175 protein-coding genes (1 of these 175 running past the window's edge) are annotated in these 208,938 nt (G+C 56.1%); 96 read left to right on the forward strand and 79 right to left on the reverse strand.

Going from position 1 to position 208,938, the window contains the following annotated elements; translation table 11 throughout:
• The 5 genes from citA to citS form a co-directional block, all read right to left on the reverse strand.
• Positions 1 to 1,144: the 5' portion of a citrate sensor histidine kinase CitA gene (gene citA, locus PGR79_RS16865; RefSeq protein WP_430922165.1), read on the reverse strand. Its footprint begins 485 nt before the window's first position; only the first 1,144 of its 1,629 coding nucleotides appear in the window; the start codon lies at positions 1,142 to 1,144; the stop codon falls past the left edge of the window.
• A gap of 341 nt (positions 1,145 to 1,485) precedes the next feature.
• The gene (locus PGR79_RS16870) at positions 1,486 to 2,787 is read right to left on the reverse strand and encodes an oxaloacetate decarboxylase subunit beta (RefSeq protein WP_430922095.1); all 1,302 of its coding nucleotides are present in this window, start codon (positions 2,785 to 2,787) and stop codon (positions 1,486 to 1,488) included.
• Positions 2,788 to 2,802: 15 nt separating this feature from the next.
• Positions 2,803 to 4,569, reverse strand: coding sequence for a sodium-extruding oxaloacetate decarboxylase subunit alpha (gene oadA, locus PGR79_RS16875; protein ID WP_430922097.1), 1,767 nt, complete (start codon positions 4,567 to 4,569; stop codon positions 2,803 to 2,805).
• 15 nt (positions 4,570 to 4,584) lie between these two features.
• Positions 4,585 to 4,833 (reverse strand): oxaloacetate decarboxylase subunit gamma, encoded by a 249-nt coding sequence (locus PGR79_RS16880; protein ID WP_430922099.1) that lies wholly within the window; start codon positions 4,831 to 4,833, stop codon positions 4,585 to 4,587.
• A gap of 157 nt (positions 4,834 to 4,990) precedes the next feature.
• Positions 4,991 to 6,331: a citrate/sodium symporter CitS gene (gene citS / locus PGR79_RS16885; protein WP_113374390.1), complete on the reverse strand. Its 1,341-nt coding sequence runs from the start codon at positions 6,329 to 6,331 to the stop codon at positions 4,991 to 4,993.
• Between the two features lie 256 nt (positions 6,332 to 6,587).
• Here citS and citC point away from each other — a divergent pair, with 256 nt between their 5' ends.
• The 9 genes from citC to PGR79_RS16930 all read left to right on the forward strand — a co-directional run bounded on the left by citC (position 6,588) and on the right by PGR79_RS16930 (position 17,568).
• Positions 6,588 to 7,616 carry a [citrate (pro-3S)-lyase] ligase gene (citC, locus tag PGR79_RS16890; RefSeq protein ID WP_430922101.1) on the forward strand — a complete coding sequence of 343 codons (1,029 nt, stop codon included), beginning with the start codon at positions 6,588 to 6,590 and terminating at the stop codon, positions 7,614 to 7,616.
• A 30-nt stretch (positions 7,617 to 7,646) separates the two neighbouring features.
• Positions 7,647 to 7,940 (forward strand): citrate lyase acyl carrier protein, encoded by a 294-nt coding sequence (citD, locus tag PGR79_RS16895; protein WP_430922103.1) that lies wholly within the window; start codon positions 7,647 to 7,649, stop codon positions 7,938 to 7,940.
• On the forward strand, positions 7,937 to 8,806 hold the full coding sequence (citE, locus tag PGR79_RS16900; RefSeq protein WP_015368307.1) for a citrate (pro-3S)-lyase subunit beta: 870 nt from the start codon (positions 7,937 to 7,939) through the stop codon (positions 8,804 to 8,806). Before citD ends, citE begins: the two co-directional genes overlap by 4 nt.
• 10 nt (positions 8,807 to 8,816) lie before the next feature.
• Complete coding sequence (gene citF, locus PGR79_RS16905; protein ID WP_308957718.1) at positions 8,817 to 10,343, forward strand: citrate lyase subunit alpha; 1,527 nt, start codon at positions 8,817 to 8,819, stop codon at positions 10,341 to 10,343.
• Between the two features lie 19 nt (positions 10,344 to 10,362).
• Positions 10,363 to 11,271, forward strand: a complete 909-nt coding sequence (citG, locus tag PGR79_RS16910) for a triphosphoribosyl-dephospho-CoA synthase CitG (RefSeq protein WP_308957717.1) — start codon at positions 10,363 to 10,365, stop codon at positions 11,269 to 11,271.
• A 226-nt stretch (positions 11,272 to 11,497) separates the two neighbouring features.
• The gene (gene dapB / locus PGR79_RS16915) at positions 11,498 to 12,319 is read left to right on the forward strand and encodes a 4-hydroxy-tetrahydrodipicolinate reductase (RefSeq protein ID WP_087860920.1); all 822 of its coding nucleotides are present in this window, start codon (positions 11,498 to 11,500) and stop codon (positions 12,317 to 12,319) included.
• Between the two features lie 456 nt (positions 12,320 to 12,775).
• Positions 12,776 to 13,924: a glutamine-hydrolyzing carbamoyl-phosphate synthase small subunit gene (gene carA / locus PGR79_RS16920; RefSeq protein ID WP_087860918.1), complete on the forward strand. Its 1,149-nt coding sequence runs from the start codon at positions 12,776 to 12,778 to the stop codon at positions 13,922 to 13,924.
• 17 nt (positions 13,925 to 13,941) lie between these two features.
• Positions 13,942 to 17,166, forward strand: coding sequence for a carbamoyl-phosphate synthase large subunit (carB, locus tag PGR79_RS16925; RefSeq protein ID WP_087860917.1), 3,225 nt, complete (start codon positions 13,942 to 13,944; stop codon positions 17,164 to 17,166).
• Between the two features lie 168 nt (positions 17,167 to 17,334).
• Positions 17,335 to 17,568: a YgdI/YgdR family lipoprotein gene (locus tag PGR79_RS16930; RefSeq protein ID WP_015704368.1), complete on the forward strand. Its 234-nt coding sequence runs from the start codon at positions 17,335 to 17,337 to the stop codon at positions 17,566 to 17,568.
• A 50-nt stretch (positions 17,569 to 17,618) separates the two neighbouring features.
• Here PGR79_RS16930 and PGR79_RS16935 read toward each other — a convergent pair whose 3' ends face one another.
• Entirely contained in the window at positions 17,619 to 20,525 is a 2,907-nt protein-coding gene (locus PGR79_RS16935; RefSeq protein WP_430922105.1) for an autotransporter outer membrane beta-barrel domain-containing protein, read from the reverse strand.
• Positions 20,526 to 20,900: 375 nt separating this feature from the next.
• On the opposite strand from PGR79_RS16935, the gene kefF reads away from it, so the two are divergent.
• The 3 genes from kefF (at position 20,901) to folA (ending at position 23,969) form a co-directional block, all read left to right on the forward strand.
• Positions 20,901 to 21,434, forward strand: coding sequence for a glutathione-regulated potassium-efflux system oxidoreductase KefF (gene kefF, locus PGR79_RS16940; RefSeq protein WP_430922107.1), 534 nt, complete (start codon positions 20,901 to 20,903; stop codon positions 21,432 to 21,434).
• A complete protein-coding gene (kefC, locus tag PGR79_RS16945; RefSeq protein ID WP_015368295.1) occupies positions 21,427 to 23,292 on the forward strand; it encodes a glutathione-regulated potassium-efflux system protein KefC in 1,866 nt (621 codons plus the stop codon). Before kefF ends, kefC begins: the two co-directional genes overlap by 8 nt.
• Positions 23,293 to 23,489: 197 nt before the next feature.
• Positions 23,490 to 23,969: a type 3 dihydrofolate reductase gene (gene folA / locus PGR79_RS16950; protein WP_015368294.1), complete on the forward strand. Its 480-nt coding sequence runs from the start codon at positions 23,490 to 23,492 to the stop codon at positions 23,967 to 23,969.
• Between the two features lie 125 nt (positions 23,970 to 24,094).
• Here the strand turns inward: folA and apaH are convergent, their stop codons facing one another.
• The 6 genes from apaH to lptD form a co-directional block, all read right to left on the reverse strand.
• Positions 24,095 to 24,943: a bis(5'-nucleosyl)-tetraphosphatase (symmetrical) ApaH gene (apaH, locus tag PGR79_RS16955; RefSeq protein WP_045397283.1), complete on the reverse strand. Its 849-nt coding sequence runs from the start codon at positions 24,941 to 24,943 to the stop codon at positions 24,095 to 24,097.
• Positions 24,944 to 24,947: 4 nt separating this feature from the next.
• Positions 24,948 to 25,325, reverse strand: coding sequence for a Co2+/Mg2+ efflux protein ApaG (gene apaG / locus PGR79_RS16960; RefSeq protein WP_087860914.1), 378 nt, complete (start codon positions 25,323 to 25,325; stop codon positions 24,948 to 24,950).
• 2 nt (positions 25,326 to 25,327) lie between these two features.
• Positions 25,328 to 26,149: a 16S rRNA (adenine(1518)-N(6)/adenine(1519)-N(6))-dimethyltransferase RsmA gene (rsmA, locus tag PGR79_RS16965; protein ID WP_015368291.1), complete on the reverse strand. Its 822-nt coding sequence runs from the start codon at positions 26,147 to 26,149 to the stop codon at positions 25,328 to 25,330.
• Positions 26,146 to 27,126: a 4-hydroxythreonine-4-phosphate dehydrogenase PdxA gene (gene pdxA / locus PGR79_RS16970; protein WP_213317246.1), complete on the reverse strand. Its 981-nt coding sequence runs from the start codon at positions 27,124 to 27,126 to the stop codon at positions 26,146 to 26,148. The genes rsmA and pdxA overlap by 4 nt, the downstream gene beginning before the upstream one ends.
• A gap of 112 nt (positions 27,127 to 27,238) precedes the next feature.
• Positions 27,239 to 28,525 (reverse strand): peptidylprolyl isomerase SurA, encoded by a 1,287-nt coding sequence (gene surA, locus PGR79_RS16975; protein WP_015368289.1) that lies wholly within the window; start codon positions 28,523 to 28,525, stop codon positions 27,239 to 27,241.
• A 54-nt stretch (positions 28,526 to 28,579) separates the two neighbouring features.
• Positions 28,580 to 30,925 (reverse strand): LPS assembly protein LptD, encoded by a 2,346-nt coding sequence (gene lptD, locus PGR79_RS16980; RefSeq protein WP_032713339.1) that lies wholly within the window; start codon positions 30,923 to 30,925, stop codon positions 28,580 to 28,582.
• A 241-nt stretch (positions 30,926 to 31,166) separates the two neighbouring features.
• Between lptD and djlA the strand changes: the two genes are divergently transcribed.
• A complete protein-coding gene (gene djlA, locus PGR79_RS16985) occupies positions 31,167 to 31,994 on the forward strand; it encodes a co-chaperone DjlA (protein WP_015704375.1) in 828 nt (275 codons plus the stop codon).
• Positions 31,995 to 32,026: 32 nt separating this feature from the next.
• On the opposite strand, the gene PGR79_RS16990 is transcribed toward djlA, so the two are convergent.
• Together PGR79_RS16990 and PGR79_RS16995 are read right to left on the reverse strand one after the other, a co-directional pair.
• The gene (locus PGR79_RS16990; protein ID WP_045397296.1) at positions 32,027 to 32,725 is read right to left on the reverse strand and encodes a response regulator; all 699 of its coding nucleotides are present in this window, start codon (positions 32,723 to 32,725) and stop codon (positions 32,027 to 32,029) included.
• Positions 32,715 to 34,340, reverse strand: a complete 1,626-nt coding sequence (locus PGR79_RS16995) for an ATP-binding protein (RefSeq protein WP_430922109.1) — start codon at positions 34,338 to 34,340, stop codon at positions 32,715 to 32,717. The genes PGR79_RS16990 and PGR79_RS16995 overlap by 11 nt, the downstream gene beginning before the upstream one ends.
• A 275-nt stretch (positions 34,341 to 34,615) precedes the next feature.
• Here PGR79_RS16995 and PGR79_RS17000 point away from each other — a divergent pair, with 275 nt between their 5' ends.
• Positions 34,616 to 35,980, forward strand: coding sequence for a 2-hydroxycarboxylate transporter family protein (locus PGR79_RS17000; protein WP_015368284.1), 1,365 nt, complete (start codon positions 34,616 to 34,618; stop codon positions 35,978 to 35,980).
• Between the two features lie 169 nt (positions 35,981 to 36,149).
• Positions 36,150 to 36,689 carry a citrate lyase holo-[acyl-carrier protein] synthase gene (citX, locus tag PGR79_RS17005; protein ID WP_113374398.1) on the forward strand — a complete coding sequence of 180 codons (540 nt, stop codon included), beginning with the start codon at positions 36,150 to 36,152 and terminating at the stop codon, positions 36,687 to 36,689.
• A gap of 62 nt (positions 36,690 to 36,751) precedes the next feature.
• On the opposite strand, the gene rluA is transcribed toward citX, so the two are convergent.
• The 6 genes from rluA to araB form a co-directional block, all read right to left on the reverse strand.
• Positions 36,752 to 37,411: a bifunctional tRNA pseudouridine(32) synthase/23S rRNA pseudouridine(746) synthase RluA gene (gene rluA, locus PGR79_RS17010; protein ID WP_430922111.1), complete on the reverse strand. Its 660-nt coding sequence runs from the start codon at positions 37,409 to 37,411 to the stop codon at positions 36,752 to 36,754.
• A 12-nt stretch (positions 37,412 to 37,423) separates the two neighbouring features.
• Positions 37,424 to 40,330, reverse strand: coding sequence for an RNA polymerase-associated protein RapA (gene rapA, locus PGR79_RS17015; protein WP_430922113.1), 2,907 nt, complete (start codon positions 40,328 to 40,330; stop codon positions 37,424 to 37,426).
• Positions 40,331 to 40,461: 131 nt separating this feature from the next.
• The gene (gene polB, locus PGR79_RS17020) at positions 40,462 to 42,819 is read right to left on the reverse strand and encodes a DNA polymerase II (protein ID WP_430922115.1); all 2,358 of its coding nucleotides are present in this window, start codon (positions 42,817 to 42,819) and stop codon (positions 40,462 to 40,464) included.
• 79 nt (positions 42,820 to 42,898) lie between these two features.
• Positions 42,899 to 43,594, reverse strand: coding sequence for an L-ribulose-5-phosphate 4-epimerase (gene araD / locus PGR79_RS17025; protein ID WP_430922117.1), 696 nt, complete (start codon positions 43,592 to 43,594; stop codon positions 42,899 to 42,901).
• Between the two features lie 53 nt (positions 43,595 to 43,647).
• A complete protein-coding gene (araA, locus tag PGR79_RS17030; RefSeq protein ID WP_047037966.1) occupies positions 43,648 to 45,150 on the reverse strand; it encodes an L-arabinose isomerase in 1,503 nt (500 codons plus the stop codon).
• 10 nt (positions 45,151 to 45,160) lie between these two features.
• Positions 45,161 to 46,870, reverse strand: coding sequence for a ribulokinase (gene araB / locus PGR79_RS17035; protein WP_430922119.1), 1,710 nt, complete (start codon positions 46,868 to 46,870; stop codon positions 45,161 to 45,163).
• A 336-nt stretch (positions 46,871 to 47,206) separates the two neighbouring features.
• Here araB and araC point away from each other — a divergent pair, with 336 nt between their 5' ends.
• On the forward strand, positions 47,207 to 48,052 hold the full coding sequence (araC, locus tag PGR79_RS17040; protein ID WP_015368277.1) for an arabinose operon transcriptional regulator AraC: 846 nt from the start codon (positions 47,207 to 47,209) through the stop codon (positions 48,050 to 48,052).
• 128 nt (positions 48,053 to 48,180) lie between these two features.
• On the forward strand, positions 48,181 to 48,948 hold the full coding sequence (locus tag PGR79_RS17045) for a DedA family protein (RefSeq protein ID WP_047042724.1): 768 nt from the start codon (positions 48,181 to 48,183) through the stop codon (positions 48,946 to 48,948).
• Here PGR79_RS17045 and thiQ read toward each other — a convergent pair.
• From thiQ to sgrR, 4 genes are all read right to left on the reverse strand, one after another.
• Positions 48,935 to 49,636: a thiamine ABC transporter ATP-binding protein ThiQ gene (gene thiQ, locus PGR79_RS17050; protein WP_113374404.1), complete on the reverse strand. Its 702-nt coding sequence runs from the start codon at positions 49,634 to 49,636 to the stop codon at positions 48,935 to 48,937. The genes PGR79_RS17045 and thiQ overlap by 14 nt on opposite strands.
• Positions 49,620 to 51,230: a thiamine/thiamine pyrophosphate ABC transporter permease ThiP gene (gene thiP, locus PGR79_RS17055; protein WP_113374405.1), complete on the reverse strand. Its 1,611-nt coding sequence runs from the start codon at positions 51,228 to 51,230 to the stop codon at positions 49,620 to 49,622. The genes thiQ and thiP overlap by 17 nt, the downstream gene beginning before the upstream one ends.
• Entirely contained in the window at positions 51,206 to 52,189 is a 984-nt protein-coding gene (gene thiB, locus PGR79_RS17060; protein WP_271031931.1) for a thiamine ABC transporter substrate binding subunit, read from the reverse strand. The genes thiP and thiB overlap by 25 nt, the downstream gene beginning before the upstream one ends.
• Positions 52,190 to 52,477: 288 nt before the next feature.
• Complete coding sequence (sgrR, locus tag PGR79_RS17065; RefSeq protein ID WP_087860902.1) at positions 52,478 to 54,133, reverse strand: HTH-type transcriptional regulator SgrR; 1,656 nt, start codon at positions 54,131 to 54,133, stop codon at positions 52,478 to 52,480.
• A gap of 87 nt (positions 54,134 to 54,220) precedes the next feature.
• Between sgrR and sgrT the strand changes: the two genes are divergently transcribed.
• A complete protein-coding gene (gene sgrT, locus PGR79_RS17070; protein WP_015704385.1) occupies positions 54,221 to 54,373 on the forward strand; it encodes a glucose uptake inhibitor SgrT in 153 nt (50 codons plus the stop codon).
• 163 nt (positions 54,374 to 54,536) lie between these two features.
• Positions 54,537 to 55,721: a sugar efflux transporter gene (locus PGR79_RS17075; protein WP_087860901.1), complete on the forward strand. Its 1,185-nt coding sequence runs from the start codon at positions 54,537 to 54,539 to the stop codon at positions 55,719 to 55,721.
• Between the two features lie 44 nt (positions 55,722 to 55,765).
• Here the strand turns inward: PGR79_RS17075 and PGR79_RS17080 are convergent, their stop codons facing one another.
• Positions 55,766 to 57,076, reverse strand: coding sequence for an MFS transporter (locus PGR79_RS17080; protein WP_113374408.1), 1,311 nt, complete (start codon positions 57,074 to 57,076; stop codon positions 55,766 to 55,768).
• Between the two features lie 230 nt (positions 57,077 to 57,306).
• On the opposite strand from PGR79_RS17080, the gene PGR79_RS17085 reads away from it, so the two are divergent.
• On the forward strand, positions 57,307 to 58,203 hold the full coding sequence (locus PGR79_RS17085) for a LysR family transcriptional regulator (RefSeq protein ID WP_087860899.1): 897 nt from the start codon (positions 57,307 to 57,309) through the stop codon (positions 58,201 to 58,203).
• 37 nt (positions 58,204 to 58,240) lie between these two features.
• Here the strand turns inward: PGR79_RS17085 and aroD are convergent, their stop codons facing one another.
• From aroD to leuL, 9 genes are all read right to left on the reverse strand, one after another.
• Complete coding sequence (gene aroD / locus PGR79_RS17090) at positions 58,241 to 58,996, reverse strand: type I 3-dehydroquinate dehydratase (protein ID WP_087860898.1); 756 nt, start codon at positions 58,994 to 58,996, stop codon at positions 58,241 to 58,243.
• Positions 58,997 to 59,025: 29 nt separating this feature from the next.
• Positions 59,026 to 60,240 (reverse strand): MFS transporter, encoded by a 1,215-nt coding sequence (locus tag PGR79_RS17095; protein WP_395226962.1) that lies wholly within the window; start codon positions 60,238 to 60,240, stop codon positions 59,026 to 59,028.
• 10 nt (positions 60,241 to 60,250) lie between these two features.
• Positions 60,251 to 61,114, reverse strand: coding sequence for a shikimate dehydrogenase (locus PGR79_RS17100; protein ID WP_045376448.1), 864 nt, complete (start codon positions 61,112 to 61,114; stop codon positions 60,251 to 60,253).
• An 11-nt stretch (positions 61,115 to 61,125) separates the two neighbouring features.
• Positions 61,126 to 63,159 (reverse strand): FAD-dependent oxidoreductase, encoded by a 2,034-nt coding sequence (locus tag PGR79_RS17105; RefSeq protein WP_395226961.1) that lies wholly within the window; start codon positions 63,157 to 63,159, stop codon positions 61,126 to 61,128.
• 369 nt (positions 63,160 to 63,528) lie between these two features.
• Positions 63,529 to 64,134 carry a 3-isopropylmalate dehydratase small subunit gene (gene leuD, locus PGR79_RS17110; protein WP_087860895.1) on the reverse strand — a complete coding sequence of 202 codons (606 nt, stop codon included), beginning with the start codon at positions 64,132 to 64,134 and terminating at the stop codon, positions 63,529 to 63,531.
• Between the two features lie 10 nt (positions 64,135 to 64,144).
• Positions 64,145 to 65,545, reverse strand: coding sequence for a 3-isopropylmalate dehydratase large subunit (leuC, locus tag PGR79_RS17115; protein WP_047065212.1), 1,401 nt, complete (start codon positions 65,543 to 65,545; stop codon positions 64,145 to 64,147).
• 2 nt (positions 65,546 to 65,547) lie between these two features.
• A complete protein-coding gene (leuB, locus tag PGR79_RS17120; RefSeq protein WP_015368262.1) occupies positions 65,548 to 66,639 on the reverse strand; it encodes a 3-isopropylmalate dehydrogenase in 1,092 nt (363 codons plus the stop codon).
• The gene (leuA, locus tag PGR79_RS17125) at positions 66,639 to 68,210 is read right to left on the reverse strand and encodes a 2-isopropylmalate synthase (RefSeq protein ID WP_087860894.1); all 1,572 of its coding nucleotides are present in this window, start codon (positions 68,208 to 68,210) and stop codon (positions 66,639 to 66,641) included. The genes leuB and leuA overlap by 1 nt, the downstream gene beginning before the upstream one ends.
• Positions 68,211 to 68,303: 93 nt before the next feature.
• Positions 68,304 to 68,390: a leu operon leader peptide gene (leuL, locus tag PGR79_RS17130; RefSeq protein ID WP_020079614.1), complete on the reverse strand. Its 87-nt coding sequence runs from the start codon at positions 68,388 to 68,390 to the stop codon at positions 68,304 to 68,306.
• Between the two features lie 604 nt (positions 68,391 to 68,994).
• On the opposite strand from leuL, the gene leuO reads away from it, so the two are divergent.
• The 23 genes from leuO to mutT all read left to right on the forward strand — a co-directional run bounded on the left by leuO (position 68,995) and on the right by mutT (position 96,325).
• On the forward strand, positions 68,995 to 69,963 hold the full coding sequence (gene leuO / locus PGR79_RS17135) for a transcriptional regulator LeuO (protein ID WP_015368259.1): 969 nt from the start codon (positions 68,995 to 68,997) through the stop codon (positions 69,961 to 69,963).
• A gap of 390 nt (positions 69,964 to 70,353) precedes the next feature.
• Positions 70,354 to 72,078, forward strand: coding sequence for an acetolactate synthase 3 large subunit (gene ilvI / locus PGR79_RS17140; protein ID WP_087860893.1), 1,725 nt, complete (start codon positions 70,354 to 70,356; stop codon positions 72,076 to 72,078).
• 2 nt (positions 72,079 to 72,080) lie between these two features.
• The gene (gene ilvN, locus PGR79_RS17145) at positions 72,081 to 72,572 is read left to right on the forward strand and encodes an acetolactate synthase small subunit (protein ID WP_015368257.1); all 492 of its coding nucleotides are present in this window, start codon (positions 72,081 to 72,083) and stop codon (positions 72,570 to 72,572) included.
• A 197-nt stretch (positions 72,573 to 72,769) separates the two neighbouring features.
• Positions 72,770 to 73,774 carry a catabolite repressor/activator gene (cra, locus tag PGR79_RS17150; protein WP_430922124.1) on the forward strand — a complete coding sequence of 335 codons (1,005 nt, stop codon included), beginning with the start codon at positions 72,770 to 72,772 and terminating at the stop codon, positions 73,772 to 73,774.
• A 638-nt stretch (positions 73,775 to 74,412) separates the two neighbouring features.
• Positions 74,413 to 74,871, forward strand: a complete 459-nt coding sequence (mraZ, locus tag PGR79_RS17155; RefSeq protein WP_015368255.1) for a division/cell wall cluster transcriptional repressor MraZ — start codon at positions 74,413 to 74,415, stop codon at positions 74,869 to 74,871.
• A 1-nt stretch (position 74,872) separates the two neighbouring features.
• Positions 74,873 to 75,814, forward strand: a complete 942-nt coding sequence (gene rsmH, locus PGR79_RS17160; protein WP_015368254.1) for a 16S rRNA (cytosine(1402)-N(4))-methyltransferase RsmH — start codon at positions 74,873 to 74,875, stop codon at positions 75,812 to 75,814.
• Positions 75,811 to 76,176 (forward strand): cell division protein FtsL, encoded by a 366-nt coding sequence (ftsL, locus tag PGR79_RS17165; protein ID WP_015704398.1) that lies wholly within the window; start codon positions 75,811 to 75,813, stop codon positions 76,174 to 76,176. The genes rsmH and ftsL overlap by 4 nt, the downstream gene beginning before the upstream one ends.
• A 15-nt stretch (positions 76,177 to 76,191) precedes the next feature.
• Positions 76,192 to 77,958 (forward strand): peptidoglycan glycosyltransferase FtsI, encoded by a 1,767-nt coding sequence (locus PGR79_RS17170; protein ID WP_087860891.1) that lies wholly within the window; start codon positions 76,192 to 76,194, stop codon positions 77,956 to 77,958.
• Entirely contained in the window at positions 77,945 to 79,432 is a 1,488-nt protein-coding gene (gene murE / locus PGR79_RS17175) for a UDP-N-acetylmuramoyl-L-alanyl-D-glutamate--2,6-diaminopimelate ligase (RefSeq protein ID WP_015368250.1), read from the forward strand. The genes PGR79_RS17170 and murE overlap by 14 nt, the downstream gene beginning before the upstream one ends.
• Positions 79,429 to 80,787 carry a UDP-N-acetylmuramoyl-tripeptide--D-alanyl-D-alanine ligase gene (gene murF / locus PGR79_RS17180; RefSeq protein WP_430922126.1) on the forward strand — a complete coding sequence of 453 codons (1,359 nt, stop codon included), beginning with the start codon at positions 79,429 to 79,431 and terminating at the stop codon, positions 80,785 to 80,787. Before murE ends, murF begins: the two co-directional genes overlap by 4 nt.
• On the forward strand, positions 80,781 to 81,863 hold the full coding sequence (gene mraY, locus PGR79_RS17185) for a phospho-N-acetylmuramoyl-pentapeptide-transferase (RefSeq protein WP_087860888.1): 1,083 nt from the start codon (positions 80,781 to 80,783) through the stop codon (positions 81,861 to 81,863). The genes murF and mraY overlap by 7 nt, the downstream gene beginning before the upstream one ends.
• A gap of 2 nt (positions 81,864 to 81,865) precedes the next feature.
• The gene (murD, locus tag PGR79_RS17190) at positions 81,866 to 83,182 is read left to right on the forward strand and encodes a UDP-N-acetylmuramoyl-L-alanine--D-glutamate ligase (RefSeq protein WP_308959159.1); all 1,317 of its coding nucleotides are present in this window, start codon (positions 81,866 to 81,868) and stop codon (positions 83,180 to 83,182) included.
• A complete protein-coding gene (ftsW, locus tag PGR79_RS17195; RefSeq protein ID WP_015368247.1) occupies positions 83,182 to 84,456 on the forward strand; it encodes a cell division protein FtsW in 1,275 nt (424 codons plus the stop codon). The genes murD and ftsW overlap by 1 nt, the downstream gene beginning before the upstream one ends.
• A complete protein-coding gene (gene murG / locus PGR79_RS17200) occupies positions 84,453 to 85,523 on the forward strand; it encodes an undecaprenyldiphospho-muramoylpentapeptide beta-N-acetylglucosaminyltransferase (protein ID WP_113374414.1) in 1,071 nt (356 codons plus the stop codon). The genes ftsW and murG overlap by 4 nt, the downstream gene beginning before the upstream one ends.
• A gap of 47 nt (positions 85,524 to 85,570) precedes the next feature.
• Complete coding sequence (murC, locus tag PGR79_RS17205) at positions 85,571 to 87,046, forward strand: UDP-N-acetylmuramate--L-alanine ligase (protein WP_020079611.1); 1,476 nt, start codon at positions 85,571 to 85,573, stop codon at positions 87,044 to 87,046.
• Positions 87,039 to 87,959: a D-alanine--D-alanine ligase gene (locus tag PGR79_RS17210; RefSeq protein ID WP_045390016.1), complete on the forward strand. Its 921-nt coding sequence runs from the start codon at positions 87,039 to 87,041 to the stop codon at positions 87,957 to 87,959. Before murC ends, PGR79_RS17210 begins: the two co-directional genes overlap by 8 nt.
• Before the next feature lies 1 nt (position 87,960).
• Positions 87,961 to 88,794 (forward strand): cell division protein FtsQ, encoded by an 834-nt coding sequence (gene ftsQ / locus PGR79_RS17215; RefSeq protein WP_087860884.1) that lies wholly within the window; start codon positions 87,961 to 87,963, stop codon positions 88,792 to 88,794.
• Positions 88,791 to 90,053, forward strand: a complete 1,263-nt coding sequence (ftsA, locus tag PGR79_RS17220) for a cell division protein FtsA (protein WP_002888625.1) — start codon at positions 88,791 to 88,793, stop codon at positions 90,051 to 90,053. Before ftsQ ends, ftsA begins: the two co-directional genes overlap by 4 nt.
• Before the next feature lie 62 nt (positions 90,054 to 90,115).
• A complete protein-coding gene (ftsZ, locus tag PGR79_RS17225) occupies positions 90,116 to 91,267 on the forward strand; it encodes a cell division protein FtsZ (protein WP_004857884.1) in 1,152 nt (383 codons plus the stop codon).
• A 100-nt stretch (positions 91,268 to 91,367) separates the two neighbouring features.
• Positions 91,368 to 92,285 carry a UDP-3-O-acyl-N-acetylglucosamine deacetylase gene (gene lpxC / locus PGR79_RS17230; protein WP_015368241.1) on the forward strand — a complete coding sequence of 306 codons (918 nt, stop codon included), beginning with the start codon at positions 91,368 to 91,370 and terminating at the stop codon, positions 92,283 to 92,285.
• Positions 92,286 to 92,607: 322 nt separating this feature from the next.
• Positions 92,608 to 93,105 (forward strand): secA translation cis-regulator SecM, encoded by a 498-nt coding sequence (gene secM, locus PGR79_RS17235; protein WP_015368240.1) that lies wholly within the window; start codon positions 92,608 to 92,610, stop codon positions 93,103 to 93,105.
• Between the two features lie 61 nt (positions 93,106 to 93,166).
• On the forward strand, positions 93,167 to 95,872 hold the full coding sequence (secA, locus tag PGR79_RS17240; protein WP_032709883.1) for a preprotein translocase subunit SecA: 2,706 nt from the start codon (positions 93,167 to 93,169) through the stop codon (positions 95,870 to 95,872).
• Between the two features lie 60 nt (positions 95,873 to 95,932).
• The gene (gene mutT, locus PGR79_RS17245) at positions 95,933 to 96,325 is read left to right on the forward strand and encodes an 8-oxo-dGTP diphosphatase MutT (RefSeq protein WP_087860883.1); all 393 of its coding nucleotides are present in this window, start codon (positions 95,933 to 95,935) and stop codon (positions 96,323 to 96,325) included.
• 67 nt (positions 96,326 to 96,392) lie between these two features.
• On the opposite strand, the gene yacG is transcribed toward mutT, so the two are convergent.
• Genes yacG through coaE form a run of 3 tightly spaced genes read right to left on the reverse strand, consistent with a single transcriptional unit; the run spans position 96,393 to position 97,960 of the window.
• The gene (gene yacG, locus PGR79_RS17250) at positions 96,393 to 96,587 is read right to left on the reverse strand and encodes a DNA gyrase inhibitor YacG (RefSeq protein WP_015368237.1); all 195 of its coding nucleotides are present in this window, start codon (positions 96,585 to 96,587) and stop codon (positions 96,393 to 96,395) included.
• A 9-nt stretch (positions 96,588 to 96,596) separates the two neighbouring features.
• Positions 96,597 to 97,340: a cell division protein ZapD gene (gene zapD / locus PGR79_RS17255; RefSeq protein WP_430922128.1), complete on the reverse strand. Its 744-nt coding sequence runs from the start codon at positions 97,338 to 97,340 to the stop codon at positions 96,597 to 96,599.
• Positions 97,340 to 97,960: a dephospho-CoA kinase gene (gene coaE / locus PGR79_RS17260; protein ID WP_087860881.1), complete on the reverse strand. Its 621-nt coding sequence runs from the start codon at positions 97,958 to 97,960 to the stop codon at positions 97,340 to 97,342. Before coaE ends, zapD begins: the two co-directional genes overlap by 1 nt.
• A 337-nt stretch (positions 97,961 to 98,297) precedes the next feature.
• Between coaE and PGR79_RS17265 the strand changes: the two genes are divergently transcribed.
• The gene (locus PGR79_RS17265; RefSeq protein WP_015368234.1) at positions 98,298 to 99,341 is read left to right on the forward strand and encodes a GMP reductase; all 1,044 of its coding nucleotides are present in this window, start codon (positions 98,298 to 98,300) and stop codon (positions 99,339 to 99,341) included.
• A gap of 30 nt (positions 99,342 to 99,371) precedes the next feature.
• Here the strand turns inward: PGR79_RS17265 and hofC are convergent, their stop codons facing one another.
• The 4 genes from hofC to nadC form a co-directional block, all read right to left on the reverse strand.
• Positions 99,372 to 100,577: a protein transport protein HofC gene (hofC, locus tag PGR79_RS17270; protein ID WP_430922130.1), complete on the reverse strand. Its 1,206-nt coding sequence runs from the start codon at positions 100,575 to 100,577 to the stop codon at positions 99,372 to 99,374.
• Complete coding sequence (gene gspE / locus PGR79_RS17275; protein ID WP_087860879.1) at positions 100,567 to 101,952, reverse strand: type II secretion system protein GspE; 1,386 nt, start codon at positions 101,950 to 101,952, stop codon at positions 100,567 to 100,569. Before gspE ends, hofC begins: the two co-directional genes overlap by 11 nt.
• 10 nt (positions 101,953 to 101,962) lie before the next feature.
• Positions 101,963 to 102,394, reverse strand: a complete 432-nt coding sequence (gene ppdD / locus PGR79_RS17280) for a prepilin peptidase-dependent pilin (protein WP_087860878.1) — start codon at positions 102,392 to 102,394, stop codon at positions 101,963 to 101,965.
• Positions 102,395 to 102,574: 180 nt separating this feature from the next.
• Entirely contained in the window at positions 102,575 to 103,468 is an 894-nt protein-coding gene (nadC, locus tag PGR79_RS17285) for a carboxylating nicotinate-nucleotide diphosphorylase (protein WP_015368230.1), read from the reverse strand.
• Between the two features lie 137 nt (positions 103,469 to 103,605).
• Between nadC and ampD the strand changes: the two genes are divergently transcribed.
• Complete coding sequence (gene ampD / locus PGR79_RS17290) at positions 103,606 to 104,169, forward strand: 1,6-anhydro-N-acetylmuramyl-L-alanine amidase AmpD (protein WP_308958823.1); 564 nt, start codon at positions 103,606 to 103,608, stop codon at positions 104,167 to 104,169.
• On the forward strand, positions 104,166 to 105,020 hold the full coding sequence (ampE, locus tag PGR79_RS17295; RefSeq protein ID WP_087860876.1) for a beta-lactamase regulator AmpE: 855 nt from the start codon (positions 104,166 to 104,168) through the stop codon (positions 105,018 to 105,020). The genes ampD and ampE overlap by 4 nt, the downstream gene beginning before the upstream one ends.
• A gap of 76 nt (positions 105,021 to 105,096) precedes the next feature.
• On the opposite strand, the gene PGR79_RS17300 is transcribed toward ampE, so the two are convergent.
• From PGR79_RS17300 to aroP, 3 genes are all read right to left on the reverse strand, one after another.
• Positions 105,097 to 106,053, reverse strand: a complete 957-nt coding sequence (locus tag PGR79_RS17300) for a family 43 glycosylhydrolase (protein WP_113374419.1) — start codon at positions 106,051 to 106,053, stop codon at positions 105,097 to 105,099.
• On the reverse strand, positions 106,053 to 107,459 hold the full coding sequence (locus PGR79_RS17305) for a glycoside-pentoside-hexuronide (GPH):cation symporter (RefSeq protein ID WP_113374420.1): 1,407 nt from the start codon (positions 107,457 to 107,459) through the stop codon (positions 106,053 to 106,055). Before PGR79_RS17305 ends, PGR79_RS17300 begins: the two co-directional genes overlap by 1 nt.
• Positions 107,460 to 107,630: 171 nt before the next feature.
• The gene (gene aroP, locus PGR79_RS17310) at positions 107,631 to 109,004 is read right to left on the reverse strand and encodes an aromatic amino acid transporter AroP (RefSeq protein WP_395226958.1); all 1,374 of its coding nucleotides are present in this window, start codon (positions 109,002 to 109,004) and stop codon (positions 107,631 to 107,633) included.
• A 645-nt stretch (positions 109,005 to 109,649) separates the two neighbouring features.
• Here aroP and pdhR point away from each other — a divergent pair.
• From pdhR to PGR79_RS17335, 5 genes are all read left to right on the forward strand, one after another.
• Entirely contained in the window at positions 109,650 to 110,429 is a 780-nt protein-coding gene (pdhR, locus tag PGR79_RS17315) for a pyruvate dehydrogenase complex transcriptional repressor PdhR (RefSeq protein ID WP_015368223.1), read from the forward strand.
• Positions 110,430 to 110,569: 140 nt separating this feature from the next.
• A complete protein-coding gene (aceE, locus tag PGR79_RS17320) occupies positions 110,570 to 113,233 on the forward strand; it encodes a pyruvate dehydrogenase (acetyl-transferring), homodimeric type (protein ID WP_015368222.1) in 2,664 nt (887 codons plus the stop codon).
• Positions 113,234 to 113,247: 14 nt separating this feature from the next.
• On the forward strand, positions 113,248 to 115,140 hold the full coding sequence (aceF, locus tag PGR79_RS17325) for a pyruvate dehydrogenase complex dihydrolipoyllysine-residue acetyltransferase (protein ID WP_430922133.1): 1,893 nt from the start codon (positions 113,248 to 113,250) through the stop codon (positions 115,138 to 115,140).
• A gap of 206 nt (positions 115,141 to 115,346) precedes the next feature.
• Positions 115,347 to 116,771, forward strand: a complete 1,425-nt coding sequence (gene lpdA, locus PGR79_RS17330; RefSeq protein WP_015368220.1) for a dihydrolipoyl dehydrogenase — start codon at positions 115,347 to 115,349, stop codon at positions 116,769 to 116,771.
• A gap of 164 nt (positions 116,772 to 116,935) precedes the next feature.
• Positions 116,936 to 117,220, forward strand: coding sequence for a hypothetical protein (locus tag PGR79_RS17335; protein WP_087860872.1), 285 nt, complete (start codon positions 116,936 to 116,938; stop codon positions 117,218 to 117,220).
• 44 nt (positions 117,221 to 117,264) lie between these two features.
• On the opposite strand, the gene PGR79_RS17340 is transcribed toward PGR79_RS17335, so the two are convergent.
• Both PGR79_RS17340 and PGR79_RS17345 read right to left on the reverse strand, forming a co-directional pair.
• On the reverse strand, positions 117,265 to 118,071 hold the full coding sequence (locus PGR79_RS17340; RefSeq protein ID WP_430922135.1) for a DUF2950 family protein: 807 nt from the start codon (positions 118,069 to 118,071) through the stop codon (positions 117,265 to 117,267).
• A gap of 10 nt (positions 118,072 to 118,081) precedes the next feature.
• Positions 118,082 to 119,731 (reverse strand): DUF3300 domain-containing protein, encoded by a 1,650-nt coding sequence (locus tag PGR79_RS17345; protein ID WP_430922137.1) that lies wholly within the window; start codon positions 119,729 to 119,731, stop codon positions 118,082 to 118,084.
• 355 nt (positions 119,732 to 120,086) lie between these two features.
• On the opposite strand from PGR79_RS17345, the gene acnB reads away from it, so the two are divergent.
• Both acnB and yacL read left to right on the forward strand, forming a co-directional pair.
• The gene (acnB, locus tag PGR79_RS17350; RefSeq protein WP_072201386.1) at positions 120,087 to 122,684 is read left to right on the forward strand and encodes a bifunctional aconitate hydratase 2/2-methylisocitrate dehydratase; all 2,598 of its coding nucleotides are present in this window, start codon (positions 120,087 to 120,089) and stop codon (positions 122,682 to 122,684) included.
• Positions 122,685 to 122,870: 186 nt separating this feature from the next.
• Positions 122,871 to 123,233, forward strand: coding sequence for a protein YacL (yacL, locus tag PGR79_RS17355; RefSeq protein ID WP_015368214.1), 363 nt, complete (start codon positions 122,871 to 122,873; stop codon positions 123,231 to 123,233).
• 72 nt (positions 123,234 to 123,305) lie between these two features.
• Here the strand turns inward: yacL and speD are convergent, their stop codons facing one another.
• From speD to PGR79_RS17380, 5 genes are all read right to left on the reverse strand, one after another.
• The gene (gene speD / locus PGR79_RS17360) at positions 123,306 to 124,100 is read right to left on the reverse strand and encodes an adenosylmethionine decarboxylase (RefSeq protein WP_015368213.1); all 795 of its coding nucleotides are present in this window, start codon (positions 124,098 to 124,100) and stop codon (positions 123,306 to 123,308) included.
• Between the two features lie 24 nt (positions 124,101 to 124,124).
• Positions 124,125 to 124,985, reverse strand: coding sequence for a polyamine aminopropyltransferase (gene speE, locus PGR79_RS17365; RefSeq protein ID WP_087860869.1), 861 nt, complete (start codon positions 124,983 to 124,985; stop codon positions 124,125 to 124,127).
• A 122-nt stretch (positions 124,986 to 125,107) separates the two neighbouring features.
• A complete protein-coding gene (locus PGR79_RS17370; RefSeq protein ID WP_430922139.1) occupies positions 125,108 to 126,391 on the reverse strand; it encodes an FKBP-type peptidyl-prolyl cis-trans isomerase N-terminal domain-containing protein in 1,284 nt (427 codons plus the stop codon).
• Between the two features lie 8 nt (positions 126,392 to 126,399).
• Positions 126,400 to 126,813 carry a hypothetical protein gene (locus tag PGR79_RS17375; RefSeq protein WP_087860867.1) on the reverse strand — a complete coding sequence of 138 codons (414 nt, stop codon included), beginning with the start codon at positions 126,811 to 126,813 and terminating at the stop codon, positions 126,400 to 126,402.
• A 264-nt stretch (positions 126,814 to 127,077) separates the two neighbouring features.
• On the reverse strand, positions 127,078 to 127,425 hold the full coding sequence (locus PGR79_RS17380) for a YacC family pilotin-like protein (RefSeq protein WP_087860926.1): 348 nt from the start codon (positions 127,423 to 127,425) through the stop codon (positions 127,078 to 127,080).
• 145 nt (positions 127,426 to 127,570) lie between these two features.
• On the opposite strand from PGR79_RS17380, the gene cueO reads away from it, so the two are divergent.
• On the forward strand, positions 127,571 to 129,166 hold the full coding sequence (gene cueO / locus PGR79_RS17385) for a multicopper oxidase CueO (RefSeq protein WP_430922141.1): 1,596 nt from the start codon (positions 127,571 to 127,573) through the stop codon (positions 129,164 to 129,166).
• A 75-nt stretch (positions 129,167 to 129,241) separates the two neighbouring features.
• Here cueO and PGR79_RS17390 read toward each other — a convergent pair whose 3' ends face one another.
• Positions 129,242 to 131,632, reverse strand: coding sequence for a glucose/quinate/shikimate family membrane-bound PQQ-dependent dehydrogenase (locus PGR79_RS17390; protein ID WP_045390074.1), 2,391 nt, complete (start codon positions 131,630 to 131,632; stop codon positions 129,242 to 129,244).
• Between the two features lie 78 nt (positions 131,633 to 131,710).
• Between PGR79_RS17390 and PGR79_RS17395 the strand changes: the two genes are divergently transcribed.
• Together PGR79_RS17395 and hpt are read left to right on the forward strand one after the other, a co-directional pair.
• Positions 131,711 to 131,815, forward strand: a complete 105-nt coding sequence (locus tag PGR79_RS17395) for a hypothetical protein (RefSeq protein WP_161801955.1) — start codon at positions 131,711 to 131,713, stop codon at positions 131,813 to 131,815.
• Between the two features lie 19 nt (positions 131,816 to 131,834).
• Entirely contained in the window at positions 131,835 to 132,371 is a 537-nt protein-coding gene (gene hpt / locus PGR79_RS17400; RefSeq protein WP_015368206.1) for a hypoxanthine phosphoribosyltransferase, read from the forward strand.
• A gap of 57 nt (positions 132,372 to 132,428) precedes the next feature.
• Here the strand turns inward: hpt and can are convergent, their stop codons facing one another.
• Positions 132,429 to 133,091 carry a carbonate dehydratase gene (gene can / locus PGR79_RS17405; RefSeq protein WP_045390077.1) on the reverse strand — a complete coding sequence of 221 codons (663 nt, stop codon included), beginning with the start codon at positions 133,089 to 133,091 and terminating at the stop codon, positions 132,429 to 132,431.
• A 230-nt stretch (positions 133,092 to 133,321) separates the two neighbouring features.
• On the opposite strand from can, the gene PGR79_RS17410 reads away from it, so the two are divergent.
• The 4 genes from PGR79_RS17410 (at position 133,322) to PGR79_RS17425 (ending at position 136,889) form a co-directional block, all read left to right on the forward strand.
• Complete coding sequence (locus tag PGR79_RS17410; protein WP_015368204.1) at positions 133,322 to 134,248, forward strand: ABC transporter ATP-binding protein; 927 nt, start codon at positions 133,322 to 133,324, stop codon at positions 134,246 to 134,248.
• Positions 134,245 to 135,015: an ABC transporter permease gene (locus tag PGR79_RS17415; RefSeq protein WP_015368203.1), complete on the forward strand. Its 771-nt coding sequence runs from the start codon at positions 134,245 to 134,247 to the stop codon at positions 135,013 to 135,015. Before PGR79_RS17410 ends, PGR79_RS17415 begins: the two co-directional genes overlap by 4 nt.
• Before the next feature lie 123 nt (positions 135,016 to 135,138).
• Positions 135,139 to 135,579, forward strand: a complete 441-nt coding sequence (locus tag PGR79_RS17420) for a PTS sugar transporter subunit IIA (RefSeq protein WP_015368202.1) — start codon at positions 135,139 to 135,141, stop codon at positions 135,577 to 135,579.
• 56 nt (positions 135,580 to 135,635) lie between these two features.
• Positions 135,636 to 136,889 carry a polysaccharide deacetylase family protein gene (locus tag PGR79_RS17425; RefSeq protein ID WP_213317268.1) on the forward strand — a complete coding sequence of 418 codons (1,254 nt, stop codon included), beginning with the start codon at positions 135,636 to 135,638 and terminating at the stop codon, positions 136,887 to 136,889.
• Positions 136,890 to 136,923: 34 nt separating this feature from the next.
• Here PGR79_RS17425 and panD read toward each other — a convergent pair whose 3' ends face one another.
• From panD to thpR, 9 genes are all read right to left on the reverse strand, one after another.
• Positions 136,924 to 137,304, reverse strand: a complete 381-nt coding sequence (gene panD, locus PGR79_RS17430; protein WP_087860863.1) for an aspartate 1-decarboxylase — start codon at positions 137,302 to 137,304, stop codon at positions 136,924 to 136,926.
• Positions 137,305 to 137,384: 80 nt separating this feature from the next.
• A complete protein-coding gene (panC, locus tag PGR79_RS17435) occupies positions 137,385 to 138,239 on the reverse strand; it encodes a pantoate--beta-alanine ligase (RefSeq protein WP_113374427.1) in 855 nt (284 codons plus the stop codon).
• Between the two features lie 11 nt (positions 138,240 to 138,250).
• The gene (gene panB / locus PGR79_RS17440) at positions 138,251 to 139,042 is read right to left on the reverse strand and encodes a 3-methyl-2-oxobutanoate hydroxymethyltransferase (protein WP_213794588.1); all 792 of its coding nucleotides are present in this window, start codon (positions 139,040 to 139,042) and stop codon (positions 138,251 to 138,253) included.
• 120 nt (positions 139,043 to 139,162) lie between these two features.
• Positions 139,163 to 139,642: a 2-amino-4-hydroxy-6-hydroxymethyldihydropteridine diphosphokinase gene (folK, locus tag PGR79_RS17445; RefSeq protein WP_047065193.1), complete on the reverse strand. Its 480-nt coding sequence runs from the start codon at positions 139,640 to 139,642 to the stop codon at positions 139,163 to 139,165.
• The gene (pcnB, locus tag PGR79_RS17450; protein WP_087860859.1) at positions 139,639 to 141,036 is read right to left on the reverse strand and encodes a polynucleotide adenylyltransferase PcnB; all 1,398 of its coding nucleotides are present in this window, start codon (positions 141,034 to 141,036) and stop codon (positions 139,639 to 139,641) included. Before pcnB ends, folK begins: the two co-directional genes overlap by 4 nt.
• A 119-nt stretch (positions 141,037 to 141,155) precedes the next feature.
• On the reverse strand, positions 141,156 to 142,037 hold the full coding sequence (gluQRS, locus tag PGR79_RS17455; RefSeq protein WP_430922144.1) for a tRNA glutamyl-Q(34) synthetase GluQRS: 882 nt from the start codon (positions 142,035 to 142,037) through the stop codon (positions 141,156 to 141,158).
• A 59-nt stretch (positions 142,038 to 142,096) separates the two neighbouring features.
• Positions 142,097 to 142,552, reverse strand: coding sequence for an RNA polymerase-binding protein DksA (gene dksA / locus PGR79_RS17460; protein ID WP_007373199.1), 456 nt, complete (start codon positions 142,550 to 142,552; stop codon positions 142,097 to 142,099).
• Between the two features lie 163 nt (positions 142,553 to 142,715).
• The gene (sfsA, locus tag PGR79_RS17465) at positions 142,716 to 143,432 is read right to left on the reverse strand and encodes a DNA/RNA nuclease SfsA (RefSeq protein WP_045390098.1); all 717 of its coding nucleotides are present in this window, start codon (positions 143,430 to 143,432) and stop codon (positions 142,716 to 142,718) included.
• Positions 143,432 to 143,968 (reverse strand): RNA 2',3'-cyclic phosphodiesterase, encoded by a 537-nt coding sequence (gene thpR / locus PGR79_RS17470; RefSeq protein WP_087860857.1) that lies wholly within the window; start codon positions 143,966 to 143,968, stop codon positions 143,432 to 143,434. Before thpR ends, sfsA begins: the two co-directional genes overlap by 1 nt.
• Before the next feature lie 72 nt (positions 143,969 to 144,040).
• Between thpR and hrpB the strand changes: the two genes are divergently transcribed.
• The 6 genes from hrpB (at position 144,041) to fhuB (ending at position 155,552) form a co-directional block, all read left to right on the forward strand.
• Entirely contained in the window at positions 144,041 to 146,470 is a 2,430-nt protein-coding gene (hrpB, locus tag PGR79_RS17475; protein ID WP_308958183.1) for an ATP-dependent helicase HrpB, read from the forward strand.
• A gap of 364 nt (positions 146,471 to 146,834) precedes the next feature.
• The gene (gene mrcB, locus PGR79_RS17480) at positions 146,835 to 149,387 is read left to right on the forward strand and encodes a bifunctional glycosyl transferase/transpeptidase (RefSeq protein ID WP_271031945.1); all 2,553 of its coding nucleotides are present in this window, start codon (positions 146,835 to 146,837) and stop codon (positions 149,385 to 149,387) included.
• Positions 149,388 to 149,629: 242 nt separating this feature from the next.
• Positions 149,630 to 151,840 (forward strand): ferrichrome porin FhuA, encoded by a 2,211-nt coding sequence (fhuA, locus tag PGR79_RS17485; protein WP_087860853.1) that lies wholly within the window; start codon positions 149,630 to 149,632, stop codon positions 151,838 to 151,840.
• Between the two features lie 45 nt (positions 151,841 to 151,885).
• Positions 151,886 to 152,683: a Fe3+-hydroxamate ABC transporter ATP-binding protein FhuC gene (gene fhuC, locus PGR79_RS17490; RefSeq protein WP_430922147.1), complete on the forward strand. Its 798-nt coding sequence runs from the start codon at positions 151,886 to 151,888 to the stop codon at positions 152,681 to 152,683.
• Positions 152,683 to 153,573 (forward strand): Fe(3+)-hydroxamate ABC transporter substrate-binding protein FhuD, encoded by an 891-nt coding sequence (gene fhuD, locus PGR79_RS17495; protein ID WP_213794585.1) that lies wholly within the window; start codon positions 152,683 to 152,685, stop codon positions 153,571 to 153,573. Before fhuC ends, fhuD begins: the two co-directional genes overlap by 1 nt.
• A complete protein-coding gene (gene fhuB, locus PGR79_RS17500) occupies positions 153,570 to 155,552 on the forward strand; it encodes a Fe(3+)-hydroxamate ABC transporter permease FhuB (protein WP_213794584.1) in 1,983 nt (660 codons plus the stop codon). Before fhuD ends, fhuB begins: the two co-directional genes overlap by 4 nt.
• A gap of 133 nt (positions 155,553 to 155,685) precedes the next feature.
• On the opposite strand, the gene hemL is transcribed toward fhuB, so the two are convergent.
• Entirely contained in the window at positions 155,686 to 156,966 is a 1,281-nt protein-coding gene (hemL, locus tag PGR79_RS17505; protein WP_045376565.1) for a glutamate-1-semialdehyde 2,1-aminomutase, read from the reverse strand.
• 179 nt (positions 156,967 to 157,145) lie between these two features.
• Here hemL and clcA point away from each other — a divergent pair, with 179 nt between their 5' ends.
• Both clcA and erpA read left to right on the forward strand, forming a co-directional pair.
• Complete coding sequence (gene clcA, locus PGR79_RS17510) at positions 157,146 to 158,564, forward strand: H(+)/Cl(-) exchange transporter ClcA (protein ID WP_075052432.1); 1,419 nt, start codon at positions 157,146 to 157,148, stop codon at positions 158,562 to 158,564.
• Positions 158,565 to 158,645: 81 nt separating this feature from the next.
• Entirely contained in the window at positions 158,646 to 158,990 is a 345-nt protein-coding gene (gene erpA / locus PGR79_RS17515) for an iron-sulfur cluster insertion protein ErpA (protein WP_008807363.1), read from the forward strand.
• A gap of 79 nt (positions 158,991 to 159,069) precedes the next feature.
• Here the strand turns inward: erpA and PGR79_RS17520 are convergent, their stop codons facing one another.
• Genes PGR79_RS17520 through mtnN form a run of 3 tightly spaced genes read right to left on the reverse strand, consistent with a single transcriptional unit; the run spans position 159,070 to position 161,219 of the window.
• Positions 159,070 to 159,693 carry a TRIC cation channel family protein gene (locus PGR79_RS17520; protein WP_087860849.1) on the reverse strand — a complete coding sequence of 208 codons (624 nt, stop codon included), beginning with the start codon at positions 159,691 to 159,693 and terminating at the stop codon, positions 159,070 to 159,072.
• A 34-nt stretch (positions 159,694 to 159,727) separates the two neighbouring features.
• On the reverse strand, positions 159,728 to 160,528 hold the full coding sequence (btuF, locus tag PGR79_RS17525; protein WP_087860848.1) for a vitamin B12 ABC transporter substrate-binding protein BtuF: 801 nt from the start codon (positions 160,526 to 160,528) through the stop codon (positions 159,728 to 159,730).
• Positions 160,521 to 161,219, reverse strand: coding sequence for a 5'-methylthioadenosine/S-adenosylhomocysteine nucleosidase (mtnN, locus tag PGR79_RS17530; RefSeq protein ID WP_015704439.1), 699 nt, complete (start codon positions 161,217 to 161,219; stop codon positions 160,521 to 160,523). Before mtnN ends, btuF begins: the two co-directional genes overlap by 8 nt.
• An 83-nt stretch (positions 161,220 to 161,302) precedes the next feature.
• Here mtnN and dgt point away from each other — a divergent pair, with 83 nt between their 5' ends.
• From dgt to PGR79_RS17545, 3 genes are all read left to right on the forward strand, one after another.
• Complete coding sequence (gene dgt / locus PGR79_RS17535; protein ID WP_087860847.1) at positions 161,303 to 162,817, forward strand: dGTPase; 1,515 nt, start codon at positions 161,303 to 161,305, stop codon at positions 162,815 to 162,817.
• A 141-nt stretch (positions 162,818 to 162,958) separates the two neighbouring features.
• The gene (gene degP / locus PGR79_RS17540) at positions 162,959 to 164,392 is read left to right on the forward strand and encodes a serine endoprotease DegP (protein ID WP_087860846.1); all 1,434 of its coding nucleotides are present in this window, start codon (positions 162,959 to 162,961) and stop codon (positions 164,390 to 164,392) included.
• 175 nt (positions 164,393 to 164,567) lie between these two features.
• Positions 164,568 to 165,725 (forward strand): CdaR family transcriptional regulator, encoded by a 1,158-nt coding sequence (locus PGR79_RS17545; RefSeq protein ID WP_087860845.1) that lies wholly within the window; start codon positions 164,568 to 164,570, stop codon positions 165,723 to 165,725.
• A 37-nt stretch (positions 165,726 to 165,762) separates the two neighbouring features.
• On the opposite strand, the gene PGR79_RS17550 is transcribed toward PGR79_RS17545, so the two are convergent.
• The 5 genes from PGR79_RS17550 to map all read right to left on the reverse strand — a co-directional run bounded on the left by PGR79_RS17550 (position 165,763) and on the right by map (position 173,812).
• On the reverse strand, positions 165,763 to 168,750 hold the full coding sequence (locus PGR79_RS17550; protein WP_430922151.1) for a putative mucin/carbohydrate-binding domain-containing protein: 2,988 nt from the start codon (positions 168,748 to 168,750) through the stop codon (positions 165,763 to 165,765).
• A gap of 196 nt (positions 168,751 to 168,946) precedes the next feature.
• Positions 168,947 to 169,333: a DUF3461 family protein gene (locus PGR79_RS17555; protein ID WP_015368173.1), complete on the reverse strand. Its 387-nt coding sequence runs from the start codon at positions 169,331 to 169,333 to the stop codon at positions 168,947 to 168,949.
• 107 nt (positions 169,334 to 169,440) lie between these two features.
• Entirely contained in the window at positions 169,441 to 170,265 is an 825-nt protein-coding gene (dapD, locus tag PGR79_RS17560; RefSeq protein ID WP_430922153.1) for a 2,3,4,5-tetrahydropyridine-2,6-dicarboxylate N-succinyltransferase, read from the reverse strand.
• A 31-nt stretch (positions 170,266 to 170,296) separates the two neighbouring features.
• Complete coding sequence (gene glnD, locus PGR79_RS17565; RefSeq protein WP_271031952.1) at positions 170,297 to 172,960, reverse strand: bifunctional uridylyltransferase/uridylyl-removing protein GlnD; 2,664 nt, start codon at positions 172,958 to 172,960, stop codon at positions 170,297 to 170,299.
• Between the two features lie 57 nt (positions 172,961 to 173,017).
• Complete coding sequence (gene map, locus PGR79_RS17570; protein ID WP_430922155.1) at positions 173,018 to 173,812, reverse strand: type I methionyl aminopeptidase; 795 nt, start codon at positions 173,810 to 173,812, stop codon at positions 173,018 to 173,020.
• Positions 173,813 to 174,134: 322 nt separating this feature from the next.
• On the opposite strand from map, the gene rpsB reads away from it, so the two are divergent.
• The 21 genes from rpsB to tilS all read left to right on the forward strand — a co-directional run bounded on the left by rpsB (position 174,135) and on the right by tilS (position 199,783).
• Positions 174,135 to 174,860, forward strand: a complete 726-nt coding sequence (gene rpsB, locus PGR79_RS17575) for a 30S ribosomal protein S2 (protein ID WP_004858107.1) — start codon at positions 174,135 to 174,137, stop codon at positions 174,858 to 174,860.
• Between the two features lie 119 nt (positions 174,861 to 174,979).
• Positions 174,980 to 175,831 (forward strand): translation elongation factor Ts, encoded by an 852-nt coding sequence (gene tsf, locus PGR79_RS17580; protein ID WP_015368168.1) that lies wholly within the window; start codon positions 174,980 to 174,982, stop codon positions 175,829 to 175,831.
• Positions 175,832 to 175,980: 149 nt separating this feature from the next.
• A complete protein-coding gene (gene pyrH, locus PGR79_RS17585) occupies positions 175,981 to 176,706 on the forward strand; it encodes a UMP kinase (protein ID WP_004098747.1) in 726 nt (241 codons plus the stop codon).
• Positions 176,707 to 176,856: 150 nt separating this feature from the next.
• Entirely contained in the window at positions 176,857 to 177,414 is a 558-nt protein-coding gene (gene frr / locus PGR79_RS17590; RefSeq protein WP_015368165.1) for a ribosome recycling factor, read from the forward strand.
• Between the two features lie 229 nt (positions 177,415 to 177,643).
• Complete coding sequence (ispC, locus tag PGR79_RS17595; RefSeq protein WP_087860843.1) at positions 177,644 to 178,828, forward strand: 1-deoxy-D-xylulose-5-phosphate reductoisomerase; 1,185 nt, start codon at positions 177,644 to 177,646, stop codon at positions 178,826 to 178,828.
• A 266-nt stretch (positions 178,829 to 179,094) separates the two neighbouring features.
• Complete coding sequence (gene ispU / locus PGR79_RS17600; RefSeq protein WP_087860842.1) at positions 179,095 to 179,856, forward strand: (2E,6E)-farnesyl-diphosphate-specific ditrans,polycis-undecaprenyl-diphosphate synthase; 762 nt, start codon at positions 179,095 to 179,097, stop codon at positions 179,854 to 179,856.
• Between the two features lie 12 nt (positions 179,857 to 179,868).
• Positions 179,869 to 180,726 (forward strand): phosphatidate cytidylyltransferase, encoded by an 858-nt coding sequence (gene cdsA / locus PGR79_RS17605; protein WP_087860841.1) that lies wholly within the window; start codon positions 179,869 to 179,871, stop codon positions 180,724 to 180,726.
• Positions 180,727 to 180,737: 11 nt separating this feature from the next.
• A complete protein-coding gene (rseP, locus tag PGR79_RS17610; RefSeq protein ID WP_045390141.1) occupies positions 180,738 to 182,090 on the forward strand; it encodes a sigma E protease regulator RseP in 1,353 nt (450 codons plus the stop codon).
• A gap of 31 nt (positions 182,091 to 182,121) precedes the next feature.
• Positions 182,122 to 184,539, forward strand: coding sequence for an outer membrane protein assembly factor BamA (gene bamA / locus PGR79_RS17615; RefSeq protein WP_087860840.1), 2,418 nt, complete (start codon positions 182,122 to 182,124; stop codon positions 184,537 to 184,539).
• Positions 184,540 to 184,661: 122 nt separating this feature from the next.
• Entirely contained in the window at positions 184,662 to 185,147 is a 486-nt protein-coding gene (gene skp / locus PGR79_RS17620; RefSeq protein WP_087860839.1) for a molecular chaperone Skp, read from the forward strand.
• Between the two features lie 3 nt (positions 185,148 to 185,150).
• Positions 185,151 to 186,176 (forward strand): UDP-3-O-(3-hydroxymyristoyl)glucosamine N-acyltransferase, encoded by a 1,026-nt coding sequence (gene lpxD, locus PGR79_RS17625; protein WP_271031953.1) that lies wholly within the window; start codon positions 185,151 to 185,153, stop codon positions 186,174 to 186,176.
• Between the two features lie 106 nt (positions 186,177 to 186,282).
• Positions 186,283 to 186,738: a 3-hydroxyacyl-ACP dehydratase FabZ gene (gene fabZ / locus PGR79_RS17630; protein WP_004145858.1), complete on the forward strand. Its 456-nt coding sequence runs from the start codon at positions 186,283 to 186,285 to the stop codon at positions 186,736 to 186,738.
• A gap of 3 nt (positions 186,739 to 186,741) precedes the next feature.
• Positions 186,742 to 187,530 (forward strand): acyl-ACP--UDP-N-acetylglucosamine O-acyltransferase, encoded by a 789-nt coding sequence (gene lpxA / locus PGR79_RS17635; RefSeq protein WP_015368155.1) that lies wholly within the window; start codon positions 186,742 to 186,744, stop codon positions 187,528 to 187,530.
• On the forward strand, positions 187,530 to 188,678 hold the full coding sequence (gene lpxB, locus PGR79_RS17640) for a lipid-A-disaccharide synthase (RefSeq protein ID WP_015368154.1): 1,149 nt from the start codon (positions 187,530 to 187,532) through the stop codon (positions 188,676 to 188,678). The genes lpxA and lpxB overlap by 1 nt, the downstream gene beginning before the upstream one ends.
• A complete protein-coding gene (gene rnhB, locus PGR79_RS17645) occupies positions 188,675 to 189,274 on the forward strand; it encodes a ribonuclease HII (protein WP_271031954.1) in 600 nt (199 codons plus the stop codon). The genes lpxB and rnhB overlap by 4 nt, the downstream gene beginning before the upstream one ends.
• Positions 189,275 to 189,291: 17 nt before the next feature.
• Positions 189,292 to 192,774 (forward strand): DNA polymerase III subunit alpha, encoded by a 3,483-nt coding sequence (gene dnaE / locus PGR79_RS17650; protein ID WP_113374442.1) that lies wholly within the window; start codon positions 189,292 to 189,294, stop codon positions 192,772 to 192,774.
• 12 nt (positions 192,775 to 192,786) lie between these two features.
• Positions 192,787 to 193,746 carry an acetyl-CoA carboxylase carboxyl transferase subunit alpha gene (gene accA, locus PGR79_RS17655; protein WP_045390153.1) on the forward strand — a complete coding sequence of 320 codons (960 nt, stop codon included), beginning with the start codon at positions 192,787 to 192,789 and terminating at the stop codon, positions 193,744 to 193,746.
• A 191-nt stretch (positions 193,747 to 193,937) separates the two neighbouring features.
• Positions 193,938 to 195,722 (forward strand): chitinase, encoded by a 1,785-nt coding sequence (locus tag PGR79_RS17660; protein WP_395226957.1) that lies wholly within the window; start codon positions 193,938 to 193,940, stop codon positions 195,720 to 195,722.
• 100 nt (positions 195,723 to 195,822) lie between these two features.
• Positions 195,823 to 197,961 (forward strand): lysine decarboxylase LdcC, encoded by a 2,139-nt coding sequence (locus PGR79_RS17665; protein WP_113374444.1) that lies wholly within the window; start codon positions 195,823 to 195,825, stop codon positions 197,959 to 197,961.
• A gap of 62 nt (positions 197,962 to 198,023) precedes the next feature.
• Positions 198,024 to 198,413: a VOC family protein gene (locus PGR79_RS17670; protein WP_015704453.1), complete on the forward strand. Its 390-nt coding sequence runs from the start codon at positions 198,024 to 198,026 to the stop codon at positions 198,411 to 198,413.
• A gap of 68 nt (positions 198,414 to 198,481) precedes the next feature.
• Complete coding sequence (gene tilS, locus PGR79_RS17675; RefSeq protein ID WP_113374445.1) at positions 198,482 to 199,783, forward strand: tRNA lysidine(34) synthetase TilS; 1,302 nt, start codon at positions 198,482 to 198,484, stop codon at positions 199,781 to 199,783.
• Positions 199,784 to 199,798: 15 nt separating this feature from the next.
• Here tilS and rof read toward each other — a convergent pair whose 3' ends face one another.
• Both rof and PGR79_RS17685 read right to left on the reverse strand, forming a co-directional pair.
• A complete protein-coding gene (gene rof / locus PGR79_RS17680) occupies positions 199,799 to 200,059 on the reverse strand; it encodes a Rho-binding antiterminator (RefSeq protein WP_113374446.1) in 261 nt (86 codons plus the stop codon).
• Entirely contained in the window at positions 200,046 to 200,246 is a 201-nt protein-coding gene (locus PGR79_RS17685; RefSeq protein WP_087860833.1) for a YaeP family protein, read from the reverse strand. The genes rof and PGR79_RS17685 overlap by 14 nt, the downstream gene beginning before the upstream one ends.
• A 196-nt stretch (positions 200,247 to 200,442) precedes the next feature.
• Here PGR79_RS17685 and PGR79_RS17690 point away from each other — a divergent pair, with 196 nt between their 5' ends.
• The 3 genes from PGR79_RS17690 to nlpE are packed head-to-tail and all read left to right on the forward strand — an operon-like array spanning position 200,443 to position 202,139.
• A complete protein-coding gene (locus PGR79_RS17690; protein ID WP_045376632.1) occupies positions 200,443 to 200,988 on the forward strand; it encodes a YaeQ family protein in 546 nt (181 codons plus the stop codon).
• On the forward strand, positions 200,985 to 201,398 hold the full coding sequence (gene arfB, locus PGR79_RS17695; RefSeq protein WP_045390167.1) for an alternative ribosome rescue aminoacyl-tRNA hydrolase ArfB: 414 nt from the start codon (positions 200,985 to 200,987) through the stop codon (positions 201,396 to 201,398). Before PGR79_RS17690 ends, arfB begins: the two co-directional genes overlap by 4 nt.
• 42 nt (positions 201,399 to 201,440) lie before the next feature.
• Entirely contained in the window at positions 201,441 to 202,139 is a 699-nt protein-coding gene (gene nlpE, locus PGR79_RS17700) for an envelope stress response activation lipoprotein NlpE (RefSeq protein WP_087860832.1), read from the forward strand.
• 62 nt (positions 202,140 to 202,201) lie between these two features.
• Here the strand turns inward: nlpE and proS are convergent, their stop codons facing one another.
• The 6 genes from proS to metN all read right to left on the reverse strand — a co-directional run bounded on the left by proS (position 202,202) and on the right by metN (position 207,789).
• Positions 202,202 to 203,920 carry a proline--tRNA ligase gene (proS, locus tag PGR79_RS17705; protein WP_113374447.1) on the reverse strand — a complete coding sequence of 573 codons (1,719 nt, stop codon included), beginning with the start codon at positions 203,918 to 203,920 and terminating at the stop codon, positions 202,202 to 202,204.
• Between the two features lie 112 nt (positions 203,921 to 204,032).
• A complete protein-coding gene (gene tsaA / locus PGR79_RS17710) occupies positions 204,033 to 204,740 on the reverse strand; it encodes a tRNA (N6-threonylcarbamoyladenosine(37)-N6)-methyltransferase TrmO (RefSeq protein ID WP_020079574.1) in 708 nt (235 codons plus the stop codon).
• Complete coding sequence (gene rcsF / locus PGR79_RS17715; RefSeq protein WP_015704458.1) at positions 204,737 to 205,144, reverse strand: Rcs stress response system protein RcsF; 408 nt, start codon at positions 205,142 to 205,144, stop codon at positions 204,737 to 204,739. Before rcsF ends, tsaA begins: the two co-directional genes overlap by 4 nt.
• Positions 205,145 to 205,252: 108 nt before the next feature.
• Positions 205,253 to 206,068 carry a methionine ABC transporter substrate-binding lipoprotein MetQ gene (gene metQ / locus PGR79_RS17720; protein ID WP_113374448.1) on the reverse strand — a complete coding sequence of 272 codons (816 nt, stop codon included), beginning with the start codon at positions 206,066 to 206,068 and terminating at the stop codon, positions 205,253 to 205,255.
• A gap of 43 nt (positions 206,069 to 206,111) precedes the next feature.
• A complete protein-coding gene (locus PGR79_RS17725; protein ID WP_045390177.1) occupies positions 206,112 to 206,765 on the reverse strand; it encodes a methionine ABC transporter permease MetI in 654 nt (217 codons plus the stop codon).
• Complete coding sequence (gene metN / locus PGR79_RS17730; RefSeq protein ID WP_087860830.1) at positions 206,758 to 207,789, reverse strand: methionine ABC transporter ATP-binding protein MetN; 1,032 nt, start codon at positions 207,787 to 207,789, stop codon at positions 206,758 to 206,760. The genes PGR79_RS17725 and metN overlap by 8 nt, the downstream gene beginning before the upstream one ends.
• Before the next feature lie 188 nt (positions 207,790 to 207,977).
• Here metN and gmhB point away from each other — a divergent pair, with 188 nt between their 5' ends.
• Positions 207,978 to 208,544, forward strand: a complete 567-nt coding sequence (gmhB, locus tag PGR79_RS17735; protein ID WP_047044557.1) for a D-glycero-beta-D-manno-heptose 1,7-bisphosphate 7-phosphatase — start codon at positions 207,978 to 207,980, stop codon at positions 208,542 to 208,544.
• Positions 208,545 to 208,938: the final 394 nt, after the last annotated feature.

Here is a 208,938-nt window from a genome sequence, read left to right on the forward strand (position 1 = left end):
CGAGCACCTTCTGGTGGCTTTCGGACTGTTGCTGAATCAGATCCAGCGCGTGATCGTAGCGTTTGAGAAACAGCAGCCCGGCGATGGTTGAGATCAGATTACGATGTTCATGCTGCACGGCGCGCAGGTTATCGGCGTACTGCTGTACCTGGCTCAGCTGCAGACTGAGGGTGTTGATGTCATCTTTGCTGCGAAAACTAATCACCCACCCCTGAGGCGCATTATTTAAGATCACCGCCATTCGGCTGGCGATCACTTTGATCTGATTAAAGGTGACGATGGCGTCTTTTTTGTTTTCATGCGGGGCATCGTAGAAGAAGGTCTCTTGCGCAATGACGCTACTGATCTTTTTACCGATCAGTACGGGCTCCGGCTGGCTCAGATTAAGCAGACGACGGGCGGTCTGATTAATAGCGGTTATCTTATAATTTGAGTCGATGGCGATGAGTCCTTCAAACACCGATTCAAACAGCACGCTCTGCTGGATGAGCAACTGCGATAGCTGCTGGGGCTCCATATTGAGCATCTGCTTTTTGATATGCAGCGAGAAGCGCCGAGCGCAGTACAGCAGCAATAGCAGGATAATCGCCATCGGGATCAGTAGCGAGCTTATCTGCAGGCTGAGCCAGTTTTCTAACTGTTCAATGGTATAACCGACCGAGACGATGCCGATGACTTTGCCGGTGGCGTCCTGCACCGGCGATTTACCCCGTAATGATGAACCTAGCGAACCTTTGCGTACCGAGACATAGCTTTTGGCGTTATACAACGCCTCATCGCTATCGCCGCCTTCCATCGATTTACCGATTTCGTCAGGATTCACATGATAGAGGCGCTGCCCGTTGGCGTCGCCGACGGTGATATAGGTAGCGTCAGAGAAGGAACGCATGGGGTCGATAAGCTCTTTAATTCTGGCGAGATCGCGTTTCTGTACCGCTTCCACCAGCTCCGGCATTGCTGAAATCTGCATCGCCTGAATTAATGCCCGCTGCCCGACCTGGTAATGAAGACGTTCCTCGGTTATGTCTGTCAGATACCAGGACATACCCAGCATGACGACAGTAGAGGTAAATAAGATCAGCAGGAAGATACGATTCTGAAAGGATCGCCTTGCAAACCAGTGGGTTATTTTTCGGGTGTACATAGGGCCGATAGACATTAAATGGCTAGTTTCCTCGTTTGGCGGTCGGTGTACCTGCAGTTGGCGCACAGAACCAAAAATTTCAGAAAAACGCCCGATCAAAAACATTGAGTCGGGCGTTGGTTTGGTCGCCCGGATAAGGCGCCAGCCGCTATCCGGGAACCTCTCCCCGGTAGCGCTGCGCTTACCGGGGCTACAAACCGGAGCGGACCGGTCGCCCGGATAAGGCCTCAGCCGACATCCGGGAACCTCTCCCCGGTGGTGCTGCGCTTACCGGGGCTACCAACCGGAGCGGACCGGTCGCCCGGATAAGGCCTCAGCCGCCATCCGGGAAGGGCACCGGCTTACATCGCCAGCACGTACTTGAGCATCACCCCGGCGGCGATCGCCGAGCCGATCACCCCGGCCACGTTCGGGCCCATCGCGTGCATCAGCAGGAAGTTCTGCCCGTCCGCTTCCAGACCCACCTTGTTGGACACCCTAGCCGCCATCGGCACCGCCGACACCCCGGCCGAGCCAATCAGCGGGTTGATCTTGTGTTTACTGAAGACATTCATCAGCTTCGCCATCAGCACCCCGGCGGCGGTGCCCACGCAGAAGGCGATCACTCCCAGCAGCAGGATGCCCAGTGTCTGCGGCTGCAGGAACTTATCCGCCACCAGCTTGGCCCCCACCGACAGTCCGAGGAAGATGGTGACGATATTGATCAGCGCGTTCTGCACCGTATCGCTCAGCCGATCCACCACTCCGCTTTCGCGCATCAGGTTGCCGAAGCAGAACATCCCCAGCAGCGGCGCGGCGTCCGGCAGCAGCAGCGCCACCAGCAGCAACAGCACCGCCGGGAAGAGGATCTTCTCGCGTTTGCTCACCGTACGCAGCTGCACCATGCGGATCTTCCGCTCTTTGTCGCTGGTCAGCGCCTTCATGATCGGCGGCTGGATCAGCGGCACCAGCGCCATATAGGAGTAGGCGGCCACCGCGATGGCCCCCAGCAGCTCCGGCGCCAGCTTGCTCGACAGGTAGATAGCCGTCGGGCCGTCGGCGCCGCCGATGATGCCGATGGCCGCCGCCTGCGGCAGGGTGAAGTGGATGAAGCCGAAGTAGTTCAGCGTCAGCGCCCCGAGCACGGTGGCGAAGATCCCGAACTGCGCCGCCGCCCCCAGCAGCAGGGTGCGCGGGTTGGCCAGCAGCGGGCCGAAATCGGTCATCGCCCCGACGCCCATAAAGATCACCAGCGGCGCGATACCCGAGCCAATCGCCACCTTATAGAAGATGGCCAGCACCCCGGAGGAGTAGCCCATGTCCACCGCCAGCGTCTCCATCTGCCCCTGTACCGACGGCAGGGCCAGCGCCAGCGCCTCCTTGATGGCGTGGACGTCCGGCGCGCAGTTGAGCTTCGCGGCAATCACCGCCAGCTGGACCGGGTCGTGATGGGCCAGCAGGTTTTCCAGCGCGCTCAGCGCCAGCCCGGCCTCCGGGATATTGGAGAGCAGGCCGCCGAAGCCAATCGGCAGCAGCAGTAACGGCTCGAACTTTTTAGCAATCGCCAGCCACAGCAGCAGCAGGCTGACCAGCAGCATCACCGCCTGGCCGGCTCCCAGGTGCATCAGCCCCATGCCCTGAATCAGGGCGTTCAGACTTTCCATTTGCGCTCCTCGTCCTTACGCCAGCTGCAGCAGGGTGTCGCCGACCGCCACCGCATCGCCGGATTTCACCGCGATACCGCGGACGGTACCGGCCTGCGCGGCGCGGATTTCGGTTTCCATCTTCATGGCTTCCAGAATCAGCAGTACCTCGCCCTCCGCCACCGCCTGGCCTTCGCTGGCCAGCACCTTCCAGATAGTGCCCGCCAGCGGCGCGGTTACCGGGGTGCCGGCGCCTGCCGGGGCGGCTGCCTGAACCGGTGCGGAAGACGGGGTGGCCGCCGTCAGCTGGCTGACGTCGCCGCCGTCGCTGACTTTGACCACGAAGGCTTTGCCTTCCACTTCGACGGTGTAGACGCCGGAGGCGGCGGCTTTTGCCGGCGCGGCAGATTTTTTCTCTTCCACCTGCGGCACGGGCTCAAAGGCCGCCGGGTTGTGGCGGTTTTCGAGGAACTTCAGGCCGACCTGCGGGAACAGCACCACGGTGAGCACGTCGTCGATGGCGTTTTCGGCAAGCGTGATGCCCTTCTCCTGCGCCTGGCGTTTCACGTCGGCTTCAAGCTCCGCCAGCTCCGGCTTGAGTAAATCCGCCGGGCGGCAGGTGACGGCGTCGGCGCCGTTGAGCACCCGCGCCTGCAGGGCGGCGTTAACCGGCGCCGGGGTGTGGCCGTATTCGCCTTTCAGGATACCGGCGGTCTCCTTCGCAATGGTTTTGTAGCGTTCGCCGCCCAGCACGTTGAGCACCGCCTGGGTGCCGACAATCTGCGAGGTCGGGGTCACCAGCGGGATGAAGCCGAGGTCCTCGCGCACGCGGGGAATTTCCGCCAGCACTTCATCCAGCCGGTGGGCGGCGCTCTGCTGCTTCAGCTGGCCTTCGAGGTTGGTGAGCATCCCGCCCGGCACCTGGGCGACCAGGATGCGGCTGTCGGTGCCTTTCAGCTGGCCTTCGAAGGCGTGGTATTTTTTGCGTACCTCGCGGAAGTACGCGGCGATGCTCTCCAGCTTGTGGATATCGAGGCCGGTGTCGTACGGCGTGCCGGCGAGGGTGGCCACCAGCGCTTCGGTAGCCGGGTGGCCGTAGGTGGCGCTCATCGAGGAGATGGCGGTATCAACGCCGTCGACACCGGCTTCAATGGCCTTCAGCAGCGCCATTTCCGCCATGCCGGTGGTGGCGTGGCAGTGCAGGTGCAGGGTGACGGCATAGCGTTTTTTGATTTCGCTGACCAGCTCAAAGGCGGCATGCGGGGTGAGGATGCCGGACATGTCCTTGATGGCGATGGAGTCGACGCCGGTCTCCAGCAGCTGTTCGGTGAGGTCGAGCCAGGTCTGCAGGGTGTGCGCCGGGCTGGTGGTGTAGCTGAGGGTGCCCTGGGCGTGGGCGCCGTGGCGACGGACCGCCTGCAGGGCGGCCTGCATGTTGCGCGGGTCGTTCATGGCATCAAAGACGCGGAACACGTCCATGCCGTTTTTGACGGCGCGCTCCACGAAGCGCTCCACCACGTCGTCGGCGTAGTGGCGGTAGCCGAGCAGGTTCTGGCCGCGCAGCAGCATCTGCAGCGGAGTTTTCGGCATCGCCTTTTTCAGCTCGCGCAGGCGGACCCACGGGTCCTCGCCGAGGAAGCGGATGCAGGCGTCAAAGGTGGCGCCGCCCCAGCATTCGAGGGAGCGGTAGCCGACGTCGTCGAGCGCAGCCGCAACGGGCAGCATATCGTCGAGACGCAGACGGGTGGCGAACAGGGACTGGTGGGCGTCGCGCAGGACGACATCGGTAATGGCAACGGTCATGAATTCCTCCGTGAATTAAGGATTAAGGCGGCGATGGTGGTGAATGGCGGCGACAATCGCCGGTTTTAAACGGGCGAAGTCATCGGCGGGCGCGACGGCCGCGGGCGCCGCTTTGGGCGCGGCAGGCGGCTCAGGGAACAGACGGGTAACGGCGACGGACATTCCCCGGATGGCGAAAATGAGCAGCAGCAGGAACGCCAGCACGAAGCCCATGCCGAGGAACATCAGGGTGAAGCCTTCGCCTAACAGAACGGCATCAGTCATAAAAAATCTCGAATAAGGGCACGATGGCGCGTTGGTTGGCGAGCTTGTCGACGCTTCCGGCTAAGGAGCAGGGTGGATTTCCCGCAGCCGCCCCCGGCGCTGGTCCCTGACTGGGTCAACTTCTTCGGCCGCTCAACGGCGCCATCGTGCGTATGGGTTAAATCATCATGCCGAACACGATGCTGGCGATGACCAGCACAATACCGCCGCCCAAACGGGAGGAGATTTGCGCATAAGAGATAAGGCTCATACGGTTACAGGCAGAAAGAACTTCCAGGTCGCCGGAACCGCCGCGGTTAGCCATACACAGGCCAGCGGTGATCGCTGATTCAATTGGGAAGAAGCCCATCATCCAGCCGCCGATCGCCGCGCCGATCACTGCGCCGATAACGATAATGGCGGCGATAACGACGTTAGCGAAGGTGATGGCGTTGATGATTTCCTGCAGGTCGGTGTAGCAAACGCCGACGCCGACCATCAGTACCCACAGCAGCTGTTTAGAGAAGAAATCAGACAGACGCTTGGCGCCGGCTTTGATTTCCGGTGAGCACAGGCCGGAGGCGTTCAGCGCCGCAACGATCAGTACCATCCACGCGAAGTAGTGAATCGAAACGCCGCCAATGCTTGGCAGGATTTTCTTCGCGACGACGTACGCCAGCAGGAAACAGGTCGTGGCAAGCACCAGACCGACGGCGGTTTCACGATGCGTGATTTGTCCCGCTTTCTCGTCATCTTCGACTTTGAACGAGGCTTTACGCACCAGTTCGCCTTCGCCGCTCATCCAGGTGTGTTTTTTGCCGATGATATCGAGGACGGCGGCAAAGACGATGGCGAAGATGTTAGCGATGGTCAGAATAGCGATAGCGGTTGAGTAATACTCTTCGCGAGAACGGCCGGTGACGGAGTGATAAATCTCCGACAGCGGAACCGCGCCCGCGCCGTTGCCGCCGCCCATGATCGGCAGGACGTACAGCATCATGATGCGATCTACCGGAATGCCGAACACCAGACCGATAGCGATGCCGAAAATCGACGCGCCGACAATGCCCATCAGGATGGTTGGAATATAGCCGAGCAGCGATTTCAGCAGCAGACGGCGGTTTACCGACAGAATCGCCCCGGTAATGAGTACCGCGATGAATAAGTTAAGGAAGTTACTTTCATCCATAACGTTGCTGATAGCATCGATTTCTTTTTGCGTGAAAATACCGGCATAAACGAAATAAGCGGCGACCAGGAAAATCATTACCGGGGCGCCACCTATATATTTGTTGAATATCGGTAGGCGTTTACCTATTTCGCCGAATATGGCGCCGATAATAAACATGATGGCAAAGCCGCCAACGATGTCGGTGGGTAAAGCGTTATAAAAATGTGAAAGTAATAGCGTAATTAACGCAAACGCGTAAAGGGGGAGCGGCATGCCGAAGATTTTAAATCCCAGCAGGTCGCTAACGCCCTTTTTCTCCGTCGCCGGAGCCTGACTCATGTTGGTCATAAACGTTTTCCTGTTTATTGATGGAGTAGTAATACCGGCGCATAGTAATAAATAGATTTAGTGCTAAGGTGTGATTGCCTTCACTGAATACTCGTGTTTTTTATTAATTTAATTATTTTTATTATTCTGAATTAATTAACAACATAAAAACCATAAAGCTAATTAAGCCACGGGGAAAACTGTGACTTAAATACAAGTATCAATAGTCGAACGCTGGCGAAATACAGTTCGTTTTAGAATAACGAAGCGCTAAAAAATGACTCTGATATTAAAACGCGTTCAGCTATTAAAGGATCAACCGCGGCGAGAGGCGATCGATCGGTTTCTTCATCAGCATCAGTTGTCGTTAGAAGCCGATTGCGAGATGGCAATCGTGGCGGAGTATCGGCAGCGGCTGGTCGGCTGCGGCGCCATTGCCGGTAATGTACTGAAATGCATCGCCGTCGATCCCTCGCTACAGGGGGAGGGGCTGAGCCTCAAATTACTGACCGAACTTCTGACGCTGGCCTATGAACTGGGGCGCAGCGAACTGTTCTTATTTACTAAACCGAGCAATGCCGTGCTGTTCTCCGGCGCCGGCTTCTGGTCGATAGCCCAGGCGGGCGACCGCGCCGTATTGATGGAAAACAGCCGCGAACGTCTGACTCGTTACTGTCGTCAGCTGGCGATGTACCGTCAACCGGGAAGAAAAATCGGCGCTATTGTGATGAACGCCAATCCCTTCACCCTTGGCCACCGCTGGCTGGTGGAACAGGCGGCACGGCAGTGCGACTGGCTGCATCTGTTTGTGGTCAAGGAGGATGCGTCCTGCTTTTCCTATCACGATCGCTTCACGCTGATCGAACAGGGGATTACCGGCATCGACAAAGTGACGCTGCACCCCGGTTCGGCGTATCTGATCTCGCGGGCGACGTTCCCCGGTTACTTCCTGAAAGAGCAGGGCGTGGTCGATGACTGCCACAGCCAGATTGACCTGCAGCTCTTCCGCGAACGTCTGGCCCCGGCGCTGCAGATAACCCATCGTTTTGTCGGCACCGAGCCGCTGTGTCCCCTGACCCGTAATTACAACCAACGCATGAAGTCACTGTTGGAAGCGCCAGGCGAGGCGCCGCCCATTGAAGTGGTTGAGCTGGCGCGAATCGAAAAAAATGGCGGGCCCGTGTCGGCCTCCCGAGTGCGCGAACTTTATCGGCAGCGCAACTGGCAGGCGGTCGCGGCACTGGTGCCGCCGGGAACCCTCTCTTTTCTGATGCAACTGGCGGAAAGCGAACATCAAACCGCCTGATTTTTATGCCCTAACTAAGGATTTTCCCCTATGGAAATGAAGATTGACGCCCTGGCCGGCACGCTGGAATCCAGCGATGTGATGGTCAGGATTGGACCGGCGGCGCAGCCGGGCATTCAGCTGGAAATCGACAGCATTGTGAAACAGCAGTTTGGCGCTGCGATTGAGCGGGTGGTCAGAGAAACGCTGGCGCAGCTTGGCGTGAAGCAGGCCAACGTGGTGGTCGATGATAAAGGCGCGCTGGAGTGCGTACTGCGGGCCCGCGTACAGGCCGCGGCGCTGCGGGCGGCGCAACAGTCCCAATTACAATGGAGCCAGCTATGAAACCACGTCGCAGTATGCTGTTCATCCCTGGCGCCAATGCCGCCATGTTAAGCACTTCATTCGTGTACGGCGCCGATGCGGTGATGTTCGACCTTGAAGATGCCGTTTCGCTACGCGAAAAAGATACCGCTCGCCTGTTGGTGCATCAGGCGCTGCAGCATCCGCTGTATCAGGATATCGAAACCGTGGTGCGTATTAACCCGCTGAATACGCCATTCGGTCTTGCCGACCTTGAAGCGGTAGTCCGCGCGGGCGTGGATATGGTGCGTCTGCCGAAAACCGACAGTAAAGAAGATATCCATGAGCTGGAAGCGCATGTTGAGCGGATTGAGCGCGAATGCGGCCGGGAAGTGGGCAGCACCAAACTGATGGCGGCTATTGAGTCGGCGCTGGGGGTGGTGAACGCGGTGGAGATCGCCCGCGCCAGCCCGCGTCTGGCGGCGATTGCGCTGGCGGCCTTCGATTACGTTATGGATATGGGCACTTCCCGCGGCGACGGTACTGAACTGTTCTATGCCCGCTGCGCCGTACTGCATGCGGCGCGCGTTGCCGGCATCGCCGCTTATGACGTGGTGTGGTCGGATATCAATAACGAAGAGGGCTTCCTGGCGGAAGCGAATCTGGCCAAAAACCTCGGCTTTAACGGCAAATCGTTGGTTAACCCACGACAAATAGAGCTCCTGCATCAGGTCTATGCCCCGACGCGCAAAGAGGTCGACCACGCGCTGGAAGTGATAGCCGCGGCGGAAGAAGCCGAAACGCGCGGTCTTGGCGTGGTATCGCTGAACGGCAAGATGATCGATGGACCGATTATCGACCATGCTCGCAAAGTGGTGGCGCTCTCGGCTTCCGGTATTCGTGATTAAGGGGAATAAGATGAAAGAGACAGTAACAATGCTTAATCAGCAGTACGTGATGCCGGAAGGGTTAGCGCCTTATGCGGGCGTGACGGCGAAAAGCCCGTGGTTGGCCAGCGAAAGCGAAAAACGTCAGCGTAAAATCTGCGATTCGCTGGAAACGGCGATTCGTCGTTCCGGTTTGCAAAACGGCATGACCATTTCGTTCCACCACGCGTTTCGCGGCGGTGACAAAGTCGTCAATATGGTGGTGGCGAAGCTGGCGGAAATGGGTTTTCGCGATCTGACGCTGGCATCCAGTTCGCTGATCGACGCCCACTGGCCGCTGATCGAGCATATTAAAAATGGCGTGATCCGCCAGATCTACACCTCCGGACTGCGCGGCAAGCTCGGCGAGGAGATCTCCGCCGGCTTGATGGAAAACCCGGTACAGATCCACTCCCATGGCGGTCGCGTACAGCTGATTCAAAGCGGCGAGCTGTCGATTGATGTCGCGTTTCTCGGCGTCCCCTGCTGCGATGAGTTTGGTAATGCCAACGGCTTTAGCGGAAAATCACGTTGCGGTTCGCTGGGCTATGCGCGCGTTGATGCGGAACATGCCAAATGCGTGGTGCTGCTGACCGAAGAGTGGGTGGCTTACCCTAACTACCCGGCCAGCATCGCTCAGGATCAGGTGGATCTGATTGTTCAGGTGGACGAAGTCGGCGATCCGGAAAAAATCACCGCTGGCGCGATCCGTCTGACCAGCAACCCGCGTGAGCTGCTAATTGCCCGTCAGGCGGCGAAAGTGGTTGAGCATTCCGGTTACTTTAAAGACGGTTTCTCGCTGCAGACCGGTACCGGCGGCGCCTCGCTGGCGGTGAGCCGCTTCCTCGAAGACAAAATGCGCCGTAACGGTATTACCGCCAGCTTTGGCCTTGGCGGGATCACCGGGACGATGGTTGACCTGCACGAAAAAGGGTTGATTAAAACGCTGCTCGATACCCAATCGTTCGATGGCGACGCGGCGCGTTCATTAGCGCAGAACCCGAATCACGTAGAGATTTCCACCAACCAGTATGCCAGCCCGGGCTCTAAAGGCGCCTCCTGCGAGCGCTTAAACGTGGTGATGCTCAGCGCGCTGGAAATCGATACCGACTTTAACGTTAACGTGATGACCGGCTCCAATGGCGTACTGCGCGGCGCATCCGGCGGCCATAGCGATACCGCCGCCGGCGCGGATTTGACCATCATTACCGCGCCATTAGTTCGCGGCCGTATTCCCTGCGTCGTGGAAAAAGTGCTGACCCGCGTCACGCCGGGAGCCAGCGTAGATGTGCTGGTCACCGACCATGGCATAGCGGTAAACCCGGCGCGCCAGGATCTGATCGACAATTTGCGCAACGCGGGCATTGCGCTGATGACTATTGAGGAACTGCAGCAGCGTGCGGAACTGCTAACCGGCAAGCCGCAGCCGATCGAGTTTACCGATCGGGTGGTGGCGGTGGTGCGCTATCGCGATGGCTCCGTGCTTGATGTTATTCGTCAGGTGAAAAACAGCGACTAAATGCAGAGGGGGAAGGGCAATGAGCGAAGTGTTAATCAATCCGCAGCGTTCGCTGCGCGTGAAACCGCTGAACGCTGAAGAGGTGGTCAGCGCGGTAGAGCGCGCGCTGTTGACCGAAGTTCGCCTGACCCCAAAGCCCGGGTTGGTGGATATTCGTAACGCTGGCGCCCATCACGATATGGACCTGGCCTCGTTTGAGGCCAGTACCGCGGTGGTGGCGCCGTGGATGGAGAAATTTTTCATCATGGGCCACGATACCGCGGCGATCGTGCCGGAACAGGTGTTAATGATGCTGCGTCCGGTGGGGATGGCCTGCGAAAACGATATGCTGGAGGCCACCGGCGGAGTGAATACCCATCGTGGGGCGATCTTCGCTTTTGGTTTGCTGAGCGCGGCGGCGGGAAGGCTGGTATCGAAAGGCGAGCCGATTGAACAGCATCGGCTGTGCGACCAGGTGGCGCGATTCTGTCGCGGCATGGTTATGCAAGAACTCTCCGCTTCCAGCGGCGAACCGTTAAGCAAAGGCGAAGCCCATTTTCTACGTTACGGCCTCTCCGGTGCTCGCGGCGAGGCTGAGAGCGGCTTTCGTACCGTACGCACCCAGGCGCTGCCGGTGTTCAACCGCATGATGGAAGAGACCGGCGATAGTAACCTGGCGCTGCTGCAAACCTTGCTGCATCTGATGGCATGGAATGATGACACCAATCTGGTTTCGCGCGGCGGGCTTGCCGGCCTGAACTTTGTGCAGCAGGAGGCGCAGCGGCTGTTGTGGCAGGGCGGCGTCATGGCTGACGGTGGGCTGGAGGCGCTACGCCAACTCGACGACGAGCTGATTGCTCGCCATCTCAGCCCCGGCGGCAGCGCAGATTTATTGGCGGTAACCTGGTTTTTATCCGCTTTCCCCGCAGGCGCGCTTTTCCCCCTTTGATTGCGTACAACAACGCCTTAGCCCGCGTCGCGCGGGCGGGGCGCTACGTGCCCCCTCCCGAATTTCACTACTTAAACGCCGAATCGCGGCACAATCATATAGTTTTTACTGATATCGACCGCCGTTTGTCATAAATTTCTAATTATCGGCGTTTTTGAGTAGCGGCTATGCAATGGGCTGGTTACTCTGAAAACAATTCACGTGAAGTTAACAAAAGAGAATAGCTATGCAAGATGCACAAATCCGCGTGGCCATCGCCGGCGCGGGCGGCCGGATGGGACGCCAGTTAATTCAGGCTGCGCTGCAAATGGACGGCGTGGCGCTTGGCGCGGCGCTGGAGCGCGAAGGTTCGAGCCTGGTGGGCAGCGATGCGGGCGAGCTGGCGGGCGTTGGTAAATCAGGCGTTACCGTCCAAAGCAGCCTGGCGGCGGTAAGCAATGATTTCGATGTTTTAATCGATTTTACCCGCCCGGAAGGCACGCTCAACCATCTGGCTTTCTGCCGTCAGTACGGCAAAGGGATGGTGATCGGCACTACCGGTTTTGATGATGCCGGAAAGCAGGCGATTAGCGATGCCGCACAGGAGATTGCTATCGTCTTTGCCGCTAACTTTAGCGTTGGCGTCAACGTGTTGTTAAAGCTGCTGGAGAAGGCGGCGAAGGTGATGGGCGATTATACCGATATCGAAATCATCGAAGCGCACCATAGGCATAAAGTGGACGCCCCGTCAGGCACCGCGCTGGCGATGGGTGAGGCGATCGCCGGGGCACTGAACAAAGATCTGAAGGACTGCGCCGTCTACAGCCGTGAGGGCCATACCGGTGAACGTGTTCCGGGTACTATTGGTTTCGCTACCGTTCGCGCGGGCGACATCGTCGGCGAACATACGGCGATGTTCGCTGATATCGGCGAACGTATCGAAATTACCCATAAGGCCTCCAGCCGGATGACATTTGCTAATGGCGCCGTTCGTTCTGCTTTGTGGCTGAAAGGCAAAAAAAATGGTCTATTTGACATGAAAGATGTGCTTGATCTGAATGCTTTATAATGATTATTACCCATCGTGATGTGGTTATTGCATTCAATATGTAATTGATTGCAAAGGGCAATATTTTATTGCCCTTTTTTATTTTGAGTGCTTTTATCTTTTTTTCTTCTTAAGGCTTCAAAAAACTATATCTTACTAATGTTTTTAGTTATTGAATTGTAAATTTTGACCATCCGGTCCACTTTTTCCCCCTCCGTCGAATGATTTTACAGTTTTCCTCGCCCGCAAGCGTTTTCTCAACCAGGTTAGTTGATCTTTTTACCGTGAAAAACGCCCGTTACGCGCCAGTGGCGTAAAATAAGATTAAAAATATCCGCTTTAAGTTGACTTTTACCCGACATCTCTCCAGAATGCCGCCGTTTGCCAAAATTCTGCGGGCAAAAATTTGCATTGATTCAGATCTACGTTCTGCATTAATATGCAAATAAAGTGAGTGAATATTCTCTGGAGGGTGTTTTGATTAAGTCAGCGCTTTTGGTTCTGGAAGACGGAACCCAGTTTCACGGTCGGGCCATTGGGGCAACCGGCACGGCGGTTGGGGAAGTCGTTTTCAATACTTCAATGACCGGTTATCAAGAAATCCTCACTGATCCTTCCTATTCCCGCCAAATCGTCACTCTTACTTATCCCCATATTGGTAATGTCGGCACCAACGCCGCCGATGAAGAATCTTCCCAGGTACACGCACAAGGTCTGGTGATCCGCGACCTGCCGCTGATTGCCAGCAACTTCCGCAATACCGAAGACCTTTCTTCTTACCTCAAGCGCCATAACATTGTGGCCATTGCCGATATCGATACCCGTAAGCTGACGCGTTTACTGCGTGAGAAAGGGGCGCAGAATGGCTGCATCATCGCGGGCGATAACCTTGATGCCCAGCTGGCGCTGGAAAAAGCTCAGGCGTTCCCTGGCCTGAACGGTATGGATCTGGCGAAAGAGGTCACTACCGCAGAAACCTACGCCTGGACCCAGGGGAGCTGGACACTGGCGGGCGACCTGCCGGAAGCGAAGGCGGAAAGCGAGCTGCCGTTCCACGTCGTGGCTTATGACTTCGGCGCCAAGCGCAACATCCTGCGGATGCTGGTTGACCGCGGTTGTCGCCTGACTATCGTTCCGGCGCAAACGTCGGCTGAAGACGTGCTTAAGCTGAATCCGGACGGTATTTTCCTCTCCAACGGCCCAGGCGACCCGGCGCCGTGCGATTACGCCATCACGGCGATTGAAAAATTCCTCACCACCGATATTCCGGTCTTTGGCATCTGTCTCGGCCATCAGCTGCTGGCGCTGGCGAGCGGTGCGAAGACCATTAAGATGAAATTCGGCCACCACGGCGGCAACCACCCGGTTAAAGATATCGATAACAACGTCGTGATGATTACCGCCCAGAACCACGGCTTTGCCGTTGATGAAGCGACGCTGCCTGCCAACCTGCGCGTGACCCATAAGTCACTGTTCGACGGCACCCTGCAGGGGATCCATCGTACCGACAAGCCGGCGTTTAGCTTCCAGGGTCACCCTGAAGCGAGCCCGGGCCCGCACGATGCCGCGCCGCTGTTCGACCACTTTATCGAGTTAATTGAGCAATACCGTCAGTCCGCGAAATAATCAGGAGTAAAAGAGCCATGCCAAAACGTACAGACATAAAAAGTATCCTGATTCTGGGCGCGGGCCCGATTGTTATCGGTCAGGCGTGTGAGTTTGACTACTCTGGCGCCCAGGCCTGTAAAGCCCTGCGCGAAGAGGGTTACCGCGTTATTCTGGTGAACTCCAACCCGGCGACTATCATGACCGACCCGGAAATGGCCGATGCGACCTATATCGAGCCGATTCACTGGGAAGTGGTGCGTAAAATTATCGAAAAAGAGCGCCCGGACGCGGTGCTGCCGACCATGGGCGGCCAGACCGCGCTGAACTGCGCGCTGGAGCTGGAGCGTCAGGGCGTGCTGGCAGAGTTCGGCGTGACCATGATTGGCGCGACCGCCGATGCGATCGATAAAGCGGAAGACCGCCGTCGCTTCGACGTGGCGATGAAGAAAATCGGCCTCGACACCGCGCGTTCCGGCATTGCGCACACCATGGAAGAAGCGCTGGCGGTGGCCGCTGACGTTGGCTTCCCATGCATCATCCGTCCGTCCTTTACTATGGGCGGCACCGGCGGCGGTATTGCCTATAACCGCGAAGAGTTCGAAGAAATCTGCGAACGCGGCCTGGATCTCTCTCCGACCAACGAACTGCTGATTGATGAATCGCTGATCGGCTGGAAAGAGTACGAGATGGAAGTGGTGCGCGATAAGAACGATAACTGCATTATCGTCTGCTCGATTGAAAACTTCGATGCCATGGGGATTCACACCGGCGACTCCATCACCGTCGCCCCGGCGCAGACCCTGACCGACAAAGAATACCAAATCATGCGTAACGCCTCGATGGCGGTACTGCGTGAAATCGGCGTGGAAACCGGCGGCTCTAACGTACAGTTCTCGGTGAACCCGAAAGATGGTCGCCTGATCGTCATCGAAATGAACCCGCGCGTCTCCCGCTCTTCGGCGCTGGCTTCCAAAGCGACCGGCTTCCCGATTGCCAAAGTGGCAGCGAAGCTGGCGGTGGGTTACACCCTCGACGAACTGATGAACGATATCACCGGCGGCCGTACTCCGGCCTCCTTCGAACCGTCCATCGATTACGTTGTGACCAAAATTCCACGCTTTAACTTCGAAAAATTCGCTGGCGCTAACGACCGTCTGACAACGCAGATGAAATCCGTCGGCGAAGTGATGGCGATTGGCCGCACGCAGCAGGAATCGCTGCAGAAAGCACTGCGTGGCCTGGAAGTGGGCGCCACCGGCTTCGACCCGAAAGTTAGCCTCGACGATCCGGAAGCGCTGACCAAAATCCGCCGCGAGCTGAAAGACGCGGGCGCCGAGCGTATCTGGTACATCGCTGATGCCTTCCGCGCCGGTCTCTCCGTCGACGGCGTCTTCAACCTGACCAACATCGACCGCTGGTTCCTAGTACAAATCGAAGAACTGGTGCGCCTGGAAGAGAAAGTGGCGGCAGTGGGCATCAACGGCCTCGACGCTGATTTCCTGCGTCACCTGAAGCGTAAAGGCTTTGCCGATGCGCGTCTGGCGAAGCTGGCGGGCGTGCGCGAAGCGGAAATCCGCAAGCTGCGCGACCAGTACAACCTGCACCCGGTCTACAAGCGCGTGGATACCTGCGCGGCGGAATTCGCCACCGATACCGCCTACATGTATTCCACCTATGAAGACGAGTGCGAATCCAACCCGTCCGTAGACCGCGATAAAATCATGGTTCTCGGCGGCGGCCCGAACCGTATCGGCCAGGGTATCGAATTTGACTACTGCTGCGTACACGCCTCGCTGGCGCTGCGCGAAGACGGTTACGAGACCATCATGGTTAACTGTAACCCGGAAACCGTTTCGACCGACTACGACACCTCCGACCGTCTGTACTTCGAGCCGGTAACGCTTGAGGACGTACTGGAAATCGTGCGCATCGAGAAGCCGAAAGGCGTTATCGTGCAGTACGGCGGCCAGACCCCGCTGAAGCTGGCGCGTGAACTGGAAGCCGCAGGCGTACCGGTTATCGGCACCAGCCCGGATGCTATCGACCGTGCTGAAGACCGCGAGCGCTTCCAGCATGCGGTTGACCGCCTGAAGCTGAAGCAGCCGGCGAACGCCACCGTGACCGCGCTTGAGCAAGCGGTTGAGAAGGCAAAAGAGATCGGTTATCCGCTGGTGGTGCGTCCGTCCTACGTACTGGGCGGCCGCGCGATGGAAATCGTCTACGACGAGGCTGACCTGCGCCGTTACTTCCAGACCGCGGTGAGCGTCTCCAACGATGCGCCGGTACTGCTGGACCGCTTCCTCGACGACGCGGTTGAAGTTGACGTCGACGCTATCTGCGATGGCGAAATGGTGCTGATTGGCGGCATCATGGAGCACATCGAACAAGCGGGCGTACACTCCGGCGACTCCGCCTGTTCTCTGCCTGCCTACACTCTGAGCAAAGAGATTCAGGATGTGATGCGCGAGCAGGTGCAGAAGCTGGCCTTCGAGCTGCAGGTTCGCGGCTTGATGAACGTACAGTTCGCAGTGAAGAACAACGAAGTGTACCTGATTGAAGTCAACCCGCGCGCGGCGCGTACCGTACCGTTCGTGTCGAAAGCCACCGGCGTCCCGCTGGCGAAAGTGGCGGCGCGCGTGATGGCTGGTAAAACGCTGGCGCAGCAGGGCGTCACCAAAGAAATCATCCCGCCGTACTATTCGGTCAAAGAAGTGGTGCTGCCGTTCAACAAATTCCCGGGCGTTGACCCGCTGTTAGGGCCGGAAATGCGCTCTACCGGGGAAGTGATGGGCGTGGGCCGCACCTTCGCGGAAGCGTTCGCCAAAGCGCAGCTGGGCAGCAACTCCACGATGAAGAAACAGGGCCGCGCGCTGCTCTCCGTTCGCGAAGGCGACAAAGAGCGCGTTGTCGACCTGGCGGCAAAACTGCTGAAACAGGGCTTCGAGCTGGATGCAACCCACGGCACCGCGATTGTTCTGGGCGAAGCCGGTATCAACCCGCGTCTGGTGAACAAGGTGCATGAAGGTCGTCCGCACATTCAGGACCGTATCAAGAATGGCGAGTACACCTACATCATCAATACCACCGCAGGACGTCAGGCGATTGAAGACTCCAAGCTGATTCGCCGCAGCGCGCTGCAGTACAAAGTGCATTATGACACCACCCTGAACGGCGGTTTCGCCACCGCGATGGCGCTGAATGCCGATGCGACCGAGAAGGTCATTTCGGTGCAGGAAATGCACGCGCAAATCACCAAATAAGCGTACCGGCCGGGCCGGAAAGCGAAACACGGGGGCTGACGATATCGTCAGCCCCATTTTTTTACGGCACTCATCTTCGGAGAGTTCTGCTTTTATCTGTCTGTCAGGTCAGGCTAACTATAGTTAGCACGATAACGATACCAATTGATGAAAAGACAGGAGGATACAATGCGGAACAAAATTCTGGTGGCATCCGCGCTGGCGGCAACGGCGATGGTATTTGTGGCAGGTTGCTCATCAAATCAGTCGCTCAAAACGACAGATGGCAAAACAATTGTGACCAGCGGTAAGCCGCAGGTCGATGATGATACTGGCCTGGTATCCTACAAAAATGCGGAAACCGGTCGCGTGGAGCAGATTAATCGCGACCAGGTGAAGTCTATGGACGAGCTGGATAACTAAAAAAAAGCAGTGGCTTCGGCCACTGCTTTTTACCTTTCATTGTACGGCGATTACCAACGGTGATTCAGCAGAATGTGGCCGCCATAAGCGGCGTAGCTGTTTTCACCCCATTCGCCGCTGGCGCGCAGCGAGATAGTGGTCGTCTCGTTCACATTGCCGGTCACGCCCAGCTCTAACTGACCGCGGTCGTCCGGCGTATCGTTGCTGACTTTTTCACCATTGAACGCCAGATCGTTTTGACCCGCGCCTTTCAACCAGTTCACCGCGATATACGGCTGCCATGTTTTAACATCGTGCTGCTCGAAGTAGCTGCTCTTCACGCCGAGACGACCAAACAGGCTATTGTTGTCCAGGGTGGTTACCCGCACGCCATCCGGGTCGGTATGATTTTCCTGATCGAGATAGCTGTAGATCACCTGCGCCTGAGGCTCAATCTTCCACGTACGCGCGCTTTCTGAAGGGATCACCCACGCATGGCCGACTTCAACAGAGGCGGCAAAACCCTTACTGTCATACTTTTCATTGTTGCGATTGCTGGTGACGGTGTTGTTATACCAGCTGTATGACGCCCAGGTATCGATGTAGCTGCCGAGACGTAATTTCGGATCTTCCTGCCAGGTGGCATACTGGCCAACGTTGAAACCGTCGACTTTACCCTGCGCATCACGCACGTTGTGTTTCGCATCCGAATCCGTTTTCGCCTGGCCTGCGCCAAACATGCCGCCCGCACGCAGCATTCCTTTGTCCATCGGCTTGCTCATGAAATCACTGCCGAGCTGGAGCACGGTGGTGGTGGTGTCGTAGCTGACTTTATCGCCGCCGGCGTCGTTCTCATGATAGCGGCCCTTCACGTACATCCAGGTGTTCAGATTGTCTTCGTTGCGGAAAGTGAGCTGGTCGCGATCGTCACGTTTATGCAGGAACATACTCTGTGCCGCAAGGTAGTTGCCCAGATAAGCACCGACTTCCGGGGCCATTACTTCTGGCGCGGATTGATCGCCATTATCGGTATTGCTGCCGCCATCGGTATTGTTGCCGCCATCGGTATTGCTGCCGCCATCGGTATTGCTGCCGCCATCGGTGCTGCTGCCGCCATCGGTGCCGCTGCCGCCATCGGTGCCGCTGCCGCCATCGGTGCCGCTGTCATCATCGTCGGTATCATCCGACGGATCGTCAGACGGGGTCGCTTTGGATTCCAGATACCAGTTGCCGTTGTTGTGCTGATAAAGATCGTATTCATAAGCTCCGGCGACAACTGGTTTTGACAAGGTTAGCTGTGCTTCAGAACTGCCGCCGACGCTGACAATCTCCATGCCATTAACGGTTTGCGCGCCCACTCCGCCGATGTTGGCGATACTGATGCCGGATTGACCGTAGCTGCTGCCGGTGATCGACAAATGGTCGGTCGGTGAACTGTCTTCGCCAAGCTGACTGTTCATCACGATTTGGCTGCCGGCAGAACCGCTATAGTCGCCGTTAATCGTAAAATTGTTGCCAACGCTATTATCCGCGGCGCTAAGCAACAGCGTGCCGCTGTTGCTCACATTGCCATTAATGGTGTCGACGCCGGATGTTCTTAACGTGGCGTTTCCTTCAATTGCATTCCACGCCGCGAGGACACCTCCGCTGAGGATATCAATGTTGTTATTGACTTCGCCTGCGCTGGCAAATTGCGCGCCATTGTTGATAGTGAGGGTGGCATCGCTACCGGATGCTCCGAGAGTCGCGCCTTCTGCGACCAGAGTCGTGCCGCTTTTGAGCACGGTATCGCCGGTATAGCTATTGGCGCCGGTGAGCGTCAGCGTGTTGGTATCGACTTTTTCCACGTTACCGCTACCGATGATGCCGGTGGCAAAAGTAGAATCGCTTCCCTGATTGAAGATCAGCGTGCCGTTATTGGTCAGGCTACCGGTGAGGGTTGCGGTTTTCTGCCCGTCGCCCAACTGCAGCGTGGCCGCTTCCGCGACCAGCGTGTTACCACTATTAGCGACAGCGCCCCCCAGCGTCAACTGGCCGCTATTCACCTGGAGGGAATCGCCGCTGCCGATGATGTCGAGGTTGCCGGTGAGCGTCCAGTTTTCACCGTTCATTTTCACGGAGGCAAAACCGTCGCCGTCGTTAAGGCCGACAAAGTTACTGTCTTCCGTTCCGGTACCGACCAGCGAGACGGTGTTACCCGTTGAGCCCGTGGAGATGACATCGCCGATGAGAGAAGAGCCGGTATTGAGTACCAGGCTGTTATTTTTGCTGCTGGCAAACATCACGGCCGCATCGCCGCCGCCAAGTAAACCGCTGTTGATGATATCGGCTTTCGCGCTATCAACGATGTTGATCCCGTTCTGGCTGCCCTGCACGGTGCCGCTGTTGTTAATTTTGCTGTTGCCGTTGCTTAACGCAACACCATCGCCTGCGGTACCGGTGATGGCGCCGCTGTTATCTAACCCGAGGCCAATTTGCGAACTCAGGCCGTTTTTCCCGGTGATCACGCCGGTATCGGTATTGGTGATACTAATTGCCGATGACTCTTCGCTAACGAAAATACCGTTGTTAGCGCCAGTAATGATTCCGCTATTATTAAAATCACCTGCCATTGATTGTACGTTAACGGCATTATCAGTTGCAGATGAAATAATTGCATTTTCATTATTATTAATTTCAACGGATTGACCTTCGATATTAATATCCAGTCCGATTCCCGTTCCGGCAATATTGCCTTCATTGGTGACTTTTTTGACGTTCATTCCGCTAACGGATACTGCTGGGGTGTTATCTGCGGAGGAGACGGTGACGTCTCTACTGATGGCGTATTCCGTGTCGGTGGAGAAGTTTTGCGGTACTGAAGTTGACTGGTCAATCGTGCCTGCGCTGACAACAATTGGCGTAAACATTAATAAGGCGGGAAATATTCTCGCCAGTGTTTTGGTTGTTCTGTTTAGTTCAAAGTGTTTGTTGCTCATATACACGTCCATTTGCGTAAATAGCGCTTCCGGTTAACGCTATATATTAGAATTTCGTTTTTAGATTGAAAATTTTTGGGCTCAAGATGAAGAGCGTAAAATTATTGGTTGTACATTGTGGAGTGTATAGGTTTATTTATTAAAGAATGATTTAATCTCGTCTTAAAATATGCATTGACTGTATTATTTGTAATAATAAATTCGTATGGGGAATTGAATGGGACGACGATTGCCCCCTGGAGCGTCTGCAATTCTTTCGTGATGGAAGGATTATCATTGGCTGTATTCGACTTCTCCTCAGGCATTCCCCCCTTTCAGTGAGCGAGTTAACTGTCTACACTCACTGCTACAAGAATACAAAAGACAGGCCCATTCATGATTCTGATAATTTACTCGCATCCTTATCCGCATCACTCGCATGCGAATAAGCGGATGCTTGAGCAAGCAGGGACGCTTGATGGCGTAGAGATACGCTCCCTCTATGAGCTATATCCCGACTTCAATATCGATATCGCTGCCGAGCAGGCGGCGCTGGCGCGCGCCGATCTGGTTATCTGGCAGCATCCGATGCAGTGGTACAGCGTTCCACCGCTGTTAAAACTGTGGATGGATAAAGTACTGTCCCACGGCTGGGCGTACGGCCACAACGGTATTGCGTTACACGGTAAATCGCTGATGTGGGCGGTTACCACCGGCGGCGGCGAAAGCCATTTCGATATTGGTTCATTCTCCGGCTTTGACGTGCTGGCGCAGCCTCTGCAGGCGACGGCGCTGTACTGTGGCATGAAATGGCTGCCGCCGTTTGCGATGCACTGTACCTTTATCTGCGATGACGAAACGCTGCAGGCGCAGGCCCGTCATTATCGTCAACGCTTAATCGAATGGCAGGAGACGCATAACAATGGATAGCCATACGCTAATACAGGCGCTGATTTACCTCGGCTCCGCTGCGCTTATCGTGCCGATCGCCGTGCGTCTGGGACTGGGATCGGTGCTGGGATATCTGATTGCCGGCTGCGTTATCGGCCCATGGGGACTGCGACTAGTCACTGACGCTGAGGCGATTCTGCATTTCGCCGAAATCGGCGTGGTGCTGATGTTGTTTGTTATAGGCCTTGAGTTGGATCCGCAGCGCCTATGGAAACTGCGCGCCTCGGTATTTGGCGGCGGTGCGCTGCAAATGGTGGTGTGCGGCGCGTTTATCGGGCTGTTCTGCATGCTGCTTGGCTTGCGCTGGCAGGTGGCGGAGCTTATCGGGATGACGTTGGCGCTGTCGTCGACGGCGATTGCCATGCAGGCGATGAACGAACGTAACCTGACGGTGACGCAACTAGGGCGGAGCGCCTTTGCCGTGCTGTTGTTCCAGGATATCGCCGCTATTCCTTTGGTCGCGATGATTCCGCTGCTGGCGGCCAGCGGCGGTTCAACGACCCTGGCCGCGTTTGCGCTGTCGGCGTTGAAAGTGGCCGGCGCGCTGGCGCTGGTGGTGCTATTAGGGCGCTATCTGACCCGGCCGGTGCTGCGCTTTGTTGCCCGTTCCGGTCTGCGCGAAGTATTCAGCGCCGTGGCCCTGTTCCTGGTCTTTGGCTTCGGATTGCTGCTTGAGGAAGTCGGGCTGTCGATGGCGATGGGCGCGTTTCTTGCCGGGGTGCTTCTGGCAAGTTCTGAATACCGCCATGCGCTGGAGAGCGATATCGAACCGTTTAAAGGGTTGCTGTTGGGACTGTTCTTTATCGGCGTCGGTATGTCTATCGACTTCGGTACCCTCGTCACCCATCCGCTACGTATCCTGATCCTGCTGGTGGGTTTTTTGGCGATTAAAGCCTTGATGCTATGGCTGATTGCTAAACCCCTGGGTGTACCGCGCGCGCAGCGACGCTGGTTTGCCGTACTGCTGGGGCAGGGAAGTGAGTTCGCTTTCGTGGTCTTCGGCGCCGCGCAGATGGCCGATGTGCTGGATAGCGAGTGGGCGAAGGCGCTGACGCTGGCGGTGGCCCTATCGATGGCGGCAACGCCCATTCTGCTGGTGCTGCTGACGCGGATGGAGAAATCCGCCAGCGGCCAGGAGCGCGAAGCGGATGAGATTGACGAAGAGCAACCGCGGGTGATTATCGCCGGTTTTGGCCGCTATGGGCAGATTGCCGGGCGTGTGCTGCTTTCCAGCGGCGTGAAAATGGTTATCCTCGATCACGACCCGGACCACGTTGATACCCTGCGCAAGTTCGATATGAAGGTGTTTTACGGCGATGCCACGCGGGTGGATCTGCTGGAATCGGCGGGGGCGGCAAAGGCTGAAGTGCTGATTAACGCCATCGACGATCCGCAGGCCAGCCTGCAGCTGGTGGAGTTGGCGAAAGAGCACTTCCCACATCTGCAGATCATTTCGCGCGCCCGCGATGTCGATCACTACATTCAGCTGCGCCAGGCCGGAGTGGAAGCGCCGGAGCGTGAAACCTTCGAATCGGCGCTGAAAAGCGGCCGTATGACGCTGGAGGCCTTAGGTCTGGGCGCTTATGAGGCCCGCGAGCGCGCCGATCTGTTCCGCCGTTTCAACCAGCAGATGGTGGAAGAGATGGTGGCGATGGCGGAAAATGATGCCGCCTCTCGCGTGGCGGTGTTCAAGCGAACCAGCGATATGCTTACCGGCATCATCAATGAGGACCGTAATCATCTGTCGCTGGTGCAGCGTCACGGCTGGCAAGGTACCGAAGAAGGACGGCACACCGGAGACGTTCGCGATGAGCCGGAGAATAAGCCTTCAACCTGAGGTGGTAAGCAGATGTTGCGTTAACTTTACAGCTAACATTTTGTTTTCAATTTAGTTCCTGATCTGGCGGCTCATGAGGGTTACGTGGGCTCGCCAGCAAATCTAAAAATTTTCTTATTCTTTACTCTTCGTTCAGTCGACGAAGTATTACGCTTTCCGTATAGTGGCGGCAATTTTTTGCATTCGGGATATTTTCAATGATTAGTCTGATTGCGGCGTTAGCTGTAGATCGCGTAATTGGCATGGAGAACGCTATGCCATGGGACTTGCCTGCCGATCTCGCCTGGTTTAAACGTAATACCTTAAACAAGCCGGTGGTAATGGGGCGTTTGACCTGGGAATCCATCGGTCGCCCGTTGCCAGGACGTAAAAATATCGTTATCAGCAGCAAGCCAGGCAGCGACGATCGCGTGCAGTGGGTGAAGTCTGTTGATGAAGCGATTGCCGCCTGCGGCGACGCGGAAGAGATTATGGTGATTGGCGGTGGCCGCGTTTACGAGCAGTTCCTGCCGAAAGCGCACAAACTCTACCTGACCCATATTGATGCGGAAGTGGAAGGCGATACCCATTTCCCGGATTACGATCCGGACGAGTGGGAATCGGTGTTCAGTGAGTTCCACGATGCCGACGCGCAAAATTCCCATAGCTACTGCTTCGAGATCCTCGAGCGTCGTTAAGCTAACATAGCGTGGATTAAAAAACCCCGGTCGCGTCAGGCGTGGCCGGGGTTTTGTTTTATCAGGAATCTTCCGTACCGGAGGTAGCCCGGATAAGGCGCAGCGCGCCGCCATCCGGGATCGACTCAGGAGGCGACCGCTTCGCCTTCGTCGAGGCTTTTCTGGCGGTTGGAACGCTGGGTGAAATACGTTTTATCTTCCCAGCGCAGGCAGGTCAGGTCGCCTCCCCAGCAGCAGCCGGTATCCAGCGCGTAGATGCCTTCCGGGGTACCGCGGCCTTCCAGCGACGCCCAATGACCAAAGGCGATACTGTACTCGCGGGCAACCGGGCCCGGAATGGCAAACCATGGCTTAAGCGGGGCAGGCGCGTCTTCCGGCGCCTCTTTGCTGTACATATCCAACTGGCCGTTCGGGAAGCAATAGCGCATGCGGGTGAAGGCGTTGGTGATAAAGCGCAGGCGCGCCAGGCCGCTGAGCTCGTTGCTCCAGTGGTTCGGCATATCGCCATACATCGCGTCGAGGAAGAACGGATAGGAGTCGCTCGCCAGCACGGCTTCGACATCGCGCGCGCACTGTTTGGCGGTTTCCAGATCCCACTGCGGCGTGATGCCGGCATGAGCCATCACCAGCTTTTTCTCTTCGTCGACCTGCATCAGCGGCTGGCGACGCAGCCAGTTGAGCAGTTCGTCAGCGTCCGGTGCTTCCAGCAGCGGCGTCAGGCGGTCTTTGGGCTTGTTGCGGCTAATGCCGGCAAACACCGCCAGTAGATGCAGGTCATGGTTGCCCAGCACGATGCGCACGCTATCGCCGAGCGTTTTCACGAACCGCAGCACTTCCAGAGAACCGGGGCCGCGCGCGACCAGGTCGCCGGTGAGCCACAGGGTATCCGTATCAGGGTTAAACTCCACCTGCTCCAGCAATGCGATCAGTTCATCGTAGCAACCATGAATGTCGCCAATAAGGTATGTAGCCATTGTTTTAATGTATAAGCGTTGGAACTGCGAGACGGAAGACAGGGATCTCGATAGTGAACGGTACGCCGTTGCTATCAATCATCTCATAATGACCCTGCATGGTGCCCAGCGGCGTTTCGATAACCGCGCCGCTGGTGTATTGATACTCTTCGCCGGCAGGGATGTGCGGCTGTTCGCCGACGACCCCTTCACCCTGGACTTCCGTCTCGCGACCGTGTCCATTGGTGATAAGCCAGTAGCGGCCGAGAAGCTGAACCTGACTCCGCCCCAGGTTGCGAATGGTGACGGTGTAAGCGAAGACGTAGCGCTCTTCTTCCGGAGAAGATTGCGATTCGATATAGACGCTTTGCACCTGGACGCAAACACGAGGCGAATTAATCATGGTTAGCTCTCCTTCGAAGGCAGATTGTTGGATAACCAGTTGGCCATCTTACAGTACTGCTCTACAGAAATATTTTCCGCACGTACCGCCGGGTCGACGCCCAGCTCCGTCAGCACTTCAACGCTAAACAGATTGCCGAGACTATTGCGAATGGTCTTACGGCGCTGGTTGAAGGCTTCGGTAGTGATACGGCTCAGCACGCGGACATCCTTCACCGGGTACGGCATGGTGCGATGCGGCACCAGGCGCACGACGGCGGAATCCACTTTTGGCGGCGGCGTAAAAGCGGTCGGCGGGACTTCAAGTACCGGGATCACCTGGCAGTAGTACTGCGCCATTACGCTTAATCGACCATACGCTTTACTATTCGGCCCGGCAACCAGACGATTAACCACTTCCTTCTGCAGCATAAAGTGCATATCGGCAATGGCATCAGTATAGCTGAAGAGGTGGAACATCAACGGCGTTGAGATGTTGTACGGCAGGTTGCCGAAGACGCGCAGCGGCTGGCCCATTTTCTCCGACAGTTCGCCGAAGTTCATGGTCATCGCATCCTGCTGGTAAATGGTCAGCTTAGGTCCGAGGAACGGATGGGTCTGCAGGCGGGCCGCCAGATCGCGGTCCAGCTCGATAACGGTTAACTGGTCGAGGCGTTCGCCGACCGGTTCGGTCAGCGCGGCGAGACCCGGGCCGATTTCGACCATCGCCTGGCCTTTCTGAGGATTGATGGCCGAAACAATGCTGTCGATCACGAACTGATCGTTGAGAAAGTTTTGCCCGAAGCGTTTACGGGCTAAATGGCCCTGATGGACTCGATTATTCATTGGGTATTAACAATCATTTTGATGGCGAGATTAAGCGCCGTGATAAAACTGCCGACGTCCGCTTTTCCCTGACCGGCTAATTCCAGCGCGGTACCGTGGTCAACGGAGGTACGAATAAAAGGTAAACCGAGCGTAATATTCACGCCGCGGCCAAAGCCCTGGTATTTTAGCACGGGCAGGCCCTGATCGTGGTACATCGCGAGTACCGCATCGGCATTATCGAGATATTTTGGCTGAAAAAGGGTATCCGCAGGCAGCGGACCGCTTAAATTCATGCCCTTCGCCCGCATCTCTTCGAGCACCGGAATAATGGTATCGATCTCTTCCGTCCCCATATGACCGCCTTCGCCGGCGTGGGGATTCAGGCCGCAAACCAGCACGTGCGGCTGAGCGATACCGAATTTATGCCGCAGATCGGCATCCAGGATGGTTATCACTTCACGCAGCAGCTCCGGCGTGATCGCCTCGCTTATCGCTTTTAACGGCAGGTGGGTGGTGGCCAGTGCGACCCGCAGTTCTTCGGTCGCCAGCATCATGACCACTTTGCTGGCGTGAGCGCGTTCTTCAAAGAACTCGGTATGGCCGGTGAAGGCAATACCGGCGTCATTGATGTTGCCTTTGTGCACCGGCCCGGTAATCAACGCGGCGAATTCACCCTTAAGGCAGCCATCGCAGGCGCGCGCCAGGGTTTCCACCACATAGCTGCCGTTAGCGACATTAAGCACGCCCGGCTGTACCGGCGCGTTGAGGGCAACGGGAAGTAGCGTAAGCGTGCCCGCCCGCTGCGGCTGTGGAGGACGGGTTGGATCGTAAGGGAGGAGCGATAAAGGAAGACCGAGCTGGCGGGCTCGGTCAGTTAACAGGGCGCCATCGGCGCAAATAACCAGTTCAACCGGCCAGTCGCGCTGCGCAAGCTCGGCGACAAGATCGGGACCAATCCCTGCGGGTTCGCCGGGAGTGATAACAACACGTTGCATAGAAACGTTCCTTCGGGCCAGGAAGGCCCGGCTGCGCAGTCGACCCCAGCCGTAGCTGGGGCGACCGGTCTACCCTCTCGATACGCCTTTAAGGCGTGGAGAGGGGAGAGCTTTAGTTGCTCAGAATTTTGACGTAAGCGCTGGCGCGCTGTTCCTGCATCCAGGTGGCCGCTTCTTCAGAGAATTTACGGTTCATCAGCATGCGGTAAGCACGGTCCTTCTGCGCGGCGTCGGTTCTGTCGACGTTGCGGGTATCCATCAGTTGGATCAGGTGCCAGCCGAAGGAGGAGTGAACCGGGCCGCTAGTCTGGCCTTTGTTGAGGCGCATCAGCGCATCGCGGAACGCGGGATCGAAGATATCCGGCGTCGCCCAGCCTAAGTCGCCGCCCTGATTGGCGGAACCCGGATCCTGGGAAAACTCTTTCGCCGCTTTATCGAAAGTGGTCTTACCGCTCTTAATGTCAGCCGCAATCTGTTCCAGCTTCGCCTGGGCCTGCGCGTCGTTCATGATCGGCGACGGCTTCAGCAGGATGTGGCGGGCATGGACTTCGGTGACGGAGATGTTCTGGCTGCCGCCGCGCATATCGTTAACTTTCAGGATATGGAAGCCGACGCCGGAACGAATCGGACCGACAACATCGCCTTTCTTCGCGGTGCTCAGCGCCTGAGCGAAAATACCCGGCAGCTCCTGAATACGGCCCCAACCCATCTGGCCGCCTTTCAGCGCCTGCTGGTCAGCGGAATAGGTGATAGCCAGTTTGCCGAAGTTGGCGCCGCTACGGGCCTGTTCAACGACGGACTTCGCCTGCTCTTCCGCTGCCGCAACCTGATCGGAGGTCGGGTTTTCCGGCAGCGCGATCAGAATATGGCTCAGGTTGAGTTCGGTGCTGGCATCGTTCTGATCGCCAATCTGCTTGGCCAGCGCTTCAACTTCCTGCGGCAGCACGGTGATGCGGCGGCGCACTTCGTTGTTACGCACTTCCGAAATCAGCATCTCTTTACGGATCTGATTACGGTAGGTGTTGTAGTTGATGCCTTCATAGGCCAGACGGCTACGCATCTGATCCATCGACATGTTGTTCTGTTTGGCGATGTTGGCAATGGCCTGGTCAAGCTGATCGTCGCTGACTTTCACGCCCATCTTCTGACCCATTTGCAGAACGATCTGGTCCATGATCAATCTTTCGAGGATCTGATGACGCAGGGTCGCGTCATCCGGCAGCTGCTGTCCCGCCTGACCAGCGTTGAGCTTCACCGACTGCATCAGACCATCGACGTCGCTTTCCAGAACAACGCCATTATTGACGACAGCCGCTACTTTATCGACCACCTGCGGGGCGGCGAAACTGGTATTCGCGATCATGGCGATACCGAGAAGCAGCGTTTTCCAGTTCTTCATACTTTTTCCATTTCAATTAACCGCAAATGCGGATTACGTTTTAAACCAGACGCCTTACAGCGAGCTCTGGTACGGCAAAATGTTCGAGCGCAGCATCTGCTGGGTGCCAAGACCATAGTTGGAGCTCAGACCACGCAGTTCGATGTTGATACCGAAGGTGTTGTCGTATTTGCTTTCGCCGCCGTTGTTGTTATCCCAGCCGTTGATCTTACGTTCGTAGCCAAGGCGGATAGCGTAGCAGCAAGAGTTATACTGTACCCCTAACATCTGGTTAGCCGCTTTTTTGGTATTGGTATCGAAGTAGTACGCGCCGACCACTGACCAACGATCGACAATCGGCCAGCTTGCGGTCATTCCCACCTGAGAAATACCCTCTTTATACTGCTGAGCGGTGGAATACGAAGGCAGCGTCGCCTGAATATATTCCGGACTCGCGTAACGGTAGTTCAGTTGCACTAAGCGGTTTTCGTCGCGGCGGTATTCAATGGTTCCGTTGCCGGTTGCGACGTTATCCAGACGCGTATCGTACTGGATCCCCCCGCGTAAACCCCAGTTATCGGTGATGCGCCAGTAAGTATCGCCGGCCCAGACCAGTGAACCCGTGGTGTCGTTATTCTCCCAGTTGATGTTGTCCGCACCGGTACGAGACTCGGTGAAATAGTAGATTTGACCAACGGAAATATTAAAACGTTCAACGGCCGCGTCATCATATACGCGAGATGTGACGCCGGTGGTGACCTGGTTGGCTGACGCGATACGGTCAAGGCCGCTGTAGGAGCGGTCGCGGAACAGGCCGCTATAGTCGGACTGCAGCAGGGTCGAGTCGTAGACGCCAATGTGGCTCTGGTCGCGATACGGGATATACAGATACTGCATGCGCGGTTCCAGGGTCTGGGTATACCCTTCCTGCATATCGCGTTCGAAGACCATTTTGCCGTCGATTTTGAACTGCGGCATCACGCGGTTAACCGAATCTTTGTAATCGGTACCGTTAGCGGTGTTGTACTGATCGAGGTTACTCTGCTGATAGTGGGTCGCCAGCAGCTTCGCCTCGGTATTGATGCTTCCCCAGCCGTTAGACAGCGGCAGGTTGATCGTCGGCTCCATGTGCAGGCGCGTCGCTTCCGGCATATCGCCGTTGGTGTTGACGAAGTGCACCGCCTGCGCATACAGATGGGTATCGAACGGACCGACGTCATTCTGGTAGGCGTTAATATCGAGCTGAGGCTCAGCAGCGTAGGAGTTGCTTGAGCTACGGTCGAAGACCTGGAACTGCTTGGTCGACACGGTGGCGTCAAAGTTCTGGTTAACGTAACCGGCGCTGAATTTCTGCGTCGCGTAGCCGTCGGTACTGGAGCCGTACTTAGAGCTGAAGTCGTTAAAGTAATCCGGGTCGCTGACTTTGGTGTAGTCGGCGTTCAGACGCCACACCTGATCGATAACCGCGTTGTGGTTCCAGTAGAACATCCAGCGGCGGCTGTTGCTGTCGTTGGAGTGATCGTCTTCGTACACTTTATCGGAAGGCAGGTAATCGAATTCGAATAAACCTGCGCCCGCCTGGGTCAGATAGCGGAATTCGTTTTCCCACATTACGCCGCCGCGTTTATTCATATAGTGCGGCGTAATGGTGGCGTCGAAGTTCGGCGCGATATTCCAGTAATAGGGCAGCGAGAACTCAACGCCATTTTTAGTGCTGTATTTGGCGTTGGGGATCAGGAAGCCGGAGCGGCGCTTATCGCCGACAGGCAGCTGCAGATACGGGCTATAAAAAATAGGGACGGAACCCAGCTTAAAGCGCGCGTTCCAGATTTCGGCAACCTGCTCTTCGCGGTCATGGATAACTTCGCTGCCGACGACGCTCCAGGTATCAGAACCCGGCAGACAGGAGGTGAAGCTGCCGTTTTCCAGAATGGTATAGCGGTTTTCGCCGCGCTGCTTCATCAGGTCGGCGGTACCGCGCCCCTGACGGCCAACCATCTGATAGTCGCCTTTCCAGACGTTAGTATCTTTGGTGTTCAGGTTCGACCACGCCTTCGGCCCCTTCAGAATGACCTGGTTGTCGTCATAGTGAACGTTGCCAAGCGCATCAACGGTACGCACCGGCTGCGGTTGGCCCGCCGGCTGCTGCTGATGCAACTGCACCTCGTCGGCCTGCAGGCGACTATTCCCCTGATTAATATCAACGTTGCCGGTAAACACGGCATTATCAGGGTAGTTGCCTTTCGCATGATCGGCGTCAATCGTTACCGGTTGATCGTTAGGCTTTCCTTCAACGAGAGGACGATTATAGCTTGGCACGCCAAGCATACATTGCGTGGCGAGATCGGCGGCCATGCCCTGTTGGCTATACAAGGCGCTGGCGATCATGGTGGCCAGGAGGCTGGGGATACGTTTTTTCATACGTTTTATTTGTTGTTCCGTCATCTTGTGGCAGCGGCTTGCAAACGGTCAGAGCCTAACGTACTCATCTTAATCGCGCTAGTCTTAATCCGCTCGTTTCGTTTCTGAGCGTTAGGCACCGTGTAGAATGGCGAGTATGATAAAGCAAATTATAGGCGATGTCCCACATGACCGTGGCGTCAACGCTTGGTAACGTGCGGTCATATATAGCTTAACTGGTAGCACAAAGATTGGGGAGTCTATGCAGTATTTGGGTAAAGTGATTGGTGTCGCGGTTGCATTATTGATGGGCGGCGGCTTCTGGGGCGTGGTGCTTGGCTTTTTAGTCGGGCATATGTTTGACCGGGCCCGTAGCCGTCGACTGAATTTATTTGCCAACCAGCAGGAACGGCAGTCGCTGTTCTTTTCCACCACGTTTGAAGTGATGGGACATTTGACCAAATCGAAAGGGCGCGTGACGGAAGCCGATATTCATGTGGCGAATGTGCTGATGGACCGTATGAACCTGCACGGCGAGTCGCGCACCGCGGCGCAGCAGGCATTTCGCGCCGGAAAGGCCGATAATTACCCGCTGCGCGAGAAAATGCGCCAGCTGCGAAGCGTCTGTTTCGGTCGCTTCGATTTAATTAGGATGTTTCTGGAAATTCAGCTGCAGGCAGCCTTCGCCGACGGCGAATTACATCCCAATGAACGCGAAGTGTTGTTTGTTATCGCCGACGAGCTTGGTATCTCGCGTGCGCAGTTTGAGCAGTTCCTGCGCATGATGCAGGGCGGCGCGCAGTTCGGCGGCGGCTCGCAGCAGCAATCCTATGGTCAGCGCGGCGGCAATGGCGGCTGGCAGCAGGCACAGCGCGGCCCGACGCTTGAAGATGCTTGTAATGTTCTCGGCGTCAAGCCGACCGATGATGCTACAACCGTCAAGCGCGCTTACCGTAAACTAATGAGCGAACATCACCCGGACAAGCTGGTGGCCAAAGGGCTGCCGCCGGAGATGATGGAAATGGCGAAACAGAAAGCGCAGGAAATCCAGAAAGCCTGGGAGCTTATCAAAGAGCAGCGCGGCTTCTGAATCCCGTAAGGCTTCTCCTTCATGGAGAAGCCTTAGTTCGCGCCCTGCGCGCGGCGATACATCCGCCGCGGGTGGCCAATTTTTCCGTACAGCATTTCCACTTCCAGAAAACTCACTTCCACGCAGTGCTCGAGATAACGACGGGCGGTGGTCTTGCTCAGTCCGGTTTCGCTGACCACTTCGTCCACTGAAAAGCAGTGCGTTTCGCGGCCATGAAATAAATTCTGCACCAGCGCCAGGGTCTTTTCCTCGATGCCTTTGCTGCCGTTATCGGCGCGAAAATTTTTAGCCTGCAGCTGATACAGGGAATCAACGTTTTGCTGATCGACGATTTTCCATTCCCGCTGCTGGTCGTAAAACTGAATAAAGCGCTCCAGCGACTGGCTCAGGCGTTTCCACGAAACCGGTTTGAGAATGTAGTCGAAGGCGCCGTTGCGTATCGCCTGGCTGCAGGTTTCCATATCGCTGGCGGCGGTGATGAAAATGACCGAACAATTGGCGTTGGCCAGAATCGGGTCGGTCATTAGCGTAACGCCTTTGCCGTCCGGCAGATAATTATCCAGCAGGACCAGCTGCGGCGGCCTGGCGTTGAGCATCTGCCGCGCCTGAGAAAGCGAGGCGGCCATTCCCGCCAGCCGCATGCGCGGGTGTTTCTGAATGAGCTCGGCGTGCAGTCGGGCCAGCTCGTTTTCATCTTCGATGATCAGCACATCGACCAGGTCATGATGCATCGTTGGTCTCCGGTTGCGGATGGGCTGGCGGGTCAGCGGGAATAAACAGGGTAAATATCGTTCCGCGCGGCGCGTTATCGGCGACTTCAATCGTGCCGCCAGCCTGAGTCACATAATGTTCAATAAGATACAGACCAATACCGTGATCGCCACGGGTTTTTGTCGTCACTCCGCGCTCAAAAATACGCTCGCGAATATCCGGGCGGATACCGACACCGCGGTCGGCCACCTCAATCATCAGCTCGCGGGCGTTGAGTTGAATCAGTACCTCGACCGGTTCGTGCGGCAGTTCGGCGCGTTGCGTGGCTTCAATGGCGTTATCCAGCAGATTGCCGATGATTGAGATAAGTTCCGACTCCATCAGCGACGACAGCGGGCGATCGATACGACAGGCCGGATCAAAGCTCAGTTCAACGCCTTTTTCATAGGCGCGAGTGGCTTTACCCAGCAGCAGGCCGCACAGCGTCGGCGAACGAAATCGCGAGGAGATGAAGTCCAGTAGCTCCTGGGCATGCTCCGATTGCGCTTGTATATAGCGAATGGCTTCGTCGTAGTGGCCCATATGCAGCAGGCCGGAGAGCGTGGTCATGCGGTTGAGCTGTTCGTGGCGCATAATGCGCAGGTTATCGACATAGCGTTTCACCTGGCTGAGCTGAGCGGTGAGGGCGTTGATTTCATCGCGGTCGCGGAAGGTGATCACCCAGCCCTGTAGCGAGTTTTCCAGCATGATGCGCACCCGGCTGGCGAGTACCGTCAGCTGGTTAAAGCGACACAGTTCATCGTGCGTATCGTTCGCCAGCATCGCGCTGCTGGCGAAAAACGGCTGCGGGGCGATCACGCTATCAATCGATTTGCCGCGCAGCAGATGCGCGGGCTGCTTAAGCCCCAGCAGGCTGCGGGCGGCGTGGTTAATCACTTCAATCCGTCGCTGGCTGTCGATAACGATAACCCCTTCGAAAATCGATTCCATCATCGCTTTTTGCTGGCGTACCAGCAGGCCAATTTCGCGCGGCTCTAGCGAAAAAATCTGCTTTTTAATGCTGCGGGTAAAATACCAGGAGAAGATAAACAGGGCGATCAGCAACAGGATGGCGGCGACAAAAATATTCACCACCTTTTGCACGGTGATGCTGTCGAGATAGCTGGTCAGATAGCCGACGGAGACAATGCCGATCACCCGCCCGTTGTCATCGACAATGGGCGTTTTACTGCGAAGTGAGACGCCCAAACCGCCTTTACGGATGGTGGTGATAGTTTTGCCTTCCAGCACCGCCTGGTTATCGCCACCCACTAAGTGCGTGCCGACCCATTCCGGGTGTACGGAATGAAACAGGTGTACGCCTTTATCATCGCCGATGACGATAAAGCTGGCGTCGCTGTGGGCGGCGATTTGCTTCATGAAGGCGCCGATAGCCTGCGGATCGTGCAGGCTGACCTGCTGGCGCAGATTGGGCATCAGCGCAATCTCTTCGGCCTGAATTTTCGCCCTGGCGCTCATTTCCTGATACAGCTGGCGGCTGGCGTCAAGATAATAATAAACGCCAAGCAGAGCGAATAAGATGGAGAAAAAGGCCACCAGGGAGATGAACAGCTTAAATTGAAATGAAACTTTCATAGTTATGCGCACAGTATTTGAGATGCGGTAACGATATCGTCAGCGGCCAGAAGGACAATTTATCTACTGGCGCCTATTTATAAAGGGTAATTATCCGGTTAATAAAAAAACCATAAAAACCACGCTAAGAAATTAGATATATATCACTAGAGTCAATAGAAACCATAAAAACCATAACGACCATTAAAACTTCTTTTTTAATCTGCCCCCTCTCACATTAACCGCGCGCCCGGCCCTCTACCCTGAACAGGAATAATAACTACAGGGCTGAATTTATGAGCACCACAGACAACGCATTCTCTGCAACCCTTGAACCTATTAACAAACCGAAAGCCTCGTTGAAGCAGCGCTGGTGGCACGTGATGGATAGCTGGAAAGTGGGGATTATCCCGCTGCCGCTATTTTTGCTGGCCGGTGGTCTTATCGCGCTGGATTGCCTTGGCGGCAAGCTGCCGAGCGATATCGTGGTGATGGTGGCGACGCTGGCCTTCTTCGGTTTCGCCTGCGGCGAGTTCGGCAAGCGCCTGCCGGTACTCGGCAAGCTTGGCGCGGCGGCGATTTGCGCCACCTTTATTCCTTCCGCGCTGGTCCATTACGGCCTGCTGCCGGATGTGGTGGTTGAATCCACCACCAAATTCTATAAATCGACCAATATTCTTTATCTCTACATCTGCTGCATTATCGTTGGCAGCATTATGAGCATGAACCGCACCACGCTGATTCAGGGGTTCCTGAAGATCTTCCTGCCGATGCTGTGCGGCGAGGTCGTCGGTATGTTGGTCGGCGTGGGAGTTGGCAGCCTGTTGGGGATGGATCCGTTCCAGGTCTTCTTCTTTATCGTGCTGCCGATTATGGCCGGCGGCGTGGGCGAAGGGGCGATCCCGCTGTCGATTGGCTATGCGGCGCTGATGCATATGGATCAGGGCGTTGCGCTGGGACGCGTGCTGCCGATGGTGATGCTGGGCAGCCTGACGGCGATCGTCATTGCCGGCTGTTTGAACCAGCTCGGTAAGCGCTTCCCACATTTGACCGGCGAAGGCCAGCTAATGCCTAACCGCAGTAATGAAACCCGCAGCCTGAGCGAAAGCGAAGGATTTGGCGGTAAAACGGATGTGGCGACGCTGGCCTCCGGCGCGCTGCTGGCGGTGCTGCTGTATATGATGGGCATGCTGGGACACAAATTGATTGGCCTGCCGGCGCCGGTTGGCATGCTGTTCCTCGCGGTGCTACTGAAGCTGGCGAATGTGGTTTCGCCGCGCCTGCAGGAGGGCTCGCAGGTGGTGTATAAATTCTTCCGCACCGCGGTGACTTATCCGATTCTGTTTGCCGTCGGCGTGGCGATTACCCCGTGGCAGGAGCTGGTAAACGCCTTCACGCTGACCAACCTGCTGGTCATTGTCTGCACCGTGTCGGCGCTGGTGGCCACCGGGTTCTTCGTCGGCAAGAAAATGGGGATGCATCCGGTCGATGTGGCGATTGTCTCCTGTTGCCAGAGCGGGCAGGGCGGCACCGGCGACGTCGCTATCCTGACTTCCGGCAACCGTATGAACCTGATGCCGTTTGCTCAGATAGCTACCCGTATCGGCGGCGCGATTAATGTGTCGTTAGGGCTGCTGTTCTTAAGTCATTTCTTATCGTGATTTAGTTCTGCGCTAATAGCAAAAACTGCCATTTCCCTCCGCAGGACGAAGAAAATTTCTTTGTCCTGCGTCCTAAATTCTGTGCAATTAGCGATACAATAGGCGGCGTTATCCGCGATAGCGACGGCAGCTCCGAGCTGCCTTTTTGATCATTAAAGGAGAGGAAAGAATGTCAGTGCATACTCCCGCCCGGGCGGGCGTCAGCATGGAAAATCTGCTGGCGGCGAAAGAGCAGCGCGCAGCCCGTCAACAAGACTGGCTCAACCATTATCAACAACCGGTCATTTCTCTCACCCTGGTAACGCCAGGGGCGGTAAAAGACAGTATTCGCTATCGCAATATGATGGGTGTTGCGCTGCAGGCCTGTGACCAACTTCTGTGGCAGCAGCGCTGGAAAACGCTCGACCGCCAGGTGTTGTGGCTGCCTACCGGCCCGGAAGCGATGTGGTGCGTTGAGCACTCCGCGGAAGAGATCAAAGCGCTATGCAGCGAACTGGAACAGAATCATCCGCTGGGTCGCCTGTGGGATATCGATGTCATTTGTCCGCAAGCGGGGCTGATTAGCCGCCAGGCACAGGGCGAATCGATGCGCCGCTGCTTGCTGTGCGATGAGCCGGCCCACGCCTGCGCGCGCAGCCGTCGTCACGACACCGAGCTGGTGGTCGCTCGCGTCGAGCAGATGATTGATGCGTGGTTCGCCCGCGATTAATCGCGTTTGCGTTAGAGATTTCCCCGGCGGCGAAGCGCAACCGGGGGCGTCCGGATAACGACTTAAAAGTCGATCGGCGCGCGGAAGGTCATTGCGTTGCCGTAAGCGGGATGGGTGATGGTTAACGTTTCGGCGTGCAGTAGCAGGCGCGGGGCCATCGCCAGCGCCTCCGGCGTGGCGTAAAAGCGATCGCCGAGGATCGGATGTCCCAACGCCAGCATATGCACGCGAAGCTGATGCGAGCGCCCGGTAATCGGCTTCAGGCGCACGCGGGCGGTGTTGTCCTCCGCGTACTCCATCACCTCATACTCGGTTTGCGCCGCTTTGCCGGTTTCATAACACACCTTCTGCTTTGGCCGGTTCGGCCAGTCGCAAATCAGCGGTAAATCCACCAGGCCTTCCGCAGGCTGCGGATGACCCCAGACGCGGGCGACGTACTGCTTCTTCGGCTCGAGCTCCCGGAACTGACGTTTCAGTTCACGCTCGGCGGCCTTATTCAGCGCCACCACAATCACGCCGCTGGTGGCCATATCCAGGCGATGCACCGATTCGGCCTGCGGGAAATCGCGCTGGATACGCGTCATCACGCTATCCTTATGCTCCTCCAGCCTGCCGGGCACGGACAACAAGCCGCTCGGCTTGTTGACCACCATAATGTGCTCATCCTGATACAGAATCACCAGCCAGGGATCCTGCGGCGGATTGTAGTTTTCCATCGCCATTTTCGCGTTCCGTTACTGGTGAGTGACGACGATCAGACGCAGCGCGTCCAGACGCCATCCTGCCTGCGCCAGCGCATCCATCACCTGCTGGCGGTTGCTTTCGATCGCCGCCAGTTCGTCGTCACGGATGTTCGGGTTCACCGCTTTCAGTGCTTCGAGACGCGACAGTTCCGCCGTCAGTTTATCATCGGCTTCGTTACGCGCCGCGTCGATCAGCGCCTGCGCCGCTTTGGCTATCTGCGCTTCGCCCTGTTGCAGAATCGCGTGAACGTCCTGCTGCACCGCATTGACCAGCTTGCTGCCAGTGTGGCGATTGACCGCGCTCAGCTGGCGGTTGAAGCTTTCGAACTCCACCTGCGCGGCGAGGTTGTTGCCGTTTTTATCCAGCAGCATGCGAACCGGGGTCGCCGGCAGGAAGCGGTTAAGCTGTAATTGCTTCGGCGCCTGCGCTTCGACGACGTAGATTAGCTCCAGCAGCAGCGTGCCGACCGGCAGGGCCTTGTTCTTCAGCAGAGAAATGGTGCTGCTGCCGGTATCGCCGGAGAGGATCAGATCCAGACCGTTGCGAATCAGCGGGTGTTCCCAGGTGATGAACTGCGCATCTTCACGCGACAGCGCCACGTCACGCTCGAAGGTGATGGTGCAGCCATCTTCCGGCAGGCCCGGGAAATCCGGCACCAGCATATGATCGGATGGAGTCAGGACGATCAGATTTTCGCCGCGGTCATCCTGGTTGATGCCGACGATATCGAACAGGTTCATCGAGAAGGCGATCAGGCTGGTATCGTCATCCTGCTCTTCGATGCTCTCCGCCAGGGCCTGCGCTTTTTCGCCGCCGTTGGAGTGGATCTCCAGCAGACGGTCGCGACCCTGTTCCAGCTGTGCTTTCAGAGCTTCATGCTGCTGGCGGCAGGATTTGATCAGATCGTCGAAGCCATCGGTGGATTCTGGCGCGGCAAGGTAGTTTATCAGCTCATCATGGACGCTGTCGTAGACGGTACGGCCGGTCGGGCAGGTATGTTCGAAGGCGTCGAGCCCTTCGTGATACCAGCGCACCAGCACCGACTGCGCGGTTTTTTCCAGATACGGCACGTGGATCTGGATATCGTGCGCCTGGCCGATACGGTCGAGACGGCCAATACGCTGCTCCAGCAGATCCGGGTTAAACGGCAGGTCGAACATCACCAGGTTGCTGGCGAACTGGAAGTTACGCCCTTCGGAGCCGATTTCGGAACACAGCAGCACCTGCGCGCCGGTGTCTTCTTCGGCAAACCACGCCGCGGCGCGGTCGCGTTCGATAATCGACATGCCTTCATGGAATACCGCGGCGCGGATACCTTCACGCTCGCGCAGTACCTGCTCCAGCTGCAGCGCGGTGGCGGCCTTGGCGCAAATCACCAGCACCTTCTGCGAACGGTGGCTGGTCAGGTAACCCATCAGCCACTCGACGCGCGGATCGAAGTTCCACCAAGTGCCGGTATCGCCTTCAAACTCCTGATAGATCTGCTCCGGATAGAGCATGTCGCGCGCGCGCTCTTCCGCGGTTTTGCGCGCGCCCATGATGCCGGAGACCTTGATGGCCGTCTGGTACTGGGTCGGCAGCGGCAGGCGAATAGTGTGCAGCTCGCGTTTCGGGAAACCTTTCACGCCGTTACGGGTGTTACGGAACAGTACGCGGCTGGTGCCGTGGCGGTCCATCAGCATCGAAACCAGCTCCTGGCGCGCGGCCTGAGCATCTTCACGATCGCTGTTGGCGGCCTGCAGCAGCGGCTCGATGTCCTGTTCGCCGATCAGATCGCCAAGGGTGTTGAGTTCATTATCGTTCAGCTTGTTGCCTGCCAGCAGCAGGGCGACGGCGTCGGCGACCGGGCGATAGTTTTGCTGTTCTTCAACAAACTGTTCAAAATCGTGGAAGCGGTTTGGATCCAGCAGACGCAGGCGCGCAAAGTGGCTCTCCATGCCCAGCTGTTCCGGCGTCGCGGTCAGCAACAGAATGCCCGGCACGCGTTCGGCCAGCTGTTCAATAGCCTGATATTCACGGCTCGGCGCCTCTTCGCTCCACACCAGGTGGTGCGCTTCATCGACCACCATCAGGTCCCACTCGGCGTCGCACAGGTGCTCCAGGCGTTGCTTGCTGCGGCGCACGAAGTCTAAGGAACAGATAACCAGCTGTTCGGTTTCGAACGGGTTGTAGGCGTCGTGCTGCGCTTCGGCATAGCGTTCGTCGTCAAACAGCGAGAAACGCAGGTTGAAGCGGCGCAGCATTTCCACCAGCCACTGGTGCTGGAGGGTTTCCGGGACCACGATCAGCACGCGCTCGGCGGCGCCGGAGAGCAGCTGCTGGTGCAGGATCATCCCGGCTTCGATGGTTTTACCTAAGCCCACTTCATCGGCCAGCAGAACGCGCGGCGCGTGACGACGGCCTACGTCGTGGGCGATGTTCAACTGATGCGGGATCAGGCTGGTGCGCTGGCCGCGCAGGCCGCTCCACGGCATGCGGTACTGTTCGCTCTGGAACTTACGCGCGCGGTAGCGCAGGGCAAAGCGGTCCATTCGGTCGATTTGCCCTGCGAACAGGCGGTCCTGCGGCTTGCTGAAGGCCAGCTTGCTGTCGAGCAGGACTTCGCGCAGGGTAACATTTTCTTCTTGCGTATCCAGGCGGGTGCCGGTGTAGGACAGCAGCCCGTTTTCTTCATTTACTTCGTCAACGTGGAGCTGCCAGCCTTCGTGGCTGGTAATGGTATCGCCCGGGTTAAACATTACGCGGGTGATCGGGGAATCGTTGCGAGAGTACAGACGGTTTTCGCCGATGGCGGGGAAAAGGAGAGTGACCATGCGCGCATCCAGCGCTACCACTGTCCCTAGTCCTAGTTCGCTCTCTGTATCGCTAATCCAGCGTTGACCAAGTGTAAAAGGCATATGTGTTCGGCTCTTTGTTCTTTAATTGCAGGCAATAGTGCATCCTCAGCATAGTTACGCTGAGGAATCAAAATTGGGTCCAGGAATGGAAAGGGCGCTATGGTACTGGATGCCGCGGTGTTAGTCACCTGTCAAAATAGCCCCAGTTGCCCTGTCACTATTGTAGCAAAGTCGTCGTTGACGAAGGGAAGGATTCCTTCCGCCACCGGCTGCAATTGCTTTGACAGATAGTGATCGTAATCGAGCGGCGACTGCTGGTAATCCACCGGCTCCGGGCCGCCGGTAGTCCAGACGTATTTAATGGTGCCGCGCTGCTGATACTGCTGCGCCCGCCCAAGCTTCACGTTGTGTTCATCGGCAAGCCTCGCGGCGCGCACGTGCGGCGGCACGTTGCGTTGATACTCCGCCAGCGGTCGGCGCAGGCGCTTGCGATAAACCAGCTGCTCATCGAGCTCGCCGTTCATCAGCCTGGCGATAGTCTCCCGTACATAATCCTGATACGGCTGATGGCGGAAGATGCGCAGGTACAGCTCCTGTTGAAACTGCTGGGCCAGCGGCGTCCAGTCGGTGCGTACCGTCTCCAGCCCCTTGAACACCATGCGCTGGGCATCGCCTTCCTGAATCATCCCAGCATAACGCTTTTTACTGCCGGTATCGGCGCCGCGGATCGTCGGCATTAAAAAGCGGCAAAAGTGGGTTTCATACTCCAGCTCCAGCGCGCTGGTCAGCTGGCTTTTGCTCAGTTCCTGCGCCCACCAGTCGTTGACATAGGCAACCAGCTTGTGGCCGATTTCCGCCGCCTGCGCTTCGCTATGCGGGCGCTTGAGCCAGACGAAGGTGGAGTCGGTATCGCCGTAGATAACGTCATAGCCCTGGGCTTCAATCAGCGCTTTGGTCTGGCGCATGATCGCGTGGCCGCGCATGGTGATCGACGACGCCAGCCGTGGATCGAAAAAGCGGCAGGCGCTGGTCCCCAGCACGCCGTAAAAGGCGTTCATGATGATCTTCAGCGCCTGCGACAGCGGCTTATTGTGCTGACGCTTGGCTTCATCGCGGCCGTGCCAGATCTGCCCGACGATGCCTGGCAGGCAGTGCTTTTCGCGCGAGAAGCGGGCGCCGAGAAACCCTTCGGTGCTGTGGCGGTCATCGGGCTGCGCCAGTCCCTCAACCAGGCCGACTGGGTCGATTAAAAAGGTGCGGATGATCGACGGATACAGGCTTTTGTAGTCCAGCACCAGCACTGAGTCATACAGGCCGGGGCGGGAGTCCATGACGTAGCCGCCGGGACTGGCCTGCGGGGGAACTTCGCCGAGATTCGGCGCCACGTAGCCCAGCCGGTGCATGCGCGGGAAATAGAGATGGCTGAAGGCGGCGACCGATCCGCCGTGGCGATCGGCGGGCAGACCGTTGACCGTCGCCCGTTCTAGCAGAAACGGCATGATCTCCGTTTTGTGGAAGATCCGCGTCACCAGCTCGCAATCCTGTAGGTTATAGGTCGCCAGCGCCGGTTTATCTTCATGGAAGCGGCGATCGATTTCGTCCATCCGATCCCACGGATTGTCGATAGCTTTGCCTTCGCCCAGCAGCTCACGGGCGACGGCCTCGAGTGAAAATGAGGAGAAGTTCCAGAACGCCGATTTTAGCGCTTCGATACCGTCGATAATCAGCCGGCCGTTGGCCTGGGCGAAAAAGACGCCGTTCTTAAAACCGTGCTCGCGCCACTCCAGCTCGCTATTGCCGCGGCCGAGCAGCAGCGGGATGCGGTAGCGCTCGGCGTGTTTTTGCAGGACCCGCAGATCGAACTGCACCACATTCCAGCCGATCAGCACGTCGGGATCGTGTTCGGCAAACCAGGCGTTGAGCTTTTCCAGCAGCAGCGGGCGGCTGGCGACATAGACCAGGCTGAAGCCCACATCCGGCGGCGTGGCGGGCTCGGGGCCTAACATGTAGACCACCCGCTGGCCGCAGCCTTCCAGACCGATGCAGTAGAGCTCGCCGTGGCGGCTGGTTTCGATATCCAGCGAGACCCATTTCAGCGGCGGGCGGTAATCCGGATTAGGTTTCATGCGCGCGTTAACCAGCTGCGAACCGCGCGTTTCGCCTTCTACCCACACCGGGGCGGTGATAAAGCGCTCCATCAGGTAGCGCTCCGGCGGGCGGATATCGCCTTCGTAAACGGTGACGCCGTTTTCACGCAGCTTTTTTTCCAGCCGCATCAGCTGGCGATGCGCGCGGCAGTACAGGCCGAAAACCGGCTGGCGGTGGAAATCTTTTAGCGCAAGCGGGGCCAGACGGTAGCCGTTTTCACCCTGCAACAGGCTTTCAGCCTGCCGCCGCTGCGTTTCGGGGATAAACGCCACGGATTCCTGCGGCGGCAGCGTGACCTGCAGCGGGCCGTTATCGGTCGCCAGCCAGAAGGCCAGTTCCGTTCCCTGCGGGGTATCCCGCCAGTGACGGGTGAGTAAAAATCCTGCTTGCGGCTGCGTCACGCGTGCTCTCAACGATAAAAAACCAGGCCTGATTATAGCCTGGTTTCATGATGGGTGCTGGGGTTTTATACAGGGGTGATTACTGGCCGTAGTAGGCTTTGGCCCCGTGTTTACGCAGATAGTGCTTATCGAGCAGCGTCTGCTGCATATCCGGCAGTTGCGGCGCCAGCTGGCGGCAGAAAATTCCCATATAGGCGATCTCCTCCAGCACGATGGCATTGTGCACCGCATCTTCGGCGTTTTTACCCCAGGCGAACGGGCCGTGGGAATGCACCAGCACGCCGGGCATTTGCGCCGGGTCGATGCCCTGCTGACGGAAGGTTTCGACAATCACATTGCCGGTTTCCCACTCATATTCGCCGTTGATCTCCGCATCGGTCATCAACCGGGTGCAGGGGACCGGGCCATAAAAATAGTCAGCGTGGGTGGTGCCGGTCGCCGGAATAGATTGCCCGGCCTGCGCCCAGATGGTGGCGTGGCGCGAATGGGTATGCACAATCCCCCCAAGCGACGGAAACGCCTGGTATAGCAGGCGATGGGTCGGCGTATCGGAAGAGGGTTTCTTGTTGCCTTCCATCACGTCACCGGTCTCCAGACTGACGACGACCATGTCGTCAGCGGTCATCAGGCCGTAATCCACGCCGGAGGGTTTAATAACCAATACCCCTTTGTCACGATCGACGGCGCTGACGTTACCCCAGGTTAAGGTCACCAGATTATGCTGCGGTAGCGCTAAGTTGGCCTCCAGCACCTGGCGTTTGAGATCTTCTAACATCTTGTTCTCCCTGCCCGATGAGCGGATTGTCATCGGGCATTCTGCTTGTGCGCTTAGCGTTTGCTACCGTAATAGACTTCATTCCAGCGCAGCGCGTCTTTGAACGACGGCAGGCGGGTATCGTTGTCGATGACGGCCAGCTCAATATCCTGCAGCTCGGCAAACTGGCGCATATCGTCGAGGGTTAACGCATGGCTGAAGACGGTATGGTGCGCGCCGCCGGCGATGATCCAGGCTTCCGACGCGGTGCGCAGATCCGGCTGCGCCTGCCACAGCGCGTTGGCCACCGGCAGCTTCGGCAGATCGTGCGGCGTCGCGACGGTTTCGATGGTGTTGACCAGCAGGCGGAAGCGATCGCCTAAATCAATCAGGCTGGCGACGATCGCCGGGCCGGTTTGGGTGTTGAAGATCAGACGGGCCGGATCGGCCTTACCGCCAATTCCCAGCGGCTGGACGTCGAGGATCGGTTTCTCGGCGGTAGCGATAGTCGGGCACACTTCCAGCATGTGCGAGCCCAGCACCAGATCGTTGCCGTTGTCGAAGTGATAGGTGTAATCCTCCATAAAGGAGGTGCCGCCCTGCAGACCGGTCGACATCACTTTCATGATGCGTAGCAGAGCGGCGGTTTTCCAGTCGCCTTCGCCGGCAAAGCCGTAGCCCTGCTGCATCAGGCGCTGTACGGCGAGACCCGGCAGCTGTTTCAGGCCGTGAAGGTCTTCAAAGGTGGTGGTAAAGGCGTGGAAACCGCCTTGTTCAAGGAAGCGTTTCATCCCCAGTTCGATGCGCGCGGCGTCCAGCACGTTCTGGCGCTTATCGCCGTGCACCTGCGCTGCTGGCGTCAGGCGGTAGCTGCTTTCGTATTCATCGACCAGCGCGTTGATATCGCCGTCGCTGATGCTATTCACCACCTGCACCAGATCGCCGACCGCCCAGGTATTGACCGAAAAGCCGAACTTAATCTGCGCCGCCACTTTATCGCCGTCGGTTACCGCCACTTCGCGCATGTTATCGCCGAAGCGGCACACTTTCAGATGACGGGTATCCTGCTTCGAAACCGCCTGGCGCATCCAAGCGCCGATGCGCTGGTGCGCTTCTTTATCCTGCCAGTGGCCGGTGACGACGCTGTGCTGCTGGCGCATGCGCGCGCCGATAAAGCCGAATTCGCGGCCGCCGTGAGCGGTCTGGTTAAGGTTCATAAAGTCCATATCAATGCTGTCCCACGGCAGGGAGGCGTTGAATTGGGTATGGAATTGCAGCAGCGGCTTGTTGAGGAGCGTCAGGCCGTTGATCCACATTTTCGCCGGTGAGAAGGTGTGCAGCCAGACCACTAATCCGGCGCATTTATCATCGTAGTTGGCGTCGCGGCAAATATGCGTGATTTCATCCGGCGTGGTGCCGAGCGGTTTCAGCACCAGCTTGCACGGCAGTTTTGCTTCCGCATTCAGGCTATTCACCACATGTTCGGCATGTTTCGTTACCTGGCGCAGGGTCTCCTGGCCATACAGGTGCTGGCTGCCAATTACGAACCATACTTCATAGTTATCAAAAATCGTCATTTTCGTATCCTTAATGGGTGAGCGCTGCCGGAGATTGCGGGGCGTTTTCCGCCTTTGCAGCCGAAGGGAGATAGTGTTGTTCCGCGCTAGCCGACCACTGCTGGTAGCGCTGATACAGTTGTTCGAAACGCTGCGCCTGTTGCGCGCGCGGCTGCAGGGTGTTTTCCACCTCGCTTGCCATGTTGCGCTGCGCGGCGGGGATATCCGGATAGACGCCCGCGGCGACGGCGGCGAAGATGGCGGCGCCCAACGCGCAGCACTGATCGGAGGCGACAATCTGCAGCGGACGGTTCAGGACGTCGCAGCAGGCCTGCATGATGACCTGGTTCTTGCGCGCGATGCCGCCGAGCGCCATCACGTTATTCACCGGAATGCCCTGATCGGTGAAGCACTCCATAATGGCGCGAGCGCCGAAGGCGGTGGCGGCAATCAATCCGCCGAACAATGCCGGGGCGTCGGTGGCCAGATTTAAATCGGTAATAACGCCTTTCAGCCGCTGGTTGGCGTTCGGCGTGCGGCGGCCGTTGAACCAGTCCAGCACCACCGGCAGGTGATCGAGGGATGGATTATTGGCCCAGGCTTCGGTGAGCGCCGGCAGCAGCTGTTTTTGACTGGCTTTGATTGGCTCGCGCAATTCAGGATGCTGTTGGGCAAGCTGTTCCAGCGGCCAGCCGAGAATGCGGCCAAACCAGGCATAGATATCGCCGAATGCCGACTGACCGGCCTCCATACCGATGAAATCCGGCACCACGCTGCCGTCCACCTGGCCGCAGATACCTTTCACCGTGCGGTTGCCCACGCTCTGTTTATCGGCGATCAGAATGTCGCAGGTGGAGGTGCCGATAACTTTAACCAATGCGTTAGGCTGCGCGCCGGCGCCGACCGCGCCCATATGGCAATCGAAGGCGCCGCCGGAAATCACCACTGTCTCCGGCAGGCCGAGGCGCTGCGCCCATTCGGCGGTCAGGTTGCCGACGGGGAGATCCGCAGTCCAGGTGTCGCGGAACAGCGGCCAGGCAAGGTGGCGGTTGATAATCGGGTCGAGTTCGTCGAAGAAGCTGGCGGGCGGCAGTCCGCCCCAGCTCTCGTGCCACAACGATTTGTGCCCGGCGCTGCAGCGACCGCGGCGGATATCCTGCGGGCGGGTGGTGCCGGAAAGCAGGGCGGGCACCCAGTCACAAAGCTCGATCCACGATGTCGCGGCCTGCGCGACGGCGCTATCTTCGCGCGTGACGTGGAGGATCTTGGCCCAGAACCATTCGCTGGAGTAGATGCCGCCGATATAGCGCGAGTAATCTTCTTTACCCGGCGTGTGGCACAGGCGGGTGATGGCCTCCGCCTCTTCCACCGCGGTATGATCTTTCCACAGCACGAACATGGCGTTCGGGTTGTCAGCGAACTCTTCGCGCAGCGCCAGCACGTTTCCGTCAGCATCAATCGGCGCAGGGGTTGAGCCGGTGCTGTCGACGCCGATACCGACCACCGTCGCCCGTTGTTCAGCGCTTAATGCCGCCAGTACGCTTTTCAGCGCCGATTCCATGGATTCAATGTAATCGCGCGGGTGATGGCGGAAGCGGTTATTCGGCCCATCGCAGAACAGCCCTTCCTGCCAGCGTGGATACCACTCTACGCTCGCGGCCAGTTCCGCGCCGGTAGCGCATTCCACCGCCAGCGCGCGTACTGAGTCACTACCAAAATCGAGGCCAATCGCAATTGCCATCTTGTTACTCCATGCTGAAATCATTCATGCAGCAACAGTAGATATCCCCGGATAAATCCGTCAGGCCGTATTCGCTAATCTTATGGACTATATTGCTGTCACCACGCAAAGTGTGACGCCGTGCAAATATTCGATGTGGACTTTCCTGCCGTATTTATAGACACTTTTGTTATGCGCTGGATCAACGCGAAATGCGTGCTGGTAGCGCTTTTTTCGCTCGCCGTGCGGGTTTTTGTCTAAATTCCCACCGGTATCGCAGTCGCAACGGCGCGGATGGCGATAAAATGATGAATATGGACAATTGGTGTCAAAAATACCTCGTGGAGAACGACGCTTATGGCCGAAACGCAAAACGATCCGCTGCTTCCGGGCTATTCCTTTAACGCCCATCTGGTCACCGGCCTGACGCCGATTGAGGCGCAGGGATATCTCGATTTCTTTATCGACCGTCCGCTGGGCATGAAAGGCTATATTCTCAACCTGACGATCCGCGGCGAGGGGGTGATCAACAACCACGGCGAACAGTTCGTTTGTCGCCCCGGCGATATGCTGCTGTTTCCGCCGGGGGAGATTCATCACTATGGCCGCCATCCCGACGCCAGCGAGTGGTATCACCAGTGGGTCTATTTCCGCCCACGCGCCTACTGGCATGAATGGCTCAACTGGCCGACGATCTTCGCCCATACCGGTTTCTTCCGCCCGGATGAACAATGGCAGGCGCGGTTTGGCGAACTATTCGGGCAGATTGTCGATGCCGGACAGGGGGCGGGGCGTTATTCCGAACTGCTGGCGATTAACCTGCTGGAACAGCTGCTACTGCGGCGCATGGAGGCGATTAACGAATCGCTGCATCCGCCGCTGGATAACCGGGTGCGCGACGCCTGCCAGTACATCAGCGACCATCTGGCGGACAGCCATTTCGATATCGCCAGCGTCGCCCAGCACGTCTGTTTGTCACCTTCTCGTTTGTCGCATCTGTTTCGCCAGCAGTTGGGGATAAGCGTACTTGGCTGGCGGGAAGATCAGCGAATTAGCCAGGCTAAACTGCTGTTGAGTACTACCCGGATGCCGATTGCCAGCGTCGGCCGCAACGTTGGCTTCGAAGATCAGCTCTATTTTTCGCGGGTCTTTAAAAAATGCACCGGCGCCAGCCCCAGTGAATTCCGCGCAGGATGTGAATAAAAAGTAAAGAAAGTGAAATGATGACCCGCTTAAATGTCACAGCCAGTAAACTATTAAGACAATTGGTGGCTTGACGACGACGTGACGGCTCCGGAGAATCCGGGCTTCTTTTTTTAACCGGGTATATTATGCAGGCATTGCTGGAACACTTTATCACCCAATCCACGGTCTACTCGTTGATAGCCGTGATGCTGGTGGCATTTCTTGAGTCGCTGGCGCTGGTGGGGCTTATCTTACCCGGCACGGTTATGATGGCTGGTCTGGGGGCGCTCATCGGCAGCGGCGAAGTTAACTTCTGGCAGGCGTGGCTGGCGGGGATTGTCGGCTGCCTGTTGGGAGACTGGATCTCATTCTGGCTCGGCTGGCGCTTTAAAAAGCCGTTACACCGCTGGTCATTTATGAAAAAAAATCGCGCGCTGCTGGAGAAAACCGAACACGCGCTGCACCAGCACAGCATGGTGACGATTCTGATTGGCCGCTTTGTCGGGCCGACGCGGCCGCTGGTGCCGATGGTGGCCGGGATGCTCGACCTGCCGGTGGCGAAGTTCGTGCTGCCGAATATTATTGGCTGCCTGCTCTGGCCGCCGCTCTATTTCCTCCCCGGTATTCTGGCGGGGGCGGCGATTGATATTCCTGCCGATGAAAACAGCGCCAGCTTCAAATGGCTGCTGCTGGGCGCGGCGCTGCTGGCGTGGCTGGCGGGCTGGCTGTGCTGGCGGCTGTGGCGGAGCGCGAAAACCTCCGGCGATCGCCTGACCCGTTGGCTACCGCGCGGACGCCTGCTGTGGCTGGCGCCGTTGATGGCGGCGCTGGCGGTAGCGGCGCTAACATTTGTTTTCCGCCATCCCCTGATGCCGGTCTATCTTGAGATCCTGCATAAGGTCATTTCGCGCTAATTCCCAACAGCGCCGAGGCGCTGCTGTTGCCGCTTAACAGATCGTCAGTGGCGCCGTCCCAGGCAATGCGCCCTTCGGCGACCACGATGGAACGAGGCGCAATGCGCGCCGCATCCTCCACGCTGTGCGATACCATCAACAGCGTCAACTGCTGCCGCTGACAGACATCGGCGACCAGCGTCAGCATCTCCTGACGCAGCGCCGGATCGAGCGCCGAGAAGGGTTCATCAAGCAGCAGCACCGGCTGTTGGCGTACCAGACAGCGGGCCAGCGCCGCCCGCTGCCGCTGGCCGCCGGATAGCTCGCCAGGCAAGCGATCCAGCAATGTATCCATTCCCATCTGCCCGGCTATCGCCATGACCTGCGCGTGCTGCTCGCGGTTCAGCTTAAGGCCGGGGTGGATGCCGAGGCCAATATTCTGCCGGACGGTGAGATGGTTAAACAGGTTGTTCTCCTGAAACAGCATAGAAACCGGGCGTTGCGCCGGCGGCGTGGCGTTATGCTTCTCGCCGTCGATCAGCAGGCTACCGCTGGCGGGGGGCAGAAACCCGGCAATCAGATTCAGCAGCGTGCTCTTTCCGGCGCCGCTGGGACCGAGCACGGCGATGCGCTCTCCGCGCTCGACGCTGAGCGTAAATCGCATCGGCAAATGCTGATACAGCCAGGTGACATCATTGAGTTTTAGCATCGCGTCCCGGTAGTTTCTCGATCAAAGTAAAAAGGATAAAGCACAGCAGCAGGAGCAGGAGCGCGGTGACCGCGCCGTCCTGGCTGCGGTAGGAGCCGATCTGCTGATACAGATAGAAAGGCAGCGTGCGGAAGGATTCATTGCCGAACAGCGCCACCACGCCGAAGTCGCCAATCGACAGCACGCAGGCGAAAGCCAGGGCCTGCGCCAGCGGCCGTTTCAGCGCCCGCAGCTCCACCACCCGCAGCCGGTTAAAACCTCGTAGCCCCAACGACTGACACAGGGCGCCATAGCGGGCGGCAATATCGCGCATTGGATTTTCCAGCACTTTCAGGGCATAGGGGATTGCCATCAGCGCGTTGGTAAAGATGACAATCCCGTCGGCGGATTCCGGCAGGCCGATACTGTTATTGAGCAGCAGGAAGAAACCGGTCGCCAGCACAATCCCCGGCATGGCGAGGATGAGCATACCGCTGAGCTCCAGCGTCTGCCCGGCCAGCGGCAGGTTGCGGGCGCGCAGTTCGCGACTGCTCCACAGCAGCATCATGGTCAGAATGACGCTGAGCAGTCCGGCGGCGAGGGCGATACGCAGCGAGGTCCACAGCGCCTGCCACAGTGCGGCTTGGCCGAGCACCTTCGGCAGATTGACGTTGAGCCCATCGACGATCACCGCCAGTAGCGGCGGTAGCAGCAACAGCAGAGCGACGGCGATCAGCGCGTAATCACACAGGCGACTATGCAGACGGTCGTCGGGGTCGCGCCAGCCTTGCACCTGACTGGCGCCGATCGCCACGGCTTTGCTCAGGCGCTGGCTCAGCAGCACCAGCCCAAGGCAGCAGATCATTTGAATAATCGCTAACACCGCCGCCCGCGCCGGGTCGTAATCAAAGCTTAGCGCCTGATAGATAGCCAGCTCAATGGTGGTGGCCCGCGGCCCGCCGCCTAGTGACAGCACGGTGGCGAAACTTGCGAAGCACAGCATAAAAATCAGCGCGGCCACCGGCGGGATCTGCCGACGTAGCCACGGCCATTCCACAAGACGGAAGAAGACGAAACCGCGCATCCCGAGCTGAGCGGCGATCTGCCGCTGTTCGCCGGGAATGTTTTCCAGCGCCTGCAGCAGCAGGCGGGTCGCCATCGGCATATTAAAGAACACATGGGCCAACAGGATACCCTGTAAGCCGTATGGCGAGAAATCCCACTGCCAGCCGAGCGCGTGGAACAGCGCGGCGAGCCACCCCTGGCGGCCATAGACGCTGAGGATGCCGAACACCGCCACCAGTACCGGCAGGATCAACGTCATCGCGCACAGGCGCAGCAGCAGCGTGCGCCCCGGAAAGCGGCGGCGATACAGGGCGCGGGCGAGGAATATCGCCGGCACCACGGAAAATAGCGCCGACAAAAACGCCTGCCAGAAAGAAAAGCGTACGACGTGCCAGAGATAGCTATCGCTGAGGATCGTCTGCCAGGGCGCCTGCGGCGCTTCCAGCCACAGCGCCAGAAACGCCGCCAGCGCTACGATGACCAGTAAGAAAGCCGCCGCGGCGCCGGGGATCAGCCAGCCGAAACTTAGCGGCTGACGGCGCGTTGCCATGAACCGATCCAGTTTTGACGTTCAGCAGCGACCTGCTGCGGGGTGAACTGCAGCGTGGTTTGCGGTTTGGTTAGCGTATTGAAGCCGGCCGGCAGCGCGACCTGGGTTACCGGGTACATCCAGTTGCCGGTGGGAATGGCGTTCTGGAAGCCTGGCGAGGCCATAAATTTCAGGAACTTCTCCGCCAGTTCCGGTTGCTTGCTGGCGGCGGTACGCGCGGCGACTTCAACCTGCAGATAGTGGCCTTCGGTAAAGTCCGCCGCGGCATAATTATCTTTTTTCTCTTCGATGAGGTGATAAGCCGGCGAGGTGGTGTAGCTCAACACCAGGTCGCTTTCGCCTTTCAGGAACAGGCCGTAGGCTTCGCTCCAGCCCTTGGTGACGGTGACGGTTTTGGCCGCCAGCTTCTGCCAGGCTTCCGGCGCCTTATCGCCATACACTTTTTGCATCCACAGCAGCAGACCGAGCCCCGGCGTACTGGTGCGCGGGTCTTCGTAGATCACGCGCCATTTCTGCGGGCTCTCGACCAGCTCTTTCAGGCTTTTCGGAGGGTTTTTCAGCTTGTTTTTGTCATATACGAAGGCGAAGTAGCCGTAGTCGTAAGGCACGAAGGTGTCATTATCCCAGCCGCCGGGTACGGAGACTGCGCTGGCCGGCACGCCGCTTTTGGCAAACAGTTTGCTCTGCGCCGCGGCTGCCAGCAGATTGTTATCAAGGCCGAGTACGACATCGGCTTTGCTGTTTTTGCCTTCCATTCGCAGCCGGTTAAGCAGCGATACGCCATCTTCGAGGGCGACATATTTCAGTTCGCAGCCGCAATCGGCCTCAAATGCCTTTTTAACCGCCGGGCCAGGACCCCAGTCGGCAGAGAATGAATCGTAGGTGTAAACGGTCAGGACCGGTTTAGCAAAGACCGGGGCGGCGACCAGCGCCAGCAGGGGAAGCAGTTTTTTCAACACTTTGCACCTCAATATATGGGGAGGCAAAGGATTTTGAGTAGGCCTCAAATCCCTTCGCCGGCGTTATCCGGATCAGGTTCGACGGGTATTTTCTCAGCCCATACGCTTCATCCTTCAAGCCGCATCTGCGTTAGCTTCGCGCGTTCACCCCAGTCACATAGTTATCTATGCTCCAGGGGATTCACCCGCTTGCTGACTTGATGCAACTTGAATGATATTGCGTATGTTTATTAGCACCCCGTTGAGAACGGCGATAGTGTAATGATTTTGTTAGATGACGCAAAGCATTCAGGGCTCCGGCGGGGCGAACCACGCCGATTTAAAGTCAAACCAGCCGAGGGTGTTCATGCGCACGCCGCGCATACTGCGCTGGCCCTGAATCATAAGCCAGTGGTGAATCAGCGGAACAATATGCTGTTTCTCCAGCAGTTGCTGGCTCCAGGTCGCCGGGTTGAATTCGCCCGCGCGCCAGCGGTTGGCGTCTGCCTCCCAGTCGATGGGAATGCAGTGATGCATGAGCGGCACTTCATATAAATAGGCGAACAGGGAAAAATCGATCGGCAGCGTGAAGTTGACGCTGTTAAGCCAGATATCGCTCACCGTTTCGCCGCGATGCCAGTCATCATACTCCAGCTCCTGAATGTTCAGCTTCACCTGATGTTCCGCCAGCAGCGCCCGCATGATCCCGCCAATGACCCGATGTTCCACATGATCGCGATAGTAGGTGAGGGTGACTGACTCCAGACCGGCTGGTTTTTCGCAGGCGTGGCTGCGGGCGTGGTGCCAGCGCGGCAGCAGGCCGTAGGCCGGGAACCAGTTACCTTGATAGTGCTCGCCGGCGTGATACAGCAGATTGGCGGGCTGGAACAGATAACTTAACCAGCGGCGCACGTCATCATTGCCGCCCAGCGGGCTGCGACTATCAAAGAGCAGGTAATAGCACCCCTCTTCCAGGCGGCTCTCTACGGCTTTTTCGCTTTCAGTATTACCCTGCAGGGTTAAGCCGCCGTTGGGTTCTTCGCTAATTTCCGGCAGCACCCAGACGTTAACCTCATCGATCAGCGCCCGGTAGCCGAAGTACTCTTCAAAGGCATGGATTTTCAACTGGTTTTGATTATTGCGCGCAACCGCGTAAGGGCCGGTACCGATAGGCATACTGGAAAAGTTCTCCATCGTCCGCCATTCCTGCGGCAGCACCATTGCCGGGACCTGGCCTAACAGCCAGGGCAGCCAACGGTCCGGCTGGCTGAGGTGAATATCCAGCGTCCAGGCGGTCGGCGAGACGATGCGCTCGATATGGGAAAATAGCGGCAGTTCGCTGCTGCGCTGTAGCGAGGAGATAACGTCGGCCATCTCCAGCTCCCGGCCATGATGGAAATGAATGCCGGGACGCAGGAAAAAGCGCCAGTGGTTAGGCGAAATTTGCTGCCAGTGGTGGGCGATATCGGCCTCCAGTTCCCCATTTTCCTCATTTACCCGCGTCAGGGCGCTAAAAATTTGCCGCGCGATGTGGGTCTCCGAACGGCGCAAGGCGCTGCCGGGCAGTAGATTCTTCATCGGCCGATAGTAGAGCACGCGCAGAATGTGCCTCCCCTGGCGGAAACTGCGGCCAAGATGGGAGATCAACATTTGCCTGACCGCCGTTTTATCGCCAACCAGTTGCACCAGCTGATCGATGCGATCCTGCTCCAGTAAATCTTCGGCACGCTGCTGCTGCAGCGCCAGACCGGTATAAAGGAAGGTCAACCTGGAACGCTTGCCGCGCCCGGCTTCGGATTCCCACGCCAGCCAGCCGCGCGCTTCCATCAGGTTGAGCAAGGTGCGCATATGGCGGCGCGAACAGCTAAGCATTTCCGCCAGTTCGTTGAGGGTGGTCTGCTGCGACCTGCCGTCGCAGCATTGCCACAGGCGGATGAACTGTTGTTGCAGACGGCTGGAAGGCATAAAAGAGGAACTCCTGACGAAAACTCAGCAATTTATGAGTTCCTATATTAAGCCAATAATGAACCTCGATGAAGTAAGGAGATGAATATGACGAGGTCAACCACTAAGCAGTTCTATCAACGGTACTTTTCTGCGACGCAGGGCGCGTCCTGGCTGGCCCGCCAGTTAGCAGGAAGGCAGCAGAAAATGCTGGAGGAATTGATGCAGTGGGGAGTTACGTCGCCGACCTCCGATCGTTGACTTGCCGACATCATGTGTGACTGAGTATTGGTGTTATACTCGCCGTCTTTCAGGCTGCAAGCGTATTGGCTGCAACTCGAAATCCACAGAGTATAGAATCACCCGCCAGCAGATTGCTTCTGCTGGCTTTTTTCGTTTACTTCGCGTGTGTTAAGGACATTTCATGCTGTGGTTGATGACGATGGGGCGACGGTTAAACGGCGTCTACGCCGCCTTTATGCTGGTGGCTTTTATGATGGGCGTGGCCGGGGCGCTGCAGGCGCCGACGCTTAGTCTGTTTCTCAGCCGTGAAGTCGGCGCACAGCCGTTCTGGGTCGGCCTGTTTTATACGGTGAATGCGATTGCAGGTATCCTGGTGAGCCTGGCGCTGGCCAAACGATCCGATAGCCGCGGCGATCGTCGGCGGTTAATTATGTTCTGCTGCCTGATGGCGGTGGGTAACGCGCTGTTATTCGCTTTCAACCGCCATTATCTGACCCTTATCACCTGCGGCGTCATGCTGGCGTCGGTCGCTAATGCGGCAATGCCGCAGCTGTTTGCCCTCGCCCGCGAATACGCCGATAGCTCTGCCCGCGAAGTGGTCATGTTCAGCTCGGTGATGCGCGCCCAGCTGTCGCTGGCGTGGGTCATTGGCCCACCGCTGGCTTTTATGCTGGCGTTGAATTATGGCTTTATGACCATGTTCTCCATTGCCGCCGGGATTTTTGTCATCAGCCTGGCGCTGATTGCCTTTAAGCTGCCTTCGGTGGCGCGAGTGACGCAACTGCAGGAAGGCAGCAGCCTGCCGGAGCTGGAAGGCGGCTGGCGCGATAAAAACGTGCGCATGCTGTTTATCGCCTCTACGTTGATGTGGACCTGCAACACGATGTATATCATCGATATGCCGTTGTGGATCAGTAGCGATCTTGGCCTGCCGGATAGCCTGGCGGGGATACTGATGGGAACGGCAGCCGGTCTTGAAATTCCGGCGATGATCCTGGCCGGCTACTACGTTAAGCGTTGGGGGAAACGTAAAATGATGGTGGCGGCAGTCGCCGCTGGCGTGCTGTTCTATGTGGGGCTGATTATGTTCCATGGTCGCACGGCGCTGCTGGCGCTTCAGTTATTCAACGCCATCTTCATCGGTATCATCGCCGGGATCGGCATGTTGTGGTTCCAGGACCTGATGCCGGGGCGCGCCGGGGCGGCGACCACGCTGTTTACCAACAGTATCTCCACCGGGGTGATTCTGGCCGGGGTGATTCAGGGAGCGCTGTCGCAAAGCTATGGTCACGCCAGCGTTTACTGGACAATCGCGGCGATTTCGCTGCTGACGCTGTTTTTGACCAGTAGGGTTAAAGATATTTAAGTCATTCTCCCGCGCCGGCCATGCTGGCCCGGCGCGGGATAGCGTTATTTCAGCACGATTTGCTTGATGTCGCCGATGATAAAAATGTAGGCAATCACCCCGATCAGTGCGGTCACCCCAACGTAAATGAGGGCATAAAAGAAGTTACCGGTGGCTGATATAATCACGCCAATGATGAGTGGTGCGATAATTGAGGCCAGATTGGCGCAGAAGTTAAATATACCGCCGGTCAACCCAGCCATATTATCCGGGGCAATATCAGATATTAACGTCCAGCCCAAACCGACCATTCCCTGACCAAAGAAAGCGATCGACATGATAATAATCACCGTCGAATTCGCACTGACCCAATTAGCGGCGATAATGCAGCTAGAAAGGAGCAGCCCGGAAATTATTGGAAGTTTTCGGCTTATGTTTGCCGAACCGGTACGCTTAAGTAGCCTGTCGGAAAGCCAGCCGCCGAAGATGATGCCAACCGCGGCGGCCAGGAATGGCCAGGTGGCGAAAAATCCCACGTGAAGCCACGGCAGATGGCGTTCGTTGGCCAGGTAAGTGGGGAACCAGGTAAGGAAAAAAACTAGCGTAGTGTTACCGGCAAACTGCCCCAGACTGGCGCCGATAATTTGTCGGCAGCAGAGTAGCCGTTTGGCATCGCGCCAGTTAAATGGAATATTTTCACTCGTATTGGTAATCTGGTTGGCGCCAATATAATCCAGCTCTGCTTTATTTGCCGTTTTTGATTCATGTGGCTCATGATAAAAACGCCACCATACGAAGGTGAATAAAATACCCAGCCCGCCGGTCAGGAAAAATAAGGTTCGCCAGCCGTGATGTTCAAGAATTAAATATAGCAATGGCGAGAAGGCGGCTAATCCAATATATTCCCCAACTGTATAAGTGGCAGTGGCTCTGGCGCGTTCATGCTGGGGAAACCATTTGCTGACGATGCGGCTATTGGCCGGAAAGCAGGGGGCCTCGCTGACACCTAGCCCCAGACGCAGAAGGAGCAAAGATTTCAGCCCCAGAGAGAAACTTTGCAGTAGGGTAAATAGCGACCAAAAGAAGATGGACAGGGCGTAGGTCAATTTATTACCGAAACGGTCTAAAAACATGCCGCCAGGAATTTGCGCCAGCGCATAAGTCCAGGCAAAAGCGGAAAAAACAATGCCCATCATTGCCGGGTCAATGTGGATTTCAGTGGTTAATTTTGGAGCGACGATTCCAAGAATGGTACGATCGAGATAATTGATCATCGTACCCAGCGATAACAGCGTTAAAATAAAAATACGCGTTCTGCTTCTTTTTAGCGTGCCGGGCGATGACGCCAGGCTTCCTTGAGAGCCAGGTATAGACATAAAGATTTCCTTTAAAGTTTAAAATATTTTTGCATGTATTTATGCATGCAGAAATATTCTAATGACTCATAGACTGGGTCTATGAATGGCAACGCTTTGTTACGCACAAAAGAAAATATCAAATAATATTTGATGTGAATCTGATATTGACTCGTTGTAGCGTATTATCAACCTGCCGCATGGTATATTAAGCGCAGTGATCTTATTCTTATATTATACGGACAAAAATAATGAACCTGAAGCAACTTTATTATTTTAAGCGATTGAGCGAGACGGAACATTACACCGAAGCTGCCTCCAGCCTGTTCATCACGCAACCTTCGCTAAGCCACGCCATATCTGAGTTGGAGAAAGAACTTGGCGTGGCGCTGTTCGCCAGAAAAGGGCGCAACGTCAAAATTACGCAAAACGGTAAACGTTTTTTACCCTATGTGGAAGATGCGCTCGCTTCTTTAGAGAATGGGCGGCTGACGCTGCAAAACAATGATAGCGAAAAGAAAGAGAATATTCGTATCGCCTTTATTTATACGATGGGTGAATTTGTTGTTCCGCAGTTAATTAATAAATACACTAATTCACCATCCAGTCACAAGGTGACTTTTTCCTTTACGCAAGGCACTTCGCTTTCGTTATTACAAGCGTTAAAGGCAGGAAAAACCGATCTGGCGATTTGTTCATATATTGCCGATGAACCAGACATCGATTTTATTCCCATCATTCAGCAGGAACTGGTGGTGGTGACGGCGAAAGATCATCCGCTTGCCAGATTGTATGAAAATGAGGTCGATCTGGTTGAGACGATTCACTATCCCTATATCTACTTCTCAGAGAACAGCGGTTTGCGGCCTTTTATTGATAATGTCTTTATGCAGCAAAAACTGGTGCCGGATATCGCCTGCTACGTCGATGAAGATACCGCGATGGCGGGGTTGGTTAGCATCGATTATGGTATTGCGATTATGCCGAGGATCTCCGCACTGGCAAATTATAACGTGCACATTCTGAAAATAAAAAATGAGCTCCCCCCGCGTTATATCTACCTTGCAACGATGAAGGAAAGGGTACTTTCTTCAGCAATTCAATCGTTTAAAAACGTCATTATTAACGATAGCCAGAGAATCAACTGAGCAAGCGCCCGGAGAGTGGCTCCGGGCAGCCTGTTTATCAGGACAGGATGTCCATTAGCTCGCGCAGCTTAGCGATGGCAATCTGGCCCGGCGCGGAGGCCTGGCCGACGGTGCCAAAGGTCATCGCTGAACCGAACAAGCGTCCGGTTACCCGGCTAACGCCGCCGGATTTGCCCATCGACATGGTGATCAGCGGGCGCGTCGCGTACTTCTCTTTCATGGTCAGCGTGGCGGAAAGCAGAGTGAGAACGTCCTGAGGTGTCTGCGGCATCACCGCGATCTTTGGTAGATCGGCACCCAACTCCTGCATTCGACGCAGTCGATAGATGATATCTTCCTGCGCCGGCGTTTTATGGAAATCATGATTGCTCATGATCACTTTTACGCCGGCTTGATGCGCATCGTTCACCAGCGCGCGGATTTGCGCTTCGTCGTTAAACAGCTCGATGTCGATAACATCGGCTAATCCGCTTAGCGCCGCCTGACGGTTAAGTTCAAAATACGCTTCGTCGCTGATTTCCGTTTCGCCGCCCTCTTTCTTACTGCGAAAGGTGAACAGCAGCGGTAGAGCCTTCAGCGTATGACGGATTTCCGCCAGCGCGGCCAGCACCTGGGGGATTTCCCGGACGTGAGTAAAATGGTCAACGCGCCATTCGATAATATCAGCGCCCGCGTCAACCAGGCCCTGAGCATTAGTCAGCAGTTCATCCAGCGTTTTTCCGATCAGCGGTACGCAAATTAAGGTTTCGCCTTCCTTGAAGGTGATGTTCTTTACGGTTACTGCAGTTGTCATGTAGGTATCCATTATTGTTGTCGTGAACCTCAGGCGGTGACGGTAGTGCGAGACACTCTTTGCGCCGCGCGCGCCTGAAGTTGACGATAGCCGATGTACAGGGCGATCACAAAGCCGATAACGGCGATCAGGAAATCAAACCACATAATGCTGGCAATACTAATCTGTGAAAGCCTGGCGGTGATAAGCGGGATCGTGAAGCTCGCGATACTGCCTGCGGTGTAGAAGATCCCGGTCGCCTTGCCTTTGCCATTCGGAAAGCTCATTGCCATGATGGTCGCTCCCAGCTGCAATACCCCGCCGGCAGCGGCAAAGCCGATGACGAAGGCGAAACCGGTAACCATCAGCGGGGTGGGGAACAGGCACACTAACAGCAGTGAGACCATCGACAGGCAGGTATAGATGATCATCGCTACCGCAGAGCTGAATACCTCTTTGACGAAAGCGGCGGTCACGAAGACGCAGACCAGCGAACCGACGGTGTAGATGCTCAGGAGCTTGATCGCCGATGCATAAGGCATACCGACCACGAACTGACCATATTGCGCCAGCCACTGGCTTACCAGGTAAAAAGTTGCCATGCCGATATAGCCGTACAGGGTAAAGACAACCATATCCAGTTTGTTGGCTTGCGGCTTAGCTGAAGCCGCTGCCTGCGCCGTTGGAGCCTCTTCCTTTTTGGCCGCCTGGCTATCGGGGAACGGCATCTTGAGCAGATAGATTGCGCTCAGTACAAACAGAGCCGCCGCGATCACGAACGACCAGCCAAACCACAGATTTGCCCATATCAGCAGGCTGATAATGAACGGCAGCAGAAATTGCCCTGCGGAAACGAAGGCTTTGATGAGTACATTAGCGCGGCTGGCGGAGTGCGGGAAAGACTCCATCAGCGCCGGATAGGTTCCGGAGTCGAGGAAGCTGTTCGCCAGACCAGCCATGATGCCAAATACGTAGGCCAGATAAATATTTTTAGTCAGCAGAATGCCGACGAAGAAGATCAGATAACTCAGGATCCCGAGATAAATAAAAGGCTTGCGACCAAAGCGATCCGACAAAAAACCGGTCACGATCGTCGCCAGTTTACCGATACCTAATGAGGAGATAACGATCGATACGCCAGCAGCATCTGTTCCCCACTGTTCCTGAAGATGGGCCATGTTGAGGGTGATTAAAAGCACCCCCATGCCGTGGATCAGGTAGTTGAGATACAGCCCTGCCGCAGTAGGGATGTATTTGTTTTTCATCTCTTGCCTCTTAGAACAGAATGCTCTTGACGTAGTCAACCGGCATCTCTTTGCCCGTCCAGATTTCGAACGCGCGCGCGCCTTGCCACAGCATCATTCCCAGGCCGTTGAGGGTGCGGCAGCCTTTTTTCTCCGCCACTTCCAGCAGATGGGTTTTACGCGGGTTATAGACGACGTCGGAGACAATCAGGTCCGGGCGCAGGAAGCTGTCGTTTGGCAGCAGCATCTGGCCTTCGAATGGTTTCATACCGACGCCGGTGGCGTTGGTGAGGATCACGCTGCTGTCGATTTCGGCGCGCAGCTTGTCATGATCGTCGAGATCGAAAAGGTGGATCTCGCAGTCGGTGTTATCGCGGATCTTGGCGACGGTCTGCTCGGCATTGGCGAAGAACTTGTCTTTACGGTTGAAGATCGAGATGGCCTTCACGCCGTCGAGCGCGGCCTGTACGCTGATAGCGGTAGCCGCGCCGCCCGCGCCGAGGATGGTCATCTTTTTGCCGATGATATCGATACCGGCTTCTGACAGCGCGCGCATATAGCCGGTGCCGTCGGTAATGTGACCGGTCAGGACGCCATTATCGTTGACGACGGTATTGACCGCGCCGACCAGCTGCGCCGCCGGCGAAAGCTTGTCGAGATACTGACAAATCTCGGTTTTATTCGGCATTGAGACGTTGTAACCGCGCAGTTTCAGCGCGCGGAAGCCCTGCACGACATCTTTTAGCTCCTGGTTATCGACTTCGAACGCCAGGTAGGCGTAATCGAGACCAAGATGCGCAAAGGCTTCGTTGTGCATGGTCGGCGACATGCTGTGTCTAATCGGGGTAGCGATTAAGCCAATCAGCTCGGTATGACCGGTAAGACGTTCTGCCATGATAAATATCCTCAATATGTTAAAAATGGAATCTGTTGCGCTTCGCGATTGCCGAGTACGCCCATGTCTTCGAGTATTTCCAGCACGTTGCGGCCTTCGCGCACGCCGTCAATAATTCGCCGGGCCGACAGGCTGTCGCCGATATTCATGATTTTTACGTTGTTGTCGGCGGCCCACTGGGCGATGTCGTCGAGACCTGCGCGGTTGGCGCGCATTCCCAGGCACACAAAGCCGTAGTCGAAGGGAATATCGAACGTGCCGTTGATGGTATTAACGGTGAAATGGTCTGGAGCGACGGCGGTTAATCGGGTCTGCATGTGTTGCTCCACCTGGTGTTCTTCCAGCATGGTCAACATCGCGTTTTTGGTAATAATGTCGAGGTCCTGTCCCGGCGCGTCCTGCATTTCAATCAGCACCGTTTCGGCGCCGCGCGCGGAGAAGTATTCGATGACGTCCAGGCCGACGGCGCCGCCGCCAACCACCACGATGCGTTTACCTGCGGCATCGGCAAAGGTGTCAAGGTGTTCAATCATGCCGGTTATTGAGAACAGGCAGCCACCCTTGACGTCAATGTTCTCGCGCAGGCCGTCGATCGGCGGCAGTAGGGGAACCGAGCCGGTGGCGTTAACGATGAGCTGTGGATGCAGCGCGGCGACTGAAGCGACGTCGGCGCGTTTACCGACCTGCAGCATCAGATTACTGAGCCCGGAAAGGCGGTTTTTCATAAACTGCGGGAAATCGGCGATGCGCTTTTTCTCCGGCAGCAGCGCAATGGTGCTGGCCAGTCCGCCAACGTGGCTTTTCTCTTCCAGCAGCCAGGTGTTGCAGCCGACTTCCGCGGCGGTGCAGGCGGCTTCCATTCCGGCCGTGCCGGCGCCGATCACCACGACGTTGGTTTCGCGCGAAACACGCTGCTGCTTATAAGCGTCGCCGTGGATGATGTCCGGGTTGATCGAGCAGCGCAGCGGGCGAGAGCGGGCGATGCGGTGATCCGCGCAGCCGATATTACAGGAGATGCATTTGCGCATCAGACGCTCATTGCCGCTTTGTACTTTCTGCACCCATTCAGGCTCGGCAATCAACCCACGACCAATGGCGATCAGATCGGCATCGCCGGTCGCGAGGATATCTTCGGCGATTTTTGGCGAACGAATGTTGCCGGCGATCACCGTCGGCTTATGGAATTTGTCGCGTACCGCGCGGGAGAGATAGCGCTTCCAGCCATCTTCCAGCGACATCTGGTCGATTTGCAGGTTCAGGTTATCGTTCTGCGCGGCAGAGACGTTAATAATGTCGACTTTGTCCTGACACAGTTCGAGGATGCGCAGCGAATCTTCCAGCGTGTTGCCGCCCTTTAAGAAATCGTCGGCGCTGATGCGCAGACTTATTGGGAAACGCGGCCCGACGCAGGCGCGAACCTTATCGATAATCAGGCTTAATATGCGGGTGCGGTTTTCGATACTACCGCCGAATTCGTCGGTACGTTTATTAAATAGCGGCGATAAAAACTGGCTAATTAAATAGGAGTGGCCGCCATGAATTTCTACACAGTCAAAACCGGCGCGGCGTACGCGCTCCGCGGCGTCGCCAAATTTGTCTACCGCGTGATAAATTTCTTCATGGGTCATTGGCCGCGGAATATTACCGTGCTTTTTCGACGGCGTGCTGGAAGCGGAAAGCGGCGTCTGCCCATTCAGGCGATAAGCATAAGCCGAAGCGCCAGCGTGATTTAGCTGAATCGCTACGCAGGCGCCGTGTTTATGAAGGGTTTCGGTTAATTTAAACAGACGCGGAATATATTGATCGTTATCGATACGTAACTGCGTCGTGCCATTGGAGGCGAAGGGAAAATCGATGCAGATATTTTCCACGGTAATGAGCCCGGTACCGCCTTTCGCCCGCAGTTCGTAGTATTCAAGCTGTTCCTGCGAGACTTCGCCATTCAGGGTGGCCATATTGGTACCCATCGGCGGCATGATAATGCGATTTTTTATGGTCATCCCGTTGATAGTTAGCGGGCTGAATAGATGAGGATAGTGGCTCATTTAGGCTCTCCACAAGAACGGCAGGCGGCCCACGTTGTGAAGCAGGCGACGTGACGTATCTAAAGTTAATATTTCTCTGTCAGGAAAGATAACGAGCCGGGGAGGGGAAAAATAATGCTTTTTTTTGTGCTGAGCTATAGGGGTTTTCTATGGAGTTAACCGTTAATTCACATATTGGACGGTTTGTTTTAAATACTTCTGCTGATTATTTACTTGTCATTGTGGATCTATACAAAAATAGCCCGGCAACGCCGGTATAAATGCACGATGAGGTACGGGAAGGATAAATTTATCTATAAATTATACGTAATAATAGGCGCCGGAGAGAAACACAAAGAGAAAGCCCGGCTTGTTCGCCGGGCTTGAAGGTTAGTTCATAAAGGCGGGCTGTTGGCGCTCGTAGGCGGAAATCGCCTCTTCATGCTGCAGCGTCAGGCCGATGCTATCCAGACCGTTGAGCATGCAGTGGCGGCGGAAGTCGTCGATTTTAAAGCTGTAGGTTTTATCCCCGGCTTTAACCACCTGCGCTTCAAGATCCACTTCAAAGCGGATGCCCGGGCTCGCCTGTACCAGCTTGAACAGCTCGTCCACCTGCTCATCGCTGAGCGTCACCGGCAGCAGTTGGTTATTGAAGCTGTTACCGTAAAAGATATCGGCAAAGCTTGGCGCAATCACCACTTTGAAACCGTAATCGGTCAACGCCCACGGCGCGTGCTCGCGCGAGGAGCCGCAGCCGAAGTTTTCACGCGCCAGCAGGATAGACGCCCCTTTATATTGCGGGAAGTTCAGTACGAACTCCGGGTTTGGTTGCTGCCCCTGGTCGTCGAGAAAACGCCAGTCGTTAAACAGGTGCGCGCCAAAGCCGGTACGCGTTACTTTCTGCAGGAACTGCTTAGGAATGATCGCATCGGTATCGACGTTTGCGGCATCCAGCGGAACCACCAGGCCAGTATGTTGGGTAAATTTCTCTGCCATGATGGTCTCCTTATTTCAAGTTACGAATATCGGCGAAATGGCCGGTCACCGCTGCCGCCGCGGCCATTGCCGGGCTGACTAAATGAGTGCGTCCACCGCGGCCTTGACGGCCTTCAAAGTTACGGTTGCTGGTAGAGGCGCAACGTTCGCCGGGATTCAGGCGGTCGTTGTTCATCGCCAGGCACATGGAGCAGCCCGGTAAGCGCCACTCAAAACCGGCGTCGATGAAAATCTTATCCAGACCTTCGGCTTCCGCCTGCGCTTTCACCGGGCCGGAGCCGGGAACCACCAGCGCCTGTACGCCCGGCGCCACTTTACGCCCTTTGGCGATTTCCGCCGCCGCGCGTAAATCTTCGATTCGCGAGTTAGTGCAGGAACCGATAAAGACTTTATCGATCGCGACCTCGGTCAACGGCACGCCGGATTTCAGCCCCATATAGGCCAGCGCTTTTTCGGCGCTGGCGCGCTCGACCGGATCGCTGAACGATGCCGGATCCGGGATAATATCGGTGACGGAGATGACCTGGCCGGGATTGGTACCCCAGGTGACCTGCGGCGCAATCTCTTCTGCCTGCAGCGTCACCACGGTATCGAAGGTGGCGTCATCGTCGGTTTTCAGCGTTTTCCAGTATTCCACCGCGTCGGCGAAATCCTGGCCCTTCGGCGCGTGCAGGCGGCCCTGCACGTAATTGAAGGTGGTCTCGTCCGGCGCGACCAGACCCGCTTTGGCGCCCATTTCGATTGCCATATTGCACAGAGTCATACGGCCTTCCATGCTCAGGTCGCGAATGGCTTCGCCGCAGAATTCGACCACGTGACCGGTACCACCGGCGCTACCGGTTTTGCCGATGATAGCCAGCACGATGTCTTTCGCGGTAATGCCCGGCGCCGCTTTGCCACGAACTTCGATTTTCATCGTCTTCGCGCGACCCTGTTTCAGGGTCTGGGTCGCCAGTACATGTTCAACTTCAGAGGTGCCGATACCGAACGCCAGCGCGCCGAATGCGCCGTGAGTGGCGGTATGGGAATCGCCGCATACGATGGTCATCCCCGGCAGGGTGACGCCCTGTTCCGGGCCCATGACGTGTACGATGCCCTGGAATGGGTGATTTAAGTCATACAGCTCAACGCCAAACTCTTTGCAATTCTTAATCAGCTCCTGCATCTGAATACGGGCCATTTCGCCGGAGGCGTTGATATCTTTGGTCTGCGTTGAGACGTTGTGATCCATGGTGGCGAACGTTTTGCCCGGCTGGCGCACCGGACGACCGTGCGCGCGCAGACCGTCAAACGCCTGCGGAGAGGTGACTTCGTGCACCAGATGGCGGTCGATATACAGCAGTGGGGTTTCGTTCTGCGCTTCGTACACCACGTGCGCATCAAACAATTTTTCGTATAAGGTCTTCGCCATGATTACACCCCTTCCGCGACATAGCGGGCAATGATATCGCCCATTTCATCTGTACTGACAGCCGCCGTACCGCGCGCTAAGTCGCCGGTACGAATGCCTTCTTCTAATGCGCGGTTGATAGCGCGTTCAATGGCGCTCGCCGCGTCGCCCGCGTCCAGGCTGTAGCGCAGCAGCAGCGCCAGCGACAGGATTTGCGCAATCGGGTTGGCGATATTTTTGCCCGCGATGTCCGGCGCCGAGCCGCCCGCCGGTTCATACAGGCCAAAACCTTGCTCGTTGAGGCTGGCGGACGGCAACATGCCCATAGAGCCGGTGATCATCGCGCACTCGTCGGACAGGATGTCGCCAAACAGGTTGGAGCACAGCAGGACATCGAACTGCGACGGATCTTTGATGAGCTGCATAGTGGCATTATCGATATACATATGCGCCAGCTCGACGTCCGGATACTCTTTGCCAATCTCGTTGACGATTTCGCGCCACAGGATAGAAGACTGCAGGACGTTGGCTTTATCGATTGACGTCACTTTGTGACGACGCTTGCGCGCCGATTCAAAGGCAATGCGCGCGATACGCTCGATTTCAAAGCGGTGGTATACCTCGGTGTCGAAGGCTTTTTCATGCTGGCCGCTGCCTTCACGGCCTTTCGGCTGACCGAAGTAAATGCCGCCGGTCAGTTCGCGCACGCACAGAATGTCGAAGCCGTTGGCGGCGATATCGGCGCGCAGCGGGCAGAACGCTTCCAGCCCCTGATACAGTTTAGCCGGGCGCAGGTTGCTGAATAATTTGAAGTGCTTACGCAGCGGCAGCAGCGCGCCGCGCTCCGGCTGCTCGGCCGGCGGCAGATGTTCCCACTTCGGGCCGCCGACGGATCCGAACAGAATCGCGTCAGCCTGCTCGCAGCCATCAACGGTGGCTTGCGGCAGCGGCATGCCCTGACGGTCGATGGCGATGCCGCCAACGTCGTACTGGCTGGTGGTGATACGCATTGAAAAACGGTTACGAACGGCTTCCAGTACTTTCATCGCCTGGTTCATCACTTCCGGGCCAATTCCATCACCCGGCAAAACGGCAATATGATAATTCTTCGACATTACACGGTTTCCTTGTTGTTCTCTTTATTCTGAGCTTGGCGTTGCAATTCTTTTTCGACTTCGGCGGCGCGCCAGATATTGTTCAGCACGTGTACCATCGCTTTTGCTGACGATTCGACGATATCGGTCGCCAGACCGACGCCATGGAAGCGGCGACCGTTGTATTCCACAACAATGTCCACCTGACCCAGCGCATCTTTGCCGTGGCCTTTGGCGCTTAAGCCATACTTCACTAAGTCGATGTTGTAGTCCGTCACGCGGTTGATCGCCTGGTAGATAGCGTCAACCGGGCCGTTGCCATTGGCGGCTTCGGTTTTGATTTCATCACCGCAGGCCAGCTTGATAGAGGCGGTAGCGATATCGCTGGAGCCAGACTGGACGCTGAAGTAGTCGAGACGGAAATGCTCTGGTTCTTCCTGCTGTTTGTTAATGAAGGCCAGCGCCTCCAGGTCGTAGTCGAAGACCTGGCCCTTTTTATCCGCCAGCTTCAGGAAGGCGTCATACAGATGATCCAGGTTGTAGTCGCTCTCTTTGTAGCCCATCTCTTCCATACGGTGTTTCACCGCCGCGCGGCCGGAGCGTGAAGTCAGGTTCAGCTGTACCTGGTTCAGGCCGATGGATTCCGGGGTCATGATTTCGTAGTTTTCGCGGTTCTTCAGCACGCCATCCTGATGAATACCGGAAGAGTGGGCGAAGGCGCCGGTACCGACGATAGCTTTGTTAGCCGGGATCGGCATATTGCAGATTTGGCTGACGGTCTGGCTGGTACGCCAGATTTCGTGGTGATTGATGTTGGTGTGCACGTTCATAATGTCTTTGCGCACTTTGATCGCCATGATCACTTCTTCCAGCGCGCAGTTGCCGGCGCGTTCGCCGATACCGTTCATCGCGCCTTCTACCTGACGCGCGCCAGCGTGGACGGCGGCGAGGGCGTTGCCGACGGCGATGCCTAAATCATCATGGGTGTGGACTGAAATAATCGCTTTATCAATGTTTGGTACGCGTTCGTACAGGCCGCTGATGATGTTGGCGTATTCAAACGGCATGGTGTAGCCGACGGTATCCGGGATATTAATGGTCGTGGCGCCAGCGCGGATAGCCGCTTCGACAACGCGAGCCAGATCGTCGATCGGCGTACGGCCTGCGTCTTCACAGGAAAATTCGACGTCATCGGTATAGTTACGCGCGCGTTTCACCATGTAAATAGCGCGCTCGATGACTTCATCCAGCGTACTGCGCAACTTGGTGGCGATGTGCATCGGTGAGGTGGCGATGAAGGTGTGAATACGGAATGCTTCCGCCACTTTTAAGGATTCCGCCGCCACGTCGATATCTTTCTCAACGCAGCGCGCCAGCGCGCACACGCGGCTATTTTTGATGGTGCGAGCGATGGTCTGCACCGATTCAAAATCGCCTGGGGAAGAAACCGGGAAACCGACTTCCATCACATCGACGCCCATACGTTCAAGGGCCATGGCTATTTGCAGCTTCTCTTTCACGCTCAGGCTGGCCTGTAACGCTTGTTCCCCATCACGTAAGGTCGTATCGAAAATAATGACTTGCTGGCTCATGGTTTAGATCCTTAATCTGTTGCCTGGCGCCTTGCTTCGAGCATAAAAAAACCCGCGCAATGGCGCGGGTTTAGTGTCTTGCTGGAAGATGACTTAACGCTGAACGTCGCCCAACAGCCTACCGCGCACAATGGATGCGTTTAGTAGTAGTAGGCTGGTGAAGCGAGTAGTGCGAATCATGCGTCATACTCCAGTTGAAATCGATATGCTTTTAGAGTTACTGGATAGCGGTTTTGATGTCAACCCCAGGCAAGATAAAAACTGTTTTTCACAAGCCTGGTGAATTAGCTAATTGTGCTGGATTATCCCTTGTTTCGCCGACGATCCTATTTGAGACATTTATCTGCCTCTGGAAAAATAAAACAATTAGAAAAAATTTTTATCATAAAGGGGGGCGATAAAGACAGGAGGGAGGAATGTGCTTATCTTAATGAAACATAAGGGATTAGTGGTGTTGTCGTTGCTGGTTTTGAGAATTTTAGGCGAGAGGAAGGATAACAAAGTGTTAATTAATAGCAGAGGGAAAATAGATAGTTAATTGATACTTAAATTGCAATTAACTAATAGTGGTGTTGTTTATTCCTGTGATCTATGGGTACACTTTATATCATCAAGTAAATGATATGTTTTAGGCGGGTTCCGGTGATGTCCTGTGAGGTTTTTCGTCGCTACTCATAACCTTGATATATTCCTAAAATTCAACTTTACCCTTTTGCAGATTTAATATGCATGATAAATGCTATTGTCTTAATTAATTACTGCACTTTGGTAAAAGGAATTTAGCGTGACGGTGGAGTTAGATATGTTAATTGAAAATACTGAATATAAATCAGCCCCGGGACAGGAAGTCGTTAAACCACAACTGCGGATGGTGGATCTCAACCTGCTGACCGTCTTTGATGCGGTGATGCAGGAACAAAATATTACCCGCGCGGCCCATACTCTCGGCATGTCCCAACCGGCGGTAAGTAACGCGGTATCTCGTCTTAAGGTGATGTTTAATGATGAACTGTTTGTTCGCTATGGGCGCGGCATTCAGCCAACGGCGCGGGCATATCAGCTGTTTGGCTCGGTACGCCAGGCATTGCAACTAGTGCAAAATGAGCTGCCGGGTTCCGGTTTTGAACCGCTGAGTAGCGAACGCGTATTTAACCTCTGCGTTTGTAGCCCATTGGATAATTACTTAACCTCGCTAATATTTAATAAAGTTGGTGAAATCGCGCCAAATATTCATCTGGTCTTTAAATCAGCGCTACATCAAAACACCGAACATCAGCTGCGTTATCAGGAAATTGAATTTGTTATCGGCTATGAAGAGTTTCGTCGTCCTGAGTTCGCCTGCATACCTTTATTCAAAGATGAAATGGTTCTGGTTGCCAGCCGTAAACATCCGCGTATTTCCGGGCCGTTAACGGAAGCGGATATTTATCAGGAAGAGCACGCGGTCGTCGCATTGGATCGTTATGCGTCATTTAGCCAGCCGTGGTATGACTCCGTAGATAAACAATCCTGTATCGCTTATCAGGGCAATGCCATGGTCAGCGTATTAAATGTAGTTTCGCAAACCCACATGGTGGCGATAGCGCCACGCTGGTTAGCCAATGAATTCGCGGATAAATTAGACCTGCAGATATTACCGCTGCCGCTGAAGGTAAATAGCCGCACCTGCTTCCTCTCCTGGCACGAAGCGGCCGGTCGCGATAAAGGCCATCAATGGATGGAAGAGTTACTGGCGAATATCTGCCAGCGCTAATTGCCGTTATCTACAAAGGGGAGCGAAAGCTCCAGCTTATCTGAATAAATAGCCAAAAAGCAGAATATTATTCTGTTTATCACCGCGGGTTCTCGCAACCCGACGGTGAAAAATGGATGATTTTCTGCCGTAAGCCATTTTCCCCGAGTATTGGCTGTCTCATTTTGCTATTCATGAAGCAATCCTCCATATATTTCTCCAGATGCTTTCTTTTCTGCTTTTGAGACCCGCTGCAGACCCCGGCAGGCGAATTGCCTGCCTGTTGGCGAGCAGTTATGGTAATGCACAGCAAGTCGTTCACCTCAATGCGCTGCCGCTGGCGGCGCATCATACGACGCGCGCGGAAAATGACTTCCGCCGTCGTGAAAACAATAAGCCTGGAGGCAAACCATGGAGATGTTGTCAGGAGCCGAGATGGTCGTCCAATCGCTTGTCGATCAGGGCGTCAAGCAAGTATTCGGCTATCCCGGAGGCGCAGTCCTCGATATCTATGATGCATTACATACCCTCGGCGGCATTGACCATGTGCTGGTGCGCCATGAGCAGGCGGCGGTGCATATGGCCGACGGGCTGGCGCGCGCGACTGGCGAAGTCGGGGTGGTGCTGGTGACCTCCGGCCCGGGAGCGACAAACGCTATTACCGGTATTGCAACGGCTTACATGGATTCTATTCCGCTGGTCATTCTTTCCGGGCAGGTCGCGACCTCGCTGATTGGCTACGATGCCTTCCAGGAGTGCGATATGGTGGGGATCTCGCGGCCGGTGGTCAAACACAGCTTCCTGGTGAAACAGACTGAAGATATTCCAGGTATTCTAAAGAAAGCGTTCTGGCTGGCCGCCAGCGGCCGTCCTGGGCCCGTGGTGGTCGATTTGCCGAAGGATATTCTTAATCCGGCGAAGAAGCTGCCTTACGTTTGGCCGGATGCGGTTAGCATGCGTTCCTATAACCCGACCACCAGCGGTCATAAAGGGCAAATTAAACGCGCGCTGCAAACGCTGGTGGCGGCGAAAAAACCGGTCGTATACGTTGGCGGCGGGGCAATCAATTCGCAGTGTGAAGCGCAGCTGCGTACGTTGGTCGAAAAGCTGAAGCTACCGGTGGTCTCTTCATTAATGGGTTTAGGCGCTTTTCCGGCGACTCATCAGCAGGCGCTGGGGATGTTGGGGATGCACGGTACCTATGAAGCCAACATGACTATGCATCATTCTGACGTTATTTTTGCAGTTGGCGTCCGCTTTGACGATCGCACCACCAACAATTTGGCTAAGTATTGCCCGAACGCCACGGTGCTGCATATTGATATCGATCCCACGTCGATCTCCAAGACCGTCCCGGCGGATGTGCCGATCGTCGGCGACGCGCGTCAGGTGCTTGACCAGATGTTTGATCTGCTTGAACAGGAAGAGAGCCAGCAGCCGCTGGATGAGATCCGCGACTGGTGGCAGCAGATCGAACAGTGGCGTTCCCGCCATTGCCTGCAATACGACACGCAAAGCGGCAAGATCAAACCGCAGGCGGTGATTGAGGCTATCTGGCGCCTGACCAACGGCGACGCTTACGTGACTTCCGACGTCGGCCAGCATCAGATGTTCGCCGCGCTCTATTATCCATTTGATAAACCAAGACGTTGGATTAACTCCGGCGGCCTCGGCACGATGGGCTTTGGTCTGCCTGCGGCGCTGGGCGTGAAGATGGCGCTACCGCATGAAACCGTTATCTGCGTGACCGGGGACGGCAGCATCCAGATGAACATTCAGGAGCTTTCCACCGCCCTGCAGTACGAACTGCCGGTACTGGTATTGAACCTGAATAACCGTTACCTCGGGATGGTGAAGCAGTGGCAGGATATGCTCTATTCCGGCCGCCATTCGCAGTCCTATATGGAATCGCTGCCGGACTTCGTGCGCGTCGCTGAGGCTTATGGCCACGTCGGTATTCGCATCAGCGAGCCGCAAGAGCTGGAGGCTAAACTGGCGGAAGCGCTGGAGCAGGTGCGTAATAACCGTCTGGTGTTCGTTGATGTTACGGTTGATGGTAGCGAGCATGTTTACCCCATGCAGATCCGCGGCGGCGGCATGGACGAAATGTGGTTGAGCAAAACGGAGAGAACCTGATTATGCGCCGGATATTATCTGTATTACTGGAGAACGAATCGGGGGCATTATCCCGGGTGATCGGCCTGTTTTCCCAACGCGGCTACAATATTGAAAGCCTGACGGTAGCGCCAACCGACGATCCGACGTTGTCCCGCATGACCATCCAGACGGTGGGCGACGAAAAAGCCATTGAGCAGATCGAAAAGCAATTACATAAGCTGGTGGACGTGCTGCGGGTCAGCGAACTGGGCCAGGGCTCCCACGTCGAGCGTGAAATCATGCTGGTGAAAGTGCAGGCCAGCGGTTATGGCCGCGAAGAGGTGAAACGCAACACCGAGATATTTCGCGGGCAGATTATTGATGTCACGCCTTCTATCTATACCGTGCAGCTTGCCGGAACCAGCGATAAGCTGGATGCCTTCCTGGCCTCCTTGCGCGACGTCGCGCGCATTGTTGAAGTGGCGCGCTCCGGAGTGGTCGGCCTGTCGCGCGGCGATAAAATCATGCGCTAAACGCTGAAAAAATGACGTAAAAATAGCCCGGCACAAACTGTCGGGTTATTTTTTTGCGAATTCCGTAGGAACTGTGGACGAAAGCGGTTGCCGCGCTAACTATTCTGCGTTTAGATGTTATAAAAATGGATCTCTATACTCTAATGAGTATATCTATTTAATGGTTGTTTTTTGTACTTCTTACCCAAGGGGCAATTGTGAAACTGGATGAAATCGCCCGGCTGGCCGGTGTTTCAAGAACCACCGCGAGCTATGTGATTAATGGCAAAGCGAAGCAGTATCGCGTCAGCGATAAAACGGTCGAGAAGGTGATGGCGGTGGTGCGCGAGCATAACTACCACCCGAATGCGGTCGCTGCTGGCCTGCGCGCAGGACGCACGCGTTCAATTGGTCTGGTGATCCCGGATCTCGAGAATACCAGTTATACCCGTATTGCGAACTGTCTGGAGCGTCAGGCGCGTCAGCGCGGCTACCAGCTGCTGATCGCCTGCTCGGAAGATCAGCCGGATAACGAAATGCGCTGTATTGAGCATCTGCTGCAGCGCCAGGTGGATGCCATTATCGTTTCGACTTCATTGCCGCCTGAGCATCCATTCTATCAGCGCTGGGCGAACGATCCTTTCCCGATTGTCGCGCTCGACCGCGCGCTCGATCGTGAACACTTTACCAGCGTCGTCGGCGCGGACCAGGACGACGCTGAAATGCTCGCCGCCGAGCTGCGCAAATTCCCCGGTGACAATGTGCTGTATCTGGGAGCGCTGCCGGAGCTGTCGGTAAGCTTCCTGCGCGAGCAGGGGTTCCGTTCGGCGTGGAAGGATGACCCGCGGGAAGTGAACTTCCTCTATGCCAACAGCTATGAACGCGAAGCCGCGGCCCAGCTGTTTGAAAAGTGGCTGGAAACGCATCCGATGCCGCAACTGCTGTTCACCACCTCTTTCCCGCTGCTGCAGGGCGTGATGGACGTCACGCTGCGCCGTGAAGGCAAACTGCCATCCGAACTCGCCATCGCCACCTTCGGTGATAACGAACTGCTCGATTTCCTGCAGTGTCCGGTGCTGGCAGTTGCGCAGCGTCACCGCGACGTTGCCGAGCGTGTTTTAGAGATTGTACTGGCAAGCCTGGATGAACCGCGTAAGCCAAAACCAGGCTTAAGCCGTATTCGTCGTAACCTTTATCATCGCGGAAGTTTGAATCGCCGCTGATCCATTAGCGAAAAAAGATTAAGATTCTTCGTAGGTTATTCGCCAGATGGATTAGCATCTGGCGATAATCCATACAATTTACGTAGAGATTCGTAAATCTATTCGCTTTCAGACAAATCCCTAAACTTCTTTACGCCTTATTTTGTTTTATTCCTGAGAAAGATTTTTTTGTATCCAAATGGTGCAAGAAAATGCGCAATGCCATCTGTTAGTATTATTTTGTTACATTCATCGGAATAATTGCTGAATTAACAATCGCTTTATCCTGCCTTCATCGCCGTTGAGAGCGTCAGGCCGCGGCACAAGTGCTTCTCCGTCCACAACAGGCACTGTTAACGGACATCAGAATGGCCTAAAATGCCGCTCGCGTCGCAAACTGACACTTTATATTTTCCCGCTGAAGATATTTTGTCGCTTTTAACTGTTACGAGTTTGTTGGTTATTTTCTTACACGTATTCATAACGTTAATTTGCCTCGTTTGTTGGTGATTTATTCATCAGGGCTAATATCGGCTGTAAATAATGGGTTTTTGCGCTCCGTTGGCATTAGTGCTGGCTTGACAAGCTTTTCCTCCGCTCCGTAAACTCCTTTAGGTGGGAATTTGTGGGGTAAAGTGGCGAAAAGGGGTGAGGCTGGCATGTTCCGTGGAGCAACGTTAGTCAATCTCGACAGTAAAGGCCGTTTGGCCGTACCGACGCGCTACCGCGACGGGCTGATCGAGGATGCTTCTGGTCAAATGGTGTGCACCATTGACATTCATCACCCGTGCCTGCTGCTTTATCCTTTGCCTGAATGGGAAATCATCGAGCAAAAATTGTCGCGTTTGTCGAGCATGAATCCCGTTGAGCGGCGCGTACAGCGTCTGCTTTTGGGGCATGCCAGCGAATGTCAGATGGATAGCGCCGGACGATTGCTAATCGCGCCGGTGCTGCGGCAACATGCCGGGCTGACAAAAGAAGTGATGCTGGTCGGACAGTTTAATAAATTTGAACTGTGGGATGAAACGACCTGGTATCAACGGGTCAAGGAAGATATCGACGCTGAGCAGTCCGCTACCGGTGAACTGTCGGAGCGCCTGCAGGATTTGTCTTTATAAAATGATGGAAAATTTTAAACACACTACGGTACTTCTGGATGAAGCCGTTAACGGCCTGAATATTCGTCCAAATGGTATCTACATTGATGGAACCTTTGGCCGCGGTGGTCACTCGCGTCTGATCCTCTCCCAACTGGGGGCGGAAGGGCGCCTGCTGGCAATCGATCGCGACCCAACGGCTATTGCCGTTGCGCAAACCATCGATGACCCACGCTTTTCCATCGTACATGGTCCTTTCTCGCAGCTGGCTGACTACGTCGCCGAGCGCAATCTTACCGGCAAGATCGACGGTATTCTCCTCGATCTTGGCGTTTCTTCACCGCAGCTGGACGACGCGGAACGCGGATTCTCCTTTATGCGCGATGGTCCGCTGGACATGCGCATGGATCCGACTCGCGGTCAGTCCGCCGCCGAATGGTTACAGACCGCCGAAGAAGCCGACATCGCCTGGGTAATCAAAACCTTTGGCGAGGAGCGTTTCGGTAAACGTATCGCGCGCGCGATCGTTGAACGTAACCGCATTGAGCCGATGACCCGTACTAAAGAGCTGGCGGAAGTTATCGCGGCGGCGACGCCGGTGAAAGATAAGCACAAACATCCCGCTACCCGTACCTTCCAGGCGGTGCGCATTTGGGTGAACAGTGAACTGGAGGAGATAGAGCAGGCGCTAAAAAGCTCGCTCGGCGTGCTGGCCCCCGGCGGCCGGCTGTCGATTATCAGTTTCCATTCGCTGGAAGACCGCATTGTGAAGCGCTTTATGCGTGAACAAAGTCGCGGTCCGCAGGTTCCAGCGGGGATCCCGATGACTGAAGAGCAGCTCAGGAAACTGGGCGGCCGTCAGTTGCGAGCACTAGGCAAGTTGATGCCGGGCGAAGAAGAGGTGGCAGAGAATCCACGCGCCCGTAGTTCAGTGCTGCGTATCGCAGAGAGGACGAACGCATGATCGGCAGAGTGACAGTAGCCTTAAGCAAAGTTAAAGGATCGTTAGGAAGCAACGAGCGCCATGCCTTGCCTGGCGTTATCGGGGACGATCTTCTGCGGTTTGGGAAGCTGCCACTCTGCCTGTTCATTTGCATCATCATAACGGCAGTGACCGTGGTGACGACGGCGCACCATACCCGTCTGTTAACCGCGCAGCGTGAACAATTAGTTCTGGAGCGTGACGCTCTGGATATTGAATGGCGCAACCTGATCCTCGAAGAGAACGCCCTTGGCGATCACAGTCGGGTTGAGCGGATCGCGACAGAGAAGTTGCAGATGCAACACGTTGATCCATCACAAGAAAATATAGTGGTACAGAAATAAGGATTATTGCGACGCATGAAAGCAGCGCCGAAAACGCCAAAAGCAAAACGTCAGGAAGAACAGGCCAACTTTATCAGTTGGCGTTTTGCGTTGCTGTGCGGATGTATTTTAATCGCTCTCGCCTTCCTGCTTGGCCGCGTCGCGTGGCTGCAGGTGGTGAGTCCGGATATGCTGGTGCGTCAGGGAGATATGCGTTCCCTGCGTGTGCAGGAAGTGTCAACCGCGCGCGGCATGATTACCGACCGCTCCGGCCGCCCGCTGGCAGTCAGCGTGCCGGTAAAAGCCATCTGGGCCGACCCGAAAGAGCTGCATGATGCGGGCGGTGTGACGCTTGATAACCGCTGGAAAGCGTTAGCCGATGCGCTGAATATGCCGCTGGACCAGCTGGCATCGCGCATCAACAGCAACCCGCGGATGCGTTTTATCTATCTGGCGCGTCAGGTGAACCCTGACATGGCCGACTACATCAAAAAACTGAAGCTGCCGGGGATACATCTGCGCGAGGAGTCTCGCCGTTATTATCCGTCAGGCGAAGTAACCGCTCACCTCATTGGCTTTACCAACGTCGATAGCCAGGGGATCGAGGGGGTTGAGAAAAGCTTCGATAAGTGGCTAACCGGCCAGCCGGGCGAGCGTATCGTGCGTAAAGACCGCTATGGCCGCGTGATTGAAGACATTTCTTCCACCGACAGCCAGGCGGCGCATAACCTCGCGCTGAGCATCGACGAACGCCTGCAGGCGCTGGTGTATCGTGAACTGAATAATGCGGTGGCGTTCAACAAAGCGGAATCAGGCACTGCCGTTTTGGTCGACGTCAACACCGGTGAAGTGCTGGCGATGGCCAACAGCCCGTCGTACAACCCAAATAATTTCGCGGGTACGTCCAAAGATACCATGCGTAACCGCGCCATCACCGACGTATTTGAACCGGGTTCAACGGTGAAGCCGATGGTGGTGATGACGGCGCTGCAGCGCGGCATCGTCAATGAAAATACCGTGCTGAATACCATTCCATATCGAATTAACGGCCACGAAATCAAAGACGTGGCGCGCTACAGCGAATTGACCCTGACCGGGGTGCTACAGAAGTCGAGTAACGTCGGCGTTTCTAAGTTGGCGTTAGCGATGCCGTCCTCAGCGTTAGTAGATACTTACTCACGTTTTGGGCTTGGAAAGGCGACCAATTTGGGGTTGGTCGGAGAACGCAGTGGCTTATATCCTCAAAAACAACGGTGGTCTGACATAGAGAGGGCCACCTTTTCTTTCGGCTACGGGCTAATGGTAACACCGTTACAGTTAGCGCGAGTCTACGCAACGATTGGCAGCTACGGCATCTATCGCCCGCTGTCGATTACCAAAGTTGATCCACCGGTGCCGGGCGAGCGCGTATTCCCGGACTCACTGGTACGTACCGTCGTTCACATGATGGAAAGCGTGGCGCTTCCCGGCGGCGGCGGCGTGAAAGCAGCGATCAAAGGCTATCGTATCGCGATTAAAACCGGTACGGCGAAAAAAGTGGGGCCGGATGGCCGCTACATCAACAAATATATTGCTTACACCGCAGGCGTTGCGCCCGCCAGCCACCCGCGTTTCGCGTTGGTGGTGGTGATCAACGACCCGCAGGCAGGTAAATACTACGGTGGCGCCGTTTCCGCGCCGGTGTTCGGTGCCATCATGGGCGGCGTATTGCGCACCATGAACATCGAACCGGATGCGCTGGCAACGGGCGAAAAAAGTGAATTTGTGATTAATCAAGGCGAGGGAACAGGTGGCAGATCGTAATTTGCGCGACCTTCTCGCTCCGTGGGTGCCAAATGCGCCGGAGCGAATTCTGCGAGAGATGACGCTGGACAGCCGCGTGGCGGCGTCCGGCGACCTCTTTGTCGCGGTACAGGGTCATCAGGCGGACGGGCGTCGTTATATCCCGCAGGCGATAGCGCAAGGTGTTGCTGCCATTATTGCTGAGGCGCAGGGCGAGGCCGCAGACGGCGAAGTTCGCGAGATGCACGGCGTGCCGGTCATCTACCTGAGCCAACTGAACGAGCGGTTATCCGCGCTAGCCGGGCGTTTTTACCAACAACCTTCGCAGCAGATGCGTCTGGTGGGCGTCACCGGTACTAACGGTAAAACCACGACTACGCAGCTGTTGGCGCAGTGGGCGAAACTGCTCGGCGAAACCAGCGCGGTGATGGGGACCGTCGGTAACGGCCTGCTGGATAAAGTAGTGCCGACCGAGAACACCACCGGCTCTGCGGTTGATGTTCAGCACGTGCTTTCCGGCCTGGTAGGGCAGGGGGCGACTTTCGGCGCGATGGAAGTCTCTTCTCACGGCCTGGTGCAGCACCGCGTGGCGGCGCTGCAGTTTGCCGCCTCGGTGTTTACCAACCTGAGCCGTGACCACCTCGACTACCATGGCGACATGGAACATTACGAAGCGGCGAAATGGCTGCTCTATTCCACCCACCATTGCGGCCAGGCCATCGTCAACGCTGACGATGAAGTCGGGCGCCGCTGGCTGGCGAAACTGCCGGATGCGGTGGCGGTGTCGATGGAAGATCATATCAATCCGAACTGCCACGGCCGCTGGCTGAAGGCGACCGCGGTCAACTATCACGACAGCGGCGCGACCATTCAGTTTGACTCGAGCTGGGGCAAAGGCGAAATCGAAAGCCGCCTGATGGGCGCCTTTAACGTCAGCAACCTGCTGCTGGCGCTGGCGACGCTGCTGGCGCTGGGCTATCCGCTGGCGGATCTGCTGAAAACCTCTTCGCGCTTACAGCCGGTGTGCGGCCGTATGGAAGTGTTCAGCGCGCCGGGCAAACCGACCGTGGTGGTCGATTACGCCCATACGCCTGACGCGCTGGAAAAAGCGCTGCAGGCCGCGCGTCTGCACTGTAGCGGCAAGCTGTGGTGCGTCTTCGGCTGCGGCGGCGACCGCGACAAGGGCAAACGCCCGCTGATGGGCGCTATCGCGGAAGAGTTTGCCGATATCGTGGTCGTGACTGACGATAACCCGCGTACCGAAGAGCCGCGGGCGATTATCAACGACATTCTGGCTGGCATGCTTGATGCCGGGCAGGTGAAGGTGATGGAAGGCCGCGCGGAAGCGGTGACCGGCGCGGTGATGCAGGCGAAAGCGAACGACGTTGTGCTGGTAGCGGGCAAAGGCCACGAAGACTATCAGATCGTCGGTAACCGCCGTCTGGATTACTCCGACCGCGTTACCGTTGCGCGTCTGCTGGGAGCGGTAGCATGATTCGCTTTACATTAAGCCAGCTCGCCGCTATCACCCGCGGCGAACTGCAGGGTAGCGATATCGCTATCGATGACGTGACGTCCGATACCCGCAAAGTCACGGCGGGTTGCCTGTTTGTGGCGCTGAAAGGCGAGCGTTTCGACGCGCATGATTTTGCCGAACAAGCGAAAGCGGCGGGCGCAGGCGCGCTGCTGGTAAGCCGCCAACTGGCCTGCGATTTACCGCAGGTGGTAGTGAAAGATACCCGTCTGGCTTTTGGCGAGTTAGCGGCCTGGGTGCGTCAGCAGGTGCCGACCCGCGTGGTGGCGCTGACTGGTTCGTCCGGTAAGACCTCGGTCAAAGAGATGACCGCGGCGATCCTCAGCCAGTGCGGTAATACGCTGTATACCGCCGGTAACCTGAATAATGATATCGGGGTACCGATGACGCTGCTGCGTCTGAACAAAGATCACCAGTATGCGGTGATTGAACTTGGCGCCAACCACCAGGGCGAAATCGCCTGGACCGTCAGCCTGACGCGTCCGGAAGCGGCGCTGGTCAACAACCTCGCCGCCGCGCACCTCGAAGGCTTCGGCTCGCTGGCGGGCGTGGCGAAGGCCAAGGGTGAAATCTTTACCGGCCTGCCGCAAAACGGCACCGCGATTTTGAATGCCGACAACAATGACTGGCTGAACTGGCAGAGCGTGATTGGCGATCGCAAAGTGTGGCGCTTCTCGCCGAACGCGGCGAACAGCGACTTCACGGCGACCAACGTACATATCACCAGTCATGGCACCGAATTTACGCTGCAGACCCCGTTCGGCAACGTCGGCGTACTGCTGCCGCTACCGGGGCGCCATAACATCGCTAACGCGCTGGCGGCAACTTCGCTGGCGATGGCGGTAGGCGCCGATCTGGCCGCGGTGAAAACCGGGCTGGCGCAGCTGCAAGCGGTGCCGGGACGTCTGTTCCCGATCCAACTGGCGGAAAACCAGCTGCTGCTGGATGACTCCTACAACGCCAACGTCGGTTCGATGACCGCCGCGGTACAGGTACTGGCGGAAATGCCGGGCTTCCGGGCGATGGTGGTCGGCGATATGGCTGAACTCGGTGCGGAAAGCGCGGCGTGTCATCGCGAAGTTGGCGAAGCGGCGAAAGCGGCGGGGCTGGATTGCGTCCTCAGCGTCGGTTCCCTGAGCGCGGATATCAGCAGCGCCAGCGGCGTGGGCGAACATTTTAACGATAAAGCCGCCGTCGTAGCTCGCCTGCGCGAGCTGCTGGCAGAGCATAAAATCATGACCATTTTAGTGAAGGGTTCACGTAGTGCCGCTATGGAAGAGGTAGTACGCGCATTACAGGAGATTGCGACATGTTAGTATGGCTGGCCGAACATCTGGTCAAATATTATTCCGGCTTTAACGTCTTTTCTTATTTGACGTTTCGCGCCATCGTCAGCCTGCTGACCGCGCTGTTCATCTCTCTGTGGATGGGCCCGCGCATGATCGCCCGTCTGCAAAAAATGTCCTTCGGCCAGGTCGTTCGTAACGATGGTCCGGAGTCCCACTTCAGCAAACGCGGTACCCCAACCATGGGCGGGATCATGATCCTTACCGCGATTACCGTTTCCGTCCTGCTGTGGGCTTATCCGTCAAATCCATACGTCTGGTGCGTGCTGACGGTATTAATCGGCTACGGCATCATCGGGTTTGTTGATGATTATCGTAAAGTCGTGCGCAAAGACACCAAGGGTCTGATTGCCCGCTGGAAGTATTTCTGGATGTCGGTGATTGCGCTGGGCGTGGCGTTCGCGCTGTATCTGGCGGGGAAAGATACCCCGGCGACCGAACTGGTTGTGCCGTTCTTTAAAGACGTGATGCCGCAGTTAGGACTGTTTTACATCCTGTTGGCTTACTTCGTTATCGTTGGTACCGGCAACGCGGTCAACCTGACCGACGGCCTCGACGGCCTGGCGATTATGCCGACCGTCTTCGTCGCCGCCGGTTTTGCGCTGGTGGCGTGGGCCACCGGGAACATGAACTTCGCCAACTACCTGCACATTCCTTATCTGCGTCACGCCGGGGAACTGGTTATCGTCTGTACGGCGATTGTCGGCGCAGGTCTGGGCTTCCTGTGGTTCAACACCTACCCGGCGCAGGTCTTTATGGGCGACGTCGGTTCACTGGCGCTCGGCGGCGCGCTGGGCATTATCGCCGTACTGCTGCGCCAGGAGTTCCTGCTGGTGATTATGGGCGGCGTTTTCGTCGTGGAAACCCTGTCGGTTATCCTGCAGGTCGGCTCGTTCAAGCTGCGCGGTCAGCGCATCTTCCGTATGGCGCCGATTCACCACCACTATGAACTGAAAGGCTGGCCGGAACCGCGCGTTATCGTGCGCTTCTGGATTATTTCGCTGATGCTGGTGCTGATTGGCCTGGCGACGCTGAAGGTACGTTAATCATGGCAGATTATCAGGGTAAAAAAGTCGTCATTATTGGGCTGGGCATGACCGGCCTGTCATGCGTGGACTTTTTCATGGCGCGCGGCGTAACCCCGCGCGTGATGGATACCCGCGTCGCCCCTGCCGGGCTTGAGAAGCTACCGGAAGCCGTTGAGCGCCACGTTGGCGGCCTTAACGACGACTGGCTGCTGGCGGCGGATCTGATTGTCGCAAGCCCGGGGATTGCTCTGGCGCACCCTTCACTGAGCGCGGCGGCCGACGCTGGCGTGGAAATCGTCGGTGATATCGAGCTGTTTTGCCGCGAGGCGCAGGCGCCGATTATCGCCATTACCGGCTCTAACGGAAAAAGCACCGTCACTACCCTGGTGGGCGAGATGGCGAAGGCGGCGGGTGTGAACGTCGGCGTTGGCGGCAATATCGGCCTGCCGGCGCTGATGCTGCTGGATCCGGCGCGTGAACTGTACGTGCTTGAACTTTCCAGTTTCCAGCTGGAGACCACCTCCAGTTTGAAAGCCGTCGCGGCCACCATCCTCAACGTGACTGAGGATCATATGGACCGCTATCCGCTGGGGCTGCAGCAGTACCGCGCGGCGAAGCTGCGGGTCTATGAAAATGCTAAAACCTGCGTGGTGAATGCCGATGACGCGCTGACCATGCCGGTACGCGGCGCTGACGAACGCTGCGTCAGCTTCGGCGTCGATGTTGGCGACTATCACCTTAATCGCCAGCAGGGCGAAACCTGGCTGCGGGTGAAGGGTGAGAAAGTGCTGAACGTGAAAGAAATGACCATCAGCGGCCAGCACAACTACAGCAATGCCCTGGCGGCGCTGGCGCTGGCGGATGCCGCGGGCTTACCGCGCGCCAGTAGCCTGAAGGCGCTCACCACCTTCACCGGCCTGGCGCACCGTTTCCAGCTGGCGCTGGAGCATAACGGCGTGCGTTGGATCAATGACTCCAAGGCGACCAACGTCGGCAGTACCGAGGCGGCGCTGAACGGCCTGCATCTCGACGGCACGCTGTATCTGCTGTTGGGCGGCGACGGTAAATCCGCCGACTTTACGCCGCTGAAACGCTATCTTGGCGGCGAGAACGTTCGTCTGTACTGCTTCGGCCGCGACGGCGCTCAACTGGCGGCGCTGCGTCCGGAAATTGCGGTACAAACCGAAACCATGGAACAGGCGATGCGGCAGATCGCTTCGCAGGTCAAATCAGGCGATATGGTCTTACTGTCGCCAGCCTGCGCGAGCCTGGACCAGTTTAAAAACTTTGAACAACGGGGCGATATCTTTACCCGTCTGGCGAAGGAGTTAGGTTGATGCGTTTCTCTCTCCCACGCCTGAAAATGCCACAGCTGGGCTTGCCCCGGTTGAAGCTGCCGCGACTGCCGGGGATGTTTATTTTTGCCTGGCTCTTCGCCGCGCTGAAAGGTTGGGTGATGGGCTCGCGCCCGAAAGATAACGATAGCCTGGTCATGTATGACCGGATGCTGTTGTGGCTGACCTTCGGCCTGGCGGCGATCGGTTTTATCATGGTGACTTCGGCATCGATGCCGGTCGGACAGCGTCTGGCGAACGATCCGTTCCTGTTTGCTAAGCGTGATGGGCTGTACATTGTACTGGCCTTCGCGCTGGCGATGATTACGCTCCGTCTACCGATGGAGTTCTGGCAGCGCCACAGCACCGCAATGCTGATCGCCTCGATTGTGATGCTGCTGATCGTACTGGTGGTGGGGAGCTCGGTTAACGGCGCCTCGCGTTGGATCGCGCTCGGGCCGCTGCGCATTCAGCCAGCGGAGTTTACCAAGCTATCGCTGTTCTGCTACATCGCCAACTATCTGGTGCGTAAAGCGGATGAGGTGCGTAACAACCTGCGCGGCTTCTTAAAACCGATGGGCGTGATTTTCGTACTGGCGATTTTGCTGCTGGCGCAGCCTGACCTCGGTACGGTAGTCGTACTGTTCGTGACCACGCTGGCGATGTTGTTCCTGGCCGGCGCGAAACTCTGGCAGTTCATCGCCATTATCGGCATGGGGATCTCGGCGGTGGTGCTGCTGATCCTCGCCGAACCGTATCGTATTCGCCGTGTCACCTCCTTCTGGAACCCGTGGGAAGACCCGTTTGGCAGCGGCTATCAGCTGACCCAGTCGCTGATGGCCTTTGGCCGCGGCGAGATGTGGGGACAGGGTCTCGGCAACTCGGTACAGAAACTGGAGTATTTGCCGGAAGCGCATACCGACTTCATCTTCGCGATTATCGGCGAAGAACTCGGTTATATCGGTGTGGTACTCGCGCTTTTAATGGTATTCTTCGTCGCCTTTCGCGCCATGTCGATTGGCCGTAAAGCGCTGGAGATTGACCACCGCTTCTCCGGCTTTTTGGCCTGTGCTATCGGCGTGTGGTTTAGCTTCCAGGCGTTGGTTAACGTCGGGGCGGCGGCGGGAATGCTGCCGACCAAAGGTCTGACCCTGCCATTGATTAGTTATGGTGGTTCCAGTCTGCTGATTATGTCGACGGCCATTATGTTTTTATTGCGAATAGATTATGAAACGCGCCTCGAGAAAGCGCAGGCGTTTACACGGGGTGTTCGATGAGCGGTCAGGAAAAGCGGTTAATGGTGATGGCGGGCGGCACTGGCGGACACGTGTTCCCGGGGCTGGCGGTCGCGCACCATTTAATGGACCAGGGCTGGCAGGTTCGCTGGCTGGGCACCGCCGATCGTATGGAAGCGGATTTAGTGCCGAAACACGGCATTGATATCGATTTTATTCGCATCTCCGGCCTGCGTGGCAAAGGGATAAAAGCGCAACTGTTAGCGCCGGTGCGGATCTTCAACGCCTGGCGACAGGCGCGGACGATCATGAAGCGTTTCCAGCCGGATGTGGTGCTGGGCATGGGCGGTTATGTTTCCGGGCCTGGCGGTCTGGCGGCATGGTCGCTCGGGATCCCTGTGGTGCTGCATGAACAAAACGGGATTGCCGGCCTGACCAATAAATGGCTGGCGAAGATTGCGAAGAAAGTGATGCAGGCGTTTCCCGGCGCCTTCCCGCACGCAGATGTCGTCGGGAATCCGGTGCGTACTGACGTTCTCGCACTACCGCTGCCGGGACAGCGTCTGGTGGGGCGGCAGGGGCCGATTCGCGTGCTGGTGGTCGGCGGCTCTCAGGGCGCGCGTGTACTGAACCAGACTATGCCGCAGGTGGCCGCGAAGCTCGGCGATACGGTGACTATCTGGCATCAGAGCGGGAAAGGTGGCATGGATACCGTGCGCCAGGCGTACGCCGCCGCCGGTCAGCCGCAGCATAAAGTGACTGAGTTTATTGATGATATGGCGGCAGCCTATGCCTGGGCCGATGTGGTTGTTTGTCGTTCTGGCGCGCTGACGGTCAGCGAAATTGCCGCCGCAGGTTTACCGGCGTTGTTCGTCCCGTTCCAGCACAAAGATCGTCAGCAGTACTGGAATGCGCTGCCGCTGGAAAAAGCCGGCGCAGCGAAAATTCTCGAACAACCCGAGTTCACGGCGGATGCCGTGGCGGCCACCCTGGCCGGTTGGGATCGGGAAACCCTGATGGATATGGCGGAACGAGCGCGTGGCGCTTCGATTCCGGATGCTACCGAGCGGGTAGCGGAAGAGGTCAGCGCCGTAGCTTTGGCGCGCTAATCGCGGTGATTTTCACCGCCCGAATAAAGAAGTTGATGGCGTAAAGAATGAATACACAAGATTTGGCAAAACTGCGTTCCATAGTGCCCGAGATGCGTCGCGTTCGGCACATTCACTTTGTCGGCATCGGCGGTGCCGGTATGGGCGGTATTGCCGAAGTGTTGGCGAATGAAGGCTACCAGATTAGCGGCTCCGATCTCGCGCCGAATCCGGTGACTCAGCAATTGTCGCAGCTTGGCGCCACCATTTATTTCAACCATCGCCCGGAAAACGTGCGCGATGCCAGCGTTGTCGTGGTGTCCAGCGCGATCTCCGCGGATAACCCGGAAATCGTCGCCGCGCACGAAGCCCGCATTCCGGTGATCCGCCGCGCGGAAATGCTGGCGGAACTCATGCGTTTCCGTCACGGGATTGCGATTGCCGGTACGCACGGCAAAACCACGACCACCGCGATGGTATCCAGCATTTACGCCGAGGCCGGCCTCGATCCGACCTTCGTCAACGGCGGGCTGGTGAAGGCGGCGGGCGTGCATGCTCGTCTTGGCCATAGCCGCTATCTGATTGCGGAAGCGGATGAGAGCGATGCGTCGTTCCTGCATCTGCAGCCGATGGTCGCCATTGTGACCAACATCGAAGCTGACCATATGGATACTTACCATGGCGACTTCGAGAACCTGAAGCAGACCTTTATTAACTTCCTGCACAACCTGCCGTTCTACGGGCGCGCGGTGATGTGCGTGGATGACCCGGTGATTCGTGAACTGCTGCCGCGCGTTGGCCGCCAAATCACCACCTACGGTTTTAGCGATGACGCCGACGTACGCATTGAAGAGTATCGCCAGGTCGGCGCGCAGGGCCATTTCCGCCTGGTACGCCAGGATAAAGAGGTCATGCAGGTGACGCTGAACGCGCCGGGTCGCCATAACGCGCTCAACGCTGCCGCGGCCGTTGCCGTCGCGACGGAAGAAGGCATTGAAGATGAGGCGATTCTGCGCGCGCTGGAAAGTTTCCAGGGCACCGGCCGCCGCTTCGACTTCCTTGGCGAATATCCGCTGGCGGAAGTCAACGGCAAGAGCGGTAGCGCGATGCTAATCGACGATTACGGTCATCACCCGACGGAAGTTGACGCCACTATCAAAGCGGCGCGTGCCGGCTGGCCGGATAAAAATCTGGTGATGGTATTCCAGCCGCACCGTTATACCCGTACTCGCGATCTGTACGATGATTTCGCCAACGTGCTGACCCAGGTTGATGCGCTGCTGATGCTGGATGTGTATCCGGCGGGCGAAGCGCCGATCCCTGGCGCCGATAGCCGCTCGCTATGCCGTACGATCCGCGGTCGCGGCAAAGTTGACCCGATTCTGGTTTCCGATCCGGCGCAGGCCGCGGAGATGCTGGCGTCGGTATTGACCGGCGACGATCTGGTGCTGGTGCAGGGCGCCGGTAACATAGGAAAAATCGCGCGTCACCTGGCTGAAATCAAACTGGTACCGCAAAAAACGGAGGAGGACCGACATGGCTGATAAAATCGCGGTTCTCTTCGGCGGAACCTCCGCTGAACGTGAAGTCTCGCTGAACTCAGGCGCGGCGGTGTTAGCCGGGCTGCGTGAAGGCGGGGTGGATGCCCACCCGGTCGATCCGCGCGACGTTGATATCACCCAGCTGAAAAACATGGGCTTTCAGAAAGCGTTTATTGCCCTGCACGGGCGCGGCGGCGAAGATGGCACGCTGCAAGGCCTTCTGGAACTCATTCAACTGCCGTACACCGGCAGCGGCGTAATGGCTTCCGCTATTTCGATGGATAAACTGCGCAGCAAATTACTGTGGCAGGGGGCGGGATTACCGGTCGCGCCGTGGGTTGCATTGACTCGTGCCCAGTTCAACGCAGGACTTTCTGCTGGCGTTTCTGAGCAGATTGCGGCGCTGGGGCTGCCGGTTATCATCAAGCCGAGCCGCGAAGGGTCCAGCGTCGGCATGTCGAAAGTTAGCGAAAGTTGTGCAATGCAGGATGCATTGGCGCTGGCTTTTCAGCATGATGATGAAGTTCTGATTGAGAAATGGCTCAGTGGCCCGGAATTTACCGTCGCTATCGTCGGTGAAGAAATTTTACCGTCAATTCGTATCCAGGCGGCTGGAACCTTCTATGATTATGAGGCGAAGTATCTCTCTGATGAGACGCAATATTTCTGCCCTGGTTTTGAGGAACCCGCCCGCGAGACAGAAATCCAGAGCCTGGTGCTTAAAGCCTGGAATGTTCTGGGTTGCAAAGGATGGGGACGTATTGACGTGATGCTGGACAGCGATGGCCAGTTTTATCTGCTGGAAGCGAACACCTCACCGGGTATGACTAGTCATAGTCTGGTGCCGATGGCGGCCCGCCAGGCGGGGATGAGCTTCTCGCAGCTTGTTGTACGAATTCTGGACCTGGCGGGGTGATATGTCGCAGGCGGCGCTGAATACGCGGAACCAGGAAGAAGAATCGATTGCTTCTTCGCGTCGGAATAATGGAACCCGGCTGGCAGGGATCGTTTTCCTGCTGGCGGTGTTGTGTACCGTGTTGGTCAGCGGATGGATGGTTCTTGGTTGGATGGAAGATGCGCAGCGTCTGCCGTTGTCGAAAATGGTCGTCACCGGCGAACGTCACTACACGCGTAACGATGATATCCGTCAGGCGATTCTGGCGTTGGGCTCGCCGGGCACCTTTATGACTCAGGATGTCAATATCATCCAGAGCCAAATTGAGCGCCTGCCGTGGATTAAACAGGCGAGCGTAAGAAAACAGTGGCCCGATGAATTGAAGATTCATCTGGTTGAATATGTGCCGATTGCGCGCTGGAATGATCAACATATGGTAGACGTGGAAGGAAATTCTTTCAGCGTGCCGGCGGATCGCACCAGCAAACAGAACTTACCGATGTTATACGGCCCTGAAGGCAGCGAAAATGAAGTGCTACAGGGATACCGCAACATGGGGCAGGTGCTGGCAAAGGATAAGTTCACGTTGAAAGTGGCGGCAATGACCGCGCGTCGCTCCTGGCAGTTGACGCTTAATAACGATATTAAGCTCAACCTTGGCCGCGGCGACACCATGAAACGGCTTCAGCGCTTTATGGAACTCTACCCGGTTCTTCAGCAGCAGGCACAGACCGACGGCAAACGGATAAGCTACGTTGATTTGCGCTATGACTCGGGTGCGGCGGTAGGTTGGGTACCTGCTCCCGTAGAGGAAAATAATCAACAACAGAATCAGGCACAGGCAGAACAACGATGATCAAGGCGACGGACAGAAAACTGGTAGTTGGACTGGAGATTGGCACCGCGAAGGTTGCCGCTTTAGTAGGGGAAGTTCTGCCCGACGGTATGATTAATATCATTGGCGTGGGCAGTTGCCCATCGCGCGGCATGGATAAAGGCGGGGTGAATGACCTCGAGTCGGTAGTGAAATGCGTACAGCGCGCTATCGACCAGGCTGAACTGATGGCCGATTGCCAGATCTCATCAGTGTATCTGGCGCTTTCAGGTAAGCATATTAGCTGTCAAAATGAGATTGGCATGGTGCCTATCTCCGAAGAAGAGGTGACGCAGGATGACGTGGAAAACGTCGTTCATACCGCGAAATCGGTACGCGTACGCGACGAGCATCGCGTACTGCACGTCATCCCGCAAGAATACGCCATCGACTACCAGGAAGGTATTAAAAACCCGGTAGGGTTATCCGGCGTGCGTATGCAGGCGAAGGTACATCTGATTACCTGCCATAACGATATGGCGAAAAACATTGTTAAAGCGGTTGAACGTTGTGGTCTGAAAGTTGACCAACTAATTTTCGCCGGTTTAGCGGCCAGTTATTCCGTATTAACGGAAGACGAACGTGAGCTGGGTGTCTGCGTAGTGGACATCGGCGGTGGTACAATGGATATCGCCGTGTATACCGGCGGCGCGCTGCGTCACACCAAAGTGATCCCTTACGCGGGCAACGTGGTGACCAGCGACATCGCCTATGCCTTCGGTACGCCGCCGAGCGACGCCGAAGCCATCAAGGTTCGTCACGGTTGCGCATTAGGTTCAATCGTCGGTAAAGACGAAAACGTGGAAGTACCGAGCGTGGGCGGACGTCCGCCGCGTAGCCTGCAGCGTCAGACGCTGGCAGAGGTGATTGAACCGCGTTATACCGAACTGCTCAATCTGGTTAACGAAGAAATCCTGCAGCTGCAGGAACAGCTCCGTCAGCAAGGGGTCAAACACCATCTGGCGGCGGGGATTGTATTAACCGGCGGCGCCGCGCAAATTGAAGGCCTGGCGGCCTGCGCGCAGCGCGTGTTCCATACGCAGGTGCGCATTGGCGCGCCGCTGAACATCACCGGTTTAACGGATTACGCTCAGGAGCCGTACTATTCGACGGCGGTTGGGCTGCTGCACTACGGAAAAGAGTCACATCTCAGTGGTGAAGCAGAAGTAGAAAAACGCGTGACGGCGTCAGTGGGCTCGTGGATTAAGCGACTCAACAGCTGGCTGCGAAAAGAGTTTTAATTTTTTAAGAGAACGCAGACAATTAGCGTTCTCAGGCGACAGGCACAAGACGGAGAGAAACTATGTTTGAACCTATGGAACTGACCAACGACGCGGTGATTAAAGTCATCGGCGTCGGTGGCGGCGGCGGTAATGCCGTTGAACACATGGTGCGCGAGCGCATTGAGGGTGTTGAATTCTTCGCGGTGAACACCGATGCGCAGGCGCTGCGTAAAACGGCTGTTGGCCAGACTATCCAGATCGGTAGCGGTATTACCAAAGGTCTGGGTGCAGGCGCTAACCCGGAAGTTGGCCGTAATGCGGCTGACGAAGACCGTGAAGCGCTGCGCGCTGCGCTTGATGGCGCGGACATGGTCTTTATCGCGGCGGGTATGGGCGGCGGTACCGGTACCGGTGCGGCGCCAGTGGTCGCGGAAGTGGCGAAGGATCTGGGTATCCTGACCGTTGCGGTCGTCACTAAGCCATTTAATTTCGAAGGCAAGAAGCGCATGGCGTTTGCTGAGCAGGGGATCACCGAGCTGTCCAAGCACGTTGACTCACTGATCACCATCCCGAACGACAAGCTGCTGAAAGTACTGGGCCGCGGTATCTCTCTGCTCGACGCTTTCGGCGCGGCGAACGACGTACTGAAAGGCGCGGTGCAGGGTATTGCCGAACTGATTACCCGTCCGGGTCTGATGAACGTCGACTTCGCGGACGTCCGTACCGTGATGTCGGAAATGGGCTACGCGATGATGGGCTCCGGCGTGGCGAGCGGTGAAGACCGTGCGGAAGAAGCGGCTGAAATGGCTATCTCTTCTCCGCTGCTGGAAGATATCGATCTGTCCGGTGCGCGCGGCGTTCTGGTCAACATCACCGCTGGCTTCGACCTGCGTCTGGATGAGTTCGAAACCGTTGGTAACACTATCCGCGCCTTTGCTTCGGATAACGCGACCGTGGTTATCGGTACCTCTCTGGACCCGGATATGAACGACGAACTGCGTGTAACCGTTGTTGCTACCGGTATCGGTATGGACAAGCGTCCGGAAATTACCCTGGTGACCAACAAACAGGTACAGCAGCCGGTAATGGATCGCTACCAGCAGCACGGTATGGCTCCATTGACTCAAGAGCAGAAACCGGTGGCCAAAGTGGTGAACGACAATACGCCGCAAACCGCGAAAGAGCCGGATTATCTGGATATTCCAGCTTTCCTGCGTAAGCAAGCTGATTAAGAATTGGCTGGAAGTTGGGCATCTGCGCTCTTTGTGCTAAACTGCCCTGCCGAATGTATAGTACACTTCGGTTGGATAGGTAACTTGGCGAGATTATACGATGATCAAACAAAGGACTCTTAAACGTATTGTTCAGGCGACTGGTGTCGGTTTGCATACCGGCAAGAAAGTCACGCTGACTTTACGCCCTGCGCCGGCAAATACCGGGGTCATCTATCGTCGCACCGACTTGAATCCACCGGTTGATTTTCCGGCTGATGCCAAATCTGTGCGTGATACCATGCTCTGTACTTGCCTGGTGAACGAGCATGACGTGCGGATTTCTACAGTCGAGCACTTAAATGCCGCACTGGCTGGCCTGGGTATCGACAACATTATTGTTGAAGTCGATGCGCCGGAAATCCCGATTATGGACGGTAGCGCCGCTCCGTTCGTTTATCTGTTGCTGGATGCCGGCATCGATGAACTGAACAGCGCCAAGAAATTTGTGCGTATCAAAGAGACGGTTCGCGTTGAAGATGGCGACAAATGGGCTGAGTTTAAGCCGTACAATGGTTTTTCGTTGGACTTTACCATCGACTTTAACCATCCGGCGATCGACTCCAGCACCCAACGCTATGCGCTGAACTTCTCGGCTGATGCGTTCATGCGTCAGATTAGCCGTGCTCGTACTTTCGGTTTCATGCGTGATATCGAATATCTGCAGTCCCGTGGCCTGTGCCTGGGCGGCAGCTTCGATTGTGCCATCGTTGTTGACGATTATCGCGTACTGAACGAAGACGGTCTGCGCTTTGAAGATGAATTTGTTCGCCACAAAATGCTGGATGCGATCGGTGACCTGTTTATGTGTGGTCACAACATTATCGGCGCATTCACGGCGTTCAAATCCGGTCACGCGTTAAATAACAAACTGCTGCAGGCTGTTCTGGCAAAACAGGAAGCCTGGGAGTATGTGACCTTCGAAGACGACGCAAAACTGCCGCTGGCATTCCGCGCACCGTCAATGGTTCTGGCGTAAGCCTGACCATTCAGTAAATTCGACTGGTAACCTGGTACTCTCTCCGTCCAGGGAACCAGTCGTTTTTCTTTTTAGCCTCCCCAAACCGCTTTTGACTGTGTTTCGCTGGCAATAACCTGTGCGCGTTCGCTGCTTTATTAAGCGTTTTCCCGCAGCATTAGCGTTCATTCCTGCTGTCTCGGCGCGGTATTAATGTTAGTATTTGGGCGCAAAATTTTTCTCTGGGTTGCTTTATCCTGTCGATTTCAGGCTGTACTGCGAAGACCGCCAATAAAATGGACCGCCTGAAAGGACGCAGGAATACCAACTAAAGGTAAAGAAAGTGAGTGGATTGCTGACGCGTTGGCGACAGTTTGGCAGACGGTATTTTTGGCCGCATCTCCTGTTGGGGATGGTCGCGGCTAGCCTCGGCCTGCCTGCGCTTAACAACAGCCACGAAACCACTACGCCGGCAAAAGCCACGGCCAGCAACCATAACCCGAATAAAGTTAACTTCTCCCAGCTGGCGCTGCTGGAGGCCAACCGTCGGCCGAACTTTACCGTCGATTACTGGCATCAGCATGCGATTCGCACCGTCATTCGCCATCTGTCGTTTGCGATGGCGCCGCAGGCTTTGCCGGTGGCGGAAGAATCATCGCCGCTTCAGGCCCAGCATCTGGCCCTGCTCGACACGCTCAGCGCGCTGCTGACCCAGGACAGCAAACCGCCGGTGGTTATCCGCCAGGCGGCTTATATCCCTTCTTCTTATTCTGCCTTCCGCGTCAGCGCCTGGATAAGCCAGGTGGCGGGGATACGCGCAGGGCCTCAACGTCTCAGCTGAAAATAAACACGGACCATCCTATTTTTTTGACTCCGCACCGCGGGGCGTTTGAGATTTTATTATGCTAATTAAAATGTTAACTAAGGTGTTCGGTAGCCGTAACGACCGTACGCTGCGTCGTATGCGCAAAGTCGTCAATATCATCAACGGTATGGAACCGGCGATGGAAAAGCTCTCTGATGATGAGCTGAAAGCCAAAACCGGAGAATTCCGCGCGCGTCTGGAGAAAGGTGAAAGCCTGGAAAGCCTGATCCCGGAAGCTTTTGCCGTAGTGCGCGAAGCGAGTAAACGCGTCTTCGGCATGCGCCACTTCGACGTGCAGCTGCTGGGCGGTATGGTACTGAACGACCGCTGCATCGCGGAAATGCGTACCGGTGAAGGTAAAACCTTGACCGCGACCCTGCCGGCCTACCTTAACGCGCTGACCGGTAAAGGCGTTCACGTCGTTACCGTCAACGACTATCTGGCGCAGCGTGACGCCGAAAACAACCGTCCGCTGTTCGAATTCCTCGGCATGAGCGTGGGCATCAATATGTCCGGCCTGCCTGCGCCGGCGAAGCGTGAAGCCTACGCAGCCGACATCACCTACGGTACCAACAACGAATACGGCTTCGACTATCTGCGCGATAACATGGCGTTCAGCCCGGAAGAGCGCGTACAGCGTAAACTGCACTATGCGCTGGTGGATGAGGTGGACTCCATCCTGATCGACGAAGCGCGTACGCCGCTTATCATTTCTGGCCCGGCTGAAGACAGCTCCGAAATGTATCGCAAGGTGAACAAAATTATTCCGCACCTGATCCGCCAGGAAAAGGAAGACTCCGACACCTTTACCGGTGAAGGCCACTTCTCCGTGGATGAGAAAGCTCGCCAGGTTAACCTGACCGAACGCGGTCTGGTACTGATCGAAGAGCTGCTGGTGCAGGAAGGCATCATGGAGGAAGGCGAATCGCTGTATTCTCCGACCAACATCATGCTGATGCACCACGTTACCGCCGCGCTGCGCGCCCACGCGCTGTTTACCCGCGACGTTGACTACATTGTGAAAGATGGCGAAGTCATCATCGTCGATGAACACACCGGCCGTACGATGCAGGGGCGTCGCTGGTCCGATGGCCTGCACCAGGCGGTAGAAGCTAAAGAAGGCGTGGAGATCCAGAACGAGAACCAGACTCTGGCATCCATCACCTTCCAGAACTACTTCCGTCTGTACGAGAAGCTGGCGGGGATGACCGGTACCGCGGATACCGAAGCCTTTGAATTCAGCTCCATCTATAAACTGGATACCGTTGTCGTCCCGACTAACCGTCCGATGATCCGTAAGGATATGGCGGATCTGGTCTACATGACCGAAGCGGAAAAAATTCAGGCGATTATCGAGGATATTAAAGATCGTACCGCTGCCGGTCAGCCGGTGCTGGTCGGTACTATCTCAATCGAAAAATCTGAAGTGGTTTCCCGTGAACTGACGAAAGCCGGCATCAAGCACAACGTCCTGAACGCCAAGTTCCACGCCAGCGAAGCGGATATCGTCGCCCAGGCGGGTTATCCGGCTGCGGTCACCATCGCCACCAACATGGCGGGCCGTGGTACCGATATTATGCTCGGCGGTAGCTGGCAGGCGGAAGTCGCCGCGCTGGAAAATCCAACGCCGGAGCAGATTGAAAAAATCAAAGCTGACTGGCAGGTGCGCCACGATGCGGTCCTGGCCGCAGGCGGTCTGCACATCATCGGTACCGAGCGTCATGAATCCCGCCGTATCGATAACCAGCTACGTGGCCGTGCTGGCCGTCAGGGTGATGCCGGTTCTTCCCGCTTCTACCTGTCGATGGAAGATGCCCTGATGCGTATCTTCGCCTCCGATCGCGTATCCGGCATGATGCGTAAACTGGGGATGAAGCCGGGCGAAGCTATCGAGCACCCGTGGGTGACCAAAGCGATTGCCAACGCTCAGCGTAAAGTGGAAAGCCGCAACTTCGATATTCGTAAACAGCTGCTGGAATATGATGACGTCGCCAACGATCAGCGTCGCGCTATTTACACCCAGCGTAACGAGCTGCTGGATATCTCCGACGTGAGCGAAACCATCAACAGCATCCGCGAAGATGTCTTCAAAGCCACTATCGATGCGCACATTCCGCCGCAGTCGCTGGAAGAGATGTGGGATATCGAAGGCCTGCAGGAACGTCTGAAAAACGACTTCGACCTTGATCTGCCAATCAAAGAGTGGCTGGATAAAGAGCCGGAGCTGCATGAAGAGACCCTGCGCGAACGTATTCTGCAGAGCGCGGTAGAAACCTACCAGCGTAAAGAAGAAGTGGTCGGCGCCGAAATGATGCGTCACTTCGAGAAAGGCGTCATGCTGCAAACGCTGGATTCCCTGTGGAAAGAGCACCTGGCGGCGATGGACTACCTGCGCCAGGGTATTCATCTGCGCGGCTATGCGCAGAAAGATCCGAAGCAGGAGTACAAGCGCGAATCCTTCTCAATGTTCGCAGCTATGCTCGAATCGCTGAAGTATGAAGTCATCAGCACCCTGAGCAAGGTGCAGGTGCGGATGCCGGAAGAAGTCGAAGAGATGGAACAGCAACGTCGTGAAGAGGCGGAGCGTCTCGCGCAGATGCAGCAGCTGAGCCATCAGGATGACGATACTCTGGCTGCCGCCTCGCTGGCTGAGCAGACCGGCGACCGTAAAGTTGGCCGTAACGATCCGTGCCCGTGCGGTTCCGGTAAAAAATACAAACAGTGCCACGGCCGTCTAAGCTAAGGGCTGATAAAAAGCAAACAAGGGCGCAGATTTCTGCGCCTTTTTTATGGAGCTGATTCAATGAAAAAACTGCAAATCGCCGTCGGGATAATTCGCAATCCGCAAGGCGAAATTTTTATTACCCAGCGTGCCGCAGACGCGCATATGGCTAATAAACTGGAATTCCCCGGCGGCAAAATAGAATCAGGTGAAACGCCGGAACAGGCGCTGGTACGTGAACTGCAGGAAGAGGTCGGGATTACGGTGACGACGTCTGCGTTGTTCGACAAACTGGAGTATCAGTTCCCGGACCGCCATATCACGCTATGGTTCTTCCTGGTGGAAAACTGGCAAGGCGAGCCGTGGGGCAAAGAAGGACAACCGGGGCAGTGGATGGCGCAGCAGGCGCTGGATCCGCAGGCATTTCCGCCGGCGAACGAGCCGATAATTAATAAACTTATTACGCTTGCCTGAGCGCCGGGCAACCCGGCGCAGGCCTGAAACGCTAATCCGGAACGTCCCGGATTAGCGATAGGAAAGGTTACTGCTGCGGCTCGCTCCAGTCATCGCTGTCGGACAAGTCGCCGGAACTGGGTATACGTTTCTCTTCCGCCGCCCACTCGCCAAGATCGATAAGCTGGCAGCGCTTCGAGCAAAACGGGCGAAACGGGCTTTGCTCGCTCCAGACGACGTTTTTACCGCAGGTTGGGCAGTTAACGATAGTCTCTTCTGACATAGTGTCTCCTTAGCAACAAGCCAGTTCAAAATCAAAGCGTTCCGGCACGATGCCATGCTCGCTGTCCAGCGGCAGGAAACGGATAGCAAAGCGGCTTTTATGGCCGGAAATTTGCGGATACAGCTGGCTTGCGAGATCCAGGCGCAGGCGCAGCAGATCGGCATCGTCGCCGTTATCCTGATAAAAACCATTGAGGCTGGTTTGCTTACGGAAAGGCGCGGAGTTACGAATCAAATCAAGGATCAGCTCCAGCGACTGCATCAGCGGCGTCAGGCTCGCTAACCATCTCGCCACCTGCTCATCACGATACTCTTGCGGCATATGCAGCCAGATATGCAGCGTTGGTAAATCAAAGCCGCAACAGCCTCCAGGGATGCTCAGACGCTGGCGCACCAGGCCAATCAGCCGATCTTCACGAAGAAACTGGCCAATGCGCGGAGCGGAGATCAAGGTGTTGCCGGACTGTTTAAGCTGCTGACGTAGGGCTTCAATACGCTGCTGGTCGACACCGGGCACTTCGGCCCAGGTTTGTAATTTCCGCTGTTGTCGCTCCAGCTCTTTCAGCAGATCGGTACGCACTTCACCGCGTTCCAGCACATCCAGTAGATCGCCGGTATTGCGGAAAAAATGGAGGGCGTCCGCATAGCTGGCGATGGTGGGGCGAGAAGAGAGCTGCTGAAATAAAAATTCAATGCGCAGCCAGGTGCGCATTTTCTCATTGAGCGGATGTTCGAAGAGAACAGGGGTATGCATTACGGTTTTTCCTGTGAGGCGGCCTGCGATGCCAGCATTAAATACTTTTCGTGCAGGCGGGCGACGTGGGATGCGACGGCATCCGCGGAGCCCATGTTTTCAATAACATCATCCGCTGCGGCAAGACGCTGTTCGCGTGTCGCCTGGGCGGCAAGAATATGTTCAGCGTGTTCGCGACTGACCCCATCGCGGCGCATGGTGCGCTCGATTTGCGTCTCTTTCGGCACATCGACAACCAGTACGCGATCGGCTTTATCGGTCAGGCGGTTTTCGACCAGCAAGGGTACGACCCAGAGGAGATAAGGTGAGGTTGAGGCCTGCATCTGACGGCGCGTTTCTTGCTGAATCAGCGGATGCAGCAGCGCGTTAAGCCAGGCCTTGTCCTCGCTATAAGCGAAAATGCGTTCGCGTAAGCGGCGGCGATTCAGGCTGCCATCGTCGTTGATCATCTGCGGACCAAATCTTTCGGCAATGGCGAGCAGGGCAGGTGTACCGGGCTCTACAACCTGACGCGCAATAATATCGGCGTCGATGACGGTTACGCCCAGGTGAGCAAACTCGTCGGCGACGGTACTTTTACCGCTACCGATGCCGCCTGTTAACGCTACCGTATACCCCATACACTTCAATCCCGATGTCACATTATTGTTCAAAACCCTGGCGATTCACCGCGCCCGTCAGGCGCCGGGGATAGCTTAATCGAGATTTTGCTAAATCGAAAAAGTATCCATTATGTGAATCGTTACTTTCTTTATATATGAAAATCAATTGGTTAAAAATGATGCACTGGTAAGGAAAGCACACGAGCGTGTTTTTCGCTATTCACCAGGTAAATTTAAACGATTGTAGCGTAAAAAAAGTGAAAATCGCAGTCTTGCGCGGCTATGATTCGTGCGTATGATAGCGTCACTGGAGTTGTGCTCTCACATTAATGCAATTAACCCCAGGAATTCGCACATGCGTATTGAAGAAGATCTGAAGCTAGGTTTTAAAGACGTTCTTATCCGCCCGAAGCGCTCTACCCTCAAAAGCCGTTCTGATGTTCAGCTGGAACGTGAATTCACCTTTAAGCATTCAGGCCAGACCTGGTCCGGCGTACCGATTATTGCTGCTAACATGGATACCGTCGGCACCTTCAGCATGGCGAAAGCCCTGTCCGCTTTTGGAATTCTGACCGCCGTGCACAAGCACTACAGCGTTGAAGAATGGCAGGCATTTGTGCAGAGCGAATCCGCAGAAGTGCTGCAGCATGTGATGGTGTCCACCGGCACCTCTGACGCGGACTTTGAAAAAACTCAGCAGATCCTGACCCAGAATCCACAGCTGAACTTTGTCTGCATCGACGTGGCTAACGGCTACTCTGAACACTTTGTTCAGTTCGTGGCGAAAGCACGCGCCGCCTGGCCGCAAAAAACCATTATTGCCGGCAACGTAGTGACCGGTGAGATGTGTGAAGAACTGATTCTTTCCGGCGCTGATATCGTTAAAGTCGGCATCGGCCCAGGTTCCGTCTGTACTACCCGCGTGAAAACCGGCGTTGGCTATCCGCAGCTGTCTGCGGTGATTGAGTGCGCTGATGCCGCGCACGGTCTCGGCGGCCAGATCATCAGCGATGGCGGCTGCACCATGCCGGGCGATGTCGCGAAAGCTTTTGGCGGCGGCGCCGATTTCGTGATGCTCGGCGGGATGCTGGCGGGCCACGAGGAGAGCGGCGGTACCGTGGTTGAAGAGAACGGTGAAAAATTCATGCTGTTTTACGGTATGAGCTCTGAGTCGGCGATGACACGCCACGTCGGCGGCGTCGCGAAGTACCGCGCGGCGGAAGGTAAAACCGTCAAGCTGCCGCTGCGCGGCCCGGTGGATAATACCGCGCGTGATATCCTCGGCGGCCTGCGTTCAGCATGCACCTATGTCGGGGCTTCTCGCCTGAAAGAGCTGACTAAACGTACAACCTTTATCCGCGTACAGGAACAAGAGAACCGCGTGTTCAACAGCCTGTAATGACGTTGGCTGGCGCTCTGGCGCCAGCCATTAACTCCCCATTGTGCCCAGCGCATCCCCCAGATGAAAAACAGGTAGGTACATCGCTACCACCAGCACGCCGACGATCGTTCCGGTCACCACCAGCAGTATTGGCTCCAGCAGCGTCGCCAGATTATCCGCCTGTTGATGAGTTTGCTCGCTATGATGGCGCGCCAGGTTATCGAGCATCGTATCCAACGCTCCCGATGCCTCGCCGGTACGAATGAGCTGCAGGCACAGCGAGGTGAATCCGCCGCAATTCGTCAGCGCCTGCCAGATTGGATTGCCGTGGATGATATCTGCGCGCGCCTGTGCAATCCGCTTCCGCCATAGCGGGCAGCTCACAGTTTCCTCGACGCTCTCCAGCCCCTGGACAAAGCTTATGCCCGCGCTTTGGGTCAGTGAAAGAATGGTAAATATCTGGCTCAGTTGCTGGCCGTTGATCAGCCGACCGGCAATCGGAATCGCGTGTAATAATCTTTGCCTTAACAGCAGCCAGCGCGGCCGACGCCGGGCCAATCGGTTGAGAAATAGCGGAATAGCAAAAAGAGGCGGCAGCAACGGCCAGTAGCGGGCCAACGCATTGCCGATGTGAATGACCATTTGCGTCAGCAGGGGAAGCGGCGTGTTGAAGGTCCGATAGATGGCGGTAAATTCCGGCAGAACGAAAAACAGCATCGCCACGACCAGCGTCAGCGCTAATATCAGGATAATGAACGGATAGCGCAGCGCCTTCTTTACCTTTTCTGTCAGACACTGCTGTTCCTGCTGCTGTCGCGCGAGCTGAAAGCAGCAGCGTTCCAGCTTACCGGTGAGCTCGCCGGTGCGGATCATCGCCAGATAGAGCGGAGGGAAGACCTGCGGCCATTGCGCCAGGGCGCAGGAAAGAGATACGCCCTGCGCCAGTTCCTGCGCCAGCATTCGCAGCAGCGCCTGCCACTGTTTATGCGGCTGTTGTTGGGCCAGCAGCTCAAGCCCTTCGGCCAGCGGTAAACCAGCCTGCAGCAGCGTGGCAAGCTGGCGTATAACCTCGCTGCTATAGCGCGGACGCCATAGCGAACCCTGTACCGTCTGGCGGCGCAGCGTCAGCAGCAGTATCTGCTGCTGTTCCAGTGATGCCAGCGCCTGCGCGCGCGTTTCTTGCCACAGGGCGCCTTCGCACGGCATTCCTTGCTTATCCATCCCGCGCCACTGCCAAAGCTGCTTAGTCGCCATGCTGGATCCCCAGCACTCGGATAATCTCTTCAAGAGTGGTTAATCCACGCTCCACCGCTTCACAACCGCTTTCAAACAGCGTCATCATGCCGGCTTCGCGGGCCAGCGTTTCGATTTCCGCCGCGCTGAGATCGCGATTAATAGCCTGACGCAGCGCGCTATCCACCGGCAGCAGTTCGAATAAGGCCAGGCGGCCGTAGTAACCGTGGTAACACTGTGGGCAGCCAACCGCCAGCCAGCCGGGCAATGGGCGTGGCCAAAGACTGTGCGGCACCTCGGTAGGGCGGCCGCCATCGCGCCGGCAGTGGGGGCACAGTTTTCGCACCAGCCGCTGGGCGACCACCAGCGAGAGCGCCGAGGAGATCATCCAGCGCGCTACGCCCATTTGTTGCAGGCGAATCAACGTTTCGCTGGTGGAGTTAGTATGCAATGTAGAGAGCACCAGATGCCCGGTCTGTGCGGCCTTAATGGCGATTTCCGCGGTTTCGGCATCGCGAATTTCTCCGACCATGACGATGTCCGGATCCTGACGCAGCAGCGCCCGCAGGACGCTCTGGAAGGTAAGCCCGGATCGCGGGTTGATCTGCGTTTGGTTGAGCCCGGTAAGCGGGATCTCCAGCGGATCTTCCACGCTGCAGATATTGACCTCTTCGCGGTTTCGCGCCTGCAGCGCGCTGTACAGGGTGACGGTTTTGCCACTCCCCGTAGGCCCGGTAACCAGTAGCAACCCCTGCGGCTGGTTCAATGCGGCGCGGAAAAAAGCCAGCTGACGAGAGGAGAGTCCCAGAGCTTCCAGATCCAGCGCCTGCTCCACCTGGTGTAATAAACGCAGGACGATTTTCTCCCCGCCGCGGCAGGGGAGGGTTGCAATGCGAAAGGAGACCGTGCGCCCGGCCAGCGTCAGAGTGAACTGTCCATCCTGCGGCAGACGATGCTCGGCAATATCGAGGTTGCCCAGCACCTTAAGCCGTGCTGTCATTGGCGCAGCCAGCGCGGCCTCAAGTCTCGGTAGGGCATGCAACACGCCATCGACGCGCAGGCGTATCCGCAGCTGATTTTCCGCCGGCTCAATATGGATATCAGAGGCACGCTGGCGCAGCGCCTGCTCCAGAATTTGATTCAGTAGATCGGTTACGCCCTGGGTGTTACCCGTGGCGGACTTTGATGCTGACTGTTGCGCCTCATGCTGACGCTTATCCATCCGCTCCTGGCTCCAGCATTCAATATCGATGCGCTTTTGGGTAGCGAAGCGCAGCGCTTCCATCAGTTCTGGCGCCGGCGCATCCACGACGGCGATAACAATGGTCTGCTCGTCGCTCTTCAACAACAGCGCGTGATGGCGCTGACAGAGTGAGAGTAGCTGTTCGGTTTTCATGGCTGTCACCTCAGTTAAAGCGGAAGACATCTTCGCAGGCCTGCTTTAACGCGCTGTCATCGCTGATGGCGCAGACGCGCTGCCAGCCGGTGATACCGTTGGCGTTATCCCAGGAAGGGGTCAGGGTGACGGCCAGCCCGTTCAGGCTCTCCTGGCCGGTCAGGGTGACTACGCCTTGGGCGACGCTCATCGCCGATACATAGCGGGTGGTCGTTGGTGAGGGGATACCGTTGCTGCCGCCATCGCAGCTGGATAGCCCGCCGTGGTCCAACGCGCACAGCTCTATTGCCGTGCGGTAGGGCACAAAGGTTTGCAGCATATCGGTGAGGGCGGCTTTGCGCAGGTAATTCTGGTAGGCGGGGATGCCGATGGCGCTGAGGATGGCGATAATGCCGATAACCACCATTAATTCGATCAGGGTAAAACCACGTTGCTTATCCATAAGTCACTCCTTGTTCGTTGTGGGGTGACTTTGGCGCGATTACGTCGCGGCGGCGAGGAGGAAAAATACGCTTAGGATGCAGGCATCCAGCTTTTCGGTAGCGCTTTCAAAGATGCACGGTAAGCGTGCGAGGCGTCTCGCAAAAATAGCCCCGATACCCGGCGGATATCGGGGAGAGAATTAACGAAAACGCATGGACAGGTCGAGGGCCCGTACGTGCTTAGTGAGTGCGCCGACGGAAATATAGTCAACGCCAGTTTCCGCGAATTCGCGAATGGTATCGAAGGTAACGTTGCCGGAGACTTCCAGCGCCGCCTGGCCGTTGGTGCGTTTTACCGCCTCGCGCATCAGGTCGGTGGTGAAATTGTCGAGCATGATGATATCAGCGCCGGCTTTTAACGCTTCGTCCAGTTCATCCAGCGTTTCGACTTCGACTTCCACCGGTACGTCCGGGTGCAGCCAGAAGGCTTTTTCCACCGCCTGACGTACCGAACCGGAGGCAATGATGTGGTTTTCTTTGATCAGGAAGGCGTCGAAAAGGCCCAGACGGTGGTTCGCACCGCCGCCGCACAGTACCGCGTACTTCAACGCGGTGCGCAGGCCGGGTAACGTTTTACGCGTATCAAGCAGTTGCGTTTTGGTGCCTTTGAGCAGGTCGACGTAGCGGCGCACTTCGCTTGCTACACCGGAGAGGGTCTGCACGAAATTTAGCGCGGTGCGTTCGCCGGTTAGCAGCACCCGCGACGGCCCGTCCAGTTCGAACAGCGGCTGATCGGCTTTTACCGTATCGCCGTCAGCCACGTGCCAGGTGATGCTGACATCGTCGCCGGCAAGCTGAATGAAAACTTCTTCTACCCAACGCTTACCGCAGAATACCCCATCTTCGCGGGTGATAACGACGGCGTGAGAGCGCGCGTCCGACGGCAATAGTTGCGCGCTAATATCGTTGTTAGCGTCAACTTCGCCGCCCAGATCTTCGCGTAGTGATTGCGCGACGGCGTCGGTAATATCGAGATTAATACGTTCCAGCAGCGCGTCACGGCGGCGGTCGGGGCTGTAGCGACGAGGCGTCATGATAAAGCTCCAGATAGATAAGATTCAGAAGTGGGAAACATGCTAACCTGAACCACGTTTCTGTACCACACATACCCAATGGATTTCGCGTCGCCTGTGGGGCCGCCGGGATCTACGTTTGCGAAAGGAGATTCCCCATGCAGTTGAATGGCGGATGGCTGGTGGGCGCGCGTCGGGTGCCTTCGCCGCATCACGATTGCCGCCCGGACGATGAAAACCCTTCTTTACTGGTGGTACACAATATCAGCCTGCCGCCGGGGGAGTTTGGCGGCCCGTGGATTGACGCGCTATTTACCGGTACGTTGGATGCCGACGCGCATCCTTACTTCGCCGGGATTGCTCATCTGCGCGTTTCGGCGCATTGTCTGATTCGCCGCGATGGCGAAATAGTCCAATATGTGCCCTTTGATAAGCGCGCATGGCATGCGGGCGTCTCCAGCTATCACGGCCGCGAGCGCTGCAATGATTTTTCGATCGGCATTGAGCTGGAAGGGACGGATACTCAGGCCTACACCGAGGCGCAGTACCAGCAGCTAGTGGCGATTACCCAAGCGCTTATCCAGCGTTATCCTGGTATTGCTGATAATATTACCGGCCATTGCGATATCGCGCCGGTACGCAAAACGGATCCCGGCCCGGCCTTTGATTGGGCAAAATACCGCGGTATGTTGGCCGCATCGTCACATAAGGAGATACCATGACGTTGTTTACTACGCTGCTGGTTCTCATCGCCGAGCGTCTGTTCAAGCTTGGCGAGCACTGGCAGCTCGATCATCGCCTGGAGGTACTGTTCCGCCGCGTGAAGCATTTCTCGCTGTTCGGCACCGTGCTGATGACCGTCGTCGCGGTGGCGGTGGTATATGTTATTCAACGCCTGCTACAGGGGCAGCTATTTAACGTACCGCTGCTGGTGTTCTGGATTTTGCTTGGCCTGCTGTGTATCGGCGCGGGTAAGGTGCGCCTGCATTATCATGCCTATCTGAAGGCGGCGGCGAACAACGATAGCCACGCCTGCGATTCGATGGCCAGCGAGCTAACGCTTATTCACGGCGTGCCGCCGGGCTGCGATCGTCAGGAATATCTTCGCGAGCTGCAAAACGCGCTGCTATGGATTAACTATCGCTACTATCTGGCGCCGTTGTTCTGGCTGGTGGTCGGCGGCCCGTGGGGGTTATTGACGCTGACGGCCTATTGCGTCCTGCGCGCCTGGCAGACCTGGCTTGCGCGCTATCAGACGCCGCGCCATCGTTTACAGTCCGGCATTGACGGTATTCTGCATATTGTCGATTGGGTGCCGGTGCGGTTGGTTGGCGTAGTATACGCGCTGCTGGGACACGGCGAAAAAGCGCTGCCGGCGTGGTTTGCCTCGCTAGGCGACCGTCACTCTTCGCAGTATCAAGTATTAACTCGTCTGGCCCAGTTCTCGCTGGCCCGCGAGCCGCACGTCGATGCGGTTGAGACGCCAAAAGCGGCGGTTTCCATGGCGAAGAAAACCTCGCTGGTGGTGGTGGTGATTATGGCGCTGCTGACCATCTACGGGACTTTGATTTAACAGCCCGAAGCCAGGCGCTGCTGGGCTTGGCGCACTCATGTCGCCGGATGGCGCTGCGCTTATCCGGCCTACGGTCCTATAACCGTAGCGAGTCAGCGGGCGGGATGCCGAAGTCGGGCATCCCGTTTTCTTGCCAGCGTACCAGCTTTAGCCGGGTGTGACGGTTAGGATCGTACAGCGGGTCGCCTTCAATTTCGGTGTAGTTGCGCGCGTGGTACACCAGCACATCTTCCCCCTGCGGCGTTTGCGTAAAGCTATTGTGGCCGGGACCATACTGGCGGTTTTCATAGCTGGTGCGAAATACCGGCTGCGGGGATTTATGCCAGTTTTCAGCCACCAGCGGGTCGGCTTCACGGTCGATCCATAATAATCCCATGCAGTAGTTTTCATCGGTCGCGCTGGCGGAATAGCTGATAAATAGCTTATCGCCGTGTACCAGCACCGCAGGCCCCTCATTGACCATAAATCCCCGGCATTCCCAGGCGAACTCCGGCTTGCTCAGCATGAGCGGCGCGCCTTTTAGCGTCCACGGGTTTTCCAGCTCCGCCAGATAGAGATTGCTATTGCCGGCGATCTGCGGGTCTTTCTGCGCCCATAAATACCAGCGTTTCCCTTGATGGCTGAAGGTGGTGGCGTCGAGGGCAAAGGTATCGAACGGGGTGATAATTTGCCCTTTTTCATGCCAACGGCCGCTGAGCGGATCGCTGTCGGTACACTCAAGGGTAAACATCCGGTGCTGGAACATCCCCTGGGCGTCGAGGTCATGGGTCGGGGCGGCGGCGAAATAGATATACCACTTGCCGTCGATGTGGTGGAGCTCCGGCGCCCAAATCAGCTGGCTCATCGGCCCGTTTTGCGGCTTGCGCCAGACGGTCACCGGCTCGGCTTCACGCAGGCCTTCCAGCGTGGCGGCGCGGCGAATCTCCAGCCGATCGTATTCCGGCACGGAGGCAATAAAATAGTAGTGGTCGTGATGGCGTAGGATAAAAGGGTCCGCGCGTTGTTCAATAAAGGGGTTAGGCCAGTTGTTCATCAGGCTTTCCTTATGTGTTCACTGGTTTTCAATTCCTGGAGTTCATTCAGTTCGCTGTAGTTACTGCGGCGCTTTTCCAAATCACTCTGGATTTGGCGCATCAGATTGCGGTCAACTTTCAGCAGGCGTACGACGCCTGCGGTAATCAGGTAGCCAACGCCGGGGATCACTGAGAACAGCAGCACGATACCATTTAGCGCCGAGGCGCTTTGCTCCTTCGCGCCGGCATCGTAGCCGTACCACGACAGCAGGAAACCCACCATAGCCCCGGCGACCGCCAGCCCAACTTTCAGGAAGAACAGGTTGCCGGAGAAGCTGATGCCGGTGATCCGTTTACCGGTTTTCCACTCGCCGTAGTCATCAACGTCGGACATCAGCGACCAGTGCAGCGGCGACGGGATTTGATGCAGGATATTGAGCAGGAAGTAGAGCACCAGAATCAGCGTCGTGGCATGCGGATTAAAGAAGTAGAACGCGCAAGAGAAGACCGCCAGTACAATGTTGGTCCAGAAAAAAACCTGCAGTTTACACCAACGGTCGGTCAGCACTTTCGCCAGCATGCTGCCGATCATCATGCCGACGACGCCAAGGCTGATAAACAGGGTGGCGAAATGGGTACTTTGCCCCATGACCCAGGTGACGTAGTACATGGTGGCGGCCATACGGATAAAGCCGGGGCAAACGTTGCACAGGGTTAAGAGCAAAATGCGAACCCACTGGTCGTTTTTCCACACATCTTTGAGGTCTTTTTTCAGCTCGTCGTTGGTTTGGACCGCCGGGCGGATGCGCTCGCGTACGGTGGCGAAGCAGAACAAAAACATACACATGCCGATGAACGCCAATACGGTCATCGCCATTTGATAACCTTTGGCTTTATCAGCGCCGCCGAACCACTCCGCCATAGGCAGCAGAGTCAGCGAGAGCAGAAGCGTCGCGATACCGACCAGCACAAAGCGGTATGACTGGCAGGCGACACGTTCTTGCGGGTCGGATGTCATCACTGTCCCCAAAGAGCAGTAGGGGATATTTATCGCGGTATAGGTTATCGACAGCAGGAAGTAGGTGACGAAGGCATAGATAACCTTGCTGTTGTAGGTCCATTCCGGGGTGGTGAACATCAGTACGCTGAACAGGGCGTAGGGGAAGGCCATCCACAGCAGCCATGGGCGAAAGCGGCCATATTTACTGCGGGTGCGGTCGGCCATCGCTCCCATGATCGGGTCGGTGACGGCATCGATGACGCGCACCGAAAGCAGCAGCACCCCAACCAGCGCCGGCGCAAGACCAAAAATATCCGTATAAAAGTAGTTAACGAACAACATGATGGCGCCAAAGATAATGTTACATCCGGCGTCGCCCATCCCGTAGCCAATCTTTTCTTTCAGCGAAAGTGTATTGCCTGTCATCCTGGAACTCTCCATTGCAGTCTGGAGAGAATTATTGGTCTTAGCGTCGGGAATTACGTTGCAGTAATCCGTCATCGATATGGAGAAAACTGTTACAGGAAGGAAAGTGTGAAGCAGATAACAATGCGCCGTGCCCGTCGGTAAAGGACGGACACGGCGTGACGAGATGTATTATTGTGCTTTTACGACGCCGGCGCTTTTCTGTTTAAACAGATAGCCAACGCCGAGAACGGCAATCCATACCGGTATCAGCCACACCGAAATCGCCATCCCCGGGGTCATCAGCATGATGGCCAGTACCGCGATCATAAACAGCAGGCATACCCAGTTACCCAGCGGGTAGAACAGCGCCGGGAAACGCGTTTTCACGCCTTCCTGCTGCTTGGCGCGACGGAATTTGATATGCGCGAGGCTAATCATCGCCCAGTTAATCACCAGCGCGGAGACAACCAGCGCCATCAGCAGTCCGAACGCCGATTCCGGCGCCAGATAGTTGATCAGCACGCACAGCGCGGTGACCACGGCGGATACCAGAATGGTGTTGACCGGTACGCCGCGCTTATCGAGAGTCAGCAGCGCTTTCGGCGCATTGCCCTGCTGAGCCAGGCCGAATAGCATACGGCTATTACAGTATACGCAGCTGTTGTAAACCGAGAGCGCGGCGGTCAGCACCACGATGTTGAGGGCGTTTGCCACCAGCGTGTCGCCGAGTTCGTGGAAGATCAGGACGAACGGGCTGGTATCGGCGGTGACGCGCGTCCACGGCAGCAGCGAGAGCAGCACGGCCAGGGAGCCTACATAGAAAATAAGGATACGGTAGATAACCTGGTTGGTGGCTTTCGGGATGCTCTTTTCCGGGTTGTCCGCTTCCGCCGCGGTGATCCCCACCAGTTCCAGACCGCCGAAGGAGAACATAATGATCGCCATCATCATCACCAGCCCGGTGAAACCGTGCGGCAGGAAACCGCCCTGATCCCACAAGTTTCTGACCGTAGCCTGCGGGCCGCCGTTGCCGCTGAACAACAGCCAGGCGCCGAACAGAATCATGGCCACTACCGCGACGACTTTAATAATCGCGAACCAGAATTCCATTTCGCCGAACACTTTTACGTTGGTCAGGTTAATGGCGTTAATGGCGATGAAGAAGACCGCCGCGGAGGCCCAGGTAGGGATTTCCGGCCACCAGAACTGGATATATTTGCCCACGGCGGTCAGTTCCGCCATGGCGACAAGCACATACAGCACCCAATAGTTCCAGCCGGAGGCAAAGCCGGCAAAGCCGCCCCAGTATTTATAAGCAAAATGGCTGAATGAACCGGCTACCGGTTCTTCGACGACCATTTCGCCGAGTTGGCGCATGATCAGGAAGGCGATAAACCCGGCGATAGCGTAGCCGAGAATAATACCAGGACCTGCAGATTGAATCACTGACGCACTTCCCAGGAATAAGCCCGTACCGATAGCGCCTCCTAGCGCAATGAGCTGTATATGGCGGTTCTTCAAGCCGCGCTTGAGTCGATCGCCATGCTGTTGACCTTCCATCATGAAACCTCGTGTGTGGTTATTATGTTTATACGCTTCATCCTTCAGGTTGCTGCTTTGCTGTCCGTCTCTGCCAAATAGCATAGTTAGCTAATTTCAAGGCGTTTGAGGCCAGTTTTTACCCGAGTGACGCAACGCACACATTGTTGTGTTTGTGTAATTATGAAATTCCATTTTTGTATTGATTTCTTTACGGAAAGAAAAGCGGAAATTCCCTCAAAGACCTTTCGCCTGATGAAGAATAATGGTAAGGGCGTGCGAATGCACCTGCTTTATGAAGGGATGATGACGGAACGAACAAAAAGACACCGTTTGTCATTTTTTCTTACCACCGTCGCCGCTACCCTTTATTGGTTATCTATTCACTTTATTGGTTTATAAATGCACTTTTTCGCTTCTTGAATCGGTTCAGAAAGCGTAATTTTTCGTTTATATAAAGTTAATGCTACCCCTTGCTGGGTAAATGTAAGTTTTGTGCAAGGTTACATTTCTGAAACGTTATTTCTGTAAGGTTGTTAAAAAAGGCCGGGTTTACTGATTTCAATCAAAACCTGTATGGACAGGAGGTGAATACTTTGTTACTTTAGCGCTACGAACTTTAAATTGGTAAGACCAATTGACTCCGGGCGAATGGCAGAGACAGGGAATATGGCCTACAGCAAGATCCGCCAACCAAAACTTTCTGATGTGATAGAGCAGCAGCTGGAGTTTCTGATTCTTGAGGGGACGTTGCGCCCCGGTGAAAAACTCCCGCCTGAACGCGAACTGGCAAAACAGTTCGACGTTTCCCGTCCCTCGCTCCGTGAGGCGATTCAACGCCTCGAAGCCAAGGGCCTGTTGCTTCGTCGCCAGGGCGGTGGAACCTTTGTACAAAGCAGCCTGTGGCAGAGCTTTAGCGACCCGTTGGTCGAGCTCCTGTCCGACCATCCTGAATCCCAATTCGATTTGCTGGAAACCCGTCACGCGCTGGAAGGCATCGCGGCTTATTACGCGGCGCTGCGCAGCAATGATGAAGATCGCGACCGTATTCGCGAACTGCATCAAGCCATTGAACGGGCCCAACAGTCCGGCGATCTCGACGCCGAATCCGGCGCTGTCGTCCAGTACCAAATCGCCGTCACCGAAGCAGCGCACAATGTGGTGTTGCTCCATCTGCTAAGGTGTATGGAGCCGATGCTGGCACAGAACGTTCGTCAGAACTTTGAATTGCTGTATGCCCGCCGGGAAATGCTCCCGTTGGTCAGCAACCATCGTACTCGCATTTTCGAGGCGATAATGGCCGGGGAGCCGGAGCAGGCGCGTGAGGCGTCGCACCGTCACCTGGCGTTCATTGAGGAAATTTTGCTGGATCGTAGCCGTGAACAGAGTCGTAGAGAACGTTCATTGCGTCGTTTACAGCAACGAAAGGACGAGAACTCCGGTTCTTAAGCGCCATTTTTTAGAGCGCGGCAACTAAACGCAGAACCTGTCTTATTGAATTTTTGGTTGTTCATCAGAGTGAAACGCTAAAGAGTTCAATGGGACAGGTTCCAGTTAAATCAACGATTAGATAGATAAGGAATACCCCCATGTCAGAACGTTTCCAGAATGACGTGGATCCGATCGAAACTCGCGACTGGCAACAGGCGATCGAATCGGTCATCCGTGAAGAAGGTGTTGAGCGTGCTCAGTATCTGATCGACCAGCTTCTTTCTGAGGCCCGCAAAGGCGGCGTGAAAGTAGCGGCCGGTGCGGCAGCGCATAATTACGTCAACACTATTGCCGTTGAAGATGAACCGGAATACCCGGGCAATCTGGAGCTGGAACGCCGTATTCGTTCAGCGATCCGTTGGAACGCCATCATGACCGTTCTGCGCGCATCGAAGAAAGATCTGGAGCTGGGTGGCCACATGGCATCCTACCAGTCTTCCGCAACCTTCTACGAAGTCTGCTTCAACCACTTCTTCCGTGCGCGCACTGAGAAAGACGGCGGCGATCTGGTTTACTTCCAGGGCCACATCTCTCCGGGCGTATATGCACGTGCCTTCCTGGAAGGTCGTCTGACTGAAGAGCAGATGAACAACTTCCGTCAGGAAGTTCACGGTAATGGTCTGTCCTCTTATCCGCACCCGAAACTGATGCCGGAATTCTGGCAGTTCCCGACCGTATCGATGGGTCTGGGGCCGTTGGGCGCTATCTATCAGGCTAAATTCCTGAAATATCTGGAACACCGTGGTCTGAAAGACACCTCTGCGCAAACCGTTTACGCCTTCCTGGGCGATGGCGAGATGGATGAGCCGGAATCTAAAGGCGCTATCACCATCGCGACCCGTGAAAAACTGGATAACCTGGTCTTCGTCATCAACTGCAACCTGCAGCGTCTGGACGGCCCGGTCACCGGTAACGGTAAAATCATTAACGAACTGGAAGGCATCTTCGGTGGTGCTGGCTGGAACGTTATCAAGGTTATCTGGGGCGGTCGTTGGGATGAGCTGCTGCGTAAAGACACCAGCGGTAAGCTGATTCAGCTGATGAACGAAACCGTTGACGGCGACTACCAGACCTTCAAATCCAAAGACGGCGCCTACGTTCGTGAGCACTTCTTCGGTAAATATCCGGAAACCGCCGCGCTGGTTGCCGACTGGACTGACGAGCAGATCTGGGCCCTGAACCGTGGTGGTCACGATCCGAAGAAAGTCTACGCTGCACTGAAAAAAGCGCAGGAAACCAAAGGCCAGCCGACCGTGATTCTGGCGCATACCATTAAAGGTTATGGTATGGGCGACACCGCGGAAGGTAAAAACATCGCGCACCAGGTTAAGAAAATGAACATGGACGGCGTTCGCTACGTCCGCGATCGTTTCAACGTGCCGGTGGCTGATGCCGATATCGAAAAACTGCCGTACGTGACCTTCCCGGAAGGTTCCGAAGAGCACACTTACCTGCATGCTCAACGTGAAAAGCTGAACGGCTACCTGCCGACTCGTCAGCCGAAATTCACTGAGAAACTGGAGCTGCCGACCCTGGCCGACTTCAGCGCGCTGCTGGAAGAGCAAAACAAAGAAATCTCTACCACTATCGCTTTCGTTCGTGCCCTGAACGTGATGCTGAAGAACAAGTCGATCAAAGATCGTCTGGTGCCGATCATCGCCGATGAAGCGCGTACTTTCGGTATGGAAGGTCTGTTCCGTCAAATCGGTATCTACAGCCCGAACGGCCAGCAGTACACCCCGCAGGACCGTGAGCAGGTTGCATACTACAAAGAAGACGAGAAAGGCCAGATTCTGCAGGAAGGTATTAACGAGCTGGGCGCAGGCGCATCCTGGCTGGCTGCTGCGACCTCCTACAGCACCAACGACCTGCCGATGATTCCGTTCTACATCTACTACTCGATGTTCGGCTTCCAGCGTATCGGCGATCTGTGCTGGGCGGCAGGCGATCAGCAGGCGCGCGGCTTCCTGATCGGCGGTACTTCCGGTCGTACTACGCTGAACGGCGAAGGTCTGCAGCACGAAGATGGTCACAGCCACATTCAGTCGCTGACTATCCCGAACTGTATCTCCTACGACCCGTCTTACGCGTACGAAGTCGCTGTCATCATGCATGACGGTCTGGTACGTATGTACGGCGAAGCGCAAGAGAACGTTTACTACTACATCACTACGCTGAACGAAAACTACCACATGCCGGCCATGCCGGAAGGCGCCGAGGAAGGTATCCGTAAAGGTATCTACAAACTCGAAACCCTCGAAGGTAGCAAAGGTAAAGTTCAGCTGCTGGGCTCTGGTTCTATCCTGCGTCACGTTCGTGAAGCAGCGCAGATCCTGGCGAAAGACTACGGCGTGGGTTCTGACGTGTATAGCGTCACCTCCTTCACCGAACTGGCGCGTGATGGCCAGGATTGCGAACGCTGGAACATGCTGCACCCGCTGGAAACTCCGCGCGTACCGTACATCGCTCAGGTGATGAACGACGCTCCGGCTGTGGCATCCACTGACTATATGAAACTGTTCGCCGAGCAGGTTCGTACTTACGTACCGGCTGATGATTACCGCGTACTGGGTACCGATGGCTTCGGTCGTTCCGACAGCCGTGAAAACCTGCGTCACCACTTCGAAGTCGATGCTTCCTATGTGGTCGTTGCGGCGCTGGGCGAACTGGCTAAACGTGGTGAAATCGATAAGAAAGTCGTGGCTGACGCCATTGCTAAATTCGACATCGATGCAGAAAAAGTTAACCCGCGTCTGGCGTAAGAGGTAAGAGAATAATGGCTATCGAAATCAAAGTACCGGACATCGGGGCTGATGAAGTTGAAATCACCGAGATCCTGGTCAAAGTTGGCGACAAAGTTGAAGCTGAACAGTCGCTGATCACCGTAGAAGGCGACAAGGCCTCTATGGAAGTTCCGTCTCCGCAGGCTGGCGTCGTGAAAGAGATTAAAGTCTCCGTCGGCGACAAAACCGAGACTGGCAAACTGATCATGATTTTCGATTCCGCCGAGGGTGCAGCAGCCGCTGCACCTGCGCAGGAAGAGAAAGCAGCTGCTCCGGCACCGGCAGCAGCGCCGGCGGCAAGCGCAGCGAAAGAAGTTCACGTACCGGATATCGGCGGCGATGAAGTTGAAGTCACCGAGATCATGGTTAAAGTGGGCGACACCATCGCCGCTGAGCAATCCCTGATCACCGTCGAAGGCGACAAAGCTTCTATGGAAGTTCCGGCGCCGTTCGCGGGTACCGTAAAAGAGATCAAAATCAGCACCGGCGACAAAGTGTCCACCGGCTCTCTGATCATGATCTTCGAAGTGGCGGGCGCTGCGCCTGCAGCCGCTCCGGCACAGGCTGCCGCTCCGGCTGCAGCGGCACCGGCTGCTGCAGCCGGCGTGAAGGATGTTAACGTACCGGATATCGGCGGCGACGAAGTTGAAGTCACCGAAGTGATGGTAAAAGTCGGCGATAAAGTTGCCGCTGAGCAGTCACTGATCACCGTCGAAGGCGACAAAGCTTCTATGGAAGTTCCGGCGCCGTTCGCGGGTACCGTAAAAGAGATCAAAATCAGCACCGGCGACAAAGTCTCTACCGGCTCTCTGATCATGGTCTTCGAAGTGGAAGGCGCCGCGCCTGCTGCTGCTCCAGCTCAGGCTGCTGCACCGGCACCGGCTGCTGCACCGGCACCGGCTCAGAAAGCTGCCGCGCCGGCTGCGAAAGCAGAAGGTAAAACCGAATTCGCTGAAAACGAAGCTTACGTTCACGCGACTCCGCTGATTCGCCGCCTGGCGCGCGAGTTCGGCGTAAACCTGGCGAAAGTGAAAGGGACTGGCCGTAAAGGTCGTATCCTGCGCGAAGACGTTCAGGCTTACGTGAAAGAAGCGGTTAAACGCGCTGAATCCGCACCGGCTGCTGCCGCAGGCGGCGGTCTGCCGGGCATGCTGCCATGGCCGAAAGTTGACTTCAGCAAGTTTGGCGAAATCGAAGAAGTGGAACTGGGTCGTATCCAGAAAATCTCTGGCGCTAACCTGAGCCGTAACTGGGTGATGATCCCGCACGTTACGCACTTCGACAAAACCGATATCACCGATCTGGAAGCGTTCCGTAAGCAGCAGAATGCCGAAGCTGAGAAGCGCAAACTGGACGTGAAATTCACCCCAGTGGTCTTCATCATGAAAGCCGTTGCCGCTGCGCTTGAGCAGATGCCGCGCTTCAACAGCTCGCTGTCCGAAGACGGTCAGCGTCTGACGCTGAAGAAATACATCAACATCGGTGTGGCGGTTGATACTCCGAACGGTCTGGTGGTTCCGGTCTTTAAAGACGTGAACAAGAAGAGCATCACCGAGCTGTCTCGCGAACTGACCACCATCTCGAAGAAAGCGCGCGATGGCAAGCTGACTGCTGGCGAAATGCAGGGCGGTTGCTTCACCATCTCCAGCATCGGCGGCCTGGGTACCACCCACTTCGCGCCGATTGTTAACGCGCCGGAAGTGGCCATCCTGGGCGTGTCTAAGTCCGCGATGGAGCCGGTATGGAATGGTAAAGAGTTCGTTCCGCGTCTGATGATGCCGATCTCTCTGTCCTTCGACCACCGCGTCATCGACGGTGCTGATGGTGCCCGCTTCATTACCATCATTAACAACACCTTGAGCGATATTCGCCGCCTGGTGATGTAAGCGAAAAAGCCGGCCTGACGGCCGGCTTTTTTCTGATAACCTCAGGCTGTTGAGGATTATCAGCAACAAAGGACAAAATCGTTTGCCGTTTGTTGTTTAAAAATTGTTAACAATTTTGTAAAATACACGCGGATAGAACGTCCCGGTGGACTTGGGCGTAATAATAAAAGCGTCAGACCCGCCGGATATAAATTACAGAGGTCATGATGAGTACTGAAATCAAAACTCAGGTCGTGGTACTTGGGGCAGGTCCTGCAGGCTACTCTGCAGCCTTCCGTTGCGCTGATTTAGGTCTGGAAACCGTCATCGTAGAACGTTACAGCTCCCTGGGCGGCGTTTGCCTGAACGTGGGTTGTATCCCTTCTAAAGCACTGCTGCACGTTGCTAAAGTTATCGAAGAAGCGAAAGCGCTGGCCGAACACGGCATCGTTTTCGGCGAACCGAAAACCGACATTGACAAGATCCGCACCTGGAAAGAAAAAGTCATCACTCAGCTGACCGGTGGTCTGGCTGGCATGGCCAAAGGTCGTAAAGTGAAGGTGGTTAACGGTCTGGGTAAATTCACCGGCGCTAACACCCTGGAAGTTGAAGGCGAAAACGGCAAAACCGTGATTAACTTCGACAACGCGATCATCGCGGCGGGCTCCCGTCCGATTCAACTGCCGTTTATCCCGCATGAAGACCCGCGCGTTTGGGATTCCACCGACGCTCTGGAACTGAAATCTGTACCGAAACGCATGCTGGTTATGGGCGGCGGTATCATCGGTCTGGAAATGGGTACCGTATACCATGCGCTGGGTTCAGAGATTGACGTGGTTGAAATGTTCGACCAGGTTATCCCGGCTGCCGACAAAGACGTGGTTAAAGTCTTCACCAAACGTATCAGCAAGAAATTCAACCTGATGCTGGAAACCAAAGTAACCGCCGTTGAAGCAAAAGAAGACGGTATTTACGTTTCCATGGAAGGCAAAAAAGCCCCGGCGGAAGCGCAGCGTTACGACGCGGTGCTGGTGGCTATCGGCCGCGTGCCGAACGGTAAAAACCTCGACGCAGGCAAAGCCGGCGTGGAAGTTGACGATCGCGGCTTCATTCGCGTTGACAAACAAATGCGCACCAACGTGCCGCACATCTTTGCTATCGGCGATATCGTCGGCCAGCCGATGCTGGCGCACAAAGGCGTACACGAAGGTCACGTTGCCGCAGAAGTTATCTCCGGCCTGAAACACTACTTCGATCCGAAAGTTATCCCGTCTATCGCCTACACCGAGCCAGAAGTGGCATGGGTTGGCCTGACTGAGAAAGAAGCGAAAGAGAAGGGCATCAGCTACGAAACCGCCACCTTCCCGTGGGCTGCTTCCGGCCGTGCTATCGCTTCCGACTGCGCAGACGGTATGACCAAACTGATCTTCGACAAAGAGACCCACCGTGTTATCGGCGGCGCGATTGTCGGCACCAACGGCGGCGAGTTGCTGGGTGAAATCGGTCTGGCTATCGAAATGGGCTGCGACGCGGAAGACATCGCGCTGACTATCCACGCTCACCCGACTCTGCACGAGTCCGTTGGCCTGGCGGCAGAAGTCTTCGAAGGTAGCATTACCGACCTGCCAAACGCGAAAGCGAAGAAAAAGTAACTTTTTCTTTCGGGTAAAATGCATAAGCGGCTCTCAGAGCCGCTTTTTTTATCGCTAATGTTTAGAACTATGTCCATGTTCACAAACCGCTACACCTCATACATACTTTGAAAATAGTCACTCAGTAAACTAATAGGCAGTTAATTATGTATCTGAGGTGTGAGATGAAACGCTTGTTAACCACGGCGCTGTTAGCGACGACATTAGTTTCCGGTATGGCCTGTGCGGCCGATGCGGTCATTCCCTGGGCTGCGAACAGCGGCGGCACTGAAAATAGCCATATTGCGGCGATGGGCCAGGATCTGAATGCGCAGCATCAGTTGGTGACGAAAACTACTGAAGGGGTGTGGGCGGCGAATTCCGGGAGCATCAGCTCGGATGAAGCGGCGCTGACCAGTCAGAAACCTGCTTTTGCCGGTTATCCGGAGCTGATGCCGCACCAGGGCTAAGCACCAGAGAGTGCCCGGTTGCTATCGCGCAACCGGGCATTTTTTTATTGATTGACCGCCTGCCATCCGGCTGCAGAATCGGGGGCAAAATGCGTGATTGCCTGCGCTTTCGTCGCGCTCTCTTCGCCCAGGTTCGCCTGCCAGACCTTATCGTTCTGATCGATCATAAAGCTCATCACCCCGGTTTCTCCCCACTCTACCGGCCATGCCAGTAAAGCGACGCCTTGATTATCGTTATCGGCGATAATGCGGAAGCGGTAGCCATAATACCCGGCGCCGGGCTCCGTCGGGCTGAATGCCGGCCCCAGCGGGCTTGGCGTTTCACCCGGCGAGGTAGGCCAGTACAGGCCATCTTTTTTGCCTTCGCTACTGATGATTTTTTGCGCCCAGCGATGATTCATTTGATAGTAATCCTGCTGGGCATCAACGTAGGCGTGCATGGCGGCAATTGCCGACAGTTCATTGCGGCCGATGGCGCGTGTGAGAATTTCATCTTCCCCGGCCGCCATATCAAAACGCCAGCCCTGTTCATCTTTGACAATGGGAATCGGCAACCGCCACGCTTCGCTACCGACATCGAGCCAGGCGCTGTTACCCTGCTGGACAATGACGTGTTTCACCTGCCAGTCGCGCTGAAAGCGGTCGACGGCATTGGGATCAATACCATCGGTGGGTAAAAACTGCTGCCAGTTATCGCCGAGCAGATTATTGAGCGCGGCTTTATCACGATGATTGAGCGCATCGGCCAGCGCGCTTGCCGCTTTCTCCGGCGTGGGGAACGGTTGCTGGGCGAAGGCGGCGAGCGGCGACAGCATTAGCGTGAATAGGGCGATCTGTAATGGTTTTCTCATCTGCTCATCCTCAGCGACGACGCAATTCATGATGTTCGGAAAGACGCTCTCTGGCGGCGCCGCGCTGTTCGCTGCTCAAGCCGGAAATATTGCGGCTTTGCAGCCCGCGCGCCTGCTGCGATTGCCAGGAGGGGGAGCGACTTTCGTTGCCGCTTAAGGCATTGGCGCGTGCCGTGCTCACCGCTTGCTGACGTTGGGCCGGCGTCGCGGAGTGAATCTGCTGACGGCGCTGTTGTTGCTGAGGCGTAGGATTTTGCACGTGGCTCTTCACGGCGTCGCGATGCTGTTGCTGCTGCGGCGTTGGATGTTGCAGCTGCGTTTTCGCCGCTTCGCGACGCTGCTGTTTGGCAGGCGTCGGCGTGCTGTCGTAGCCACGGTAGCTGCTGCGCTGGGTGGCCTGCTTCAATTGTTGAGAAGCCGCCTGACGCTGCGCATCGCGAGAGGCGTTATTAGCCGCCAGCTTGCCTACGCTGGCGGCAGGCGCGTTGGGATGCTGGAGCTGCGTCATCGCCGCTTGCCGTTGAGCATTGCGATCGACCGGCGCGTGTTGGGTCGCGCTGAGTCCGCCGGGCACATTGGTCTGATGATAGCGCTGGGCGACATTATTATTCGGATAAGGCACGTTGCCGCGATAGGCGGGGTTATGCTGCCAGTTAACATGGTTACCCGGCAGATTCTGCCCGGTAATGCGGTTGAAATTATTCACATTAATATTGATGTTATCGCCATTGTGCTGGTAGCCGCCGTGATGGTAATCGTCATCATGATGATGGTCATCATCATCCCAGTCGATGCTGCTGAAAAGTGCCCAGGTGGTGGCGACGCCAAGGCTGTAACCAAAACCTTTGACGAAGCTATCGGTGAACTGCTCTCCCGGAGGCGGCGGCAGATAAACCGGGGGATAGGCGCTATTCGGCCAACTGCCGTAGACGGTCGAAGGGTTATAGCTCGGAACGTATACCACTTGCGGGTTAGTCGGTTCAATTTTGATAATCTGCGAAGGCGCTGGCGATGCCGTTGAGCTTGTCGAGGATGATACCGTGCTACTGCTATTCGATGACCTCGAAGAGGCGGGTGCCGAGGCTGTGACGGTCACTTTCTGTTGCGGCGTGGATTTCAATGTCCCGGTTTGTTGGGCAATGGCGCGCAGACGCTGTACGGAATCCATCACATCGTGCGGCTGGGCTAAAAATGCGTCGCCAAGGTTTTCCACCCACGGCGGATTTTCGCCCATCATTGCCAGCAGGGCGGGAAAAGCGACGAGGGATTTGACGCTCGGATCCCACGGTTGGCTGGCAACGGCCTGAACGGCCGCGTCGCCTTTCATCGATGGGTTATCCTGCGACCACTGCACCGCCTGCATAACGTTGTCCGGATAGGTGGAGGCCATCAATACCTGCGAGAGTAAACTGTCCGGGTAGAGCGCGATTGGCGCGACCCATTGGTCGATTTGTGCCTGGGTATAGGTGGCCGCGACCGGTTGTCCCGCCGCCGGCGCAGTCGGGGATGCTGGCGCTGGTTCCGTTGTGGGCTGCGCCGTCACCGGCGCTTCAGCGATAGTCTCTGGGGTACGGCTTTTAACATATAGCGTTCCCGCCGCCGCGAGTAAGCCTGCGCTGCAGAGCAGGGCGATAATATGGGGTTTGAACGGTAGTGACATGGAAGCTCCTGACACAGAAATGTTACCCATCTCGCTAAAGTATCGGCGAAAACGGTACGTTACGGGAGTATATGAAGACGATATTGTTTTTTTTGATTTTTGTTGGGATCCTGACATTAAATCTGTAACAGAAATAAATTTATCTACCAGCATTTGAACAGAAAGCCTGCAATATCCTGCCCTTAACGATTCAGCTAAATTTTAATGTTGCTTTTTTGTAAACAGATTAACACCCTTCAAAAATCCTGCTATGCTGCCGTCGCGGTATCGGGCATTTACCCTACAAACTGCTGTCTCACAGGAGCGTGAAGAAAATCGCCTACCGCATTTTACAATGAGAGCGAGGAGAACCGTCGTGCTAGAAGAATACCGTAAGCACGTAGCTGAGCGTGCAGCCATGGGGATTGTTGCCAAACCCTTAGACGCAACCCAAATGGCCGCGCTGGTAGAACTGCTGAAAAACCCGCCAGCGGGTGAAGATGAATTCCTGTTAGATCTGCTTACCAACCGTGTACCGCCGGGCGTCGATGAAGCCGCCTATGTTAAAGCCGGATTCCTTGCCGCTATCGCCAAAGGCGAAGCGACCTCCCCACTGGTTACCCCTGAAAAAGCCGTTGAACTGCTGGGCACCATGCAGGGCGGTTACAATATTCACCCCCTGATTGAAGCGCTGGACGATGCCAAACTGGCGCCGATTGCCGCGAAAGCGCTGTCCCATACCCTGCTGATGTTCGATAACTTCTATGATGTAGAAGAGAAAGCCAAAGCGGGTAATGAGTACGCTAAACAGGTTATGCAATCCTGGGCTGATGCCGAGTGGTTCCTGAACCGTCCGCAACTGGCGGAAAAAATCACCGTTACCGTCTTCAAAGTTACCGGCGAAACCAATACCGATGACTTGTCTCCGGCGCCTGATGCCTGGTCCCGTCCGGATATCCCATTGCACGCTCTGGCGATGCTGAAGAACGCTCGCGAAGGAATTGAACCGGATCAGCCGGGCGCGGTCGGTCCGATTAAACAAATTGAAGCGCTGCAGCAGAAAGGCTTCCCGCTGGCCTACGTTGGCGACGTTGTCGGTACCGGTTCTTCGCGTAAATCCGCCACCAACTCGGTGCTGTGGTTCATGGGCGACGATATCCCGAACGTACCGAACAAGCGCGGCGGCGGCCTGTGCCTGGGCGGCAAAATTGCGCCTATCTTCTTCAACACCATGGAAGATGCGGGCGCGCTGCCTATTGAAGTGGACGTGAGCAACCTCAACATGGGCGACGTCATTGACGTTTACCCGTTCAAAGGTGAAGTGCGTAACCACGAAACCAACGAGCTGTTGGCAAGCTTCGAACTGAAAACCGATGTACTGATCGACGAAGTGCGCGCTGGTGGCCGTATTCCGCTGATCATCGGTCGCGGCCTGACGACCAAAGCGCGCGAAGCGCTGGGTCTGCCGCACAGCGATGTCTTCCGTCATGCGAAAGACGTAGCGGAAAGCAACCGCGGCTTCTCTCTGGCGCAGAAAATGGTTGGCCGCGCCTGCGGCGTTGCCGGTATCCGTCCGGGCGCTTATTGCGAGCCGAAAATGACCTCCGTCGGTTCTCAGGACACCACCGGTCCAATGACCCGTGATGAGCTGAAAGACCTGGCGTGCCTGGGCTTCTCCGCTGACCTGGTGATGCAGTCCTTCTGTCACACCGCGGCTTATCCGAAGCCGGTTGACGTCACCACGCACCACACTCTGCCGGACTTCATCATGAACCGCGGCGGTGTTTCACTGCGTCCGGGCGATGGCGTTATCCACTCCTGGCTGAACCGTATGCTGCTGCCGGATACTGTAGGTACCGGCGGCGACTCCCATACCCGTTTCCCGATTGGTATCTCCTTCCCGGCGGGCTCAGGTCTGGTGGCCTTCGCCGCCGCGACCGGCGTGATGCCGCTGGATATGCCGGAATCAGTACTGGTGCGCTTCAAAGGTAAAATGCAGCCGGGCATTACCCTGCGCGACCTGGTTCATGCCATTCCGCTGTATGCTATCAAGCAGGGCCTGCTGACCGTTGAGAAGAAAGGTAAGAAAAACATCTTCTCTGGCCGCATCCTTGAAATCGAAGGTCTGCCGGATCTGAAAGTCGAGCAGGCATTTGAACTGACCGATGCTTCCGCCGAGCGTTCTGCTGCTGGTTGTACCATCAAGCTGAACAAAGAGCCGATCGTTGAGTATCTGAACTCCAACATCGTCCTGCTGAAGTGGATGATCGCAGAAGGTTACGGCGATCGTCGTACGCTGGAGCGCCGTATCCAGGGCATGGAAAAATGGCTGGCGGATCCGCAACTGCTGGAAGCCGACGCTGATGCGGAATACGCGGCAGTGATCGACATCGATCTGGCGGATATCAAAGAGCCAATCCTGTGTGCGCCGAACGATCCGGACGATGCGCGTCTGCTGTCAGACGTGCAGGGTGAGAAGATCGACGAAGTGTTTATCGGTTCCTGCATGACCAACATTGGCCACTTCCGTGCCGCAGGTAAGCTGCTGGACAGCCATAAAGGCCAACTGCCTACTCGCCTGTGGGTGGCGCCGCCAACCCGTATGGATGCCGCGCAGCTGACTGAAGAAGGCTACTACAGCGTGTTTGGTAAGAGCGGCGCGCGTATCGAAATCCCTGGCTGTTCCCTTTGTATGGGCAACCAGGCGCGCGTGGCTGACGGCGCGACGGTCGTGTCGACCTCTACCCGTAACTTCCCGAACCGTTTAGGTACCGGCGCCAACGTCTATCTGGCCTCTGCCGAACTGGCGGCGGTCGCCTCTCTGCTGGGCAAACTGCCGACGCCGGAAGAGTATCAGACCTTCGTCGCTCAGGTTGATAAGACGGCGGAAGATACCTATCGCTACCTGAACTTTAACCAGCTGGATCAGTACACTGAAAAAGCTGACGGCGTGATCTTCCAGACCGCCGTGTAATCCGTTTGGTCAGCCCGGCTGACCGTTTGGCTACAAACTCTCCAATGCCCGCTGAACATTGCATCAGCGGGCATTTTTATTTTTAAACCTCCCACCCGTTGCGCTTTTTTTCTTCCTGTCTGCTGCGATAATTAGGTTATGGGTACAGTGCAGCGGTGACGCATTGCCCTTGCAGAGGAAAAGATTATGGATTACGAATTTCTGCGCGATATTACCGGTGTGGTAAAGGTGCGAATGTCGATGGACCACGAGGCGATTGGTCACTGGTTCAACGAAGAGGTGAAAGATAACCTGGCCCTTCTGGATGAAGTGGAACAGGCAGCGCGCACCGTGAAAGGCAGTGAACGTTCCTGGCAGCGGGCCGGCCATGAATATACGTTGTGGCTGGATGGCGAAGAAGTGATGATCCGCGCCAACCAACTGGAATTTTCCGGCGATGAAATGGAAGAGGGGATGAACTACTACGACGAAGAGAGCCTCTCTCTTTGCGGCGTGGAGGATTTCCTGCAGGTGGTTGCCGCATACCGTGAATTTATGCAGCAGCGTTAATGATTCGTTTTGTGCCGGGCGGCGCGCAACCGTAGGCCCGGCAAGCAAAAGCGCCGCCGGGCATTTCAGGCATTACACCGCAGGTATATTGCGGGCGTAATAAATTTCCCGCATCTCTTTCCACAGCAGGTCGGTAATCACCTTGCGCTCTTGCTCGCTTAACTCTTCCGGTTTGGTGTGGAACATGTAGTGTTTCAGATCGAACTCTTTCAGCATCATTTTGGTATGGAACATATTTTCCTGATAGACGTTCACGTCCACCATGTCATACAGCGACTTCATGTCTTCTGACATGAAGTTCTGAATAGAGTTGATTTCATGATCGATAAAATGCTTCATACCATTGATATCACGGGTGAAACCACGCACGCGATAATCAATGGTTACGATATCGGATTCCAGTTGGTGAATCAGGTAGTTCAGCGCCTTCAGCGGTGAAATCACGCCGCAGGTAGAGACTTCAATATCGGCGCGGAAGGTGCACAGACCGCCTTCCGGATGGCTTTCCGGATAGGTATGCACGCAGATGTGGCTTTTATCGAGATGTGCGACCACGGTCTCAGGCAGCGGGCCCGGATGCTCGCTCTGATCGATAAGCTGCGGGTCGATAGGCTCTTCGCTAACCAAAATGGTGACGCTTGCGCCCTGCGGTTCATAATCCTGGCGTGCGATGTTGAGTATGTTGGCGCCAATGATTGAACAGGTCTCGGAGAGGATTTCCGTCAGGCGATTGGCATTATAGAGTTCATCGATATAGGCGATATAGCCATCGCGCTCTTCGGCGGTTTTAGCGTAGCAGATATCGTAAATACAAAAACTCAGGCTTTTAGTCAGGTTGTTGAAGCCGTGCAGCTTAAGCTTTTTCAATTTGGTTCACCTCCTCGTTTCAGGTTAGCTGGCGGACAGCGCATCCAGCAGGTACTGCGGTAGCGCGAAAGCCGCGGTATGAATTGCCGGGTTGTAATAACGGCATTTCAGCCCGGCGCTATGGAAGCGGGCCTGAATAATTTCCGTCGACAAATGACGCAGGGCTTCATTATCGGTCGCCCAGGCAAAGGTCATGATGCCGCCATAGTAGGTCGGGATCGCTGCCTGATAGAAGCTGACATCGTTGAAGTAATGGCTGAGTTTGCGATGACTACCGACCGCTTCATCCTGCTGCAGGAAGCTTACGCCGTTCTGAGCAACGAAAATTCCGCCGGGGTTCAGGCAACGTTTACAACCGGCATAAAACGCCGAGGTAAACAGGCTCTCACCGGGGCCAATCGGGTCGGTACAGTCGGAGATAATGACATCAAAGGTTTGTGACGTTTGGTTGACGAAGTTCACGCCGTCATCGATCACCAGCGTAAAGCGCGGGTCGTCATAGGCGCCGGCGTTATGGTTTGGGAGATACTGACGGCAGAACGAGACCACCCCGGCGTCGATTTCCACCATGGTAATGGTTTCGATATGTTGATGGCGGGAGACTTCGCGCAGCATCGCGCCATCGCCGCCGCCAATGATCAGCACGTGCTTTGCGTGACCATGGGCCAGCAGCGGAACGTGGGTCATCATTTCATGATAAATAAACTCATCGCGCTCGGTGGTTTGCACCACGCCATCAAGCGCCATCACGCGGCCAAATGCCGCATTTTCGAAGATGATTAAATCCTGATGATCGGTCTTCTCATGGTACAGCACGTTATCAACGGTAAAATATTGACCAAAATGGTCGTGCAGCGTCTCATGCCACTGATTACTCTCGGCCATGGCTTACTCCTCCTTTGTTAACTTCTGTCGCGCCCGCAAAGCGGGCACCACATCATAGCCAACTATAGGTAGAGATTGATATGGCGAATAGTAAACCATCTGAAGTTTGGCGGAACTCTCGCTTAGCGTGAGGCTTTCGGCGCAGATGCTTTAGGCTGTTGGTCGCTGTTAGGCCTGGCGTCAACAATTCGCACGGTATACACCATCGTCGAGCCAGGCGGAATTTTTCCAGGAATTCCTTTGCTGCCGTAGGCCCGCTCCGGTGGAACAACAATAGTGATGGCGCCATGGTTATTCAGGCGTTTAAGCGGTTCGCGGAAAGTCGCGGGATACTGACTTAGCGCCTGTGACCAGACCTTATCTTCGGCTTCCATATCGTTTATCACGGTACCGTCGATCAAGCTTTCTTTGATAACGACGGTGACGATATCGTTTTCAGCGACCTTACCTTTGCCGGGGTAGTCTATACGGCTGTAAATACCCGCTTTAAGCGCTACGCCTTTCTGCGCGGCAAATTGCTGTTGATACTTTTTGCCTTCGCGGAGAGTGTGTTGCTCAAGCTTATCAATGTTCTTGTATAACCGCTGCGAGACGTCGAAAAGCGCCTTATTGCGCGCTTGTTCATCCAGCGCCGGCTTACCGGCAAAAACATCGTTAATGCCCTTAAGAACGGTTTCCTGTTGCAGGTTTAACCCCTTAGCGGCCTGGCTGGACAGCGTTTTAAGCGCATCTTGCCCTATCGACACGCCAACCGAATATGCCTGCTGCTGTGGAGCGCTGCTGAGGTTTAGCGTGGGTGCTTTGGCTGTCGTGGCGGCGGTGGTTTTTACGCCGGCGAGTTCGGCGCTCAGTTTCTGCTGCTCCGCCATTGCCGTAGCCAGCTTATCGCTCAGCGCCTGCTTGTCTGTCTCCAGCGCGTTGAGCTTTACCTTTTGCGCCTGCAGAGCGGCGGCAGAGCGTTTGAGATTATCCGCGGTGTCGACTTTTTCCTGCTGGACGGTATGGACTTGCTGAACAAGCCGTTTGTTTTCCGTGTCCAAAGCAGCGATCCGGCGCTGGAGCTGTTCGATAGTGTTATTCAACGCTGCATTATCTACCGTCGCTGGCATCCTGGCGGGAGGTGGCGATTTGAGCTGTGCCTGCAGTTGGCGGATGGTCTTATCTTTGTCGGCGATGAGAATTTTTTGCGCGGCCAGTTTTTTGTGCAGCGCTGCCGTGTTGTTCTCGCTGACCTTGGCGGGTTTACTGACCTCCGGTGCCGGAGGTATCTCTTTCTTCTCTTTTTTCTCCTGCTGCTGGACATAGTTGAGAAACGCAGGCGCGCCGTCATCCGCGTGCGCATGACTAATAAAAAGGGACGCCAGCAAAATGAAGGCCAGCGTCAATATATTAAGGCGATTTATCATGGCGCCTGTCACTTCACCGCATTATCGCCGCGCATGACCAGGCTATCGATCAGCGACTTTTCAATATCGGCGCAAAGCTTAATGGATTTAAATTGATACATGGAATCGATGCCCTGACGGGTTGGGTCGGCGACTTTCGTACGCACCGAGTTATATTGCGACGCCGCGCCTATCAGGGCGGTGAATTCACTACCCAGTCTTGAAGCTTCTTTCGGATTGACTTCTTTTAACGAATCCAACGCCTGGCGGCAGGCATTAAGTCGCTCCTGCTCAGCGGCCAGCCGCAGCTTTTCATTCTGCTGCGCGTCGGTGGCGATGGCGATTGGCGGCGTTATGGGAGCGTTAGCCTGACGATGCGCCTGGCAGCCAGCTAACATGAGAACAGTGAACGGAAGTAAGCGAAAAACAGGTGAGATATTCAAAATGTCATTCCATTGCAATAAGAGAGGTTGCAGGCGATTTTAATTAGCCAGCAGGTCTTTGCAATAAACGATGAGTTGAATTGTTTACTCTCGAATGTGATTTTTACTGATAAATTAAGCTTACAGTTAATTAATAAAAACAGAGAATAACCGAGAGCATGAAATAAAAATATTGTTTAATGAATTCATGTTTAGTCAATATTAACGGAGATGGGAAGTCAGAAATCTACAGAGACAGCCGCATCGCCGCGGCTGCAGATAGGCTTACTTCACATAGGCCAGCAGGCTAAGGGAGTCACGCGCCAGAGCTTTGCACTTTTTGGCGGTCGGGATTTTGATACCGCTGAGATCGCGATAGCTGTCCTCACCTAATGCTTTCATATTAAAGCTATCGTAGTTGCTGAGATCCCATTGGTTTTGCTGGGCAAAAAAGACCAGCGCGCGGCGAATTTGCGTATTTGGCAAATTTTGATAGCCGCAATCGTTTTTCAGGAATACAAATACCGCCGTTAAATCAGCCATATCTTCCGCTTCGGACTCGTTTAATGCATAGCTATTGGCGGAGAGGGCGAGCAGGCTGCCAAACAGCATTGTTCTGAAAAACGTCTTCATTTTTTCTACCATTGAAACACGGGCAATCAAAGTTAGCATACTTCTTTACACCACGCAGAGCTTTATTCACAAGCTTCTGCTTGACCTTCCCGTTGCGGGAGGGTTTAAGCTTAAATATTCACCAGCAGAATAAAAGGATGTGAAAATGCAACGTCGTGAGTTTATCAAATTAGGCGCCGCGCTTGGCGCGGTCAGCGCCTTACCGCTCTGGAGCCGTTCGGTATTCGCTGCCGGCCGTCCGGCTTTGCCGGTTCCGGATTTATTGACCGCCGACGCCCGCAATCGCATTACGCTGACGATTCAAGCCGGAAAGACGCAGTTTGGCCCGCATCTTGCGACGACCTGGGGTTATAACGGCAGCCTCCTCGGCCCCGCGTTGAAGCTGAAGCAAGGTGAAGCGGTAACGGTAGATATTCATAACCGCCTGGCGGAGGAGACCACGGTCCACTGGCACGGACTGGAAGTGCCTGGCGAAGTCGATGGCGGTCCGCAGGGCATCATCGCCGCAGGAGCCTCAAGGACGGTGAAATTTACGCCGACGCAGCGAGCGGCAACCTGCTGGTTCCATCCTCATCAGCATGGTAAAACCGGCCGTCAGGTCGCGATGGGGCTGGCGGGTTTGGTGCTGATTGAAGATGTCGAAAGCGGGCAATTACTGCTACCGAAGCAGTGGGGAATTGATGATATTCCGGTGATCGTGCAGGACAAAAGATTCAATGCCAATGGCGAAATAGATTATCAGCTCGATATCATGAGCGCCGCCGTTGGCTGGTTTGGCGATACCCTGTTGACGAACGGCGCGCTGTATCCCGAACACGCTCCGCCGCGCGGTTGGCTGCGCCTGCGTCTGCTTAATGGCTGTAATGCCCGCTCGCTGAATTTCGCTACCAGCGATCGCCGCCCAATGTACGTAGTAGCAAGCGACGGCGGCCTGTTGGCGGAACCGGTCAAAGTGAGCGAACTGTCGGTGCTGATGGGTGAACGATTTGAGGTGTTGATTGATACCCGCGATGGGAAGGCATTTGATCTGCAGACGCTGCCGGTGAGCCAGATGGGGATGGCGATTGCGCCATTTGATAAACCGCAACCGGTGCTCCGTATACAGCCGCTATTGATCCCGGCCTCCGGTAAGTTACCCGATACTTTGGCGGCGATGCCTGCGCTGCCCTCACTGGAGGGGCTGACGCAGCGCACGCTGCAGCTGTCGATGGATCCTATGCTCGACATGATGGGAATGCAGGCGTTGATGAAGAAATATGGCGACCAGGCGATGTCCGGTATGAACCATGGGATGATGATGGATCATGGTGACATGGGCAATATGAATCATGACCAGATGGAGACTATGAACCACGGCGGCGGCATGGCGCATGGAACCTCATCAGGAAAGGGCTTCGATTTCCATAACGCCAACCGCATCAACGGCAAAGCCTTTGATATGAATGTGCCGATGTTTGCCGCGGCCCGAGGTCAGTACGAGCTCTGGCTGATCTCCGGCAAGGGCGACATGATGTTGCATCCTTTCCATATTCATGGCACGCAATTCCGTATTCTGAGTGAAAATGGCCAGGCGCCGGCGGCGCATCGTCGCGGCTGGAAGGATACGGTAAGAGTGGAGGGCGGGGTGAGTGAAGTGCTGGTGAAGTTCGATCATCAGGCGCCAAAGGAGTTTGCCTATATGGCGCACTGTCATCTGCTGGAGCATGAAGATACCGGGATGATGTTGGGGTTCACCGTTTAGGGCTGTGCGACCTGCCGCCTTCTCCTGTGAGGGGGGCAAATAAAAAAACGGCAACTTTCGTTGCCGTTTTGCATTTTACTTCGCATCATCCGGTAGCGCGTAGGCAACGATGTAGTCACCCATCTTGGTACCGAACGAGCCGTGACCGCCTGCAGAGATGACAACGTACTGCTTGCCATTCACTTCATAGGTCATCGGCGTCGCCTGGCCACCTGCCGGCAGACGCGCCTGCCACAGTTTTTCGCCATTGCTCATGTTGTAAGCGCGCAGGTAGTTATCGGCGGTGGCGGCGATAAACAGCACGTTACCGGCGGTTGAGATCGGACCGCCCAGCATCGGCATACCCATATTGAACGGCAGCGGGACAGGCAGCGGGAACGGCAGACTATCCTGCGGCGTCCCGATGCGTTTTTTCCACACCACTTCATTGGTCTTCAGATCCAGCGCCGAGATATAACCCCATGCCGGTTGTTTACACGGCAGGCCAAACGGCGACAGGAACGGGTTCAGGGTGACGCCGAACGGGACGCCATACTGCGGCTGAACGCCGGACTCGGTACCAGAGCCTTTCGCGTCTTTTGGCGGTTCCATCGGGTTGCCCGGGCCGCGCGGGATTAATTTAGAGACGAACGGCAGCGCCATCGGGTTGGCGATAGCCACCTGACGGTTTGGATCGACGGAGATACCGCCCCATTCAAACATCCCCAGGTTACCAGGGAACACCAGCGTGCCCTGTTCAGACGGCGGAGTGAAGATACCTTCATAGCGCATCTGATGGAAGATAACGCGGCACACCAGCTGGTCAAACATGGTGGCGCCCCACATGTCTGCGCCGGTCAGGTCTTTCTTCGGACGGAAACTCAGCTCGGAGAACGGCTGGGTTTTAGCGACATAATCGCCTTTCGCCGCACCTTGCGGAACCGGTTTTTCCGGCGCCGGGACCACCAGTTCGCCATTACGGCGATCCAGCACGAAGATGTTGCCGGTCTTGGCCGGAGCGTAAATCACCGGTACGGTTTTACCGTTCACATCAATGTCGGCCAGCGTCGGCTGCGACGGCATATCCATATCCCACAGATCGTGGTGTACGGTTTGGTAGCTCCACGCCAGTTTCCCGGTGGTTGCGTTCAGCGCCACGATAGAGCTGGCGTAACGTTCCTGTTCCGGCGTGCGGTTGCCGCCCCAGATATCCGGGGTGGTAACGCCCATCGGCAGATAGACTAAATCCAGCTTCGCGTCATAGGCGGCAGGCGCCCAGGAGTTAGGTGAATTGAGTGTGAAGTGATGCTCATCGCTCGGGATCGCATTAGGGTCTTTCGCGCCCGGGTCAAAGGCCCACAGCAGTTTACCGGTATTCACATCAAAGCCGCGGATAACGCCTGATGGCTCGCGGGTTGAGAAGTTATCGGTTACCGCGCCGGCAATGACGATAGTCTTATCAGTGATAATCGGCGGCGACGTCGGTTCATACATACCCGGCGTGGTTACCGGCATATTGGTTTGCAGGTTGAGAATGCCTTTGTTGGCAAAGGTTTCGCACAGCTTACCGTTGTCGGCGTTCACCGCGAACAGACGGCCATCGTTGACCGGCAGAATAATACGGCGCGGGCAGTCGGCGACGACGTCGGCAGGGGCGTTATCCGCTTTCGCTTCATGATAGGAAACGCCACGGCAGGTCACGTGCTGGAACGACGGATCGGCGTTCAGCTGCGGGTCAAAATGCCACTTCTCTTTACCGGTGGCCGCGTCAAGCGCGAACAGACGCTGGTGCGCGGTACACAGATACAGCGTGTCGCCAACTTTAATCGGCGTCACTTCGTTAGTGATTTCACCCGGATCGTTCGGCTGCTTCAGGTCGCCGGTGCGGAATACCCAGGCTTCCTTCAGGTTCTTCACGTTGTCGGCGTTAATTTGCTTCAGCGGCGAATAACGCTGGCCTTCCTGGTTACGGCCATAGGCCGGCCAGTCGCTATCGGCGACGGTAGAAATCGGCGCGGCCGGCGTCGCGTCAGCGCTCAGCGTACCGTTCACTTCCTGCGGGTCGTTGAAACCGGCCCAGGTCAGGATCCCGCCGCTAATCAGCAGGGCGATAACCAGACCGCCAACGGCGCCGGCGGAAGGGACCGGCAGACGACGCCAGACAAATGGCAGAATCAGCCAGATGCCAAAGAAGACCAGGATGTCGCTACGCGGCGTCAGCGCCCAGAAGTCGAAACCGACTTCCCATACCCCCCAAATCATGGTTGCCAGCAACAGGGCGGCATACAGCCACAGCGCTGCACGCTTGCCGCGGAACAGCATGACGGTGACGGCCAGCATCACCAGGCCTGCGATAGGGTAGTACCAGGAACCGCCAATAGCGGCCAGCCATACCCCACCGATTAACAGATACAGGCCACAGAAGGCGGCAAACAGCGCCGTCAGCGTGACAAGTAACCGTGATTGTTGAGATTTTGTTTCTGCCATAGAAAGACACTCTTCAGTTGTTAATTTTTTAACTGCAATTAATTATAGGATTTAACAACTGTGATCGGAATTACAAATATGGCTTTATTATTCACTGCACCGAAGATTTCGTTTTGCTGGTATACTGTATCGCTTGCCGGTCAACGTCGATGTGAAAGCAGCGGCTTTGAAGATTTATCCTAAGAATCAAATGGTTAGTTTAATGAAACATACTGTAGAAGTGATGATCCCGGAAGCCGAGATCAAAGCGCGTATCGCCGAACTGGGTCGTCAAATTAATGAACGCTACAAAGACAGCGGCAGCGAAATGGTGCTGGTGGGTTTGTTGCGCGGTTCATTTATGTTTATGGCTGACCTGTGCCGTGAGGTTCAGGTACCGCATGAAGTCGACTTTATGACCGCCTCCAGCTATGGCAGCGGCATGTCCACCACACGTGATGTCAAAATCCTTAAAGACCTGGATGAAGACATTCGCGGTAAGGACGTACTGATCGTCGAAGACATCATCGATTCCGGCAACACCCTGTCTAAAGTGCGCGAAATCCTCAGCCTGCGCGAGCCGAAATCGCTGGCTATCTGCACCCTGCTGGATAAACCAAGCCGTCGTGAAGTGAACGTGCCGGTGGAGTTTGTCGGTTTTGCGATTCCGGATGAGTTCGTGGTGGGCTACGGTATCGACTACGCTCAGCGCTATCGTCATCTGCCGTACGTCGGCAAAGTGATCCTGCTGGACGAGTAATTATTGTTGCGGTCCCGGATAAGGCGAGCGCCTTATCCGGGGCGGTGAGGGCGGCGGCTATTTATGGTTGGCGTGCTTGCTCTTGAGATTGGAAATCCCGTGGCGATAGCGCTGCTCGAGGGTTTCCCGGCTGACGGCGGTGACATCAAGATCGCGCAGTAGTCCGTCGTGAATACCATAAGCCCAGCCATGGATCGTCACCTTTTGGCCACGTTTCCACGCCGATTGCATGATAGTCGAGTGTCCCAGGTTGTATACCTGCTCCATCACGTTCAGTTCGCAAAGCGTATCCAGACGCCGATCTTCCGGCATTTCACCGAGCAGCGAGCTGTGTTTAAACCAGATATCGCGAATGTGTAGCAGCCAGTTATCAATGAGCCCCAGTTCCGGGTTCTCGACCGCCGCCTGTACGCCGCCGCAGCCGTAGTGGCCGCAGATAATAATGTGTTCGACTTCCAGCACGTCAACGGCGTATTGCACCACCGACAGGCAGTTCAGGTCGGTGTGGATCACCAGATTGGCGACGTTACGATGTACGAATAGCTCACCGGGTTCCAGGCCGGTTAAGCGCTCCGCGGGGACGCGGCTATCGGAACAGCCAATCCACAGAAAGCGCGGTTTCTGCGCCTGCGACAATTTCGCAAAGAAGCCGGGGTCCTCTTCCACCAGCATTTTTGACCATAGTGCATTATTGCTGATGAGTGTATCTATATCATTCATGGACGTTTACGGCCTGTAACCAAGTAAGTGCGTTGCGCTAATATAGGGTAAGCTCACCTTTTTGAAAACAATCTTTACCCGTCATACTTCATGCTGCAGGTGCGTTGGCTGCACTCGTTCACCCCAGTCACTTACTTATGTAAGCTCCTGAGGATTCGCTCATTTGCCGCCTTCCTGCAACATGAATTATTTGGGTAAATTAGATGTGAAGACACGAGAAGAGACATTTAATGACCATTGCTCTGGAATTAAAACAGCTCAAGAAAACCTATCCCGGCGGGGTTCAGGCGCTGAAAGGCATCGACCTGCAGGTTGAAGCCGGCGACTTTTATGCGCTGCTGGGCCCGAACGGCGCGGGGAAATCCACGACTATCGGTATCATTAGTTCGCTGGTTAATAAAACCTCCGGCCAGGTTAATGTATTTGGCTACGACCTGGAAAAAGATGTGGTGAACGCCAAGCGCCAGCTCGGGCTGGTGCCGCAGGAGTTCAACTTCAACCCATTCGAAACCGTACAGCAAATCGTGGTTAACCAGGCGGGTTACTACGGCGTTGAGCGTAAAGAAGCAATTTTGCGTAGCGAAAAGTATCTGAAACAGCTCGATCTATGGGAAAAGCGCAATGAACGCGCACGTATGCTCTCCGGCGGGATGAAGCGCCGCCTGATGATTGCCCGCGCGCTGATGCATGAGCCGAAGCTGCTCATTCTTGATGAACCCACCGCTGGCGTTGATATCGAGCTACGTCGCTCGATGTGGGGTTTCCTTAAAGATCTCAACGATAAAGGCACCACCATTATCCTCACGACCCACTATCTGGAAGAAGCGGAAATGCTGTGTCGTAATATCGGCATTATCCAGAGCGGCGAGCTGGTGGAAAATACCTCGATGAAGGCGCTGCTGGCTAAGCTGAAATCGGAAACCTTTATCCTCGATCTGGCGCCGAAAAGCCCGCTGCCAACCCTCGACGGGTATCAGTACCGGCTGGTTGATACCTCGACGCTGGAAGTTGAAGTGCTGCGCGAGCAGGGGATTAACAGCGTTTTCGCCCAGCTAAGCGCCCAGGGCGTGCAGGTATTAAGTATGCGTAACAAGGCCAACCGTCTGGAAGAGCTGTTTGTCACGCTGGTGCACGACAAAAAAGGAGAATCAGCATGATGCAGCTTTACTGGGTCGCGCTGAAAAGCATCTGGACCAAAGAGATCCACCGGTTTATGCGTATCTGGGTACAGACGCTGGTGCCGCCGGTGATCACCATGACCCTCTATTTCGTCATCTTTGGCAATCTGATCGGCTCGCGGATCGGCGAGATGCACGGTTTTACCTATATGCAGTTTATCGTGCCGGGGCTAATTATGATGGCGGTGATCACCAACGCCTACGCCAACGTTGCTTCGTCGTTCTTTAGCGCCAAGTTCCAGCGCAACATTGAGGAACTGCTGGTGGCGCCGGTGCCAACCCACGTGGTGATCGCCGGTTACGTCGGCGGCGGGGTGGCGCGCGGGCTGTGTGTCGGCATTCTGGTGACGGCTATCTCGCTGTTCTTCGTCCCGTTCCAGGTTCATTCCTGGCTGTTTGTCGCCCTGACGCTGATTTTGACGGCAATTCTGTTCTCGCTGGCGGGCCTGCTCAATGCGGTGTTTGCGAAAACCTTCGACGACATCAGCCTGATCCCGACTTTCGTGCTGACGCCGCTGACCTACCTGGGCGGGGTGTTCTATTCGCTGACGTTGCTGCCGCCGTTCTGGCAGGCGCTGTCGCATCTCAACCCTATCGTCTACATGATTAGCGGCTTCCGTTTTGGCTTCCTCGGCATTCATGACGTCCCGCTGGCGACCACCTTTGGTGTGCTGGTGGTGTTTATCGTGGCCTTCTATATTCTGTGCTGGTACCTGATCCAGCGTGGGCGCGGCCTGCGTAGCTAATCCTCTCTACAAGCGCCCCCGCTAATTTCACCTTGCCGGGGCGCTAAGCGGTAATTTTTGATACCCATCACCCCACCTCAACGCTTGCCCTGCTAAATTGTTTGCCTGCTAAGGAGGTAGGCGATGTTAGGTTGGGTAATTACCTGCCATGATGAGCTGGCGCAGGAGATGCTGGATCGTCTGGAGAAAAAGTTTGGTCCGTTGGCGCAGTGCCGGGCGGTGAATTACTGGCGTAATCTGAGCGTCAATATGCTGAGCCGCATGATGTGCGATGCGCTACATGCCACGGACTGCGGCGATGGCGTGATTTTTCTCACCGATAAAACCGGTGCCGCGCCATATCGCGCCGCCGCGCTGATGAGTCACAAACACACCCACTGTGAAGTTATTTCCGGCATTCGCTATCCATTGCTGGAGGAAATGTATTTACAGCGCTATACCCTCAGCAGTGATGCCTTCCGTAATGCTATCGTTAGCGCTGGAGGCCCGACGGTGAGCAGTCTTTGGCATCAACAGCAAAAGAATCCGCCTTTTCGTCTACTGCATGATACGTTCGGAAATTAGGCATTAGCATTGATGCCGCTTTTGTTACAATGGCGGCATTCAGGTTTACCGGTTCGATGCGCATGTTTGCCCGAGTCATAACATTATTCCTTTTGCTGACGTCAGTCAGCGTTTCCGCCAGCCTGCTCAGCCAACAGGGCGTCCCCGCACGCTATATGCAAATCACAGAAGATGCCGATATCTGGGCGCAGGTCGGCAACCATGTAGTGAGCGTCGGCAACGTTCGCGCCGGGCAGATCCTCGCCGTGGTGCCGACCACGGCAGACTATTATGAATTCAATTTCGGCTTCGGTACTGGCTTTATTGATAAAGGACACCTGGGGCCGGTGCAGGGCGCGAAACGGGTTGAGGATAATCTGGGTGATTTACATCAGCCGTTGAGCAACCAGAACCTGCTGACCTGGAAAGACACACCGGTTTACGATGCGCCGTCAGTGGGCAGCCCGCCGTTTGGTACATTAGCGAATAACCTGCGCTATCCCATTATCAGCAAGCTGAAAGACCGCCTTAATCAGACCTGGTATCAGATTCGTATCGGCAACCGGTTGGCGTGGGTAAGCAGCCTGGACGCGCAGGAGGATAACGGCATTCCGGTACTGACTTATCACCATATTCTGCGTGATGAAGAAAATAGCCGTTTCCGCCATACCTCGACCACCACCTCGGTGCGCGCTTTCAGTAACCAGATGACCTGGCTGCGTGACCAGGGCTATACCACGCTGACGATGTATCAACTGGAAGGGTATTTACGTAACAAGGTTAATCTGCCTGCGCGCTCGGTGGTGATTACCTTTGATGACGGCCTCAAGTCGGTGAATCGCTACGCTTATCCGATCCTCAAGCAGTACGGCTTCCACGCTACGGCATTTATTATCTCATCGCGGATCAAACGTCATCCGCAAAAGTGGGATCCGAAATCGCTGCAGTTTATGAGTATCTCTGAGCTCAGACAGATTCAGGACGTGTTTGATGTGCAGTCGCATACCCATTTTCTGCACCGGGTCGATGCCGCCCGTCACCCGATATTACTCAGCCGGAATTATCACAACATTCTCTTTGATTTCGAGCGTTCCCGGCGAGCGCTGAGCCAGTTTAATCCGCACGTGCTGTATCTTTCGTATCCGTTCGGCGGCTATAACGCCACGGCGGTCAAGGCGGCGAACGATGCCGGTTTTCATCTGGCGGTAACGACGGTGAGAGGGAAGGTGAAACCGGGGGATAATCCGTTCCTGCTGAAGCGGTTGTATATCCTGCGTACCGATTCGCTGGAGACGATGTCGCGGCTTATCAGCAATCAGCCGCAAGGGTAAACCGGCGCTGCGGCTGAGCGCAGCGCCGTAAGAATCAGGCGACCTGCACCGGAATAGCTTTCGCCTGGCGCTTCATTTCGTTATCGCCTTCGAAATAGGCGATCTTCGGCTGCCAGGTGCGGGCTTCTTCGTCAGACATGGTCACGAAGCTGGCGATAATGAGGATATCGCCGACGCTTGCGCAGTGCGCCGCAGCGCCGTTGACGGAGATAATCTTCGAACCACGCTCGGCGGCGATCGCATAAGTCGAGAAACGGTTACCGTTGGTCACGTTCCACAAATGAATGGCTTCATTTTCCAGAATACCGGCCGCTTCGAGGAAATCCTGGTCAATGGCGCAGGACCCTTCGTAATGCAGGTCAGCCTGCGTGACTTTAACGCGGTGGAGCTTGCCCTGCAGCATATTACGCATCATAACTTCTACCTTCCAACCTTTATGTAGCAAAGCGGACACGGCATCCGCTTTGAGAAAATAACCCGATTTTTCGTTCCAGGCTACTGGCCCAGCTTGACGATTTTGTTATCAATCAGACGCGCCTGGCCCAGCCATGCCGCCATCAGGATCACCGCGCGTTTGCTGGCATCCGTGAGCTCCAGCAGGGTGTCGGCATCACGGATCTGGATATCGTCGGCGCGAAAACCTGATTCATTGAGCTCCTGCTCGGCGATGGCAATGATTTCCTCGAGGTTACGCTCGCCAGCGGCAAGTTTGTCCGCCACCGAACTCAGCACTTTGTACAGACCCGGGGCGATTTTACGCTGCTCGGCGGTCAGATAACCGTTGCGCGAACTTAGCGCCAGGCCGTCTTTCGCGCGGATAATCGGCACGCCGACGATCTCGATGTCGTAGCCCATATCGGCGACCATTTTGCGGATCAGCGCCAGCTGCTGGAAATCTTTCTCGCCGAAGCAGGCGACATCGGGCTGTACCAGGTTGAACAGCTTGCTGACAATGGTCGAGACGCCACGGAAGTGGCCTGGACGGCTGGCGCCTTCCAGCATGGTCGACAGACCAGGGACATCAACGAAGGTTTGTCCTTCGGTACCTTGCGGATACACTTCTGCTGGCGCGGGAGCAAAGACAAAATCGACCTTACGCTTGTTCAGCTTTTCGCAATCTTCCTGCAACGTACGCGGGTAGCGCGCCAGATCGTCCGGGCGGTCAAATTGCATCGGATTCACGAAGATACTGACCACCACGACATCCGCGCAGGCTTTGGCTTCATCGACCAGCTTCATATGGCCATCGTGCAGGTTGCCCATGGTGGGAACCAGCGCAATGCGCTTGCCTTCCTGGCGTAAACGACGGATATGCTGGCGCAGCAGCGGCAGGGTTTCAATTATCAGCACAACAAGACTCCTTAATGGAAACTATGTTCTTCGCCCGGATAGACCCCGGATTCGACTTCGGCAATATACTGCCGTACCGCGGCGCGGATGTCGCCCGCTTCTGCGAGGAAATTCTTCGCGAATTTAGGAATATGGCCGCCGGTGATCCCGAAAGCGTCATGCATCACCAGGATTTGCCCGTCGGTGACGTTACCTGCGCCGATGCCGATAACCGGGATCGTCAGCGCTTCGGTAATGCGTTTTGCCAGCTCTACCGGCACGCACTCCAGCACCAGCAGCTGCGCGCCAGCCGCTTCCAGGGCTAACGCGTCATCGAACAGCGCCTGCGCCGCATCGCCGCGCCCCTGAACTTTATAGCCGCCAAAAACGTTCACCGACTGCGGCGTCAGGCCGAGGTGACCACAAACCGGTACCGCGCGTTCCGCCAGCATCCTGACGGTATCAGCCAGCCACGCGCCGCCTTCAAGTTTGACCATATTGGCGCCGGCGCGCATCACGACGGCGGCATTTTCGAAAGTTTGCTGCGGCGTGGCGTAGGCCATAAACGGCAGGTCGGCGAGCAACAGACTGTTCGGCGCGCCGCGACGAACCGCGCGGGTGTGGTAAGCGATATCGTCAACGGTCACCGGCAGCGTGGAGTCGTGGCCCTGTACCGTCATCCCCAGCGAATCGCCCACCAGCAGGACGTTAATGCCTTCATCGGCAAAAAGCTTAGCGAAGCTGTAGTCGTAGGCGGTGATAGTGGCGAAGCGCTTTTTCTCCTGTTTGCATTTCTGCAGCAGGGCAATGGTGGTCGGTTTCATAACGTTTCCTGATGATGAAAGTCATATTAACCGGCATTCTAACAGCAGCATTCAGGGGGGCAATGATTTTGGGCAACCGATTACCACTATCGCCGTAAATGCTAAAAAAGGGAGTAGGGGTTACCAGAGAGCGGGTTTTTCGGCGCCCAGATTTTCCAGCGCGGCGCGAAGGGCGAGGCCATCGGGGAAGTGGAGCTGTGGGGCGATTTCAAACAGCGGCCAGAGCATAAAACCGCGATTTTTCATATCGTAGTGCGGCACCGTCAGACGCTCGCTGTTAATGACCGCATCGCCAAACAGCATGATGTCGAGGTCCAGCGTACGCGGCCCCCAGCGTTCGGCTTTGCGCTCCCGTCCCTGCTGCAGCTCAATGCGCTGAGTGTGATCGAGCAGCGCTTCTGGCGCGAGCGAGGTTTCAAGCGCGACGGCGGCATTGAGATAGTCGGGCTGATCCTGCGGCCCCAGCGGCGGCGTACGGTACAGCGAAGACACGCTCGCCACGCGGCTGTCCGGAATGTCGGCCAGCGCGCGGATAGCGGCATTCACCTGCTCGAGCGGCGAGGCAAGATTACTGCCAATGGCGATATAGACCAGGGTCATGCGTTACCCTGACGCGGCGCGCGTTTACGCGGGCGGCGATGGCGGCGGCGCGGAGCGGGATCGTCGCCGAGATCGTTGAGCATATCTTTCTGTTCCGGCGGCGCGGCCACCTGGAACTCACCCCACCATTTGGTCAGGCGCTGCAGTTCGTGGTTGTTCTCGGCGCCTGCGCGCAGTTCAAGCAGGTCATAGGCGGCGCGGAACTTCGGATGCTCCATGAGTTTCCACGCGCGTTTGCCCTGACGGCGGGACATACGTAGCTGCAACTGCCAGATGTCGCGCACCAGGGTGGTGATGCGTTTAGGGATTGCCAGCGTCCGGCAGGCTTCATCCAGTACATCGTTCATCGCCAGCGCGAAGGCGTCGTAATAGGCCAGCCCGCTCTCCTGCGCGATTTTCTGCGCCATTTCCAGCAACGGATACCAGAACATGACCGCGAACAGGAACGCTGGATTGACGCGCATATCGTTATGCAGGCGGTTATCGGTATTCTTCAGCACCTGGATAATGATACGTTCCATGGGGCTATCGCCGCGCTCGGTGAAGTAGCGGGTGATTGTCGGGAACAGGGGCTGGAACAGGCTGTATTCGCGCAGCAGCTGATAGGTTTCATAACCATAACCTGCCTGCAGCAGCTTCAGCACTTCTTCAAACAGACGCGCTGGCGGTACGTCGTGTAGCAGGGCGGCCAGACGCGGAATTGGCTCGGCGCTTTCGGCGCTGATGCGCATATGGAGTTTGGCGGCGAAGCGTACCGCGCGCAACATACGCACCGGATCTTCACGGTAACGGGTTTCCGGGTCGCCAATCAGGCGAATTACCCCTTCCTGCAGATCGCGCATTCCACCAACGTAGTCACGTACGGTGAAATCCGCCACGCTGTAATAAAGGCTGTTGATGGTGAAGTCGCGGCGCTGGGCATCTTCTTCGATAGAGCCGAAGATGTTATCGCGCAGCAGCATGCCGTTCTGGCCGCGCTGGGAGGTGACGCGGTCGTTGGTGTGGCCTTCGTGATGGCCGCGGAAGGTGGCGACTTCAATGATTTCCGGCCCGAACATCACGTGCGCCAGGCGGAAGCGACGGCCGACCAGGCGGCAGTTGCGGAACAGTTTACGTACCTGATCCGGGGTCGCGCTGGTGGTGACGTCAAAATCTTTTGGCTTCTTGCCCAGCAGCAGGTCGCGAACGCCGCCGCCGACCAGGTAAGCTTCGTAGCCCGCCTTGTTCAGTCGATAGAGCACCTTGAGCGCGTTTTCACTGATATCTTTGCGGGAAATTGCATGCTGTTCACGCGGGATCACCGTCATATGCGTTTGTTCGACGGCGGCAGCCTCTGCCTCGCGCTCTTCACGGCTTAGCACCTTGCGGCAAAAATTAGCGACTCGGGTAAAAATGGTGCACCTCGTAGTGTCAGACGAACTTCGGATAAAACATTACTCTATGGGCTTCAGGTTGCATTTAAACGGCAAATTCAGGGGCAACCTGAAGGGCGACGAGCAAAAATAGCGGCTAATCATAGCTCAGCGGGAGCCATTTGAGAATGCTGGATTTTTGCAGGCTGCCAGTTGGCTACCGCTTGTTTGAGTAAATCTTCAATACTCAGCGCTTGCCAATCCTCGACGACATCCTGATTCAAAAATGTTAATGCCCGCACAATTTCCGGGCGCGGATCGCCCTCCGGCAGGGCCGGGGCGTGGTTCTGTTTTGAGAGCTTATTACCTTCGGCATTCAGCGCCAGCGGCAGGTGCACGTAGTCTGGTACAGGCCAGCCAAAGTGTTGATACAGCGAAATTTGTCGTACCGTTGGCTCGATAAGATCGGCGCCGCGAACGATTTCGCTGACCCCCTGAAAATGGTCGTCAACCACTACCGCCAGGTTATAGGCGAACAGCCCGTCGCGACGATGGATGATGAAATCTTCCCGCGCCAGCGGTTCGTCGGCGACTAGGGGCCCGCGCAACTGGTCATAAAATTCCAGTACCGGACGGGTCTGGCGCAGGCGCAGCGCGGCGTTTTCGGCGCCAAGGCGCAAATCGCGACAGTGACCGTCGTAGATCCCCCCGACGCTGTGAATGCGCGCGCGGGTGCAGGTGCAGTAGTAGCAAAGATCCCGATCGCGCAGCCAGGCGAGGCGTTCGCGATAAGCATCGTGCCGCTGGGATTGCCACAGTACTTCGCCGTCCCAGTGCAGACCGTAGCGATCGAGCTGTCGCAAAATGGTGTCGGCGGCGCCAGGAACTTCCCGCGGCGGGTCGATATCTTCAATGCGTACGCGCCAGATACCGCCTTTCGCCCGCGCTTGTAGATAGCTGCCAAGGGCGGCGATTAATGAGCCGAAGTGGAGTTCGCCGGAAGGTGAGGGAGCAAAGCGCCCTATATAGTCTGAGTCGGTCATGTTAAACACAAGGGGAATCAGGCGGGAGAAACTCCCGCCAGAGAGTGAGGTAGCTGGGATTAACCCGCCATCTGTTTTTCGCGAATTTCCGCCAGCGTCTTGCAGTCGATGCACAGGTCAGCTGTTGGACGCGCTTCCAGACGGCGAATGCCAATCTCCACGCCACAGGATTCGCAGAAGCCGAAGTCTTCGTCTTCGACTTTTTTCAGTGTTTTCTCAATCTTCTTGATGAGTTTACGTTCGCGGTCGCGGTTACGCAGCTCCAGGCTGAACTCTTCTTCCTGCGCGGCACGGTCGACCGGGTCCGGGAAGTTGGCAGCTTCATCCTGCATATGCGTTACGGTGCGATCCACTTCATCCCTGAGTTGATTACGCCATGCTTCAAGAATGCGCTTGAAGTGCGCCAGCTGGGCTTCGTTCATATACTCTTCGCCCGGCTTCTCTTGGTACGGCTCCACCCCAGCGATGGCGAGAATACTCAGGGACGATGTTTTACGGTTTTGCCCTTCTTGCATGTTGCTTCTCCTTAACACGCACTATCGATCCCCATGTGGGGGAAAAATCAGGCCGCTATAAATAGCAGATGCTTTTCCGGATAGCAATTATCTAAACGTTACACTTGACAACGCTGTGAAGAAAAGCGTATTTGCGCTCGCGAACCGGACACAATTTAGCCTTTTAATTACCGGGGGTTAACGCCACGGCAATCGGCTTATTCAGAGTCATCATTTTGGTAGAAAGTTCCGCTTTCCAGGCGAGAATTTCTACCCCCTTTTCCTGCGCCTCTATCAACAGCTGTGCGTATTTGGCATCAATATGATGCGCGGGTGAGAAACGGTCTATCGCCGAATGCAGCACGGCGAATAAAATCACGGCCCGATGGCCTGCGGCCGCGACGCTCATTAGCTCCCGCAGGTGCTTCTGGCCGCGTGCGGTAACGGCATCGGGAAAATAACCGTACTCTTTTTCCGCCAACGTAACCGATTTCACTTCAATATAGCAGTTACGGCGGCCTTCTGCCTGTAACATAAGGTCGATTCGGCTATTTTCTTCGCCATATTTTACTTCGCTTTTCAGAATGTTATACCCGGCAAGCTCAGGGATATTTCCGGCGAGTACCGCCTCCTTCGCCAGAGTATTGGCCCGCAGCGTGTTGACGCAGATCACCGCGCCCTGTTGGGTTTCAGTTAATTCCCAGGTATGTGCATATTTACGTTTAGGATTATCGGAAGTGGAATACCAGACGGTATCGCCCGGCGCAGCGCAGCCGGTCATGGCGCCGGTATTCGGGCAGTGCAGCGTCAGCTCCTGGCCCTCCGGCGTGACGACATCGGCCAGAAACCGTTTGTAACGTTTAATTAAAGTGGCGGACTGCAAAGGCGGAGTGAACAGCATCAGAGTTCCCTGGTAAATGGATAACGTTCCAGCACGTTGTAGCGGGTGCGACCGCGGAGAAAGCTGGACTCATAAAGCACGAATTCGTTGACCGGCACCTGCCAGCAAAAACCCGGCGGCGGGATCGGCACCGCGTGGCGGGCGTCGCGCAGGAGGGTGATATGCGGATGAAACGGCTGCGGGCTTTGATAGCAGCCGCTTCGCGCCGCCTGAGCGCGTAGCATATTTGCCAGCTGCAGCATGCCGCGCGGCGGCTGGCGGGTACCGAGCCAGACTACGCGAGAGCGCAGCCACTGGCCGGCGTCGTCGAGCGTCAGGGTAAATGGCGGTTGTTGAATGCGTCCGGCCATTGCCGACAGCGCGCGCTGTTTTTCAGCGCTGACGTCGCCGAGAAACGCCAGCGTCAGATGTAGGTTATCGGCGGCGACCGGCCTTCCGGCATCGTCGGAAAAATGGGCGGCGCGCCAGTGAATAATCTGTTTCTGTATCGCTTTCGGCAGTTCAAGAGCGAAAAACAGCCGTTTCGGCTCGGACATGATAGAGACTCGGTAATGAATTACGGGGATGCTACAATGCTTGCCCTCGAATGTTAACCTCCGGAGCCTTTCGTGTCCTCATTGCCGGTTGCCGCAATTCTTCCCGAACTTCTTTCCGCCCTGCAGCAGGCGCCGCAGGTGCTGCTTAACGCCCCTACCGGCGCGGGTAAATCAACCTGGCTGCCGCTACAGATCCTCGCCGACGGCAACATCGACGGCCGGATAATTCTGCTGGAGCCGCGGCGGCTGGCGGCGCGTAACGTCGCCCAGCGCCTGGCGGAGCTGCTGGGAGAAAAACCGGGAGAAACGATAGGCTACCGGATGCGCGCCGAAAGCTGCATAGGGCCAAATACCCGTCTGGAAGTGGTCACTGAAGGGATCTTAACCCGCACTTTGCAGCACGATCCGGAACTTTCCGGCGTGGGGCTGGTGATCCTCGATGAATTTCATGAACGTAGCCTGCAGGCCGATCTGGCGCTGGCGTTGTTGCTGGATGTCCAGCAGGGGCTGCGTGACGATCTCAAGTTATTGATCATGTCGGCGACGTTGGATAACGATCGTCTGCAGCGCCTGTTGCCGGAAGCGCCGGTGGTAGTTTCCGAAGGGCGTGCGTTTCCGGTTGAACGTCGCTTTGCGCCGCTAGCGACCCATCAGCGTTTTGCCGAAGCGGTAGCGATCGCCGCCGCGGATCTGCTGCGTGAGGAGCAGGGCTCGATGCTATTATTCCTGCCGGGCGTTGGCGAAATTCAGCGCGTACAGGAACAATTAAGCGAGCGCGTAGCCAGCGATGTGCTGTTATGCCCGTTGTATGGCGCGCTGCCGCTGAGCGAACAGCGCAAAGCGATTCTCCCGGCGCCTGCCGGAATGCGCAAAGTGGTGCTGGCGACCAATATCGCTGAAACCAGTTTGACGATCGAAGGCATTCGTCTGGTGGTCGACAGCGCTCAGGAACGGGTCGCGCGCTTCGATCCGCGCACCGGCCTGACCCGGCTAATCACCCAGCGGATAAGCCAGGCGTCAATGACCCAGCGCGCCGGTCGCGCCGGGCGTCTGGAGCCGGGGATCTGCCTGCATTTGCTGGCGAAAGAGCAGGCGGAGCGCGCGGCGGCGCAGAGCGATCCGGAAATTCTGCAAAGCGATCTGTCGGGTCTGCTGCTGGAGTTGCTGCAGTGGGGCTGCCGCGATCCGGCCGAGCTTCGCTGGCTGGATCTACCGCCGGCGATAAATCTGGCGGCGGCGCGGCGTCTGTTGACGGCGTTATCGGCGCTGGAGGGCGAACGCCTTTCGGCTCACGGGCGCAAAATGGCGATGCTGGGTAATGACCCGCGTCTGGCGGCCATGTTGACGGCGGCCGATTCCGCGGATGACGCGGCGACGGCGGCGAAACTGGCGGCTATTCTTGAGGAGCCGCCGCGCGGCGGCAGCAGCGATTTAGGCGCCGCGTTTGCCCGCCAGCAGGGCAACTGGCAGCAGCGGGCGCAGCAGTTATTGAAGCGGCTGGCCAGCCGAGGCGGTCAGCCTGATGCTGAGCGGATGGCAGCGTTGCTGGCTCCAGCCTTTGCCGACCGTATCGCCCGTCGACGCGGCCAGGAGGGACGCTATCAGTTGGCTAACGGCATGGGCGCGATGCTGGATGCCGATGATGCGCTCGGCCGTCACGAATGGTTAATTGCGCCGCTGCTGCTGCAGGGCAGTTCGGCGCCCGATGCGCGAATTTTGCTGGCGCTGCCGCTGAACATTGACCAACTCGTCGCGCAGCGCCCTGAGCTGATACAGCGCTCCGATACCGTGGAGTGGGATGAAGCGCAGGGGACGTTAAAAGCCTGGCGGCGTAACTGTATTGGCCAACTGGTGATAAAAACCCAGCCGTTGGCGAAGCCGTCGGAAGCGGAGCTGCATCAGGCAATGCTCAACGGTATTCGCGATAAAGGGCTCAGGGTGTTGAACTGGACGCCGGAGGCTGAACAACTGCGCCTGCGTCTGCACTGCGCCGCGCAGTGGTTGCCGGAAGCAGGCTGGCCAGCCGTTGATGACGCATCGCTGTTGGCTGCGCTGGAGGCATGGCTGTTGCCGCAGATGACCGGCGTGCATTCGCTTCGGGCGCTTAACGCGGTGGACCTGCGGCAGGCGCTGCAAAACTGGCTGCCGTGGACGTTACGCCAGAAGCTGGATAGCGAGCTGCCGACCCATTACACGGTGCCGACCGGTAGTCGTATCGCCATTCGCTATCATGAAGATAACCCGCCGGCGCTGGCGGTACGAATGCAGGAGATGTTTGGCGAGGCGACGACGCCGCGCATTGCCGAAGGGCGGGTTCCCCTGGTGCTGGAATTACTTTCGCCGGCGCAGCGACCATTACAAATTACCCGCGATTTGAGCGCCTTCTGGCAAGGGGCGTACCGCGAGGTGCAAAAAGAGATGAAGGGGCGCTACCCGAAACATGTCTGGCCGGATGACCCGGCGAATACCGCGCCGACCCGGCGGACGAAAAAATATTCCTGAGATGCAGCGCCGGCCGAGGCAGTTCTGAAAATCGGCGGCCTGAGTCACACGGCGCAATATTTATGTTATTAAAAAACATCATATTTTACCGTTTATCGCGTTTTGCGGTTGTAAAATGCTGGTTAAGAATGTCGCGGATTAGTGCTATTCTCTGTGGCCTGGACAATTCGTGCTATGTCCGGAGATATTCTTCAGCTTAAACAGATAATTATATGATTTGTTTAATGAATTATTCTTCGACGATGATATGAAAGACGTCGGCGCGGCAGCGCGGCGGGTGTGAAATTGAGAGATATCTTCTTCCTCCTAAAGGGGGAAGTATTGAGAATCAGGCCTTTACGCCTGAAAGTTGCGGAGAAAAAGCATGGCGGGAGATGACCGCGAGCCTATCGGACGTAAAGGGAGACCTTCACGCCCGGCAAAACAAAAAGTCACCCGTCGCCGGGTCCGGGATGAGGACTACGACGATGATTACGATGACGATTATGAGGATGAACGACCGATGCCGAAGAAAGGAAAGGGCAAAGGCAATAAGCCTCGTCGTAAGCGCAGCTGGCCGTGGCTGCTGGTCAAGCTGGGGATTGTCTTTGCGGTAATTATCGCCGCCTATGGCGTCTACCTCGACCAGAAAATTCGCAGCCGCATTGACGGTAAAGTCTGGGAACTGCCGGCGGCAGTGTATGGCCGGATGGTCAACCTTGAGCCGGATATGCAGATCAGCAAAAACGAGATGGTGCGCCTGCTTAATGCGACCCAGTACCGTCAGGTCAGCGCAATGACGCGTCCTGGCGAATACACCGTACAGGCTAACAGCATCGAGATGATCCGTCGTCCGTTCGATTTCCCGGATAGCAAAGAGGGGCAGGTACGCGCGCGTCTGACCTTTGATGGCGATCATCTGGATACCATCGAGAATATGGATAACAACCGTCAGTTCGGTTTCTTCCGTCTCGATCCGCGCCTGATCACCATGCTGCAGTCGGCGAACGGCGAGCAGCGCCTGTTCGTTAAGCGTAGCGGTTTCCCGGATCTGCTGGTGGATACCCTGCTGGCGACCGAAGACCGCCACTTCTACGAGCATGACGGCATCAGCCTGTACTCAATGGGCCGCGCGGTGCTGGCGAACCTGACGGCGGGGCGTACGGTGCAGGGGGCGAGTACCCTGACCCAGCAACTGGTGAAGAACTTGTTCCTTTCCAGCGAGCGTTCCTACTGGCGTAAAGCCAACGAAGCCTATATGGCGCTGATCGTCGATGCCCGCTACAGCAAGGATCGTATCCTTGAGCTGTATATGAACGAAGTGTATCTCGGCCAGAGCGGCGATAACGAAATCCGCGGTTTCCCACTGGCGAGTCTTTACTACTTTGGCCGCCCGGTGGAAGAGCTGAGCCTTGACCAGCAGGCGCTGCTGGTCGGGATGGTCAAAGGCGCGTCAATCTACAACCCGTGGCGTAACCCGAAACTGGCGCTGGAGCGGCGTAACCTGGTGCTGCGTCTGCTGCAGCAGCAGAATGTTATCGACCAGGAGCTGTACGATATGCTGAGCGCGCGTCCGCTGGGCGTGCAGCCGCGCGGCGGGGTGATTTCTCCGCAGCCGGCGTTCATGCAGATGGTGCGTCAGGAGCTGCAGGCGAAACTGGGCGATAAAGTGAAAGATCTCTCCGGCGTGAAGATCTTTACCACCTTTGACCCGGTGGCTCAGGAGGCGGCGGAAAAAGCGGCCATTGAAGGGATCCCGGTACTGAAGAAACAGCGTAAGCTGCCGGATCTGGAAACCGCCATGGTGGTGGTCGACCGCTTTACCGGTGAAGTCCGGGCGATGGTCGGCGGCGCGGAGCCGCAGTTTGCCGGCTACAACCGCGCGATGCAGGCGCGTCGTTCGATTGGTTCGTTAGCGAAACCGGCCACTTATCTGACCGCGCTGAGCCAGCCGAACCAGTACCGCCTGAATACATGGATTGCCGATGCGCCGGTGACGATCCGCCTGGCTAACGGCCAGACCTGGTCGCCGCAGAACGACGATCGTCGTTTTAGCGGTCAGGTGATGCTGGTGGATGCGCTGACCCGTTCGATGAACGTGCCGACGGTTAACCTCGGGATGTCGCTGGGTCTGCCGGCGATCACCGATACCTGGCAGAAGCTGGGCGTACCGAAAGACCAGCTGAATGCGGTTCCAGCGATGATCCTTGGCGCCCTTAACCTGACGCCAATCGAAGTGGCGCAGGCATTCCAGACCATCGCCAGCGGCGGTAACCGCGCGACGCTGTCGGCGCTGCGTTCCGTGATTGCTGAAGATGGTACGGTGCTGTACCAGAGCTACCCGCAGGCGGAACGCGCCGTTCCGGCGCAGGCGGCCTATATGACCCTGTGGACCATGCAGCAGGTGGTGCAGCGCGGTACCGGCCGTCAGCTTGGCGCCAAGTATCCTGGCCTGCATCTGGCGGGTAAAACCGGGACCACCAACAACAACGTGGATACCTGGTTTGCCGGTATCGATGGCAGCCAGGTGACGATTACCTGGGTTGGCCGCGATAACAACCAGCCAACCAAGCTGTACGGGGCCAGCGGCGCGATGTCGATTTATCAGCGCTATCTGGCTAACCAGACCCCGACGCCGCTGGCGCTGACGCCGCCGGAAGACGTGGTGGATATGGGCGTGGACAGTAATGGTTACTTCCAGTGCAGCGGCGGTATGCGTACCTTGCCGGTATGGACCACCTCGCCGGATGCGCTGTGCCGTCAGGGCGAAGCCCTGCAGCAGCAACAGCAGCAACAACAGGAAGCCAATAACCCGTTCAACCAGTCCGGGCAGCAGCAGCCTGCTAACCAACCGCAGCAGCAACAGCAGCAACCTGCGAAGCAGGAGAAGAGCGATGGCGTGGCCGGCTGGATTAAAGATATGTTTGGCGGCAACTAAAACCGTTTAAGCTGAACGTCTGAACAGCCCCTTAATACGAAAGTATTAAGGGGCTTTTTTATTGTGGGCATCTGCGTAACACCGTGATAACTCCCTAATAACCGTCTGGTTATTTATTAATCCCTTGGCATTTCGTTCCCGGCATAGCGCTTGCCTTAGATTCCGCGTTTCGCCTATTATGTCACCCGTCATAATAATAATTCTCGTTTACGTTATCATTCACTTTCATCAGAGATATACCAATGGCGCGTCTTAAAACTGCTCAGCCAAATCACTCGCTGCGTAAAATCGCAGTCGTAGTAGCCACGGCGGTTAGCGGCATGTCTGTCTATGCACAGGCTGCGGAACAACCGAAAGAAGAAACCCTCGTCGTTACCGCGGCGCCCGCCAGCCAGGAAAGCGCCTGGGGACCGGCTCCGACTATCGCGGCGAAGCGTTCCGCCACGGCGACCAAAACCGATACTCCCATTGAAAAAACGCCGCAGTCTATCTCCGTGGTGACCCGCGAAGAGATGGACATGAAGCAGCCGACAACGGTTAAAGAAGCGCTCTCATACACCCCGAGCGTATTCTCTACCCGCGGTAGCTCGACCACCTATGATGTAGTCACCATTCGTGGATTCACCACATCCAGCACGGTGAACACCAACCAGTATCTGGATGGCATGAAGCTGCAGGGTAACAACTACTCTGAAGTCTCCATGGACCCGTATTTCCTGGAACGCGTGGAAGTGATGCGCGGGCCAACTTCGGTGCTGTACGGCAACAGCAACCCGGGCGGTATCGTCAGCATGGTCAGCAAGCGTCCGACCACCGAACCGCTGAAAGAAGTACAGTTTAAGATGGGCACCGATAACCTGTGGCAAACCGGTTTCGACTTCAGCGACGCCATCGATGATGACGGCGTGTGGTCTTACCGCCTGACCGGATTAGGCCGCAGCCAGGATGCGCAGCAGCAGATGGCGAAATCGACCCGTTACGCCGTCGCTCCGTCTTTCAGCTGGCGTCCGGATGATAAAACCGATTTCACCTTCCTCAGCAACTTCCAGAATGACCCGTATGCCGGCTATTACGGTTGGCTGCCGCGTGAAGGCACCGTGGTGCCGTATTACGATGCCAACGGTAAGGCCCACAAGCTGCCGACCGATTTCAACGAAGGCGAGTCCGATAACAAGATGGCGCGTCGCCAGCAGATGGTTGGCTATAGTTTCTCCCACCAGTTCGATGACACCTTTACCGTGCGTCAGAACCTGCGCTATGCCGACGTGCATACGCTGTATCGTTCGGTCTACGGCAATGGTTACCAGGAGCCGGGAAAAATCAATCGTGCCTACGTGCGTTCCGATGAGCACCTGAATACCTTTACCGTTGATACGCAACTGCAGTCTGATTTCGCCACCGGCGCGGTGAATCACACGCTGCTGACCGGCGTCGACTACTCGCGGATGCGTAACGACGTTGATGCAGATTACGGTACGGCCGATGCCATTAGCATGACCAATCCGCAGTACGGCAATCCAAACGTGAACGTCAACTTCCCGTATGCGGTCCTTAACCGTATGGAGCAGACGGGGCTGTACGCGCAGGATCAGATGGAGTGGGATAAGTGGGTGATGACCTTAGGCGGTCGTTACGATTACGCCACCACGTCTACCTTCACCCGTTCCACCAGCAGCATGGCGGAGAATCACGACCAGCAGTTCAGCTGGCGCGGCGGTATCAACTATCTATTTGATAACGGCATCTCCCCGTACTTCAGCTACAGCGAATCGTTCGAACCGGTATCGGGTTCCAATAGCACCGGCAAGCCGTTCGATCCGTCGCGCGGAAAGCAGTATGAAGCCGGCGTGAAGTATGTGCCGAAAGATATGCCGGTGGTGGTAACCGCGGCGGTCTATCAGCTGACTAAAGATAAGAACCTGACGGCAGACCCGAACGATCCGACCGGACTGTTCAGCGTACAAACCGGTGAAATCCGCTCCCGCGGCTTTGAGCTGGAGGCGAAAGCGGCGGTCAATGCCAATATCAACCTGACCGCGGCGTATAGCTACACCGATGCCGAGTACACCCACGACACCGTCTTCGAAGGCAAGCGCCCGGCGGAAGTGCCGCGTAATATGGCCTCGCTGTGGGCGGATTACACCTTCCACGAAACTGCGCTCAGCGGGTTGACCATTGGCGCGGGCGCGCGTTATATCGGTTCTACAGTCAGCTACTACAAAAATGACACCAGCACCGGTAAGAAAAATGACTCCTTCAATGTGGCCGGTTATGCGCTGATGGATGCGACGGTGAAATACGATCTGGCGCGCTTTGGTCTGCCGGGGTCTTCGGTCGGCGTCAACGTCAACAACCTGTTTGACCGCGAATATGTCTCCAGCTGCTATAGCGAGTACGCATGCTACTGGGGAGCGGAACGTCAGGTTGTTGCTACCGCAACCTTCCGCTTCTAACTACTCACGGGCGCGGTTCGCCGCGCCCAATATCAGGTTGTTGCTATGCAGGAACAGACTCCGCACTCTGAGACGACGTTTGCGTTAAATCGCGTGACCTTTCGCGTGCCTGGCCGCACGCTGCTTCATCCCCTTTCGTTGACCTTCCCGGCAGGAAAAGTCACTGGCCTGATAGGCCATAACGGTTCCGGCAAATCCACGTTACTGAAAATGCTTGGCCGCCATCAGCCGCCTTCCGAAGGCGATGTGCTGCTGGACGGCCAGCCGCTGGACAGCTGGAGCAGCAAGGCGTTTGCCCGCAAAGTGGCCTATCTGCCGCAACAACTGCCGGCGGCGGAAGGGATGACGGTGCGCGAGCTGGTGGCGATTGGCCGCTATCCGTGGCACGGCGCGCTGGGGCGCTTCGGCGTGGCGGATCGCGAAAAAGTAGAAGAGGCGATTGCGCTGGTGGGGCTGAAACCGCTGGCGCATCGGCTGGTGGACAGTCTTTCCGGCGGCGAGCGCCAGCGCGCGTGGATCGCCATGCTGGTGGCGCAGGACAGCCGCTGTTTGCTGCTTGATGAACCGACGTCGGCGCTGGATATCGCCCACCAGGTCGATGTGCTGGCGCTGGTGCATCGTCTCAGCCAGCTGCGCGGCCTGACGGTGATCGCGGTCCTGCACGATATTAATATGGCCGCCCGCTATTGCGATTATCTGGTCGCGCTGCGCGGCGGTGAAATGATCGCCCAGGGGACGCCCGCGGAGCTGATGCGCAGCGAAACGCTGGAGCAAATCTACGGCATCCCGATGGGGATCCTGCCGCACCCGGCGGGCGCAGCGCCGGTAAGTTTTGTCTATTGATGGAAAATTCGAACTTCTTCTCACGCCGGCGCCTGTTGACGGCAATGGCGCTGTCGCCGCTGCTGTGGCAGATGCGCGGCGCGCAGGCGGCGAACGTTGACCCGCAGCGCGTCGTCGCGCTGGAGTGGCTGCCGGCCGAACTGCTGCTGGCGCTCGGCGTTACGCCCTACGGCGTGGCAGACATTCCCAACTATAACCTGTGGGTCAATGAGCCGGCGTTACCCGCCTCGGTGATTGATGTCGGCCTGCGCACTGAACCCAATCTTGAATTACTGACGCAGATGAAACCGTCGTTTATCGTCTGGTCGGCAGGCTATGGCCCGTCGCCGGAAAAGCTGGCGCGTATCGCGCCCGGTCGCGGTTTCACCTTCAGCGACGGCAAACGGCCGCTGGCGATGGCTCAGCGTTCGCTGCTGGAAATGGCCGATCTGCTGGGTAAACAGCAGCAGGCGAAGCGCCATCTGGCGGAGTTCGACGCGTTGATGGAAAGCCTGCGTCCGCGATTTGCCGACCGTGGCGATCGCCCGCTGCTGATGATTTCGCTACTTGATGCCCGACATGTGCTGGTATTCGGCGAGAACTGCCTGTTCCAGGAAGTGCTCGATCGTTTTGGCATCAAAAACGCCTGGCGCGGTGAAGCGGCATTCTGGGGCAGTATCACCGTAGGCATCGATCGGCTGGCGGAATTTAAAGAGGCCGATGTTATCTGTTTCGATCACGGCAACGAACGGGAGATGGCCCAACTGATGGCGACCCCGCTGTGGCAGGCGATGCCTTTCGTGCGCGCGGGGCGTTTCCAGCGTCTTCCAGCGGTGTGGTTCTATGGCGCGACGCTGTCGGCGATGCATTTCGCCCGCGTACTGGCCGATGCGCAGGGGAGGGCGGTATGAAGGCGCGTTTCTCGCCGTTAGCCATTATCCTGTTGGTCGTGTTGCTGGTTGCCGCTTTCGCGCTGAGCATCATCAACCTTCAGGTTGCTTTACCTTACGCGCAGTGGCGTCAGGCGCTGTGGCAGCCGGATAGCGATAATATCGCCCAGATGCTGTTCCATTACAGCTTGCTGCCGAGGCTGGCTGTATCGTTGCTGGTCGGCGCCGGACTGGGGCTCGTTGGCGTACTGTTCCAGCAGGTGCTGCGTAACCCGCTGGCGGAGCCGACCACGCTCGGCGTCGCCACCGGCGCGCAGCTTGGAATGACGGTGACGACGTTATGGGCGATCCCAGGCGTGCTGGCGTCGCAGTTTGCCGCGCTGGCAGGCGCTTGCCTGGTCGGCGCGCTGGTGTTCGGCGTCTCGTGGGGCAAACGTCTGTCGCCGGTGACGCTGATTCTGGCCGGCCTGGTGGTGAGTCTCTATTGCGGCGCGGTCAATCAGCTGATGGTGATTTTCCATCACGACCAACTGCAAAGCATGTTCCTGTGGAGTACCGGTACGCTGACGCAGACCGACTGGAGCGTGGCGCAGCGCCTGTGGCCGCAGCTGCTTGGCGGCGCGATGTTGACGCTGCTGTTGCTACGCCCGTTAACGTTGATGGGGCTGGATGATGGCGTGGCGCGGAATCTCGGGCTGGCGCTCTCTCTGGCGCGCCTTGGCGTCTTGACCCTGGCGATAGTAATAAGCGCGCTGCTGGTCAACGCGGTCGGTATTATCGGCTTTATCGGTCTGTTCGCGCCGCTGCTGGCGAAAATGCTCGGCGCCCGCCGCCTGCTATCGCGGCTGGTGCTGGCGGCGCTACTTGGCGCGTTGATCCTGTGGCTTTCCGACCAAATTATTCTCTGGCTCAGCCGGGTATGGCGGGAGGTGTCGACCGGGTCAGTCACCGCGCTGATTGGCGCGCCTTTATTACTGTGGCTGCTGCCGCGGCTGCGTAGCATCAGCGCGCCGGTGATGAATGGCGGCGATAAGGCGTTGATTGAGCGCCGCAACGTGCAGTGGTTCGCGCTGGGCGGATTGGCGCTGATGCTGTTGGCGGTAACCGCCGCGCTGACCTTTGGCCGCGATGCGCAGGGGTGGCAGTGGGCCAGCGGCGATCTGCTGGAGCAATTAATGCCATGGCGCTGGCCGCGGGTGTTCTCGGCGCTGTTCGCCGGGGTGATGCTGGCCGTCGCGGGTTGCATCATTCAACGCCTGACCGGTAACCCGATGGCCAGCCCGGAAGTGCTGGGTATCAGCTCTGGCGCGGCGTTCGGCGTGGTATTGATGCTGTTCTTTGTGCCGGGCAACGCCTTTATCTGGCTGCTGCCAGCCGGCAGTCTTGGCGCGGCGGCGACGCTGCTGGTTATCCTGGTTGCCGCCGGGCGCGGGGGATTCTCGCCGCACCGGATGTTGCTGGCGGGGATGGCGTTGAGTACCGCCTTCACCATGCTATTGATGATGTTGCAGGCCAGCGGCGATCCGCGAATGGCGCAGATTCTGACGTGGATGTCCGGTTCGACCTATAGCGCGACGCCGGAGATGGTGCTGCGTAGCGGGGTGGTAATGCTGGCGCTATTGGCGCTGGTGCCGCTCTGCCGCCGCTGGCTGACCATCCTGCCGCTCGGCGGCGAGGCGGCGCGAGCGGTGGGAATGGCGTTGACGCCATCGCGTATTGGGTTGCTGCTGCTGGCGGCGAGCCTGACGGCAACGGCGACGCTAACCATTGGGCCGTTAAGTTTCGTTGGTTTAATGGCGCCGCACATTGCGAGGATGATGGGATTCCGCCGGACGATGCCGCATATGGTCATTTCCGGGCTGATTGGCGGGATGCTGCTGGTGTTCGCCGATTGGTGTGGGCGAATGATAATGTTCCCTTACCAAATCCCGGCAGGTTTGTTATCGACGTTTATCGGCGCGCCGTATTTTATCTATTTGTTGAGAAAGCAGAGCCGCTAACGATCCCGATTGTCTCAACATCCCGGTGGCGCTAGCGCCACCGGGGCTACGGCTCTGTGCGATTTGCTAGCCCGGACAAGGCGCAGCGAGCCGCCTCCGGGAAAATCCCTGCGCCACCAGGCATTCAAGTACCTTACAGCTTGGCAAACACCCGACGCGCGGCGTCGATAGTGTTGTTGATATCCTCTTCGCTATGGGCGACGGACATAAAGCCGGCTTCAAACGCCGACGGGGCGAGGTAAACCCCTTCTTCCAGCATCAGGTGGAAGAAACGCTTGAAACGTTCAACATCGCACTTCACCACGTCCTGATAGCAGGTGACGGTTTCGGCATCGGTAAAGAAGATACCGAACATGCCGCCGACATTATTCACCACCAGCGGGATCCCGGTTTCGCGCGCCGCGTTCAGCAGGCCATCCGCCAGTTGATTGGTCAGCTCGGTCAGGGTTTCATGCACGCCCGGCTGCGCCACTTCGCTTAAGCAGGCGAAGCCTGCGGCCATGGCGATAGGGTTGCCTGACAGCGTACCGGCCTGGTATACCGGACCGGTCGGCGCCAGCGCGTCCATGACCTCGCGGCGGCCGCCGAAAGCGCCCACCGGCATACCGCCGCCGATGATTTTACCCAGACAGGTCAGATCCGGCTCCACGCCGTAATAAGACTGGGCGCCGGCCAGCGCGACGCGGAAGCCGGTCATCACTTCGTCAATAATCAGCAACGCGCCGAATTCGTCACACAGCGCGCGCAGGCCTGGCAGGAACTCCGGCTGCGGCGGAATGCAGTTCATATTGCCGGCCACCGGTTCAACGATGATACAGGCGATATCCTGCGGATACTGCTCAAACGCCGCGCGAACCGAAGCAAGATCGTTATAGGTGCAGGTCAGGGTATGCTTCGCGAAATCGGCCGGTACGCCCGGCGAGTTCGGCTGGCCGAGGGTCAGCGCGCCGGAGCCGGCTTTCACCAGCAGGCAGTCGGCATGGCCGTGGTAGCATCCTTCAAACTTGATGATTTTGTCGCGGCCGGTGAAGCCGCGCGCCAGGCGAATGGCGCTCATGGTGGCTTCGGTGCCGGAGTTTACCATGCGCACCATATCCATGGTCGGTACCAGTTCAGTAACCAGTTCCGCCATTTTGACTTCCATTTCGGTTGGCGCGCCGAAGCTTAACCCGCGCTCTGCCGCTTCAATCACCGCGTTACGAATGGCCGGGTGGTTGTGACCCAGCACCATTGGGCCCCAGGAACCGACATAATCGATATAAGCTTTACCATCGACATCGTACAGGTAGGCGCCATCCGCACGTTCAATAAACAGCGGGGTGCCGCCGACGCCAGTAAAGGCGCGGACCGGCGAGTTGACGCCGCCGGGGATAAGTTCGCGGGCGGCGTTATACAGATTTTCAGATTTGCTCATGGCCAGGATCCTGGTTCGTGAATAAAGTTATCGGGCTATTCTAAGTTATTCCATGAAGGTTATGAAAGTTTTGCCCAATTGAAACATTAAGTAGACGAAACAATTTTTTGGCGACGCGCGGCGCGGAGGCGGCTAGAATGCCTCTCTTCTCATTTGTATTACCAATAAATGATAATGGCATGAAAGCAGAAACTCCCTCTTTTGAAGCACATCAGTTTGTTCGCGTACGCCGTAGCGATGCGGTCCGCCGGTTAATTCAACGCGACAAAACGCCGCTGGCGGTATTGTTGATGGCGGCGGTGGTCGGCACGCTGGCCGGGCTGGTGGGCGTGGCGTTTGAAAAGAGCGTGAACTGGGTACAGAACCAGCGAATTGGCGCCCTGGTGCAGGTGGCGGACCACTGGTACCTCGTCTGGCCGCTGGCCTTTATCCTGTCGGCGCTGCTGGCGATGGTCGGTTATTTTCTGGTGCGCCGCTTTGCGCCGGAAGCCGGCGGTTCCGGGATCCCGGAAATCGAAGGCGCGCTGGAAGAGCTGCGCCCGGTACGCTGGTGGCGCGTGCTGCCGGTAAAATTTATCGGCGGTATGGGAACCCTGGGCGCCGGGATGGTGCTGGGGCGCGAAGGGCCGATGGTGCAGCTTGGCGGTAATATTGGGCGCATGGTGGTGGATGTGTTTCGTCTGCGCAGCCCGGAAGCGCGGCACACGCTGTTGGCTACCGGTGCGGCATCGGGCCTCTCCGCGGCCTTCAACGCGCCGCTGGCGGGGATCCTGTTTATCATCGAAGAGATGCGCCCGCAGTTCCGCTACAATCTGATTTCAATTAAAGCCGTGTTTACCGGCGTGATCATGTCGAGCATTGTATTTCGCATTTTTAACGGCGAAGGGGCGATTATCGAAGTCGGCAAGTTAAGCAATGCGCCGGTGAATACCCTGTGGCTGTATCTGGTGCTGGGCATGATTTTCGGCTGTTTCGGGCCATTGTTTAATACCCTGGTGCTGCGGACGCAGGATATGTTCCAGCGCCTCCATGGCGGCAATATCAAAAAATGGGTGTTGATTGGCGGGCTTATCGGCGGGCTGTGCGGCCTGCTGGGTCTGATGCAGCCGACCGCGGTGGGCGGCGGTTTTAACCTTATCCCGATCGCCGCTGCCGGCAACTTCTCGGTTGGGCTGCTGCTGTTCATTTTTATTGCGCGTGTCATCACCACGTTGCTGTGCTTCTCTTCCGGCGCGCCGGGGGGGATTTTCGCTCCGATGCTGGCGCTCGGCACGCTGCTGGGGACGGCATTCGGCATGGCTGCCATCCCGCTGTTTCCGTCCTATCATCTGGATGCCGGTACCTTCGCTATCGCCGGGATGGGGGCGTTGCTGGCGGCTTCGGTACGCGCCCCGCTTACCGGGATTGTGCTGGTGCTGGAGATGACCGATAACTATCAGCTCATTTTGCCAATGATTATTACTTGCCTTGGGGCAACACTATTGGCGCAGTTCCTCGGCGGTAAACCTTTGTATTCGACCATTCTGCAGCGTACTCTGGCGAAACAGAAGGCCGAAGAGGCGGCGAAAGCGCAGCAGGTACCCCGGGAGAATACTTGAACGATTTACCAGGGTATTAGATAATGGCTCAAAAGGTCCGGTTATTCTTTAATCGGCCGGAAGTATTAATGGGAGCAAAAAATGAGTGATGACGTAGCGTTGCCGCTGGAGTTCACCGAAGCCGCAGCGAACAAAGTAAAACATCTGATTGCGGATGAAGACAATCCGAACCTGAAACTGCGCGTGTACATCACCGGCGGCGGTTGCAGCGGTTTCCAGTATGGCTTCACCTTTGACGATCAGGTCAACGAAGGCGATATGACTATCGAGAAACAGGGTGTCGGCCTGGTGGTTGACCCAATGAGCCTGCAGTATCTGGTTGGCGGCGCCGTCGACTATACCGAAGGTCTGGAAGGTTCGCGTTTCATCGTGACCAACCCGAATGCGAAAAGCACCTGCGGCTGCGGCTCCTCGTTCAGCGTTTAAAGGTAGTCACACTAGCTCTTTGCCACAGAGAGCAACGAATACGAAAAACGGTAACCATGAGGTTACCGTTTTGCTTTTATTACCGTCCGTTATCATCCAACGCAAAGGTCGGCAGCTTGAGGTGCCAGCGAATCGCCGCCAGGCGTATTACCAGCGTCACCACCATGCCTAACATCGCCGAGTTTTCCAGCGACAGCTGAAAGGTGTAGTGCGCCGTCGCGTGCACGATACCGCCGACAATGCAGGCGGTGGCATAGATTTCGGTGCGCAGAATCATCGGAATTTCTCGCGCCAGCACGTCGCGGATAATCCCGCCGCCGACGCCGGTGACCACGCCCATGCAAATAGCTACCAGCGGGCCGGTATGGGCAATAAAGGCTTTATTCACGCCGATGCCGACAAACACCGCCAGGCCGACGGCATCTAATACCGGCAGTACCCATTTCGGCATGCGCCGCGGCTGGCGTACCAGCAGAATCGTTAACATACTGGTGACCATCGCCACGACCAGATCGGTAGGGTCCTTAACCCAGAACACCGGGCCATTGGCCAGCGCCATATCGCGGATCGTCCCGCCGCCCACGGCGGTAACCACGCCTAATACCAGCACGCCGAAAGGGTCCATGCGTAATTTTCCCGCCAGCAATACGCCGGAGATAGCAAATACGGCTGTGCCAATAATATCCAGCCAATAGACAAGCATCGTCAGTTCCCGCTATAAGCCTGCTGCCAGGCGGTTATTTTACCTGCTCAAGCGCAGTACAGAGTTGTTTTGCGGCAAGGATAATACGTGGGCCCGCGCGTTCAAACCAGTCGCTATGTAAGGCGATGAGCGAAATTGTGAGCTGATTTTGCCAATAGCGATCCACGGCGGGGATTTTACTGGCGTCGCCGGTGATGACGATAGCCTGCGGATGCCGTGACAGCACCTGTTCGCGGCTGACCTGCGGCCAGGGAACGCGGCTGGCGGCAAAAATATTTTCTCCGCCGCACAGGCTCAATACTTGATTCTGGATCGAGGCGCTGTTGCTGGTGAACAGCGGGTTGGCGCCGAACTGCAAAAATACGCGCTTTTTCGGCACGGTGGCATAGCGGGCTTTTAGCGCCTGGTAATCGTCTTGCATCGCCTGCGCGGCCTGACGGGCTTTTTCCGGCTGCGGGCTCCACGGCGCCAGCATCCGCAGAGCGCTAATGATTTGCTCAATCGAACCCGTTTCGACCCAGATAACCTTGATTCCCAGTGAACTGAGCTGATTGACCTGGCGTTCGGCATTGCCGCCGCGCCACGCCAGCACCAGATCGGGCTTCAGAGCGACAATACGTTCAAGGTTCATTCCCTGCCAGCTGGCGACTTGTTCGATTTTAGCCGCGGCGGGAGGGTAGTCGGAATAACTGCTGACGCCGACCGGCGTAATGCCGGCAGCAAAGGCCAATTCGGTGTTGGCCGGGGAGAGCGTCACCACCCGCGGCGCGGCGAAAAGCCACGCCGGGGCGAGTAACAGCAGGGCGGTTAACGCCTTCTGTAGCGACTTAGCCACGCGCCAGGTTCTGCACCAGATTTTCCACCATCAGGGTGGACTGCTTGGCGGCAACGGCGAGGAACTCGTCGAAGCTGAGATGCGACTGCTGGTCAGCGACGTCAGAGATTGCTCGTACCACCACAAATGGAATACTGAAGTTATGGCAGACGTGGGCGATGGCAGTCGCTTCCATCTCTACGGCAACGGCCTGCGGGAAGTTGTGGCGGATTTTCGCCAGCCCTACCGAGCCGTTGATGAATGCGTCACCGCTGACGATCAGCCCGCGAACGGCGTTGAGATTCAGCGCTTTGATGCAGGTTTCCGCGGCGGCAATCAGTTTGTCATCAGCTTTGAAACCCGCCGGACAGCCCGGCAGTTGGCCGTATTCATAGCCAAACGCGGTGACGTCGGCATCGTGATAACGCGCTTCGTCAGAGACCACGATGTCGCCGACTTTTAGCGTCGGCGCCAGACCGCCCGCGGAACCGGTATTGATAATCACATCCGGCTTGCAGCGCTCCAGCAACAGGGTCGCGCCCATGGCGGCTGCCACTTTACCAATGCCGGATTTCAGCAGAGCAACCTCGGTACCGTGAAGTTGGCCGGTATAGATTTCGCTACCGCCGATAGAGATAGTCTGGCGGTTCTCGATTTTGTCGCGCAGAAGGGTAACTTCTTCTTCCATGGCGCCAATAATGCCAATTTTCATAGATTTACTCGCGATGTGTCAGGATTAGCTGCATAGTCTATCATGCGCTTAAGGGGAAGCGTATTGCTCGCGCGGGAGAGGCTATGGCAAATATTGATTTTCGCAACAAGATTCACTGGCGTCGGCGCTACCGTTCGCCGCAGGGTGTAGAGACGGAACGCGAGATCCTGCGGGTGTTTGAAAGCGATCGCGGGCGCATTATCAATTCACCGGCCATCCGCCGCCTGCAGCAAAAAACCCAGGTCTTTCCACTTGAGCGTAACGCGGCGGTCCGCACCCGGCTCACCCATTCGCTCGAAGTCCAGCAGGTCGGGCGCTACATCGCCAAAGAGGTGCTAAGCCGCCTGAAAGAGCAAAAGCTGCTGGAATGCTACGGTCTGGATGAACTGAGCGGCCCGTTTGAAAGCGTGGTGGAGATGGCCTGCCTGATGCACGATATCGGCAATCCGCCATTTGGACATTTTGGCGAGGCGGCAATTAACGATTGGTTCAGCAAACGGCTGGCGCCGAAAGATGCCGCCAGCCAGCCGTTAAGCCAGGATCGCTGCCAGGTTGACGCGCTTCGTCTGCACGACGGCGAAGGGTTGCTCAACGAACTGCGGCGTAAAGTGCGTCAGGATTTGTGCTGCTTTGAAGGTAATGCGCAGGGGATCCGGCTGGTGCACACGCTGATGCGTATGAATCTGACCTGGACCCAGGTCGGCTGTATCCTCAAATATACGCGACCGGCGTGGTGGCGGGGAGAGACGCCAGCCAGCCATAGCTATTTAATGAAAAAGCCTGGTTATTATTTAGCCGAAGAAGAGTATATCGCGCGGCTGCGTAAAGAATTGGATCTGGCGCCTTACAATCGTTTCCCATTAACGTGGATTATGGAAGCTGCCGATGATATCTCATATTGTGTTGCTGACCTCGAAGATGCGGTGGAAAAAAGGATATTCAGCGTGGAGCAATTGTATCAGCATCTGTATGACGCATGGGGCGTTCATGAAAAAGGATCGCTGTTCGCACAAGTCGTAGAAAACGCGTGGGAGAAATCGCGCGCTAATTCACTCAGCCGCAGCACTGAAGATCAGTTCTTTATGTATTTACGGGTTAATACGCTGAATAAACTGGTGCCTTATGCGGCGCATCGATTTATCGAAAACTTACCGGCCATTTTTAGCGGCGACTTTAATCATGCGCTGTTAGAGGACGATAGTGATTGTAGTCAGCTACTTGAACTTTATAAAAACGTCGCCATAAAACAGGTGTTTAGCCATCCTGATGTTGAACAGCTGGAATTACAGGGCTACCGCGTTATCAGCGGGCTGTTGGATATCTACGAGCCACTGCTGAAATTATCGCTGGAGGAGTTCAGCCAATTGGTGGAACAAGAGCGGGTACGCAGTTTGCCTATTGCTTCGAGATTGTTCCAGAAACTCTCAACCCGACATCGGTTGGCTTATGTGGAGGCGGTAAATAAGCTTTCGCGCGATACCGAAGAATATCCCGTGCTGGAGTATTATTACCGTTGTCGATTGATTCAGGACTATATCAGCGGAATGACGGATTTGTATGCGTGGGATGAATATCGTCGTCTGATGGCGGTGGAATAAGTCTGAGTTTTGTAAAGACGGACAATAAATTTTTACTTTTACCGAAACTTAACTCTGGAACTTCGCGCTATAAAATGACTCTGAGAGTGCGTACACAGCAACTTTTTCGTTATCCGAAATTTGAAATTGAGATTGAAACCTATGAAAAAAACCACGTTAGCAATGAGTGCTCTGGCTCTGAGTTTAGGTCTGGCGTTGTCCCCGCTCTCTGCGAGCGCGGCTGAAACGGCTTCCTCGGCGACCACTGCGCAGCAGATGCCGAGCCTGGCGCCGATGCTGGAAAAAGTGATGCCGTCTGTGGTGAGCATCAACGTTGAAGGCAGCACGACTGTTAACACGCCGCGGATGCCGCGTAACTTCCAGCAGTTCTTCGGTGACAACTCGCCGTTCTGCCAGGACGGTTCGCCATTCCAGAGCTCCCCATTCTGTCAGGGCGGCGGCCAGGGCGCGCCTGGCGATAACGCGCAGCAGCAGAAATTTATGGCGCTCGGTTCCGGGGTCATCATTGATGCGGCCAAAGGCTACGTGGTGACCAACAACCATGTGGTCGATAATGCCACCACGATTAAAGTTCAGTTGAGCGATGGCCGTAAATTCGACGCGAAAGTCGTTGGTAAAGATCCGCGCTCCGACATCGCGCTGATTCAAATTCAGGATCCGAAGAACCTGACGGCGATTAAGCTTGCCGACTCTGACGCGCTGCGCGTCGGCGATTACACCGTGGCTATCGGTAACCCGTTTGGCCTCGGCGAAACCGTGACCTCCGGTATCGTCTCCGCATTGGGCCGTAGCGGCCTGAACGTGGAAAACTATGAAAACTTCATCCAGACCGATGCGGCTATTAACCGCGGTAACTCCGGCGGCGCGCTGGTGAATCTCAACGGTGAGCTGATCGGTATCAACACCGCGATCCTTGCACCGGACGGCGGCAACATCGGTATCGGCTTTGCTATCCCGAGCAACATGGTGAAAAACCTGACCGAGCAGATGGTCAAGTTTGGCCAGGTGAAACGCGGCGAACTGGGGATCATGGGTACCGAGCTGAACTCCGAGCTGGCGAAGGCGATGAAAGTCGATGCCCAGCGCGGCGCGTTCGTAAGCCAGGTGATGCCGGGCTCTGCGGCGGCGAAAGCGGGTATTAAAGCCGGCGACGTGATTACTACCCTGAACGGCAAGCCGATCAGCAGCTTCGCGGCGCTGCGTGCGCAGGTCGGTACGATGCCTATCGGCAGCAAAGTCGAGCTGGGCCTGCTGCGCGACGGCAAGCCGGTCAACGTTACCGTTGAACTCCAGCAGAGCAACCAGAACCAGGTTGACTCCAGCAGTATCTTTAACGGTATTGAAGGCGCGGAAATGAGCAACAAGGGCCAGGATAAAGGCGTGGTGGTGAGCAACGTGAAAGCGGGCACCCCGGCGGCGCAGATTGGTCTGAAGAAAGGCGACATCATTGTCGGCGCTAACCAGCAGCCGGTGAAAAACATCGCCGACCTGCGCAAAATCTTCGACGCGAAACCGTCTGTTCTGGCGCTCAATATTCAGCGTGGTGATACCTCTATCTACCTGCTGATGCAGTAACTGATACTAGCGTGAATGCCCCTTTCCCGGTATGGGAAGGGGGCTTTTTTATTCTACCCGCCGGTTCTGTGATTCCCGCCACAACTCCATACTTCTTTGTCATGCTTTGTGCATATGCACAGTGCGTCCTCTTCGTCACTCTTTTATGCTGATGCCCTGCTCAGGGGAGGGTTACATGGCTGGCTGGCATCTTGATACCAAAATGGCGCAGGATATCGTGGCGCGAACGATGCGCATCATTGATACCAATATTAACGTAATGGATGCCCGCGGGCGCATTATCGGCAGCGGCGATCGCGAGCGTATTGGTGAATTGCACGAAGGCGCGCTGCTGGTGCTATCGCAGGGACGGGTGGTTGATATTGATGATGCGGTTGCTCGCCATCTGCACGGCGTACGTCAGGGGATTAATCTGCCGCTGCGTCTTGAAGGGGAGATCGTCGGCGTAATTGGATTAACCGGCGAGCCCGAATCGCTGCGCAAGTATGGTGAGCTGGTGTGTATGACCGCGGAGATGATGCTCGAACAGTCGCGGCTGATGCATTTGCTGGCGCAGGACAGCCGCCTGCGTGAAGAACTGGTCATGAACCTGATTCAGGCGGAAGAAAATACCCCGGCGCTCAACGAGTGGGCGCAGCGACTGGGCATCGACCTCAATCAGCCGCGGGTGGTGGCGATGATTGAGGTCGATAGCGGCCAGCTTGGCGTCGATAGCGCGATGGCGGAATTGCAGCAGCTGCAGACGGCGCTGACCACGCCGGATCGCAACAACCTGGTGGCGATTGTCTCGCTGACCGAGATGGTGGTATTGAAACCCGCGTTAAATGCCTTTGGCCGCTGGGACGCCGATGACCACTGCAGGCGCGTTGAGCAACTGATTGCCCGTATGAAAGAGAACGGCCAGCTGCAGTTCCGCGTTGCGTTAGGTAATTTCTTTACCGGACCCGGCAGTATCGCACGTTCTTATCGGACCGCACGCACGACGATGATGGTGGGTAAGCAGCGAATGCCGGAGAGCCGCAGCTATTTTTATCAGGATCTGATGCTGCCGGTGCTGCTGGATAGCCTGCGCGGCGGCTGGCAGGCCAATGAGCTGGCGCGCCCGCTGACGCGGCTGAAGGCGATGGATAACAACGGCCTGCTGCGCCGCACCTTGCAGGCATGGTTTCGTCATAACGTGCAGCCGCTGGCCACGTCAAAGGCGCTGTTTATTCATCGTAATACCCTGGAGTATCGGCTCAATCGGATTTCGGAATTGACCGGGTTGGATCTCGGGAGTTTTGACGACCGTCTGCTGTTGTACATTGCATTGCAGCTGGATGAGCAACGCTAAAAACACTCCCGCCTGAGGCGGGAGTGGAAATGACGGACTACAGGCGCTGTAGCCCGCGAGCGGTCACTTGCCAGGTGACGGTATTGGACTGTTGCCAGCTATTGCCATTGAGCGGGTTAATAATAACGGAACGATTTCCCGCTTCGGCATGGAAGACTTCAATGGTATAGCCTTCCTCCAGCATAGCGGTATCAACATAGTCGCCCAGCTGCGACGATCCTTTGAACGACTGACGATACACCACCGAACCGCGCGTATTGTAGACATTGACCGTGGCGTATGTGGTCGTAAAGTGCTTGTTCGGCACCACTGGACTCGCGGTAAAGGTCAGCAGACTGTTACCAATATCCAGCTCCATCGCGGCAAAGCACACGTCATCATCGCCAAGCAGCTGCCAGCTGAAGCAATCGCCATACAGCGCGGTGGCCTCCTGAGTTTCCTCTTCTGTACCAGCGGCTTCCTCATCCGGCACATCATGTGCGAGCGCAAAGGCTTCGAGACCCGTTTTCACCACGCGCCAGCGGTTATGTTGCTTAAGGGGGACGGCGTTTTGGGTTGTGCCATTCGTGGCGCTGGAGCGGAATGCTTCATCATGGAAAATATCGATGATCATCCCTTCCGCGAGAGCGATAGTTTCACTGTTTGCCAGATTGTTAGTTGCGCCGGCATAGCTGCGTTGATAAACGACCGTATCGTTCTCGTCGCTGACCGTAATGCTGGCATAAGTATGGGCGACGTAATACGAGTGCGGCGTACCGGCCCGCGTGGCGACCGTCATCGCGCGCTGTTTATTATCAATAACGATCTGGCAAAACTCGTTATTGCCCCGACCGCGGAGATTGAGCGTCACGCTTTTGCCCGTCAGCTCGCCAGGATCGTCATTAGCCAGGGGCAGGACATCGGCATAGGCTTTCAGCAAGCGGCTGCGTTGGGGTTCTTCAATATGAGGGAGCATCAGCCAGAGGTCGTTTTTACAGACGCACTCTTCCTGCGCTAGCAGCGAGGGCTGGCTCCGGATCGCCTGGGCGTTGTGCTCGAAAATAGCCTGTAAATCATCCGCCGGATTATTATTGAGGATAAAGTTATACAGACCATTATCATCAATGCGTATCAGCTGGTATTTCTCGCGTGCGACCAGCGTTAAATATCCGAGAGAAGCTTTCAGCCGTCCAGGTTCCACGTGAGTAATGTACAGGTGATAGTGAGGACTGAATGGGATAACGACTTTTCCTGTGGCGCAATTGGTACCGGTCATGTTGCGTTCAAATACTTTTTCCCCACTGGCGGAAAGTACGCTTACCGCAGCATACAATGCCCCAGGGTAGTAGCTGTGCGGCGTAGAGCTGGTGACATTAAGAATAAGCTGCTGATTTTCGTAATCGATATCAAGGCGGGCGAAAGGCGCGTCACTAAGCCCTAAAAAGGTTATTCTCACGTTACGTTCGCTGGTATCGTTTTGTGGAATGTAGTTAACGGTAACCGCGTTGGCGCCTTCTTTTACGGTGAGATAGCTGATGTCCGGGCGATATTTTTGTGACCGACCTTTTGGAAGCTCAATCTGATACACGCCAATTGGCATCTCTTTCAGGGTCAGGGCGTCCCCATTAATAACCAGTGAATAATGGTTACCGCAATTATCCTTGATAGTCAGCGTCTGACCGTAAATTTGCTCCGGATGATCGATATTCAGCGTCAGGGTTAGCGTCCCCGTTTTACCTAATATTGCCAGCTCGCTGTTATCCACCAGCCAGAAGAAGGAATCCAGCCCTAACTGCTGGCGCGCGCTATCCCACTCGCTTTGCGGCAGAAAACGATACAGTGGATAGAGCGGTTTTGTCGCCAGTGAAACGATATTTTCCCGGGTGGCGTGCTTCAGCGTTAAACCGCAGAGATCGATAAACGGCGTCACATCATATCCCGCAGAGGTAGCAATGGCGGTTGCCAGCATATCGGCAAGCTGATGATCGGTCGGCTGGAAGCCATCGCTGTTGGCGAGTTGGCGATAATTCTGGTTAAAGACGCGGAAAGCGTTGGCGCCTGCTTTGAATAACATCAGCATCAGGAATAGCAGGCGAGGACGCAAACCCCAACTGGTGACCGGCGTCTTATCGGTAATATAGTTTATCAACTGTGCTTCCTGCACGGCCAGCTGCCCATAGTTGTATAACCAGCCATCGGTATAGAGATGATTATCCTGACTCAGCGTGAGCTGTTGATAAAAGGAGGCGTAAATATTGTTCCACACTTCGCTGACGGACAGCGTGGGATCTTGCATAAATTTACCCTGATAGCCGTGGCCAATTTCATGCAGGATAACCCACTGCGTGGCGACGTTATCCAGCCAGCCTTCGCCCACCGTTGCGGCGGTTTGCGCGCACCAGCTGCTATTATAATAGGCCGCGCCGACGCCATGTTTATCCGCCCGCAGAAAATAGCGGTTAGCAACATCCTGATTCCATTGTGAATCTGGATTATTGCTTAGCCCGGCCCACTCGTTATAGCAGGTGAAAAGGTGATTATAGAAACGGTGTAATGCCGCTAATCCCGCTTTCAGCGCATTATCGCGGTCGGCATAGGGTAGCAGCAGGTTGATAACATCCAAATCAATCAGCGCGAACGATGATTTATTATTCTCCCAGCCAAGGAAAAACGCCTCTTCAGATTGCCCTGATTTCCAGCTGGGGAGCGGTTTCGTCGTCGCGGGTTGCTGGTAAACCACGGAGAACTCGCAGGGGCTGTCGGTAAATAATGTATCGATAAAAGGGACGGAATCGACGGTGGTGCTGATCGTTTTCCAATTGGTGGTCAGGGCGCAGGTTTTCTCCAGCGCGGTATCGTCGCAGAGCAGGCGCAGGGTCGAGATGCCGTTGCTGAGATCGGTTTGTCGAATTTGCAGTACGGTATTGGCGGGTAGAATAAACCCCAGCGCCTGACGATCGTGCTGCCGCCCTTTTTCAAAACCGGCTTTATCCAGCCAGGGGGCCGATGGCAGGGTATAACATTTTTGTTCAATTTCCTGTGTCATAGAGCTATCTCCTTTTAAGCGGAAACTGAACATAAACGAAATGAAATTTTAAGTAATTCATATGGATAGGGTTGTGATGTGAAATGATGTCAGTGAGGGATAACTGAGGTTTGCTGATGGCGAAGATGATCTACGGCTAAGGAAACAGGGGATGGGGCAGGGGAAGAGGGCCAGTCGCTGGCCCTATCAGGCTGATTTATTTACGCGTCAGCTTTTCCAGATCGGCTTCAATTTCGCTGATCTTATTGGTGACCACGCTTTCCAGATGGCGTAAATCGTCAAGGATCTTACGCTTGAGGTCGATTTCTGTGCGGTCGCGCTGGCAGAGCTGGTCCAGCTCGTCGATCACATATCGCAGGTTCGGGCTTATCTCCTGCACCTCTTTGTAGCCCTGACCGACGCCGTCGGCGACCACGGTTTTACGCTGGCGTGGGTATTTAAACTTCACGCTTTTGGCGAAGAATTCGCCTTTATCTTTCTGGAAATAGATCTTCAGGATGTCGTTGTTAGCTTCCTGGCGCAGGCTATAGCGATCGATTTCATCAGGATTGGTAATGCCAAGACTTTTCAGATTATCGTACATAACGGTACCTTTGATATCATCATAACCATTGAATAATTAACGAAAAAATCCATCTTCGCCAGCGTCAGATATAAAAAAAGCGGGATATCTCCCGCTTTTTGTTCTGCTTAGTCGATGGTGCGCAGCAGTTCGTTGATGCCGACCTTACCGCGGGTCTTCGCATCAACCTTTTTCACGATCACCGCACAGTACAGGCTGTATTTGCCATCTTTCGACGGCAGGTTGCCGGAAACGACAACCGAGCCCGCCGGCACGCGGCCGTAATGGACTTCACCGGTTTCGCGGTCGTAGATTTTGGTGCTCTGGCCGATGTACACGCCCATGGAGATTACCGCGCCTTCTTCAACGATAACGCCTTCAACGATTTCAGAACGCGCGCCGATGAAGCAGTTATCTTCGATGATAGTCGGGTTAGCCTGCAGCGGTTCGAGAACCCCGCCGATGCCAACGCCGCCGGACAGGTGAACGTTTTTACCGATCTGCGCACAAGAGCCGACGGTGGCCCAGGTATCAACCATGGTGCCTTCATCAACGTAAGCGCCGATGTTGACGTAGGACGGCATCAGCACGGTATTGCGTGCGATGAACGCGCCCTGGCGGACGGCAGCCGGCGGCACTACGCGGAAGCCTTCTTTCTGGAAGCGCGCTTCGTCGTAGTCGGCGAATTTCATCGGAACTTTATCGAAGTAGCGGCTTTCCGCACCATCGATAACCTGGTTATCGTTAATACGGAAAGAGAGCAGTACCGCTTTCTTCAGCCATTGATGCGTTACCCACTGACCATCGTTCTTCTCAGCGACGCGCAGCGCACCGGAATCCAGCAGGGCAATAACCTGGTTAACCGCTTCGCGGGTTACGGTATCCACATTTGCCGGCGTGATGTCGGCGCGACGCTCAAAGGCGGACTCAATAACGTTCTGTAACTGCTGCATTGTTTCTTTCCATTCACTTAAAAAAAATACGTTACCCTTTATCGTTTGGATTGAGGGCCTCTGTCAACCGTTGTTGCACTTCTTGTTGCAGCTCATTATTAAGGGCACGCCGGTCGGCGGTGGCGATTATAAATAAATCTTCTACTCGCTCACCAATTGTCGTAATTCGGGCTCCGTGAAGCGATATTCCGAGGTCGGCAAACACCTGGCCGACGCGGGCGAGCAGCCCTGGCTGATCGAGCGCAATGAGCTCAAGAAATGATTTTCTGTCGGTATGGGTCGGCAGAAAATTCACTTCAGTGGCGACGGAAAAGTGGCGCAGTTTCGCCGCCTGACGACGCGGGGCCGGCGGCTCCCAGCTGCGTTGGGTTATCGTCTGCTCCAGACCGTGACGAATCGCTTCGTGGCGATCGGCGGAAAGCGGGCTGCCGTCGGGTTCGAGGACGATAAAGGTATCCATCGCCATGCCATCGCGGGTGGTGAAGATCTGCGCATCGTGAACGCTGAGGTTGCGCCGATCCAGCTCGCCGCAGACGGCGGCGAACAGGTAAGGGCGGTCCGGACTCCAGATGAAGATCTCGGTGCCGCCGCGGGTGGCCCGTGAACTCAGCAGGATCATCGGCTTACTGAGATCGTGCTTCAGCAGGTTGCGGGCGTGCCAGGCGAGCTGATTCGGCGTGTGCCGCACAAAGTAGTTCGCCCGGCAGCGGTTCCAGATCTGGTGTAGCGCCTCTTCATTGATATTGTCCATGCGCAACAGCGCCAGCGCCTGCAGCTGATGGTGGCGTACGCGTTCGCGCATATCCGGCGTACTTTGCATACCGCGGCGCAGCTGTTTTTCGGTGGCGAAATAGAGTTCGCGCAGCAGGCTTTGCTTCCAGCTATTCCACAGCGTTTCGTTGGTGGCGCAGATATCGGCGACGGTCAGGCATACCAGATAGCGCAGTCGGTTTTCTGTCTGCACTTCTTCGGCAAACTGTTTAATGACCTCCGGGTCCTGAATATCGCGGCGCTGGGCGGTTACCGACATCAAGAGATGCTGGCGTACCAGCCAGGCGACCAGTTGCGTCTCCCGTGAATTGAGCCCGTGGAGCTCGGCGAATTTCAGCACGTCTTCGGCGCCGAGAATCGAATGGTCGCCGCCGCGGCCTTTAGCGATATCGTGAAACAGGGCGGCGATGAGGATAAGTTCAGGATGGGCCAGCCGCGGCCACAGCTCTACGCACAGCGGATGGCGGCTGCGGGTCTCTTCTTTCGCGAAGCTTTCCAGCTTTAACAAGACGCGTATGGTATGTTCGTCGACGGTATAGGCGTGAAACAGGTCGAACTGCATCTGGCCGACAATATGCGACCACTGCGGCATATAGGCCCACAGCACGCTGTGGCGATGCATCGGCAGCAGACCGCGACTCACCGCGCCCTGATGGCGCAGCATGCTGAGAAAGAGGGTTCGCGCCTCCGGGATATAGCACAGCGGCTGCGTCAGGTGGCGGCGCGCGTGGCGCAGATGACGCAGGGTGGTGGAGTAAATACCGGTGATGCTGCTGTTACGCACCATAATAAAGAACATCCGCAGAATCGCCTGCGGCTCGCGCATAAACAGGGTATCGTCACGCAGGTCTATCAGGGTGCCGCGCAGTTGGAAATCATCATCAATAGGCCGCGGCTTTTCGTTCTCGGTTAGCGCGAGGATCGCCTCGTCAAACAGCTGCAGCAGCATGTTGTTGAGTTCGCTCACCCGGCGCGTAACGCGGAAGAAATCTTTCATCATGTGTTCGATCGGCTGATTACCTTCGCCTTCATAGCCGAGGCGGTGGGCGACATTCAGCTGGCGATCGAAAAGCAGGCGGTTATCGTAGCGATTCACTTCAAGGTGCAAAGCAAAACGGATGCGCCAGAGCTGGTGCAGGCACTCGTTAAGCTCGTTGCGCTCGGCTTCGGTGAGGAAGCCGAAACCGACCATTTCATCAAGCGAGGTAGCGCCGAAGTGGCGGCGGGCCACCCACTGCAGGGTATGTATATCGCGCAGGCCGCCGGGGCTGCTTTTGACGTCAGGCTCCAGGTTGTAACTGGTGCCGTGGTAGCGCTGATGACGGACATTCTGCTCGTCAACCTTGGCGGCGAAGAACTTTTCCGACGGCCAGAAGCCGTCGCTAAAAATATGTTTTTGCAGTTCAAGGAACAGCGCGACGTCGCCGATCAGCAGGCGGGATTCAATTAAATTGGTGGCGACGGTGAGATCCGAAAGTCCTTCCAGCAAACACTCTTCGAGGGTGCGCACGCTGTGACCCACCTCCAGCTTGACGTCCCACAATAGCGTCAGCAGTTCGCCGACCTTTTGCGCCTGGTCGTCCGGCAGCTTTTTGCGGCTGAGGATCAGTAGATCGACGTCGGAGAGCGGATGCAACTCGCCGCGACCATAGCCGCCGACGGCCACCAGCGCCAGGTCGCAGACGGAGTCAAAACCGTAGTCGACCCACAGCCGCTGCAGCAACTGGTCGATAAACTCGGTGCGCGCCGCGATGAGCCGCTCTGCGGCGATGCCGTTATCAAACGCCTCTCCGAGCCAGTGCTGGAAGGTATCGATGTGCGCCTTGATTGCGGCACAGTTCAGATCGCCCTGCGGCCAGCTCACGGGATGTTCCGGCGGGATGGGCAGAAGGGGGGAAGCTGTGTCAGGGAAAGAGTTGCTCATCGCGTCACCATAAGAAAAAGCTATCTAATAAAAAAGCCGGCGGGCGCCGGCTTTTCATTATGCATCGTGCGAGATTATCGCCGGGATGGTGTCATCCTTGCGTAGCGTCAGAATTTCGCAGCCGTTATCGGTTACCACAATAGTATGCTCGTACTGCGCAGACAAGCTACGGTCTTTGGTTTTCACCGTCCAGCCGTCCTTCATGCTGCGGATCTCTTTCTTACCGGCGTTGACCATCGGTTCGATGGTGAAGGTCATACCCGGCTTGAGCACCACGTCGGTTTCCGGCGAGTCATAGTGCAGTACCTGTGGTTCCTCGTGGAAGCCGCGGCCGATACCGTGCCCGCAGTATTCACGTACCACGGAGAAACCTTCCGCTTCGATGAATTTCTGGATCGCCGCGCCGATCGCGCGCAGGTTAATACCCGGTTTGACCATCTTCAGCGCCAGATAGAGGCTTTCCTGAGTGATGCGGCACAGGCGCTCGCCGAGGATAGTCGGTTTGCCGACGATGAACATTTTTGAGGTATCGCCGTGGAACTCATCTTTAATCACGGTCACGTCGATATTGACGATGTCGCCGTCTTTCAGCAGCTTGCCGTCATCCGGGATGCCGTGGCACACCACTTCATTAATAGAGATACAGACCGATTTCGGGAAGCCGTGATAGCCGAGGCAGGCGGAGACCGCTTTCTGCTCATTAACAATGTAGTCGTTGCAGATGCGATCCAGTTCGCCGGTGCTGACGCCCGGTTTGACGTAGGGTTCGATCATTTCCAGCACTTCGGCGGCCAGACGGCCGGCAACGCGCATTTTTTCGATGTCTTCAGATGTCTTGATAGAGATAGCCATGGAATATGTCCAGCAGTGTCGATTTTTTCGACAATAATAGATTAAGTCCTGTCAATGGTAACAGTCCGGGTACGTTGGTGCCAAATTGAGAATCATTAACAGCACGCGACGTCAACAAGAGTTGGTGTCTGGCCAGGTTTTGTGGTATAAAGCGCGCCGGACTTCCGTTCCATCTCAGATACACAAGGATGGGCGTAAGCGACATACTCATATTGTGTAAATAACACACACGTATCGGCACATATTCCGGGGTGCCCTTTGGGGTCGGTAATATGGGATACGTGGAGGCATAACCCCAATTTAATCTATAGAGGTTTTAAACATGGCAACTGTTTCCATGCGCGACATGCTCAAGGCTGGTGTTCACTTTGGTCACCAGACCCGTTACTGGAACCCGAAAATGAAGCCTTTCATCTTCGGCGCGCGTAACAAAGTTCACATCATCAACCTTGAGAAAACTGTACCGATGTTCAACGAAGCTCTGGCTGAGCTGAACAAAATCTCTGCCCGTAAAGGCAAGATCCTGTTCGTTGGTACTAAGCGCGCTGCAAGCGAAGCGGTAAAAGAAGCTGCTAACAGCTGCGACCAGTTCTTCGTGAACCATCGCTGGCTGGGCGGTATGCTGACTAACTGGAAAACCGTTCGTCAGTCCATCAAACGTCTGAAAGACCTGGAAACTCAGTCCCAGGACGGTACTTTCGAGAAGCTGACCAAGAAAGAAGCGCTGATGCGCACTCGTGAGCTGGACAAGCTGGAAAACAGCCTGGGCGGTATCAAAGACATGGGCGGCCTGCCGGACGCACTGTTCGTTATCGACGCTGACCACGAGCACATCGCTATCAAAGAAGCAAACAACCTGGGTATCCCGGTATTTGCTATCGTTGATACCAACTCTGATCCGGACGGCGTAGACTTCGTTATCCCGGGTAACGACGATGCAATCCGCGCAGTTAGCCTGTACCTGGGCGCTGTTGCAGCTACCGTTCGTGAAGGTCGCTCTCAGGACCTGGCTTCTCAGGCGGAAGAAAGCTTCGTAGAAGCTGAATAATAAGGTTTAAGCCCTTATTAGTACCGTGTATGAATAGGGGCCAATTTTAGGCCCCTTTTTTCAATTTATGCTGTTTGGCCGCAGGCCGGGCAGTTTCCACATCTCCCGAGGATTTTAGAATGGCTGAAATTACCGCTTCCCTGGTAAAAGAGCTGCGCGAACGTACTGGCGCAGGCATGATGGATTGCAAAAAAGCACTGACTGAAGCTAATGGCGACATCGAGCTGGCAATCGAAAACATGCGTAAATCCGGCGCGATCAAAGCGGCGAAAAAAGCAGGCAACGTTGCTGCTGACGGCGTGATCAAAACCAAAATCGACGGCAACTACGGTTACATTCTGGAAGTTAACTGCCAGACTGACTTCGTTGCTAAAGATGGTGGTTTCCAGGCATTTGCTGACAAAGTACTGGACGCCGCTGTTGCTGGTAAAATCTCCGACGTTGAAGTTCTGAAAGCGCAGTTCGAAGAAGAACGTGTTGCCCTGGTTGCTAAAATCGGCGAGAACATCAACATCCGTCGTATCGCTATCCTGGAAGGCGACGTTCTGGGCAGCTACCAGCACGGTGCTCGCATCGGCGTTCTGGTTGCCGCTAAAGGCGCTGACGAAGAGCTGGTTAAGCAGCTGGCAATGCACGTTGCTGCAAGCAAGCCGGAATTCGTTAAGCCGGAAGACGTTTCTGCTGAAGTAGTAGAAAAAGAGTACCAGGTTCAGCTGGACATCGCGATGCAGTCCGGTAAGCCGAAAGAAATCGCAGAGAAAATGGTTGAAGGCCGCATGAAGAAATTCACCGGCGAAGTTTCTCTGACTGGTCAGCCTTTCGTTATGGAACCGAGCAAATCTGTTGGTCAGCTGCTGAAAGAGCACAACGCCGACGTTACTGGCTTCATCCGCTTTGAAGTGGGCGAAGGCATCGAGAAAGTTGAGACTGACTTTGCAGCAGAAGTTGCTGCGATGTCCAAGCAGTCTTAATTTTTAAAAAAGGAGCCGCCTGAGGGCGGCTTCTTTTTGCGCCTCTCTTGTAAAATCAGCCAATCGCTTATAGTGACTGCGCTGAACGATGGCATACAATGTCGTCAGAATTAACTCATCTCAATCGTTGACAGTCTCAGGAAAGAAACATGGCTACCAATGCAAAACCCGTCTACAAACGTATTCTGCTGAAGTTAAGTGGCGAAGCTCTGCAGGGTTCAGAAGGCTTCGGTATTGATGCAAGCATACTTGACCGTATGGCTCAGGAAATCAAAGAACTGGTTGAACTGGGTATTCAGGTTGGCGTAGTGATTGGTGGCGGTAACCTGTTCCGTGGTGCTGGTCTGGCGAAAGCGGGTATGAACCGCGTTGTGGGCGACCACATGGGCATGCTGGCAACGGTCATGAACGGCCTGGCAATGCGTGATGCGCTCCATCGCGCCTATGTGAACGCTCGCCTGATGTCCGCAATCCCGCTGAACGGCGTGTGCGACAACTACAGCTGGGCGGAAGCGATTAGCCTGCTGCGTAACAATCGCGTGGTGATCCTCTCCGCGGGTACCGGCAACCCATTCTTTACCACCGACTCCGCAGCCTGCCTGCGCGGTATTGAAATCGAAGCCGACGTGGTTCTGAAAGCGACCAAGGTTGACGGCGTGTTTACCGCTGACCCGGCGAAAGATCCTTCCGCTACCATGTACGATCAGCTGACCTATAGCGAAGTGCTGGATAAAGAGCTGAAAGTGATGGATCTTGCCGCCTTCACCCTGGCGCGCGACCACAAACTGCCAATTCGCGTATTTAACATGAACAAACCAGGCGCGCTGCGTCGCGTGGTCATGGGCGAAAAAGAAGGCACGTTGATTACGGAATAATTCCCGTCGGCGCTAATTCCGGGTAATATTCCGCTTTACTTTAGCGGGGAAGTTGCCCGGTTAATTGAATTAATCAGGACTATACTTAGCTCACTTTCGCAGTGGGCGACCGTGTGGTCTGTCTGAGACAAGTTTTCAAGGATTCGTAACGTGATTAGCGATATCAGAAAAGATGCTGAAGTACGCATGGAAAAATGCGTTGAAGCATTCAAAAACCAAATCAGCAAAATTCGCACGGGCCGTGCTTCTCCAAGCCTGCTGGATGGCATCATCGTGGAATACTACGGCACGCCGACCCCGCTGCGCCAGCTGGCAAGCGTTACGGTGGAAGATTCCCGTACGCTGAAAATCAACGTCTTCGACCGCTCTATGAGCCCGGCCGTTGAAAAAGCGATTATGGCGTCTGACCTGGGTCTGAACCCAAGTTCTGCGGGTAGCGATATCCGCGTTCCGCTGCCGCCGCTGACTGAAGAACGTCGTAAAGATCTGACTAAGATCGTGCGTGGCGAAGCTGAGCAGGCGCGTGTCGCCGTGCGTAACGTTCGCCGTGACGCGAACGACAAAGTTAAAGCTCTGCTCAAAGAGAAAGAGATCAGCGAAGATGACGATCGCCGCTCTCAGGACGACGTGCAGAAAATGACTGACGCCGCCATTAAGAAAGTTGATGCGGCGCTGGCAGAGAAAGAAGCGGAACTGATGCAGTTCTGATTTTCTGCCGCTACGCAGGCCCGGGGAATTCGGGGCTGCGTAAAGTCTGAAACGCCGTACAGAAGACCGTACGCTCAATATTTGGGATTGCGTTAAAATCGCTGGCCTTGTAGCCTTCCTTTTTATACCGAAGGTCATTCGCCGCCGTTTTAGCCCCGAGGATTGATGCGTAAAGGGCTTGCTGGCGGCGTTTTGCTTTTTATCCTGTCACAATTCTTCTGGACGTCTCATGAAGCAATTAACCGTTCTCGGTTCGACCGGTTCAATCGGCTGCAGCACGTTGGACGTGGTGCGTCATAATCCCGAAAGCTTTTCCGTCGCCGCGCTGGTCGCGGGGAAAAATGTCGACCGTATGGTTGAACAATGTCTGGAATTTTCTCCCCGATTCGCGGTGATGGATGATGCGCAAAGCGCTGAGCGTTTACGTACGCTGCTGCGTGAACAGGGCTGCCGCACCGAAGTGCTGAGCGGCAAGCAGGCGGCGGCTGATGTCGCGGCGCTGGATGAGGTCGATCAGGTGATGGCGGCCATCGTTGGCGCGGCCGGCCTGGCGCCGACGCTGGCGGCAATTCGCGCCGGCAAAACGGTACTGCTGGCGAACAAAGAGTCTCTGGTAACCTGCGGCCGCCTGTTTATGGACGCGGTTCAGCAGTATGGCGCTCGACTGTTGCCGGTTGATAGCGAACATAACGCGATTTTTCAGAGTTTGCCGGAAACAATTCAAAACCATCTGGGATACGCTGACCTGACGCAGAACGGCGTCTCGTCGATTCTGCTGACCGGTTCCGGTGGTCCTTTCCGGGAAACGGCGATTTCTGAGCTGGCGGCAATGACGCCGGATCAGGCTTGCCGCCACCCGAACTGGTCAATGGGACGCAAAATTTCCGTTGATTCCGCCACGATGATGAATAAAGGGCTGGAGTACATCGAAGCCCGCTGGCTTTTTAATGCCTCTGCGCAGCAGATGGAAGTCATTATTCATCCGCAATCGGTGATTCACTCCATGGTTCGCTATCAGGACGGTAGCGTATTGGCGCAATTAGGCGAGCCGGATATGCGCACGCCGATCGCCCATACCATGGGCTGGCCGCAGCGTCTGAACTCCGGCGTTAAACCGTTGGACTTCTGTCAATTGAGCAACCTGAGCTTCTCGGCGCCGGATTACGATCGCTATCCGTGCCTCAAGTTGGCGATGGACGCTTTTGATGTCGGCCAGGCGGCGACGACGGCGTTGAATGCCGCTAACGAAGTCTCGGTGGCGGCGTTTCTGAATAGTGAAATCCGCTTTACCGATATTGCGGCAGTGAACCAGGCGGTGCTGGATAATATGGCGCTCAATGAACCGCAAAGCATTGATGAAGTGGTTGCAATTGATGCCGAAGCACGCGTCGCCGCACAGCGACAACTTCGATAACACATGGCGCAGGGGAGTCCCTACAACGCGTTGTGATATTTGTGGGCGCTGGGCTTCAGTGATATAGTCTGCGCCACCCGATCGTTGCATTTTGTTGTGAAAGATTACGGTGGCCGTGGCAAGACACGGCTTTTTTGCGTAAAGCTTTTGGTTGTTCTCTGCGATTGGCTGTAGCTCCGGCGCCGGATAAAAATGCGTATTCAGCGCTGCCCGGCGGCGTGTGTGTTGTGGCTAAGCTAATCCTTATTATGGACTTAAAACGCGTTATGTTGTCTGCTAATCAAACTGTCAGCAAAATGTCGCCTGCACATGGTTGTCGCCATGTCGCCATTATCATGGACGGCAACGGTCGTTGGGCGAAACAACAAGGTAAAATTCGCGCCTTTGGCCATAAAGCTGGAGCGAAATCTGTTCGTCGCGCGGTCTCCTTCGCGGCGAATAATGGTATTGAAGCATTAACGCTTTACGCATTCAGTAGTGAAAACTGGAACCGTCCGGCGCAGGAAGTGAGCGCGCTGATGGAACTGTTTGTCTGGGCGCTGGATAGCGAAGTAAAAAGCCTGCATCGTCACAATGTCCGCCTGCGGATTATCGGCGAGACGACGCGTTTTAATGCCCGGCTGCAGGAGCGCATCCGTAAGGCGGAGGCGCTAACGGCAAACAATACGGGGTTAACGCTGAATATCGCCGCTAATTACGGCGGCCGCTGGGATATTGTCCAGGGCGCGCGTCAACTGGCCGAACAGGTACAAAAAGGGTTGTTAAAACCTGAAGAGATCACGGAAGAGATGCTTAGCCAGCAGGTGTGTATGCATGAACTGGCTCCCGTTGATTTAGTTATTAGGACCGGGGGAGAGCACCGAATAAGTAACTTTTTGATTTGGCAAATTGCCTATGCCGAACTTTACTTTACGGATGTTCTTTGGCCCGATTTTGCTGAACAGGACTTTGAAGGTGCACTCCATGCATTCGTTAGTCGAGAGCGTCGTTTTGGCGGCACAGAAGAGCCGGGTGGCAGTCATGCCTGATGGGGGTCACTTTTGCTGAAGTATCGCCTGATTTCCGCTTTCGTTTTAATTCCCGTCGTTATTGCGGCGCTTTTTCTATTGCCGCCCGCGGGCTTTGCTATCGTCACCCTGGTCGTTTGTATGCTCGCCGCGTGGGAGTGGGGGCAATTAAGCGGTTTTACCTCAACGACGCAGCGCGTGTGGCTCGCGGTGCTTTGCGGCCTGCTGTTGGCGCTGATGCTCTTTATGTTGCCCGAATACCACTATGACGCGCATCAACCGATGGTTGAGGGATCGTTATGGGCCTCGTTTGGCTGGTGGATTGTCGCGCTGGTGCTGGTCCTCTCTTATCCGGCCTCGGCGGCGTTGTGGCGCCATTCAAAAGCGTTGCGTCTGATCTTCGGCTTGCTGACTATCGTCCCGTTTTTTTGGGGCATGCTGGCGCTGCGCGCATGGCATTATGCCGATAACCACTATAGCGGCGCGGTGTGGTTGCTGTACGTCATGATTCTGGTGTGGGGCGCGGATTCCGGCGCCTACATGTTCGGTAAAATGTTCGGCAAGCATAAGCTGGCGCCGAAGGTTTCTCCGGGTAAAACCTGGCAGGGCTTCTTCGGCGGCCTGTTGACGGCAGCCGTTATCTCTTGGGTTTATGGCGTATGGGCTCATCTGGATGTCACCCCAACCGTGTTGCTGATTTGCTCGGTGGTGGCGGCGCTGGCTTCAGTGCTGGGCGATTTGACGGAAAGTATGTTTAAACGTGAAGCCGGCATCAAGGATAGCGGGCATCTGATCCCTGGACATGGCGGTATTTTAGATCGCATTGATAGCCTGACGGCTGCGGTGCCGGTGTTCGCTTGTCTGCTGTTGTTAGTCTTCAGGACGATTTGACGGAAGGTTTTATGCTGAGCGTTCTCTGGAATTTGGCCGCTTTTATTATTGCGCTTGGCGTACTGATCACCGTGCACGAGTTCGGCCATTTCTGGGTGGCTCGTCGATGCGGCGTGCGCGTTGAACGTTTTTCCATTGGTTTTGGTAAAGCGCTGTGGCGCCGCGTGGATAAGCAGGGGACCGAGTTTGTTATCGCGCTGATCCCGCTCGGCGGTTATGTGAAGATGCTCGACGAACGCGTCGAACCGGTGGCGCCGGAAATGCGTCACTACGCTTTCAATAATAAAACCGTTGGTCAGCGCGCGGCCATCATTGCCGCAGGCCCTATCGCCAACTTCATTTTTGCCATCTTTGCCTACTGGCTGGTGTTTATCATCGGCGTCCCTGGCGTGCGTCCGGTTGTTGATGAAATATCGCCCAATTCCATCGCTGCGCAAGCACAAATTGCAAAAGGAATGGAACTTAAAGCGATAGATGGCATCGAAACGCCTGATTGGGATGCAGTACGTATGGCGTTAGTCGCGAAGATTGGCGACCAACAAACAATACTTACCGTCGCCCCTTTCGGGACGAACCAACGTCAGGATAAAATCCTCGACCTGCGGCACTGGGCGTTTGAGCCGGATAAGCAAGATCCGGTGGCCTCGCTGGGCATCAAGCCGCGTAGTGCGCAGATTGATACCGCGCTGGCTGAGGTACAATCTCAGTCGGCCGCGCAGAAAGCAGGTTTGCAAGCGGGAGACAGGATCGTTAAAGTCGATGGTCAACCGTTAACGCAGTGGATGACGTTTGTTAATCTGGTGCGTGACAATCCGGGCAAGGCGCTGGCTCTGGAGGTCGACAGACAAGGTACGCCGCTGTCGTTGACCCTGACTCCGGATACGAAGTCGGTAAAAGGCAAGGCTGAAGGGTTTGCAGGGGTAGTGCCAAAAGTTATCCCGCTGCCTGATGAATACAAGACAGTGCGTCAGTACGGGCCGTTTGCCGCCATCGCCGAAGCCACGGATAAAACCTGGCAACTGATGTCGTTAACGGTCAGGATGCTGGGCAAATTGATAACCGGTGATGTCAAACTGAACAACCTCAGTGGGCCGATCTCTATCGCTCAGGGGGCTGGAATGTCAGCGGAATTTGGGTTGATTTACTATCTGATGTTCCTTGCGCTGATTAGCGTGAACCTCGGAATAATCAACTTGTTCCCGCTACCCGTCCTCGACGGGGGGCATCTGCTGTTTTTAGCGATTGAAAAGCTGAAGGGCGGGCCGGTATCCGAGCGAGTTCAAGACTTTAGTTATCGCATTGGCTCAATACTGCTGGTGCTGTTAATGGGGCTTGCACTTTTCAATGATTTCTCTCGGTTGTAAGAGAGTTTGTTAGGAAGAACGCATAATAACGATGGCGATGAAAAAGTTGCTCATAGCGTCGCTGCTGTTTAGCAGCGCGACTGTATACGGTGCTGAAGGGTTCGTGGTGAAGGACATTCATTTCGAAGGCTTGCAGCGTGTCGCTGTTGGTGCGGCCCTCCTCAGCATGCCAGTGCGTCCTGGCGATACGGTGACCGATGATGATATCAGTAACACCATTCGCGCTCTGTTTGCCACTGGCAACTTTGAGGACGTCCGCGTCCTGCGCGATGGTGATACCCTGCTGGTGCAGGTGAAAGAGCGCCCAACAATTGCGAGCATTACCTTCTCCGGCAACAAGTCGGTGAAGGATGACATGCTCAAGCAAAACCTTGAGGCATCCGGCGTTCGCGTTGGGGAATCTCTCGATCGCACCAAGCTTGCCGATATCGAAAAAGGGCTGGAAGATTTCTACTACAGCGTCGGTAAATATAGCGCCAGCGTAAAAGCTGTCGTGACGCCGCTGCCGCGTAACCGCGTCGACCTGAAACTGGTTTTCCAGGAAGGCGTCTCGGCGAAAATCCAGCAGATTAACATTGTCGGTAACCACGCGTTCACCACTGACGAACTGATCTCTCACTTCCAACTGCGCGATGAAGTACCGTGGTGGAACGTCGTCGGCGATCGTAAATACCAGAAACAGAAACTGGCGGGCGACCTTGAAACCCTGCGCAGCTACTATCTGGATCGCGGTTACGCGCGTTTCAACATCGATTCGACGCAGGTTAGCCTGACGCCGGACAAGAAAGGCATCTATATCACCGTTAACATCACCGAAGGCGAGCAGTACAAGCTCTCCGGCGTGCAGATAACGGGCGATCTGGCGGGCCATTCGGCGGAAATCGAATCGCTGACCAAAATTGAGCCGGGCGAGCTGTATAACGGCACCAAAGTGACCAAAATGGAGAATGATATTAAGAAACTCCTCGGTCGCTATGGCTACGCCTATCCGCGCGTTCAGTCGCAGCCCGAAATCAACGACACGGATAAAACCGTGAAGCTGCATATTAACGTTGATGCCGGCAACCGTTACTACGTGCGTAAAATACGCTTCGAAGGTAACGACACCTCCAAAGATTCCGTACTGCGCCGCGAAATGCGCCAGATGGAAGGGGCGTGGCTGGGCAGCGACCTGGTTGACCAGGGTAAAGACCGTCTTAACCGTTTAGGTTATTTCGAAACCGTCGATACCGACACCCAGCGCGTGCCGGGTAGCCCGGATCAGGTTGATGTCGTTTACAAGGTGAAAGAACGTAACACCGGTAGCCTGAACTTCGGTATCGGTTACGGTACCGAAAGCGGCGTCAGCTTCCAGGCGGGCGTACAGCAGGATAACTGGTTAGGTACGGGTTACTCGGTTGGCATCAACGGGACCAAGAACGACTACCAGACCTACGCTGAACTGTCGGTTACCAACCCGTACTTCACCGTAGACGGCGTGAGCCTCGGCGGTCGCCTCTTCTATAACGACTTCGATGCGAATGACGCGGATCTGTCTGACTATACCAACAAAAGCTATGGTACGGACGTCACCCTCGGCTTCCCGATCAACGAATACAACTCTCTGCGTGCAGGTTTAGGTTATGTTCATAACTCCCTGTCCAACATGCAGCCGCAGGTGGCGATGGATCGTTACCTTGACTCTGTAGGGTCAGACAGCACCGGCAGCTTTACCGCGAATGACTTCACCTTTAACTACGGCTGGACCTATAACAAGCTGGACCGTGGTTATTTCCCAACGGAAGGTTCGCGCGTCAACCTGAACGGTAAAGTGACCATTCCGGGGTCAGACAACGAATACTACAAAGCGACGTTGGATACCGCGACGTACGTGCCGATCGATGACGATCACCAGTGGGTTGTGCTGGGTCGTACCCGCCTGGGTTATGGCGACGGTATCGGCAGCAAAGAGATGCCGTTCTATGAGAACTTCTACGCTGGTGGTTCAAGTACCGTGCGTGGCTTCCAGTCGAACACCATCGGTCCGAAAGCGGTCTATAAATCCGGGGCTTATGCCGGAGATAATAGCGACTACGAAGAATGTTCCAACTCTGACGGTTCATACTGTAAATCAGACGATGCGGTCGGCGGTAACGCCATGGCGGTCGCCAGCCTGGAGCTGATTACCCCGACGCCGTTTATCAGCGATAAATATGCGAACTCGGTACGTACCTCCATTTTCTGGGATATGGGTACCGTGTGGGATACAAACTGGGAAAATACTGCGGCGACTCGAGCAGCAGGCGTGCCTGACTACAGCGATCCGAACAACATTCGTATGTCTGCGGGTATCGCGGTACAGTGGATGTCGCCGTTGGGGCCGTTGGTCTTCTCCTACGCCCAACCGTTTAAAAAGTACGATGGAGACAAAGCCGAGCAGTTCCAGTTTAACATTGGTAAAACCTGGTAATTGTTGGCAACAACGGAATGTAAGTGCAGTATAGCGCTGACTGTAGGCGATAGCGGATGCTATCGCCTGGCCACGCAAATAACGGTACCCCTGGGTACTCATGGGATGGTAAGGAGTCAATTGTGAAAAAGTGGTTATTAGCTGCAGGTCTGGGTTTAGCAATGGTAACTTCCGCTCAGGCGGCAGATAAAATTGCAATGGTTAACATGAACAACCTGTTCCAACAGGTAGCCCAGAAAACTGGCGTTTCCAACACGCTGGAAAATGAGTTCAAAGGCCGCGCTAGCGAACTGCAGCGTTTGGAAGGCGATCTGCAGTCCAAAATGCAGCGTCTGCAGTCTATGAAACCGGGCGCAGATCGTAGCAAGCTGGAAAAAGACGTGATGTCTCAGCGTCAGTCCTTCGCGCAGAAAGCACAGGCTTTTGAGCAGGATCGCGCACGTCGTTCCAACGAAGAACGTGGCAAACTGGTTACCCGTATCCAGACCGCCGTTCAGAGCGTAGCGAAAGATCAGAGCATCGATCTGGTTGTTGACTCTAATGCCGTCGCATACAACAGCAGCGATGTGAAAGACATCACCGCTGATGTACTGAAACAGGTTAAATAAGTAATGCCTTCAATTCGACTGGCTGACTTAGCACAGCAGTTGGATGCAGAGTTACACGGTGATGGCGATATCGTCATCACCGGCGTTGCGTCCATGCAGAGCGCTAAAGCAGGCCAAATTACTTTCATGGTAAATCCTAAATACCGTGAACACCTGGCCGCTTGCCAGGCCTCCGCCGTTGTGATGACGCCGGACGATTTACCCTTTGCCCACGGCGCCGCGCTGGTAGTGCGTAATCCCTACCTGACCTACGCGCGCATGGCTCAAATTTTAGATACCACGCCGCAGCCGGCGAAAGACATCGCGCCAAGCGCGGTGATCGATCCCACGGCGAAGCTGGGTGACAACGTCTCCGTTGGCGCAAATGCCGTTATCGAATCCGGCGTGGTGCTGGGCGATAACGTGGTTATCGGCGCAGGCTGCTTCGTTGGCAAAAATAGCAAAATCGGCGCCGGCTCGCGTTTATGGGCCAACGTTACCGTTTACCATGAGATTGAGATCGGTGAAAATTGCCTGATCCAGTCCAGTACGGTGATCGGCGCGGACGGTTTCGGTTACGCTAACGATCGCGGTAATTGGGTGAAGATCCCGCAGCTTGGTCGCGTTATTATTGGCGATCGCGTGGAGATCGGCGCCTGTACCACCATCGATCGCGGCGCGCTGGACGATACCGTGATCGGCAATGGCGTTATCATTGATAACCAGTGCCAGATTGCGCACAACGTGGTGATTGGCGACAATACCGCCGTCGCTGGCGGCGTGATTATGGCCGGCAGCCTGAAAATTGGCCGTTACTGCATGATTGGCGGCGCCAGCGTGATTAACGGCCATATGGAAATCTGCGATAAAGTCACCGTTACCGGGATGGGGATGGTTATGCGTCCTATCTCTGAACCTGGCGTCTATTCCTCAGGTATTCCGCTACAGCCGAACAAGGCGTGGCGTAAAACTGCGGCGCTGGTGATGAATATTGACGAGATGAGCAAGCGCCTGAAAGCGGTTGAGCGCAAGGTTAATCAACAAGACTAATTCATCATTCGGTCACGTTACATTCCCGGCCTGTTGCATTCGTTAATAAGATTGCCGCAGGCCGTGTTATTATTGCCTTTTAGTATATTTAGACAGGAAGAGTATTTTGACTACTGACACTCATACTCTGCACATTGAAGAGATTCTGGAACTTCTGCCTCACCGTTACCCGTTCCTGCTGGTAGACCGCGTGCTGGATTTTGAAGAAGGTCGTTTTCTGCGCGCAGTAAAAAATGTTTCCGTAAACGAGCCGTTTTTCCAGGGGCATTTCCCTGGTAAGCCGATTTTACCTGGCGTTCTGATTCTGGAAGCGATGGCGCAGGCCACCGGTATTCTGGCATTTAAAAGCGTTGGAAAACTTGAGCCGGGCGAGCTGTATTACTTCGCGGGTATCGATGAAGCGCGTTTCAAACGTCCGGTAGTACCAGGCGATCAGATGATTATGGAAGTCACTTTTGAGAAAACCCGTCGCGGCCTGACCCGTTTCAAAGGCGTTGCGCTGGTTGACGGTAAAGTGGTTTGCGAAGCGACGATGATGTGTGCGCGTAGCCGGGAGGCCTGATACGTGATTGATAAAACCGCCTTTATTCATCCTACCGCCATTGTAGAAGAAGGCGCCGTCATTGGCGCTAACGTTCACATTGGTCCGTTTTGTATTGTGGGCGCCAACGTCGAAATTGGCGAGGGCACCGTACTGAAGTCTCATGTTGTCGTGAATGGCCACACAAAAATTGGTCGCGACAATGAGATCTATCAGTTCGCATCTATCGGTGAAGTCAACCAGGATCTGAAATATGCTGGCGAGCCGACCCGAGTGGAAATTGGCGATCGCAACCGCATTCGCGAAAGCGTCACCATTCATCGCGGTACAGTACAGGGCGGTGGATTAACGAAGGTGGGCAGCGATAACCTGCTGATGATCAACGCCCACGTGGCGCATGATTGTACGCTTGGCGACCGCTGCATTCTGGCCAACAACGCGACGCTGGCCGGTCACGTATCTCTGGATGATTTCGTCATCATTGGCGGCATGACTGCAGTACATCAGTTCTGCATCATCGGCGCGCACGTTATGGTAGGCGGCTGCTCCGGCGTCGCTCAGGACGTTCCGCCGTTCGTGATTGCCCAGGGCAACCACGCCACGCCGTTTGGCGTCAACATCGAAGGTCTGAAACGCCGCGGCTTTAGCCGTGAAGCGATTACCGCGATTCGTAACGCCTATAAACTGCTGTACCGCAGCGGCAAAACGCTGGACGAAGCCAAGCCGGAAATCGCCGAACTGGCGGCTCAGCATCCCGAAGTTCAGCCGTTTGTCGATTTCTTCGCCCGTTCAACTCGCGGCTTGATTCGTTAATGGCCGAACAGCGTCCCCTGACGATTGCCCTGGTCGCCGGAGAAACCTCCGGCGATATTCTTGGCGCCGGTCTCATCCGCGCCCTCAAAGCACGCGTCCCTGATGCGCGCTTTGTCGGCGTGGCGGGGCCGCTGATGCAGGCGGAAGGATGCGAAGCCTGGTACGAAATGGAAGAGCTGGCGGTGATGGGCATTGTTGAAGTGCTTGGTCGTCTGCGCCGCTTACTGCATATTCGTGCCGATTTAACGCGCCGCTTCGGCGAACTGCGTCCCGATGTCTTCGTTGGCATCGACGCCCCTGATTTCAATATTACCCTCGAAGGTAACCTGAAAAAGCAGGGCATCAAAACCATTCATTACGTCAGCCCGTCCGTTTGGGCATGGCGACAAAAACGCGTTTTCAAAATTGGCAGATCCACCGATCTGGTTCTGGCATTCCTGCCTTTCGAAAAAGCGTTTTACGACAGATTTAACGTTCCCTGCCGTTTCATCGGCCACACCATGGCGGATGCCATGCCGCTGGATCCTGACAAGGGCGCGGCACGTGACCGTCTGGGTATCCCGCATGATGTTCACTGCCTGGCGCTGCTGCCCGGTAGCCGCGGCGCGGAGGTCGAAATGCTCAGCGCCGACTTCCTGAAAACCGCGCAGCTTCTGCGTGGTACCTATCCCGATCTGCAGGTTGTGGTGCCGCTGGTCAATGCGAAACGGCGGGAACAGTTTGAACGAATAAAAGCGGAGACGGCGCCGGATATGACGGTGCACATGCTGGACGGTCAGGCGCGCGATGCGATGATCGCCAGTGATGCTGCGCTGCTGGCCTCGGGGACGGCGGCGCTGGAGTGCATGCTGGCGAAATGCCCGATGGTCGTTGGCTACCGTATGAAGCCGTTTACCTTCTGGCTGGCGAAGCGGTTGGTGAAAACCGATTATGTTTCCTTGCCAAATCTGCTGGCCGGGCGCGAGCTGGTGAAAGAGCTGCTGCAGGATGAATGCGAGCCGCAGGCGCTGGCCGCCGCCTTGAAGCCGCTGTTGGCCGACGGCAAAACCAGCCACGATATGCATGATACTTTCCGCGCGCTGCATCAGCAGATCCGCTGCAACGCGGACGAGCAGGCGGCGGACGCAGTACTGGAGTTAGCAAAATGATGGAGTTCGTTTATCCACATACCCATCTGGTCGCCGGTGTCGATGAGGTTGGCCGCGGGCCGCTGGTCGGCGCGGTGGTCACTGCCGCGGTAATCCTGGACCCACGCAAGCCGATCGTAGGCCTCAACGACTCTAAAAAATTAAGCGAAAAGCGCCGCCTGGCGCTGTTCGATGAAATCAAAGACAAAGCGCTGTGCTGGAGCCTGGGTCGCGCCGAGCCGCATGAAATCGACGAGCTGAACATCCTACACGCCACGATGCTGGCGATGCAGCGCGCCGTCGCTGGTCTGAGTATTACCCCTGAGTTCGTGCTTATCGACGGCAACCGCTGTCCACCGCTACCGATGCCGTCGCAGGCGGTAGTGAAAGGTGATAGCCGGGTGGCGGAAATCAGCGCAGCGTCTATTCTGGCTAAAGTCACTCGCGACGCCGAAATGGCTACGCTGGATATTGCATTTCCGCAATACGGTTTTGCCCAGCACAAAGGCTATCCTACCGTTGTACATCTGCAAAAACTGCAGGAACACGGCGCAACAGAGCACCACCGGCGTAGCTTCGGCCCGGTGAAACGCGCGCTGGGCCTGGCGTCCAACTAAGTCACTGGGATTTAAAGATGTCTGAACCACGTTTCGTACACCTGCGGGTGCACAGCGACTATTCCATGATCGATGGGCTGGCGAAAACCGGGCCGCTGGTGAAAAAGGCGGCCGCTCTAGGCATGCCTGCGCTGGCGATCACCGATTTTACCAACCTCTGCGGTCTGGTTAAGTTCTACGGAACGGGCCATGGCGCCGGGATTAAGCCCATTGTCGGCGCTGACTTCCATGTTCAGTGCGATCTGCTTGGCGATGAATTCAGCGAGCTGACGGTTTTAGCGGCCAACAATACCGGCTATCAGAACCTGACTCTGCTCATTTCTCGCGCCTATCAGCGCGGCTATGGCGCGCTCGGACCCTGGATCGATCGCGACTGGCTGGTTGAGCATCAGGAAGGGCTGATTTTGCTATCCGGCGGGCGTAAAGGCGACGTTGGCGTCAGCCTGATCCGCGGAAACATGCCGCTGGTAGAGCAGTGTCTCGCCTTCTATCAACAACATTTCCCGGATCGCTACTATCTGGAGCTGATCCGTACCGGTCGTCAGGACGAAGAAAGCTATCTTCATGCCGCGGTTCAACTGGCGGAGGAGCATGGTTTGCCGGTAGTGGCGACCAACGATGTGCGCTTCCTGGAAACCGGCGACTTCGACGCTCATGAAATTCGCGTCGCCATTCACGATGGCTTCACCCTCGACGATCCGAAGCGTCCGCGCAACTACTCGCCGCAGCAATATATGCGCAGCGAGGAGGAGATGTGCGAGCTATTTGCCGATATTCCGGAAGCGCTGGAAAACACCGTTGAGATCGCCAAACGCTGCAACGTTACCGTGCGCCTTGGCGAATACTTCCTGCCGCAGTTCCCGACCGGCGACATGACCACCGAAGATTTCCTGGTAATGAAGTCGAAAGAGGGGCTGGAAGAGCGTCTCGAATTCCTGTTCCCGGATCCCGAAGAGCGCGCTAAGCGTCGCCCGGAATATGACCAACGTCTGGATGTCGAACTGCAGGTTATCAACCAGATGGGGTTCCCTGGCTACTTCCTGATCGTCATGGAATTTATCCAGTGGTCGAAAGATAACGGCGTGCCGGTAGGGCCGGGACGCGGTTCCGGCGCCGGCTCGCTGGTAGCCTACGCGCTGAAAATTACCGACCTTGACCCGCTGGAGTTCGACCTGCTGTTCGAACGTTTCCTTAACCCGGAACGTGTTTCGATGCCCGACTTCGACGTCGATTTCTGCATGGAGAAACGCGACCAGGTGATTGAGCACGTTGCGGATATGTATGGCCGCGACGCGGTATCGCAGATCATCACCTTCGGTACCATGGCGGCGAAGGCGGTTATTCGCGACGTGGGCCGCGTGCTGGGCCACCCGTATGGCTTTGTTGACCGAATCTCCAAGCTGGTGCCGCCGGATCCTGGCATGACGCTGGCGAAAGCCTTTGAAGCGGAACCGCAACTGCCGGAAATCTACGAAGCGGACGAAGAAGTTAAAGCGCTGATTGATATGGCGCGTAAGCTTGAAGGCGTGACGCGTAACGCCGGTAAGCACGCGGGCGGCGTGGTTATCGCGCCGACCAAAATCACCGATTTCGCGCCGCTGTACTGCGATGAGCAGGGGCTACACCCGGTTACCCAGTTTGATAAGAACGACGTTGAATACGCCGGGCTGGTAAAATTCGACTTCCTCGGCCTGCGTACGCTGACCATCATCAACTGGGCGCTGGAGATGATCAATAAGCGCCGGGCGAAGAACGGCGAAGGGCCGCTGGACATCGCCGCGATTCCGCTGGATGACAAGAAAAGCTTCGACATGCTGCAGCGCTCGGAAACCACCGCGGTCTTCCAGCTTGAATCGCGCGGCATGAAAGATCTGATTAAACGTCTGCAGCCTGACTGCTTCGAAGACATGATCGCACTGGTGGCCCTGTTCCGTCCGGGCCCGCTGCAGTCGGGGATGGTAGATAACTTTATCGACCGTAAGCACGGCCGTGAAGAGATTTCCTACCCGGATGTGCAGTGGCAGCACGAATGTCTGAAACCCGTACTGGAGCCGACTTACGGCATCATCCTGTACCAGGAACAGGTCATGCAGATTGCCCAGGAGCTCTCTGGTTATACCCTCGGCGGCGCGGATATGCTGCGTCGTGCGATGGGTAAGAAAAAGCCGGAAGAGATGGCCAAGCAGCGCGGCACCTTTGAAGAAGGGGCGAAAAAGCGCGGCGTGGACGGCGAACTGGCGATGAAAATCTTTGACCTGGTGGAGAAATTCGCCGGTTATGGATTTAACAAATCCCACTCCGCCGCCTATGCGCTGGTTTCCTACCAGACGCTGTGGCTGAAAGCCCACTATCCGGCCGAGTTTATGGCGGCGGTAATGACCGCCGATATGGACAACACCGAGAAGGTGGTGGGCCTGGTCGATGAATGCTGGCGCATGGGGCTTAAAATCCTGCCGCCGGACATCAACTCCGGTCTGTATCATTTCCACGTCAACGACGACGGGGAAATCGTGTATGGTATCGGCGCCATTAAGGGCGTCGGCGAAGGCCCGATTGAAGCCATCATCGAAGCGCGTAACAATGGCGGCTACTTCCGCGAGCTGTTTGACCTGTGCGCCCGTACCGATATCAAAAAGCTCAATCGCCGGGTACTGGAAAAACTGATTATGTCCGGGGCGTTCGACCGCCTCGGCCCACATCGCGCGGCGCTGATGAACTCGCTGAACGATGCGCTGAAAGCCGCCGATCAGCACGCCAAAGCCGAAGCGATTGGTCAGGCGGATATGTTCGGCGTGCTGGCGGAAGAGCCGGAGCAAATCGAGCAATCCTACGCCAGCTGCCAGCCGTGGCCGGAGCAGGTGGTGCTGGATGGTGAAAGGGAAACGCTGGGGCTGTACCTGACCGGCCACCCGATTAACCAATACCTGAAAGAGATCGAACGCTACGTTGGGGGCGTGAGACTCAAAGACATGCACCCGACCGATCGTGGTAAAGTGACCACGGCGGCGGGTCTGGTTATTGCTGCGCGGGTAATGGTCACCAAGCGCGGCAATCGTATCGGCATCTGTACGTTGGATGACCGTTCCGGGCGTCTGGAGGTGATGTTATTCACCGACGCTCTGGATAAATACCAGCAGTTGCTGGAAAAAGACCGCATACTTATCGTCAGCGGACAGGTCAGCTTTGATGACTTCAGCGGGGGCCTTAAAATGACCGCCCGTGAAGTCATGGATATTGACGAAGCCCGGGAAAAATATGCTCGCGGGCTTGCTATCTCGCTGACGGACAGGCAAATTGATGACCAGCTTTTAAACCGACTCCGTCAGTCTCTGGAACCCCACCGTTCGGGAACCATTCCAGTACACCTCTATTATCAGAGGGCGGATGCGCGCGCGCGGTTGCGTTTTGGCGCAACATGGCGCGTCTCTCCGAGCGATCGTTTACTTAACGATCTGCGTGGCCTTATCGGCTCGGAGCAGGTGGAACTGGAGTTTGACTAATACAGGAATACTATGAGTCTGAATTTCCTAGATTTTGAACAGCCTATCGCAGAGCTGGAAGCGAAAATCGATTCCCTGACTGCAGTAAGCCGTCAGGATGAGAAACTGGATATTAACATCGATGAAGAAGTGCATCGTCTGCGCGAAAAAAGCGTAGAGCTGACGCGCAAAATCTTCGCCGATCTTGGCGCATGGCAGGTAGCCCAACTGGCGCGCCATCCACGTCGTCCCTATACCCTGGATTATGTCCGCCTGGCTTTCGACGAATTTGACGAGCTGGCAGGCGATCGCGCCTACGCTGACGATAAAGCTATCGTTGGCGGTATTGCGCGCCTTGATGGTCGCCCGGTGATGATCATCGGTCATCAGAAAGGCCGTGAAACCAAAGAGAAGATCCGTCGTAACTTTGGTATGCCGGCGCCGGAAGGCTACCGCAAAGCGCTGCGCCTGATGGAAATGGCTGAGCGTTTCAAAATGCCGATCATTACCTTCATCGACACCCCTGGCGCCTATCCGGGCGTTGGCGCGGAAGAGCGCGGCCAGTCGGAAGCGATTGCCCGCAACCTGCGTGAAATGTCGCGTCTGAGCGTGCCGGTTATCTGCACCGTGATTGGCGAAGGCGGCTCTGGCGGCGCGCTGGCGATTGGCGTAGGTGATAAGGTCAACATGCTGCAATACAGCACCTATTCGGTTATCTCGCCGGAAGGCTGCGCATCTATTCTGTGGAAAAGCGCGGATAAAGCGCCGCTGGCCGCGGAAGCGATGGGTATCGTTGCCCCGCGTCTCAAAGAGCTGAAGCTGATTGATTCCATCATTCCAGAACCGCTGGGCGGCGCCCACCGTAACCCGGAAGCGATGGCGGCGAGCCTGAAGGCACAGCTGTTGGCCGACCTGGCTGACCTGGATACCCTCAGCGAAGAAGAGCTGCGTAACCGCCGCTATCAGCGTCTGATGAGCTACGGCTACGCCTGATTATTCAGCACATTATTTTCTCTAAGGGGCCGGATTTCCGGCCCCTTTTTTTATCATTTTTCTACTGAGGCAAGATGATGCGCCAATGAGGTGATGTGATTAGCCGATGATGTCCTTCTCCCGTGACACTGCGCTAACTGCCGGGGACAACGCCTGGGCAGACCGTTCACAAGGAAAAGGAGAATAATATTATGGCAATTCATAAAACTGTCGCCTTGAGCGCCGTGGCCGCAGGGATCATGTTAAGTCTGAGCGCCGCACAGGCTGCGCCGCTGCTCAGCGCCACTGAAGCCACCACCATGACAGCCAGCGAGCTGGCGGCGAAAGAAAAAGCATTAACCGATTTTCCTCTAATGGACGCGGTGAAGTCTTCTATTCGTACCCTCGATAACGCTTCAGTCGAAAAGATTGAGCCCGGTCGGGCGGCTAACCCGGAGAACGTTAAACGCGTTGAAGGCATGCTCAGCGAGCAGGATTGGGATTATCTGTTCCCGATGCGCGCGCCGGAATATACCTACAGCAACTTCCTGAAGGCGATTGGTAAATTCCCGGCGGTCTGCGGCACCTACACCGACGGTCGTGATAGCGACGCAATCTGCCGTAAATCGCTGGCTACCATGTTTGCCCACTTCGCCCAGGAAACCGGCGGTCACGAGAGCTGGCGCGATATTCCGGAATGGCGCCAGGCGCTGGTCTATCTGCGCGAAGTTGGCTGGACCGAAGGACAAAAAGGCGGCTATAACGGCGAATGTAACCCGGATGTCTGGCAGGGACAGACCTGGCCTTGCGGTAAAGATGCCGATGGCGATTTCCTCAGCTATTTTGGCCGCGGCGCTAAACAGCTTTCCTATAACTACAACTACGGACCGTTCTCCGAGGCGATGTATGGCGACGTCCGTCCGCTGTTGGATAAACCACAGCTGGTGGCGGACTCATGGATGAACCTCGCCAGCGCGGTCTTCTTCTTTGTTTACCCGCAGCCGCCAAAACCCTCCATGCTGCACGTTATCGACGGCACCTGGCAGCCAAACGATCGTGATAAGAGCAATGGCCTGGTGCCGGGGTTTGGCGTGAGCATCCAGATCATCAACGGCGGCGTCGAATGCGGTGGCTCCACGGAAAATGCCCAGTCGCTTAACCGTATTGCCTATTACAAAGAGTTCGCCAACTACCTCAAAGTGCCTATTGCTGATGATGAAGTGCTGGGCTGTAAGAACATGAAGCAGTTTGATGAAGGCGGTGCCGGCGCGCTGCCAATCTACTGGGAACAGGATTGGGGATGGGATCCGAACAGCGCAGACGGCAAAACCAATGCCTGCCAGCTGGTGAGTTATCAGACGCCGTACAGCGCGTTCAAAGAGGGGGATTACAGCAAATGCGTGCAGCACTACTTCAACGTAACCGTGGTTGATGATGCGGGTAGCGATGGCGCGTCTGATAAGACGGATGACGTTACGCCTGCCCCACAGGTAAACGTGGCGCCGGTGGCGCGTATTGCCGGCCCGGTGGGCGCTGTTGAAGCCGGTAGCCTGGTGTCGCTGAGTGCGGAAGGCTCTACCGATGCTAACGGCGATAAGCTGAGCTATAGCTGGATGTCGCAGGATGGGCAGACGTTAAGCGGCGCGGATAAAGCGGTTATCAATTTCAGCGCGCCGCAGAGCGACAAAGATGCTCAGTATGTGGTTAGCCTGACCGTCAGCGATGGTAGTCTGTCCAGTACCGCAACCTACACTCTCAATGTGAAGGCGAAAACGTCGGCAGAGGAAGCGAAGGATGAGCCGGCAGGCGATAGCGGCGTCATCAGCTATCCAGCGTGGAGCGCCAGCCAGAGCTGGAAGCCGGGTGACATCGTCAATAACCACGGCGCGCTTTTCCAGTGCAAGCCCTTCCCGGAAGGAGCCTGGTGCAACGTGGCGCCAACTTACTACGAACCGGGCGCAGGTCTGGCCTGGGGGGATGCGTGGAAGGCGCTGTAATCATCGCTTTGCTATGATTCAGGACTAAGATAAATCCGCCAGTGCTAAGCACTGGCGCGATTGATATTATGCTTACCTTAGGTAAATCCAGGAGGAAAGCGTGAATATCATCGCCATCATGGGGCCCCACGGCGTCTACCATAAAGACGAACCGATCAAAGAGCTGGAAGCCGCTCTGCAGAAGCAAGGATTCCAGACCATCTGGCCGCAAAACAGCGCCGACCTGCTGCAGTTTATCGAACACAACCCGCGTATCTGCGGCGTTATCTTTGACTGGGACGAGTACAGCGTTGATTTATGCAGCGATATCAATCGACTGAACGAATACCTGCCGCTGTATGCTTTTATCAATACGCACTCGACGATGGACGTCAGTAGCCAGGACCTGCGCATGGCGCTATGGTTCTTCGAATATGCGCTGGGTCTGGCGGAAGATATCGCTACCCGCATTCGCCAGTATACCAATGAATATCTGGACAACATCACGCCGCCATTTACCAAAGCGTTATTTAACTATGTGCAGGAGGGGAAATATACCTTTTGTACCCCCGGACACATGGCGGGAACCGCCTACCAGAAAAGCCCGGTCGGCTGCCTGTTTTATGATTTTTTCGGCGGTAATACGCTGAAGGCCGATGTTTCTATCTCCGTTACCGAACTGGGGTCGCTGTTGGACCATACCGGCCCGCATCTGGAAGCGGAAGAGTATATTGCCCGCGCCTTTGGCGCCGAGCAGAGCTACATGGTGACCAACGGTACCTCGACTTCAAATAAAATTGTCGGCATGTATTCGGCGCCCGCTGGCAGTACGTTGCTTATCGATCGTAACTGCCATAAATCGCTGGCGCATCTGCTGATGATGAGCGATATCGTACCGCTATGGCTAAAACCGACCCGTAACGCGCTGGGGATCCTCGGCGGCATCCCGAAACGGGAATTTACCCGCGACAGCGTCCAGCACAAAGTCGAGACAACTCGCGGCGCGCAGTGGCCGGTGCATGCGGTGATCACCAACTCCACCTATGATGGGCTGTTGTATAACACCACCTGGATTAAACAAACCCTTGACGTGCCGTCGATCCACTTCGATTCCGCCTGGGTGCCTTATACCCACTTCCACCCGATTTATCAGGGGAAAAGCGGTATGAGCGGCGACCGCGTACCGGGGAAAGTGATCTTCGAAACCCAGTCGACGCATAAAATGCTGGCGGCGTTGTCACAGGCTTCGCTTATCCATATTAAAGGCAGCTACGATGAAGATACCTTCAATGAAGCCTTTATGATGCATACCTCTACCTCGCCAAGCTATCCGATCGTCGCCTCGATAGAGACCGCGGCGGCGATGCTGCGCGGTAACTCCGGAAAACGCCTGATTCAGCGCTCCATCGAACGCGCGCTACATTTCCGTAAGGAGGTTCAGCGCCTGCGTGAGGAGGCTGACGGCTGGTTCTTCGATATCTGGCAGCCGGAAGAGGTCGAAGAAGCGCAATGCTGGCCTGTTTCCCCTGGAGAAACGTGGCATGGATTCCAGGACGCCGATGCCGACCATATGTTCCTCGATCCGGTCAAAGTCACGATTCTCACGCCGGGTATGGACGAGCAGGGCAATATGGCGGAAGAGGGGATACCGGCGGCGCTGGTGGCGAAATTCCTCGACGAGCGCGGCGTGGTGGTGGAGAAAACCGGGCCGTACAATCTGCTGTTCTTGTTCAGTATCGGTATTGATAAAACTCGAGCGATGGGCCTGCTGCGCGGTCTGACCGAGTTTAAACGCGCCTACGATCTTAACCTGAGGGTGAAAAACATGTTGCCGGATCTCTACGCTGAGGATCCGGACTTCTACCGCAATATGCGCATCCAGGATCTGGCGCAGGGGATCCACCGCCTGATCCGTCAGCACCAGCTCTCACAGCTGATGCTGCGGGCGTTCGACGTGTTGCCGGAGATGAAAATGACCCCGCATCAGGCCTGGCAGCGACAGATTAAGGGCGAAGTAGAAACCATCGAACTGGAGAAACTGGTGGGGCGTATTTCGGCAAATATGATCCTGCCGTATCCGCCTGGCGTGCCGTTGCTGATGCCGGGAGAGATGATCACCGAAGAGAGCCGCGCGGTGCTCGATTTCCTGTTGATGCTCTGTTCGATCGGCCGCCACTACCCAGGTTTTGAAACCGATATCCACGGGGCCAAACGTGATGAAGATGGCGTCTACCGTGTACGAGTCTTAAAAAATAATTAGGGGCTTGCGCGGCGGCGGGCGGCGCGAGTAACGTGTTGGGCTTCAACAGGAGGAGAACAACCATGCTGGGTTTAAAACGGGTTCACCATATTGCCATCATCGCGACAGACTACGCGAAGAGCAAAGCGTTCTATTGCGACATCCTCGGGTTTACGCTGCAAAGCGAGTTCTACCGCGCCGAGCGTGATTCGTGGAAGGGCGACCTGGCGCTGAACGGCGAGTATGTCATCGAGCTGTTTTCGTTCCCGTTCCCTCCTGCGCGTCCAAGCCGCCCGGAAGCCTGTGGTCTGCGCCACCTGGCGTTTAGCGTCGACGATATTGATGCCGCGGTTGCGCATTTGCAGGCGCACGGCGTCGCCTGTGAAGCTATCCGCATCGATCCGTTTACCGATAAGCGTTTTACCTTTTTCAACGATCCCGACGGCCTGCCGCTGGAGATTTACCAACAGTAGTACTTGCCAGAACCAGCCCTGGCGCGTAACGTGCCGGGCTATCTCTTCTTAGCTGCATACGCACGATCATGACGCCGGATATTGCCTCATCGCTTCGACCACATCGTCAGTTTCTGCTGGCCTTCAGCGGCGGCCTGGACTCAACCGTCCTGCTGCACCGGCTGGTACGCTGGCGCCAGCGCGAGCCAGCGGTTCAACTGCGCGCGATTCACATTCACCATGGCCTGAGCGCCAACGCAGACCACTGGGTTGAGCATTGCGAACAGATTTGCCAGCAATGGCAGGTACCGTTACAGGTGGTGCGCGTGACGCTGGCGGATGAGGGGTTGGGGATCGAAGCGCATGCTCGCCAGGCGCGCTATCAAGCCTTCCGTGAAGCGCTTTTGCCAGGTGAAGCGTTATTGACGGCACAACATCTCGACGACCAATGCGAGACTTTCCTGCTGGCGCTCAAACGCGGTAGCGGCCCGACCGGCTTATCGGCGATGGCGGCCTGTAGCGAGTTCGCTGGTGGCAAATTGCTGCGTCCGCTGCTCAATGAGAGCCGTGAATCCCTGCATCAGTGGGCGCTGACTTATCAACTGCGGTGGATTGAAGACGAAAGTAATCAGGACGATGCCTACGATCGTAACTTTCTGCGCCTGCGGGTGGTACCGCTACTGAGCGAGCGCTGGCCGCATTTTGCCGAGGCCGTTGCCCGCAGCGCCAGCTTATGTGGCGAACAGGAACAGTTGCTCGATGAAATGCTGTCGGCGGAGCTCGCCGCGCTGGTCGATGAGCGCGGTTCGCTGGCGATAGAACCGCTAAGCGCGATGAGCGCGGCGCGTCGTGCGGCGCTGCTGCGCCGCTGGCTGGCCTCCCAACAGGCGCCGATGCCGTCGCGCGAAATGCCGGAGCGCATCTGGCAGGAAGTGGCGCTGGCGCGTGAAGACGCCGCGCCTTGCCTGCGGTTAGGCGGTTTTGCCGTCCGGCGCTACCAGCAGCGCCTGTATTGGGTAAAGCATCTGCCTGGCCTGACCGAGCGTGAGTTGCCATGGGAGGACCCCACTACATCGCTAATATTGCCGGAAACGCTGGGAGAACTGGCGTTGCAGTCCGGCGGGCCGTTACGCATGCCGCGCGCGGATGAGCCGGTATCGATACGTTTTCGCGCCAGCGGTAATCTGCACATCGTCGGGCGTCCGGGCGGGCGTAAGCTTAAGAAAATCTGGCAGGAAATGGCGGTCGCCCCCTGGCGTCGGGATACTACGCCGCTGCTATTTTATGGCGAAACGTTGATTGCGGCGGCCGATGGACTGTTTGTCACCAGAGAGGGGCAAGTGCAGGAAGGCGAGGGGTTACAGCTGGTATGGCGGAAAACGGGCGGCTAAGCCGCCCGATGGGCTTCAGGATTCGCTGACCACTACGGTGCCAATTTCCGGGTGGCTGAAACTGGCGATTTTATCCAGGCGTAGCTCGCGGACGTTACCGGCAAGTTCTACCACCAGATACTCGACATTTTTACGCGAGATAAGATCGTTCGCTTTGGCCTGCAGCTGTTCACCATCTTTCAGGGCCAGCGCCAGCACCAGGTGATGCTGGCAGGCAAGCTCGAGGTTGTCATAATCATCGCAGTTAATGGGTTGATAAGTATCATTCATTGACATAATCGCTCACCAATAAGTTTGCCGCCGCATAAGCGGCCTTTTCCCTGACTGACTCCGAAAGGGCCTGATCCGCCGCAACCTCATTTAATACTTTCAACGCGCAGCCCAGCGCATCCGGGATATACCCTAAGTCTCCGCTGGCTATTTCCGCATACCGCTTGCGTATTAACTCACAATATTGATCCACATGCCCTCCTGTCAGCGTTCTGACTTAACCGTGGGATGCAAGTTTAAGCCTACGAAGATAAACTCTGTTTAGCAAGGTGACTATACCATAGTCATCTAAGCAATATCAGCAGGATGAAAGGAGTACCTGCGATTGCCGACAGCCTTTTGTCGCCAGTTTCGCTACAATGTACGCCATTTTTTTCAGGAGTTTATTCATGGCGCTGAAAGCGACGATTTATAAAGCTGTGGTGAATGTTGCCGATTTGGATCGCAACCAGTTTCTGGATGCTAACCTGACGCTGGCGCAACATCCCTCAGAAACCCAGGAGCGTATGATGCTGCGCCTGCTGGCGTGGATAAAATATGCCAACGAGCGCTTGCAGTTCACCCGCGGGTTGTCCTCGGATGATGAACCGGAGCTGTGGCAATTAAACGACCATTTGGGCGTCGATCTGTGGATTGAGCTGGGGTTACCGGACGAGAAACGCCTCAAGAAAGCCTGCTCGCGGGCGCAGGAGGTGGCGCTGTTTGCCTATAATAGCCGAGCGGCTGAAATCTGGTGGCAGCAGAATCAGAACAAGCTTGCGGCGTATCCGAAGCTGACCATCTGGTATCTTGATGATGCGCAACTGGCGCAGCTGAGCGCTTTTGCCGATCGCACCATGACGCTGCAGGCAACCCTGCAGGACGGGGGTATCTGGTTATCTGACGATCGGAATAATCTGGAAATTCATTTAACGGCCTGGCAGCAGCCGGCATGATAACGATTAGCCGCAGCGTTTCCATCCCGGATGAGGAGATCTCGCTTACCGGGGTCCGCGCACAGGGGGCGGGCGGTCAGCATGTGAATAAGGCCTCGACGGCGATTCACTTACGTTTTGATATTAAAGCATCGAGCCTGCCTGAGTTTTATAAAGAACGCCTGCTCGCCGCCAGTCACCACTTAATTTCTGCTGACGGTGTGGTTATCATTAAGGCTCAGGAATATCGCAGCCAGGAGATGAATCGCGAAGCGGCGATCTCGCGACTGGTTACGCTGATAAAAGAATTAACCGCAGTGCAAAAAAGCCGCCGGGAGACGCGACCGACTCGGGCGTCAAAAGAGCGACGACTTGCCTCCAAGGCGCAAAAGTCCTCAGTCAAAGCGCTGCGTGGGAAAGTTCGCCATTAAGAGGCGTGGCGGACGGGTGGAATGGATTATAAGGAATTCACAGTGAAGAAAATTGTATTTTCGCTCGCAGCGGCCTGTTCGCTCTTTGCGCTGTTTGGCTGCAATCATCGCGCTGAGGTGGAGACGGTTCAGCCGGCGGCGATGGAAGAGCTGAAACCGATGCAGCAAAGCTGGCGCGGTATTTTGCCTTGCGCGGATTGCGAAGGGATTGAAACCTCTTTGTTCCTTGAGAAAGATGGCACCTGGGTAATGAATGAACGTTATCAGGGCGTTAGCCGCGAGCCGTCATCTTTCGCTTCATATGGGACCTGGGCGCGTACCGCCGATAAACTGGTCTTGACCAATAGCAAAGGCGAGAAATCCTACTATCGGGCGAAAGGCGACAAGCTGGAAATGCTCGATCGTGACGGCAACCCGATTCAGTCAACGCTTAACTATACGCTGGAGTCGGTGAAAGCCAGCCTGCCGACGACGCCGATGGCAATGCGCGGGATGTATTTCTATATGGCGGATGCGGCAACCTTTACCGATTGCGTCACAGGTAAAACGGTGGCCGTTGCCAATAACGCTCAGCTTGAACGTGATTACGCCGCCGCGCGCGGGACCGATACTCGTCCGGTACTGCTGGTGGTAGAAGGGCACTTCACTCTCGAAGCGAACCCGGATACCGGCGAGATGATGAAAACGCTAATGACGGATAAAGACAGTAAATTTATTCCAGGTAAAGATTGCGGTAAGTAATCCGTGCAGTTGTAATTAAAAAGGCCTCGCTATTGCGAGGCCTTTTAGCTTTAAAGGGGAAATTAACCTTTAATTTGCTGCACCAGGTAATTCACAATATCCCCGGTCTTAATCAGCTGTTTCTCGCCGTTGCGACGATGTTTATATTCAATATCATCGTTGTCGAGGTTACGATCGCCAAGCACGATGGTATGAGGGATGCCGATCAGCTCCATATCGGCGAACATCACGCCCGGACGCTCTTTACGATCGTCCATCAGCACGTCGATGCCATGCGCACGCAGTTCAGCATAGAGTTTCTCGGCCAGCTCCTGCACGCGATAGGACTTGTGCATGTTCATCGGCAGAATAGCGACCTGGAACGGCGCGATAGCGTCCGGCCAGATAATCCCGCGATCGTCAAAGTTCTGCTCAATAGCGGCGGCCACCACGCGGGTCACCCCAATGCCGTAGCAGCCCATGGTCAGGATCTGGTTGCGGCCATCTTCGCCCTGCACCGCGGCATTCATTGCTTGAGAGTACTTGGTGCCCAGCTGGAAGATGTGGCCCACTTCGATACCGCGTTTGATAAGCAGAGTGCCTTTTCCATCCGGGCTCGGATCGCCGGCAACGACGTTACGAATATCAGCAACTTCCGGAGTCGCGACATCGCGATCCCAGTTGATGCCGAAGTAATGTTTGCCATCAATGTTAGCGCCGGCGGCGAAATCGCTCATGGCCGCGACGGTACGGTCGATAACTACCGGAATCGGCATGTTAACCGGACCGAGAGAACCCGGGCCCGCGTTAACGAGAGCGCGGATCTCTTCTTCGCTGGCGAAGGTCAGCGGGCTCGCGACCTGCGGCAGTTTTTCCGCTTTTACTTCGTTGAGTTCGTGATCGCCGCGTACCAGCAGGGCGACCAGCGGGTAGCTGCTATCTTCTACCGCTTTCACCAGCAGGGTCTTCACGGTTTTTTCGATTGGCAGATTGAACTGCTCAACCAACTCGGCGATGGTTTTCGCGTTCGGCGTATCCACCAGCGTCATCTCTTGCGTCGCTGCTGCGCGCGGTTCTTTCGGCGCGACGGCTTCGGCAAATTCAATGTTCGCCGCGTAGTCGGAGCTGTCAGAGAAGATCACGTCATCTTCGCCGCTCTGCGCCAGTACCTGGAACTCATGGGAAGCGCTACCGCCGATCGAACCGGTGTCAGCCTGTACCGCGCGGAAATCCAGCCCCATACGGCTGAAGATTTTGCTGTAAGCGGTATACATCGCGTCGTAGGTTTCCTGCAGCGATTCCTGAGAGGTATGGAAAGAGTAAGCATCTTTCATCAGGAACTCACGGGAGCGCATCACGCCGAAACGCGGGCGAACTTCATCGCGGAACTTGGTCTGAATCTGGTAAAAGTTCAGCGGCAGCTGTTTGTACGAGTTCAGCTCATTGCGAATCAGGTCAGTAATGACCTCTTCGTGAGTCGGCCCGAGGACGAATGGGCGATCGCCACGATCGGCAATGCGCAGCAGCTCAGGGCCATATTGCTCCCAGCGACCGCTCTCCTGCCACAGTTCAGAAGGCTGAACTACCGGCATTAACACCTCGATAGCACCGGCGTTGTTCATCTCTTCACGCACGATGTTCTCGACTTTTTTCAGAACGCGCACGCCGGTCGGCAGCCAGGTGTACAACCCTGAGGCCAGCTTGCGGATCATCCCGGCGCGCAGCATCAGCTGATGGCTGATGACTTCGGCGTCGGCAGGTGTCTCCTTCAGAGTGGAGAGCAGATATTGGCTAGTACGCATGTTGTTACGGTTCCATTTGGACGATCGGAACAGGCTGGAGAGCCAGCCTGAAACAAAAAAAGTGGTTTAGTTTACCAGTGTGGCAAAGATGCCAAAAGAGAGGAAAATAAAATTAGCGCGGTTCGAGAGAAAAGACTTCAAAACCGGAGGGGATTACCCGCCAGCGCACGTTGAAATCGAGCAGCCAGACGGCGTAGGTTTTCCCTGCTTCTTCCTCTTTGCGATAAGCCGGACGCGGATCCTGCGCCAGTACTTCACGGATAAACGCTTTGATATGCGGGTAGCGTTTTTCCAGCGTCAGTAACTGTGCTTCTATTTCCGGCGTAAAGCTGACATTCATGCCTGCCAGCGGCGCCTGTTGCGCATAGCTGGCGCTGGCATCAGGCAGGGCTTCGGCAAAGGGAAGATAAGGTTTGATATCAACCACCGGCGTGCCGTCAACGAGATCGAGGCTGCCAAGTTCCAGTATTACCTGATCCTTCTGGCAGCGAACGCCTTTCAGTTCAACCAGCGACATGCCGATAGGGTTGGGGCGAAATGTCGAGCGGGTCGCGAAGACGCCCATGCGCGCGTTGCCGCCAAGGCGGGGAGGGCGCACGGTCGGGCGCCAGCCGCCAGCCATGGTCTGATGAAAGACGAACAGCACCCACAGATGGCTGAAGTTTTCCAGTCCACGCACGGCGTCAGCCTGGTTATAAGGCGCTAATAGATGCAGTTCTCCGCCGCCGTGTTCAACCAGACCAGGCTGGCGAGGAACGGCAAACTTCTCTTTATACGGCGAGCGGATGACGCCTATCTGCGCGAACTGAAATGCACTCATTGCGCCGAGACGTTAAGCGCTGAACCCAGGCAAACGGCCTGACGGTAGCAGCCTGGCGTACCGCTGGTCACTTCGCAGCTGTGCAGCAGCACGGCGTTGGCCTTCATTTTGGCCGCGTTGATTTGCATGCGTTTACGGGCGGTCGGGATGTTCGGCGGGGAGTCCTGGTTTGAAGCCTGGCATGATTCGCCGCTCACTTCACCCAGATCGCGGAAAGGTTTCCCTACCAGCGCGGCGGCATCGGTATAGATTCTAACCGGTGCGGGACGTGAGACTTTTGGTTTAGCCGTTTCCGTCTGGACTGGCGTGGTTGCGGTGCTTTTAACAGGCTCAACGGGGGATCTGCTTAGCATAGAACAACCGCTTAACATGAGTGCTAACAAACAGACCGGTAAAGCACGCATAGTATTTCCTCAATGAATTATAAAACAGGGCGCTATTGAATCAGGTGCTTGCATAAATGACAAGACGGGCATAAAGCCCGTCCTGAATGATATTACGCTGAAAGCAGATTACCAGCCTTTCACTGCGCCACCGTTAAAGATTTTGTTAGCGGCTTCGTAAACTTCATCGCTTTGGTAAGCCTGAACAAATTTCTTAACATTTTCCGCGTCTTTATTATCTTCGCGGGCGACGATCAGGTTTACGTATGGCGAGTTTTTATCTTCAACGAAGATACCGTCTTTCGCCGGCGTCAGGCCAATCTGGCTGGCGTAGGTGGTGTTGATGACCGCCAGAGCGATCTGCGCGTCGTCCAGAGAACGCGGCAGCTGTGGCGCTTCCAGCTCAACAATCTTCAGGTTTTTCGGGTTTTCAACCACGTCCAGAGACGTCGGCAGCAGGCCTACGCCTTCTTTCAGTTTAATCAGACCCACTTGCTGCAGCAGCAGCAGAGAACGGCCGAGGTTGGTCGGGTCATTCGGTACGGCAATCTGTGAGCCCGGCTGCAGTTCGTCCAGAGATTTGATTTTCTTCGAGTAGCCAGCGATCGGATAGACGAAGGTGTTACCGACGGAAACCAGTTTATAACCGCGATCTTTAATCTGCTGGTCGAGATACGGTTTGTGCTGGAAGGCGTTAACGTCGATGTCGCCTTTGCTCAGCGCTTCGTTCGGCAACACGTAGTCGTTGAAGGTTACCAGCTCAACGTCGAGGCCATACTTCTCTTTTGCCACTTTCTGCGCGACTTCAGCAACCTGCTGTTCCGCGCCGACGATCACGCCGACTTTAATATGGTTAGGATCTTTTTCATCCTGACCGCAACCCACCAGAGCCAGAGAACCGATTAATGCGCCAACTGCCGCAAAGGTTTTTAAATTAAAGGCCATGTTATTTCCTTCCTGTAAGAATTAGTGTTGTGTGTCAATAACGTTATTTGTGAGTCACAGCCCGGACGATACGATCGCCAGAGAATTGAATTAAATAAACCAGAATAACCAGCAATACCAGTACGGTATTCATTACCGTCGCGTTATAGCCGATGTAACCGTACTGATAGCCAATCTGACCCAGACCACCGGCACCGACCGCACCGCCCATCGCGGAATAACCCACCAGGGTGATGAGTGTGATGGTGGCGGCGTTCACCAGACCCGGCAGCGCTTCAGGGAGCAGAACTTTACGCACGATCTGCAGCGGCGTTGCGCCCATCGCGCGTGAGGCTTCGATAAGCCCGGTTGGGATCTCCAACAGCGCGTTTTCCACCATACGCGCGATAAACGGCGCGGCGCCAACCGTTAATGGCACAATCGCTGCCTGCAGGCCGATCGAGGTACCGACGATCACGCGGGTAAACGGAATCATCCACACCAGCAAAATAATGAATGGAATCGAGCGGAAGATATTCACCAGCGCCGATAGCGTACGATACAGTCGGGCGTTGGCGGCAATCTGCCCCGGACGGGTAACGTACAGCAGTACGCCGACCGGCAGGCCGAGCACAAAGCCAAAGAAGCCGGAGACAAACGTCATAGCCAGCGTTTCCCACACGCCGCGAACCAGCAGCCAGATCATTGGTTCAGACATATCCCAGTACCTCTACTTTTACATGATGTTCCTGCAGCCAGGCGATCGCCGCCTGGGTATCTTCTGGTGTGCCGTGCATTTCAGTCAGCATGATGCCGAACTTCACTCCGCCGGCGTAATCCATCTGCGCGCTAATAATGTTGTTATTCACATTAAAGCGGCGGGCGGTTTCCGACAGCAGCGGCGCATCGACGGAATGGCCGGTGAACTCCATACGCAGCATCGGCACGCTGTCAGGCAGCGGCGTGGGCTTCAGGCGCGCCTGATAGTCATCCGGAATATCCAGATGCAGGGTAGATTGAATGAACTGTTGGGCGAGCGGCGTCTTAGGATGGGAGAAGACTTCGCTCACGGTGTCCTGCTCGATCAGTTGACCATTGCTAATGACCGCCACGCAGTCGCAGATACGTTTAACCACGTCCATTTCATGGGTGATCAACAGAATGGTCAGCCCCAGACGACGGTTAATGTCTTTTAACAGTTCGAGGATCGAACGGGTCGTTGCCGGGTCGAGCGCGCTGGTGGCTTCATCGCACAGCAGCACCTTTGGATTGCTGGCCAGAGCACGGGCAATCGCCACGCGTTGTTTCTGGCCGCCGGAGAGGTTTGCCGGATAGCTGTCGTGCTTATCGCCAAGACCAACCAGGTCAAGCAGTTCATTAACGCGGCGTTTGATTTCCGCCGGCGGCGTGTTGTCCAGCTCAAGCGGCAGCGCCACGTTGCCGAAAACGGTACGTGAAGCAAGCAAATTAAAGTGCTGGAAGATCATGCCAATCTGACGGCGCGCGCGAGTCAGTTCTTTTTCAGTCAGCGCGGTGAGTTCCTGGTTATCAACCTGCACGCTACCTTCGGTTGGGCGTTCCAGCAGGTTAACGCAGCGAATCAGCGTACTTTTACCTGCGCCGGAAGCGCCGATCACGCCGTAAATTTGCCCGGCAGGGACATGCAGGCTGACATCGTTCAGCGCCTGTATGGTGCGGTTCCCCTGCTGGAACACTTTGGTAATATTCGAAAGTTTAATCATCAGTTATTTATTATCGTTTAGCCGTTTGCCGTGGCATTTTCTTCTGCCGTGTCCAGGCGATGCCTGTCAATGAAATGGATGTTAAGGCATCCAGACGTCTAAATCAATCTGACTCTTTATAATGAGCACTTTCTTGCATGCCGAAACATGCGATACTAACGGCATTAGCCTTTATCAGGAGCAAACCGGTGGCAAAGTCTGTACCCGCAATTTTTCTCGACCGTGACGGCACGATTAATATCGATCATGGTTATGTCCACGAAATCGACAACTTTGAGTTTATCGACGGCGTCATTGATGCCATGCGTGAACTAAAGGCAATGGGATTTGCGTTAGTGCTGGTGACCAACCAGTCAGGCATCGCGCGCGGTAAATTCACGGAAGCGCAATTTGAGACCCTCACCGAATGGATGGATTGGTCGCTGGCAGACCGCGGCGTGGATCTCGACGGTATCTATTATTGTCCGCATCACCCGCAGGGGAGCGTTGAAGAGTTCCGCCAGACCTGCGATTGCCGTAAGCCGCATCCAGGGATGCTCATTTCCGCACGCGATTTCCTGCATATTGATATGGCCGCTTCTTATATGGTGGGCGATAAACTCGAAGACATGCAGGCGGCTGCGGCGGCGAATGTCGGAACGAAAGTGCTGGTGCGTACCGGTAAGCCGGTTACCGAAGAAGCGGAAAGCGCCGCAGATTGGGTGCTAAATAGCCTGGCGGACCTGCCTGCGGCTATCAAAAAGCAGCAAAAATAAGCGTTACGTATAAAAGATGAGCGGTTGAAATAAAAATGTATTTTTCCGCTTGTCATTCCCGGCGGGCTCCCTATAATGCGCCTCCATCGACACGGCGGATGTGAATCACTTCACACAAACAGCCGGTTCGGTTGAAGAGAAAAATTCTGAAATTCAGGGTTGACTCTGAAAGAGGAAAGCGTAATATACGCCACCTCGCGACAGAGCGCTAAAGCGCGTCGCAACTGCTCTTTAACAATTTATCAGACAATCTGTGTGGGCACTCAAAGTGACATGGATTCTTAACGTCCTCGGACGAAAAATGAATACCAAGTCTCTGAGTGAACATACGTAATTCATTACGAAGTTTAATTCACGAGCATCAAACTTAAATTGAAGAGTTTGATCATGGCTC

This window comes from Klebsiella sp. 141161, assembly GCF_050600815.1.
GTDB lineage: Bacteria > Pseudomonadota > Gammaproteobacteria > Enterobacterales > Enterobacteriaceae > Klebsiella > Klebsiella aerogenes.

Coding starts and splice junctions, on each gene's coding strand:
- ftsW (WP_015368247.1), top strand. CDS start 83,182: ATGCGTTTCTCTCTCCCACGCCTGAAAATGCCACAGCTGGGCTTGCCC.
- leuL (WP_020079614.1), bottom strand. CDS start 68,390: ATGATTCGCACTACTCGCTTCACCAGCCTACTACTACTAAACGCATCC.
- pdxA (WP_213317246.1), bottom strand. CDS start 27,126: ATGCAACGTGTTGTTATCACTCCCGGCGAACCCGCAGGGATTGGTCCC.
- aroP (WP_395226958.1), bottom strand. CDS start 109,004: ATGATGGAAGGTCAACAGCATGGCGATCGACTCAAGCGCGGCTTGAAG.
- dksA (WP_007373199.1), bottom strand. CDS start 142,552: ATGCAAGAAGGGCAAAACCGTAAAACATCGTCCCTGAGTATTCTCGCC.
- citD (WP_430922103.1), top strand. CDS start 7,647: ATGGAAATGAAGATTGACGCCCTGGCCGGCACGCTGGAATCCAGCGAT.
- PGR79_RS17545 (WP_087860845.1), top strand. CDS start 164,568: ATGGCTGGCTGGCATCTTGATACCAAAATGGCGCAGGATATCGTGGCG.
- lpxB (WP_015368154.1), top strand. CDS start 187,530: ATGGCCGAACAGCGTCCCCTGACGATTGCCCTGGTCGCCGGAGAAACC.
- fhuB (WP_213794584.1), top strand. CDS start 153,570: ATGAAGGCGCGTTTCTCGCCGTTAGCCATTATCCTGTTGGTCGTGTTG.
- PGR79_RS17045 (WP_047042724.1), top strand. CDS start 48,181: ATGCAGGCATTGCTGGAACACTTTATCACCCAATCCACGGTCTACTCG.
- PGR79_RS17670 (WP_015704453.1), top strand. CDS start 198,024: ATGCTGGGTTTAAAACGGGTTCACCATATTGCCATCATCGCGACAGAC.
- araC (WP_015368277.1), top strand. CDS start 47,207: ATGGCCGAAACGCAAAACGATCCGCTGCTTCCGGGCTATTCCTTTAAC.
- lptD (WP_032713339.1), bottom strand. CDS start 30,925: ATGAAAAAACGTATCCCCAGCCTCCTGGCCACCATGATCGCCAGCGCC.
- citF (WP_308957718.1), top strand. CDS start 8,817: ATGAAAGAGACAGTAACAATGCTTAATCAGCAGTACGTGATGCCGGAA.
- ampD (WP_308958823.1), top strand. CDS start 103,606: ATGCAGTTGAATGGCGGATGGCTGGTGGGCGCGCGTCGGGTGCCTTCG.
- ispC (WP_087860843.1), top strand. CDS start 177,644: ATGAAGCAATTAACCGTTCTCGGTTCGACCGGTTCAATCGGCTGCAGC.
- PGR79_RS17085 (WP_087860899.1), top strand. CDS start 57,307: ATGAACCTGAAGCAACTTTATTATTTTAAGCGATTGAGCGAGACGGAA.
- apaH (WP_045397283.1), bottom strand. CDS start 24,943: ATGGCTACATACCTTATTGGCGACATTCATGGTTGCTACGATGAACTG.
- thiP (WP_113374405.1), bottom strand. CDS start 51,230: ATGGCAACGCGCCGTCAGCCGCTAAGTTTCGGCTGGCTGATCCCCGGC.
- kefC (WP_015368295.1), top strand. CDS start 21,427: ATGGATAGCCATACGCTAATACAGGCGCTGATTTACCTCGGCTCCGCT.
- ftsL (WP_015704398.1), top strand. CDS start 75,811: ATGATCGGCAGAGTGACAGTAGCCTTAAGCAAAGTTAAAGGATCGTTA.
- PGR79_RS16995 (WP_430922109.1), bottom strand. CDS start 34,340: ATGAAAGTTTCATTTCAATTTAAGCTGTTCATCTCCCTGGTGGCCTTT.
- PGR79_RS17520 (WP_087860849.1), bottom strand. CDS start 159,693: ATGCTTGTCTATTGGCTGGATATTATTGGCACAGCCGTATTTGCTATC.
- ftsA (WP_002888625.1), top strand. CDS start 88,791: ATGATCAAGGCGACGGACAGAAAACTGGTAGTTGGACTGGAGATTGGC.
- proS (WP_113374447.1), bottom strand. CDS start 203,920: ATGCGTACTAGCCAATATCTGCTCTCCACTCTGAAGGAGACACCTGCC.
- PGR79_RS17075 (WP_087860901.1), top strand. CDS start 54,537: ATGCTGTGGTTGATGACGATGGGGCGACGGTTAAACGGCGTCTACGCC.
- PGR79_RS17410 (WP_015368204.1), top strand. CDS start 133,322: ATGACCATTGCTCTGGAATTAAAACAGCTCAAGAAAACCTATCCCGGC.
- ampE (WP_087860876.1), top strand. CDS start 104,166: ATGACGTTGTTTACTACGCTGCTGGTTCTCATCGCCGAGCGTCTGTTC.
- PGR79_RS17345 (WP_430922137.1), bottom strand. CDS start 119,731: ATGTCACTACCGTTCAAACCCCATATTATCGCCCTGCTCTGCAGCGCA.
- PGR79_RS17335 (WP_087860872.1), top strand. CDS start 116,936: ATGAAACGCTTGTTAACCACGGCGCTGTTAGCGACGACATTAGTTTCC.
- fhuC (WP_430922147.1), top strand. CDS start 151,886: ATGCAGGAACAGACTCCGCACTCTGAGACGACGTTTGCGTTAAATCGC.
- coaE (WP_087860881.1), bottom strand. CDS start 97,960: ATGGGGTATACGGTAGCGTTAACAGGCGGCATCGGTAGCGGTAAAAGT.
- aroD (WP_087860898.1), bottom strand. CDS start 58,996: ATGACAACTGCAGTAACCGTAAAGAACATCACCTTCAAGGAAGGCGAA.
- yacL (WP_015368214.1), top strand. CDS start 122,871: ATGGATTACGAATTTCTGCGCGATATTACCGGTGTGGTAAAGGTGCGA.
- rpsB (WP_004858107.1), top strand. CDS start 174,135: ATGGCAACTGTTTCCATGCGCGACATGCTCAAGGCTGGTGTTCACTTT.
- tilS (WP_113374445.1), top strand. CDS start 198,482: ATGACGCCGGATATTGCCTCATCGCTTCGACCACATCGTCAGTTTCTG.
- secA (WP_032709883.1), top strand. CDS start 93,167: ATGCTAATTAAAATGTTAACTAAGGTGTTCGGTAGCCGTAACGACCGT.
- kefF (WP_430922107.1), top strand. CDS start 20,901: ATGATTCTGATAATTTACTCGCATCCTTATCCGCATCACTCGCATGCG.
- rseP (WP_045390141.1), top strand. CDS start 180,738: ATGCTGAGCGTTCTCTGGAATTTGGCCGCTTTTATTATTGCGCTTGGC.
- araA (WP_047037966.1), bottom strand. CDS start 45,150: ATGACGATTTTTGATAACTATGAAGTATGGTTCGTAATTGGCAGCCAG.
- mrcB (WP_271031945.1), top strand. CDS start 146,835: ATGGCGGGAGATGACCGCGAGCCTATCGGACGTAAAGGGAGACCTTCA.
- lpdA (WP_015368220.1), top strand. CDS start 115,347: ATGAGTACTGAAATCAAAACTCAGGTCGTGGTACTTGGGGCAGGTCCT.
- pyrH (WP_004098747.1), top strand. CDS start 175,981: ATGGCTACCAATGCAAAACCCGTCTACAAACGTATTCTGCTGAAGTTA.
- dapD (WP_430922153.1), bottom strand. CDS start 170,265: ATGCAGCAGTTACAGAACGTTATTGAGTCCGCCTTTGAGCGTCGCGCC.
- gluQRS (WP_430922144.1), bottom strand. CDS start 142,037: ATGACCGACTCAGACTATATAGGGCGCTTTGCTCCCTCACCTTCCGGC.
- PGR79_RS17080 (WP_113374408.1), bottom strand. CDS start 57,076: ATGTCTATACCTGGCTCTCAAGGAAGCCTGGCGTCATCGCCCGGCACG.
- dgt (WP_087860847.1), top strand. CDS start 161,303: ATGGCAAATATTGATTTTCGCAACAAGATTCACTGGCGTCGGCGCTAC.
- gspE (WP_087860879.1), bottom strand. CDS start 101,952: ATGAAAACCGAACAGCTACTCTCACTCTGTCAGCGCCATCACGCGCTG.
- PGR79_RS17265 (WP_015368234.1), top strand. CDS start 98,298: ATGCGTATTGAAGAAGATCTGAAGCTAGGTTTTAAAGACGTTCTTATC.
- PGR79_RS16990 (WP_045397296.1), bottom strand. CDS start 32,725: ATGCATCATGACCTGGTCGATGTGCTGATCATCGAAGATGAAAACGAG.
- ilvI (WP_087860893.1), top strand. CDS start 70,354: ATGGAGATGTTGTCAGGAGCCGAGATGGTCGTCCAATCGCTTGTCGAT.
- panB (WP_213794588.1), bottom strand. CDS start 139,042: ATGAAACCGACCACCATTGCCCTGCTGCAGAAATGCAAACAGGAGAAA.
- arfB (WP_045390167.1), top strand. CDS start 200,985: ATGATAACGATTAGCCGCAGCGTTTCCATCCCGGATGAGGAGATCTCG.
- fhuD (WP_213794585.1), top strand. CDS start 152,683: ATGGAAAATTCGAACTTCTTCTCACGCCGGCGCCTGTTGACGGCAATG.
- surA (WP_015368289.1), bottom strand. CDS start 28,525: ATGAAGAACTGGAAAACGCTGCTTCTCGGTATCGCCATGATCGCGAAT.
- glnD (WP_271031952.1), bottom strand. CDS start 172,960: ATGAGCAACTCTTTCCCTGACACAGCTTCCCCCCTTCTGCCCATCCCG.
- sgrT (WP_015704385.1), top strand. CDS start 54,221: ATGACGAGGTCAACCACTAAGCAGTTCTATCAACGGTACTTTTCTGCG.
- sfsA (WP_045390098.1), bottom strand. CDS start 143,432: ATGCTGTTCACTCCGCCTTTGCAGTCCGCCACTTTAATTAAACGTTAC.
- PGR79_RS17340 (WP_430922135.1), bottom strand. CDS start 118,071: ATGAGAAAACCATTACAGATCGCCCTATTCACGCTAATGCTGTCGCCG.
- carB (WP_087860917.1), top strand. CDS start 13,942: ATGCCAAAACGTACAGACATAAAAAGTATCCTGATTCTGGGCGCGGGC.
- dapB (WP_087860920.1), top strand. CDS start 11,498: ATGCAAGATGCACAAATCCGCGTGGCCATCGCCGGCGCGGGCGGCCGG.
- folA (WP_015368294.1), top strand. CDS start 23,490: ATGATTAGTCTGATTGCGGCGTTAGCTGTAGATCGCGTAATTGGCATG.
- aceE (WP_015368222.1), top strand. CDS start 110,570: ATGTCAGAACGTTTCCAGAATGACGTGGATCCGATCGAAACTCGCGAC.
- metN (WP_087860830.1), bottom strand. CDS start 207,789: ATGATTAAACTTTCGAATATTACCAAAGTGTTCCAGCAGGGGAACCGC.
- PGR79_RS17300 (WP_113374419.1), bottom strand. CDS start 106,053: ATGAACAACTGGCCTAACCCCTTTATTGAACAACGCGCGGACCCTTTT.
- hpt (WP_015368206.1), top strand. CDS start 131,835: ATGAAACATACTGTAGAAGTGATGATCCCGGAAGCCGAGATCAAAGCG.
- araB (WP_430922119.1), bottom strand. CDS start 46,870: ATGGCAATTGCGATTGGCCTCGATTTTGGTAGTGACTCAGTACGCGCG.
- PGR79_RS17095 (WP_395226962.1), bottom strand. CDS start 60,240: ATGAAAAACAAATACATCCCTACTGCGGCAGGGCTGTATCTCAACTAC.
- tsf (WP_015368168.1), top strand. CDS start 174,980: ATGGCTGAAATTACCGCTTCCCTGGTAAAAGAGCTGCGCGAACGTACT.
- zapD (WP_430922128.1), bottom strand. CDS start 97,340: ATGCATACCCCTGTTCTCTTCGAACATCCGCTCAATGAGAAAATGCGC.
- folK (WP_047065193.1), bottom strand. CDS start 139,642: ATGACCCTGGTCTATATCGCCATTGGCAGTAATCTTGCCTCGCCGCTC.
- djlA (WP_015704375.1), top strand. CDS start 31,167: ATGCAGTATTTGGGTAAAGTGATTGGTGTCGCGGTTGCATTATTGATG.
- erpA (WP_008807363.1), top strand. CDS start 158,646: ATGAGTGATGACGTAGCGTTGCCGCTGGAGTTCACCGAAGCCGCAGCG.
- accA (WP_045390153.1), top strand. CDS start 192,787: ATGAGTCTGAATTTCCTAGATTTTGAACAGCCTATCGCAGAGCTGGAA.
- clcA (WP_075052432.1), top strand. CDS start 157,146: ATGAAAGCAGAAACTCCCTCTTTTGAAGCACATCAGTTTGTTCGCGTA.
- fhuA (WP_087860853.1), top strand. CDS start 149,630: ATGGCGCGTCTTAAAACTGCTCAGCCAAATCACTCGCTGCGTAAAATC.
- rsmA (WP_015368291.1), bottom strand. CDS start 26,149: ATGAATAATCGAGTCCATCAGGGCCATTTAGCCCGTAAACGCTTCGGG.
- PGR79_RS17420 (WP_015368202.1), top strand. CDS start 135,139: ATGTTAGGTTGGGTAATTACCTGCCATGATGAGCTGGCGCAGGAGATG.
- ftsZ (WP_004857884.1), top strand. CDS start 90,116: ATGTTTGAACCTATGGAACTGACCAACGACGCGGTGATTAAAGTCATC.
- PGR79_RS17305 (WP_113374420.1), bottom strand. CDS start 107,459: ATGACAGGCAATACACTTTCGCTGAAAGAAAAGATTGGCTACGGGATG.
- citC (WP_430922101.1), top strand. CDS start 6,588: ATGACTCTGATATTAAAACGCGTTCAGCTATTAAAGGATCAACCGCGG.
- rluA (WP_430922111.1), bottom strand. CDS start 37,411: ATGGCGATGGAAAACTACAATCCGCCGCAGGATCCCTGGCTGGTGATT.
- tsaA (WP_020079574.1), bottom strand. CDS start 204,740: ATGAGTGCATTTCAGTTCGCGCAGATAGGCGTCATCCGCTCGCCGTAT.
- dnaE (WP_113374442.1), top strand. CDS start 189,292: ATGTCTGAACCACGTTTCGTACACCTGCGGGTGCACAGCGACTATTCC.
- PGR79_RS17370 (WP_430922139.1), bottom strand. CDS start 126,391: ATGATAAATCGCCTTAATATATTGACGCTGGCCTTCATTTTGCTGGCG.
- citX (WP_113374398.1), top strand. CDS start 36,150: ATGTCAGTGCATACTCCCGCCCGGGCGGGCGTCAGCATGGAAAATCTG.
- citS (WP_113374390.1), bottom strand. CDS start 6,331: ATGACCAACATGAGTCAGGCTCCGGCGACGGAGAAAAAGGGCGTTAGC.
- PGR79_RS17425 (WP_213317268.1), top strand. CDS start 135,636: ATGCGCATGTTTGCCCGAGTCATAACATTATTCCTTTTGCTGACGTCA.
- hemL (WP_045376565.1), bottom strand. CDS start 156,966: ATGAGCAAATCTGAAAATCTGTATAACGCCGCCCGCGAACTTATCCCC.
- thiQ (WP_113374404.1), bottom strand. CDS start 49,636: ATGCTAAAACTCAATGATGTCACCTGGCTGTATCAGCATTTGCCGATG.
- PGR79_RS17170 (WP_087860891.1), top strand. CDS start 76,192: ATGAAAGCAGCGCCGAAAACGCCAAAAGCAAAACGTCAGGAAGAACAG.
- lpxD (WP_271031953.1), top strand. CDS start 185,151: ATGCCTTCAATTCGACTGGCTGACTTAGCACAGCAGTTGGATGCAGAG.
- PGR79_RS17725 (WP_045390177.1), bottom strand. CDS start 206,765: ATGTCTGAACCAATGATCTGGCTGCTGGTTCGCGGCGTGTGGGAAACG.
- pdhR (WP_015368223.1), top strand. CDS start 109,650: ATGGCCTACAGCAAGATCCGCCAACCAAAACTTTCTGATGTGATAGAG.
- PGR79_RS17105 (WP_395226961.1), bottom strand. CDS start 63,159: ATGAGCCACTATCCTCATCTATTCAGCCCGCTAACTATCAACGGGATG.
- ftsQ (WP_087860884.1), top strand. CDS start 87,961: ATGTCGCAGGCGGCGCTGAATACGCGGAACCAGGAAGAAGAATCGATT.
- cueO (WP_430922141.1), top strand. CDS start 127,571: ATGCAACGTCGTGAGTTTATCAAATTAGGCGCCGCGCTTGGCGCGGTC.
- degP (WP_087860846.1), top strand. CDS start 162,959: ATGAAAAAAACCACGTTAGCAATGAGTGCTCTGGCTCTGAGTTTAGGT.
- murG (WP_113374414.1), top strand. CDS start 84,453: ATGAGCGGTCAGGAAAAGCGGTTAATGGTGATGGCGGGCGGCACTGGC.
- mraZ (WP_015368255.1), top strand. CDS start 74,413: ATGTTCCGTGGAGCAACGTTAGTCAATCTCGACAGTAAAGGCCGTTTG.
- lpxC (WP_015368241.1), top strand. CDS start 91,368: ATGATCAAACAAAGGACTCTTAAACGTATTGTTCAGGCGACTGGTGTC.
- rsmH (WP_015368254.1), top strand. CDS start 74,873: ATGATGGAAAATTTTAAACACACTACGGTACTTCTGGATGAAGCCGTT.
- apaG (WP_087860914.1), bottom strand. CDS start 25,325: ATGATTAATTCGCCTCGTGTTTGCGTCCAGGTGCAAAGCGTCTATATC.
- PGR79_RS16930 (WP_015704368.1), top strand. CDS start 17,335: ATGCGGAACAAAATTCTGGTGGCATCCGCGCTGGCGGCAACGGCGATG.
- ispU (WP_087860842.1), top strand. CDS start 179,095: ATGTTGTCTGCTAATCAAACTGTCAGCAAAATGTCGCCTGCACATGGT.
- rnhB (WP_271031954.1), top strand. CDS start 188,675: ATGATGGAGTTCGTTTATCCACATACCCATCTGGTCGCCGGTGTCGAT.
- nadC (WP_015368230.1), bottom strand. CDS start 103,468: ATGACGCCTCGTCGCTACAGCCCCGACCGCCGCCGTGACGCGCTGCTG.
- PGR79_RS17390 (WP_045390074.1), bottom strand. CDS start 131,632: ATGGCAGAAACAAAATCTCAACAATCACGGTTACTTGTCACGCTGACG.
- rapA (WP_430922113.1), bottom strand. CDS start 40,330: ATGCCTTTTACACTTGGTCAACGCTGGATTAGCGATACAGAGAGCGAA.
- rcsF (WP_015704458.1), bottom strand. CDS start 205,144: ATGCGTGCTTTACCGGTCTGTTTGTTAGCACTCATGTTAAGCGGTTGT.
- yacG (WP_015368237.1), bottom strand. CDS start 96,587: ATGTCAGAAGAGACTATCGTTAACTGCCCAACCTGCGGTAAAAACGTC.
- PGR79_RS16880 (WP_430922099.1), bottom strand. CDS start 4,833: ATGACTGATGCCGTTCTGTTAGGCGAAGGCTTCACCCTGATGTTCCTC.
- PGR79_RS17380 (WP_087860926.1), bottom strand. CDS start 127,425: ATGAAGACGTTTTTCAGAACAATGCTGTTTGGCAGCCTGCTCGCCCTC.
- murD (WP_308959159.1), top strand. CDS start 81,866: ATGGCAGATTATCAGGGTAAAAAAGTCGTCATTATTGGGCTGGGCATG.
- PGR79_RS17690 (WP_045376632.1), top strand. CDS start 200,443: ATGGCGCTGAAAGCGACGATTTATAAAGCTGTGGTGAATGTTGCCGAT.
- aceF (WP_430922133.1), top strand. CDS start 113,248: ATGGCTATCGAAATCAAAGTACCGGACATCGGGGCTGATGAAGTTGAA.
- PGR79_RS17415 (WP_015368203.1), top strand. CDS start 134,245: ATGATGCAGCTTTACTGGGTCGCGCTGAAAAGCATCTGGACCAAAGAG.
- hofC (WP_430922130.1), bottom strand. CDS start 100,577: ATGGCGACTAAGCAGCTTTGGCAGTGGCGCGGGATGGATAAGCAAGGA.
- PGR79_RS17555 (WP_015368173.1), bottom strand. CDS start 169,333: ATGTACGATAATCTGAAAAGTCTTGGCATTACCAATCCTGATGAAATC.
- mraY (WP_087860888.1), top strand. CDS start 80,781: ATGTTAGTATGGCTGGCCGAACATCTGGTCAAATATTATTCCGGCTTT.
- PGR79_RS17210 (WP_045390016.1), top strand. CDS start 87,039: ATGGCTGATAAAATCGCGGTTCTCTTCGGCGGAACCTCCGCTGAACGT.
- PGR79_RS17395 (WP_161801955.1), top strand. CDS start 131,711: ATGGCTTTATTATTCACTGCACCGAAGATTTCGTTTTGCTGGTATACT.
- murF (WP_430922126.1), top strand. CDS start 79,429: ATGATTCGCTTTACATTAAGCCAGCTCGCCGCTATCACCCGCGGCGAA.
- PGR79_RS17000 (WP_015368284.1), top strand. CDS start 34,616: ATGAGCACCACAGACAACGCATTCTCTGCAACCCTTGAACCTATTAAC.
- PGR79_RS17100 (WP_045376448.1), bottom strand. CDS start 61,114: ATGGCAGAACGTCTTACCGGTCATACCGAGCTGATTGGCTTAATCGCT.
- metQ (WP_113374448.1), bottom strand. CDS start 206,068: ATGGCCTTTAATTTAAAAACCTTTGCGGCAGTTGGCGCATTAATCGGT.
- ppdD (WP_087860878.1), bottom strand. CDS start 102,394: ATGGATAAGCAACGTGGTTTTACCCTGATCGAATTAATGGTGGTTATC.
- leuD (WP_087860895.1), bottom strand. CDS start 64,134: ATGGCAGAGAAATTTACCCAACATACTGGCCTGGTGGTTCCGCTGGAT.
- citE (WP_015368307.1), top strand. CDS start 7,937: ATGAAACCACGTCGCAGTATGCTGTTCATCCCTGGCGCCAATGCCGCC.
- sgrR (WP_087860902.1), bottom strand. CDS start 54,133: ATGCCTTCCAGCCGTCTGCAACAACAGTTCATCCGCCTGTGGCAATGC.
- thpR (WP_087860857.1), bottom strand. CDS start 143,968: ATGTCCGAGCCGAAACGGCTGTTTTTCGCTCTTGAACTGCCGAAAGCG.
- leuC (WP_047065212.1), bottom strand. CDS start 65,545: ATGGCGAAGACCTTATACGAAAAATTGTTTGATGCGCACGTGGTGTAC.
- murC (WP_020079611.1), top strand. CDS start 85,571: ATGAATACACAAGATTTGGCAAAACTGCGTTCCATAGTGCCCGAGATG.
- PGR79_RS16935 (WP_430922105.1), bottom strand. CDS start 20,525: ATGAGCAACAAACACTTTGAACTAAACAGAACAACCAAAACACTGGCG.
- panD (WP_087860863.1), bottom strand. CDS start 137,304: ATGATGCGTAATATGCTGCAGGGCAAGCTCCACCGCGTTAAAGTCACG.
- araD (WP_430922117.1), bottom strand. CDS start 43,594: ATGTTAGAAGATCTCAAACGCCAGGTGCTGGAGGCCAACTTAGCGCTA.
- rof (WP_113374446.1), bottom strand. CDS start 200,059: ATGTCAATGAATGATACTTATCAACCCATTAACTGCGATGATTATGAC.
- PGR79_RS17660 (WP_395226957.1), top strand. CDS start 193,938: ATGGCAATTCATAAAACTGTCGCCTTGAGCGCCGTGGCCGCAGGGATC.
- citG (WP_308957717.1), top strand. CDS start 10,363: ATGAGCGAAGTGTTAATCAATCCGCAGCGTTCGCTGCGCGTGAAACCG.
- leuB (WP_015368262.1), bottom strand. CDS start 66,639: ATGTCGAAGAATTATCATATTGCCGTTTTGCCGGGTGATGGAATTGGC.
- can (WP_045390077.1), bottom strand. CDS start 133,091: ATGAATGATATAGATACACTCATCAGCAATAATGCACTATGGTCAAAA.
- ilvN (WP_015368257.1), top strand. CDS start 72,081: ATGCGCCGGATATTATCTGTATTACTGGAGAACGAATCGGGGGCATTA.
- map (WP_430922155.1), bottom strand. CDS start 173,812: ATGGCTATCTCTATCAAGACATCTGAAGACATCGAAAAAATGCGCGTT.
- PGR79_RS16870 (WP_430922095.1), bottom strand. CDS start 2,787: ATGGAAAGTCTGAACGCCCTGATTCAGGGCATGGGGCTGATGCACCTG.
- speE (WP_087860869.1), bottom strand. CDS start 124,985: ATGGCCGAGAGTAATCAGTGGCATGAGACGCTGCACGACCATTTTGGT.
- bamA (WP_087860840.1), top strand. CDS start 182,122: ATGGCGATGAAAAAGTTGCTCATAGCGTCGCTGCTGTTTAGCAGCGCG.
- leuA (WP_087860894.1), bottom strand. CDS start 68,210: ATGAGCCAGCAAGTCATTATTTTCGATACGACCTTACGTGATGGGGAA.
- mutT (WP_087860883.1), top strand. CDS start 95,933: ATGAAAAAACTGCAAATCGCCGTCGGGATAATTCGCAATCCGCAAGGC.
- mtnN (WP_015704439.1), bottom strand. CDS start 161,219: ATGAAAATTGGCATTATTGGCGCCATGGAAGAAGAAGTTACCCTTCTG.
- PGR79_RS17550 (WP_430922151.1), bottom strand. CDS start 168,750: ATGACACAGGAAATTGAACAAAAATGTTATACCCTGCCATCGGCCCCC.
- oadA (WP_430922097.1), bottom strand. CDS start 4,569: ATGACCGTTGCCATTACCGATGTCGTCCTGCGCGACGCCCACCAGTCC.